This window comes from Leclercia sp. GHBNCSD (genome assembly GCF_055805075.1).
Genome location: NZ_JBQVYO010000001.1, coordinates 1 through 222,741, shown reverse-complemented (window position 1 = coordinate 222,741; position 222,741 = coordinate 1). Strand labels below are relative to the sequence as shown.

General features: G+C 55.1%; 242 protein-coding genes, 2 tRNA genes, 2 other RNA genes and 2 pseudogenes (1 of these 248 only partly in view). 152 read left to right on the top strand and 96 right to left on the bottom strand.

The window, feature by feature from the left end:
• The 3 genes from ACT3IC_RS01240 to ampC all read left to right on the top strand — a co-directional run.
• Positions 1-2,233, top strand: the 3' portion of a protein-coding gene (locus ACT3IC_RS01240; protein ID WP_473478855.1) for a fimbria/pilus outer membrane usher protein. 197 nt of this gene lie to the left of the window's left edge; only the last 2,233 of its 2,430 coding nucleotides appear in the window; its start codon lies beyond the left edge, outside the window; the stop codon is at positions 2,231-2,233.
• An 11-nt stretch (positions 2,234-2,244) separates the two neighbouring features.
• Entirely contained in the window at positions 2,245-3,309 is a 1,065-nt protein-coding gene (locus tag ACT3IC_RS01235) for a fimbrial protein (protein WP_473475875.1), read from the top strand.
• A gap of 97 nt (positions 3,310-3,406) precedes the next feature.
• The gene (gene ampC, locus ACT3IC_RS01230; protein ID WP_473475872.1) at positions 3,407-4,549 is read left to right on the top strand and encodes a CMY2/MIR/ACT/EC family class C beta-lactamase; all 1,143 of its coding nucleotides are present in this window, start codon (positions 3,407-3,409) and stop codon (positions 4,547-4,549) included.
• A gap of 66 nt (positions 4,550-4,615) precedes the next feature.
• Here ampC and ACT3IC_RS01225 read toward each other — a convergent pair whose 3' ends face one another.
• The 4 genes from ACT3IC_RS01225 to ACT3IC_RS01210 form a co-directional block, all read right to left on the bottom strand.
• The gene (locus ACT3IC_RS01225; RefSeq protein ID WP_473475869.1) at positions 4,616-5,986 is read right to left on the bottom strand and encodes a M24 family metallopeptidase; all 1,371 of its coding nucleotides are present in this window, start codon (positions 5,984-5,986) and stop codon (positions 4,616-4,618) included.
• 26 nt (positions 5,987-6,012) lie between these two features.
• Positions 6,013-6,249 (bottom strand): DUF1272 domain-containing protein, encoded by a 237-nt coding sequence (locus ACT3IC_RS01220; protein ID WP_103178985.1) that lies wholly within the window; start codon positions 6,247-6,249, stop codon positions 6,013-6,015.
• A 92-nt stretch (positions 6,250-6,341) separates the two neighbouring features.
• Positions 6,342-6,908 carry an NTP transferase domain-containing protein gene (locus ACT3IC_RS01215; RefSeq protein ID WP_325940197.1) on the bottom strand — a complete coding sequence of 189 codons (567 nt, stop codon included), beginning with the start codon at positions 6,906-6,908 and terminating at the stop codon, positions 6,342-6,344.
• Between the two features lie 126 nt (positions 6,909-7,034).
• Complete coding sequence (locus tag ACT3IC_RS01210; RefSeq protein WP_156654240.1) at positions 7,035-7,829, bottom strand: SDR family NAD(P)-dependent oxidoreductase; 795 nt, start codon at positions 7,827-7,829, stop codon at positions 7,035-7,037.
• Positions 7,830-8,043: 214 nt separating this feature from the next.
• Between ACT3IC_RS01210 and ACT3IC_RS01205 the strand changes: the two genes are divergently transcribed.
• From ACT3IC_RS01205 to ACT3IC_RS01195, 3 genes are all read left to right on the top strand, one after another.
• Positions 8,044-8,904: a DMT family transporter gene (locus ACT3IC_RS01205; RefSeq protein ID WP_473475864.1), complete on the top strand. Its 861-nt coding sequence runs from the start codon at positions 8,044-8,046 to the stop codon at positions 8,902-8,904.
• Positions 8,905-9,231: 327 nt separating this feature from the next.
• Positions 9,232-9,726: a putative pterin-binding protein gene (locus tag ACT3IC_RS01200; protein WP_103178989.1), complete on the top strand. Its 495-nt coding sequence runs from the start codon at positions 9,232-9,234 to the stop codon at positions 9,724-9,726.
• A 17-nt stretch (positions 9,727-9,743) separates the two neighbouring features.
• On the top strand, positions 9,744-11,675 hold the full coding sequence (locus ACT3IC_RS01195; protein WP_159339179.1) for a putative bifunctional diguanylate cyclase/phosphodiesterase: 1,932 nt from the start codon (positions 9,744-9,746) through the stop codon (positions 11,673-11,675).
• Positions 11,676-11,855: 180 nt separating this feature from the next.
• On the opposite strand, the gene ACT3IC_RS01190 is transcribed toward ACT3IC_RS01195, so the two are convergent.
• From ACT3IC_RS01190 to ACT3IC_RS01145, 10 genes are all read right to left on the bottom strand, one after another.
• Positions 11,856-12,845: a hypothetical protein gene (locus ACT3IC_RS01190; RefSeq protein WP_420193086.1), complete on the bottom strand. Its 990-nt coding sequence runs from the start codon at positions 12,843-12,845 to the stop codon at positions 11,856-11,858.
• Between the two features lie 288 nt (positions 12,846-13,133).
• Entirely contained in the window at positions 13,134-14,018 is an 885-nt protein-coding gene (locus tag ACT3IC_RS01185; protein ID WP_103178992.1) for an SDR family oxidoreductase, read from the bottom strand.
• Between the two features lie 175 nt (positions 14,019-14,193).
• Positions 14,194-14,418, bottom strand: coding sequence for a hypothetical protein (locus ACT3IC_RS01180; protein WP_159339177.1), 225 nt, complete (start codon positions 14,416-14,418; stop codon positions 14,194-14,196).
• A 75-nt stretch (positions 14,419-14,493) separates the two neighbouring features.
• Positions 14,494-14,712 (bottom strand): YgdI/YgdR family lipoprotein, encoded by a 219-nt coding sequence (locus ACT3IC_RS01175; protein WP_103178994.1) that lies wholly within the window; start codon positions 14,710-14,712, stop codon positions 14,494-14,496.
• 191 nt (positions 14,713-14,903) lie between these two features.
• Complete coding sequence (locus ACT3IC_RS01170) at positions 14,904-15,863, bottom strand: glycyl-radical enzyme activating protein (RefSeq protein ID WP_159339176.1); 960 nt, start codon at positions 15,861-15,863, stop codon at positions 14,904-14,906.
• On the bottom strand, positions 15,826-18,207 hold the full coding sequence (gene cutC, locus ACT3IC_RS01165; RefSeq protein WP_473475856.1) for a choline trimethylamine-lyase: 2,382 nt from the start codon (positions 18,205-18,207) through the stop codon (positions 15,826-15,828). The genes ACT3IC_RS01170 and cutC overlap by 38 nt, the downstream gene beginning before the upstream one ends.
• A 144-nt stretch (positions 18,208-18,351) precedes the next feature.
• Positions 18,352-18,543 carry an SMR family transporter gene (locus tag ACT3IC_RS01160; protein WP_103178997.1) on the bottom strand — a complete coding sequence of 64 codons (192 nt, stop codon included), beginning with the start codon at positions 18,541-18,543 and terminating at the stop codon, positions 18,352-18,354.
• Positions 18,544-18,557: 14 nt separating this feature from the next.
• Complete coding sequence (locus ACT3IC_RS01155; RefSeq protein WP_103178998.1) at positions 18,558-18,896, bottom strand: DMT family transporter; 339 nt, start codon at positions 18,894-18,896, stop codon at positions 18,558-18,560.
• A gap of 121 nt (positions 18,897-19,017) precedes the next feature.
• Positions 19,018-19,821 carry a PhzF family phenazine biosynthesis protein gene (locus ACT3IC_RS01150; RefSeq protein WP_103178999.1) on the bottom strand — a complete coding sequence of 268 codons (804 nt, stop codon included), beginning with the start codon at positions 19,819-19,821 and terminating at the stop codon, positions 19,018-19,020.
• Positions 19,811-20,482, bottom strand: a complete 672-nt coding sequence (locus ACT3IC_RS01145; RefSeq protein WP_473475854.1) for a helix-turn-helix transcriptional regulator — start codon at positions 20,480-20,482, stop codon at positions 19,811-19,813. The genes ACT3IC_RS01150 and ACT3IC_RS01145 overlap by 11 nt, the downstream gene beginning before the upstream one ends.
• A gap of 213 nt (positions 20,483-20,695) precedes the next feature.
• On the opposite strand from ACT3IC_RS01145, the gene ACT3IC_RS01140 reads away from it, so the two are divergent.
• From ACT3IC_RS01140 to ACT3IC_RS01130, 3 genes are all read left to right on the top strand, one after another.
• Entirely contained in the window at positions 20,696-21,052 is a 357-nt protein-coding gene (locus tag ACT3IC_RS01140; RefSeq protein ID WP_473475852.1) for a hypothetical protein, read from the top strand.
• A gap of 104 nt (positions 21,053-21,156) precedes the next feature.
• Entirely contained in the window at positions 21,157-21,720 is a 564-nt protein-coding gene (locus ACT3IC_RS01135) for a YcxB family protein (protein WP_231736603.1), read from the top strand.
• Positions 21,721-21,723: 3 nt separating this feature from the next.
• The gene (locus tag ACT3IC_RS01130; RefSeq protein WP_473475848.1) at positions 21,724-22,518 is read left to right on the top strand and encodes an AraC family transcriptional regulator; all 795 of its coding nucleotides are present in this window, start codon (positions 21,724-21,726) and stop codon (positions 22,516-22,518) included.
• On the opposite strand, the gene leuA is transcribed toward ACT3IC_RS01130, so the two are convergent.
• Positions 22,470-24,146 (bottom strand): 2-isopropylmalate synthase, encoded by a 1,677-nt coding sequence (gene leuA, locus ACT3IC_RS01125; RefSeq protein ID WP_473475845.1) that lies wholly within the window; start codon positions 24,144-24,146, stop codon positions 22,470-22,472. The two genes, ACT3IC_RS01130 and leuA, sit on opposite strands and share 49 nt — an antisense overlap.
• 94 nt (positions 24,147-24,240) lie before the next feature.
• Positions 24,241-25,122, bottom strand: coding sequence for a LysR substrate-binding domain-containing protein (locus tag ACT3IC_RS01120; protein WP_103179004.1), 882 nt, complete (start codon positions 25,120-25,122; stop codon positions 24,241-24,243).
• A 100-nt stretch (positions 25,123-25,222) separates the two neighbouring features.
• On the opposite strand from ACT3IC_RS01120, the gene ACT3IC_RS01115 reads away from it, so the two are divergent.
• The 7 genes from ACT3IC_RS01115 to ACT3IC_RS01085 all read left to right on the top strand — a co-directional run bounded on the left by ACT3IC_RS01115 (position 25,223) and on the right by ACT3IC_RS01085 (position 28,603).
• Positions 25,223-25,525 (top strand): carboxymuconolactone decarboxylase family protein, encoded by a 303-nt coding sequence (locus ACT3IC_RS01115; protein WP_103179005.1) that lies wholly within the window; start codon positions 25,223-25,225, stop codon positions 25,523-25,525.
• A gap of 4 nt (positions 25,526-25,529) precedes the next feature.
• Entirely contained in the window at positions 25,530-25,919 is a 390-nt protein-coding gene (locus ACT3IC_RS01110) for a tautomerase family protein (protein ID WP_156654250.1), read from the top strand.
• The gene (locus ACT3IC_RS01105) at positions 25,916-26,422 is read left to right on the top strand and encodes a DUF4865 family protein (RefSeq protein WP_473475840.1); all 507 of its coding nucleotides are present in this window, start codon (positions 25,916-25,918) and stop codon (positions 26,420-26,422) included. Before ACT3IC_RS01110 ends, ACT3IC_RS01105 begins: the two co-directional genes overlap by 4 nt.
• 226 nt (positions 26,423-26,648) lie before the next feature.
• Entirely contained in the window at positions 26,649-27,209 is a 561-nt protein-coding gene (locus ACT3IC_RS01100) for a type IV secretion protein Rhs (RefSeq protein ID WP_473475838.1), read from the top strand.
• Positions 27,206-27,592 (top strand): putative T6SS immunity periplasmic lipoprotein, encoded by a 387-nt coding sequence (locus ACT3IC_RS01095; protein WP_159339170.1) that lies wholly within the window; start codon positions 27,206-27,208, stop codon positions 27,590-27,592. The genes ACT3IC_RS01100 and ACT3IC_RS01095 overlap by 4 nt, the downstream gene beginning before the upstream one ends.
• A gap of 44 nt (positions 27,593-27,636) precedes the next feature.
• The gene (locus ACT3IC_RS01090) at positions 27,637-28,026 is read left to right on the top strand and encodes a hypothetical protein (protein WP_159339169.1); all 390 of its coding nucleotides are present in this window, start codon (positions 27,637-27,639) and stop codon (positions 28,024-28,026) included.
• 76 nt (positions 28,027-28,102) lie between these two features.
• Positions 28,103-28,603: an Hcp family type VI secretion system effector gene (locus ACT3IC_RS01085; RefSeq protein ID WP_159339168.1), complete on the top strand. Its 501-nt coding sequence runs from the start codon at positions 28,103-28,105 to the stop codon at positions 28,601-28,603.
• Between the two features lie 247 nt (positions 28,604-28,850).
• Here ACT3IC_RS01085 and ACT3IC_RS01080 read toward each other — a convergent pair whose 3' ends face one another.
• Complete coding sequence (locus tag ACT3IC_RS01080) at positions 28,851-29,783, bottom strand: alpha/beta fold hydrolase (protein WP_473475833.1); 933 nt, start codon at positions 29,781-29,783, stop codon at positions 28,851-28,853.
• Between the two features lie 92 nt (positions 29,784-29,875).
• Here ACT3IC_RS01080 and ACT3IC_RS01075 point away from each other — a divergent pair, with 92 nt between their 5' ends.
• The 3 genes from ACT3IC_RS01075 (at position 29,876) to ACT3IC_RS01065 (ending at position 32,081) form a co-directional block, all read left to right on the top strand.
• Positions 29,876-30,451 (top strand): CGNR zinc finger domain-containing protein, encoded by a 576-nt coding sequence (locus ACT3IC_RS01075; RefSeq protein WP_103179010.1) that lies wholly within the window; start codon positions 29,876-29,878, stop codon positions 30,449-30,451.
• A 56-nt stretch (positions 30,452-30,507) separates the two neighbouring features.
• Complete coding sequence (locus ACT3IC_RS01070) at positions 30,508-31,074, top strand: TetR/AcrR family transcriptional regulator (protein ID WP_103179011.1); 567 nt, start codon at positions 30,508-30,510, stop codon at positions 31,072-31,074.
• A gap of 530 nt (positions 31,075-31,604) precedes the next feature.
• Positions 31,605-32,081, top strand: a complete 477-nt coding sequence (locus tag ACT3IC_RS01065) for a nuclear transport factor 2 family protein (protein WP_103179012.1) — start codon at positions 31,605-31,607, stop codon at positions 32,079-32,081.
• Between the two features lie 65 nt (positions 32,082-32,146).
• Here ACT3IC_RS01065 and ACT3IC_RS01060 read toward each other — a convergent pair whose 3' ends face one another.
• The gene (locus ACT3IC_RS01060) at positions 32,147-32,596 is read right to left on the bottom strand and encodes a winged helix-turn-helix transcriptional regulator (protein ID WP_103179013.1); all 450 of its coding nucleotides are present in this window, start codon (positions 32,594-32,596) and stop codon (positions 32,147-32,149) included.
• A 145-nt stretch (positions 32,597-32,741) separates the two neighbouring features.
• Here ACT3IC_RS01060 and agp point away from each other — a divergent pair, with 145 nt between their 5' ends.
• Positions 32,742-33,983, top strand: coding sequence for a bifunctional glucose-1-phosphatase/inositol phosphatase (agp, locus tag ACT3IC_RS01055; RefSeq protein ID WP_473475828.1), 1,242 nt, complete (start codon positions 32,742-32,744; stop codon positions 33,981-33,983).
• A gap of 144 nt (positions 33,984-34,127) precedes the next feature.
• Here the strand turns inward: agp and ACT3IC_RS01050 are convergent, their stop codons facing one another.
• Both ACT3IC_RS01050 and wrbA read right to left on the bottom strand, forming a co-directional pair.
• Positions 34,128-34,355 (bottom strand): YccJ family protein, encoded by a 228-nt coding sequence (locus tag ACT3IC_RS01050; RefSeq protein ID WP_103179015.1) that lies wholly within the window; start codon positions 34,353-34,355, stop codon positions 34,128-34,130.
• Between the two features lie 20 nt (positions 34,356-34,375).
• Complete coding sequence (wrbA, locus tag ACT3IC_RS01045) at positions 34,376-34,972, bottom strand: NAD(P)H:quinone oxidoreductase (RefSeq protein ID WP_103179016.1); 597 nt, start codon at positions 34,970-34,972, stop codon at positions 34,376-34,378.
• A 394-nt stretch (positions 34,973-35,366) separates the two neighbouring features.
• Here wrbA and ACT3IC_RS01040 point away from each other — a divergent pair, with 394 nt between their 5' ends.
• On the top strand, positions 35,367-35,543 hold the full coding sequence (locus ACT3IC_RS01040) for a con-10 family general stress protein (protein WP_473475824.1): 177 nt from the start codon (positions 35,367-35,369) through the stop codon (positions 35,541-35,543).
• Between the two features lie 140 nt (positions 35,544-35,683).
• A complete protein-coding gene (locus ACT3IC_RS01035; protein ID WP_180210568.1) occupies positions 35,684-36,601 on the top strand; it encodes a DMT family transporter in 918 nt (305 codons plus the stop codon).
• Here ACT3IC_RS01035 and rutG read toward each other — a convergent pair.
• The 7 genes from rutG to rutA are packed head-to-tail and all read right to left on the bottom strand — an operon-like array spanning position 36,592 to position 42,027.
• Positions 36,592-37,917: a pyrimidine utilization transport protein G gene (gene rutG / locus ACT3IC_RS01030; RefSeq protein ID WP_473475822.1), complete on the bottom strand. Its 1,326-nt coding sequence runs from the start codon at positions 37,915-37,917 to the stop codon at positions 36,592-36,594. The genes ACT3IC_RS01035 and rutG overlap by 10 nt on opposite strands.
• A gap of 20 nt (positions 37,918-37,937) precedes the next feature.
• Positions 37,938-38,429 carry an NADH-dependent FMN reductase RutF gene (rutF, locus tag ACT3IC_RS01025; protein WP_103823656.1) on the bottom strand — a complete coding sequence of 164 codons (492 nt, stop codon included), beginning with the start codon at positions 38,427-38,429 and terminating at the stop codon, positions 37,938-37,940.
• A 9-nt stretch (positions 38,430-38,438) separates the two neighbouring features.
• Positions 38,439-39,029: a malonic semialdehyde reductase gene (locus ACT3IC_RS01020; RefSeq protein WP_214421819.1), complete on the bottom strand. Its 591-nt coding sequence runs from the start codon at positions 39,027-39,029 to the stop codon at positions 38,439-38,441.
• Complete coding sequence (gene rutD / locus ACT3IC_RS01015) at positions 39,026-39,838, bottom strand: pyrimidine utilization protein D (protein WP_103179021.1); 813 nt, start codon at positions 39,836-39,838, stop codon at positions 39,026-39,028. Before rutD ends, ACT3IC_RS01020 begins: the two co-directional genes overlap by 4 nt.
• 7 nt (positions 39,839-39,845) lie before the next feature.
• The gene (gene rutC, locus ACT3IC_RS01010; protein WP_103823659.1) at positions 39,846-40,232 is read right to left on the bottom strand and encodes a pyrimidine utilization protein C; all 387 of its coding nucleotides are present in this window, start codon (positions 40,230-40,232) and stop codon (positions 39,846-39,848) included.
• An 11-nt stretch (positions 40,233-40,243) separates the two neighbouring features.
• The gene (gene rutB, locus ACT3IC_RS01005; protein ID WP_156654258.1) at positions 40,244-40,936 is read right to left on the bottom strand and encodes a pyrimidine utilization protein B; all 693 of its coding nucleotides are present in this window, start codon (positions 40,934-40,936) and stop codon (positions 40,244-40,246) included.
• Positions 40,936-42,027, bottom strand: coding sequence for a pyrimidine utilization protein A (rutA, locus tag ACT3IC_RS01000; protein WP_473475816.1), 1,092 nt, complete (start codon positions 42,025-42,027; stop codon positions 40,936-40,938). The genes rutB and rutA overlap by 1 nt, the downstream gene beginning before the upstream one ends.
• Before the next feature lie 290 nt (positions 42,028-42,317).
• Here rutA and rutR point away from each other — a divergent pair, with 290 nt between their 5' ends.
• Complete coding sequence (gene rutR / locus ACT3IC_RS00995; protein WP_103179025.1) at positions 42,318-42,956, top strand: HTH-type transcriptional regulator RutR; 639 nt, start codon at positions 42,318-42,320, stop codon at positions 42,954-42,956.
• Here rutR and ACT3IC_RS00990 read toward each other — a convergent pair.
• A complete protein-coding gene (locus ACT3IC_RS00990; protein WP_103179026.1) occupies positions 42,953-43,348 on the bottom strand; it encodes a lysozyme inhibitor LprI family protein in 396 nt (131 codons plus the stop codon). The genes rutR and ACT3IC_RS00990 overlap by 4 nt on opposite strands.
• 112 nt (positions 43,349-43,460) lie before the next feature.
• Entirely contained in the window at positions 43,461-47,423 is a 3,963-nt protein-coding gene (gene putA / locus ACT3IC_RS00985) for a trifunctional transcriptional regulator/proline dehydrogenase/L-glutamate gamma-semialdehyde dehydrogenase (protein WP_473475812.1), read from the bottom strand.
• Positions 47,424-47,843: 420 nt separating this feature from the next.
• On the opposite strand from putA, the gene putP reads away from it, so the two are divergent.
• The gene (gene putP, locus ACT3IC_RS00980; RefSeq protein WP_263950992.1) at positions 47,844-49,352 is read left to right on the top strand and encodes a sodium/proline symporter PutP; all 1,509 of its coding nucleotides are present in this window, start codon (positions 47,844-47,846) and stop codon (positions 49,350-49,352) included.
• A gap of 103 nt (positions 49,353-49,455) precedes the next feature.
• A complete protein-coding gene (locus ACT3IC_RS00975) occupies positions 49,456-49,875 on the top strand; it encodes a DUF3574 domain-containing protein (RefSeq protein WP_263950991.1) in 420 nt (139 codons plus the stop codon).
• Positions 49,876-49,972: 97 nt separating this feature from the next.
• Here the strand turns inward: ACT3IC_RS00975 and ACT3IC_RS00970 are convergent, their stop codons facing one another.
• Positions 49,973-51,157 (bottom strand): NupC/NupG family nucleoside CNT transporter, encoded by a 1,185-nt coding sequence (locus tag ACT3IC_RS00970; RefSeq protein ID WP_159339160.1) that lies wholly within the window; start codon positions 51,155-51,157, stop codon positions 49,973-49,975.
• Between the two features lie 250 nt (positions 51,158-51,407).
• On the opposite strand from ACT3IC_RS00970, the gene efeU reads away from it, so the two are divergent.
• The 5 genes from efeU to ACT3IC_RS00945 all read left to right on the top strand — a co-directional run bounded on the left by efeU (position 51,408) and on the right by ACT3IC_RS00945 (position 57,938).
• Positions 51,408-52,241: an iron uptake transporter permease EfeU gene (gene efeU / locus ACT3IC_RS00965; protein WP_103179032.1), complete on the top strand. Its 834-nt coding sequence runs from the start codon at positions 51,408-51,410 to the stop codon at positions 52,239-52,241.
• Between the two features lie 43 nt (positions 52,242-52,284).
• Positions 52,285-53,412 carry an iron uptake system protein EfeO gene (efeO, locus tag ACT3IC_RS00960; protein WP_156654264.1) on the top strand — a complete coding sequence of 376 codons (1,128 nt, stop codon included), beginning with the start codon at positions 52,285-52,287 and terminating at the stop codon, positions 53,410-53,412.
• 4 nt (positions 53,413-53,416) lie between these two features.
• Positions 53,417-54,700 (top strand): iron uptake transporter deferrochelatase/peroxidase subunit, encoded by a 1,284-nt coding sequence (gene efeB / locus ACT3IC_RS00955; RefSeq protein ID WP_103823669.1) that lies wholly within the window; start codon positions 53,417-53,419, stop codon positions 54,698-54,700.
• A 501-nt stretch (positions 54,701-55,201) separates the two neighbouring features.
• Positions 55,202-55,993, top strand: a complete 792-nt coding sequence (gene phoH, locus ACT3IC_RS00950) for a phosphate starvation-inducible protein PhoH (RefSeq protein ID WP_168192048.1) — start codon at positions 55,202-55,204, stop codon at positions 55,991-55,993.
• A 451-nt stretch (positions 55,994-56,444) separates the two neighbouring features.
• Positions 56,445-57,938 (top strand): alanine/glycine:cation symporter family protein, encoded by a 1,494-nt coding sequence (locus ACT3IC_RS00945; protein WP_156654265.1) that lies wholly within the window; start codon positions 56,445-56,447, stop codon positions 57,936-57,938.
• Positions 57,939-58,112: 174 nt separating this feature from the next.
• Here ACT3IC_RS00945 and ACT3IC_RS00940 read toward each other — a convergent pair.
• From ACT3IC_RS00940 to ACT3IC_RS00920, 5 genes are all read right to left on the bottom strand, one after another.
• Positions 58,113-58,249, bottom strand: a non-coding RNA gene (locus ACT3IC_RS00940) — RtT sRNA.
• 46 nt (positions 58,250-58,295) lie between these two features.
• Positions 58,296-58,432, bottom strand: a non-coding RNA gene (locus ACT3IC_RS00935) — RtT sRNA.
• A 45-nt stretch (positions 58,433-58,477) separates the two neighbouring features.
• Positions 58,478-58,565: transfer RNA gene (locus ACT3IC_RS00930), tRNA-Ser, on the bottom strand.
• A gap of 146 nt (positions 58,566-58,711) precedes the next feature.
• Positions 58,712-59,389 carry an isochorismatase family protein gene (locus ACT3IC_RS00925; RefSeq protein WP_103179037.1) on the bottom strand — a complete coding sequence of 226 codons (678 nt, stop codon included), beginning with the start codon at positions 59,387-59,389 and terminating at the stop codon, positions 58,712-58,714.
• 20 nt (positions 59,390-59,409) lie between these two features.
• Positions 59,410-60,270 (bottom strand): pirin family protein, encoded by an 861-nt coding sequence (locus ACT3IC_RS00920; protein WP_103179038.1) that lies wholly within the window; start codon positions 60,268-60,270, stop codon positions 59,410-59,412.
• Positions 60,271-60,380: 110 nt separating this feature from the next.
• Between ACT3IC_RS00920 and ACT3IC_RS00915 the strand changes: the two genes are divergently transcribed.
• Positions 60,381-61,286, top strand: a complete 906-nt coding sequence (locus ACT3IC_RS00915) for a LysR family transcriptional regulator (RefSeq protein ID WP_103179039.1) — start codon at positions 60,381-60,383, stop codon at positions 61,284-61,286.
• A gap of 278 nt (positions 61,287-61,564) precedes the next feature.
• Here ACT3IC_RS00915 and ACT3IC_RS00910 read toward each other — a convergent pair.
• A tRNA-Ser gene (locus ACT3IC_RS00910) sits at positions 61,565-61,652 on the bottom strand.
• Between the two features lie 228 nt (positions 61,653-61,880).
• Here ACT3IC_RS00910 and ghrA point away from each other — a divergent pair.
• The 4 genes from ghrA to ACT3IC_RS00890 all read left to right on the top strand — a co-directional run bounded on the left by ghrA (position 61,881) and on the right by ACT3IC_RS00890 (position 64,794).
• A complete protein-coding gene (gene ghrA / locus ACT3IC_RS00905; protein WP_473475805.1) occupies positions 61,881-62,819 on the top strand; it encodes a glyoxylate/hydroxypyruvate reductase GhrA in 939 nt (312 codons plus the stop codon).
• An 83-nt stretch (positions 62,820-62,902) separates the two neighbouring features.
• On the top strand, positions 62,903-63,640 hold the full coding sequence (locus ACT3IC_RS00900; protein WP_159339156.1) for a phosphatase: 738 nt from the start codon (positions 62,903-62,905) through the stop codon (positions 63,638-63,640).
• A gap of 20 nt (positions 63,641-63,660) precedes the next feature.
• The gene (locus tag ACT3IC_RS00895; RefSeq protein WP_159339155.1) at positions 63,661-64,215 is read left to right on the top strand and encodes a TorD/DmsD family molecular chaperone; all 555 of its coding nucleotides are present in this window, start codon (positions 63,661-63,663) and stop codon (positions 64,213-64,215) included.
• 96 nt (positions 64,216-64,311) lie between these two features.
• Entirely contained in the window at positions 64,312-64,794 is a 483-nt protein-coding gene (locus ACT3IC_RS00890; RefSeq protein ID WP_201304715.1) for a DUF1097 domain-containing protein, read from the top strand.
• A gap of 42 nt (positions 64,795-64,836) precedes the next feature.
• Here ACT3IC_RS00890 and csgG read toward each other — a convergent pair whose 3' ends face one another.
• The 4 genes from csgG to csgD are packed head-to-tail and all read right to left on the bottom strand — an operon-like array spanning position 64,837 to position 67,168.
• Complete coding sequence (gene csgG, locus ACT3IC_RS00885) at positions 64,837-65,670, bottom strand: curli production assembly/transport protein CsgG (RefSeq protein WP_039032323.1); 834 nt, start codon at positions 65,668-65,670, stop codon at positions 64,837-64,839.
• A gap of 26 nt (positions 65,671-65,696) precedes the next feature.
• A complete protein-coding gene (gene csgF, locus ACT3IC_RS00880) occupies positions 65,697-66,110 on the bottom strand; it encodes a curli production assembly/transport protein CsgF (protein WP_103179044.1) in 414 nt (137 codons plus the stop codon).
• Between the two features lie 13 nt (positions 66,111-66,123).
• Positions 66,124-66,513, bottom strand: a complete 390-nt coding sequence (csgE, locus tag ACT3IC_RS00875; protein ID WP_103179045.1) for a curli production assembly/transport protein CsgE — start codon at positions 66,511-66,513, stop codon at positions 66,124-66,126.
• 4 nt (positions 66,514-66,517) lie between these two features.
• Positions 66,518-67,168 carry a biofilm master transcriptional regulator CsgD gene (gene csgD, locus ACT3IC_RS00870; protein ID WP_103179046.1) on the bottom strand — a complete coding sequence of 217 codons (651 nt, stop codon included), beginning with the start codon at positions 67,166-67,168 and terminating at the stop codon, positions 66,518-66,520.
• A 746-nt stretch (positions 67,169-67,914) separates the two neighbouring features.
• Between csgD and csgB the strand changes: the two genes are divergently transcribed.
• The 6 genes from csgB to ACT3IC_RS00840 all read left to right on the top strand — a co-directional run bounded on the left by csgB (position 67,915) and on the right by ACT3IC_RS00840 (position 71,746).
• Positions 67,915-68,364: a curli minor subunit CsgB gene (csgB, locus tag ACT3IC_RS00865; protein WP_103179047.1), complete on the top strand. Its 450-nt coding sequence runs from the start codon at positions 67,915-67,917 to the stop codon at positions 68,362-68,364.
• Positions 68,365-68,404: 40 nt separating this feature from the next.
• Complete coding sequence (gene csgA, locus ACT3IC_RS00860; RefSeq protein WP_473475798.1) at positions 68,405-68,854, top strand: curli major subunit CsgA; 450 nt, start codon at positions 68,405-68,407, stop codon at positions 68,852-68,854.
• Between the two features lie 61 nt (positions 68,855-68,915).
• Complete coding sequence (gene csgC, locus ACT3IC_RS00855) at positions 68,916-69,242, top strand: curli assembly chaperone CsgC (protein WP_103179049.1); 327 nt, start codon at positions 68,916-68,918, stop codon at positions 69,240-69,242.
• Positions 69,243-69,396: 154 nt separating this feature from the next.
• On the top strand, positions 69,397-69,699 hold the full coding sequence (locus ACT3IC_RS00850) for a type 1 fimbrial protein (protein ID WP_233210502.1): 303 nt from the start codon (positions 69,397-69,399) through the stop codon (positions 69,697-69,699).
• A gap of 84 nt (positions 69,700-69,783) precedes the next feature.
• The gene (gene ymdB, locus ACT3IC_RS00845) at positions 69,784-70,326 is read left to right on the top strand and encodes an O-acetyl-ADP-ribose deacetylase (RefSeq protein WP_103823683.1); all 543 of its coding nucleotides are present in this window, start codon (positions 69,784-69,786) and stop codon (positions 70,324-70,326) included.
• On the top strand, positions 70,262-71,746 hold the full coding sequence (locus tag ACT3IC_RS00840) for a phospholipase D family protein (RefSeq protein ID WP_201304722.1): 1,485 nt from the start codon (positions 70,262-70,264) through the stop codon (positions 71,744-71,746). Before ymdB ends, ACT3IC_RS00840 begins: the two co-directional genes overlap by 65 nt.
• 34 nt (positions 71,747-71,780) lie before the next feature.
• Here the strand turns inward: ACT3IC_RS00840 and mdoC are convergent, their stop codons facing one another.
• Positions 71,781-72,941 (bottom strand): glucans biosynthesis protein MdoC, encoded by a 1,161-nt coding sequence (gene mdoC, locus ACT3IC_RS00835; protein ID WP_156654268.1) that lies wholly within the window; start codon positions 72,939-72,941, stop codon positions 71,781-71,783.
• Positions 72,942-73,214: 273 nt separating this feature from the next.
• Here mdoC and mdoG point away from each other — a divergent pair, with 273 nt between their 5' ends.
• The 3 genes from mdoG (at position 73,215) to ACT3IC_RS00820 (ending at position 77,619) form a co-directional block, all read left to right on the top strand.
• Complete coding sequence (gene mdoG / locus ACT3IC_RS00830; RefSeq protein WP_473475793.1) at positions 73,215-74,750, top strand: glucans biosynthesis protein MdoG; 1,536 nt, start codon at positions 73,215-73,217, stop codon at positions 74,748-74,750.
• The gene (gene mdoH, locus ACT3IC_RS00825; protein WP_103179055.1) at positions 74,743-77,271 is read left to right on the top strand and encodes a glucans biosynthesis glucosyltransferase MdoH; all 2,529 of its coding nucleotides are present in this window, start codon (positions 74,743-74,745) and stop codon (positions 77,269-77,271) included. Before mdoG ends, mdoH begins: the two co-directional genes overlap by 8 nt.
• A 120-nt stretch (positions 77,272-77,391) precedes the next feature.
• On the top strand, positions 77,392-77,619 hold the full coding sequence (locus tag ACT3IC_RS00820; RefSeq protein WP_103179056.1) for a YceK/YidQ family lipoprotein: 228 nt from the start codon (positions 77,392-77,394) through the stop codon (positions 77,617-77,619).
• On the opposite strand, the gene ACT3IC_RS00815 is transcribed toward ACT3IC_RS00820, so the two are convergent.
• The 3 genes from ACT3IC_RS00815 to ACT3IC_RS00805 all read right to left on the bottom strand — a co-directional run bounded on the left by ACT3IC_RS00815 (position 77,620) and on the right by ACT3IC_RS00805 (position 80,416).
• Positions 77,620-77,994, bottom strand: a complete 375-nt coding sequence (locus tag ACT3IC_RS00815; protein ID WP_103179057.1) for a MysB family protein — start codon at positions 77,992-77,994, stop codon at positions 77,620-77,622. It abuts the gene before it with no gap.
• 98 nt (positions 77,995-78,092) lie between these two features.
• A complete protein-coding gene (gene mdtG, locus ACT3IC_RS00810) occupies positions 78,093-79,343 on the bottom strand; it encodes a multidrug efflux MFS transporter MdtG (RefSeq protein ID WP_103179058.1) in 1,251 nt (416 codons plus the stop codon).
• Positions 79,344-79,489: 146 nt separating this feature from the next.
• On the bottom strand, positions 79,490-80,416 hold the full coding sequence (locus ACT3IC_RS00805) for a Kdo(2)-lipid IV(A) acyltransferase (RefSeq protein WP_103179059.1): 927 nt from the start codon (positions 80,414-80,416) through the stop codon (positions 79,490-79,492).
• Positions 80,417-80,636: 220 nt separating this feature from the next.
• Between ACT3IC_RS00805 and trhO the strand changes: the two genes are divergently transcribed.
• Positions 80,637-81,686: an oxygen-dependent tRNA uridine(34) hydroxylase TrhO gene (trhO, locus tag ACT3IC_RS00800; protein WP_156654270.1), complete on the top strand. Its 1,050-nt coding sequence runs from the start codon at positions 80,637-80,639 to the stop codon at positions 81,684-81,686.
• Positions 81,687-81,725: 39 nt separating this feature from the next.
• Here trhO and ACT3IC_RS00795 read toward each other — a convergent pair whose 3' ends face one another.
• The 9 genes from ACT3IC_RS00795 to mdtH form a co-directional block, all read right to left on the bottom strand.
• Positions 81,726-82,301 (bottom strand): YceI family protein, encoded by a 576-nt coding sequence (locus tag ACT3IC_RS00795; RefSeq protein WP_103179061.1) that lies wholly within the window; start codon positions 82,299-82,301, stop codon positions 81,726-81,728.
• A 1-nt stretch (position 82,302) separates the two neighbouring features.
• Positions 82,303-82,869: a cytochrome b gene (locus ACT3IC_RS00790; protein WP_103179062.1), complete on the bottom strand. Its 567-nt coding sequence runs from the start codon at positions 82,867-82,869 to the stop codon at positions 82,303-82,305.
• Between the two features lie 261 nt (positions 82,870-83,130).
• Positions 83,131-83,244, bottom strand: a complete 114-nt coding sequence (locus ACT3IC_RS00785) for a YceO family protein (protein ID WP_103181065.1) — start codon at positions 83,242-83,244, stop codon at positions 83,131-83,133.
• Between the two features lie 56 nt (positions 83,245-83,300).
• Complete coding sequence (solA, locus tag ACT3IC_RS00780; RefSeq protein ID WP_103181066.1) at positions 83,301-84,419, bottom strand: N-methyl-L-tryptophan oxidase; 1,119 nt, start codon at positions 84,417-84,419, stop codon at positions 83,301-83,303.
• A 116-nt stretch (positions 84,420-84,535) separates the two neighbouring features.
• Complete coding sequence (gene bssS / locus ACT3IC_RS00775) at positions 84,536-84,790, bottom strand: biofilm formation regulator BssS (RefSeq protein WP_103179063.1); 255 nt, start codon at positions 84,788-84,790, stop codon at positions 84,536-84,538.
• A gap of 273 nt (positions 84,791-85,063) precedes the next feature.
• A complete protein-coding gene (dinI, locus tag ACT3IC_RS00770; protein WP_103823692.1) occupies positions 85,064-85,309 on the bottom strand; it encodes a DNA damage-inducible protein I in 246 nt (81 codons plus the stop codon).
• 74 nt (positions 85,310-85,383) lie between these two features.
• Positions 85,384-86,430 (bottom strand): dihydroorotase, encoded by a 1,047-nt coding sequence (gene pyrC, locus ACT3IC_RS00765; RefSeq protein WP_159339150.1) that lies wholly within the window; start codon positions 86,428-86,430, stop codon positions 85,384-85,386.
• Positions 86,431-86,539: 109 nt separating this feature from the next.
• Entirely contained in the window at positions 86,540-87,100 is a 561-nt protein-coding gene (locus tag ACT3IC_RS00760; RefSeq protein WP_103179066.1) for a lipoprotein, read from the bottom strand.
• Positions 87,101-87,219: 119 nt separating this feature from the next.
• A complete protein-coding gene (gene mdtH, locus ACT3IC_RS00755; RefSeq protein WP_103179067.1) occupies positions 87,220-88,428 on the bottom strand; it encodes a multidrug efflux MFS transporter MdtH in 1,209 nt (402 codons plus the stop codon).
• Positions 88,429-88,786: 358 nt separating this feature from the next.
• On the opposite strand from mdtH, the gene rimJ reads away from it, so the two are divergent.
• From rimJ to murJ, 4 genes are all read left to right on the top strand, one after another.
• Positions 88,787-89,371, top strand: coding sequence for a ribosomal protein S5-alanine N-acetyltransferase (gene rimJ, locus ACT3IC_RS00750; RefSeq protein WP_103179068.1), 585 nt, complete (start codon positions 88,787-88,789; stop codon positions 89,369-89,371).
• A 9-nt stretch (positions 89,372-89,380) separates the two neighbouring features.
• Positions 89,381-90,028, top strand: a complete 648-nt coding sequence (locus ACT3IC_RS00745) for a YceH family protein (protein WP_159339149.1) — start codon at positions 89,381-89,383, stop codon at positions 90,026-90,028.
• Between the two features lie 2 nt (positions 90,029-90,030).
• Complete coding sequence (locus ACT3IC_RS00740; RefSeq protein ID WP_159339148.1) at positions 90,031-90,954, top strand: Gfo/Idh/MocA family protein; 924 nt, start codon at positions 90,031-90,033, stop codon at positions 90,952-90,954.
• 150 nt (positions 90,955-91,104) lie between these two features.
• Positions 91,105-92,640: a murein biosynthesis integral membrane protein MurJ gene (gene murJ, locus ACT3IC_RS00735; RefSeq protein ID WP_103179071.1), complete on the top strand. Its 1,536-nt coding sequence runs from the start codon at positions 91,105-91,107 to the stop codon at positions 92,638-92,640.
• A gap of 55 nt (positions 92,641-92,695) precedes the next feature.
• Here murJ and flgN read toward each other — a convergent pair whose 3' ends face one another.
• The 3 genes from flgN to flgA all read right to left on the bottom strand — a co-directional run bounded on the left by flgN (position 92,696) and on the right by flgA (position 94,164).
• Positions 92,696-93,118, bottom strand: coding sequence for a flagella biosynthesis chaperone FlgN (gene flgN / locus ACT3IC_RS00730; protein WP_103179072.1), 423 nt, complete (start codon positions 93,116-93,118; stop codon positions 92,696-92,698).
• A gap of 7 nt (positions 93,119-93,125) precedes the next feature.
• Positions 93,126-93,413: a flagellar biosynthesis anti-sigma factor FlgM gene (gene flgM / locus ACT3IC_RS00725; protein ID WP_103179073.1), complete on the bottom strand. Its 288-nt coding sequence runs from the start codon at positions 93,411-93,413 to the stop codon at positions 93,126-93,128.
• Between the two features lie 94 nt (positions 93,414-93,507).
• Positions 93,508-94,164 (bottom strand): flagellar basal body P-ring formation chaperone FlgA, encoded by a 657-nt coding sequence (gene flgA / locus ACT3IC_RS00720; protein ID WP_214421832.1) that lies wholly within the window; start codon positions 94,162-94,164, stop codon positions 93,508-93,510.
• Positions 94,165-94,324: 160 nt separating this feature from the next.
• Between flgA and flgB the strand changes: the two genes are divergently transcribed.
• From flgB to flgL, 11 genes are all read left to right on the top strand, one after another.
• Positions 94,325-94,744 (top strand): flagellar basal body rod protein FlgB, encoded by a 420-nt coding sequence (gene flgB, locus ACT3IC_RS00715; protein WP_103179075.1) that lies wholly within the window; start codon positions 94,325-94,327, stop codon positions 94,742-94,744.
• Complete coding sequence (gene flgC / locus ACT3IC_RS00710) at positions 94,744-95,148, top strand: flagellar basal body rod protein FlgC (protein ID WP_103179076.1); 405 nt, start codon at positions 94,744-94,746, stop codon at positions 95,146-95,148. Before flgB ends, flgC begins: the two co-directional genes overlap by 1 nt.
• 11 nt (positions 95,149-95,159) lie before the next feature.
• Entirely contained in the window at positions 95,160-95,864 is a 705-nt protein-coding gene (gene flgD / locus ACT3IC_RS00705) for a flagellar hook assembly protein FlgD (RefSeq protein ID WP_103179077.1), read from the top strand.
• Between the two features lie 26 nt (positions 95,865-95,890).
• Positions 95,891-97,153, top strand: a complete 1,263-nt coding sequence (gene flgE / locus ACT3IC_RS00700; protein WP_156654275.1) for a flagellar hook protein FlgE — start codon at positions 95,891-95,893, stop codon at positions 97,151-97,153.
• Positions 97,154-97,173: 20 nt separating this feature from the next.
• Positions 97,174-97,929, top strand: coding sequence for a flagellar basal body rod protein FlgF (locus tag ACT3IC_RS00695; RefSeq protein WP_103179079.1), 756 nt, complete (start codon positions 97,174-97,176; stop codon positions 97,927-97,929).
• A gap of 11 nt (positions 97,930-97,940) precedes the next feature.
• Complete coding sequence (gene flgG / locus ACT3IC_RS00690) at positions 97,941-98,723, top strand: flagellar basal-body rod protein FlgG (RefSeq protein WP_032617536.1); 783 nt, start codon at positions 97,941-97,943, stop codon at positions 98,721-98,723.
• 57 nt (positions 98,724-98,780) lie between these two features.
• Positions 98,781-99,479, top strand: a complete 699-nt coding sequence (flgH, locus tag ACT3IC_RS00685; RefSeq protein WP_039028917.1) for a flagellar basal body L-ring protein FlgH — start codon at positions 98,781-98,783, stop codon at positions 99,477-99,479.
• Between the two features lie 12 nt (positions 99,480-99,491).
• Complete coding sequence (locus ACT3IC_RS00680) at positions 99,492-100,589, top strand: flagellar basal body P-ring protein FlgI (RefSeq protein WP_103179080.1); 1,098 nt, start codon at positions 99,492-99,494, stop codon at positions 100,587-100,589.
• Positions 100,589-101,542, top strand: coding sequence for a flagellar assembly peptidoglycan hydrolase FlgJ (gene flgJ, locus ACT3IC_RS00675; RefSeq protein WP_473475775.1), 954 nt, complete (start codon positions 100,589-100,591; stop codon positions 101,540-101,542). The genes ACT3IC_RS00680 and flgJ overlap by 1 nt, the downstream gene beginning before the upstream one ends.
• A gap of 75 nt (positions 101,543-101,617) precedes the next feature.
• Positions 101,618-103,264 (top strand): flagellar hook-associated protein FlgK, encoded by a 1,647-nt coding sequence (gene flgK, locus ACT3IC_RS00670; RefSeq protein WP_473475773.1) that lies wholly within the window; start codon positions 101,618-101,620, stop codon positions 103,262-103,264.
• A 14-nt stretch (positions 103,265-103,278) separates the two neighbouring features.
• Complete coding sequence (gene flgL, locus ACT3IC_RS00665; RefSeq protein WP_473475770.1) at positions 103,279-104,232, top strand: flagellar hook-associated protein FlgL; 954 nt, start codon at positions 103,279-103,281, stop codon at positions 104,230-104,232.
• A 79-nt stretch (positions 104,233-104,311) separates the two neighbouring features.
• On the opposite strand, the gene ACT3IC_RS00660 is transcribed toward flgL, so the two are convergent.
• Positions 104,312-105,526, bottom strand: coding sequence for an MFS transporter (locus ACT3IC_RS00660; RefSeq protein WP_473475768.1), 1,215 nt, complete (start codon positions 105,524-105,526; stop codon positions 104,312-104,314).
• Between the two features lie 109 nt (positions 105,527-105,635).
• On the opposite strand from ACT3IC_RS00660, the gene ACT3IC_RS00655 reads away from it, so the two are divergent.
• Positions 105,636-106,574, top strand: a complete 939-nt coding sequence (locus ACT3IC_RS00655; RefSeq protein ID WP_159339146.1) for a LysR family transcriptional regulator — start codon at positions 105,636-105,638, stop codon at positions 106,572-106,574.
• A gap of 40 nt (positions 106,575-106,614) precedes the next feature.
• On the opposite strand, the gene rne is transcribed toward ACT3IC_RS00655, so the two are convergent.
• The gene (gene rne, locus ACT3IC_RS00650; protein ID WP_473475765.1) at positions 106,615-109,830 is read right to left on the bottom strand and encodes a ribonuclease E; all 3,216 of its coding nucleotides are present in this window, start codon (positions 109,828-109,830) and stop codon (positions 106,615-106,617) included.
• Positions 109,831-110,401: 571 nt separating this feature from the next.
• On the opposite strand from rne, the gene rluC reads away from it, so the two are divergent.
• A complete protein-coding gene (rluC, locus tag ACT3IC_RS00645; RefSeq protein ID WP_336998584.1) occupies positions 110,402-111,349 on the top strand; it encodes a 23S rRNA pseudouridine(955/2504/2580) synthase RluC in 948 nt (315 codons plus the stop codon).
• Between the two features lie 80 nt (positions 111,350-111,429).
• On the opposite strand, the gene ACT3IC_RS00640 is transcribed toward rluC, so the two are convergent.
• Positions 111,430-112,014 (bottom strand): Maf family protein, encoded by a 585-nt coding sequence (locus ACT3IC_RS00640; protein ID WP_156654281.1) that lies wholly within the window; start codon positions 112,012-112,014, stop codon positions 111,430-111,432.
• A 141-nt stretch (positions 112,015-112,155) separates the two neighbouring features.
• On the opposite strand from ACT3IC_RS00640, the gene yceD reads away from it, so the two are divergent.
• The 14 genes from yceD (at position 112,156) to ptsG (ending at position 124,483) form a co-directional block, all read left to right on the top strand.
• Complete coding sequence (gene yceD, locus ACT3IC_RS00635; protein ID WP_103179089.1) at positions 112,156-112,677, top strand: 23S rRNA accumulation protein YceD; 522 nt, start codon at positions 112,156-112,158, stop codon at positions 112,675-112,677.
• A 16-nt stretch (positions 112,678-112,693) separates the two neighbouring features.
• Positions 112,694-112,867 (top strand): 50S ribosomal protein L32, encoded by a 174-nt coding sequence (gene rpmF / locus ACT3IC_RS00630; protein WP_003857964.1) that lies wholly within the window; start codon positions 112,694-112,696, stop codon positions 112,865-112,867.
• Between the two features lie 79 nt (positions 112,868-112,946).
• On the top strand, positions 112,947-113,981 hold the full coding sequence (gene plsX / locus ACT3IC_RS00625) for a phosphate acyltransferase PlsX (RefSeq protein WP_201304714.1): 1,035 nt from the start codon (positions 112,947-112,949) through the stop codon (positions 113,979-113,981).
• Between the two features lie 6 nt (positions 113,982-113,987).
• The gene (locus ACT3IC_RS00620; RefSeq protein ID WP_103179091.1) at positions 113,988-114,941 is read left to right on the top strand and encodes a beta-ketoacyl-ACP synthase III; all 954 of its coding nucleotides are present in this window, start codon (positions 113,988-113,990) and stop codon (positions 114,939-114,941) included.
• A gap of 14 nt (positions 114,942-114,955) precedes the next feature.
• Positions 114,956-115,885: an ACP S-malonyltransferase gene (gene fabD / locus ACT3IC_RS00615; RefSeq protein ID WP_103179092.1), complete on the top strand. Its 930-nt coding sequence runs from the start codon at positions 114,956-114,958 to the stop codon at positions 115,883-115,885.
• 13 nt (positions 115,886-115,898) lie between these two features.
• Positions 115,899-116,633: a 3-oxoacyl-ACP reductase FabG gene (gene fabG, locus ACT3IC_RS00610; protein WP_103179093.1), complete on the top strand. Its 735-nt coding sequence runs from the start codon at positions 115,899-115,901 to the stop codon at positions 116,631-116,633.
• A gap of 154 nt (positions 116,634-116,787) precedes the next feature.
• On the top strand, positions 116,788-117,024 hold the full coding sequence (acpP, locus tag ACT3IC_RS00605; protein WP_000103754.1) for an acyl carrier protein: 237 nt from the start codon (positions 116,788-116,790) through the stop codon (positions 117,022-117,024).
• Positions 117,025-117,115: 91 nt separating this feature from the next.
• A complete protein-coding gene (gene fabF / locus ACT3IC_RS00600) occupies positions 117,116-118,357 on the top strand; it encodes a beta-ketoacyl-ACP synthase II (protein ID WP_103179094.1) in 1,242 nt (413 codons plus the stop codon).
• Between the two features lie 123 nt (positions 118,358-118,480).
• Positions 118,481-119,290: an aminodeoxychorismate lyase gene (pabC, locus tag ACT3IC_RS00595; RefSeq protein WP_156654282.1), complete on the top strand. Its 810-nt coding sequence runs from the start codon at positions 118,481-118,483 to the stop codon at positions 119,288-119,290.
• 2 nt (positions 119,291-119,292) lie between these two features.
• Complete coding sequence (yceG, locus tag ACT3IC_RS00590) at positions 119,293-120,315, top strand: cell division protein YceG (protein ID WP_103179096.1); 1,023 nt, start codon at positions 119,293-119,295, stop codon at positions 120,313-120,315.
• On the top strand, positions 120,305-120,946 hold the full coding sequence (gene tmk, locus ACT3IC_RS00585) for a dTMP kinase (RefSeq protein ID WP_156654283.1): 642 nt from the start codon (positions 120,305-120,307) through the stop codon (positions 120,944-120,946). Before yceG ends, tmk begins: the two co-directional genes overlap by 11 nt.
• Entirely contained in the window at positions 120,943-121,947 is a 1,005-nt protein-coding gene (holB, locus tag ACT3IC_RS00580) for a DNA polymerase III subunit delta' (RefSeq protein WP_473475755.1), read from the top strand. Before tmk ends, holB begins: the two co-directional genes overlap by 4 nt.
• A 10-nt stretch (positions 121,948-121,957) precedes the next feature.
• A complete protein-coding gene (locus ACT3IC_RS00575) occupies positions 121,958-122,752 on the top strand; it encodes a metal-dependent hydrolase (RefSeq protein ID WP_103179099.1) in 795 nt (264 codons plus the stop codon).
• 297 nt (positions 122,753-123,049) lie between these two features.
• On the top strand, positions 123,050-124,483 hold the full coding sequence (gene ptsG / locus ACT3IC_RS00570; RefSeq protein ID WP_156654285.1) for a PTS glucose transporter subunit IIBC: 1,434 nt from the start codon (positions 123,050-123,052) through the stop codon (positions 124,481-124,483).
• 205 nt (positions 124,484-124,688) lie between these two features.
• On the opposite strand, the gene fhuE is transcribed toward ptsG, so the two are convergent.
• On the bottom strand, positions 124,689-126,878 hold the full coding sequence (gene fhuE / locus ACT3IC_RS00565; protein ID WP_156654286.1) for a ferric-rhodotorulic acid/ferric-coprogen receptor FhuE: 2,190 nt from the start codon (positions 126,876-126,878) through the stop codon (positions 124,689-124,691).
• A 351-nt stretch (positions 126,879-127,229) separates the two neighbouring features.
• Between fhuE and hinT the strand changes: the two genes are divergently transcribed.
• From hinT to ACT3IC_RS00525, 8 genes are all read left to right on the top strand, one after another.
• Positions 127,230-127,589, top strand: coding sequence for a purine nucleoside phosphoramidase (hinT, locus tag ACT3IC_RS00560; RefSeq protein WP_139156331.1), 360 nt, complete (start codon positions 127,230-127,232; stop codon positions 127,587-127,589).
• A gap of 1 nt (position 127,590) precedes the next feature.
• Positions 127,591-127,959, top strand: a complete 369-nt coding sequence (locus ACT3IC_RS00555; RefSeq protein ID WP_103179104.1) for a YcfL family putative periplasmic lipoprotein — start codon at positions 127,591-127,593, stop codon at positions 127,957-127,959.
• Between the two features lie 10 nt (positions 127,960-127,969).
• Complete coding sequence (gene lpoB, locus ACT3IC_RS00550; RefSeq protein ID WP_103179105.1) at positions 127,970-128,620, top strand: penicillin-binding protein activator LpoB; 651 nt, start codon at positions 127,970-127,972, stop codon at positions 128,618-128,620.
• Positions 128,601-129,425 (top strand): thiamine kinase, encoded by an 825-nt coding sequence (gene thiK / locus ACT3IC_RS00545; RefSeq protein WP_473478849.1) that lies wholly within the window; start codon positions 128,601-128,603, stop codon positions 129,423-129,425. Before lpoB ends, thiK begins: the two co-directional genes overlap by 20 nt.
• Positions 129,426-129,436: 11 nt before the next feature.
• Positions 129,437-130,462, top strand: a complete 1,026-nt coding sequence (gene nagZ, locus ACT3IC_RS00540; RefSeq protein WP_473475749.1) for a beta-N-acetylhexosaminidase — start codon at positions 129,437-129,439, stop codon at positions 130,460-130,462.
• 34 nt (positions 130,463-130,496) lie between these two features.
• Entirely contained in the window at positions 130,497-131,039 is a 543-nt protein-coding gene (gene ycfP / locus ACT3IC_RS00535) for an alpha/beta hydrolase YcfP (RefSeq protein ID WP_103179108.1), read from the top strand.
• Between the two features lie 233 nt (positions 131,040-131,272).
• Positions 131,273-132,577: an NAD(P)/FAD-dependent oxidoreductase gene (locus ACT3IC_RS00530; protein WP_103179109.1), complete on the top strand. Its 1,305-nt coding sequence runs from the start codon at positions 131,273-131,275 to the stop codon at positions 132,575-132,577.
• Positions 132,578-132,773: 196 nt separating this feature from the next.
• The gene (locus ACT3IC_RS00525) at positions 132,774-133,313 is read left to right on the top strand and encodes a glycine zipper 2TM domain-containing protein (protein ID WP_103179110.1); all 540 of its coding nucleotides are present in this window, start codon (positions 132,774-132,776) and stop codon (positions 133,311-133,313) included.
• A gap of 489 nt (positions 133,314-133,802) precedes the next feature.
• Here ACT3IC_RS00525 and ACT3IC_RS00520 read toward each other — a convergent pair whose 3' ends face one another.
• Entirely contained in the window at positions 133,803-134,438 is a 636-nt protein-coding gene (locus tag ACT3IC_RS00520; RefSeq protein WP_156654288.1) for a TetR/AcrR family transcriptional regulator, read from the bottom strand.
• Between the two features lie 242 nt (positions 134,439-134,680).
• On the opposite strand from ACT3IC_RS00520, the gene bhsA reads away from it, so the two are divergent.
• The gene (bhsA, locus tag ACT3IC_RS00515) at positions 134,681-134,938 is read left to right on the top strand and encodes a multiple stress resistance protein BhsA (protein ID WP_103179112.1); all 258 of its coding nucleotides are present in this window, start codon (positions 134,681-134,683) and stop codon (positions 134,936-134,938) included.
• Positions 134,939-135,015: 77 nt separating this feature from the next.
• Here bhsA and ldtC read toward each other — a convergent pair whose 3' ends face one another.
• The 3 genes from ldtC to ACT3IC_RS00500 form a co-directional block, all read right to left on the bottom strand.
• The gene (gene ldtC / locus ACT3IC_RS00510; protein ID WP_139156332.1) at positions 135,016-135,972 is read right to left on the bottom strand and encodes a L,D-transpeptidase LdtC; all 957 of its coding nucleotides are present in this window, start codon (positions 135,970-135,972) and stop codon (positions 135,016-135,018) included.
• Between the two features lie 152 nt (positions 135,973-136,124).
• A complete protein-coding gene (gene mfd, locus ACT3IC_RS00505; RefSeq protein WP_103179114.1) occupies positions 136,125-139,571 on the bottom strand; it encodes a transcription-repair coupling factor in 3,447 nt (1,148 codons plus the stop codon).
• Between the two features lie 120 nt (positions 139,572-139,691).
• Positions 139,692-140,765 (bottom strand): acyltransferase family protein, encoded by a 1,074-nt coding sequence (locus ACT3IC_RS00500; RefSeq protein WP_159339142.1) that lies wholly within the window; start codon positions 140,763-140,765, stop codon positions 139,692-139,694.
• 270 nt (positions 140,766-141,035) lie between these two features.
• Here ACT3IC_RS00500 and lolC point away from each other — a divergent pair, with 270 nt between their 5' ends.
• From lolC to ACT3IC_RS00470, 6 genes are all read left to right on the top strand, one after another.
• Positions 141,036-142,235, top strand: coding sequence for a lipoprotein-releasing ABC transporter permease subunit LolC (gene lolC / locus ACT3IC_RS00495; RefSeq protein ID WP_159339141.1), 1,200 nt, complete (start codon positions 141,036-141,038; stop codon positions 142,233-142,235).
• Entirely contained in the window at positions 142,228-142,929 is a 702-nt protein-coding gene (lolD, locus tag ACT3IC_RS00490) for a lipoprotein-releasing ABC transporter ATP-binding protein LolD (protein ID WP_103179117.1), read from the top strand. The genes lolC and lolD overlap by 8 nt, the downstream gene beginning before the upstream one ends.
• Positions 142,929-144,173: a lipoprotein-releasing ABC transporter permease subunit LolE gene (gene lolE / locus ACT3IC_RS00485; protein ID WP_156654291.1), complete on the top strand. Its 1,245-nt coding sequence runs from the start codon at positions 142,929-142,931 to the stop codon at positions 144,171-144,173. Before lolD ends, lolE begins: the two co-directional genes overlap by 1 nt.
• A gap of 51 nt (positions 144,174-144,224) precedes the next feature.
• On the top strand, positions 144,225-145,136 hold the full coding sequence (nagK, locus tag ACT3IC_RS00480) for an N-acetylglucosamine kinase (RefSeq protein ID WP_103179119.1): 912 nt from the start codon (positions 144,225-144,227) through the stop codon (positions 145,134-145,136).
• A 15-nt stretch (positions 145,137-145,151) separates the two neighbouring features.
• The gene (cobB, locus tag ACT3IC_RS00475) at positions 145,152-145,973 is read left to right on the top strand and encodes a Sir2 family NAD+-dependent deacetylase (RefSeq protein WP_114387410.1); all 822 of its coding nucleotides are present in this window, start codon (positions 145,152-145,154) and stop codon (positions 145,971-145,973) included.
• 65 nt (positions 145,974-146,038) lie between these two features.
• On the top strand, positions 146,039-146,344 hold the full coding sequence (locus ACT3IC_RS00470; RefSeq protein ID WP_159339139.1) for a hypothetical protein: 306 nt from the start codon (positions 146,039-146,041) through the stop codon (positions 146,342-146,344).
• Between the two features lie 88 nt (positions 146,345-146,432).
• Here ACT3IC_RS00470 and ACT3IC_RS00465 read toward each other — a convergent pair whose 3' ends face one another.
• The 5 genes from ACT3IC_RS00465 to potA form a co-directional block, all read right to left on the bottom strand.
• Positions 146,433-147,368 carry a DUF6708 domain-containing protein gene (locus ACT3IC_RS00465; protein WP_473475739.1) on the bottom strand — a complete coding sequence of 312 codons (936 nt, stop codon included), beginning with the start codon at positions 147,366-147,368 and terminating at the stop codon, positions 146,433-146,435.
• Positions 147,369-147,499: 131 nt separating this feature from the next.
• The gene (gene potD, locus ACT3IC_RS00460; protein ID WP_103179123.1) at positions 147,500-148,546 is read right to left on the bottom strand and encodes a spermidine/putrescine ABC transporter substrate-binding protein PotD; all 1,047 of its coding nucleotides are present in this window, start codon (positions 148,544-148,546) and stop codon (positions 147,500-147,502) included.
• The gene (potC, locus tag ACT3IC_RS00455; protein WP_103179124.1) at positions 148,546-149,334 is read right to left on the bottom strand and encodes a spermidine/putrescine ABC transporter permease PotC; all 789 of its coding nucleotides are present in this window, start codon (positions 149,332-149,334) and stop codon (positions 148,546-148,548) included. Before potC ends, potD begins: the two co-directional genes overlap by 1 nt.
• A complete protein-coding gene (potB, locus tag ACT3IC_RS00450; protein WP_103179125.1) occupies positions 149,331-150,188 on the bottom strand; it encodes a spermidine/putrescine ABC transporter permease PotB in 858 nt (285 codons plus the stop codon). The genes potC and potB overlap by 4 nt, the downstream gene beginning before the upstream one ends.
• A complete protein-coding gene (gene potA, locus ACT3IC_RS00445) occupies positions 150,172-151,308 on the bottom strand; it encodes a spermidine/putrescine ABC transporter ATP-binding protein PotA (protein ID WP_103179126.1) in 1,137 nt (378 codons plus the stop codon). The genes potB and potA overlap by 17 nt, the downstream gene beginning before the upstream one ends.
• A 248-nt stretch (positions 151,309-151,556) precedes the next feature.
• Between potA and pepT the strand changes: the two genes are divergently transcribed.
• Both pepT and ACT3IC_RS00435 read left to right on the top strand, forming a co-directional pair.
• Positions 151,557-152,780: a peptidase T gene (pepT, locus tag ACT3IC_RS00440; protein ID WP_103179128.1), complete on the top strand. Its 1,224-nt coding sequence runs from the start codon at positions 151,557-151,559 to the stop codon at positions 152,778-152,780.
• An 88-nt stretch (positions 152,781-152,868) separates the two neighbouring features.
• Entirely contained in the window at positions 152,869-153,360 is a 492-nt protein-coding gene (locus tag ACT3IC_RS00435) for an REP-associated tyrosine transposase (RefSeq protein ID WP_103179129.1), read from the top strand.
• A 139-nt stretch (positions 153,361-153,499) separates the two neighbouring features.
• Here ACT3IC_RS00435 and ACT3IC_RS00430 read toward each other — a convergent pair whose 3' ends face one another.
• The 8 genes from ACT3IC_RS00430 to rluE all read right to left on the bottom strand — a co-directional run bounded on the left by ACT3IC_RS00430 (position 153,500) and on the right by rluE (position 161,306).
• Positions 153,500-154,621, bottom strand: a complete 1,122-nt coding sequence (locus tag ACT3IC_RS00430) for a ribosomal protein uL16 3-hydroxylase (protein ID WP_103179130.1) — start codon at positions 154,619-154,621, stop codon at positions 153,500-153,502.
• Positions 154,622-154,710: 89 nt separating this feature from the next.
• Positions 154,711-156,174, bottom strand: a complete 1,464-nt coding sequence (gene phoQ, locus ACT3IC_RS00425; RefSeq protein WP_103179131.1) for a two-component system sensor histidine kinase PhoQ — start codon at positions 156,172-156,174, stop codon at positions 154,711-154,713.
• On the bottom strand, positions 156,175-156,846 hold the full coding sequence (gene phoP, locus ACT3IC_RS00420; protein WP_039028964.1) for a two-component system response regulator PhoP: 672 nt from the start codon (positions 156,844-156,846) through the stop codon (positions 156,175-156,177).
• Positions 156,847-156,970: 124 nt separating this feature from the next.
• Positions 156,971-158,341 carry an adenylosuccinate lyase gene (purB, locus tag ACT3IC_RS00415; protein ID WP_103179175.1) on the bottom strand — a complete coding sequence of 457 codons (1,371 nt, stop codon included), beginning with the start codon at positions 158,339-158,341 and terminating at the stop codon, positions 156,971-156,973.
• 19 nt (positions 158,342-158,360) lie between these two features.
• Positions 158,361-158,990: a high frequency lysogenization protein HflD gene (gene hflD / locus ACT3IC_RS00410; protein WP_263950977.1), complete on the bottom strand. Its 630-nt coding sequence runs from the start codon at positions 158,988-158,990 to the stop codon at positions 158,361-158,363.
• A 27-nt stretch (positions 158,991-159,017) separates the two neighbouring features.
• A complete protein-coding gene (mnmA, locus tag ACT3IC_RS00405; RefSeq protein WP_139156335.1) occupies positions 159,018-160,127 on the bottom strand; it encodes a tRNA 2-thiouridine(34) synthase MnmA in 1,110 nt (369 codons plus the stop codon).
• Between the two features lie 41 nt (positions 160,128-160,168).
• Complete coding sequence (locus ACT3IC_RS00400; RefSeq protein WP_103179178.1) at positions 160,169-160,642, bottom strand: NUDIX domain-containing protein; 474 nt, start codon at positions 160,640-160,642, stop codon at positions 160,169-160,171.
• Complete coding sequence (gene rluE / locus ACT3IC_RS00395; RefSeq protein ID WP_103179179.1) at positions 160,635-161,306, bottom strand: 23S rRNA pseudouridine(2457) synthase RluE; 672 nt, start codon at positions 161,304-161,306, stop codon at positions 160,635-160,637. Before rluE ends, ACT3IC_RS00400 begins: the two co-directional genes overlap by 8 nt.
• Positions 161,307-161,423: 117 nt before the next feature.
• On the opposite strand from rluE, the gene icd reads away from it, so the two are divergent.
• Positions 161,424-162,674, top strand: coding sequence for an NADP-dependent isocitrate dehydrogenase (gene icd / locus ACT3IC_RS00390; protein WP_114315319.1), 1,251 nt, complete (start codon positions 161,424-161,426; stop codon positions 162,672-162,674).
• 117 nt (positions 162,675-162,791) lie between these two features.
• On the opposite strand, the gene ACT3IC_RS00385 is transcribed toward icd, so the two are convergent.
• From ACT3IC_RS00385 to ACT3IC_RS00350, 8 genes are all read right to left on the bottom strand, one after another.
• Positions 162,792-163,919, bottom strand: coding sequence for a site-specific integrase (locus tag ACT3IC_RS00385; protein ID WP_149335803.1), 1,128 nt, complete (start codon positions 163,917-163,919; stop codon positions 162,792-162,794).
• Positions 163,900-164,145, bottom strand: coding sequence for an excisionase (locus ACT3IC_RS00380; protein ID WP_032617596.1), 246 nt, complete (start codon positions 164,143-164,145; stop codon positions 163,900-163,902). The genes ACT3IC_RS00385 and ACT3IC_RS00380 overlap by 20 nt, the downstream gene beginning before the upstream one ends.
• 52 nt (positions 164,146-164,197) lie before the next feature.
• Positions 164,198-166,852 carry a 3'-5' exonuclease gene (locus ACT3IC_RS00375; RefSeq protein WP_473475727.1) on the bottom strand — a complete coding sequence of 885 codons (2,655 nt, stop codon included), beginning with the start codon at positions 166,850-166,852 and terminating at the stop codon, positions 164,198-164,200.
• 137 nt (positions 166,853-166,989) lie between these two features.
• Positions 166,990-167,331, bottom strand: a complete 342-nt coding sequence (locus ACT3IC_RS00370; RefSeq protein ID WP_473475724.1) for an Rrf2 family transcriptional regulator — start codon at positions 167,329-167,331, stop codon at positions 166,990-166,992.
• 3 nt (positions 167,332-167,334) lie between these two features.
• Positions 167,335-167,670 carry a hypothetical protein gene (locus tag ACT3IC_RS00365; RefSeq protein ID WP_473475721.1) on the bottom strand — a complete coding sequence of 112 codons (336 nt, stop codon included), beginning with the start codon at positions 167,668-167,670 and terminating at the stop codon, positions 167,335-167,337.
• A gap of 165 nt (positions 167,671-167,835) precedes the next feature.
• Positions 167,836-168,018, bottom strand: a complete 183-nt coding sequence (locus ACT3IC_RS00360; RefSeq protein WP_156238415.1) for a DUF1482 family protein — start codon at positions 168,016-168,018, stop codon at positions 167,836-167,838.
• Positions 168,015-168,137 (bottom strand): hypothetical protein, encoded by a 123-nt coding sequence (locus tag ACT3IC_RS00355; protein WP_256369318.1) that lies wholly within the window; start codon positions 168,135-168,137, stop codon positions 168,015-168,017. The genes ACT3IC_RS00360 and ACT3IC_RS00355 overlap by 4 nt, the downstream gene beginning before the upstream one ends.
• A gap of 288 nt (positions 168,138-168,425) precedes the next feature.
• Entirely contained in the window at positions 168,426-168,806 is a 381-nt protein-coding gene (locus ACT3IC_RS00350; protein ID WP_473475716.1) for a helix-turn-helix domain-containing protein, read from the bottom strand.
• A 106-nt stretch (positions 168,807-168,912) separates the two neighbouring features.
• Here ACT3IC_RS00350 and ACT3IC_RS00345 point away from each other — a divergent pair, with 106 nt between their 5' ends.
• The 15 genes from ACT3IC_RS00345 to ACT3IC_RS00275 all read left to right on the top strand — a co-directional run bounded on the left by ACT3IC_RS00345 (position 168,913) and on the right by ACT3IC_RS00275 (position 177,298).
• The gene (locus ACT3IC_RS00345) at positions 168,913-169,155 is read left to right on the top strand and encodes a helix-turn-helix domain-containing protein (RefSeq protein WP_473475713.1); all 243 of its coding nucleotides are present in this window, start codon (positions 168,913-168,915) and stop codon (positions 169,153-169,155) included.
• Entirely contained in the window at positions 169,136-169,690 is a 555-nt protein-coding gene (locus ACT3IC_RS00340) for a toxin YdaT family protein (RefSeq protein WP_473475710.1), read from the top strand. Before ACT3IC_RS00345 ends, ACT3IC_RS00340 begins: the two co-directional genes overlap by 20 nt.
• 51 nt (positions 169,691-169,741) lie before the next feature.
• Positions 169,742-170,734: a DnaT-like ssDNA-binding domain-containing protein gene (locus tag ACT3IC_RS00335; protein WP_473475707.1), complete on the top strand. Its 993-nt coding sequence runs from the start codon at positions 169,742-169,744 to the stop codon at positions 170,732-170,734.
• Positions 170,646-171,191, top strand: a complete 546-nt coding sequence (locus ACT3IC_RS00330) for a replication protein P (RefSeq protein WP_473475704.1) — start codon at positions 170,646-170,648, stop codon at positions 171,189-171,191. Before ACT3IC_RS00335 ends, ACT3IC_RS00330 begins: the two co-directional genes overlap by 89 nt.
• 15 nt (positions 171,192-171,206) lie before the next feature.
• The gene (locus tag ACT3IC_RS00325) at positions 171,207-171,623 is read left to right on the top strand and encodes a PerC family transcriptional regulator (protein ID WP_473475702.1); all 417 of its coding nucleotides are present in this window, start codon (positions 171,207-171,209) and stop codon (positions 171,621-171,623) included.
• A 4-nt stretch (positions 171,624-171,627) separates the two neighbouring features.
• Positions 171,628-171,888, top strand: coding sequence for a DUF977 family protein (locus tag ACT3IC_RS00320; protein WP_473475699.1), 261 nt, complete (start codon positions 171,628-171,630; stop codon positions 171,886-171,888).
• Positions 171,885-172,229, top strand: coding sequence for a hypothetical protein (locus ACT3IC_RS00315; RefSeq protein ID WP_473475696.1), 345 nt, complete (start codon positions 171,885-171,887; stop codon positions 172,227-172,229). Before ACT3IC_RS00320 ends, ACT3IC_RS00315 begins: the two co-directional genes overlap by 4 nt.
• Positions 172,222-172,959, top strand: coding sequence for a DNA-methyltransferase (locus ACT3IC_RS00310; RefSeq protein ID WP_473475693.1), 738 nt, complete (start codon positions 172,222-172,224; stop codon positions 172,957-172,959). The genes ACT3IC_RS00315 and ACT3IC_RS00310 overlap by 8 nt, the downstream gene beginning before the upstream one ends.
• A complete protein-coding gene (locus tag ACT3IC_RS00305; RefSeq protein WP_473475690.1) occupies positions 172,956-173,171 on the top strand; it encodes a hypothetical protein in 216 nt (71 codons plus the stop codon). Before ACT3IC_RS00310 ends, ACT3IC_RS00305 begins: the two co-directional genes overlap by 4 nt.
• A 110-nt stretch (positions 173,172-173,281) precedes the next feature.
• Positions 173,282-174,061, top strand: coding sequence for a hypothetical protein (locus tag ACT3IC_RS00300; protein ID WP_473475687.1), 780 nt, complete (start codon positions 173,282-173,284; stop codon positions 174,059-174,061).
• 911 nt (positions 174,062-174,972) lie between these two features.
• Positions 174,973-175,221, top strand: coding sequence for a hypothetical protein (locus tag ACT3IC_RS00295; RefSeq protein WP_473475684.1), 249 nt, complete (start codon positions 174,973-174,975; stop codon positions 175,219-175,221).
• 125 nt (positions 175,222-175,346) lie between these two features.
• The gene (locus ACT3IC_RS00290) at positions 175,347-175,553 is read left to right on the top strand and encodes a hypothetical protein (protein ID WP_473475682.1); all 207 of its coding nucleotides are present in this window, start codon (positions 175,347-175,349) and stop codon (positions 175,551-175,553) included.
• Positions 175,550-175,906, top strand: a complete 357-nt coding sequence (locus tag ACT3IC_RS00285) for a RusA family crossover junction endodeoxyribonuclease (protein WP_473475679.1) — start codon at positions 175,550-175,552, stop codon at positions 175,904-175,906. Before ACT3IC_RS00290 ends, ACT3IC_RS00285 begins: the two co-directional genes overlap by 4 nt.
• On the top strand, positions 175,906-176,937 hold the full coding sequence (locus ACT3IC_RS00280; protein ID WP_473475675.1) for a DUF968 domain-containing protein: 1,032 nt from the start codon (positions 175,906-175,908) through the stop codon (positions 176,935-176,937). The genes ACT3IC_RS00285 and ACT3IC_RS00280 overlap by 1 nt, the downstream gene beginning before the upstream one ends.
• Before the next feature lie 10 nt (positions 176,938-176,947).
• On the top strand, positions 176,948-177,298 hold the full coding sequence (locus ACT3IC_RS00275; RefSeq protein WP_473475673.1) for an antiterminator Q family protein: 351 nt from the start codon (positions 176,948-176,950) through the stop codon (positions 177,296-177,298).
• A 215-nt stretch (positions 177,299-177,513) separates the two neighbouring features.
• Here ACT3IC_RS00275 and ACT3IC_RS00270 read toward each other — a convergent pair whose 3' ends face one another.
• Positions 177,514-178,506 carry an SDH family Clp fold serine proteinase gene (locus ACT3IC_RS00270; protein WP_473475670.1) on the bottom strand — a complete coding sequence of 331 codons (993 nt, stop codon included), beginning with the start codon at positions 178,504-178,506 and terminating at the stop codon, positions 177,514-177,516.
• Positions 178,507-178,697: 191 nt separating this feature from the next.
• Between ACT3IC_RS00270 and ACT3IC_RS00265 the strand changes: the two genes are divergently transcribed.
• The 35 genes and pseudogenes from ACT3IC_RS00265 to ACT3IC_RS00095 form a co-directional block, all read left to right on the top strand.
• On the top strand, positions 178,698-178,886 hold the full coding sequence (locus tag ACT3IC_RS00265) for a hypothetical protein (protein ID WP_473475668.1): 189 nt from the start codon (positions 178,698-178,700) through the stop codon (positions 178,884-178,886).
• Between the two features lie 226 nt (positions 178,887-179,112).
• Positions 179,113-179,490, top strand: a complete 378-nt coding sequence (locus ACT3IC_RS00260) for a putative holin (RefSeq protein ID WP_103179148.1) — start codon at positions 179,113-179,115, stop codon at positions 179,488-179,490.
• On the top strand, positions 179,487-179,759 hold the full coding sequence (locus ACT3IC_RS00255) for a phage holin family protein (RefSeq protein ID WP_473475665.1): 273 nt from the start codon (positions 179,487-179,489) through the stop codon (positions 179,757-179,759). The genes ACT3IC_RS00260 and ACT3IC_RS00255 overlap by 4 nt, the downstream gene beginning before the upstream one ends.
• A 2-nt stretch (positions 179,760-179,761) precedes the next feature.
• Positions 179,762-180,304, top strand: coding sequence for a glycoside hydrolase family 108 protein (locus ACT3IC_RS00250; protein WP_473475662.1), 543 nt, complete (start codon positions 179,762-179,764; stop codon positions 180,302-180,304).
• Positions 180,301-180,573, top strand: coding sequence for a hypothetical protein (locus ACT3IC_RS00245; protein WP_473475660.1), 273 nt, complete (start codon positions 180,301-180,303; stop codon positions 180,571-180,573). Before ACT3IC_RS00250 ends, ACT3IC_RS00245 begins: the two co-directional genes overlap by 4 nt.
• Positions 180,530-180,754: a hypothetical protein gene (locus tag ACT3IC_RS00240; RefSeq protein WP_473478845.1), complete on the top strand. Its 225-nt coding sequence runs from the start codon at positions 180,530-180,532 to the stop codon at positions 180,752-180,754. Before ACT3IC_RS00245 ends, ACT3IC_RS00240 begins: the two co-directional genes overlap by 44 nt.
• Before the next feature lie 105 nt (positions 180,755-180,859).
• Entirely contained in the window at positions 180,860-181,171 is a 312-nt protein-coding gene (locus ACT3IC_RS00235; RefSeq protein WP_473475657.1) for a hypothetical protein, read from the top strand.
• Complete coding sequence (locus tag ACT3IC_RS00230) at positions 181,164-181,538, top strand: hypothetical protein (protein ID WP_473475655.1); 375 nt, start codon at positions 181,164-181,166, stop codon at positions 181,536-181,538. The genes ACT3IC_RS00235 and ACT3IC_RS00230 overlap by 8 nt, the downstream gene beginning before the upstream one ends.
• Positions 181,539-181,683: 145 nt before the next feature.
• Complete coding sequence (locus ACT3IC_RS00225) at positions 181,684-182,025, top strand: DUF2190 family protein (RefSeq protein WP_473475652.1); 342 nt, start codon at positions 181,684-181,686, stop codon at positions 182,023-182,025.
• Positions 182,026-182,265: 240 nt separating this feature from the next.
• Positions 182,266-182,754: a DUF1441 family protein gene (locus ACT3IC_RS00220; protein WP_307763821.1), complete on the top strand. Its 489-nt coding sequence runs from the start codon at positions 182,266-182,268 to the stop codon at positions 182,752-182,754.
• On the top strand, positions 182,754-184,856 hold the full coding sequence (locus tag ACT3IC_RS00215) for a phage terminase large subunit family protein (protein ID WP_473475649.1): 2,103 nt from the start codon (positions 182,754-182,756) through the stop codon (positions 184,854-184,856). Before ACT3IC_RS00220 ends, ACT3IC_RS00215 begins: the two co-directional genes overlap by 1 nt.
• Positions 184,853-185,074, top strand: a complete 222-nt coding sequence (locus ACT3IC_RS00210; protein WP_139563107.1) for a hypothetical protein — start codon at positions 184,853-184,855, stop codon at positions 185,072-185,074. Before ACT3IC_RS00215 ends, ACT3IC_RS00210 begins: the two co-directional genes overlap by 4 nt.
• Positions 185,071-186,576 carry a phage portal protein gene (locus ACT3IC_RS00205; RefSeq protein ID WP_473475646.1) on the top strand — a complete coding sequence of 502 codons (1,506 nt, stop codon included), beginning with the start codon at positions 185,071-185,073 and terminating at the stop codon, positions 186,574-186,576. The genes ACT3IC_RS00210 and ACT3IC_RS00205 overlap by 4 nt, the downstream gene beginning before the upstream one ends.
• A gap of 10 nt (positions 186,577-186,586) precedes the next feature.
• Positions 186,587-188,518: a ClpP-like prohead protease/major capsid protein fusion protein gene (locus ACT3IC_RS00200; protein WP_473478843.1), complete on the top strand. Its 1,932-nt coding sequence runs from the start codon at positions 186,587-186,589 to the stop codon at positions 188,516-188,518.
• A gap of 80 nt (positions 188,519-188,598) precedes the next feature.
• Complete coding sequence (locus tag ACT3IC_RS00195; protein ID WP_473475644.1) at positions 188,599-188,922, top strand: DUF2190 family protein; 324 nt, start codon at positions 188,599-188,601, stop codon at positions 188,920-188,922.
• Complete coding sequence (locus ACT3IC_RS00190; protein WP_473475641.1) at positions 188,915-189,190, top strand: ATP-binding protein; 276 nt, start codon at positions 188,915-188,917, stop codon at positions 189,188-189,190. The genes ACT3IC_RS00195 and ACT3IC_RS00190 overlap by 8 nt, the downstream gene beginning before the upstream one ends.
• A gap of 10 nt (positions 189,191-189,200) precedes the next feature.
• Positions 189,201-189,755 carry a phage tail protein gene (locus ACT3IC_RS00185; RefSeq protein ID WP_097455164.1) on the top strand — a complete coding sequence of 185 codons (555 nt, stop codon included), beginning with the start codon at positions 189,201-189,203 and terminating at the stop codon, positions 189,753-189,755.
• Positions 189,752-190,150: a phage tail terminator protein gene (gpU, locus tag ACT3IC_RS00180; RefSeq protein WP_085451828.1), complete on the top strand. Its 399-nt coding sequence runs from the start codon at positions 189,752-189,754 to the stop codon at positions 190,148-190,150. Before ACT3IC_RS00185 ends, gpU begins: the two co-directional genes overlap by 4 nt.
• 7 nt (positions 190,151-190,157) lie before the next feature.
• Positions 190,158-190,895 carry a phage tail protein gene (locus ACT3IC_RS00175; RefSeq protein ID WP_473475638.1) on the top strand — a complete coding sequence of 246 codons (738 nt, stop codon included), beginning with the start codon at positions 190,158-190,160 and terminating at the stop codon, positions 190,893-190,895.
• 41 nt (positions 190,896-190,936) lie between these two features.
• On the top strand, positions 190,937-191,347 hold the full coding sequence (gpG, locus tag ACT3IC_RS00170) for a phage tail assembly chaperone G (protein WP_473475636.1): 411 nt from the start codon (positions 190,937-190,939) through the stop codon (positions 191,345-191,347).
• 20 nt (positions 191,348-191,367) lie between these two features.
• Positions 191,368-191,676 carry a phage tail assembly protein T gene (locus ACT3IC_RS00165; protein WP_473478840.1) on the top strand — a complete coding sequence of 103 codons (309 nt, stop codon included), beginning with the start codon at positions 191,368-191,370 and terminating at the stop codon, positions 191,674-191,676.
• Entirely contained in the window at positions 191,657-194,161 is a 2,505-nt protein-coding gene (locus ACT3IC_RS00160) for a phage tail tape measure protein (protein WP_473475634.1), read from the top strand. The genes ACT3IC_RS00165 and ACT3IC_RS00160 overlap by 20 nt, the downstream gene beginning before the upstream one ends.
• Positions 194,161-194,508: a phage tail protein gene (locus ACT3IC_RS00155; protein ID WP_473475631.1), complete on the top strand. Its 348-nt coding sequence runs from the start codon at positions 194,161-194,163 to the stop codon at positions 194,506-194,508. The genes ACT3IC_RS00160 and ACT3IC_RS00155 overlap by 1 nt, the downstream gene beginning before the upstream one ends.
• Positions 194,505-195,260 carry a phage minor tail protein L gene (locus tag ACT3IC_RS00150; RefSeq protein ID WP_473475629.1) on the top strand — a complete coding sequence of 252 codons (756 nt, stop codon included), beginning with the start codon at positions 194,505-194,507 and terminating at the stop codon, positions 195,258-195,260. Before ACT3IC_RS00155 ends, ACT3IC_RS00150 begins: the two co-directional genes overlap by 4 nt.
• Before the next feature lies 1 nt (position 195,261).
• Positions 195,262-195,972 carry a C40 family peptidase gene (locus ACT3IC_RS00145; protein ID WP_473475626.1) on the top strand — a complete coding sequence of 237 codons (711 nt, stop codon included), beginning with the start codon at positions 195,262-195,264 and terminating at the stop codon, positions 195,970-195,972.
• A gap of 28 nt (positions 195,973-196,000) precedes the next feature.
• Entirely contained in the window at positions 196,001-196,333 is a 333-nt protein-coding gene (locus tag ACT3IC_RS00140; RefSeq protein WP_473475623.1) for a hypothetical protein, read from the top strand.
• Between the two features lie 55 nt (positions 196,334-196,388).
• Complete coding sequence (locus ACT3IC_RS00135; RefSeq protein ID WP_473475621.1) at positions 196,389-196,988, top strand: tail assembly protein; 600 nt, start codon at positions 196,389-196,391, stop codon at positions 196,986-196,988.
• A gap of 51 nt (positions 196,989-197,039) precedes the next feature.
• Positions 197,040-201,488, top strand: a pseudogene (locus ACT3IC_RS00130) (TipJ family phage tail tip protein); the annotation flags it as partial.
• A 522-nt stretch (positions 201,489-202,010) separates the two neighbouring features.
• On the top strand, positions 202,011-203,690 hold the full coding sequence (locus ACT3IC_RS00125; protein ID WP_473475619.1) for a phage head spike fiber domain-containing protein: 1,680 nt from the start codon (positions 202,011-202,013) through the stop codon (positions 203,688-203,690).
• Positions 203,690-203,992 carry a hypothetical protein gene (locus ACT3IC_RS00120; RefSeq protein WP_473475617.1) on the top strand — a complete coding sequence of 101 codons (303 nt, stop codon included), beginning with the start codon at positions 203,690-203,692 and terminating at the stop codon, positions 203,990-203,992. The genes ACT3IC_RS00125 and ACT3IC_RS00120 overlap by 1 nt, the downstream gene beginning before the upstream one ends.
• 10 nt (positions 203,993-204,002) lie before the next feature.
• Positions 204,003-204,860 carry a phage tail fiber protein gene (locus tag ACT3IC_RS00115; protein WP_473475614.1) on the top strand — a complete coding sequence of 286 codons (858 nt, stop codon included), beginning with the start codon at positions 204,003-204,005 and terminating at the stop codon, positions 204,858-204,860.
• Positions 204,861-204,940: 80 nt separating this feature from the next.
• The gene (locus ACT3IC_RS00110) at positions 204,941-205,180 is read left to right on the top strand and encodes a DNA polymerase V (RefSeq protein WP_230431227.1); all 240 of its coding nucleotides are present in this window, start codon (positions 204,941-204,943) and stop codon (positions 205,178-205,180) included.
• Positions 205,180-205,497, top strand: a complete 318-nt coding sequence (locus ACT3IC_RS00105; protein WP_473475611.1) for a hypothetical protein — start codon at positions 205,180-205,182, stop codon at positions 205,495-205,497. The genes ACT3IC_RS00110 and ACT3IC_RS00105 overlap by 1 nt, the downstream gene beginning before the upstream one ends.
• 303 nt (positions 205,498-205,800) lie before the next feature.
• On the top strand, positions 205,801-206,532 hold the full coding sequence (locus ACT3IC_RS00100; RefSeq protein WP_473475608.1) for a hypothetical protein: 732 nt from the start codon (positions 205,801-205,803) through the stop codon (positions 206,530-206,532).
• A gap of 292 nt (positions 206,533-206,824) precedes the next feature.
• Positions 206,825-206,995, top strand: a pseudogene (locus ACT3IC_RS00095) (isocitrate/isopropylmalate family dehydrogenase); the annotation flags it as partial.
• A gap of 97 nt (positions 206,996-207,092) precedes the next feature.
• Here ACT3IC_RS00095 and ACT3IC_RS00090 read toward each other — a convergent pair.
• Positions 207,093-207,944 (bottom strand): nitroreductase family protein, encoded by an 852-nt coding sequence (locus ACT3IC_RS00090; RefSeq protein WP_103179239.1) that lies wholly within the window; start codon positions 207,942-207,944, stop codon positions 207,093-207,095.
• Positions 207,945-208,073: 129 nt separating this feature from the next.
• On the opposite strand from ACT3IC_RS00090, the gene ACT3IC_RS00085 reads away from it, so the two are divergent.
• Both ACT3IC_RS00085 and ACT3IC_RS00080 read left to right on the top strand, forming a co-directional pair.
• Positions 208,074-208,976: a LysR family transcriptional regulator gene (locus ACT3IC_RS00085; RefSeq protein ID WP_156654335.1), complete on the top strand. Its 903-nt coding sequence runs from the start codon at positions 208,074-208,076 to the stop codon at positions 208,974-208,976.
• A gap of 44 nt (positions 208,977-209,020) precedes the next feature.
• Positions 209,021-209,275, top strand: a complete 255-nt coding sequence (locus ACT3IC_RS00080) for a hypothetical protein (RefSeq protein WP_103179241.1) — start codon at positions 209,021-209,023, stop codon at positions 209,273-209,275.
• 35 nt (positions 209,276-209,310) lie between these two features.
• Here the strand turns inward: ACT3IC_RS00080 and yncL are convergent, their stop codons facing one another.
• Positions 209,311-209,403: a stress response membrane protein YncL gene (yncL, locus tag ACT3IC_RS00075; protein WP_071886459.1), complete on the bottom strand. Its 93-nt coding sequence runs from the start codon at positions 209,401-209,403 to the stop codon at positions 209,311-209,313.
• Between the two features lie 362 nt (positions 209,404-209,765).
• On the opposite strand from yncL, the gene ACT3IC_RS00070 reads away from it, so the two are divergent.
• Positions 209,766-210,014: a GlsB/YeaQ/YmgE family stress response membrane protein gene (locus ACT3IC_RS00070; RefSeq protein WP_032617669.1), complete on the top strand. Its 249-nt coding sequence runs from the start codon at positions 209,766-209,768 to the stop codon at positions 210,012-210,014.
• Between the two features lie 51 nt (positions 210,015-210,065).
• On the opposite strand, the gene yoaJ is transcribed toward ACT3IC_RS00070, so the two are convergent.
• Genes yoaJ through ACT3IC_RS00055 form a run of 3 tightly spaced genes read right to left on the bottom strand, consistent with a single transcriptional unit; the run spans position 210,066 to position 211,312 of the window.
• A complete protein-coding gene (gene yoaJ, locus ACT3IC_RS00065; protein ID WP_073885218.1) occupies positions 210,066-210,140 on the bottom strand; it encodes a protein YoaJ in 75 nt (24 codons plus the stop codon).
• The gene (locus ACT3IC_RS00060; protein ID WP_103179242.1) at positions 210,141-210,239 is read right to left on the bottom strand and encodes a YoaK family small membrane protein; all 99 of its coding nucleotides are present in this window, start codon (positions 210,237-210,239) and stop codon (positions 210,141-210,143) included.
• Positions 210,240-210,283: 44 nt separating this feature from the next.
• Positions 210,284-211,312 carry a sensor domain-containing diguanylate cyclase gene (locus tag ACT3IC_RS00055; protein ID WP_103179243.1) on the bottom strand — a complete coding sequence of 343 codons (1,029 nt, stop codon included), beginning with the start codon at positions 211,310-211,312 and terminating at the stop codon, positions 210,284-210,286.
• A gap of 349 nt (positions 211,313-211,661) precedes the next feature.
• Here ACT3IC_RS00055 and ACT3IC_RS00050 point away from each other — a divergent pair, with 349 nt between their 5' ends.
• A complete protein-coding gene (locus tag ACT3IC_RS00050; RefSeq protein WP_103179244.1) occupies positions 211,662-211,967 on the top strand; it encodes a hypothetical protein in 306 nt (101 codons plus the stop codon).
• A gap of 1 nt (position 211,968) precedes the next feature.
• Here the strand turns inward: ACT3IC_RS00050 and ACT3IC_RS00045 are convergent, their stop codons facing one another.
• A complete protein-coding gene (locus ACT3IC_RS00045) occupies positions 211,969-212,313 on the bottom strand; it encodes a DUF488 domain-containing protein (protein ID WP_263950940.1) in 345 nt (114 codons plus the stop codon).
• 173 nt (positions 212,314-212,486) lie between these two features.
• Here ACT3IC_RS00045 and ACT3IC_RS00040 point away from each other — a divergent pair, with 173 nt between their 5' ends.
• Positions 212,487-213,197, top strand: a complete 711-nt coding sequence (locus ACT3IC_RS00040; protein ID WP_103179246.1) for a CTP synthase C-terminal region-related (seleno)protein — start codon at positions 212,487-212,489, stop codon at positions 213,195-213,197.
• Positions 213,198-213,206: 9 nt separating this feature from the next.
• Here ACT3IC_RS00040 and ACT3IC_RS00035 read toward each other — a convergent pair whose 3' ends face one another.
• Positions 213,207-214,394: a CynX/NimT family MFS transporter gene (locus ACT3IC_RS00035; protein WP_473475600.1), complete on the bottom strand. Its 1,188-nt coding sequence runs from the start codon at positions 214,392-214,394 to the stop codon at positions 213,207-213,209.
• 96 nt (positions 214,395-214,490) lie between these two features.
• On the opposite strand from ACT3IC_RS00035, the gene ACT3IC_RS00030 reads away from it, so the two are divergent.
• Complete coding sequence (locus tag ACT3IC_RS00030) at positions 214,491-215,282, top strand: AraC family transcriptional regulator (protein WP_103179248.1); 792 nt, start codon at positions 214,491-214,493, stop codon at positions 215,280-215,282.
• On the opposite strand, the gene ACT3IC_RS00025 is transcribed toward ACT3IC_RS00030, so the two are convergent.
• Positions 215,266-215,712: a DUF441 domain-containing protein gene (locus tag ACT3IC_RS00025; protein ID WP_103179249.1), complete on the bottom strand. Its 447-nt coding sequence runs from the start codon at positions 215,710-215,712 to the stop codon at positions 215,266-215,268. The two genes, ACT3IC_RS00030 and ACT3IC_RS00025, sit on opposite strands and share 17 nt — an antisense overlap.
• 392 nt (positions 215,713-216,104) lie before the next feature.
• On the opposite strand from ACT3IC_RS00025, the gene ACT3IC_RS00020 reads away from it, so the two are divergent.
• Positions 216,105-218,144, top strand: a complete 2,040-nt coding sequence (locus ACT3IC_RS00020; RefSeq protein WP_263950938.1) for a TonB-dependent copper receptor — start codon at positions 216,105-216,107, stop codon at positions 218,142-218,144.
• Positions 218,145-218,188: 44 nt separating this feature from the next.
• On the opposite strand, the gene ACT3IC_RS00015 is transcribed toward ACT3IC_RS00020, so the two are convergent.
• Positions 218,189-219,472 (bottom strand): YeaH/YhbH family protein, encoded by a 1,284-nt coding sequence (locus tag ACT3IC_RS00015; protein WP_420193037.1) that lies wholly within the window; start codon positions 219,470-219,472, stop codon positions 218,189-218,191.
• Positions 219,473-219,598: 126 nt separating this feature from the next.
• A complete protein-coding gene (gene yeaG, locus ACT3IC_RS00010; RefSeq protein WP_103179251.1) occupies positions 219,599-221,533 on the bottom strand; it encodes a protein kinase YeaG in 1,935 nt (644 codons plus the stop codon).
• A gap of 434 nt (positions 221,534-221,967) precedes the next feature.
• Between yeaG and ACT3IC_RS00005 the strand changes: the two genes are divergently transcribed.
• Positions 221,968-222,714, top strand: a complete 747-nt coding sequence (locus tag ACT3IC_RS00005; protein WP_156654338.1) for a MipA/OmpV family protein — start codon at positions 221,968-221,970, stop codon at positions 222,712-222,714.
• Positions 222,715-222,741: the final 27 nt, after the last annotated feature.

Here is a 222,741-nt window from a genome sequence, read left to right as displayed (position 1 = left end):
GAATGGCACCCTTGTGCCAGTGCTGACGGCGGCCCAGCTGGCGGAATATGGCGTCAACGTTAGCGCGTTCTCCTCATTTGAACGCCTGCACGACGGGGAAACCTTCACCCGTATCGGCCAGTACATCCCGGATGCCAGCAGCCGGTTCGACTTCCCGACCCAGCGGCTGAACCTGAGTATTCCCCAGGCGGCAATGAACGTTCAGCGCGAGGGGTATATTGATCCCGCACGCTGGGATGAGGGGATACCGGCGGCCTTTGTCGACTACACGCTCTCCGGCGCGCAAACCGGGCAATCCACCCATAACGGGCGCTCCACCTTCCTCAACCTGCGCAGCGGGGTGAACCTCGGGCCGTGGCGGCTGCGCAACACCTCGTCCATGCAGTACGACTCCACCCGGCGCTTGCAGTCGCTCAGTACATACCTGCAACGGGACGTCGCCCCGCTGAAAAGCCAGCTGCGGATTGGGGATACCTACACCAGCGGGGAGGTGTTCGACAGCGTGCAGTTTCGCGGCGTCCAGCTGATGTCAAATGAAGAGATGCTCCCGGACAGCCTGCGCGGTTTTGCTCCGGTGATCCGCGGCGTCGCCCACAGTAACGCCAAAGTGACCATCTCCCAGCATGGCTATGTGATCTACGAAACCTACGTCTCCCCGGGGGCGTTTGCCATTAAGGATCTCTATCCGACCGCGCAGAGCGGCGACCTGGAGGTCAACGTGAAGGAGAGCGACGGTTCGGAGCGCACCTTTACCCAGCCGTTCTCGTCCGTGCCGTTTATGCTGCGGGAGGAGCGGGTAAAATACAGCCTCAGCGCCGGGCGCTTTCACCCAGGCCACGATGAGAGCCGCACCCCGGCGTTTATCCAGAGCACGCTGTTTTACGGTTTACCGGCAGCCTTTACCCTGTCTGGCGGCACGCAACTGGCCGATGATTATTACGCGCTGGCCCTCGGGGTGGGGCATAGCTTAGGGAAGCTGGGCTCGCTGGGTACCGACGTGACGCTGGCAGACACCACAACCCCCTCCGGCAAGCGCTACCGCGGCCACTCCCTGCGGGCGCAGTATCAGAAAAGTTTTGCCCGGGCGGGCACCTCGTTCAGCCTCGCCAGCTACCGCTACTCCTCCAGCGGGTTTTACGACTTCAGTGAGGCGATGAGGCTGGAGCAACGTTACGGGCTGGTGGATAACAAACGCACCCGGGAAGAGGTTGCCATCAGCCAGACCCTCGGCGAGGTGGGGAACCTGTCGTTGTCCGCTTACGTTCAGGACTACTGGCACAACCAGAGCAGCGACAAAACGCTCCATGCCGGCTTTTACAGCGCCTGGAAAGGGATCTCCTGGGGGCTGGGCTACTACTATACCCAGTCCAGCGGACACAATAATCCCGATCGCTCCTGGTCCTTCAATATCACCATTCCGCTGGGTGGTTCGCTTGCCAGCAGTTCAGTGAGCTACACCACCTCGTCGGATAATCGCGGCTATACCTCGCACCAGGTGTCGATGTATGGCTCGGTGCCGAAGAGCCCGAATCTTTACTACGCCGTGCAGCAGGGCTACGCCAGCCAGGGGCAGGGGAGTAACAGCGGCGCATCCCTCGACTACCACGGCAGCTATGGGCAGGCGCAGCTGGGTTACCGACACGATCGCGACAGCAGCCAGCTCACCTGGGGAGCGTCGGGCTCCATCGTTGCGCACCCGCATGGCATCACATTGGGGCAGAGTCTGGGGGACAGCTTTGCCATCGTGCGTGCGCCGGGGGCGGTCAACGTGGCTGTTGAGAACGGCAGCAACGTTCATACCGACTGGCGGGGCTACGCGGTGGTGCCTGCGCTGACGGCCTGGCACAAAAACGTCATTACCCTTGATACCGAATCGATGACCAGCGACACCGACGTCGAGCAGTTCGGCGCGACGGTGATCCCCGGCGGTGGGGCGGTGGTCGAGGCAAACTTCCGGACCCATATCGGCCATCGCGTGCTGTTTACCCTGCATGACCAGTCGGGGCCAGTGCCGTTTGGCGCCAGCGCCCAGCTGGTTGGCGATCGCAATGCCGCCACCGGCATGGTGGCCGACGGCGGAATGGTCTACCTGAGCGGTATTCCGGATACCGGCACCCTGGAGGTGAACTGGAATGACAAAGGGGAAGCCCACCGCTGCACGCTGCCTTTCCACATCGCCGCCGACCAGCCGGATGCGGTGAAGCGTATCGAGGCAGCCTGTTTATCACAATGAGGATATTAACCATGCGGTTAGTCTGTTTACTTTTGACGGTTGCCGGGCTGTTCAGCCCTGGCGTATGGGCGGCAGCCTGCAATGGCGATACCGGCCAGATGACCATCAACGTTCAGAACATCAAGTATCTCCCTTCGCTGCGTAACAACACCCAGATGACCAGCATCATGGCCGACAGCGGCAGCGGGTTTCGTTTTAGCTGCGATCAGGAGGCCCGGCAGGCCGGGGCGATAGCGGTGAAATATGAACAGGAGCGCACCGGGAATGAGACCTTTATCAATGGCCGAATGGTGTTTGAGTCGGCCATTCCGGGTATCGGCTATGCCCTGGGCTTCCAGTGTAGCGGCGGGCCGATCCACTACCTGGACGGCTCCGGTATGCATGAGACGCAGGTCTGTAACAGCAGCGAAAACCCCGCGCTGCTGCACCAGGAACATATCGTGGTGAAGGCGTTTATCACCTTCTTTAAAACCGGTGACGTCAGCCTCGTCAGCGGCAACCACACCAACGCTTCGCCGTTGGGGGCGGTCGGTAAACTCTATGTCGATATTCCCGGCTCAGGCACAACCGGCACGCCCATCAGCGCCGACCTGACGGCGATGAACGTGGATATCGGCGCGGTGGGCAGTTGTAATGTCACCACCCCGACCATTTTTGTCGATTTAGGCAAGGTTAACCGCGCCGATTTTAAAGGGGTGGGGCAGACGGCGGGGACGGCGAAGAGATTGACCATTCCGGTCTATTGTTCGCAGCCAGCGCAGATCAAAATTGGCTTTTTTGGCACGCCAGCCGCCACCAGCATCACCGATACGCTGGCCATTACCCCGTCGCCGTCGAGCGCCAGCGGCGTGGGGGTCAGGCTGAGCTACGGCAATAATGGCGCCAGTGCGCCGGTCGCGGGCACTGCCCTGCACATCAACGAGGCCGGAAACCTGCCGGGTCTGGGACAGGTGACCGCGACAAATGCCGCCAGCGCCCAGCCTTTCCACTTTGTTGCCCAGCTGGTACAGACTGACCCGACCGTGACGGCGGGGTGGGCAAACACCACTGCCACCTTTGCGCTGGAGTATAACTAGCCTTCTGCGAACGGGCGTCGGTTCATGCGTGCCCGTTTTACATCTTCCCGTCAGGCCTGCAAAATAGCGCTCTCACTTTTCGCTAAAGATCATAACGATGAAAAAATCCCTGCTCTGTATGCTCCTCGTTTGCCTGTCTGGTTCCGCTCTCGCCGCCACCCCGGAGGAGGCGCTGATCGCGGAGGCGGTGAACCCCACCATGACCGCGTTGATGCACGACCAGTCGATCCCAGGCATGGCCGTTGCGGTCATCTATAAGGGACAGACCTATTTCTTCACGCAAGGGCTGGCGGATGTCGCCGGGAAAAAGCCCGTCACCCGGCAAACCTTGTTTGAGCTGGGCTCGGTGAGCAAAACCTTTACCGGGGTGCTCGGCGGCGATGCGGTGGCGCGCGGGGAGATTGCCCTCAACGATCCGGCCAGCAACTACTGGCCCGCGCTGTCAGGCAAGCAGTGGCAGGGCATCAGCCTCCTCCATCTGGCGACCTACACCGCAGGGGGACTCCCGCTCCAGGTGCCGGAGAGCGTGACCGATGCCGCAGCGCTGCAAACGTACTATCAGACCTGGCAGCCAGCATGGACGCCGGGTACTAAACGCCTCTACGCCAATGCCAGCATCGGCCTGTTCGGCGCCCTGGCGGTCAAGCCCTCAAAGATGAGTTTCGAGCAGGCGCTCACCCGCCGGGTGCTGGAACCGCTGAAGCTGAGCCACACCTGGGTAACCGTACCGGCAAGCGAACAAGCGAACTATGCCTGGGGTTACCGGGACGGTAAGGCGGTGCACGTCTCGCCAGGGATGCTCGATGCCGAAGCCTACGGGGTAAAAACCTCCATCGTGGATATGGCAGGCTGGCTACAGGCCAACCTGCAACCGGACAGCATTAAAGACGCATCGCTGAAAAAAGGGGTGGAGATTGCCCAGTCACGCTACTGGCAGGTAGGCGAGATGTATCAGGGGCTGGGCTGGGAGATGCTCAACTGGCCGGTCTCCTCCCGGACGCTGGAGCAGGAGGCGGATAATAAATATGCCCTGGCTGCCCACGATACCACGGCTATCGCGCCTCCACAGCCGCCGGTGCAAGCCTCATGGGTACATAAAACCGGCTCGACCGGCGGATTTGGCAGCTACATCGCCTTTATCCCGGAGAAGAACCTCGGCATTGTGATGCTGGCGAATAAAAGTTACCCCAACAGCGAGCGGGTCAAGGCTGCGTACCGCATTCTTGCAGCATTGCAGTAAGGTTTATGCCCTGAAAGGCCCGGCAAGCGTAGCGCTGCCGGGCCTGTAAAGTGGCAGAAACAAACTTCAACAGGTAAACGCCATCTCCTTTGCCAGCAGGAACGGACGCAGATAACCCACGGTATTCGACAGCGGGATCACCTCATCCGCCAGATTAATGTTTAACACCTCGCGAATGTATGCCCGGCGGCTGGCAATCCGCGCCCACAGTTCCGGGTACGCCGCCTGAATTTTCTCCTGCAAGGCCTGGTCCACCAGAGCGACGCTCTCCTCAGCGCTCACGCCGGTATAGCCGGGAACAGAGGGGATGATATCGAGTTGCAGGATCATGCCGCTTTTTAGCGTCTCGGCAGAGCCCGGGTAGATGGGGGAGGACATCCACTCCTCGTCGGCGCTAAGGTGCCCGGGATTAAGATGCCAGCCATACTGCGCTTTATTAAGCACCTGTTCGATATGGGCATACAGCTCGCCGCCCGGCATGCCGATTTTAATCTGCTCAAGCCAGCTGGCGATGGCGGCAAAATAGGGTTTCGCCACCCGATCCAGATAATCTTTCTGGCCGTCCGGCAGCTCGCTCTCGTCAGCAATCACAAACCCGGTCCGGCTGGACAGCCCACCCTTAAACCCGGTGGTCAGCGACAGCGGCTGCCCGCGCACCAGCTTTTTATAGGTGGGGTAGAAGTTTGCCTTCTCAAAGCGCTGCCCGGCGGCGGCAATGGTCACCACCGTCTGATACTGCCCCTCTGCCGCCAGCCGCGCCCCCAGCTCGGTTTCGCGGATCCCCGGCTCCACTGCGTTCATGGCGTTCAGGATGCAGGTCGAGGCCAGGTTCGCGCCATATTCATAATGCGCGATTTCATTCTCGTTGTTGGTGATGCGGGCGCCGTTTTCGCCGCCGATAAACAGGTGTGTGGCGTTCTCAAGCGTCGCATCGGTGCTGTTTTTCAGCGCCTCGACGATAAAATAAGGGAGATCGAAAAGCTGCCTGTTATCCGCTCCGGCTGCGGTAAACATCTTCCAGCCCACCACCCCGATTCGGTCATATGCATGCAGACCCGCTTCGCGAAACAGCGACTCCAGCGAGGTTTCATTATCCATCGGCTGATTGGGCAGCGAGAAATACGGGCAGTGTTTGAGGGTAACCGGAATGCGGGAATGGCGGGCCATCTTGAGATTTTCATTGCCGAGGATCGCCGTCGCCGCGCCGCTCTTTTCCAGAATCAGCAGACCCTCCTCAAAGCGCGGCACAAACCCGGTCAGATACTCAAAGTTGCTGCCGTGTTCTTTGTCGGCATAGATCACCAGGGCATCATAGCCCGCCTCGTTGATGCGGGCCAGCACCCTGTTTTTGCGATCAAGCAGGGTGGCATCGGTAAGCAATACCGGAGCCACATCGGTGAAAGTACGCGGAGCAGGAATGGTCTGCAGCTGGATCATGATTTCTCTCTTCGTCAGAAGGCGGGTCAGGCGCTTTTTTGCGCATGAACCCGCACGGTGGAGGCAGGCGCATTCATCAGCTTATTTGCCGGACGCACCGGGCGACGCACCAGCTCCCCCTGGCAGTTAGGGCAGCGATGGTTAAGGTGGGTGTCGGCGCAGGTCGCGCAGAAGGTGCACTCAAAGGAGCAGATCCGCGCGTCCAGATCATCAGGAGGCAGGTCACGATCGCACCATTCGCAGTTCGGGCGGAGTTCAAGCATGGTTCTTATCCTGTTGGGTTAGTGGCCTTTTTTACTATGCCAGAGAGTAAAAAAAGCCGCGACAGCATAATAGTAACGTGACGCGGGAAGTGTTAACTCTCCTGTTGCACGCTTCTGAAATCGTCAGGAGTATCGATATCAACAATAATTTCCGGGCGATCGAGGGCCACGCACTGGTGTTTACCCTCCATCAGGGCCTGGCGCATGCTGCGGATAGCCGGACGGGAGATCGCCTGTTGCAGGCTGGCGCGATCAATCAAAACAGGGTGGCCGGGCGTACCGTGATAGTGCGGCAGGATCGCCCCCCCGGTGCGTAATGCCCAAAGTTGGCGGTAAATCTCCCCGTCCAGGCAGGGCAGATCGCCGGGGGTAATAAAACAGTAATCCGTGCTCACCGCCCGGGCACCGGTTATCACCGAACTGACCAGTCCGTTTTCATAATCGGGATTATGAACCAGGGTGACATTTTCCCGGTGCTGATATCGCGCCTGTAGCTCCTGGGCGCGAAAACCGGTGACGAGAATAATGCGCGAGCAAAACTGCAGGGCGTTGTTGATACTGGCATCCAGAAGGGTTCCCTCGCGCCAGGGTAACATCATTTTCCACGTCCCCATGCGGGAGGAGAGTCCTGCGGCAGTAATAATACAGTCGACCGGCATTGTCTTATCCCTTTATCAACATGAGAGAAGGTAAAGAGAAAATATACCGCAAATTTCGGGATTTAACGCGCTGACCGTCGCCTGCTAAAACGCCCCTCTGAGCCAGAGGGGCGATCCGCGCAATCCTCAGCGCGTCAGGTAGCGGGGGGCGGGTTCGCCGGTGCGGGCGCTGGCAAACAGCGCCAGGCGCGCCTCTTCGTAGCGCGTCCACAGGGCTTCATCGTGCATCGGCGGGATAGTGATCAGCTCACCCTGGTCGAGCCCCGCCAGCGCCGCATCCACCATATTGTCGGTGGTCATCACCGACCCGGCGGGCAGATCGTCGGCGCTGATGCCGGACAGCTCCCAAATCTCCGTGGCCGTGGCTGCGGGCAATACCGCCTGGATACGCACCTGGCTGTCGGCAAACTCCTCCTGTAATCCGCGCGTAAAATTCAGCACCCAGGCTTTGGTGGCGCTGTAGAGCGCGCTGCCCGCCCGGGCATGGATCGACAATACCGAGGCGATATTAATCAGGGTACCGCGGTCGTTTTGCGCCAGACGCGGCAGCAGGGCATAAGTGAGACGCATCAGCGCGGTGGTGTTGAGCATATTGATCGCCTGATGCTGCGCCACGTCTCCCGCGAGGAACGGCGCCATCTGCGCAGTACCGGCATTGTTGATCAGGGTGTCGATAGCGGCGTTGTTGCGCAACATCTCTTCCACGGCGCGGATCCCGCTTTCATCGGTAAGATCCGCCGTCAGGGGGGTGACCTTTACCCCATAGCGCTGCCTGAGCTGTTCCGCCAGCGCCAGCAGACGCGCCTCCCGACGGGCCACCAGCACCAGATCGTAACCGCGAGCGGCGAGACGGTCGGCGTAGACCGCGCCAATGCCGGAAGATGCACCTGTAATTAAAGCTGTTGAACGTTGCGTAGTCATTGTCGTACCTCATAATGGGAGATAGTGGTTTTAATATGAAACTAAATAAACTGTGCGCCATTTGGTTTTATTATGCAACCAAGTCAGCGAAATTTTTTGATCCCTGCGTTGGGCGGTGGAGATGCGCGTCCGCAAAAGTGCGGTTTTACAGTAAAGTAAATAGACAAACTCACGATCCCACCGTCGGTCCGGAACGGTCTCTCTCAGGAAGGGTATGAAAAAGCTGTTGCTGGTTCTCTTTGTCTTAACTGCATTTGCAGCGAACTCCATTCTTTGCCGCGTAGCCCTGAAGAACGGCCATGCCGATCCTGAAACCTTCAGCATGCTGAGATTACTGGGGGGAGCGGCAGTGCTGTTTGTCTGGCATCTGGCGCGGGGAAGGCTGCAAGAGATACGCTGGAAAATTATCGACGCCCTGCTGTTGTGCGCCTATGTCCTGTTTTTCTCGCTGGCGTATGTTCAGCTCAATACGGCGACAGGCGCATTGCTGCTGTTTGGCGCAGTCCAGGTCTGTATGATCGGCTGGAGCGTGGTAAAAGGCGAGAGACTGAGCGGCTATAAGGCCTGCGGGATACTCATTGCCGTAGGGGGCATTATTACATTACTGCTTCCTGGGGCGACCGCGCCTCCGCTTGCGGCGGCCATTACGATGGTAGCCTCTGGCTTCGCGTGGGGCGCCTATTCGCTGCGCGGCAAAAATATCCAGGCTGCGGCGGGAACAACGAGCGGTAATTTCATCCTCAGCCTGCCGGTTATTCTCCTCCTGAGCCTGGTACGACAGGTGCCAGTCCATATTGACACCAGCGGCATTATCCTGGCCCTGCTTTCTGGCGGGCTGGCATCTGGCGTTGCCTACGTGCTCTGGTATGCCCTGGTCACCACGCTCTCTTCAGCAACCGCCAGCACCCTGCAGCTGAGCGTTCCGTGTATCGCGGCGGCAGGCGGCGTGTTATTTCTTGGTGAGGTACCGGATCTGCGGATGTTGCTTTGCACGCTGGCGGTGCTGGCCGGAATAGCACTGGTTATCGCCGCTGATAACAAGAAGCGGCAGCAGCCGGAAAAAAACGGTTTCTGAACGGGAAGGAGGTCATCATTCTCCCGCTGTCATCTCGCTTCTACTGAGCAGGGATAAAAAATAAAACCTTTATATTCTTGTGTGTTTAATTGCATTATATAAGTGGGTAGATTATTTTTTGTACAGATTCAATAAAATTTGCTCTAAATGAAATAAATGTACAGACTTTAGTTAATCATTTTTATAAGAAGGAAAATTTAACTTATTGATTTTAATGATTTATTGTATAAACGGTTTTGTTGCTGCAATAATAGGCAAGGAGCATATATTAATAGCACGTTAACTAAATTATAATTCTTTCATATCCGGCAGATAGGTGAGGTTAGTATGCGGTTTATTGTCATGTTCTTAAGCGTTGTGGTTGCCACCCATGCCTGGGCAGGTGAACTGCCCAAACCCGCCGGTAAAGCCCTTTTAACCCTGTCCGGTAATATACAAAATACAAACGAAGACGGGAAAGCCGTTTTCGATGTCGCCAGCCTTGAGAAACTCGGGATGGTCAGTTTCCAGACTACTTCACCCTGGTATAATGGGCGCACAACCTTTACGGGCGTGCCGCTGCAAAAGCTTATGGATTACGTTGGGGCAAAAGGCACCGTTGCTAAGGTCATTGCGCTCAATGACTACACCACCGTTATCCCGCTCAGTGATTTTAAAAAATACAACGTTATCCTTGCCTTGAAAGTCAACGGTGAATACATGCGTATCCGTGACAAAGGCCCGTTATTCATTGTGTATCCCTATGACAGTCTGCACGAACTGAATAATCAAATTTATTATTCACGATCGGCATGGCAGGTCAGCAAAATGAATATTGAGTAGGAGTTCAGAAGCGCAACATGAACAGGATACTGGCGGGCATCATTTTTTTCCTTTTTATCTCTACGGGATATATCTCTTTCCTTGTGCACGAGAGGCAACAAGAGTTACAAAAACTGACGCACTATACGGACTCATGGTCCGCAGCTCAGCTGGTATCAGAATTTTATCGATTCGAATCAACGCTCGGTCTTTACGCCAACGGTATTGACGCTTTGACGATTGACGACGTGCGCCTGCGTCTTGACATTATGCTCAGCCAGAGCGGTTTAATGAAAGAGGGTGATTTGGGGCGCTATATTGCCAGCAATAAAGCGCACCATGAACTGGCGGTAAATATAGAAAATATTCTCAAAGATCTGGACGCTAACCTTGAGAAAATGGACCGTCCAGCGCTCCAGACCTACCTGATTAAAATGCACCTGCTTGATGCCCCCTTAAGCCGCCTGTCATCCAGTGCGTTAGACAATGATATTAACTCGATCAATAAAGCTAATCTCAAAATACAAACGTTATATTATATTTATTCAGCGGCTTCTCTACTGTTAATCATTTTGAGTGCCATTCTTGGCGTGCTGATATTCTTCCAGAACAGAAATATTCTGACGGCGCATCTTCAGGTCAAAAGCCTTGCTGAAGAGCTGCAAAAATCTAAGGAGAAACTGCAAATCCAGAATACACAGCTGGAATATGACGTTTACCATGACTCGTTGACAGGCATGAATAACCGCCAGTTTTTCTGGGAAAATATAAAGAAAATCATTCAGGTGGCGGAAAAAAATAATGAATCTGTGACCGTCATGCTGTTTGATCTGGACCGCTTCAAGGAGATCAATGATACCTACGGTCATGATGTTGGCGATATGCTGCTGCGCCAGATCTCCGAACGCCTGATTGCCATGAGCCTGACGACCGATACCCTTTATCGCTTAGGCGGGGATGAGTTTGCCTTTCTCTCGAGCGGTTTGACAGAGAGCAGCGCCGTTTCGCGCGCGCAAAAAATATGTGCTTCTATCAACCAGCCGTACACCATTTATAACACCATCATTAATATCGCCACCTGTGTCGGCATTGTTATCTCGGACACGGAGCGCCGCTCCGACTTTCTCTATAAATTTGCCGATCTGGCCCTGTATGAAGCCAAAAAAGAGGGCCCCGGACAGATAAAAGTCTTCCGGCCGATCATGTTACAAAAGCTGCAGGAGAGCAGAACCCTTGAGCACGATCTGGCGATGGCCTTAGCGAATAAAGAATTCGTGGTTTATTATCAGCCCATTGTCGATTCGTTCAGCCGGGAAATTTACAGCTATGAAGCCCTTGTTCGCTGGGTGCATCCATTAAAGGGGCTTCTGTCGCCGGACAGCTTTATTCCCGTTGCGGAAAAGACAGGCATGATTAATGAACTGGGAAGATCGGTGCTTGAACTCGCCTGCCGGGAAGCGGCGACCTGGGCGGTTCCGGCAAAAATCTCGGTGAATGTTTCGCCTATCCAGCTCAGCAGCAAAGCCTTTGCCGGCATCGTGCTCTCCATTCTCGAAGAGACAGGGCTTGCGGCCGATCGTCTGGAGCTGGAGGTGACGGAATCCTCTCTCTTTACCGATAACGATACTCCGCTCAATACCCTCAACACGCTCAGAGCCCGTGGCGTGCAAATCTCCATTGATGATTTTGGTACGGGGTATTCTTCCCTTTCGCGGCTGAGCAAGCTCGCCTTCGATAAAATTAAAATCGATAAATCCTTTGTCCATTCGATCTCTGACCAGGACGACGCCCTGACCATCATCAAACTGATTACCGGGATGGCGAAGTCCCTTAATATGAAGGCGGTTGCAGAAGGGGTCGAAACGCAGGAACAGCTGGAAAGTCTCCAGGCGCTGGGTTGCGATCTCGCCCAGGGTTATCTTTTTGGTAAACCGCAGCCGGGAATCGATGGCAGGATCCGCAACGGATAAATCGCGTGGCCGGATGAAGGCGTGGTGAAAAAAGAAAAAAACATAAATGCCCGTCAGGGCATTTATGTTTTAAAAAGCGATTAATGGAAGAACAGTGCAATCAGGATAATGATTGGAATAGGTACGCCTAAAAAGAAGAGTAATAGTGAGCGCATTTTAAACCTCCTGCTTAATTAAGAATTATAAATCACGTTGACGACCACCGAAGGTCGCACACAGGCTGGCAACGAAAGCACCGGCCAGCAGCGCAATAAATGTCCAGAGCATCAGATAGCTTGTGGTTTTACGTGCGGCATCAGCAGCTTGCTGCGCTTTCTCCTTCGTTTCTTTTAATTTAGCCTGGGCTTTGTCATAGGTGGTTTGTACACGCTGTTCAGCTTCTTGCTGACTGATACCGGTCTTTTGTGCAATCAGCTGGGCGACATACTGACGATCTTCCGGCGGTAAGGTACCGGTGGTAATGCTGTTGGCAAAAATACCGGTCACTTCACTTACCTGCGCAGGCGTTAATGGCTCAGCAGGTGCGGCTGGCGTGGCGGGAGCAGGTGCAGCGGTTGGATCAGCAGGATCGGTAGCACCGTTTGCCGGTGTGGCAGGGTTACTGGCCCTGAACATCGAATTCACAAAATAGTCCATGGATGAACCCGGCGCCTCAGACGAACTGTTCGCCATACCCGCCGCGCCAGCTGCTGTGGCCGTCGCAGCCCCGCCGGCAACGGTACCCACGACTTTAGCGCCGCCACCAATCAGGGCGCCCACGGTGCTTGTAAACAGCGCCGCAGAAACCAGTGCAGCGACAGCCCAGGTTAAAAACCCGTGGGCAGTATCGCGGAAGTAGACTTCATCGGTACGGGTATCGACCCATTTGGTACGCAGTCGCCCGGCTAAATAGCCGCCCATGCCAGACGCCACGATTTGCGTGAACGTCAGCCAGGCGATGGCAGCAATGCCCACCGTGCCGGCGTCAAGCCCGCGGTTTTCCCAGGGTGAAATCGTTGTCAGGCCCAGCCCGGTACCCAGCATTAGCAAAATTAGCGACAGGGATGCCGCTGCCGCTGCGCCGGCAAAGATGGCACCCCATGATACGGCACTGCTGTTCGTTGTGGGCAGGGGCAGCCGCGAATCGGGATAGGTTGTGTTAACCGTGGCGTGTTCATGAATGTGAGTCATAGCTGTTGTCCTTTAATTAATCTTTGCGTTCGGAACCAGGAACTGATTGAAAAACAGGAAACATTATCAACGTGAACGTTTAAGCCCTTCAGGGACCGGATGATGTCATTTATAACGAGGAAGGCTGTAAAACTGACCGAAATAAAAAACAAAAATCAACGATCTAAGAATAGTTGATAATTTTGCGCCGGACGGCTTTTCAGCTTTAAAAATCCGTTACCGCTTCGGATAACGGATTTTATAATAAGTCTTGTCGTCGTCAGGCGCGTCAAAATAAAGGCAACAGAATTAGGCTACGCCGGTACCGCCGTCAGAGCACCAGACCTGACCGGAAGCATAGGAACACTCTTCAGATGCCAGCAGAACATACAGCGGTGCAATCTCCACGGGCTGACCCGGTCTGCCCAGCGGCGTATCTGCCCCGAACTGCTGCACCTTCTCCTGCGGCTGACCACCGCTTGACTGCAACGGCGTCCAGTAAGGGCCCGGCGCCACGGCATTCACGCGGATCCCTTTCGGCCCAAGCTGTTTTGCCAGTGATTTGGTAAACGCCACGTTACAGGCTTTGGTCTGGGCGTAATCGAGCAGGATTTCGCTGGGCTTAAAGGCCTGAACCGAAGAGGTATTGATAATCACCGCGCCTTCCGTCAGGTGACGCAGGGCGGCGCGGGTGATCCAGAAGGGGGCATAAACGTTGGTTTTGAAGGTCGCGTCGAAAGCGGCGGTGGTCAGATCTTCAATGGATTCGCAGAACTGCTGTCTACCCGCATTGTTGACAAGAATATCGAGCCCGCCGAGCTCCGTCACGGCGCGCTCAACCAGTGTCTCACAGAACGACTCCACCCGAATATCACCCGGGATCGCGACAGCTTTGCGTCCTTCCGCCTGAATCAGGGCAATAACGGCTGCCGCATCGGACTCCTCTTCCGGCAGATAGCCTATGGCCACGTCTGCCCCTTCACGGGCGTAGGCAATCGCCACCGCGCGACCAATCCCGGAATCGCCGCCGGTAATCAGCGCTTTTTTACCAGAAAGTCTGCCCGAGCCGGTATAACTCGTCTCGCCATGATCGGGGATTGGCTTCATCTCTGACGCCAGTCCGGGCATTTGCTGCGGCTGTTCCACAAACGGGGGTTGTGGGTAGTTTTTTGAAGTGGTGTTTCCTGATGTCATCCCGACCTCCTTTATCAATGAATTTAAAGCGTAGCCACTGTGACGGAACGCACCTTTCTGGAAGGGATAATTCAGATTATTCTTCTTCTGGATATATTTTTGATTTTATCTTCACTTTGTAAGGCTATTAAACACGCGCCCCCTTTTTTGGCTGCAAGCATGAGGGCGGATGAGATTATTTCTGCTGTCGTTTACGGGTAATACCGGAAATGAAGCGTCTGAGATGTTTTTTAGGTGAGCGCCTGCGTGTGGCGTTGATTTTTGCCGGATCGACGACGACCTTATTCGCTTCCGGGAGGATCGGCTTTTGGCTGCCCGAGCGATATTGCCAGAGGGCGCCTGAATCGCCATGAATAAACAACGCGCCTGAAAGGAGGAGGGGAAATAAGATCTTCTTCATCCTCTTTAGCCTCTCTCCTGAACGAGCATGTAAGCAGGGCAGAGTTTCCGGCGATCCTCTGCCCGCTGTGCTACGTTATTTCTCTATCATCTGGATAATCTGATCCCGGTTGATCGCATGTTCATTTCCCGCGATATCTTCATAAGTAATGAGGCCATTATCATCATCAACTTCGGGTTTGCCGTGAGTAATAATCATCTCACCATTTTTCTTCTGTAAAACATAATCGCTTGAACATCCGGCGACGGTGAGGCTCAATAGCACCAGGCTAATGACAGCCACAACTTTCTTCATTACAACTCCTTATTTACTCAAGCCTGTCACAGGCACAATGATGCCGCACGCTAGTTAAATTGCGTCAGAAGCAGTGCAGCATAAATCACGAACATGAAAAAGAGCGTACCGATAACGACGCGGCGTTCGAGAACCAAACTATTTTTTTCAGAACTCTTCTCTGGTTTATTTAACATGATTACCTCTTTTCGTTAGCCCACCATTACCCCTGAAACCCTTACCGGTAGGTTATATTTGTGGGTATGTTGTAAGAAGTTTTCTACTTGTGCAGCAGAGTCGTTCCATTCGTAGGCCTTATTAAGTAAGGCATATCTCCCGGTGCCAAAACGATGGTAGGGAAGTAATTCGATAAATTTGAACGCAGGGCGGTGCCAGGTCAGGGAATGTATCAGCATGAACAATTTTTCAGCCTGTTCGGGGCTATCGTTAAAGTCTGGAATAACGGGGATACGGATAACGATCTGTCGATCTCCCTGCAATAATCTTTCAAGGTTACGCAGGATGATCGTATTACTCACCCCGGTATAGCGTTTATGCTGCTCGTCATCGGCGCTTTTCAGGTCAAATAGAATCAGATCGCAAACCGATGCGATCTGTTTAACGGCGCGCCACGGGGCGTATCCGGCGGTTTCAATTGCCGTGTGAATATCCTCTGCGCTAATTTTTTGCATGAGTTGTCTGGCAAACTCGGGCTGAGTGCACACTTCACCCCCGCTGAGGGTGATGCCGCCCCCGGATTGACGAAACCAGGTTTCATCCGCCATGACGCGGTTAAAAACGGCCTCTGAGGTCAGTTTTTCCCCTGTCACATTAAGTGCACCAGCCGGGCAGCACTCTTCGCATCGCCTGCAACCCTGACACTGACGCGAGCGATCAAGCGTGTGCACACCGTCCACCCAACGATGTACGCCGGCCGGGCAGTGCAGGGCACATTTTCCACAGTGAAGGCAGCGCTCAGCATGCCAGAAGATCTCGCAGCCAGGGTTGAGCCCTTCCGGGTTGGCGCACCAGCGGCAGCGCATCTGGCAGCCTTTCAGAAACACAACGCTGCGAATACCCGGTCCGTCATGCAGCGAAAACCGCTGAATATGTGTTATCCAGCCGGATGCCGGCTCAGAAGCGACGTTGAGTGGTTCGGCTGATGATCTCATCCTGCACCTCTTTACTTAATTCAACGAAAAAGGCGCTGTATCCTGCGACACGGATCATCAGGTTGCGGTACTCCGCCGGGTTTTGCTGCGCCTTCAGCAGCGTTTCATCATCCAGGTAGCTGAACTGCAACTGCGCGTTTCCCAGGATACTGGCTGTCCGCAGCAGATGGATAAGGCTGTTTTGCCCTTCCGGCGTTTCCAGCATGCCGTACATAAGCTTGATGTTATGGACCATGCCGATATCCATCTCTTCAACATTGATTCGGCTGACCGAGTTGATGATCGCGGTGGGGCCCAGATAATCCGTCTGCTGGGCAGGGCTTATTCCATCCGCCAGCGGCTTGCCCGCAAGGCGACCGGATGGAAGGGCGCCGGTTATTAGCCCGAACGGCGTATTGTTCGAGATGGAGAGCGTGCCGAATGCAAAAGGTGCATACAGCATCCGATACTGACGATGCTCCTTTTCCAGAAAGTGAACGCTTTCACGGGCCATCTCATCCACGTCGGCAATGTCGTTACCGTATTTCGGCACCCGCAGGCATGCAGTAAGGAGCGCCTCATAACCGACAAAATTATGGTCGAGCGCGTCAACAATCTGTTGCAGCGTGAAGCGGGAGGTTTCAAATACCAGCCTCCTGATGACCATCAGAGAGTTCACGAAGTCGGCAAGCCCCGTCCAGATAAGACCCGGCCCCGCATTCAGAAACGCGCCGCCCTGGGTGACATCCTTCGCGGTGGCCATACAACCCTCGATGAGGCTCGACATCAGCGGTTTTCTGGCATGATCCGCATGCAGTTTTTGTACGATGAGCGTGACCTGCGCGGCCTTTCTGACCATAGCGGATAACTGGGCCATAACCGCACGTTTGACATCTTCATAGCAGTGGAACTGCGACACCTCGCCGGTGCGGGGGCCTGTCTGCTTCCCGGCGCGCGAGCGGCCGTTATGCAGCGCCATCTCGATCGCTGCGGTGAAGGTGGTATAACCCACGGAGGTCCACTGGTACATTTTCCCCGCTTTCTGTGGCTCGACGCAGCCCATCAGACAGTAGTCCCGGCCATCTTCATAGCTGAACCCTTTATGCAGCATCATGCGAATATGCGCATCATCGAAATGGCACGCCGGAAACCCCATTCCGCCGCGCACCACATCCACCACCTTGCGCATAAAGGACTGCGGCGACTGATTGTGAATTCGCACGGCCAGGCCCGGTTGATAAATTTTTAATCGCGCGGAGCAGTCCATAATGAGCAGCGTGAGCGGATTGGTGGCATCGCCGCCTTCACGCTTCTGTCCGCCGACCACGAGGTTGATAAAGGGCTGATACCCGGCGAAGTACATTGCCGTCGATTCGCTGCAAATCCACAGGGTTTCCGCCATCTTAATCAGCCAGCAGCAAAGCAGCTCTTCAGCCTGGGCATGCGTTAAGGTCCCGTCCCTGAGATCGCGCTCCAGCAACGGCCAGAGATATTGATCGACGCGGCCAAGGGAGATACCGGTCTGATTCTCTTCCAGCATAAACAGCGAATGCACGAACCAGATAGCCTGCAGGGCATCGTAAAAATGTTGCGGAGGATGTTCAGGGACACGCTCGCAAATCGTGGCAATCTGCAGCAGTTCTTCCCGGCGAAGGGGGCGGGTCTCGGCCCCGGCCAGCTGGCGCAGATAACGCGCATAGCGCCGGGTGTAAGCCATCACGCCGTCACAGGCGTGCTGCACGGCGGTATAAAAATTAAACGCCTCGATGCCGTCGGAGGTGGCGGGATCGAGGGCGGCCAGGTGCGCGGCCGCCTCATCCCGTATTCCCTTTATCCCTTTGGTCAGCAGAATATTGTCGTAGCCCGGGCAAGCGTCACCGCCGCCGTTTTGGGTTTTAATCGTGACGTCGCATATCGCATCGTCATGACACCACTCCCACAGCCCGACGGTTTTTAGCTGCGTCTCCGCCATCTCATCCAGAGAGCGGCCTTGCCAGTAAGGAAATACCTCTTCCCGCAGGAGACGTTTCGTCTCGTCGTCAATCTGGTAAGTATCCTGGGCCCGGAAAGGGAGGTTATCCAGCTCGTCGGCCACCCAGCGCCAGTTTATTTCCGGCGAAACTTCACCCCCGCGCGCGCCGCCCGCAGGGTGGCTGACGATAAGCTCGTTTTCGGCGACATATAAAGGCGCGTTCTCGCAGGCATGACGAAACGCTAACGCCCTGAGCAGAATATTATCCATTCCCGGATTGGCCTGATAAACCCGGGTGACGCTGACAGCCCGATGGGCAGAAATAAAGGGCTTCGCCTGTAAAAAGGCGTCGCGCAGCCGTTCCACACGCGATGGAAGGGGTTTGCTATTCATACTGTCGATCCTTTAAAACGCAATCACGATGAGTCCGGCGACGATGCAGCCGATCCCCACCTTTTCCAGGGCGCTGCTGCGCAGTTGATAAAAGATGCTGCTCAGGAGTGAAATCATCACAATGCCGGTTCCTGACCAGGCCGCTTAGGCGACAACCGGTGAAATCCAGCCCATCAGCATCGACAGGGCAAAAAAGGCTGTCGCGTAACAGATCAGGCAGAGAACCGTTATCAGCGTATTTTTGAATGTATTGGTTTGCGGCAGCATTAAGGTGGCAATCACTTCCATTGAGACGGAAATAAAAAGCCAGAAAAAGCCAAATAAAATATTAACCATTTAAAACCACACTGTTATCTTTTTTGTTTGATAGCAAGGTTGAGAATTAATGTGCCAATAATAACCATGCACACACCTATCCACGAATCCTGTGTCAGGGTGAAATCAAAGTAACGGGTTTGTATAAAGGTAATACTAATGATCCCGACCGCAGACCAGATAGCATAGGCCACACCTATATGAATCCGCCTCAGGGCGAGAGATAAAAAATAGTAGCTAACGCCATAACAGATAATGGCCAGTACGCCAGCGGAGATAATTTTAAAACTGTCAGAAAGCGATAATAATGTTGTCGCGACGATTTCAATGGATACGGCAGCAATAAGCGCAGTAACGCACCTGGTTAAAGTCATTGGATTATCCTTGGTTATAAGTCACCAATAGTGTTTGGTTCAGGTAACAGGATGCCGGGCAGAATTTAATCCGCTTATTCTATTCTCGGTGAATTAAATGAATACTTTTAAATAGCTCTGTTTAAATAATAAATATCCCCTCAAGGACCAGACAGGCCTCGCCCGTCAGCGTCACGCGGCCCGTATCGTTAATATGGCAGATCAACTCTCCTTTACGGCTGCCGCCCTGTTGTGCATGGAGCGTTTTTTTCGCCAGCTTATCGCTCCACAGCGGGGCCAGAAAGGTATGCGCCGAGCCGGTAACGGGATCTTCATTGACGCCCACCTGGGGCCCAAACCAGCGGGAGCGAAAATCAAACTGACGAGAAGGCGCCGTCACGACCACGCCGCGGGTGTTGAATTTCGCCAGGGCGGTGAAATCTGGCGTTAAGCCGTCGAGTTGCGCTTCGTCATCCATGACCACGATCAGATCGGAGGCCTGCCAGATTTCAGTCGCCCCGGCAACGATGCCAAGTGCTGACAAAAGCCCGTCCGGGGCCGCAATCCTGCGGGGGGTGACGAGGGGAAAATCCATCGAGAATTTTCCATTATCCGAGGTAACGGTCAGCTCACCGCTGCGGGTGGAAAAACGAACCGTCTTGCCCGACTCTTCATGGCGCAGAAGCACACTGGCTGCGGCAAGCGTCGCATGACCGCAAAGGTCGACTTCAACGGCAGGGGTAAACCAGCGAAGGGCGTAATCGTGGCCCTGCTTAACAACAAACGCCGTTTCGGAGAGATTATTCTCGCTGGCTATACGCTGTAACAGCGCATCCTCCGGCCACGCTTCCAGCAGACAAACCGCTGCGGGATTACCCGTAAACGGCCCCTGAGAGAAAGCATCCACCTGGTAAAAAGGAATGCGTTGCGGATAACTATTTTTCATTCATCACCTCAAGATCGTTATAAACCGTATAACGTGTCACACCCAGCGCCTGGGCCGCATGTTGCACGCCCCCCCTCATTTTAAAAATGCCTTTATCGCGCATCTCCGCAACGATTTTAAGGCGTTGCGTTTTCTGAATTTTCTTTCCGGTAACGGTATGTTTTTCAATAATTTCCTGAATTGATTGCTCAACAAGGCCACCCAGGTTGAGATCGGCTGCATCCGTTTCGGCAGGCGCGGTGGCCATGATGATGTCGAGACTTTTGCGAATGTGTTCATACGGCGAGGTGTCGACATTAATGCAGAAAGCCATCAGCGGATGGCCGTCATCGCTGTAGTAGATGGTGGAGGCGCTGTTGAGGATCTTCTCCGAGGCGGTCACGGTTTTATAATCTTTAACCGTCAAGGAGTTACGTCCCTCGTTTTTACCGAGCAACAGGGCAAATCCCTTATCTTTCTCGGGGCCAGATAACAGGTGGTCGCCTTTACGTCTGCCGCTGACATGCCCGTTAATGATTTTGACAATCGAGCATTCGGGCGTGGTGAGATTGTGTAAAACGGCTTCCTGATTGGCGGAGAGCGTACCCGCCAGCGCCTCCATGGCGGCTTCCAGTGGCCCGGAAATTAGCTCAATCTGTTCTGCATATTCTGACTTCATCATTTTTCCTTCGTCTGGGTCATTGTCAGGGCCACGAGTTTACCATTTGCCACCCGAACCTTCGCCTCTGTAGGGGAGAATGGGCTGGCAGTCTTAAATTATAGTCATAATGTTTAATTATCAACAAAAAGTTGATTTATGGTTTTTGCAGGGGTAAATTCACCGCCACTGATGGCGGGCTTCCTTCCCGGGAGCCTCTGAAAAGTGGGAACTAGTATGAAAATCATTGGACTGATAGCGTTAGCGGGTATCCTGACGGCGTGCAGTGTTATCCATCCCTTTGGTGATGCGACGGTGTATCAGGTCTATTCGGTCTCTTCTCACCCGGGGCTGGTGGGGCGCTACCACTGTATGCGGGATGCCTTGTCGGCAGAGGGCTATGGCGTTGAGGTGATTTATCCTGAGGCGGATACCCCTAACTTTTTTGATATCAACAAAGCGCAGCAGCGGATCGCTCAGGTAGATATGTACCAAGTGCGCGGGTCAGAAGAGATCAGTATCACGCTCATAGCCGGGGCAAAAACAGATCTCCGTACCCTGGATGACATCATGCAACCCTGTGTAAGACGGTAATAAGCTGGGGGAAACGCTAATAATGATGGGGCAATATGTTAGGATAAATAATCAGGCGCGAATAAGAGAGAGGGAGAGGCATGATAAGAAAAAACAGGATCGTTGTGGAATATTCATTATCAGCACTGGAGCGTACTAAAGCGGGCAAGCTCATCAACGATCATAAAAAAGAACACCTCAAACCTTACGGTTCTCTTTTTCTCATTCATAAGGCTGCGGTCTCTGTTTTAGCGGTGGCGGCCTTATTTAATTTTATCACCCTGTTGCAGTTAAGCCTGCAAACTGCCCCCGACGGTGATTTTCTCGCCAGAGCAAAAATGTTCAGTATCGCGCTGCTCGTGCTGTTTGGCGTCGGGTTGGCGCTGTTCAAACTCTATGATGTGGTCATGAATAAGGTCATGCAAAAGCAGCAGCAGGCTGAGCAGGAAGACGAGGAGACTTTACAGAAAGTAAAGCTCAACCGCTTTTTTATTGAAAATATCACTAACACTGCCAGCGTTAAAATCTATTGGGAAAAAGTGAAGGAAAGCTACAGGAAAGGGGGTTTTATTTTTATCCATATGCGGAGTGATAATTGTGTGGTGATACCCGAGAGAGTATTTGCCTCAGCAAACGAAGCCGCGGATGTGTTTGACTTTATCAACGCGCAGATAGCGCAAAATAGATAATCGATGACAGCCCAACAGCAGTTCAGTTTTGCCACCCGCCCGCTGGTGCCTTTCGCCCATGATTACACCCATGGCGAAACGGAGCCCTGGCACAGCCATAGCTGCGCCCAGCTTCTGCATACCCTCAGCGGAGTGGTGCGGGTAGAGACCGGGCAGGGGGTATGGATTGTGCCGCCGGGACGGGGCGTCTGGCTGCCTGCCGGGACGCAACATCGGCTGCTGATCACCGGTGACGTGGCGGCCCGGACGCTCTTTATCGATCCCTTCGCCCGGGCGGATTTACCCTCAGTCTGCCAGGTTGTGCAAATCTCCACCCTGCTGCGCGAGCTGATCGTCGCCTCGCTGCAACTGCCGGAAAGCTACGCCGCGGGCAGCCGGGCGGAGCGCATTTACGAGCTGATCCTCGATGAAATCAGGGGGATCGCCGTGCTGCCGTTTAACCTGCCGGAGCCCCAGGCCCCCGCGCTGCTGGCCCTGTGCCGCCAGATCCAGGCCGAGCCGGGAACAAAATGGACGACGGCGCTGGCAGCACAAATGCTCAATATTAGTGAACGTACCCTGCTGCGGCACTTTCGCCAGCAGACCGGGCTGGCATTCAGCGAATGGTTGCGCCGGGCGCGGCTGATGGAGGCGCTGAACCGCCTCGCGCAGGGGCAATCGGTGCTGCGGGTGGCGCTGGACCTCGGTTATGAGAGTCACAGCGCCTTTAGCGCCATGTTCCGCCGCACGCTCGGCGTGGCACCGAGCGACTACTTCCCGCCCGAGGCGCTCTCCGGCAACGCATTCAGCAAAGCCTGAAGCGACGCCCGGGAAACATCGTTGTCGATGCCCGTTCCCCAGCGGCTGGCTCCCTGCTTAAAGCTGCAGCGGATATAGGCCGCCGAGCGGCTTTCGCTGCACCTGCCGAGGGTATGCTCGTGATAATCCTCAATGGCGAAGGCCAGATGAAAACTGGCTTTTATCGCGCTGGCGGCGGCAGAGAGCAGGCCGTTGCCGTTCCCCTCCAGGATCACAATCTCGTCGACGGTCTGGACGCGGGCCCACAGCAGCAGCCCGCCGTCGGCCTGGCTTTCGGTTCGGTAATCCAGCAGCTGCCGTGGGGCGTGCTGATGCGGCCCATACAGCTCGCGATAAAGCTGCCACAACGCACTTAGCGTCATCTCGGTACCTTCCCGATCGGTGTGCGCCTGAACGTGGCGGCTAAAGTCCTGTTGCAGGGCCCGGGGCAGCGCCAGGCCATGATTTTGCTCCAGCATCCACGCCGCACCGCTTTTGCCGGACTGGCTGTTAACGCGGATCACCGCCTCATAGCTACAGCCGATATCTTCCGGGTCCACCGGGAGATAGGGCATCTCCCAGCGCGGGGAGAGGGACTGTTCCCGGGCGTGAAACCCTTTTTTAATGGCATCCTGATGCGAGCCAGAGAAGGCGGTAAAGGCCAGCTTACCGGCGTAAGGATGGCGGGGATGCACCGGCAGCTGGTTGCACTGTTCCACAAGTTCCACCACCTGCTTCATATCGCTGAAATCGAGCTGCGGCGAAATCCCCTGGCTGTAGAGATTCATCGCCAGGGTCACCAGACAGACGTTCCCGGTGCGCTCCCCGTTACCGAACAGGCAACCTTCCACCCGGTCGGCACCCGCCAGCAGGGCGAGCTCGGCGCTGGCAACGCCGCTGCCGCGATCGTTATGGGGATGGACGCTGATGCAGACCTCGCTCCGACGGGAGAAGTGGCGACAGAAATACTCGATCTGATCGGCATAGACGTTGGGGGTGTTGACCTCCACCGTGGCAGGCAGGTTGACGATCATGGGCCGTTCGGCAGAGGGTTCCCAGACATCCGCCACCGCCTCGCAGATGTGCAGGGCAAACTCCGGTTCGGTAAAGCAGAAGGTTTCCGGCGAATACTCATAGGTCCAGCGCGTCTGCGGGTTGGTCTCGCACAGCGCACGTATCTGCCGCGTGGCGCTGACCGCCAGCTGAACAATCTCCTCCTGGCTCTGGCGAAAGACCAGCTGGCGGAACAGCGGCGCAGTGGCGTTATAGAGATGCACCGTGGCGCGTTTTGCCCCGTCGAGGGAAGCGAAGGTGCGCTCAATCAGATCGCTGCGGGCCTGGGTAAGCACCTGAATGGTGACATCATCCGGGATGCGCTGTTCCTCAATCAGCTGGCGGACAAACTGGAAGTCCGTTTCGGAGGCGGAGGGGAACGCCACCTCAATCTCCTTGAAGCCGCATTTGATCAACTGCTCCCAGAAGCGCAGCTTGCGGGGGATATCCATCGGTTCGGCCAGCGCCTGGTTGCCGTCGCGCAGGTCGGTTGAGAGCCAGCGCGGGGCGTGGGTCAGCCTCTTATCAGGCCACTGACGGTCGGGTAACGAAATGGGGGCATAGGCCACGTACTTTTGCGAAGGGTTGCGCAACATAGGGGTTCTCCAGGTGATGTTCTGTTTTTATCCTGGCGAAGAACGGAGCAGGGTACTGGCGCAAAACTGACAACCTGTGGCGAGGATCCGCCATTTATTTCACTCCGAGCAGAGCCTGCTCCATCAGTTGCGCCAGCAGGGCCTGCGCCCGTGGCTCTGCCTCGCTGCCGTGCTGTTCGAGGGTGATCCCCAGCCTGCCCGGCGTGGGCAGCACGCTTCCCGCCGCCCGCAGGCTGGCAGGCATCCCGATCCGGGTCCGCAGCGTCACGCCGAGCCCGGCCTGCACCGCCGCCCAGATCCCGCTCAGGCTGTGGCTGACAAAGACCACCCGCCAGGGGATGCCCGCCCGGTTCAGGCAGTCGATGGCGTGGGTGCGCATCAGGCAGGGGGTGTCGAACATCACCAGCGGCAGGGGCTCGCCCCGGGCAAGCAGGGAACGGATCTCCATCTCCGGAGGCTGGATCCACACCATCTGGCTCTGGCCGATCGACCGTCCCTTGCGTGGCTCGCTCTCGTTCTGCCACAGCAGCACCATATCCAGGGCGTGATCGTCAAAGGCGTTGAGCAGCGCCCGGTTGCGATCCACTCTGGCAACGATCCGCACTCCCGGATGGTGGCGTCTGAATTCGCCCAGAATGCCCGGCATCAGCGACTCACCAAAATCCTCCTGCATGCCGATGCGGATCTCCGCCTGCAGCAGCTCGCCTTTCAACGCGAACTGCACCTCGTCATTCAGCGCCAGCATGCGGCGGGCGTAGCTCATGACGATCTCTCCGTTGCGGGTCAGCGTCAGGCCACGGCCCTTTTTCATCACCAGCTCTGCACCGCACTGCTGTTCCAGCTTTTTGAGCTGGGCGCTCACCGCCGAGGTGGAGCGGCAGAGATGGGTGGCGGCCAGGGCAAAGCTGCCGCACTCAATGCCGGTGACAAAACTGCGCAGCGCATCGAGGTCGAGCGTCGGAGGGAGCTTGTTCATAAATGTCCTGAAATACGGGATGGTGGTGCAAATATAATTTGATTTTCAGGATGAAACTATGGGGCCAGAATCGCCTTACTGTCAATGCGGAGAGAACATCATGGCCACATCCCTTACTTCTGAAACCCTGAGCCGCGTCGCGCCGAAACTGGCCGAGCTGAGCAAGGAGGTGCTGTTCAATGACATCTGGAAACGCGACGCGCTCTCCCCGCGGGATCGCAGCCTCATCACCCTGGGCGCGCTGACGGCGCTGGGGCGGGTACAGCAACTGCCCTGGCATATCGACTTTGCCCAGCAAAACGGCCTGACCCGGGAGGAAATTACCGAAGTGTTCACCCACCTGGCGTTCTACGCCGGCTGGCCTGCGGCGGTCTCCGCCCTCGGCTGCCTGGAAGAGGAGTAACCCGATGCCCTTTACACGTGTCTCCCTGCGGCCGGGGTACAGCGACGCGCAGATAGCGCAGATCTCCGACCTCCTCCAGCAGAGCCTGGAGGCAGAATTCGCGGTTCCGCCGGGGGACCGCTTCCAGATTTTTGAGGAGATCCCGGCCACGCGGCACCTGTTCGATCGCCACTATAAAAGCGGCGGGCGCAGCGACAAATTTATTCAGTTTCATATTCTGGCGGGCAAGCCCCGCACCGCTGCGCAAAAGCAAAATCTCTGCCGCCGGCTCTGTGAAGAGCTGCACAGGACGCTGGCTATTCACCCGGATGACGTCATGGTGATGATCCAGTTCAATACCGCCGAAGAGTGGAGCTTCAGCCGGGGAAGGATGCTGTCTGAGGAGGGGTTATGATCGTTATGCAATATCGCTTCACGCTGCCAGCCGACTACGATATGACCATTATTGAACGGCGTATTGCGGAGCATGGCGCGAAGCTGAACGGCTTTCCCGGCCTGCTGTTTAAGGCATTCCTTGTTGCCAGACGCGATGCCGCTTTTAGCGTGGAAAACCGCTATGCGCCGCTCTACGTTTGGGAGAGTGCCGCCGGGATGACGCAGTTTTTACAGAGCCCCGGTTTTCGCAGGTTGACGGAGGATTTTGGCTGGCCGCAGATCGACACCTGGCTGGCGCTGCGCCTGCCGGCTGTGGCAGAGGTGAAAAGTGCCGCCTGGCTATCGATTGCCCGCGAGACGATCCCCGCGCACAGCGACCTGTCGGCACTGCAACTGCATGCCCCGCTTTGCGGGTGGGATGTCAGCCGCTGGCAACTGTTGCAGGTAAATTTTGGCGAGACGCCGCAGGAGGGGAAGGAGAATTATCGGGTTGCGTATGTGGCGAATAAAGTGATGCTTTGATGACTCGCGCATTCTGGTTCTTTAATTTATCTTATTACCTGCCCGGTTAACCGGGCACATCTTTATACATTGTAATAAGTCTTGAATATATAATAGCAGTGATGATTCATATTAAAAATATATTTATGAATATTTTCTGAGTTTGAAGGTAACGCCTGGGTTATCCCGAAATTAAAAGTCCACGTGATATACATTTTTGGCCTGGATATCATCTTTGGGGCATAAAATGTATTATCCGAATTCTGTCGACTGGCCAAAAACTGAAGAGGGCGGGCTAAGAAGGTTGAGACTGGGTGAGATCAATTTAGCCAGTACGCTTTACGGTTTCAGTATTCATTATCATAAAGTATGGATCCATCGTGAGAGTTACCTTCCGTTCAATCTGCAAAATCCCGGCCAGGCTATGGCTCCGAATGGGGAAATGTGGTTTCGTTCCGAAAAATATGAGGATGATTTTTCTATGCCAGTCAAGGAAGAAACGCCAGTCGCCCAACATCTTTTCCTGCACGAAATGATGCACGTCTGGCAGCATCAACGCGGTATGTGGGTACGGATGCGCGGCGCGTTTTCATGGATAGCGGATTATAGCTACAGTTTCGATAAGGCAAATCTGCTTGATTATGGGCTTGAACAGCAAGCTTCTATTGTCAGCGATTACTGGTTATTGAAGCACTATGGATTTCAGAACAACGAACGTTTGCATGACTACAAAGATTATGACCCCTCTGAACCCTTCCTGGCGTTGATGAGAAAATATGAAAAGGTGTTAGAGAGTTTCCCGGGATGAAAAATTTACTGTTGATTGCTTTGATTCTTATACTTACAGGTTGTCCCGGTAAAGGAAAAGAGGGCGCACAATATGGTGAAAGAAGAGCTATTCATATTGAGAGCAATCGCGTCTGCTTTACGCTGAATGAAAATGATGTGCTGGACAGTTATAGTTTGTCGCCCAACCACGATGCATTTAATAAGTTGCTTCGTAACTATTCCACACACTTGAAATACCCTGACACCTGCTTTAATGTGAATTTTGAAAAGGCTGTGGTATATGGGACACGCTATACGCTTAACCAAAAAATGTATTATTACACTTTCCTTATTGATAAGGATGGTCAGATCATAGATTTAGGCGACAGCGCTGTGTGTCCTTATCCGACTAATGCGTCTTAATTCTCATCCATGCGAGCAGAGAAGAATTGAAGGACTTATCAGGAATGACGAAAACCCTATTATTTATTCTGATTGTGTTTATGACCGGATGCGTCAGTAAAGATAACAAAGCCCCACGATATGGAAAAATGGGAAGTGTCTTTATCGATGGGGATCGTGTCTGCTTCACCATTAATAATAAGCAGGTGCTCAGTAACTATGAGTTTACAGCTGTAGGTAGAAAACTGAAAATATTACTAAGTGGTCGCTCAACGCATCTTTCCTATCCAGAAAGTTGTTTTATGGCCCCTTTGGAAAAGGGAGTGATCTACAGAGCAATTTATACGCTGGATAATGAAGACTATTATGATATCTTTATCAAAGATAATAACGGTCGCGTGATATATTTATGGACCTACACCGATTGCCCTTATATGAGTCTTGTTCCCTGGTAATGAACGATCCAGCCTATGTGGAATGCGGTGCCTACATCACCATCTTTATAACTTGATATATCAGGAGAGCGTAACCATGTCCTTACCCGCCTATCTGTTTCTTTATGATGAAAATGGAATGTTATTAAACGGCGGCAGTCTGGCGCTGGGTCGCGAAGGCGCGGTGGAGGTCATGAGCAGCAGCTATGGCGTCAGCCAGCCGGTCGATCCGCACACCGGAAGATTGGGCGGGACGCGGCAGCATGCCCCTTATGTTCTCCATAAGCAAGTCAACAAATTATCACCTTATCTCGCCAATTGTGTTTGTGAAGGTCGTCGGCTGCAAAAAGCCGAAATCAAATATTACGAAGTTAATGATGCTGGTTTCGAGCGGGAAATCTACCGGGTCACCATGGAAGGGGTGGTTATTATGTCGGTTAATGCTAACCATACCTATATTCCGGGGTCGAACAGTCATAATATGATTGAAACCCTCAGCTTACGTTATCAAAGTATCGAATGGTTTTACCTGGATGGCGTGATTAAATACACTGACGCCTGGTCTAAGCCCGTCACGCAGCAACAGGCCGGTTATTAAGCCTGGCTTTTTACTCTGTAATGAAGCATAAATATCGGCATGATTTCTACAAGAAGAAAGTATATAACTCAGGTTTTTGATATGCGTGGTAAGCCCATTATCATAAGCACGTCCGCTTTGGTTACAAGCGGACGTGGCGAAAGCAAGCCGGGGAATTTAACCAGAAAGGCGAATATCATTTCAATGATATATGCGCGACATAATAGCGTTAATGACACAAAATCGTGTTCTCTGGCAATAAAGTGTTTTACCTGACGTTTACATCGCCAATCGGTAAAGAGGTCTGGCGGATGTGGCGGTCAAGGAAGTCCCGAATATCAGACCCTATCTCTCTGGCGTGCGTTTCAAGGGCAAAGTGGCCCGTGTCGTAGAAGCGGATTTCCGCGTCTGGCAGATCGCGTTTCCAGGCTTCAGCGCCCGCCGCCATGAAAAAGGGATCGTGTTTACCCCACACGGCCAATAACGGGGGCTGATGCTGACGAAAATAGTGCTGAAACAGAGGATACATCTTCACGTTTGAGGCGTAATCCAGTAACAGGTCAAGCTGAATCTCGGCATTACCAGGCCGTAATACCTGCATTCCTTCAAGGGAATAACCATCGGGTGAAACCAGGCTTTGATCGGCAACACCTTCCAGATATTGCCATTTGATTGAAGCCGGGGTCGGAAACTCACGCAGCGCATGCCGGTTTTCAGGCGTGGGCTCGCGCCAGTATCTCTGAATGGGTTCCCAGGCCTCGCCCAGGCCCTCTTCGTAGGCATTGCCATTCTGGGAAATAAGCGCTGTCACACGCTCCGGATGGGCTAATGCCAGCCGCCATCCGACAGGGGCACCGTAGTCATGAACCATCAGCGCATAGCGGTTGAGATTAAGTGCTTCGGTAAACCGGTCAATGGTTTCCGCGAGCTGGTCAAAGGTATAAGCGTATTCACAGCGCGCTGGCGCCTCGGTAAAACCGAAGGCCGGCAAATCTGGCGCGATTAAGTGATAACGATCCGCCAGCTGGGCAAAAAGATCCCGAAACATAAATGATGAGCCTGCGAAGCCGTGAAGTAACAACAATACAGGCGATGCCGGATCGCCGGCCTCACGGTAGAAAACGTTAACATCACCTGCCTGTTTATAGCGGTAATGCACCGGCGTAGCGGGAGCAGATAAATCCGTAGTGGAAGAGATCATGATAAGCCTCATGTAACCTTTAAAGTGGTTATTTGAAGGTTACATGTAAATTTGGTAACCTGTCAAAATGATTTTATGAGTTACGGAGCGGTATGGAATTTAAACCACCTTCTTCTCAGCCCCTCTTCCTGGCTGACAACCTTGCGCTGGATTTTATTAACAGTGAATACGGGACAGGGGATGAACGGCACGACTGTTTTGAAGACGATACCCGCGTCATCGACTGGCTGGTGATAGCGGGGCTTGTGCCGAAAGGTACTAAGGCACCTGATGGGCTCGTGGCGGAAGCCCGGCAGCTGCGCGATGCCGCCAGGGCAGTCGTGCATGCCGCGATGAAGTCCGTTGCGGCTGACCTGACGGTGATTAACCACGTACTCCAGGCGGGGCGTCCTGAGACGACTCTGCAGTGGGACAAAGAGACGCAGCGATACCGGATTACTGTTCGGCCGGAGGTGCTCAGCCCCGCAGGCCTGCTCTGGCCTGTTGCGGATGCGTTGGTGAAACTCATCGCTGACGATAAGTTTGAATACGTGCGGCAATGTGAAGCGCATAACTGTATTTTGCTGTTTCATGATTTGAGTAAATCCCATCGCCGCCGCTGGTGCAGTATGGCGACGTGCGGCAATCGCATGAAGGTAGCGGCATTCCGGAACAGGAAAAATTCGTAGCGATTCTGGACGAAAAGAGAATTGACTGAGGAGAACGATCGTTCTACCATTACTCTATGAACAAAAATACGACTGACACACGAGAAAAAATCCTCGCGTCCGCTGAAGAACTCATTTACCAGAACGGCATCCATGCCACCGGTATGGACCTTCTGGTGAAGACCTCAGGTGTGGCCCGGAAAAGCATCTATCGCTATTTCGCGAACAAAGACGAAGTGGCGGCTGCCGCGCTGAACGCGCGGGATGTCCGCTGGATGGAGTGGTTCAGGAGCGAGTGCGACAAAGGGGACACGCCGCAGGAACGTATCCTGAATATGTTCACCGTGCTTAAAGGCTGGTTTGAGTCGGAAGGATACCGCGGGTGTGCATTCATCAATACCGCCGGGGAAGTGGGGGACAGTGCCGATCCCATCCGGCAGATTGCCAGGCTGCATAAACAGAAAATACTGGATTACGCTCTTGAGCTAACCGGGCAACTGAATATTGAGCACGCTTCAGCCCTGGCAAGGCAATTGCTGTTATTGATTGAAGGCGCTATAACCGTATCACGCGTCATGGGCGAATACAGCGCCGCCGATGATGCAAAAGATATTGCTCAGTTATTACTGAAACAGGTCTCGTAAAAGAGACCTGAACTCACAGGGAAACAGACACTGAAACAGAAATAATTCATCCTCATACCTTTCACACTTATATTCTGTTTTTATGAACAGGATGTAAAATTTCATAAAATATCTCCTCCCTTGTCGGATATTAATTCCCGACGCTATTCCCTGCCGCCTTTTTTCTATTCTGACCGGGTGCGATTTTCGTACCTCAAAGGCCATAAAATTAAGATGCTATAATCATATCCTATTGTATGTAAAAGTATTTTGTCGGCTTGCTTGTAAGGGGACGGTAAAATAATTATATCGATAATGACATTTTTTATTTTTTTTAATCATTTTACAGACTCGCGCTTGACGAGGTAGAACGATCGTTCTACCATGAATGCATGGACAACAAGAACCCTCTGGTAAATGGATATTGGCGCGACGGCATTTTGCAAAACTGCCATGAATGAAAAGGACGTTAAATAACAGGGGAATTAGTCTATATGTCTATATCGAAAAGGCGTTTTAACCCTCTCTGCCAATTTACAGGAGTCTTAACCATGTCTGATGCACAAATTCGCCCTCCACTGCCTCCGTTTACGCTTGAATCAGCCATTGAAAAAGTCAGGCTTGCTGAAGATGGCTGGAATAGCCGCGACGCTGAAAAAGTCGCGCTGGCCTATTCTCTGGATACCAAATGGCGTAATCGCGCAGAATTTGCGAATAATCGCGAAGAAGCCAAAGGCTTCCTTGAGCGCAAATGGAAAAAAGAACTTGAGTATCGCCTGATTAAAGAATTATGGGCATTTGGCGGCAACCGCATTGCCGTCCGTTACGCTTATGAATGGCGCGATGATTCCGGTAACTGGTTCCGCTCTTATGGAAATGAGAACTGGGAATTTGGCGAAGATGGCCTGATGCAGCGCCGTTTCGCCTGTATCAACGATATGCCTATCAAGGAAAGCGAACGTAAATTCCACTGGCCGCTGGGGCGTCGTCCTGACGATCATCCGGGGTTATCGGAACTGGGTCTTTAACGTCCCGATTGATTCCGCAATGCCCGGCGACTCTCCTGTCGGGCATTTGTGTTGTTTCTCTCACGTTATTTCGTCTGCGGATACTTCGCCACCACCTCACCTGGCTCCAGCTCCCGCCCATCGCTCGCCACCATCGTGAGCTTGCGTAGCGGCTGGCGATCCCGCGCGTCCACCAGCACCGTACCGGTATCCCCCTCGGCAAACAGGTGTTCATTTCCCCACTGGGAGAGCGCCAGCAGCACGGTTTGCAGCTCGCGGCCTTTTGCGGTCAGCACATACTCCTGCCAGGCGCTGCCGTCGGAGGCGGGTTGCAGCGTCAGTATGCCTTCGTCCACCAGTAGCTTTAGCCGGGTCGCCAGCATGTTTTTGGCGATGCCGAGGCTTTTCTGAAACTCACCAAAACGCGTTATGCCGCTCAGGGCATCACGCACAATCAGCAGGGACCACCAGTCGCCGATAATATCCAGCGAGCGGGCGACAGGGCAGGGGCTCTCTTCGAGGCGGGTACGTTTCACGGTCTCTCCTTATCAGCGGTAAGTTTAATTATAAAACCAATTACCCCGGCGCACAAAGCAAGCTGTCACTTTGCGGGCAGGCTCCAGGTAATTCGTCACAGATCTGTCACACTGTTAACGACAATAAACAGGTGAGGAATTAGGGATGAGAAAAGCACTAATCGCTGTCGCCGTGGCGGGCACCATCGGGCTCTCTGGCGGCGTTCAGGCGCAAACCGCGCCGGAAGGGTATCAGCTGGAACAGGTTCTGATCATGAGCCGTCATAACCTGCGTGCGCCGCTGGCCAATAACGGCAGCGTGCTGGAACAGTCGACCCCGGAAAAATGGCCAGAGTGGGATGTGCCCGGCGGGCAGCTCACCACCAAAGGTGGGGTGCTGGAAGTCTACATGGGGCACTACATGCGTGAATGGCTGGCAGAGCAGGGGCTGGTGACCGCCGGGGAGTGTCCGGCAGCGAACAGCGTCTATGCCTATGCCAACAGTCTGCAACGCACGGTGGCGACCGCGCAGTTCTTCATTACCGGCGCGTTCCCGGGGTGCGATGTGCCGGTGCACCATCAGGAAAAGATGGGCACCATGGACCCGACCTTTAATCCGGTGATCACCGACAACTCCCCGGAATTCCGCGAAAAAGCGCTACAGGCGATGAACAAAGAACGTCAGGGGATGCAGCTTGACGAGAGCTACAAACTGCTGGAGCAGATGACCGACTACAAACAGTCTCCGTCCTGCAAAGAGAAACAGGTCTGCTCCCTGACGGACGCGAAAGACACCTACAGCGCCGAGTACCAGAAAGAGCCTGGGGTATCCGGTCCGCTCAAGGTGGGTAACTCGCTGGTTGACGCCTTCACGTTGCAGTATTACGAAGGCTTCCCGCTGGATCAGGTGGCGTGGGGCGAGATCAAAACCGACCAGCAGTGGCGGGTGCTCTCTCAGCTAAAAAATGGCTATCAGGATTCGCTTTTTACCTCGGCAGAGGTGGCGCGTAACGTGGCGAAACCGCTGGTGAAATACATCGATAACGCGCTGGTCACCGACCGGACGAAAGCGCCGAAAATCACCGTGCTGGTGGGGCATGACTCTAACATTGCCTCCCTGCTGAAGGCGCTGGATTTTAAACCCTATCAGCTGCACGGCCAGTATGAGCGCACACCCATTGGCGGCAAGATCGTCTTCCAGCGCTGGCACGACAAAACCGGCAATCGCGATCTGATGAAAATTGAGTATGTCTATCAGAGTTCCGAGCAGCTGCGTAATGCCCAGGTGCTGACGTTAGAAGCCCCAGCCCAGCGCGTTACCCTGGAGCTGAATGGCTGTCCGGTGGATGCGAATGGATTCTGCCCGGTGGAGAGCTTTAATAAGGTATTGAATACCGCGGCGCAGTAAGTTCAGCCCCTCTCCCTGAAGGGGAGAGGGGCTGAAATGTCGGGTGGCGCTTCGCTTACCCGACCTACAAAATCCAACTCTGGTTCCGAATCCCGTAGGCCTGATAAGCGTAGCGCCATCAGGCGTTTTTTGTCCGCACGATTATCAGACGTTTTTACGCTCAATGGTCTGCTCGCCCCAGAACAGCGAGTCTTTGTCGGTTTTTTGGAAGGCTAACATCAGAACTTCATCATTACCTTCTTCCCAGATTTTCTCTGCCAGTTTTTCGTCATATTTTGCGACTTCAAAAATCGCCTCAGCGATCTCCGGTGACGTATTACGTAAACGCGCAAATTCCCCGACGCGATGTGCTTTAGCTTCTTGAGTTGGCATAGTAATCCTCCTGTTGAGAGTTAACCTTTCAGTTTAGCAGCCAGGCCGGCGACATATTCACCCTGATAGCGGGCAATGTTCAGTTCTGCTTCCGAAGGCTGACGTGAACCGTCGCCCCCGGCAATTGTTGTTGCGCCATATGGCGTACCGCCGCGGAGCTGGGAAAGATCAAACAGTTCCGGGGTGCCGTAGCCGATGGGCACAATCACCATCCCATGGTGCGCAAGGGTGGTCCAGGTTGAGGTGATGGTCTGCTCTTGTCCGCCACCGGTGCCGGTGGAGCTGAACACGCTGGCGACTTTGCCGAGTAACGCATTTTTGGCCCACAGTCCCCCGGTCTGGTCGAGGAAGGTACGCATCTGGCCAGCCATATTGCCGAAGCGCGTCGGGGTACCAAAGATGATTGCATCGTAATCGCCCAGCTCCTGCGGCGAAGCTACCGGCGCCTCCTGCGCTTTACCGCCCGCTTTGGCAAAAGCTTCTGCCTGCATGGTTTCCGGTACGCGTTTGATCACCACCTCAACCCCCTCGATTTTCCTGGCGCCTTCCGCAACTGCATGAGCCATGGTTTCGATGTGTCCGTACATGGAATAGTAGAGCACCAGAATTTTCGTCATTTCGCTTCACTCCTCGCATGATTTTTTCGGTCAGCGGCATGCTGCCGTTATTTAAAGATATGACGTGACAGCGAGACTGCAAATCTGGACACCATTTATTTGATTTTAAACAACAAAGGATGGCGGGCTTTCTTCGTAGCAAAATGAAACATTTTCAGCAGAGCAAATTTTCGGAATGATAAGAAAGGCTTATGGTTTCGTTTCGGCAGGCTTCATACAAAAGGCTGATATCGTATTGCAGGATATTACGATTCGCTGGCTGAATGTGCCTGCTCCACTAAGCTTAAGTTCACGCGGCGCAGTTAAAGACTCTTTTTTAGCGTCGTCAGGTGGAAGAATTCGCTTTCACTGAATGCAGAATTAAATCTTATGTTTTTAACTCTGGAGGTCCGACATGGCAAACCATCGTGGTGGGTCAGGTAATTTTGCAGAAGACCGTGAAAGAGCATCAGAAGCAGGACGTAAAGGTGGCCAGCAGAGCGGGGGTAATTTCAAAAATGATCCTCAGCGCGCATCCGAAGCTGGCAAAAAAGGGGGCAAAAATAGCCATGGCGGCAACAAGAGCAATTAAGTTGTAGCCGTCTGAAGTAGGGGTCTTTTGACCTCTGGCACCCCCGCCGCCGGGATCCCCGGCGGTTTTTTTATGCCTGTTATTGAAGTGTTATCAAATTCCTTTCACACTAGCGGATTCACTTTTTGTGCTGGTGCCCCATGTCTCTCTCCCGTTATGCCTTTTCGATCAAACCGCAGGAAGCGATCCTGATCCTTATCACCATGTTCTGGGGTGGGACCTTTCTTGCCGTACAGTACGCCGTCACGCAGAGCGGCCCTTTCTTCTTTGTCGGCCTGCGTTTTGCCACGGCTGCGTTGGCGGTGGCACTCATTTCGCTCAAAACCCTGCGCGGCCTGACCCTGACCGAACTCAAAGCGGGGCTGGCGATCGGGGTGGCGATCGCGATGGGCTACAGCCTGCAAACCTGGGGATTACAGACTATTCCCAGCAGTAAATCGGCGTTTATTACCGCCATGTATGTCCCGCTGGTGCCGCTGTTGCAGTGGCTCTGCCTGCGCCGCATGCCGGGAATGATGTCCTGCATCGGCATAGTGCTGGCTTTTATCGGGCTGATCCTGCTGGCAGGGCCGGAAGATAACCTGCTGGCGCTCGGGCCTGGAGAGATGATCACCCTGGTGGGCGCGGTGGCGATTGCCGCCGAGATCATCCTCATCAGCGCCTGGGCCGGAAAGGTGGACGTCAAGCGCGTCACCGTCGTGCAGCTGGCGACCGCCTCGCTGGTGGCGTTTCTGACCATGCTCCCGGCCGGGGAGTCGGTTCCGCCGATGTCGGCAGGGCTGTGGATGGTGGCCCTTGGGCTGGGGATTTTCAGCGCCATTATTCAGGTAACCATGAACTGGGCCCAGCGCAGCGTCTCGCCCACCCGGGCGACGGTAATATATACCGGGGAGCCGGTGTGGGCGGGGATCTTTGGCCGTCTGGCCGGGGAGCGCCTGCCGCTGCTCGCCCTGCTGGGGGGCGCCTTTATCATCGCGGGCGTGCTGGTGAGTGAGCTGAAGCTGAAAAGAAAAAAGAAGGCGCTGCCGGACGACAGCGCCACGCTGGATCAGTCCTGAGTCGCCACTGTGCCCTGCGTCACCCCCGCCATCCGGCGGCTGAGCAGGGCGTTAAGGGCAATCGCGCCAAAGGTGGCCGTGCCGATCCCGCCCAGGGTGAAGCCGCCGAGCGAAAGGGCAAAATCCCCCGCGCCCAGCACCAGCGTTACGGCGACCATAATCAGGTTGCCATTCTGGCTGAGATCAACATGGTTCTGCACCCAGATCCGCGCCCCGGCCACCGCAATCAGGCCAAACACCACAATCGACGCACCGCCAATCACCGGCCCCGGGATGGTGTGGATTAAGGCACCGAATTTAGGTGAAAAGCCGAGCAGCACGGCAATCACCGCTGCCGCCACGAACACCAGCGTTGAGTAGACCTTGGTGACCGCCATCACGCCGATGTTCTCGGCATAGGTGGTCACGCCGCTGCCGCCCACCGAACCTGACAGCATGGTCGCCAGCCCATCTCCCACAAATGCCCTCCCCATATAGGGGTCCATATTGCGTCCGGTCATGCCGGCCACCGCTTTCAAATGGCCGAGGTTTTCCGCCACCAGGATCACCGCCACCGGGGCAATCAGCATTATCGCCTGGCCGTTAAAGGTGGGCGAGGTGAGCTGCGGAAGACCAAACCACGCCGCCTGGGCGACCTGGGTAAAATCCACCGTCTTGCCAAGACCAAACACGCTGGTCAGCAGGGCGTAGAGCAGGCAGGCGAAGATCAGCCCCACCAGGATCAGCAGCCGCTGGATCATCCCCCGGGTAAATACCGCCACCAGGCCGATGCAGAGCACCGTCATTACCGCCATCCAGCTGTCAAAGGCGGAGCCGGAAACCCCTTTGACGGCGATGGGTGCCAGGTTGAGGCCAATCGCCATCACCACTGCTCCGGTGACCACCGGTGGCATCAGCCGTTCGATCCAGCGGGTGCCCAGCTTCATCACCACCAGACCCACCGCGGTGTAGAGTGCCCCGCAGGCGATGATCCCGCCCAGCGCCACGCTCAGTTGAGGGTTTACCCCCTGGCCGGAAAAGCCGGTGGCGGCAATCACCACCCCGACAAAGGCGGCGCTGGAGCCGAGATAGCTCGGCACCCGTCCGCCGGTGATGAAAAAGAAGAGCAGGGTGCCAATGCCCGACATCAGAATCGACAGGTTAGGATCCAGCCCCATCAGAATGGGCATCAGCACCGTGGCGCCAAACATCGCCACCGCATGCTGCACCCCCATCACCGCGGTTTGCGCCAGCGGGAGACGTTCATCCGGCGCGACCACGCCGCTATCAGAGGAGGTCGATTTCAACTGCCAGTGAGGAAAACCGAATAGTGCCATCAGCTGCTCCTTAAGGAGGATTAACAGGCGGGTCGCATCAGCGCGTGGTAGCCGCGGTCAAACCACACCAGGCCCTGGGGCACCGGGTGGCGGGTTATTGCAACGATCTCGCAAAACAGAATGTCGTGGGTGCCGACGCTCACCACCTGGCTAATGCGGCAGTCGAACGAGGCCAGCGCCTCGTCGAGACGTGGACAGCCGGTGGCACCCGTCTGCCAGCCTGCTGCGGCAAAGCGGTCGGCCATCGGGGTTTTGCCGCCAAACAGATTCGAGAGGGACTCCTGCCCGGCGCTCAGGGTGTTGACGCACAGGGTGCGGTTGTCGTTAAACACCGGCCACACCGAGGCGCTACGATTCAGGCACACAAGCAGCGTTGGCGGCGAGTCGGTCACGCTGCACACCGCGCTGGCGGTGAAGCCCGCCTGTCCGGCCGGGCCGTCGGTGGTGATGATATTGACCGCCGCGCCCAGACAGGCCATGGCATCACGAAACGTTTGTTTATCGATATTCATGGTGGCTCCTTATGCCAGCCCGCAGGCGTCTTCAAAACTCAGGCGGGGCAGTCGTCCGTAGAGTTTGCTGGTATCGCCGTAGCCGATGTTGATCAGCAGATTGCTTTTCAGATTGCTGCCGGTGAAGAAGGCCGCGTCCACCTTTTCGCGGTCAAAGCCGGACATCGGCCCGGTGTCCAGCCCCAGCGCACGACAGGCGACAATCAGATAGGCCGCCTGCATCGTGCTGTTGCGAAAGGCAGTCTCCTCGGCGAGCTGCGGGCTGGCGGTAAACCAGCTCCGGGCATCGCCGTGGGGGAACAGCTCCGGCAGTCGCTCGTAAAACTGGCTGTCCCAGGCAACGATAACCGTCACCGGGGCGGTGAGGGTCTTTTGCAGGTTGCCGCTGGAGAGGGCCGGGCGCAGCTTCTCTTTGCCTTCCGGGGTGCGGATAAAGACCATCCGCGCCGGAGAGCAGTTGGCGGAGGTGGGCCCCCATTTCATCAGGTCATAGATTTCGCGCAGCGTCTCGTCGCTGACCGGACGATCCAGCCAGCCGTTATGGGTCCGCGCCTCGGTAAACAGCGCATGCTGCGCCGTCGGGGTGATGGCTTCACTCATGGCAACTCCTTCAGTAAACGTTCGTGGCGGTGCAGCAGGCTGGCGAGCCCGTTTTGCAGCAGGGCGTTAAACGCCTCCGGCTCGGTCACGTTGCAGGCGTGCCCGCCCCGGGGCATCACGGTAAGCAGGCTGCCGGGCAGGGCGGCATGCAGCTCTGCCGAACAGACCGAGGGCACCAGCAGATCGTCGGCGGCGCAAAGTATCTGCACCGGGCAGTGAATGCGCGCCGTCTGGCGGCTGAAATCGGCCCGCTTCAGGGCATTGAGCCTGCGCAGCAGGGTGCTTTTGCCCTGGAAGTGGGCCAGGGCCAGCGCCTCTTCGGCCTCCATGCGCGGCTGGCGGGCCGCCATCCAGTCGGCGGGATAGAGAAAGAGCGGCTGGGCTTCCACCCACGCCTGCGCCCCTCCGGCATGCAGCAGCCGCTCGCGGATCTGGAAGCAGCGGCGGGTATGCGGATTCAGCGTCAGCCAGCCGTTAACGCATATCAGGGCACCGATCGCCTGCGGGTGATCCACTGCCAGCTGCAGGCCGATTAGCGCCCCCAGGGCATGGCCCACCACGCTGAACCGCGCGATCCCTGCGAGAGAGAGCGCCTGCCACAGCTCGTCGGCCATCGCTGCCAGGGTGTAATCTTCCGGCAACTCGCCGGGGTTATTGCCGGTGCCGCGCTGGTCGTAGCAGACCACCTGATACCCTTGCTCAAGGTCGGCGAGCTGGGGCAGCCAGTAGCTGCCGCTGCCCCCCAGTCCGGCGATCAGCACCACAACCGGCGCGTCCGCAAAGGGCGGCGGTGAAATGGAAAGATTCATGGCAACCTCACCGGCCAATGTGGGCGATAGTGGCGATCTCCACCAGCGCCTCGGGTTTCACCAGCCCGCACTGAATGCAGAAGCGCGCCGGTTTATCGCCGGGGAAAAATTCAGCGTAGATCTCGTTAATCGCGGCGTAGTTTTTCCAGTCGGTAATAAAGATGCTGTTGAAGGTCACATCCGCCATCGTCCCGCCTGCCGTTTCGATAACGCGCTGGATGGTCTGCAGCACGTGGCGGGTTTGCGCCTTTGGGTCATCGGGAAACACCACGTTGTTATCCGCGTCGAACGGCAGGGTGCCCGAGACGTAAACCACCCCGTCCGCCAGGGTGCCGGGGACGAAGGGGGCAATCGGCGTGCTGGTCCCCTGGGGGATAATCACAGATTTCGGCATAAGGTAGCTCCTCAGGCGATACGGGCATAAGCGGCAGGGGAAAGGGCGTCGCAGAAGGTGGCGACGTCAGTAACCCAGCCAAAAAAGGTTTCGATGTTGAACAGCGCAGCCTGCTGGGCAAATGCCGGCCCCGCCTGGTGGGTGGCGTCTTCCAGCACCACGCCAAAGTACTCCAGGAAGAAGCCGTCGCGCAGGGTGGACTCCACGCAGACGTTGGTGGCGATGCCGGTAAAGATCAGGTGGCGGATGCCGCGGCTGCGCAAAATGCTGTCCAGCGGGGTGTTGAAAAAGCCGCTGTAGCGCGGTTTCGGCAGCACGATGTCCCCCGGCTCCGGCACCAGGTCATTCACCAGCTGGTAATCCCAGCCGCCTTTCGCCAGCAGCTTGCCGTGCAGCTCCGGGCGCTGGCGCATGGTTTTCAGCGCATTCGATTTGTGGAAGTTGGGCGAGCCAGGGCCCCCCGCCTCCACATACTCTTCATCCCAGCCGTTCTGGAACCAGATAATCAGCATCCCGGCCTTGCGGGCGGCGGCCACCGCGGTGCGGATATTCTCGATCACCGGCCGGGTGGCGGAGACGTCAAACCCGGCGAGGTCGAGATAGCCGCCAGGGCTGGCGTAGGCGTTCTGCATATCCACCACGATCAGCGCGCTCTGCTGGGCGTCAAAGGTGATGGCTTCCGGGCGTGCGGGCAGAGTGGTCATCACGCGACCTCCTTTGTCATAACCGGAATATGGGCGCGGCACTGCATCAGCGGCTGGATGCGCTCGCCAAACGTTTCAATCCCGGCAATAAAGTCATCAAAGGTCAGCAGCACCCCTTCGGCACCCGGCACGCTGGCTACCTCATCAAGCATCCGCGCCACGCTGGCATAAGAGCCGACCAGGGTGCCCATGTTGATATTCACCGCCGAGGTCGGGTCGGCCATCTGCCGCACGTTGGTGTCGGCCCCGGAGCGGGTGTCCTTCTGGCTCTGCTCGCTGAGCCAGCTCAGGGCCTCGTCGTCGGCCCCGGCTTTGTAGTGCTCCCACTTCGCCCGCGCCGCCTCGTCGGTCTCGTCGGCAATGACCATAAACAGCACATAGGAGCCGACATCGCGCCCGGTTTTTTCAGCGGCCTGTTTCATGCGCGCAGCGGTAGGGGCAAAGGCCGTTGGGGTGTTAACCCCTTTGCCGAAGCAGAAGTTGAAGTCGGCATATTTCGCCGAGAAGTCCATCCCGGCATCGCTCTGCCCGGCGCAGATCACCTTCATCGGCACCGACGGCTGGGGGCTGACGCGGCAGTCGTTCATGGTGAAGAACTCACCTTTGAAGTCGCTCTTGCCGGTGCCCCACAGATCCCGCAGGACCTGCACATACTCGGTGAGGTAGTCATAGCGCTTCGAAAAATAGTTATCTCCCGGCCAGAGCCCCATCTGCTCATACTCCGGCTTCTGCCAGCCGGTGACGAGGTTAACGCCAAAGCGTCCGCCGGAGATGGTGTCGATGGTGGAGGCCATCCGCGCCACGATGGCCGGAGGCAGGGTCAGGGTGGCGGCGGTAGCGTAGATCTGGATGCGGGAGGTGACCGCCGCCAGCCCCGCCATCAGGGTGAAGGACTCCAGGTTGTGATCCCAGAATTCGGTTTTCCCGCCGAAGCCGCGCAGCTTAATCATCGACAGGGCAAAATCGAAGTGATAGTGCTCTGCCTTCTGCACGATGGCTTTGTTCAGCTCAAAAGTCGGCATGTACTGCGGCGCGTGGGTAGAGATCAACCAGCCGTTATTGCCAATGGGAACGAATACGCCAATTTTCATCACGAACCTCTCTTCATCTCAGCTTGGGGGTGAAAGTCAGACGTGGCGCTGCATCCTGCATCTCCTGTTCAGCCGCGTAGTCTCGGTTTTGCAAAGGGAGTGCCAGTTTTGAAATCTGTAATGTTATTAGTGTGTTAAGAAATGGTTGATGAATTGCTGGTTATAAAAGTGGACTGTCTGGTCAAAATAGTTGCACACAAAGCAGGCAGTCGTGCGCGGTGGCGGTGCAGATTGTCGTGGTAAAGCAGGGGTTTTGCTATGCTGGGGGCTGATCAACACGGAGTGAGCAAATGGCACAAGGCGCAGTGAAGACAGGCGGTAAACGTTCGCAGGCGGTGAGCGCGAAAAAACAGGCGATCCTTGCGGCGGCGCTGGAGACCTTCTCGCAGTTTGGCATCCACGGCACCCGGCTGGAGCAGGTGGCGGAGCTGGCGGGGGTGTCAAAAACCAATCTGCTCTACTACTTTCCCTCGAAAGAGGCGCTGTACGTCTCCGTTCTGCAACAGATCCTCGATATCTGGCTGGCCCCGCTGAAGGCGTTTCGTGAGGAGCTCACCCCGCTGGTGGCGATCCAGCAGTATATTCGCCTGAAGCTGGAGGTCTCCCGGGACTATCCCCAGGCGTCGCGACTGTTCTGTCTGGAGATGTTGCAGGGGGCACCGCTGCTGAAAACGGTGCTGAGCGGGGATATGAAATCGCTGGTGGATGAGAAGTCCGCGATCATTGCCGGGTGGGTCGCCACCGGCAGACTGGCCCCGGTCGATCCACACCATCTAATCTTTATGATCTGGGCCGCCACCCAGCACTACGCCGACTTTTCCGCCCAGGTGGAGGCGGTGACGGGCAAGACGCTCAAGGATGACGACTTTTTCCACAGCACGGTGGAGAACGTGGAGCGGATGATTATCGAAGGGATCCGGGTGCGTTAATTCCCCGGGGGCAGCGGGCAGCTTAAATCGCCCTCTTCACACTGCATCAGCGTGGCCAGATAGGCTTCCCGTTCGTTGGTTTTATCCGCCAGACACTGGTTCACAATCATTGGCTGAATAGAGCCGCCTTGAGTGCCGGAGCCGATAAAGGCGCAGTCAGCATCGCGCAGGGCGATCCACGCCTGTTGCGCCTTTTTCAGCAGCTCACGCTGGGGGGCGTCGGCGCGCTTGATGGCTGCCTGATACGTCTGGTTCAGGGTTTTATCCGCGGCCTGATACTGCTGCGCGGTGCAGCTGTTCATCTCCGCCTGGGTGCTGGCGTTGGCGCACTCATCCGCCAGCGCGCTGGTGCTCAGCAGTAACGCGGCACCGGCGATAAAAGCTCGTTTCATCTTTCCCTCCCTATAAAAAAGCCGGATGCGCTGTGCTTATCCGGCCTACAAAAACAGAATGTCACCTCTGTAGCCCCGGTAAGCGTAGCGCCACCGGGGAGAGATTGCACGCTTAACCGATGGTCATCAGGCTGGCGTTACCCCCTGCTGCGGCGGTGTTCACGCTGAGCGAACGCTCCACGTACAGACGCTCCAGCTGCAGGTTGGTTTCACCCCGGGCGAAGCCCTGCACGGAGACAATCGCCCCGCTGCGGGCCGCAACCTGCTCGCACAGCTCGCGCAGCTGGTCGGAATCACCGTGATAGATCACCGCGTCGAACGGCTGGCTGGTCAGCACATCAGCTTTGGCGAAACGAATCCGTTCCGTCACCGCCTTCGGCAGCTGCTTCGCCAGGTCACGGTGCAGGCTATCTTCCGGCCAGAGCACTTCACACCCGGTCGCCATCGCCGCCGCCAGCTGGATCAGCGCATCCTGCTCGTTATCCGCCACGCACAGCACACGCTCGCGCGGCATCAGCGTCCAGGTGTTGCGCTCGCCCGTTGGCCCTGGCAATACGCGCTGGGTACCGGCCTGAGCCAGCTCGCCATACTCCTGACACAGCTCGCGCAGTTCAGGACGTTTTTCCGCCCACGCTTTTAATGCTTCCAGCGGCTGGGTCAGCACCGTTTTCACCTGGGTGTCTACCGCGTACTGCGCATCCTGACGCGCCAGGGTGACGCCCAGCGCATTGGCCGGACGGTTAGCCAGCAGGCGATAGAGGTACATTGGACCACCGGCTTTCGGACCGGTGCCCGACAGCCCTTCGCCGCCGAACGGCTGCACGCCGACCACGGCGCCGACCATGTTGCGGTTCACGTAGAGGTTGCCGACGTTGGCGCTGCCGGTCACCTGGGCGATGGTTTCATCGATGCGGGTATGCACTCCCAGGGTCAGACCGTAGCCGGAGGCGTTGATCTGCGCGATCAGCTGGTCGAGGTTGTTACGGTTGTAACGCACCACGTGCAGCACCGGGCCAAACACCTCTTTCTTCAGTTCATCGAAGCTCGCCAGTTCAATCAGGGTTGGCGCCACAAAGGTGCCGCTGGTCCACTCGCGGGCATCTTCGCTGTTCTCACGCACCGCCTGGTAGACCGGACGGCCTTTCGCACGCATCGCCTGGATGTGGTTTTCGATGTTGGCTTTCGCTTCGGCGTCGATCACCGGGCCAATGTCGGTGGTCAGACGGCCCGGGTTGCCCATCCGGCACTCCGCCATCGCGCCACGCAGCATTTTCAGGGTGTGATCGGCCACTTCGTCCTGCACGCAGAGTACGCGCAGGGCAGAGCAGCGCTGTCCGGCACTGTCGAAGGCCGAAGCCACCACATCCACCACCACCTGCTCGGTGAGGGCGGAGGAGTCGACGATCATCGCGTTCATACCGCCAGTTTCCGCAATCAGCGGCGTTGGACGGCCCTGGGCATCCAGACGGGTGGCGATGTTGCGCTGCAACAGGGAGGCCACTTCGGTGGAGCCGGTGAACATTACGCCGCGCACGCGGTTGTCGGCGGTGAGTTTGGCACCCACGGTCTCGCCGCGGCCCGGCAGCAGCTGCACGACGCCCGCAGGGACACCCGCTTCCAGCAGGATATTGATCCCCTGAGCGGCAATCAGCGGGGTCTGTTCCGCCGGTTTGGCCAGCACGCTGTTACCCGCGGCAAGGGCGGCGGCAATCTGGCCGGTGAAGATCGCCAGCGGGAAGTTCCACGGGCTGATACAGACCACCGGCCCCAGTGGGCGATGGGTTTCGTTGTCGAAATCGTCACGCACCTGACCGGCATAGTAGTGCAGGAAGTCAACGGCCTCGCGCACTTCGGCGATGGCGTTGCTGAAGGTTTTACCCGCCTCACGCACCAGAATGCCAATCAGCTGCTGCATCTGATCTTCCATCAGCACCGCAGCGCGCTCCAGAATGGCTGCACGCTCCTGCGGCGGGGTGGCGAACCAGATCGGCGCATTGTTCACCGCGCTGTCGAGAGCCAGATCCACTTCCTCTTCGGTCGCTTCGCGGACAAAGCCGACAATGTCTTTCGGTTCGGCCGGGTTGATCACCGGCTGCATTTCGCCATTGCTGACCGGCTGCTCCAGGATCGGTTTCGCCTGCCATTTTTGCAGGGCGCTGTTGAGCAGCGACGAGGAGAGCGATGCCAGACGGTGTTCGTTCGCCAGATCGAGGCCCGCGGAGTTGATGCGGCCATTGCCGTACAGCTCACGCGGCAGGGCAATCTTCGGATGGGGCAGACCAACCTGACCCTCCTGGGCGGCCAGCTTTTCCACCGCCTGTACCGGGTCCGCCACCAGCTCATCCAGCGGCAGGGTGGCATCGGCGATGCGGTTAACGAAGGAGGTGTTGGCCCCGTTCTCCAGCAGACGACGCACCAGGTACGCCAGCAGCGTTTCGTGAGTACCGACCGGGGCGTAGATACGGCACGGACGATTCAGTTTACCCTCGGACACTTTACCGGTGACCTGCTCGTACAGCGGTTCACCCATGCCGTGCAGGCACTGGAACTCGTACTGGCCCGGATAGTAGTTCTGACCGGCCAGCTGGTAGATGGCCGCCAGGGTGTGGGCGTTGTGGGTGGCGAACTGCGGATAGATCAGGTTCGGCACGCCGAGCAGCTTTTTGGCGCAGGCGAGGTAGGAGACGTCGGTGTAGACCTTGCGGGTATAGACCGGATAACCCTCCAGACCTTCCATCTGCGCGCGTTTGATCTCGCTGTCCCAGTAGGCGCCCTTCACCAGACGGATCATCAGGCGGCGACGGCTGCGGGTGGCGAGATCAATCAGGTAATCAATGACGAACGGGCAGCGTTTCTGGTAGGCCTGAATGACAAAGCCAATCCCGTTCCAGCCCGCCAGCTCCGGCTCGAAGCAGAGTTTTTCCAGCAGATCGAGGGAGATCTCCAGACGGTCAGCCTCTTCGGCGTCGATGTTGATCCCGATGTCATACTGGCGCGCCAGCAGGGTCAAGGACTTCAGGCGCGGATAGAGCTCTTCCATCACCCGGTCGTACTGGGCGCGGCTGTAGCGCGGGTGCAGGGCGGAGAGCTTGATGGAGATCCCCGGGCCTTCATAAATGCCGCGACCGTTGGAGGCTTTACCGATAGCGTGGATCGCCTGCTGGTAAGAGACCAGATAGGCCTGCGCGTCGGCGGCGGTCAGCGCCGCTTCGCCCAGCATGTCATAGGAGTAGCGGAAGCCCTTATCTTCCAGCTTGCGGGCGTTAGCCAGCGCTTCGGCGATGGTTTCGCCGGTGACGAACTGCTCGCCCATCAGGCGCATCGCCATGTCCACGCCTTTACGGATCAGCGGTTCACCGCTCTTGCCGATAATGCGGTTCAGAGAGCGGGAGAGGCTCGCTTCGTTGTGGGTGGAGACCAGACGGCCAGTAAACAGCAGGCCCCAGGTGGCGGCGTTAACGAACAGCGACGGGCTGCGGCCAATGTGTGAATGCCAGTTGCCGTTGCTGATCTTGTCGCGGATCAGCGCGTCACGGGTCGCTTTGTCCGGGATACGCAGCAGCGCTTCCGCCAGGCACATTAACGCCACGCCCTCCTGGGAGGAGAGGGAGAACTCCTGCAGCAGGCTCTGCACCATGCCGGCGCGCCCGGAGGCCGTTTTCTGGTTACGCAGTTTTTCGGCAAGCTGATACGCCAGGCTGTGGGCCTGGGAGGCGACTGGCTCCGGCAGACGCGCCTGTTCCAGCAGCATCGGCACGGCGTCGGTCTCGGCGCGACGGTAAGCGGCGGTAATGGCCGCGCGGCTCACCGACTGGGGCAGGATCTGCTCGGCAAATTCAAGGAACGGCTGGTGGACCTCTTCGATCGCCTCGGCGCTATCGTCGCTCTCGTTGGCGGCACCGGCCAGCAGGGCAGGCAGCTCTGGCAGGGCTTCGTCGCTCTCCAGTTTTTCCAGATAGTTAAAGATCGCCTGCTTGATTAACCAGTGTGGCGTGCGGTCAATTCGGGTCGCAGCCGATTTAATCCGTTCGCGGGTCGCATCATCCAGCTTAACCCCCATGGTGGTCATGCCCATGCCAAAAACTCCTGTGATTCAGTAGCGCTAGTGTAGTTAACGTGAAATATCCACTATGTTGCAACTTTGTGCAACCACGTTAAATGTGACCCGGTTTGCAAGCTGGAAAATGAATAGAATGTTACGTGATAGTTAACCGCAAAAAAGTTGTGGATTTTAGCGATCAACCCTGGTTTCATGCGGCGCTTAACACTTTTTGCAGGTGCAACCTCAAAAAACGTGAGCGAGTGCAACCTCCAGGAATCTGGTGTGAAACCGGGGATGAAATTCATGTAAATGCAGTGTTAAATCATTTGTGTCATGGAGGCGCATACGGCAGGATACGCGCGGCCAACAGAAACACACATCATCACCCTCTCGTTCCGGGGGTGTAATAAAGACGGTCAAAAAGGCTGTCGAACATCTTTGCGGAGTATTTAAATGGCAATTAGCACACCGATGCTGGTGACATTTCTTATCTATATTTTTGGCATGATCCTGATAGGGTTCCTTGCGTGGCGTTCTACCAAGAACTTTGACGACTACATCCTCGGCGGGCGAAGCCTTGGGCCGTTCGTGACGGCGCTCTCTGCGGGCGCGTCGGATATGAGCGGCTGGCTGCTGATGGGGCTGCCGGGCGCCATCTTTATCTCCGGTATTTCAGAAAGCTGGATCGCCATCGGTCTGACGCTGGGGGCATGGATTAACTGGAAGCTGGTGGCCGGGCGTCTGCGCGTGCACACCGAAGCTAACAACAACGCCCTGACCCTGCCGGACTACTTCACCGGCCGTTTCGAAGATAACAGCCGCATCCTGCGTATTATCTCCGCGTTAGTTATTCTGCTGTTCTTCACCATCTACTGTGCCTCCGGCATCGTGGCAGGCGCGCGCCTGTTCGAAAGCACCTTCGGCATGAGCTATGAAACCGCACTGTGGGCGGGCGCGGCGGCGACCATCCTCTACACCTTCGTAGGCGGGTTCCTGGCCGTCAGCTGGACCGATACCGTGCAGGCCAGCCTGATGATTTTTGCCCTGATCCTGACCCCAGTGATTGTGATCCTGTCGGTAGGCGGCCTGGGTGACTCCCTGGCGGTGATTCAGCAGAAGAGCATCGAAAACGTCGATATGCTGAAAGGGCTGAACTTTGTTGCCATCGTGTCGCTGATGGGCTGGGGGCTGGGTTACTTCGGTCAGCCGCACATCCTGGCGCGCTTTATGGCGGCGGATTCGCACCACACCATCGTCCATGCCCGTCGTATCAGTATGGCGTGGATGATCCTCTGCCTGGGCGGCGCCTGTGCGGTGGGCTTCTTCGGTATCGCCTACTTCAACAACAACCCGTCGCTGGCAGGTGCAGTAAACCAGAACGCCGAGCGTGTGTTTATCGAGCTGGCGCAGGTGCTGTTTAACCCGTGGATCGCCGGTATTCTGCTCTCCGCTATTCTGGCGGCGGTGATGTCCACCCTGAGCTGCCAGCTGCTGGTCTGCTCCAGTGCCATCACGGAAGATCTCTACAAAGCCTTCCTGCGTAAGGGCGCCAGCCAGAAAGAGCTGGTGTGGGTCGGTCGCTCTATGGTGCTGGTGGTGGCGCTGGTCGCCATCGCGCTGGCGTCAAACCCGGAAAACCGCGTGCTGGGTCTGGTGAGCTACGCCTGGGCGGGCTTTGGTGCCGCCTTTGGTCCGGTGGTGCTGTTCTCCGTGATGTGGTCCCGCATGACTCGCAATGGCGCCCTGGCGGGGATGATCATCGGTGCGGTTACCGTTATCGTCTGGAAGCAGTTCGCCTGGCTGGGCCTGTATGAAATCATTCCGGGCTTTATCTTCGGCAGCATCGGGATCGTGGTCTTCAGCCTGATGGGTAAAGCGCCCTCTACCTCAATGCAGAAACGCTTTGCGGAAGCCGACGCCCAGTACCACACCACCGCGCCAACGAAGTTGCAGGCGCAGTAAGTGACAGACACGCTATAAGCCGGGCTTGCCCGGCTTTTTTTATTGCTAATTTCCGTGATTTACGCTGATATCGCAGGGCAAATTACAATGAGGATAGCGAAGAATGAGACTTAAAAACGGGCTTGTGGCAGGCGCGATTTTACTGCTGGCAGGCTGTAATGCCCCCTCACACAGCACCGCGGACAACACCTGCAAAGCCGATAACCAGCTGCAGCAAACCACCCTCTTTTTCGGCCTGAACCGTCCGGCAGGGGAGGCGATCACCGGCCAGGAGTGGCAGCAGTTTGTGGATCAGGACGTGACGCCGCGTTTTCGTGATGGCTTAACGGTATTTGATGCCCGCGGGCAGTGGCTGGGTAACGACGGAAAAGTGGCGCGTGAGTCGAGTAAGGCGCTGATGCTGATCCACGGTAAAGATGCGCAAAGTGAGAGCAATATCGAGGCGCTGCGCGGGATCTATAAAACGCGCTTCGCCCAGGAGTCGGTGATGCGCGTTGACCAGCCGGTGTGCGTGCAGTTCTGATAAGACCGGGTGCGGCCTGTTTGCCGGGTGGCGCTAGCGCTTACCCGGCCTACTTATCCTGTAAGCCCGCGCAAGCGCAGCGCCGCCGGGCAACAAACTACAACACTAACCCCGCAAAGCTCGCCGACAACAGACTCACCAGCGTCGCGCCATACACCAGACGCAGACCGAAGCGTGACACCACGTTGCCCTGCTTCTCATTTAGCCCTTTAATCGCCCCGGCGACAATGCCAATAGAGGCAAAGTTAGCGAAGGAGACAAGGAACACCGACAGAATGCCCAGCCCGCGCGGGGTCATCTCTGCGGCAATCTTTTGCAGCTCGATCATCGCCACGAACTCGTTCGCCACCAGTTTAGTCGCCATAATGCCGCCCGCGTGCAGGGCATCGCTCAGCGGAATACCCACCAGCCAGGCCAGGGGATAGAAGACATAGCCCAGAATCTGCTGGAAGCTCAAGCCAAACAGGCTGGAGAAGAGGGCGTTGACGGCGCTGATCAGGGCAATAAAGCCAATCAGCATCGCCAGAATTATCATCGCCACTTTGAAGCCAGCCAGAATATATTCCCCCAGCATCTCAAAGAAACTCTGGGACTCATGCATCTTCTCCAGCTTAATTTCCGGCTCCGCTTCCGGGCGGGTCGGGTTAATCACCGTGAGGATGATAAAGGTGCTGAACATATTCAGGATCAGCGCCGCGACCACATATTTTGCTTCCAGCATCGTCATATAGGCGCCGACGATGGAGAGCGACACGGTGGACATGGCGGTGGCCGCCATGGTGAACAGACGACGCGAGGAGAGATCGCCCAGCACCCCTTTGTAAGCAATAAAGTTTTCCGACTGGCCCAGCGTCAGGGAGCTGATGGCGTTAAACGACTCCAGCTTGCCCATGCCGTTCACTTTCGACAGCAGGGTGCCGACTATGCGAATTATCACCGGCAGAATACGCCAGTGTTGCAGAATGCCGATCAGTGCGGAAATAAAAATAATCGGACACAACACTCCAAGGAAAATAAATGCCAGCCCTTTTTCTCCCATCCCGCCAAAGACAAAGTTGGTCCCTTCGGCGGCATATTTCAGTAACGATTCAAAGAAGCCCGAGACATACTGAATAACAAACAGGCCGCTTTCGGCATGGAGGAAAAAGAACGCCAGCGCAATCTCAATGACAATGAGTTGAATGACGTAGCGAATACGGACGTTGCGGCGGTCGAAGCTCACCAGCCAGGCCAGCGCAAGGATAACCACCAGCGCCAGCAAGAAGTGCAGGAATTGATACATAGTTGATTTTCAGCAGATTAATGAGGCGCATATTTAGCCACAGCCTGCTGTGAGCGTAAATGGGCATTTACGTTATAACTTATTCACCTTTTAGTCACTTATGTGACTATTTTCCCGGTACGGGTTTACATCCTGTCATCAAAATGCAGCATATTTCGCTTGTATTTCTTATTGCCGTAATGATAATCACTATCACAAGAATTTACCTTTCTTTGCATCAGTTGACGGCGAAAAACATTTAAGGTGTCGCATGTTTGTTCCATTCCTCATTATGTTACGTGAAGGGCTCGAAGCAGCCTTAATTGTCAGTCTTATCGCCAGCTATCTGAAACGTACCCAGCGGGGCCGCTGGATCGGCGTGATGTGGATTGGCGTCTTCCTTGCTGCCGCCCTCTGCCTGGGCCTGGGCATTGCCATCAACGAAACCACCGGTGAATTCCCGCAAAAAGAGCAGGAGCTGTTTGAAGGGATCGTGGCCCTGATTGCGGTGGTGATCCTCACCTGGATGGTCTTCTGGATGCGTAAAGTGTCCCGTAACGTCAAAGTCCAGCTGGAGCAGGCGGTGGACAGCGCGCTGGCGAAGGGCAAGAGTCACGGCTGGGCGCTGATCATGATGGTCTTTTTCGCCGTGGCGCGTGAAGGGCTGGAGTCGGTCTTCTTCCTGCTGGCCGCCTTCCAGCAGGATGTCGGGATCTGGCCGCCACTGGGCGCGGTGCTGGGCCTGGCGACCGCGGTGGTGCTCGGTTTCCTGCTCTACTGGGGCGGCATTCGTCTCAATCTGGGCGCCTTCTTCAAATGGACCAGCCTGTTTATTCTGCTGGTGGCCGCCGGACTGGCCGCGGGAGCGATCCGCGCCTTCCATGAGGCGGGCCTGTGGAACCACTTCCAGGAGGTGGCGTTCGATCTCAGTAACGTCCTCTCTACCCATTCGCTGACCGGCACCCTGCTGGAGGGGATCTTTGGCTATCAGGAGACGCCGAGCGTCAGCGAAGTGGCGGTGTACTTTATCTATCTTATTCCGGCGCTGGCGCTGTTCTTTATGCCATCGCGCCCCAGCGCTCAGCCGTCGCGTACTGCGCCCTGAAGTGCTCATTGTAGTTACAACATACTTTTAAAAGGGAAAAGTCATGGCAATCCACTTTCGTCGCAGTGCATTACAGGCTAGCGTGGCAGCGCTGATCGTTTCTGCATTCGCCGCACAGGCCGCGGATGTTCCACAGGTAAAAGTTACCGTCAATGATAAACAGTGTGAGCCGATGACCATCACGGTCAATAGCGGTAAAACGCAGTTCATCATCCAGAACCACAGCCAGAAAGCGCTGGAGTGGGAGATCCTGAAAGGGGTGATGGTGGTGGAAGAGCGGGAAAACATCGCGCCGGGCTTTAGCCAGAAGATGACCGCCAACCTTGAGCCGGGCGAATACGACATGACCTGCGGCCTGCTGACCAACCCGAAAGGCAAGCTGATCGTGAAAGGTGCCGCCACCGCCGATGCCGCCAAAGGCGACGCGCTGTTGAGCCTCGGCGATGCCATTACCGCCTATAAAGCGTACGTCACTCAAGAGACCGCGGATCTGGTCGCGGGTACCAAAGCCTTTACCGACGCGGTGAAAGCGGGCGATATGGAAAAAGCGAAATCCCTCTATGCGCCGACCCGTCAGCACTACGAGCGTATCGAGCCGATTGCCGAGCTCTTCTCGGATCTCGATGGCAGCATCGACGCCCGTGAAGACGATTACGAGCAGAAAGCCGCCGATCCGAAATTCACCGGTTTCCACCGCCTGGAGAAAGCGCTGTTTGGCGACAACTCCACCAAAGGGATGGAGCAGTACGCGGAGCAGCTGAACAGCGACGTGCTGGAGCTGCAAAAACGCATCAGTGAGCTGGCCTTCCCGCCCTCAAAAGTGGTGGGTGGCGCGGCAGGGCTGATTGAAGAAGTGGCCGCCAGCAAGATCAGCGGGGAAGAAGATCGCTACAGCCATACCGACCTGTGGGACTTCCAGGCCAACGTCGAAGGCGCGCAGAAGATCGTTGACCTGCTGCGTCCTCAGCTGCAAAAAGATAACAGCGCCCTGCTGGAAAAAGTGGATGCCAACTTTAAGAAAGTGAATACCATTCTGGCGAAGTACCGCACCAAAGAGGGCTTTGAGACTTACGACAAGCTGACCGATGCCGACCGTAATGCCCTGAAAGGGCCGATTACCACCCTGGCGGAAGATCTGGCGCAGCTGCGTGGCGTACTGGGTCTGGACTAAGTTGATGAACAAGCATGACGAGTACGACGTGGCTGAACCTTCACGACGTCGGTTGTTAAAAGGGGTAGGGGCGCTTGGCGGCGCCCTTGCTCTGGCGGGTGGCTGTCCGGTGGCGCATGCGGCAAAACCGCAGAGTGCGCCGGGCACGCTCTCCCCGGATGCGCGAATGGAGACGCAGCCGTTTCACGGCCTGCATCAGGCCGGGATCTTAACCCCGCAGCAGGCTTCGATGATGCTGGTGGCTTTTGACGTGCTCGCCAGCGATAAAAGCGAGCTGGAGCGCCTGTTCCGTCTGCTGACCCAGCGCATTACTTTTCTGACCACCGGCGGCCCGGCGCCTGAGACGCCGAACCCGCGTCTGCCGCCGATGGATTCCGGTATTCTGGGGAGCTATATCGCCCCGGATAACCTCACCATGACGGTGTCGCTGGGGGCGTCGCTGTTTGATGACCGCTTTGGTCTGGCGGCGCAGAAACCGAAATCGTTGCAGAAGATGGTGCGCTTCCCGAATGACTCCCTGGATGCGGCGTTGTGCCATGGCGATCTGCTGATCCAGATCTGCGCCAATACCCAGGACACGGTGATCCACGCCCTGCGGGATCTCATCAAGCACACCCCGGATCTGTTAAGCGTACGCTGGAAGCGGGAAGGGTTTATCTCTGACCACGCCGCGCGCAGCAAAGGCAAAGAGACCCCGGTGAACCTGCTCGGCTTTAAGGATGGCACCGCCAACCCCAACAGCCAGGATGGGCCATTAATGGATCGGGTGGTGTGGGTGACCGCCGATCAGGGCGAACCGGCCTGGGCGGTGGGCGGCAGCTATCAGGCTGTACGCATTATTCAGTTCCGCGTGGAGTTCTGGGACCGGACGCCGCTGAAAGAACAGCAGACCATTTTTGGCCGCGACAAGCAGAGCGGTGCGCCGCTGGGCATGAAGAACGAGCACGACGTGCCGGATTACGCCAGCGACCCGGAGGGCAATGTTATCGCCCTCGACAGTCATATCCGCCTCGCCAACCCGCGCACTCAGGAGACCGAGCAAAACCTGATGATGCGCCGGGGCTACAGCTACTCGCTGGGGGTGACCAATTCCGGTCAGCTGGATATGGGGCTGCTGTTTGTCTGTTTCCAGCACGATCTGGAGAAGGGCTTTTTGACCGTGCAGAAACGCCTGAACGGCGAGGCGCTGGAAGAGTACGTCAAACCCATTGGCGGAGGCTACTTCTTTGCGCTGCCTGGCGTACAGGATAAAAACGGCTGGCTTGCTCAGGGGCTGCTTGAGGCCTGAATACCGTCCCGCTTACCCCTTAAGCGGGACAGTTTTTTTCTCGTCCCGCTATCTCTTTGTTATAATTCTGTAATATCCCCATAGCAGACTAAGTATCGCTGTCAGGCGAATCTTAAAAGTTGCATTCAGGTAAAAATAATGTTGCATTCATGCTAAATCCTGATGTACTTAAATTAAGAAAGCGGTAAACCTTACAGTGAACATGAATCACTCTGGAGATCGCGAATGGTTGGGTCCTCAACTGGACATGGTAAACGCAACAACCGCAGCACACGGCGCGGAGGCCCACACTCCGGCAGCGATCTCTTCACCGAAAAATTCTCCCCCTCCACAGCAAATCCTGATTTTTCCGACCTGACGAATGGTGAGCATAGCGATTCGGCCGGGTCATTTAACCAAGCAAGCTATGGCTTAGAAGGAAGCCAACCCTCAGATGTTTGTTCGCCTAATCGCACCGACTCTGGTGCGAGTGATGAATACCAACAACTCAAGGTGCTATCCATGGGAAGACAAAAAGCAGTGATCAAAGCTCGTCGTGAAGCAAAACGTGTGCTGAGACGGGATTCACGTAGCCATAAACAGCGTGAAGAAGAGTCGGTCACCTCGCTTGTGCAGATGAGTGGTGTTGAAGCAATTGGCATGGCGCGGGACTGCCGTGATACAACTCCAATTGCGGCACGCAACGACGCTCAGGCGCAGTACCTGAATGCTATTGAGAATAAGTCGCTTATTTTCGCCACCGGGGAAGCCGGGTGCGGGAAAACGTGGATAAGTGCAGCCAAAGCGGCGGAGGCGCTGATTCATAAGGACGTCGATAAAATCATTGTCACCCGTCCGGTACTGCAAGCTGATGAAGATCTCGGCTTCTTGCCAGGCGATATTTCGGAGAAATTTGCCCCTTACTTCCGGCCCGTTTATGACGTGCTGGTGAAGCGTCTGGGGGCCTCTTTTATGCAGTACTGCCTGCGTCCCGAAATCGGTAAGGTTGAAATTGCGCCGTTCGCCTATATGCGCGGACGTACATTTGAAAATGCAGTTGTGATTCTCGACGAGGCTCAGAACGTAACTGCTGCGCAAATGAAGATGTTCTTAACGCGCCTCGGGGAGAACGTGACGGTTATCGTCAATGGCGATATCACCCAGTGCGACCTGCCGGCGGGGGTTCCGTCCGGGCTGAGCGACGCGCTGGCACGTTTTGAGGAAGATGAGATGGTGGGCATTGTGCGTTTCAATAAAGACGACTGCGTGCGCTCGGCGCTGTGCCAGCGGACGCTGCAGGTCTATTCCCGGTAATGGTATAACCTTCTCGTTTTACTTTCTTCTGCAATCCCTTCCCGGCGCAATGCCGGGAAGCTGTGTCTGTCGAAACACTTCTGTTGGGTTGTCTATTTAAAGATCACATTATGATGATGTCATACTTATTTCGTATAGAAAATGCCGGGTATTACGCAACGTTTTGCTGTATCTATAAGTCTTAACGTTAATTCAAATGGGCTTTTTAATAAAAAATGCAGAAGTGTGATATTAAATCATAATATCCACAAAATATGTATGAAAATCATGAGCAGGCTAATTATAAATAATCAATTAAACGTGAATGTTGTCACAATTCATTACTGCCACGCGAATATTAAGTTGGTCTCTTTCGGGCTATTATCTATGTTTCGTAGTAATCCAAACACAATTCTATAAAGAAACTTCCAGGGAATCCGTTTTCTCTGGACCATCACGCTGAGGGCCATACATGAACGAACTGGTTGGTGCAATTAATGGTGTTATCTGGAGCCCGGCGTTAATATTTTTATGCCTGGGTGTCGGCCTCTATTTCTCACTGCGTAGTCGCTTTCTGCAATTACGCCATGTTAAACATATGGTCGCGCTGATGTTTCAGGGGCGCGCCACCGATGCAGGGGTGTCGTCGTTTCAGGCACTGACGATGACGCTGGCAGGACGTGTGGGGACCGGGAATATTGCCGGCGTAGCGACCGCCATTACCTTTGGTGGTCCTGGCGCGCTGTTCTGGATGTGGATGGTAGCCTTTTTGGGTGCCAGCTCTGCTTTTGTTGAATCCACGCTGGGTCAGGTTTATAAAGAGAAAATTAACGGTGAATATCGTGGCGGTCCTGCCTTTTATATTGAAAAAGGGCTGGGCGTAAAATGGTATGCATGGTTATTTGCTGTAGTGACTATTTTCTCCTGCGGCTTATTACTTCCAGGCGTACAGGCAAACTCTATTGGTGCCAGCCTGGATATTGCCTTCGGACTTAATCCGAATGTTACCGCCGCAATATTGGCCATACTGTTAAGCTTCATTATTTTCGGTGGTGTAAAAAGGATCGCCAGCTTTAGCAGCATGGTCGTTCCTTTTATGGCGCTCGGTTATATTATTGTGGCCTGCGTTATTATCGCCATTAATATTGAACAGCTTCCTTCCGTTATTCTGCTGATCTGGAAAAGTGCATTTGGCCTCGAAGCGGGCTTTGGCGCCGTTCTGGGGCAGGCGATCATGTGGGGCGTTAAGCGCGGGGTTTATTCCAACGAAGCGGCGCAGGGTACAGGGCCACATGCGTCATCAGCGGCCGAAGTCAGTCATCCGGCGAAACAGGGGCTGGTTCAGGCTTTCTCAGTCTATATCGACACGCTGTTCGTCTGCTCCGCTACCGGCTTTATGCTGTTGATCACCGGCTTGTATAATGTTCAGGGCGTTGATGGCGCGGCAATCTACACCGGCATCGCAGGTGTGGCAGCAGGCCCTGGCTATGTGCAGACCGCGATGGAAAGTATGATGCCTGGTTTTGGTAACTACTTTGTCGCCATTGCGCTGTTCTTCTTTGCCTTCACCACTATTATTGCCTACTACTATATTGCTGAAACAAATATTGCCTTTATCAACCGCAAAATTAACCGCCCATGGCTGACGTTCTTGCTGAAAATATTCCTGTTAACCTCCACGGTATATGGCACCGTGCGTACTGCGGAGCTGGCATGGGGTCTGGGCGATATTGGGGTCGGGTTGATGGCGTGGCTTAACATTATTGCAATTGTTCTTTTACATAAAAAAGCATTTGCCAGCCTTAAAGATTATGAAACGCAGAAAGCGCAAGGTATCGATCCGCAATTTGACCCGATCCGGCTTGGGATTAAAAATGCCGATCACTGGGTTAAGGAACGTAAAGATGAAAAAGGTGTGAACCCGGATCAGACATCTTCTCTGCCGGGAGGCCGTACAATAAGCTGATGGCGCGAAAAAAGCCCGTACGAAAGTACGGGCTTTTTTTTAATAGCGTAGGGAGGGGGGATTGACTCGCTGTCGCCAGTTGTCGAACCCCGGTCGGGGGTTCTCATCCCCCTACAGGCATGCAACATGCGAAAAAAAAAAGCCCGTATTTTCATGCGAGCTCTTCTTTAAATATGGCGGTGAGGGGGGGATTGACTCGCTGCGCTCGCCCTACGGGCAGCCCACTCACTGCGTTCGCGGTCTGTCCAACTGGCTGCGCCAGTTGTCGAACCCCGGTCGGGGATTCTCATCCCCCCCCACAGGCGAGCAACATGCGAAAAAAAAGCCCGCATTTGCATGCGAGCTCTTCTTTAAATATGGCGGTGAGGGGGGGATTGACTCGCTGCGCTCGCCCTACGGGCAGCCCACTCACTGCGTTCGCGGTCTGTCCAACTGGCTGCGCCAGTTGTCGAACCCCGGTCGGGGATTCTCATCCCCCCCACAGGCGAGCAACATGCGAAAAAAAAGCCCGCATTTGCATGCGAGCTCTTCTTTAAATATGGCGGTGAGGGGGGGATTCGAACCCCCGATACGTTGCCGTATACACACTTTCCAGGCGTGCTCCTTCAGCCACTCGGACACCTCACCATATTGTTTTGCTGCCTTTCCTCTCGGGGGCAACGGGGCGCTACTATAGGGAGTCAGGCTAAAACGGTCAAGCAGATTTTCTGCTTTACTGCGCGTTCGGTTAAGCAATAAGCAGCTCCACGGTTTTCAGGCCGTGGAGCGGGCGATTAGCGCTGTGAATCGAGTGCTTCCCCGTTCTTTACGACCTCTTGCGCTTTACCGTAGCTTTCAATCAGCAGCTGATAAGCCGGGAAGATATGGGTATAGACTTCTGCCCACTGCGATGCATCTTCACGATTCCAGGTGCGCTGGATCTCCGAGGCGACGGCGGCGGTATCCATCGGTACGACGCCAGCCTGGACGATACGCGCCAGGGTAATCTCCTGCGCCATTTTGCTGTAAGTGCCTGACGCATCGATCACCGCAAACACCTTATAGCCGTCGGCCACCGCGCTGATCGACGGGAAGGCCATGCAGACGCTGGTAATGGTACCGGCGATAATCAGCGTCTTGCGCCCGGTCGCCTTCACAGCAGCGACGAAGTCCGGATTATCCCAGGCGTTAATCTCACCCTTACGCGCCACGTACTGCGCATGGGGTGCATTGGCGTGGATCTCCGGGATCAGCGGCCCGTTTGGCCCTTGCGGTACGGAGGCAGTGGTGATCACCGGGATATTCGCAAGAGTAGCGATTTTTGCCAGCGCCGCGGCGCGGGCACGCAGTTCCGGCATCGGCATATCACCCACGGTCTGGAACAGGCCGCTCTGGTGATCGATAAGCAACATCACCGCATCATCGACATCAATGGCCGGACGGGCGCCGTTAAAGTTAGCAGGGGTAGACATGATTCTCTCCTTTATTACCTTCAGATCTGGCCGAAGCGGCCGGAATTGAAATCGCGAACGGCTTCGGCGATTTCGCTTTTACTGTTCATCACAAACGGGCCGTAGCCGACGATGGGTTCATTCAGCGGCTCCCCGGCCATCAGCAGCACTTTGGCATCGCTGCTGGCTTCCAGATGCAGCTTCTCCCCTTGCTGGCTCAGTACCACCAGCTGGGCTTCACCTGCCTGTGCGACGCCGTTCACCGTCACGCTGCCCTCCAGCACCACCAGCGCGGTGCTCCAGCCCTCAGGTTGGCTGAGCGTAAGATGGCTACCCTGATGCAGGGCGATGTCCCAGACGTTCAGCGGGGAGTAACTGTGCGCCGGACCGGTGGTCTCCTCGTAGCGTCCGGCGATCACCCGTAGCGATCCGCCGTCGTCAGGTAGCGTCACCACCGGGATCTGACGTTTTGTGATGCTCTGATAGCCCGGCGCCGTCATCTTGTCCTTCGCGGGCAGGTTGACCCACAGCTGCAACATTTTTAGTTCCCCTCCGTTTTGCGCAAAGGCCCTGGAGTGGAACTCCTCATGTAAAATGCCGGAGCCTGCGGTCATCCACTGCACGTCACCCGGGCCAATCACGCCGCCTTTACCGGTGGAATCGCGGTGTTCAACTTCGCCGGAATAGACGATGGTCACCGTTTCAAAGCCGCGGTGCGGGTGATGGCCCACGCCGCGTTTCGCGCCATCCGCCGGGAACGAGTAAGGCCCGGCGTAATCCAGCAGTAAAAATGGGCTCAGTGGCTCACCATGGGTCTGGTATGAAAACATCGAACGCACCGGAAAACCGTCGCCAACCCAGTGCGGCCGGGGTGCGGTATAAATGCCTGTTACGTTTTTCATCGGTTTCTCCTGATGTTCTGTTGATGTAATTAGCTTATATTCAGGGTTAATATTCCGGTAGATAGTGAAAATGACATGCACTGTTCCATTTATGGAACGATGAGGACGTTATGCAGGATCTCAATGATTTCGCGTGGTTTGTCAAAGTGGTCGAGTACGGCGGTTTCGCGGCAGCCGGGCGGGCGCTCGATCTGCCAAAATCCCGGCTCAGCCGACGGATTGCCCAACTGGAGGCACGGCTTGGGGTACGTCTGATCCAGCGGACAACGCGGCAGTTTACGGTTACTGAAGTGGGGCAGACCTTCTATCAACACTGCAAGGCGATGCTGATAGAAGCCGAGGCAGCGGAGGAGGCGGTCGCGGCCTTGCAGGCGGAACCGCGTGGCCTGGTGCGGATCACCTGTCCGGTCACGCTGCTGCACGTCCACGTCGGGCCGATGCTGGCTAAGTTTATGGCGCATTACCCCGGTATTAATCTGCAGCTTGAGGCGACCAACCGGCGGGTGGATCTGGTGGCGGAGGGTGTTGATATCGCCATCCGTGTGCGTCCTCGCCCATTTGATGACAGCGATCTGGTGTTGCGGGTGCTTGCCGACAGAGGGCACTGCCTGGTGGCGAGTCCGCAGTTGATCCAGCGTCTGGGTGTGCCGGCCACGCCATCGGAGCTCAGCGCCTGGCCGGGCCTGAGTCTGGGGGAGGGGAGACAGGTTCATAAGTGGGCGCTAAGCGGGCCGGAGGGGGCAAAAGCGGAGATCCATTTTCAGCCGCGCCTGATGACCACCGATATGCTGGCGCTGCGGGAGGCGGCGATAGCGGGCGTGGGGCTGGTGCAGTTACCCATTTTGATGGTCAAAGAGCAACTGGCGTCCGGGACATTAATAAAAGTGCTGGAAGAGTGGGAGCCACGCCGGGAAGTGATCCATGCGGTCTATCCCTCCCGGCGCGGGCTGTTGCCGTCAGTCAGGACGCTGGTGGATTTTTTGACCGGGGAGTATGCGCGGATGGTGGAGGAGTGAGGCCGGGTTTGGGTTTCGTAGGTCGGGTAAGCCTGGCGCCACCCGACGCTTCCAGAGCGCGCGGTATTGCATTAAGGCAAAATGCCTGATGGCGCTGCGCTTATCAGGCCTACGGAATCGAGGCTGGATTTGGGTTTCGTAGGTCGGGTAAGCGTAGCGCCACCCGACATGTACTGGCTGTCGCCAGTTGTCGAACCCCGGTCGAGGGTTCTCATCCCCCCAGCGGAGAATATAAAAGAAAAAAGCCCGTACTTTCGTACGAGCTCTTATCTCGAATATGGCGGTGAGGGGGGGATTCGAACCCCCGATACGTTGCCGTATACACACTTTCCAGGCGTGCTCCTTCAGCCACTCGGACACCTCACCATATTGTCATCCCGTTGTTGCTGGGACGGGCGCTAATGTAAGGAAAAGCCTGACTTACGTCAATCAACTTTTTCAGTAAATTAGCGCGTTCAGACAAACTTCAGCCAACATGATTTTTAATTGCGCTGAAAGTGCCTTTTTTATCAGCAACGACCGCACTCGCAAAATTTGTTATGCTGCAATCCAGTTGATAATGAACATAAAACAGCGCAACAGAAGGCAATCGCAATGGATATTATTTTTTATCACCCAACATTTGATAACGCTTACTGGATAAAAACACTTTCGGCGGCGCTGCCAGGCGCCCGGGTTCGGGAGTGGAAGCGCGGCGATAACGAACCCGCAGATTATGCGCTGGTGTGGCACCCACCGGTTGAGATGCTGCAGGGGCGAAACCTGAAAGCGGTGTTTGCCCTTGGGGCAGGGGTGGACTCTATCCTCAGCAAGCTCAAGGCGCACCCGGAAATGCTGGCGGAGTCGATCCCCCTGTTTCGCCTGGAAGATACCGGCATGGGCCAGCAGATGCAGGAGTATGCGGTCAGCCAGGTGCTGCACTGGTTCCGCCGCTTTGACGATTATCAGGCGCTGAAACAGCAGGCCCGCTGGGAGCCGCTGGCCGACTATCAGCGCGAAGATTTTACTATCGGGATCCTCGGGGCCGGGGTGTTGGGATCGAAAGTGGCCGAAGCGCTGGCACCGTGGGGCTTCCCGCTGCGCTGCTGGAGCCGCACCCGCAAGCACTACCCTGGCGTCACCAGCTTTGCCGGGAAGGAAGAGTTACCGCAGTTTTTAGACGGCACGCGGGTGCTGATTAACCTGCTGCCGAATACGGCTGAGACGGTTGGGATCATTAATAAGGCGCTCATCAACCAGCTGGCGGACAACAGCTACCTGATGAACCTGGCGCGTGGCGTACACGTGGTGGAAGCCGATCTGCTGGCGGTGCTGGAGAGCGGCAAGCTGAAAGGCGCGATGCTGGATGTCTACAGCAAAGAGCCGTTACCGGCGGACAATCCCCTGTGGGCGCACCCGCGCGTGGCCATGACGCCCCACATTGCGGCGGTGACGCGTCCGGCAGAAGCCATCGACTATATCGCCCGCACCATCTCGCAGCTGGAGAAGGGCGAACAGGTTACCGGGCAGGTCGACAGACAGCGCGGTTACTGAGTTATACCCGGCGATTGCCGGGTTTTTGCTGATAAACGCCCGTGATAACTGCTATCCTTTGGGAAACACGAGAGGAGAGAACGATGTACCCCGTTGACCTGCATATGCACACCGTCGCCAGTACCCACGCCTACAGCAACCTTCATGACTACATCGCCCAGGCAAAACAAAAAAACATTAAGCTCTTTGCGATCACCGATCATGGTCCGGATATGGCGGATGCGCCGCACTACTGGCACTTTGTGAACATGCGCATCTGGCCGCGGGTGGTGGATGGCGTCGGGATCCTGCGCGGCATAGAGGCCAACATCAAAAATACCCAGGGCGACATTGACTGTACCGGCCCGATGCTCACCTCTCTGGATCTGATCCTCGCTGGTTTCCATGAGCCGGTTTTCGCACCTCAGGATCAAGCCTCCCATACCGAGGCGATGATCGCCACTATCGCCAGCGGTAACGTACATATCATCAGCCATCCGGGGAACCCGAAATACCCGATTGATATCCAGGCGGTCGCGCAGGCGGCGGCGGAGCATCGCGTGGCGCTGGAGATCAACAACTCCTCCTTTATTCACTCCCGTAAAGGGAGCGAAGCAAACTGCCGGGCAGTGGCAGCTGCGGTGAAGGAGGCGGGTGGCTATGTGGCGCTGGGCTCCGATTCCCATACCGCCTTCACGCTGGGCGATTTTAGCGAATGCCGCAAAATCCTCGACGCGGTGGACTTCCCGGAAGATCGCATCCTGAACGTCTCCCCGCGCCGGCTACTCGATTTCCTGGCGTCGCGTGGCATGGCGCCAATCAATGAATTTGCTGATTTTTAACTGTGTAATGGACTAAATAAATGAATGAGTTTTCCATCCTCTGTCGCGTACTGGGTTCTCTCTATTATCGCCAGCCGCAGGATCCGCTGCTGGTGCCGCTGTTTACCTTGATCCGCGAAGGCAAGCTGGCCCAGAATTGGCCGCTTGAGCAGGATGAATTGTTGCTGCGTCTGCAAAACAGCTGCGACATGCAGCAGGTCGCCGCCGACTACAATGCGCTGTTTGTTGGCGAGGAGTGCCGCGTGCCGCCGTATCGCTCTGCCTGGGAAGAAGGCGCTACCGAAGCCGAAGTACGCGCATTTCTCTCTGAACGCGGGATGCCGTTGACCGATACCCCAGCCGACCATCTCGGCACGCTGCTGCTGGCGGCGTCGTGGATTGAAGATCATGCGGCGGAAGATGAAAACGAGGCGCTGGAAACCCTCTTCGGGGAGTATATCCTGCCCTGGTGCGGGACGTTCCTCGGGAAGGTTGAAGCGCACGCCACCTCGTCCTTCTGGCGTACCATGGCCCCACTGACTCGCGATGCCATTGCCGCGATGTGGGATGAGCTACAGGAAGAGAATGAAGAGTGATTTAGATCACTATCTGTATGTAACAGCAAATCTCAATCTGCATATTATGTGTTCCTGATCTCATTTCATGGCCGCGTATCTGTTAAGATGCGCGCCATGAACATTCTACTTTCTATCGCAATCACGACAGGCATCCTCTCCGGTTTATGGGGCTGGGTTGCCGTCTCTCTCGGACTCCTCAGTTGGGCGGGCTTCCTTGGCTGCACGGCCTATTTCGCCTGCCCGCAGGGGGGCGTGAAGGGGCTGTTTATCTCGGCCTGTACGCTGATGAGCGGCGTGGCGTGGGCGATGATTATCATCCACGGCAGCGCGCTGGCACCCCATCTGGAAATCGTTGGCTACGTTATGACCGGCGTGGTGGCGTTTTTGATGTGTATCCAGGCGAAACATCTGCTGCTCTCGTTTGTGCCCGGCACCTTTATGGGCGCCTGCGCCACTTTTGCAGGGCAGGGGGAGTGGCGGCTGGTGGTGCCTTCGCTGGCGCTGGGACTGGTGTTTGGCTACGCCATGAAAAACAGCGGCCTGTGGCTGGCGGCGCGCAGGGAGAAAACGCGAAACGTCACGGCGTTGAGCGAATAAAAAAGGCGAGACCAGGGTCTCGCCTTTTTAATGCGCTTTCTGTCAGGATTCTGGCGGCGTCGACATCTCGCGGTATTTCACCAGAATATCGTTTTTCACTTCATTTTTGTTTTGCAGGTCCCACAATCCGCGATCGATACCGTCGTTAATCAGGAAGATCACCCCGGTTTCGATAGCAGACATCAGGCAGAGCATGACCGGCTCGTTAGAGGTATAACCGATTTCGCCCTCCAGCAGACGCTGGTAGTCGATGAAACGGAACACCCCGGCCTGCACTTCATACGAGAGAATGGTTTTGCTGGTGGTCACGGACGACAAAATTTCGCCGGTACTGACGTTGACCACACGCAGGTTCACCGCAATCTGGTCAAGCTGGTACTGCGTATCGCCGCCAATACCGAAATACCGGGCCCCCACACCGCCCGATTTCACGTTACTTTCGTAGCCGATAATCGAACCTTCAACCATCACGTTCGCCGCCGTGAGCGAATGCAACGGAATACGGTTGTTCATTGCCACGGTACCGTTATCCTGCGCAGCACGAATGATCTTACGTTCGTTGAGCAGGTTTTGCAGCCCCTGACGTTCCAGAGGAATAAACCAGCGAGAATCTTTTAACGCAGTGACCAGCATGGCGGTGGCGCTTTGCGGTACAGCCGTTGAGAAGTTACTTGCCGGATACGGTTTAAACTGCCCGGTTTCATCCTGAATATTATAAACCGACACGTAGATCTTACCCGTTGGCAATGGCAATTTGGTTAAATCACGATAGCTCTGGGCGCGAGGCATTAATGTCGGTTTCGCTGCTTCTTTCGGAGGAGCAGTTAAACAGCCGCTCAATAAGCACACTGCAACAAGGAGGAGAAAGCGCTGCATGATTATTATCCTTATCTCGACATTATTTAAAAGTCGGTAGAACCGCTTTGCAAGCCAGCAACCTGAATGGTGGACGTTTTCCCCGTTTTGCGGTCTGTCACGTTCAGCTGCATTTGTCCGTCCGCATTAGCGATGTCGACTATAAAGTCGCTGGTCACCATACGGCCGGGTTTGCCGGTGTTAATATTGGTCAGCAGCCCGCCCAGAACCTGGGCCTGGATTGCCTGGGTAAAGTTATCCAGCGCGCTCGGGGTTTCAAACCCGAAGTCGTCAGAATTTGGATCCGTATAAGAGTTTTGTGCCTGGGCCGAGTTTAAAAGAAAAGAACCGTTATTAGGGTTTCCACCAAAGTTCGGGTTGCGGAACTGGAAGGTCATATTTCCGGCCCAACTCAGAGATGGAATAAGCATTAAAGCTACAACTGCATGGACAACACGCATGGATGCCTCCGAATTAAAATTCGTCTGGTGCTAAATCGCCCGTACCCAGCAGAGCTTTATCGATCTGCAGGCGATTTAATGCCTCTTCGGTTTGAGCCAGAGCAAAGACCACATTTTTATCCAGGTCAGTTTTCGTGGGGTATAAAAAGGTCTGGAAAATAACGTCCTGATTAACCGTTATGGTGATCCAGCTTCCCCAACGTGCGCTGGGCCGTTCACTGATAGTTAAGTTACCGGGATAATCACTTTCCCATTTGTCGCTGAAGCCGCGATAAAAAGCATGGCCGACTGCGGAGACGGTGTGGTCAGTTAACAATCCCGGGATCTCTACTTCAACCGCATGAAGATTCCCGGCAGCAAGCCATAAGCCTGCTGCGGCAATCCAACTCACTGTGCGTTTCATAGGGTTAACGCCTGAGGTTATCATTTGCCCATGAAACCGCCTGAGTCCGGTTTTTGACAGCTATCTTCTTGAAAAGATTGTAAAGATGAGTCTTAACCGTATTTTCGCTGATAAATAACGAACGGGCGATTTCATTATTTGAAGCACCGATACGTAATTTATTCAGAATCTCTTTTTCGCGGTGGGTCAGCAAAGCGGACTCTGAACTGTTATAGCGATAATTTCCGGAGTGCGTTATGAGGTAGCTGGCAAGTTTCTGTGAAAAGTAACATTCACCACGCAGAACCCCCTGCAAGCCTTCAACCACGCGGGTTTCATCCTCATTGACGTAAAAGACGCCATTGATATGTGGCCAACTTTCAATATCCCTGAAGGGGTATTCTTCGGGCGTATTTAACAACAACACACGGATATTGTTGTTTTTCCTGCTTAAAATATCTTGCCAGTATTGGATAAGTTTTTTATCCGCTTCCATCATATCGAAAAGAATAATGCTGCCAGGCGCAATGTCATCGAAAGAGCGTTGAATGCTATGCAATTTTCCGCTCAACGTTAAACTATGCTTTAAATGCTGTAGTAAAGCTGTCGCTTGTAAAGAAGGTTTGGTCACTAACAATAAACTCTGACCATGCAAGCTATGGACTTCATTAAACATGATGAAACCCCTTTTTATGAAACACCTGGCAGTTGCCCCCAATATATTATTGGGGGCACCAGAAGTACTGACAGATGTTGCACTGCTGTGTGTAGAAGAAAGACCATATCCCTTAGAGAGAAGGGAAAATTAATTCGCAATGCCGAACTTCTGTTTTCAATCTAGCTTTAACGTTTTTTAAAGCAAGTGTTAAACGTGTAACAGGATGTAAAAATCAATATTACTTTGTAAAAAATGAGTTCATGAATTGATTAGAAATCATCAAAAAGTTGTACATTAAGATATTGGTGCACACATTTTAAAAGTCATACAAATTGTATTAAGTTATTGATTTTTATAGGTCATATAAATTTTAGGCTATTAGCGATAAGGTATGAGCCAGGGCAAAACGCTAAGCCTATTTTTACAATGTGTAAACGCCTTAAGAAATCACGGACTTTGTCACGCAATCATGGATATATTCCGTTTTCTCTCTTCTGGACCAGCGAAACGGCAAATCCACGCATTTGCGGTTTTCCATTTCTGCAAAGTGAAAATGGTCCTTGCTGACCCTCTGTAAAATCGTTGTATCGCCACGGTATTTAATTTTAATTAATACTTTGGGGTGAACGAAAGAATAAAAATACAACTGGCGGGTGAGATATTAAAATTGTTTCGGCAGACATACTCTTCATCGTAACGCCGGGTTAACAAAATATTTGCTCTTGTTAACGCAGTTATTATACCACCAGGTCCAGGGTGATAACATGAAGAACAAGTTGTTATTGATGTTGACATTACTGGGTGCACCTGGATTTGTTTTCGCAGCGACTGATTTAGCTTCGGCAGAATACAATTTTGCGGTTAATGAGCTGAGTAAATCCTCATATAACCAGGCTGCAATCATTGGACAAGCTGGCGTAAATAATAACGCTAACGTTCAACAACACGGCCAGAAATTGTTGTCTGTCGTTTCTCAGGAGGGCGGAAATAATCGGGCGAACATTGATCAATCAGGGAGTTATAACCTTGCCTATATTGATCAAAAAGGGAACTCGAACAATGCGAGTATTAATCAAGGTGCATATGGTAATACCGCAGTGATTATTCAGAAAGGTTCTGGTAATAAAGCGAATATTACGCAGTACGGTACGCAAAAAACGGCAGTTGTAGTACAGAGACAGTCGCAAATGGCAATTCGCGTAATCCAACGCTAGCTATTGAGCGATAATTAATCAATCCGATGGGGGCTTTACAATGAAACTTTTAAAAGTGGTAGTAATTGCAGCAATCGTGGTTTCTGGCAGTGCTATGGCTGGTTCTGTTCCACAGTGGGGTAATAACCATGGTGGTAATGGAAATAACAACGTCAGCCCAGAATCGCTGACCGTTTATCAATATGGTGGCCGTAACAATGTGGACGCTTTGCAAAGCGATGCCCGTGGCTCTGAAATCACCGTTCGTCAGAATGGCTTCGGTAACGATGCCGATCTGTCTCAGGGTGCTGACAGCAGCGAAATCAGCCTGACCCAGCGTGGCCAGGGTAACGACGCAACCATCAGCCAGTGGAGTGGCCGTAACCTCTCTGCAACTGTAAGCCAGTCTGGTGGTCGTAACGAAGTCGATCTTCGTCAAACTATGAACGGCGCGTCTGCTAACATCACTCAGGTTGGCTTCGGCAACACCGTGACTGCTGGTCAGCACTAATACTGCCGCTGTACGTCGAAAAAACAGGGCTGAGGCCCTGTTTTTTTTTGGGGAGAAGATGATGAATACACTTTTATTACTTGCCGCGCTGACCAGTCAGATTACCTTTCAGACCACCACCGAAGGTGAGAACGTGACCATTATTCCTCAGGTGACCGTCACAGAACCGTGTTTATGCCAGGTGCAAATCCTCACCTCGCGCAGTGGCCCTGGCGGTCAGAGCACCTCGCGTCAACAAAACACCGTCTCATTACCGGCAAATAAAACGGTCAACCTTTCCCGTATGACCCTGAACTCCGGACCCAATGACAAGATAAACGTCATTGTGACGGTCTCGGATGGTAAGTCGTTGCATCTGTCGCAACAGTGGCCTCCGTCGAAAGCCTGATGTTCAAAATATTCATGAAATCAATATATTAATTAAAGTAGCGCGGATGTTATTCCATTGTTATTCTCATGTTGCTGGTGTCGCCGATGCCAGTCGACAGCCCTTCATGAGGGGCGTTGTTTAAGCGTCAGGGACGATATCAATGAGGATTACAATGATGGTTTCGTCCCATATCACCCTGGCCGCAGCCTTTGTTGCTGCGGTTACGCTTACGCCAGTCTGCACGGCCAATGTTATCCATTTTATCGGCCGGATTGTCGAAGAGCCTTGTAACATCACCCCTGATGCGCGCGCCTTAACCGTCTCCTGTCCGCAAAATAATAGAATGTCTGTTCAACAGGTCAGCTATAAAGAGGCGCTTGACGGCAGGGTGAATGCCGCAGATCTCGCCACTGTCAGCATGAAGTACATCAACCCGGAAAAATCGCTCGCCATCGTGCAGGTTGATTACCGCTGAGGCAGGGCCGTTTTCTGTCAACCGGACTTCCACAACCCAACCTCTGCGATACACTTAAGAAAAAACGGTATGCAGAGGTTGATTATGTACTCCCGAATTGAAGTCTTTCATGGTGATATCACCACGCTGCATGTGGATGTGGTCGTTAACGCAGCCAATCCTTCATTAATGGGCGGTGGTGGCGTGGACGGGGCTATTCATCGGGCGGCAGGACCCGCCCTGCTGGAGGCGTGTAAGCTGGTTCGCCAGCAGCAGGGCGAGTGCGCCCCGGGGCAGGCGGTGATTACGCTTGCCGGAAACCTGCCCGCCAAAGCGGTGATCCACACCGTTGGCCCCGTCTGGCATGGGGGCGAGCATCATGAAGCGCGGATCCTGGAAGAGGCCTACCGCAACAGCCTGAACCTGGCGGCGGCCAACGGTTATCAGACTCTCGCCTTCCCGGCAATCAGTACTGGCGTTTATGGCTATCCCCGCGCGGCGGCGGCTGAAATCGCCGTTAACACGGTTTCGGATTATCTCACCCTCAAGCCTCTGCCGGAGCGGGTATACTTTGTCTGCTATGATGAAGAAAATGCCCGACTATACAAGCGACTGCTTACCCAACGAGGACAGGAAACCGACGCATAACACGCGACTGGGACGCGCGATTGCACCGGTCAGCTCTTCACATCCTGGCCTTTGTGGGCTTCTCCCTCTTGATAACAGTCTTGACGCCTTCGCCTGCCGCTACCGGCTGGCGGAGATGGCGGAAAAGACGCTGGATGTGCAGTACTACATCTGGGAAGACGACATGTCTGGACGCCTGTTGTTTTCCGTCTTATTGTCCGCCGCCATGCGCGGCGTCCGCGTGCGCCTGTTGCTCGACGACAACAATACCCAGGGGCTGGACAGCATCCTGCGCCTGCTGGACGCGCATCCTAACTTTGATGTCCGGCTGTTCAATCCCTTTTCGTTCCGCTCCCTGCGCGCGCTGGGCTATCTCACCGATTTCGCCCGTCTCAATCGCCGGATGCACAACAAGAGTTTCACCGTGGACGGCGAGGTCACCATTATCGGTGGGCGAAACATCGGTGATGCCTATTTTGGCGCAGGTGAAGAGCCGCTCTTTTCCGATCTGGACGTGATGGCGACTGGCCCGGTGGTGCAGGATGTGGCCAACGATTTTGAGCGCTACTGGAACTGCGCCTCGGTCTCCACGCTCCAGCAGGTGCTGGAGCTTTCCGAGGCGGAAATTGAAGATAAAATTCATCCCCCCGAAGAGTGGTATCGCGACGACATCACCCGCCGATATCTGGATAAATTACAGTCCAGCGACTTTATTACCAATCTGGAAGCGGGCAATTTGCCGCTGATTTGGGCCAAAACCCGGCTACTCAGTGACGATCCGCGTAAAGGGCAGGGGCGGGCAAAACGGCACTCGCTGCTGCCGCAGCGCCTGATGGGGGTGATGGGCTCGCCAGTGCAGCAAATCGATATCATCTCCGCTTATTTTGTTCCGACCCGTGCAGGGGTGGCGCTGCTGCTACAGATGGTGCGCAAAGGGGTGAAAGTCGCCATCCTCACCAATTCGCTGGCAGCGAACGACGTCTCCGTTGTGCATGCCGGTTATGCCCGCTGGCGAAAAAAGCTGTTGCGCCACGGCATCGAGCTTTATGAACTAAAGCCCATTCAGGATGGCGTACCGCCGGCGCACGATCGCGGGATCACCGGGAACTCCGGCTCCAGCCTGCATGCCAAGACGTTCAGCGTCGACGGCGAGAAAGTGTTTATCGGTTCACTTAATTTTGATCCCCGTTCAACCATGCTCAATACCGAGATGGGCTTTGTCATTGAAAGCGAGAAGCTGGCAAGGATGATCCATACCCGGTTCGTGCGCAGCCAGCGCCATGAAGCCTGGCAACTCCGGCTGGATAAAATGGGCCGTCTGAACTGGATTGAGCGTAAGGACGGGAAGGAGATCGTGCATAAAAAGGAGCCCAAAACCCGCTTCTGGCAGCGGATGCTGGTGCGTCTGGCCTACTGGCTGCCGGTAGAGTGGTTGCTGTAATGACGCGCCGGTTCAGCGACCGGCGCGCAACGGCTTAGCTGGTGACCTGCGGTGATTTTTCCGCTTTGGCGGCCGGTTTGCCGGAAAAGAGAAAGCGCAGCAGCGGAATACGCAGATGAATTTCGTATAGCGCAATGGCAATGCCTACCACAAACACCAGCCCACAGATAAAGCCAAGCAGATTTGAGCTGATATGCGGCGTAATGTAGGCGCCAAAGAATAGCGTTAACGGATGGTGCACCAGATAAATGAACAGCGAGGCGTTGACGAAATAGGTGACGCGCGCCGATTTAAAGTTCAGCAGGCGGTGTCCCAGCGCAAAGACCACATTTACCATCCACAGCCCCAGCAGCATGGTGATCACGCTTTCGGTTTCATACATCCAGGCATCGCCGCTGCCATAACGCTGGTTGAGCAGATACGCGATAAATGCCAACAACGCCCCGAGGGCGCAGCCGCGTGACGGCGTGGTAAACAGCGCTTTCAGCTTCGGATGCACAAACGCCAGGGCGCCAATCAGGAAGAAGGGCAGGTAGAAGAGGGTCTGCATTACCACAAAATTAAACAGGCCGTCGCTGAGGATCGGTGACCAGACGAGTAAAAGCGTGCGGCGCAGCGCGGCATAGACGATACCCAGGATTAAAAACAGCACCGACAGCTTGCCCCAGGTGATATCGCCAAAAAAGGCGTCCGACCGGGCGCTGAGATGCTGGCGCATGCGGCTGAAGAGCCACAGGCTGACCGTGGTCATCACCACCAGCACCAGCAGGAACCACAGATGAGAGACCAGTTCCCAGGCGAGGGTGTTGTATTTATCGTACAGCGACAGGGTGTGCCAGCTATCCGCTTTGCCTTTGACATGTTGCAGCATGATGAATTGCGGCAGCGTCAGCAGGGGGATGGCGGTAAGCATCGGAATACCGACGCGCTCCACGCGCACTTTCCACCAGCGTTTAAGCGGGTAGCGCAAAAAAAGCATGTAAGAGAAGTAGCCCGAAATAACGAAAAAGACCTGCATCCGGAAGGAGTGGATAAAATCGTTAAACAGCGTCAGCCACCACGACGACTCCGCACTATTGACGTGCCAGACGTGGCTCGAATAAATCAAGGAAATGTGAAAAGGGATCCCCAGCAGCATGAGCCATGCCCGGATGGAATCAAGGAAATATTCGCGTTGTGCGGGTACGGTACTCATATAACGTTGCGCATTCTCAGACTTTTCGTCTTATCCCTAAGACCAATAGTGTTTACATTCGGTGCCAACCCTACACGAAGTCTGACACACTGTCTCCAGGATAAGCACGCAAAGTGAAAACGGGTTACTTTCACTTGCTTAAACCATGAGCCAGCACGCTGAACAAAGCGGTGATTATGTTGTCGGAATGCCTGATTTTCCATTAAAATGGATCGGATCGATATAAGCACACAAAGGGGGAAGTGCTTACTTATTATGAAACATAAACCACAAATGATGAAAATGCGTTGGTTAGGAGCAGCAGTCCTGTTGTCTCTGTATACCTCATCGGCCCTGGCCTTTACCATCGACGATGTCGCAAAACAGGCAAAATCGATGGCCAGTAAAGGGTACGAAGCGCCAAAAAGTAACTTACCCTCCGTTTTCCGCGACATGAAATATGCGGACTATCAGCAGATCCAGTTTAATCACGATAAAGCTTACTGGAATAAAATTAAAACCCTGTTCAAGCTCGAGTTTTATCATCAGGGGATGTACTTCGACACGCCTGTCACCATTAATGAAGTGACCGCTAACGCGGTACGCAAAATCAAGTACAGCCCGGACTACTTTAATTTCGGCAATGTGCAACACGATAAAGACACCGTGAAAGATTTAGGCTTCGCGGGCTTCAAAGTGCTTTATCCCATCAACAGTAAAGATAAAAACGACGAAATTGTCAGCATGTTGGGGGCAAGCTATTTCCGTGTGATTGGCGGCGGCCAGGTTTATGGCCTCTCTGCACGCGGTCTGGCGATTGATACCGCGCTGCCTTCCGGGGAAGAGTTCCCACGCTTTCGCGAGTTCTGGATCGAACGTCCAAAACCAACCGACAAACGCCTGACCATCTATGCGCTGCTGGATTCCCCGCGCGCAACGGGCGCCTATCGCTTTGTCATTATTCCTGGCCGCGATACGGTGGTCGACGTGCAGTCTAAAGTCTATCTGCGCGATAAAGTCGGCAAACTGGGCGTTGCTCCGCTGACCAGTATGTTCCTGTTCGGGCCAAACCAGCCTTCTCCTGCCACCAATTTCCGCCCGGAACTGCACGACTCTAACGGTCTGTCGATCCTTGCTGGCAACGGGGAGTGGATCTGGCGTCCGCTGAACAACCCGAAACACCTGGCGGTAAGCAGCTTCAGCATGGAGAACCCGCAGGGGTTTGGCTTGCTCCAGCGTGGCCGTCAGTTCTCCCGCTTTGAAGATCTGGACGATCGTTACGATCTGCGCCCAAGCGCCTGGATCACTCCGAAAGGCGAGTGGGGCAAAGGCAAAGTGGAGCTGGTAGAGATCCCAACCAACGACGAAACCAACGACAACATCGTCGCGTACTGGACGCCGGACCAGCTGCCGGAAGCCGGTAAAGAGATGAACTTCAACTACAGCATCACCATGAGCCGCGATGAAGACAAGCTGCATGCGCCGGACAACGCGTATGTTCTGCAAACCCGCCGCTCAACAGGGGATGTGAAACAGTCCAATCTGATTCGCCAGCCTGATGGCACCATCGCGTTTGTCGTTGATTTCACCGGCCAGGATATGAAGAGCCTGGCACCGGAAACCCCGGTCACCGCTCAGGCGAGCATTGGTGACAATGGTGAGATCGTTGAGAATAGCGTGCGGTATAACCCGGTCACCAAAGGCTGGCGTTTAACCCTGCGCATTAAAGTGAAAGACGCGAAACAGCCGACTGAGATGCGTGCCGCCCTGGTCAACGCCGATCAGCCGTTGAGTGAAACCTGGAGCTATCAGCTACCTGCCAATGAATAAGATAACTGAGTATATCGATGCCATGCCGCTGACCGATATCGAGAAGGCGGCACTGCCGAAGGGTGACATCAGCGCGGTTCACACCGCGCTGGATGCCGATCATCATCCGTTCACGCGTGAAGATGATACCCCGCTGGGCTCGGTTAAAAGCCGTCTCGAACAGGCCTGGCCCGATTCACTGGCTGAAGGCCAGCTGATCCGCGATGACGAAGGGCGCACCCAGCTTGAGGCGATGCCGAAAGCGACGCGCTCCTCCATGTTCCCGGATCCCTGGCGCACCAACCCGGTGGGCCGTTTCTGGGATCGCCTGCGCGGCCGCGACACCAATCCGCGCTATCTCTCTCGCCTCTCTAAAGAGCAGCAGGCCAGCGAGGAAAAATGGCGTACCGTTGGCAGTATTCGCCGCTACATCCTGCTGCTGTTGACCATCGCGCAGACCGTCGTCGCCACCTGGTACATGAAGACGATTCTTCCCTACCAGGGCTGGGCGCTGATCAATCCGGCCGATATGTTCGACCAGGATCTGCTGGTCTCGTTTATGCAACTGCTGCCTTATATTCTGCAAAGCGGCATCCTGCTGCTGTTCGCCATCCTCTTCTGCTGGGTATCGGCCGGTTTCTGGACCGCGCTGATGGGCTTCCTGCAGCTGCTGATAGGCCGGGATAAGTACAGTATTTCACACTCTACGGTGGGGGATGAACCCCTCAATCCTGAACACCGTACCGCGCTTATCATGCCTATCTGTAACGAAGATGTGGATCGCGTTTTTGCCGGCCTGCGCGCCACCTGGGAGTCGGTGAAAGCTACCGGTAACGCCGAACACTTCGACGTTTACATCCTGAGTGACAGCTACAACCCGGACATCTGCGTGGCAGAACAGAAAGCGTGGATGGAGCTTATTGCCGAAGTGCAGGGCGAAGGGCAGATCTTCTACCGCCGTCGTCGTCGTCGCGTGAAGCGTAAAAGCGGTAACATCGATGACTTCTGCCGTCGCTGGGGCAGTCAGTACAGCTATATGGTGGTGCTGGATGCCGACTCGGTGATGACCGGTGAGTGTCTGACGGGCCTTGTGCGCCTGATGGAAGCGAACCCGAATGCCGGGATCATTCAGTCTTCGCCGAAAGCGTCGGGCATGGATACGCTCTACGCGCGTTGCCAGCAGTTTGCGACCCGCGTCTACGGGCCGCTGTTTACTGCCGGTCTGCACTTCTGGCAGTTGGGTGAGTCGCACTACTGGGGGCATAACGCCATCATCCGCGTGAAGCCGTTCATTGAGCACTGTGCGCTGGCGCCGCTGCCGGGTGAAGGCTCGTTCGCGGGCTCGATCCTGTCCCATGACTTCGTGGAAGCTGCGCTGATGCGTCGTGCTGGTTGGGGGGTGTGGATCGCCTATGACCTGCCGGGCTCCTATGAAGAGCTGCCGCCAAACCTGCTGGATGAACTGAAGCGTGACCGCCGCTGGTGTCACGGGAACCTGATGAACTTCCGTCTGTTCCTCGTGAAAGGGATGCATCCGGTACACCGCGCCGTCTTCCTGACCGGCGTAATGTCCTACCTCTCCGCGCCGCTGTGGTTTATGTTCCTGGCCCTGTCGACTGCCCTGCAGGTGGTACACGCCCTGACCGAGCCGCAGTACTTCCTGCAGCCGCGCCAGCTGTTCCCGGTCTGGCCGCAGTGGCGCCCTGAGCTGGCGATAGCGCTCTTTGCCTCGACGATGGTGCTGCTCTTCCTGCCGAAGCTGCTGAGTATTGTGCTCATCTGGTGCAAGGGTTCGAAGGAGTACGGTGGTTTCTTCCGCGTGACGCTCTCCCTGCTGCTGGAGGTCTTATTCTCCGTGCTGCTGGCGCCGGTGCGTATGTTGTTCCACACCGTCTTCGTGGTCAGCGCCTTCCTCGGCTGGGAAGTGGTCTGGAACTCGCCGCAGCGTGACGATGACTCTACGCCGTGGAGCGAAGCGTTTATGCGTCACGGTTCGCAGATGCTGCTCGGTCTGGTCTGGGCGGTGGGCATGGCGTGGCTGGACTTGCGCTTCCTGTTCTGGCTGGCGCCGATTGTCTTCTCGCTGATCCTCTCCCCGTTTGTGTCGGTGATTTCAAGCCGTTCGACGGTGGGTCTGCGCACCAAACGCTGGAAGCTGTTCCTGATCCCGGAAGAGTATTCACCGCCGCAGGTGCTGGTTGATACAGACAAGTATCTGGAGCTCAACCGCAGTCGTTCGCTGGAAGATGGGTTTATGCATGCGGTGTTTAACCCGTCATTCAACGCCCTGGCCATCGCTATGGCGACTGCCCGTCACCGTGCCAGCCGTGTGCTGGAGATCGCCCGCGATCGTCACGTTGAGCAGGCGCTGAACGAGACGCCAGAGAAGCTGAACCGCGACCGTCGTCTGGTGCTGCTAAGCGATCCTGTCACCATGGCGCGGATGCATCATCGTGTCTGGGCCGCCCCGGAGAAATACTCTTCGTGGGTGAACTATTACCAGACGCTGAAGCTGAATCCGCAGGCATTGAAAGCGAAGTGATGTGTCGGAAGGCGCTACGCTTACCCGGCCTACAAAATCTGTAGGCCCGTGCAAGCGCAGCGCCGCCAGGCAAATAAATACCGGCCCTGGAGCCGGTATTTTTATCTTTTGAGGTACTGGATGAGATTTTTCATCGTCATCACAATGGCGCTATTACTGAGCGGCTGCGGCAGTATCATTAGCCGGACGATCCCAGGTCAAGGACACGGCAATCAATATTACCCGGGCGTGCAATGGGATGTCCGTGACTCCGCATGGCGCTACCTGACGATACTCGATCTGCCGTTCTCCCTGGTCTTCGATACGCTACTGCTGCCCATCGACGCTCAGCACGGGCCCTATGAATAATTAACGTTCGTCCCACTCATCCGCTGCGGTTTGTCCCTCTTCGGTATCCAGCGGCGGCTCAAGCTGGAATTCACCCTCATCCCATTCATGCAGGGTGTTCTCTTCCAGCCACTCCTGACGCAGCTCAATCTCGTCATAATCGCCATCAAACACCGCCTGAGCCGCTTCGCCGCTCAGTACGGGCAGGCACTCGCCGTCTTCGCCGTCATCGGCAAAAAATTCGGCCTGCCACATAATGTCCCCATCCTGCATGACATATTTCTGGATATTGAGTTGCTCAATATTCGCGTCTTCTTCCTCAATGCCGGGATTATCGGCGAGAAACTCTTCGCGCGCGGCATCAATCGCTTCCTCTAAAGTGGCAAACATAGTCATCGGCGTCTCCCTGTGAATTGACGTGGTGTTCAGGGAAAGAATAGCTGATTCTCCATAATTGCAAGTATGAAAGCGGCAAAAGCCTTCACGCAGCGGTCTTAATCGGCGGCAGAGACCTTATCTGATTCCGGGATAGCCCTGGGTCGGCGCACGGCACGGGACAGACTGAACCACGAATAGATCGCGTTGAATAGCACCACGCAGGCGGTGACGATAAATACCGCGCGAAAACCGTAGCTGGCGGCAATACCGGCCCCCAGAAGAGGGCCGGTGACGTTGCCGATATCGCGGAACGACTGGTTATAGCTGAAGATACGTCCGGCAATCTGATTGGTAGAGTTATAGACCAGCAGGGTCTGCACCGCAGGCAGCAGGGCACCATCGGCCGCCCCGAGTAAAAAGCGCAAAACGCCCAGCTGCCACGGGGATTGCACAAATGACATCGGGATGAGGAGCAGCACGGAGATCACCAGCGCGACGATCAGGATCCTTTCCGGACCAATCCGATCGCCCAGTTTCCCTAGTCGCGGGGCGCTGATCAGGGCGGCCACGCCGGGCACCGAGGCAATCATGCCGCTGATAAAGGCGATATTGCCCACATGCCCGGCCAGGTCGCGCACGTAGAGCGTCAGGATCGGCGCAATGGAGCCGGTAGCGACCTGAATAATCATGGTGGTGACAAACAGGCTGATGACCAGGCGAGGATTTTTAAGGGAGGCAAAGACCTCGCGGGCATGCAACATCTCTTTTTTCGGCACCGGGGTAAAATTTTCCCGGATGCAGAATAAGGTCACCAGGAAGCAGGCAAACAGTACCCCCGCGGTGATAAAAAATACTGGCCGCAAACCGTAGCTGTCCGCCATTAATCCCCCGGCCAGTGGGCCAAGCAGGGCGCCGCTTACCGCACCAGTAGAGAGTGTTCCCAGCGCCCAGCCGCTTTTATGGCGGGGGATCTGCGTGGCGATAAGCGCGTTGGCATTAGGCACAAAGCCGCCCAGCAGACCCAGTAGCGCGCGCAATACCAGAAACTGCCAGATGTTTTGCGCCAGCCCCATCAGCAGCATGATGATGGCCATTCCCAACGCCGAACGCAGCAGCATAATCTTGCGCCCTTTGCGGTCGGCCAGCCCGCCCCAGAAAGGGGAGGCGATAGCGGAGAAGAGAAACGTGATGCTGAATACTAGCCCGGACCACATATTGAGCGCGCTGTGGCCGCTGACGCCGAGTTGTTCTACGTAGAGCGGCAGAAAAGGCATCACCAGGCTAAAAGCGGCGCCCGTGAGAAAGCAGCCCAGCCAGGCAACCATAAGGTTCCGCTTCCAGTTTATTGGCGTTTCTGAGGGAGACATAGCTATCCGCGTTATGATGCGCGACGGCATCATTTATAAAAGAAGGTAATAAGCCTGCTAATTATGCGCCTGGGTGATGGTTGCTGCAATGACGGAGAGCATTATAAGCTTAAAGAGCAGTGCGGCCCGGAGGCCGCAGGGGAGGATTAATAGCGGGAAGGGACACCTTCCGGACGGGTTTTAAAGCGGCGATGTAGCCACATGTACTGTTCGGGCGCCAGCAGAATGCACTTTTCCACCACCTCATTCATCCACGCGGCAGTGGTTCTGGCATCATCCAACGGCGGGGAGCACTCCGGTTCCAGCATCATCAGCTCGTAGCCCTTGCCGTCAGGTTTGCGACGCGGCACAAAAGGAACAATCGCCGCGTTCGACAGACGGGCCAGCGTCCATGTGCCGGTGGTGGTAGCTGCCTCGTCGACCGCAAAGAAGGGCACAAAGACGCTGGCGGTTGGGCCGTAGTCATGATCTGGCGCGTACCAGATCACCTCCCCGGATTTCAGGGCGCGGATCATCCCCTTGAGATCTTTACGGTCGATCATGCTCTTGTTGGAGCGCATCCGCCCCCAGGTCTGCAGCCAGTCGATCACCGGGTTGTCGTTCGGGCGATAGACGCCAATACCGGGCGCCTGCATGCCAAACATCCGCGCGCCGATCTCCAGCGTCAGAAAATGGACGCCGATCAGCAGAACGCCAGTTTTATTGGCCTGCAGATTGTGCACCGGATCCATGCCGGTGCCGGTCACTTCCGTCCAGCGCGCCATACGCTTATTGGACCAGAACCAGGCCATTCCGGTCTCCATCAGCCCCATGCCAACGGATTCAAAATTTTTCACTACCATGGTGTCGCGCTCGTGCTCGCTCATCTCCGGGAAACAGAGTTCCAGATTACGGCGGGCAATGCGGGCGCGGCGGGACATAAAGCGCATCGCCAGTCGACCCAGACCGCAGCCAAGACGGTAGATCAGCGGGTAGGGCAGCTGCACCAGTAACCATAATAAACCGATGCCAGCCCAGGTCAGCCAGTAACGAGGATGTAGAAGCGCAATGGAAAATTTAGGGAGTTGAGTCATGTCGTTCCTGTTTGTGATACGTCCTGTTGGCGTAGTGTCGCATTTTTCCATTGATAACCAAAATGCATCGCTATGGAATGGTCATGAATAGAGCAAATGTTATACCCTCGGCATTTTAACGTGAGAAATGTAGCGCAAAATGAAGGGATGTAAATTCCCAATGTTTGCTATATGATGCCGACCGATTTTCATTCTCATACGATTGCAGGAACCGTACACCATGCCAGTGTTACACAACCTCATTTCGAACGAAGAGCTGAAAGCGCGCATGTTGGCTGAAACCGAGCCGCGCACGACGATCTCGTTCTATAAATATTTCACCATCGTTAACCCGCAGGCTACCCGCGACGCGCTGTACAAGGCGTTAACCGCGCTGAACGTCTTTGGCCGTATCTATCTGGCCCATGAGGGCATCAATGCTCAGATCAGCGTGCCTGAAAGCAGGCTCGATGAGCTGCGCAGCTTCCTCTATGGCTTCGATCCGGCTCTGGACGGCCTGCGCCTGAATATTGCGCTGGACGATGATGGTAAATCCTTCTGGGTGCTGCGCATGAAGGTGCGGGAGCGCATTGTGGCGGACGGCATTGATGACCCGACCTTTGATGCCAGCGACGTGGGCGATTACCTGAAAGCGTCAGAAGTGAACGCCATGCTGGACGATCCTGACGCCGTGTTTATCGATATGCGTAACCACTATGAATATGAAGTGGGCCATTTCGAAAACGCACTGGAAATCCCGGCAGATACTTTCCGTGAGCAGCTGCCAAAAGCCGTTGAGATGATGCAGGAGCATAAGGACAAAAAAATTGTCATGTACTGCACCGGCGGGATCCGCTGCGAAAAAGCCAGCGCCTGGATGAAGCACAACGGCTTTAACAAGGTGTGGCATATCGAAGGCGGGATCATCGAGTATGCCCGTCGCGCCCGCGAGCAGGGGCTACCAGTGCGCTTTATCGGCAAGAACTTCGTCTTTGACGAGCGCATGGGTGAGCGCATCTCTGATGATGTGATTGCCCACTGTCATCAGTGCGGCACCGCCTGCGACACCCATACCAACTGCAAAAATGACGGTTGTCATCTGCTGTTTATTCAGTGTCCGGCCTGCGCTGAGAAGTTTAACGGCTGCTGCAGCGAGCTGTGTAGCGAAGAGAGCATGTTGCCTGAAGAGGAGCAGCGCCGCCGCCGTGCCGGGCGCGAAAATGGCAATAAGATCTTTAATAAGTCGCGGGGGCGTCTGAATACCCGCCTGGGCATTCCTGACCCGGAGTGACCCTGAAACCTTGCCCGGTCGCGTGACCGGGCGAGGGTATTATTTCTGCTGAACCCCTTCTACCGAAATGATCAGCTCTACGTCCTGTGACGCCGGGCCCAGATCGGTAGTGATGTTGAAGTCTTTCAGGTGAATTTTACCTGATGCCTCAAACCCGGCGCGTTTCCCGCCCCACGGATCGTCACCCTGACCAATCAGTTTTGCATCCAGCTTAACCGGTTTCGTTACGCCGTTCAGCGTCAGGTTGCCGGTAATATCCAGCCCGTCACCATCCTTTTTCACCTCGGTCGAGGTAAAGGTCGCCTGCGGGTATTTCGCCACGTTGAGGAAGTCTGCGCTGCGCAGATGCTTGTCGCGCTCGGCGTGGTTAGTATCGAGGCTGTTGGTGTTCAGGGTGACATTGACTTTATCATTCGCCGGATTGCTCTCATCAAAGGTAAATGAGCCATCGAAATCCTTGAATGTGCCGTACAGCCAGCTGTACCCCAGATGCTGAATACGGAAGTTCACAAAGGCGTGCTGGCCTTGTTTATCAATTTTGTAGTCCGCTGCCACGGCGGCGCCGGTTGTGAACAGCAGAGACGCTAAGGTTAATCCCAGCAGGCTTTTCTTCATTTTATGCTCCAGAGTCAGGGGACGCTTTGCCCAACATACGTGTCAGGGTGGCGTCTTTGTCGATAAAGTGATGTTTCATGGCGGCAAGTCCATGTAATACGGAGAGAATAACTACGCCCCAGGCCAGCCATAAATGCACGGATCCAGCCAGATCGGCCTGGGGGCCGGCATCGGCCAGCAGGGCGGGGACGTCAAACAGGCCGAAGACACTGATAGGTTTTCCGTCAGCGGTGGAGATCAAATAGCCGCTGATCAGGATGGCGAAAAGCAAGGCGTACAGGGCGATATGGGCGGCGGCAGCGCTAATACGTGTAAAGCGAGTCTGGCTTTTCAGCGCCGGCGGAACAGGGGAGATATGGCGCCACAGCAGCCGCACCACCAGCGCCAGCATCAGCATAAAGCCGATGCTTTTGTGCAGCTCCGGTGCCTGGTGATACCAGCCATCGTAATAGCTCAGGGTCACCATCCAGAGGCCAAGACCAAACATGCCGTAAACCGCAATCGCCATCAGCCAGTGCAGACTCATGGAAATAACGCCATAGCGTGTGGGGGAATTTCGCACCTGCATTTTGAGCACCATTATTAATTCGCAAGCGCTAAAAATGGCGTGAGCAAAACATTAATGCAAATGATATTTACACATATTCAATATTAATTTTATTTGTTCGATTATTTTGAATGAATATTAGAAATGATAGTCAATGGCGCTGTTAATGATTTGCCGGAGCGGCTGATTTTTGGCGGGTTGTGACATTTTTATGATGTTCAAATAATTTATGGGGAAATTATAGTTATTTTAAGAAATGTCAGTTTTTGTCAATGAATCTCATCAGAAAAATACAATGTAAAGAATATCGAGGACTGCTAACAGCGACCACAGCAAAATATAGAGCATCAGGTGCTCGCGAATATTATTGACCAGATAGTTAACGATACGACGCATGAGAAAACCGGTAAAAAGATGCATGAAAGGCTTCGGAAACCCGAAGCCTGACACCATTATCGGCTAAAGCGAGACAGGGAGAAAGGCGTGAGATCAAACGGCGGCGCGATATTCTGAGAGAATTGCGCGGCAATTTCACCCAGCACGCTGGCAAACTTGAACCCGTGCCCGCTCAGGCCGGTGATCAGCAGCGTATTATCATGACCCGGCAGGGTATCGATGATGAAATCTTCGTCCGGCGTGTTGTCATAGGTACAGGCTGCACCGTGTAACAGGCCGCCGATACCCGGCAGTACATTGCGCAGGAATTTGAATGCTTCAGAGCCATCTCCAGGATACGCGCCAAACGGCTTACGCTCTTCCGGCGAGTTAATCACCTGCCCGCCGTTATGTTTGCCGATCTTCAGGGCATCTTTTTCGGACGGGAAGCCGTAAAACTGGTCGCCGTCAGGCAGTTCGCCGGTAAAGGCAGGGAAGTGATTCTGATGGCTGTAGCGCCCGTCAGCCTGGAACCAGGAGAAAACTTTGCGTACCGGCTGCACCGGCAGGCCGGGAACCAGACGTGAAACCCAGGTGCCGGCGCTTACCAGCAGGCGGCTTGCGCTGTAGGGGCCTTCCGGGGTATCAACGGTGACGCCGTCCTCATGATGGGTAATGGCGCTCACCGGGCAGTTAAACAATTGGGCGCAACCGGCCTCTTTGGCCAGCGCAATCCAGGTTTTAATCGCCAGTTCGCTGCGCAGTACGCCCGACCCGGATTCATACAGGCCGATATAGTCCGCCGGGACGTTGATCTCAGGCCAGCGCTTCATGATCGCTGCCGCGTCCAGTCGTTCAAGATTGAGGCTGAACTGGCGGGCGCTCTGTTCAACGGTCGCCAGAAATGGCGAGTCGGAGGGCCCAAGATTGACTACCCCCGTGCGTTCAAAGACCGGCTCACCGCTGATTTGCACCAGTTCATCCCACAGCGCCTGCGCCCGTAACACCAGCGGCACATAGCGTTCACCTTCGCCGTAAGCGTGGCGCATCAGACGGGTATCACCGTGGTGGCTCCCTTCGGTGTGGGGTGGCATATGGGCATCGATCATCAGTACGTTCTGACCGGCTCGCGTTGCGTAATAGCCTGCCGCCGCACCGACAGATCCGCTGCCAATAATAATAAGATCGTATTTCATGAGGCTCTCTTTACGCGTTTCGTTGGTTAGCAGGGTAATTAAGAAGGCAGGGTTATACAAGGGAGAAATAAACGAGGCACCGTGAGGTGCCTGTTGGGTGAAAAAGTGTCGTGACGCTAGTGTCGCCGGTACTCATTTTCCTGGTAGTCACTGGATTCTATTTTTGCAATACCGGCTTCTAAAATAGAAATAAACTGGCGTGCGACATCTGTGGTTAACCACAACGTCTGCCCAACTTCCGCTTCTTCAGTGTCAGGATGATTTGGAGTCTGGTAGTGCAAACGCAGCATCAGTGCGTCGTAGCTATCTACAGTGCTGATATCCCAGCCTACAAGCGGATGGGTCTGGATGACTTCATTATTCTTTTCCATCATAACCCCCTGAATACGTGTTAAAAAGACAACGACTGTGAGGTTCAATGCGTGTTTTTCTGAAGCAATTTCAGTATATCAATAAATAAGGCTTCTGAAGGGAAAAAGAAACAGGCAGTCCCAAATATTTATGCGTTTTAGGATTGTTTGAACATTAAAACGTCATCTTGCTGATGATTTTTGACGAAGTCAGTCAGATTATTCGTGCTTTCACATAAAAAGAGGAAAAAAAGCCGGGGCGACCCGGCAAAAAAACACAATGAAGGAGAAAATTTAATCGGTAATAAACCAGTCGTCAGCGCTCTCCCAGGTTTCCTGTAAAATTTCGCTGATACGCTCTTTATCATCTTTTGCGCCACCGATGACCGAGAGATTGTTTGACCCCGCATAACGCACGGTGACGGCACCTTCGCGTTCGGGAAAGGAGTTGTTTATACGGCGGGATAATTCACCCGCCAGTGCGTCCAGCGCACCAGCAGGCAAAGGCGTTGTTCTGGCAATGGTCACTTCAATACGCATAATTGCCCCCTGTGTTATATACTGTGTATTTATACAGTCATATTGTTGAATTTACAACAGGGGGCAAACAATTTTTAACGCTTCACTGTCCACTGAACGGTTTCACCCGCGAGGAAGGGGATCAGGGTGTCGTCAGTCAGGGGGATGGATTCCACGACGCTGCTCTCTTCGCGCACCAGCTCAACAACGCCCTCATTCACCGGCAGACCGTAGAAACGCGGCCCGTTCAGGGAGCAGAACGCCTCGAAATGTTGCAGGGCATTCATCTCGTCAAAAACCTGCGCGTAGCTGGCAAGGGCGGTCGGGGCATTAAAGCAGCCTGCACAGCCACAGCTGGCCTCTTTACGATGACGGGCATGGGGCGCGGAGTCGGTGCCGAGGAAGACGCGCGCAAAGCCGCTGGCAACCAGCTCGCGCAGCGCTTGCTGGTGGACATTGCGTTTGAGGATCGGCAGGCAGTAGAGGTGCGGACGCACGCCACCTACCAGCATATGGTTGCGGTTGAACATCAGGTGCTGCGGGGTGATGGTGGCCGCCAGGAGCTCGTTGCCATCGCGCACGTACTCCGCGGCATCTTTGGTGGTGATGTGTTCAAACACCACTTTCAGACCCGGCAGGCGCTGGCGCAGCGGCTCCATCACGGTTTCGATGAAACGCGCTTCACGGTCGAAAATGTCGATGTCGGCATGAGTCACTTCGCCGTGGACCAGCAGGGGCATCCCCAGTTTTTCCATGCGCTCGAGCACCGGCATAATCGCGTCAATGCTGGTGACACCGTGGCTGGAGTTGGTGGTGGCGTTGGCCGGATAGAGTTTGGCGGCGGTAAAGACCCCTTCGCTAAAGCCGCGCTCAATCTCATTCGCATCGAGCGTGTCGGTCAGATAACAGGTCATCAGCGGGGTAAAATCGTGACCGGCAGGCACGGCATCAAGAATGCGCTGGCGATAGGCGATCGCCGCATCGACCGTGGTGACCGGCGGCACCAGGTTTGGCATGACAATCGCGCGGCCATAAATTTCACTGGTATACGGCACGACGGTTTTCAGCATATCGCCATCGCGAAGATGGATATGCCAGTCGTCTGGGCGGCGGATTTTCAAAACCTGGGATTGTGCAGTCATGGATAGGCTCCGGCTGAGTGAGATGATTTTTGCCGGACACAAAGAATAGGGGGAAACGTTTTCGTTTGCACTCTTTTCTGTAAAAAAAGGCGCCGAAGCGCCTCACGGGTTAATCGACGAAGGGGATGACAATCTCACCCGGCTTCACTTCGATACCTTTTGCATATTTTTTCGCCAGCGCTTCGCCCTTGCTGTTGTCTTCGCTCAGGATATAAGCCGGCTGGTGATTAAAGTAGTTTTGCAGGGACTGATTCAGGTATGGCATCAGCGTCTGCAGAACCGGTTTCATCTTCTCCGGCGAGACCACGGCGTCGGTGATCTCCATCTGTTGCAGGTAGATGGCGCCCTGATCCTTATTGAAGACCGGCAACGCTTTTAACTTCAGCTTAATATTGGCTTTCTGGCTGCCGAACAGCGAATTCATGTCCAGACTGGCGTCGCCGGAGAGCATCACTTTGTTCGGCTCTTCGCGGCCAATCTGGCTGGCAAGATTGCTCAGGACGATATGCGCATCGGCGACGCCGGGCACACCGATATCTTTCGCAAAGTTATTGCGCTTCTGCAGGGCCTGGTTAATCTCCTGTTCACTGACCGTGTACTGGGTGAGCTGATTACAACCAACCAGCAGACCGCTGATGATCAACGCAGTGGCAATAACAATCTTTTTCATGGTTTTCCTCGACATACTGGCGCTTCAATCCTGACGCGCCAGTATGTCAGGGGAGTGTCCCTCAGACCAGCAGAATAAACTGATAACGGCGAAGAACAGGAATAGTGCCTGAGTCCCGGTCAGGCTCCGGGCTCCAGCACGCCGGGTGCAGCGCGCTTGTGGCTGAACTGCCAGCCCAGCGCGAAGAAAGTAGTTACCCCAATCAAAGTCAGCATCACCCACGGCAGTTCAGGCTGGTTAAAGGCTTTCCCGGCATCGAACAGCCAGCCGCCCCCGGCATAGCCCAGCGCGCCACCAATCGCCAGACCGAGACGGCTGAAGCCCATATAGCTGCCCCGCGCGCGCGGATCGGCCAGCTCGGCGCTCAGCGTTTCACGGGCGGGTTCGGCGATGATGGAGCCGATATAGAAGGTACAAATCAGCATAAACAGCTGTTGCAGGGAGCTCACCATCCCAATGGGCAGCATACTCAGGGACATCAGCAGCAGGCCCGCCATCAAGCGATGCTCGAGGCGGAAGCGTTTTTCGCTCCAGCGAGCAATAGGGTAGAGGAGGGTGAGGGAGAGGCAGGCCTCAATGGCGTACATCCACTTCACCGCCGCCGGCGATCCGGCGATATCGTTAACCATGATCGGCAGCATCAGCATCACCTGTACGCCCAACATGTAATAGCCCGCCAGCGTCAGCACGTAGGTAATGAAACGTTTATCGCGCCAGACGCGGTCGAGTCCCTCCCGTACCGGCGCTTTGACGGTGGAGAGCTTCCAGGCGGGCAGCAGCCAGGCGTTAAAGGCCGCACACAGAATAAACAGCACCGCCCCAGTGGCGCAGACCAGCCGAAAATCGTACTGCAACAGCCAGCTTCCCAGCAGCGCACCCACCACCGCGCCCGCGCTGTCCTGCATCATCAGCAGCGAGAAAAAACGCCCGCGATGCCGGGGACGGATCAGCTTCACGACGAGCGCCGTGCGCGGCGGATCGAACAGCGTGCCGCCAAGCCCGGAAACAATACAGGAGACCCATAGCAGCCAGGGTTCATGGGCAATCGCCATCGTGGCAAAACCCGCCGCCCGCAGCAGCATGCCGGTGACAATCATCGGTTTCGCGCCAAAGCGGTCGGCAATCGCGCCGCCAAACACCCCCAGCCCCTGCTGGACAAACTGGCGCAGCCCCAGCGCAATGCCGACCATCAACGCTGCCCAGCCCATCTGATCGACAAAGCGAATAGAGATGAGGGGGAAAACGACAAAAAAGCCGAGTACAACCAGCATGTTATCAACAAGCAGGAAATATTTACCCAGGCTCCGGGCCTGTGAGATATGGGACATTTCCCCTCCAGGGAAATATACCCGTCATACTTCAGGTTGCCGGTGCGTTGGCCTCCTCGCTCACCCCTGTCACTTACCGGAGTAAGCTCCAGGGGATTCGCTGCGTCGCCGCCTTCCTGCAACTCGAATTATTTAGGGTATCAAGATAATGAGCGCGCTAATATTCTGCGGTGTCGGCAGGTTTTTTCCCACTACGCAGGCGACAATATTTTTTTATCAAAAAGGGGTTTTGATTGAGGGTTTTAATCGAAAAATGTGAAAAGTCTTCAAAATGGTATGTCACTGTTTTCCCAGAAGGCAGCGGCGCAGGTATAGTAAAGCTAACGGGTCAAAGTTGTAACATGAAGGAGTAGTATCCATGTTTGGCTATCGCAGTAATGTGCCGAAAGTACGCCTGACGACCGACCGGCTGGTGGTTCGCCTCGTGCATGAGCGTGATGCCTGGCGTCTGGCGGACTACTACGCTGAGAATCGTCAGTTTTTAAAACCCTGGGAACCCGTGCGGGATGAGAGCCACTGCTATCCTTCCGGCTGGCAGGCCCGGCTGAGCATGATCGCCGAGTTTCACAAGCAGGGCTCAGCGTTCTACTTTGCCCTGCTGGACCCCGATGAAAAAGAGATCATTGGCATCGCCAACTTCTCTAACGTGGTGCGGGGCTCGTTTCATGCCTGCTATCTGGGGTACTCCATCGGGCAAAAATGGCAGGGGCAGGGGCTGATGTTTGAAGCGCTGACCTCGGCAATCCGCTATATGCAACGTACCCAGCACATGCACCGCATTATGGCCAACTATATGCCGCACAATCAGCGCAGCGGCGGTCTGCTGGCGCGCCTCGGATTTGAAAAGGAGGGCTACGCCAAAGATTACCTGCTGATTGACGGCGAATGGCGCGATCATGTCCTGACGGCGCTGACAACCAAAGAGTGGAGCGCGGGGCGCTAAGGAACAGAGATGAAATATCAGTTAAGCGCCACTGAAGCGCGCGTCATTGGCTGCCTGCTGGAGAAGCAGGTCACGACGCCGGAGCAGTATCCGCTCTCGGTAAATGCGGTCACCCTGGCCTGCAACCAAAAAACCAACCGTGAACCGGTGATGAACCTTGCCGAACATGAGGTACAGGATCTGCTGGATGCGCTGGTGAAACGCCACTACCTGCGCACCGTCAGCGGCTTTGGCAATCGCGTCACCAAATATGAGCAGCGTTTTTGCAACTCCGAGTTTGGCGCCCTGAAGCTAAACTCCGCCGAAGTGGCGCTGATCGCCACCCTGCTGCTGCGCGGGGCACAGACCCCGGGCGAGCTGCGCACCCGGGCGGCGCGCATGCATGAATTCGCCGATATGCAGGAGGTGGAACAGACCCTCGAAGGCCTGGCGGCAAGAGAGGATGGCCCGTTTGTCCTGCGCCTGGCGCGGGAGCCGGGCAAGCGTGAAAGCCGCTATATGCATCTCTTCAGCGGAGAGGTTGAAACTACCGCCGCCGCTGAGACAGTGGCTCCCGCCACGGAAGAAACCTTACTGGCCCGCGTTGAAGCGTTGGAAAACGAAGTCGAAGAACTGAAGCAGCGCCTCGATTCGCTGCTGGCACATCTGGGAGATTAACGGTGACAAAATTACGAGTGGGCGTGGTAGGGCTGGGGGGGATCGCCCAGAAAGCCTGGCTGCCGGTGCTGAGCGCCGCGTCAGACTGGACATTGCAGGGGGCCTGGTCACCCTCTCGGGATAAGGCGATCAGGATCTGTGAATCGCTGCGTATGCCTTACTATGAGTCGTTGCAGGAGCTGGCCCGCGCCTGTGATGCAGTCTTTGTCCATACTTCCACCGCCACCCATTACCAGGTGGTTAGCGAGCTACTGCATGCCGGGGTGCATGTCTGTGTTGATAAACCACTGGCGGACAATCTGGCCGACGCCGAGCGCCTGATTGAGCTCGCTGCACAGAAAAAACGCACCCTGATGGTCGGTTTCAACCGTCGCTTTGCGCCGCTCTATCAGCAGCTGAAAAATGGGCTTCAGGAGGCGGCATCCCTGCGGATGGATAAGCATCGCGCCGACAGCGTCGGCCCCAACGATCTGCGTTTTACCCTGCTGGATGATTATCTGCACGTGGTGGACACCGCGCTGTGGCTGGCGGGAGATAATGCGCGTCTCACCGGCGGCACGCTGCAAACCAACGAGCAGGGGGCGATGATCTATGCTGAGCACCATTTCAGCACGGGCAATATGCAGATCACCACCTCCATGCACCGCCGGGCAGGCAGCCAGCGGGAGTGGGTCCAGGCGGTGACGGACGGCGCGCTGCTGGACGTGACCGATATGCGCGAGTGGCGCGAAGAGCGGGGCGCTGGAGTGGTTACGCCGGCTATTCCTGGCTGGCAGAGCACCCTGGAGCAGCGTGGTTTTGTGGGCTGCGCGCGCCACTTTATTGAATGCGTGCAAAATCAGACGGTTCCTGAAACCTCGGGTGAACAGGCGATCCGTGCCCAGCGCATCGTGGAGAAGCTCTGGCGCGATGCCATGAGCGAATAACCCTCTGTAACATCTGCCCATAGCAATTCCTGTTTTTACGAGTAGACTAGGCGCGTTTTGCGTTTTCCAGGCCGGGTAAGCATAGCGATACCCGGCGAAATGACGCCTGCTTTGCAGGCGTTTTGTTTCAGGTAGTGGAAGCTCACGTTAATGAACCTATTAAAATCGCTGGCCGCCGTCAGCTCGATGACCATGTTTTCGCGCGTGCTGGGTTTTGCGCGCGACGCCATTGTGGCGCGGGTCTTTGGCGCAGGGATGGCCACTGACGCCTTTTTTGTCGCGTTCAAACTGCCCAACCTGCTGCGTCGAATTTTTGCCGAAGGCGCCTTTTCCCAGGCGTTCGTGCCTATCCTCGCGGAATATAAAAGTAAGGAGGGTGAAGACGCCACCAGGGTCTTTGTCGCGTATGTGTCGGGGCTGTTGACCCTCGCGCTGGCCATCGTCACCGTGATTGGGATGCTGGCGGCGCCCTGGGTGATCATGGTGACCGCCCCCGGCTTTGCCGATACCGCCGACAAGTTTGCCCTGACTACGCAGTTGCTGCGCATCACCTTTCCTTATATACTGCTGATCTCCCTGGCGTCGCTGGTCGGAGCCATCCTCAACACCTGGAACCGCTTCTCGGTACCGGCCTTTGCGCCCACCTTCCTTAACGTCAGCATGATCGGCTTTGCGCTGTTTGCCGCGCCGCATTTCCATCCGCCAGTACTGGCGCTGGCCTGGGCTGTGACGGTAGGGGGGGTACTCCAGCTGGCGTATCAGCTGCCGCACCTAAAGAAAATCGGCATGCTGGTCCTGCCGCGCATTAACCTGCGCGATGCCGGCGCGATGCGCGTGGTGAAGCAGATGGGGCCGGCGATCCTTGGCGTGTCGGTGAGCCAGATTTCACTCATCATCAACACCATCTTCGCCTCCTTCCTCGTCTCCGGGTCGGTTTCCTGGATGTACTACGCCGATCGCCTGATGGAGTTTCCCTCCGGGGTGCTGGGGGTGGCGCTGGGCACCATTTTACTGCCTTCACTCTCCCGCAGTTTCGCCAGTGGCAACCATGACGAATATTGCCGCCTGATGGACTGGGGGTTACGCCTCTGCTTCCTGCTGGCGCTGCCAAGCGCTGTAGCGCTGGGGATCCTGGCGAAACCGCTCACCGTCTCCCTGTTCCAGTACGGTAAATTTACCGCCTTTGATGCTGCCATGACCCAGCGGGCGCTGATCGCCTATTCCGTGGGACTGATGGGCCTTATCGTGGTGAAAGTGCTGGCCCCGGGCTTCTATTCGCGCCAGGACATCAAAACCCCGGTGAAGATCGCCATTGTGACGCTGATTATGACCCAGGTGATGAACCTCGCATTTATCGGTCCGCTGAAGCATGCCGGTCTGTCGTTATCCATCGGTCTGGCGGCCTGTCTCAACGCCGGGCTGCTCTACTGGCAGCTGCGTAAGCAGCAGATCTTTACCCCGCAGCCGGGCTGGTCGCGCTTCCTGCTGCGTCTGGTGATTGCGGTGCTGGTAATGGCGGCCGCGCTGGTGGGGATGCTCTACGTAATGCCGGACTGGTCGCTGGGCACCATGCCATATCGTCTGCTGCGCCTGATGGCGGTCGTGCTGGTGGGGGTAGTGGCCTACTTTGCCACCCTCGCGGTGCTGGGCTTTAAGGTGAAAGAGTTTGCCCGCCGCACGGCGTAATGCAAAAAAAGGGGAGCGCCTGTCGGTGCTCCCCATTCCTGTGGCTATCGCCTGATTAAATCGAAATTTTCTTTCCGCCGCTGCGTGAGCTGGCTGTCTGGCCATCGGCGCCATACAGTCCTGTCTCCTGATGCGGCTTAAGCACGGCAAGCGCCTGCTGGTTACGGAGGATCTGCCCTTCCAGTAACCACCCGTTGTGCTGATTCAGATCGCGCAGATGCTGCGTTTTTTCAGTAATAGTTTGCCAGCGTTCGACGACATCATCATTTGCACTATGGCGCGCGGATTGCTCGCTGCGTCGCTGCTGTTCAAGGTAGTCCAGCGTGGCCAGCAGTGAGCTTTTATCTTCTGTAATGCGCTGCAGCGCGCTGCCATGAACATTTCCGGCAGAGAGCTGCTGCTGTTCGGCGTCCATGACCGTTTTCAGGTCGTTCAACACGACCGTCATTTGATCCATTATTTCCGTCAGACGACTCATACAGTGGTTACTCTAAGAAACTTTGCGCATCCTGGATCAGCGCATCAGCGATTTTACTGGTATCCATTTTCAGCTCGCCATTGCGGATGGCGGTTTTCAGCGCTTCAACACGCTCCATGTTGATATCGTTGCTACCAGGCTGCATCAGTTTCGCCTGGGCATCGCTCAGCGTGACGCTGGTGCTGTTGGCGGTCGCCGATTTTTGCGGGCGAGTCTTTGCAGTGGCAGTGTCATTCATTTCGCGCGGTTGAACTGGGCTAACCGGCTTCAGGGGCGATGTACGATCAATGCTCATTATATTGTCCTCATCGAGGGTTCGCGGCGTTGGCGCCTGACATCATCATTAAGTTACTTCTATATCGGCAGCCGCCGCATAATCTTTAAAAAGATTATAGGTTAATCAGAATATTCCCATCAGAATCCACCGTTCCACTCACCACCTGGCCCGAAGACATTCTCACCCGGGCGTTTTGCGCAACCGCCGCATTGTTTAGCGCCTGACCTTCACCGTTAACGCTAAAGCCGTCGCCGCTGGCGATAACCATCACCCGCTGCCCCGCTTTGATCCGCCAGGACTGACGCAGCATCGATAGCTGTAAAGGCTGCCCTGGCACCAGATCGCGCAGGCTGACGGCATTCTGCACCTGGTTAATGTCCAGGATGGCCCGGGGCGGAAGCTGATCCAGCCTGCCGCGCTTCAGCGTAACGCTGTCCGGCTGCAGGGCGGCACCCCGGGGGATACTCCGGGACGCGACAACATAATCGCCCGTGGCCTGAACTGCAACCTGTATAAATCGTTTTTCATTGCCACATCGGGCGGTAACGCTGACGTTGCCCCACAGCTTCGTATTGCCGAGAACGCTGAATGCAGGCGTCTCGCACGAAGGACGCATGCTGGCTGGCGTGCGAACCTGCACCGAAACCTCATCGCTGAACCCCGCCAGCCGCTGGGCAAAAAATGTTGTCAGCTGGGCATCAAGATCCTGCGCCTGCGTGAGGGCGCTCCAGAGGAGCAGGGTTGCGGTGAAACCACGTTTGAGTGCCATATCGCCCGTTACCGTCGGTTTAATGATGAGCAGAATTCTACCTGTAGGGGTTTGCCATCAACGCAATAAATAGCGACGCATTTTGTGCTTATTCCGTCGATGAAGTAGACGGGGTGAGATTTAAGCTATCCACTGAAATTTTGCCATCAGCGGAGGAGACATGCTCGATAAACTCGACGCCGCGCTACGTTTTCAGCAGGAAGCGCTCAACTTACGCGCCCAGCGTCAGGAGATTCTGGCCGCCAATATCGCTAACGCCGACACCCCCGGGTTTCAGGCGCGCGATATCGATTTTTCCAGTGAATTAAAGAAAGTGATGGAGCGCGGTCGGGCCGAAAATAGCGGTGTCGCCCTTGCGCTGACGTCTGCACGCCACATTCCCGCACAGACCGTGACCACCCCGAGTATCGATTTACTTTATCGCATTCCCGATCAGCCATCCCTGGACGGTAACACCGTCGATATGGACCGGGAGCGTACGCAGTTCGCCGATAACAGCCTGCAGTACCAGATGGGGCTGACCGTTCTCGGCGGGCAGATTAAAGGCATGATGAATGTTCTGCAGGGAGGCAATGGTTAATGGCCTTACTCAATATCTTTGATATCGCGGGTTCAGCCCTGACCGCGCAATCGCAACGACTGAACGTCGCCGCCAGTAACCTGGCGAACGCCGACAGCGTGGCGGGTCCGGACGGGCAACCTTATCGCGCCAAACAGGTGGTGTTCCAGGTCGATGCGGCACCGGGCGCCGCAACCGGCGGGGTAAAAGTCGCCAGCGTAATTGAGAGCCAGGCACCGGACAAACTGGTCTACGAGCCGGGCAACCCGCTGGCCGACGCCAACGGCTACGTCAAAATGCCGAACGTGGATGTAGTGGGCGAGATGGTGAACACCATGTCAGCGTCCCGCAGCTACCAGGCCAACGTTGAAGTACTGAACACCGTGAAGAGCATGATGCTTAAAACGCTCACTCTGGGCCAGTAAAGGAGAGATCAATGTCCATTGCAGTCAATGTCAATGACAGGTCGAGTGCCACAGGCGTCAGCGGCACCACCGGCAACAGTTCGCTTACCGGCAGCAACGCGTCCGATCTGCAAAGCAGCTTCCTGACGCTGCTGGTCGCACAGCTGAAAAACCAGGATCCAACCAACCCGATGCAGAACAACGAACTGACCACGCAGCTTGCGCAGATCAGTACGGTGAGCGGCATCGAGAAACTGAACACCACGTTGGGTTCAATTTCCGGGCAGCTCGACAGCAGCCAGTCGATGCAGGCCAGCACGCTGATTGGGCATGGCGTGATGATCCCGGGCTCCACCATTCTGGCAGGCAGTAGCAGCACCGACGGCACCAGCACCACCTCCACCACGCCGTTTGGTGTTGAGCTGCAGCAGAGCGCCGATAAAGTGACCGCCACCATCACCGACAGGAACGGTGCGGTGGTTCGTACCATTGATATCGGCGAACTGAAAGCGGGAGTACACACCTTTACCTGGGACGGCACGATGACCGACGGCAGCAGTGCGCCAAATGGTTCCTATAACGTTGCCATCTCCGCCAGCAGCGGCAGTACGCAGCTGGTGGCCCAGCCACTGCAGTTCGCGATGGTGCAGGGTGTGATCCGCAGCAGCAACGGTAACACGCTGGATCTGGGGACTTACGGTACAACTACGCTCGACGAAGTTCGGCAGATTATATAAGCCTTAACCTTTATCAGGAGTAACAAATGGCCTTTTCACAAGCGGTCAGCGGCCTGAATGCTGCAGCCACTAACCTCGACGTCATTGGTAACAACATTGCCAACTCCGCGACCTATGGCTTTAAGTCTGGTAGCGCGTCGTTCGCAGATATGTTCGCCGGTTCCAAAGTCGGTCTGGGCGTAAAAGTCGCCGGGATCACTCAGGACTTCAGCGACGGTACCACCACTAATACCGGTCGTGGTCTGGACGTGGCGATCAGCCAGAACGGTTTCTTCCGTATGCTCGACAGCAACGGTTCCGTCTATTACAGCCGTAACGGCCAGTTCAGCCTGGACGAAAACCGCAACCTGGTAAACATGCAGGGTCTGCAGGTGACCGGCTATCCGGCAGCGGGTAGCCCGCCAACGGTACAGACCGGCGCGAACCCGCAGCCGATCACCATTCCTAACAATCTGATGGCCGCTAAAGCGACCAGCACCGCAGCCCAGCAGATCAACCTGAACTCCACGGACAGCGTGCCTAACATCCCGTTTGACGTGACCAGTGCCAACCCGGATTCAGACAGCTTCAACAAGAAAGGCACCATCACCGTCTATGACAACCAGGGTAACGCCCACAACATGTATGTCTACTACGTGAAAACGGCGGACAACAAGTGGGATCTCTACACCCAGGACGGTAGCGCCGCGAACGGCCAGATCACCAAATCTGCCCAGATGAGCTTCGACCCCAACGGCAACCTGGAAGGGATCTATAACTACAGCCCAGCCGGTGTTTTGAGTGCGACGCCAAACGCCAATCCGGCCATTAACGTGACCACCGATCCGCTGAGCGGCGCGCTGCCGGTGACCTTCTCCCTGAGCTTCCTGAACTCCATGCAGCAGAACACCGGGGCGAACAACATCGTGGCGACCAACCAGAACGGCTACAAGCCGGGCGACCTGGTGAGCTATCAGATCAACGACGACGGTACCGTGGTAGGTAACTACTCCAACGAACAGAACCAGGTGCTGGGTCAGATCGTACTGGCAAACTTCGCCAACAACGAAGGTCTGCAGTCTGAGGGGAACAACGTCTGGTCTGCCACGCAGTCTTCAGGCGTGGCGCTGCTGGGCACCGCCGGTTCCGGTAACTTCGGTACCCTGACCAACGGCGCGCTGGAAGCCTCCAACGTCGACCTGAGTAAAGAGCTGGTCAATATGATCGTCGCGCAGCGTAACTATCAGTCGAACGCGCAGACCATCAAAACCCAGGATCAGATCCTCAACACGCTGGTTAACCTCCGCTAAGTGGCTGACGGGATAGCTTAATGGATCACGCAATATATACCGCGATGGGCGCCGCCAGTCAGACGCTCAATCAGCAGGCCGTCACCGCCAGCAACCTGGCGAACGCTTCGACGCCGGGCTTTCGCGCGCAGCTCAATGCGATGCGCGCCGTCCCGGTGGAAGGGCTCTCCCTGCCGACGCGTACGCTGGTGACCGCCTCCACCCCGGGAGCCGATATGACGCCCGGGCAGATGGATTACACCTCGCGCCCGCTTGATGTGGCGCTGCAGCAGGACGGCTGGCTGGCGGTTCAGACCGCAGACGGCGGCGAAGGCTACACCCGTAACGGGAACATCCAGGTGGACGCGGTCGGGCAACTGACCATCCAGGGACGTCCGGTTATTGGTGAAGGTGGCCCGATCACCGTGCCGGAAGGCTCGGAGATCACCATCGCGGCCGACGGCACCATCTCCGCCCTGAACCCGGGCGATCCGCCAAACACCGTCGCGCCGGTTGGCCGCCTGAAGCTGGTAAAAGCCGAAGGTTTTGAAGTGCAGCGTGGCGACGACGGCATGTTCCGTCTGACCCAGGCGGCGCAGGCTACCCGTGGCGCAACGTTACAGGCTGACCCGACCATTCGCGTCATGTCTGGCGTGCTGGAAGGCAGTAACGTTAAGCCAGTAACCGCGATGACCGACATGATCGCCAGCGCCCGCCGTTTTGAAATGCAGATGAAGGTGATTTCCAGCGTTGATGAAAACGCCAGTCGCGCCAACCAACTGCTGTCAATGAGTTAACAGGACTACTTATGATCAGTTCTTTATGGATCGCGAAAACCGGCCTCGACGCGCAGCAAACCAATATGGATGTCATCGCCAACAACCTGGCGAACGTCAGCACCAATGGGTTTAAGCGTCAGCGTGCGGTTTTCGAAGATTTGCTTTATCAAACCATTCGCCAGCCAGGGGCACAGTCGTCTGAACAGACTACGCTGCCTTCCGGTCTGCAGATTGGTACCGGTGTTCGCCCGGTAGCGACTGAACGTCTGCACAGCCAGGGCAACCTCTCCCAGACCAACAACAGCAAAGACGTGGCGATCAAGGGCCAGGGCTTCTTCCAGGTTCAGCTCCCGGACGGGACCTCTGCCTATACCCGTGACGGTTCGTTCCAGGTGGATCAGAACGGCCAGCTGGTGACCGCGGGCGGTTTCCAGGTGCAGCCGGCGATCACCATTCCGGCGAACGCCCTGAGCATTACCATCGGGCGTGACGGGATCGTGAGCGTGACCCAGCAGGGCCAGGCTGCGCCGGTGCAGGTTGGCCAGCTTAACCTGACCACCTTTATGAACGACACCGGTCTGGAAAGTATCGGTGAAAACCTGTACATCGAAACCCAGTCCTCCGGCGCACCGAACGAGAGCACGCCGGGTCTGAACGGTTCAGGTCTGCTGTATCAGGGGTATGTGGAAACCTCAAACGTCAACGTCGCGGAAGAGCTGGTGAATATGATCCAGGTTCAACGCGCGTACGAAATTAACAGTAAAGCAGTGTCGACGACCGACCAGATGCTGCAGAAACTGACGCAACTCTAAGGTGTAGCCCGGTGCGGTTCACGCCGCACCGGCTCCCTGTTTTCGAAGATGAAGGCAATGCAAAAACACGCGGCGATTCGTTATCCCATAGTGACTCTCCTGGCCGTTACCCTCAGCGGTTGCGCCTGGGTTCCGTCTCAACCTTTGGTGCAGGGTGCGACTTCCGCCCAACCCATTCCTGGCCCGACGCCGGTAGTGAATGGCTCAATTTTCCAGACCGCGCAGCCGATTAACTACGGTTATCAGCCGCTGTTTGAAGACCGTCGCCCACGTAATATCGGCGATACGCTGACCATCCAGCTACAGGAAAACGTCAGCGCCAGTAAGAGCTCGTCGGCGAATGCCAGCCGCGACGGGAAAACCAATTTTGGCTTCGACACTGTGCCACGCTATCTCGAAGGACTCTTCGGTAACGCGCGCGCCGATGCCGAGGCGTCTGGCGGCAACTCCTTTAACGGTAAAGGCGGCGCCAATGCCAGCAACACCTTTAGCGGCACGTTGACGGTAACCGTCGACCAGGTGCTGGCGAACGGCAATTTACATGTAGTGGGTGAAAAACAGATCGCCATCAACCAGGGCACGGAATTCATTCGCTTCTCCGGTGTGGTTAACCCTCGCACCATCAGTGGCTCCAACACCGTACCGTCCACTCAGGTGGCCGATGCGCGCATTGAGTATGTCGGCAACGGCTACATCAATGAGGCGCAGAATATGGGCTGGTTGCAGCGTTTCTTCCTTAACTTATCACCGATGTAATCGAGGTGACCTATGTTTAAATCCCTCTTCGGGTTCCTGCTGGTGCTGGTGGCAACATGTGCCCAGGCCGACCGTATTCGCGATCTCACAAGCGTACAGGGTGTGCGGGAAAACTCACTGATCGGTTACGGTCTGGTTGTGGGGCTTGACGGGACGGGTGACCAGACCACCCAGACGCCGTTCACGACCCAGAGTCTGAATAATATGCTCTCCCAGCTCGGCATCACGGTGCCCGCCGGGACCAACATGCAGCTGAAAAACGTGGCGGCGGTAATGGTCACCGCCTCTTTCCCGGCCTTTGCGCGCCAGGGGCAAACCATCGACGTGGTGGTCTCCTCCATGGGGAATGCGAAAAGCCTGCGCGGCGGGACTCTGCTGATGACCCCCCTGAAAGGGGTAGATAGCCAGGTGTATGCCCTGGCGCAGGGTAACATCCTTGTCGGCGGGGCGGGTGCCTCCGCAGGCGGCAGCAGCGTGCAGGTCAACCAGCTTAACGGCGGCCGTATTACCAACGGGGCGGTTATTGAGCGTGAACTGCCGACCCAGTTCGGCAGCGGCAACACCATTAACCTGCAGCTGAATAATGACGACTTCACTATGGCGCAGCAGATTGCGGACACCATCAACCGCAACCGCGGCTACGGCAGCGCTACCGCGCTGGATGCCCGCACCGTGCAGATCCGCGTCTCCAGCGGCGGCAGTAACCAGGTGCGTCTGCTGGCGGATATCCAGAATATGGAAGTGAACGTCACGCCGCAGGATGCCAAAGTGATCATCAACTCCCGCACCGGCTCGGTGGTGATGAACCGTGAGGTGACGCTGGATAGCTGCGCCGTGGCGCAGGGCAACCTGTCGGTGACCGTCAACCGCTCGGCTAACGTCAGCCAGCCAGATACGCCGTTTGGCGGCGGTGAAACGGTGGTGACGCCGCAGACCCAAATCGATTTGCGTCAGAGCGGCGGCTCGCTGCAGAGCGTGCGCTCCAGCGCCAACCTGAACAACGTGGTACGTGCCCTGAACGCGCTGGGCGCCACCCCGATGGATCTGATGTCGATTCTGCAATCCATGCAGAGCGCGGGCTGCCTGCGCGCCAAACTGGAAATTATCTGATGCTGACCGATAGCAAACTGCTGAGCAGCGCGGCCTGGGATACCCAGTCGCTCAACGAACTGAAGTCTAAAGCGGGTAAAGATCCGGCGGGCAATATCCGCCCGGTTGCCCGCCAGGTGGAGGGGATGTTTGTCCAGATGATGCTGAAAAGCATGCGTGAAGCCCTGCCAAAAGATGGCATCTTCAGCAGCGATTCCACGCGTCTGTACACCAGCATGTATGACCAGCAGATTTCGCAGCAGATGACTGCCGGTAAAGGGTTAGGACTTGCCGATGTGATCGTTAAGCAGATGGCGGCCGCGCAGGGCGTGCCGCCAGAAGAGGCACCGCAGCAGGTGCCGATGAAGTTCGATCTGGAAAGGGTCACCAGCTATCAAAACCAGGCTCTGACGCAGATGGTGCGTAAAGCGGTGCCGAAGGTGCCTGAGAGCAATGATGAACCCCTTACCGGCGACAGCAAAGACTTCCTGGCGCAGCTCTCCCTGCCGGCGCGTCTCGCCAGCCAGCAGAGCGGGGTGCCGCATCACCTGATCCTCGCCCAGGCGGCGCTGGAGTCGGGCTGGGGACAACGGCAGATCCGCCGTGAGAACGGTGAGCCGAGCTTTAACATCTTTGGGGTGAAGGCCTCGGGGAGCTGGAAAGGGCCGACTACCGAGATCACCACCACCGAGTATGAAAACGGCGAAGCGAAGAAGATCAAAGCCAAATTCCGCGTCTACGGCTCCTATCTCGAGGCACTTTCAGACTATGTCGGCCTGTTGAGTCGTAACCCGCGCTATGCGGCCGTGACCCAGGCTGCGACGGCAGAGCAGGGTGCGCAGGCGTTGCAGAACGCGGGCTACGCCACCGATCCACAGTATGCCCGCAAGCTGACCAGCATGATTCAGCAGCTGAAAGCGATGGGTGAGAAGGTCAGCAAAGCCTACAGCAACGATATCGAAAATCTGTTCTGAAAGTTCTCAAGTCCGGCTGGGGCCTGCCGATAATCTCCAGCAGGACTCATGTCTGAAAGTATAAAAGGAACCCCCATGTCCAGTTTGATCAACAGCGCCATGAGTGGCCTCAGTGCAGCCCAGGCTGCACTGAATACCGCCAGTAATAACATTTCAAGTTACAACGTGACGGGCTACACCCGTCAGACAACGGTGCTGAGCGCCTCAAACAGCACCCTGACAGGCGGCGGTTGGGTTGGCAACGGCGTGTATGTCTCCGGGGTACAGCGCGAATATGATGCATTCATTACCAACCAGCTGCGCACCGCGCAGAACCAGAGCAGTGCCCTGACGACCCGCTACCAGCAGATGTCCAAAATTGACGACATTCTCTCTGGCAGCACCAACAGCCTGGCGACCACCCTGCAGGGTTTCTTTACCAGTCTGCAGACTCTGGTGAGCAACGCCGAAGATCCGGCGGCGCGCCAGACGGTACTGGGCAAGGCTGATGGTCTGGTGAACCAGTTCAAGGTGAACGATCAGTATCTGCGGGATCAGGATAAGCAGATCAACACCGCCATCGGTACCAGCGTTGATCAGATCAACAACTACGCTAAACAGATTGCCAACCTGAACGATCAGATTTCCCGCCTGACCGGCGTGGGCGCGGGCGCATCCCCGAACAATCTGCTCGACCAGCGTGACCAGCTGGTGAGCGAGCTGAACCAGATCGCGGGGGTTGAAGTCTCCGTTCAGGATAGCGGCACCTATAACGTCTCCTTTGGCAATGGCTACAACCTGGTTCAGGGCAGCACCGCTAATCAGCTGGCGGCTGTGAAGTCCAGCGCCGATCCATCCCGCACTACGGTGGCGTTTGTTGACGGCACCTCGGGCCCCGTAGAGATCCCGGAAAAACTGCTGACCAGCGGCTCTCTGGGCGGCATGTTGACTTTCCGTACCCAAGAGCTCGACGCGGCACGTAACACTCTTAACCAGCTGGCGCTCTCTTTCGCTAACGAGATGAACAGCCAACACGCAAAGGGCTTTGATCCAGAAGGTAACGCTGGCGGTGAGTTATTTAAAATTGGTGCTCCCGCGGTACTGGGAAACACCAAAAATACCGGCTCGGCCTCCGTCACTGCCGCCATTAACGTGGCAGACAGCGCTAAAGTACAGGCTACCGACTACAAGATGGAGTTTGACGGCGGCAGCTGGAAGATCACCCGCCTCTCGGATAAAACCACGGTTAAGCCAGTTGATGACGGCAAAGGTAACTTGTCCTTTGATGGCCTGACGGTGAACGTATCGGGCACGGCGAATAACAAAGACAGCTTTATCGTTAAGCCTGTCGTCAATGCCATCGTCAATATGGATGTGGCGATTAGCGATGAGTCTAAACTGGCGCTGGCGTCTGACGCCACCGGCGGTGAAAGCGATAACCGCAACGGCCAGGCGCTGCTGGATCTGCAAAGTAGCAAAGTGGTCGGCGGCAATAAAACCTTTAATGATGCCTACGCCTCGCTGGTCAGTACCGGCGGCAGCAAAACCGCGACGCTGAAAACCAGCAGCACCACCCAGGCAAACGTGACGACGCAGCTGAGCAACCAGCAGCAGTCGATCTCCGGGGTTAACCTCGATGAAGAGTATGGCAACCTCCAGCGCTACCAGCAGTACTACCTGGCCAATGCCCAGGTGCTGCAAACTGCCAGCACGCTCTTTGACGCGTTAATCAATATTCGCTAAGGCTGAGGTGAACGATGCGTATTAGCACCCAGATGATGTATGAGCAGAACATGCGAGGGGTCACCGAATCCCAGAGTAAGTGGCTCGGTTACGGTGAACAAATGTCCACCGGCAAACGTGTTAATCGTCCTTCGGACGATCCAATTGCTGCCTCGCAGGCGGTTGTTATTTCTCAGTCACAGGCACAAAACAGCCAGTATACACTCGCCCGTTCTTTTGCCACGCAGAAGGTATCGCTGGAAGAGAACGTGCTGGGCCAGGTGACCACGGCGCTGCAATCGGCACAGGAAAAGATTGTCTATGCAGGCAACGGTACTCTGAGTGATAACGACCGCAACTCTCTCGCCACCGATTTGCAGGGTATTCGCGATCAGCTGTTGAACCTGGCGAACAGCACCGATGGCAACGGTCGCTATATTTTTGCTGGCTATAAAACCGATGCTCCGGCATTTGATCAAGCTACTGGCGAGTATGCTGGCGGCGATACGCCAATCAGTCAGCAGGTCGATTCTGCACGTACCATGCAGATTAGCCATATTGGTAGCGACGTGTTTGAATCCTTTACCAGTAATGCCGCACCAGAGCCGGGTGACGCTACGCCAGAAAAAAATATGTTTAAAATTCTGGATAACGTGATCGCTGCGCTGAAAAACCCGGTTGAAGGCGATCAGGATAAAGCCGATCAGATGACGTTGGATATTGATAAGGCAAACCGCGGATTGCGTAATTCACTGGACAATGTGCTGACTGTGCGCGCCGATCTCGGAACTAAACTGACCGAGCTGAGTTCGCTCGATTCCCTGGGCAGCGACCGGGCGTTAGGACTAACCCAGCAAATGAGCGACCTGGTGGACGTTGACTGGAACTCAGCTATCTCATCTTATGTGATGCAGCAGGCGGCGCTTCAGGCATCTTATAAAGCATTCAGCGATATGCAGGGTATGTCTCTGTTCCAGTTGAATAAATAACTGACTTGACCTTTAGAACATGGCTTGAAACTGGTTATGTTCTGTATGCCCAATCCGTTTTGCGGATTGGGCTTTTTTTTCAGGAATTTTGCAGGGCCGATGAGCGGGTGCGGACGTTTTCAGTCATACGGATAATCAGCGCCACGCCTGCTGTAAGGGTCGCCAGCGCAATGACGCCCGGCCAACCGGCCATAGTATAGAGCTGACTGCCGAGCGCGGAACCTAACGCCATCCCGATAAACACACCGGTAAAGAGCAGAGCGTTCAGACGGCCACGGGCCTGGGGCTCAAGGCTATAAACCAGGTTCTGGTGAGCCACCAGGCTCGACTGCAGACCGAGATCAAAACCTACCGCGGCAACGGCAATCAGGATCAGCTGACCCTGTGCACCTAATGCCGGCATGAAAAACATCAGGGCGAAGGAGACGGTTACCAGCGCGGCACCCAGCTGAGTGACTTTACCAGCGCCCAGTTTATCCGCCAGACCGCCAGCGAGTGGCGCGGCCAGAGCGCCTGCGGCACCGGCAATGCCATAGCCACCGGCAACGGCGCTGCCAAGCCCGTAGTGTTCCATCAGCATCACCGCGAGGGTAGACCAGAAGGCGCTAAAGGCGATGGAGAGAAAACCCTGTGCCAGTGCGGCGCGGCGCAGAGCGGGGTAGCGACGCCACAGGTGTGCCATGGAGCGCATCAGCTGCGGATAACGCAGGTTCGATGTAACCGCGAAGCGGGGCAGAATAAACCACATTACGGCGGCGAGGATCGCAATACTGCCTGCCGCCAGCTGGTACATCACGCGCCAGCCAAAAGCTTCACCTACCACGCCGCTCACCGTACGGGAAAGCAGGATCCCCAGTAACAGGCCGGTCATCACCGTACCGACGGTTTTCCCCTGTTTACCCTCCGGGGCGAGGATCGCCGCAGCCGGAACGATATCCTGCGCCATGGTGGCGGTCATCCCAATCAGCAGGCTGACCAGCAGCAGGGAATGCATCTGAGCCGTCAGGCTACAGGCCAAAAGTAGCAATGCCAGCGCGATGCTTTTCACCACAATCAGGGTGCGGCGGTCATAGCGATCGCCAAGCGGCAGCAGGAAGAGGATCCCCAGCGCATAGCCTGCCTGCGTCAGGGTGGGCACCATCCCCATCCCTTCAATACTGAGATGCAAATCTGCGCCCATCAGCGGCAGTAGCGGCTGAGCATAATAGATGGCGGCGACGCTAAAGCCCGCGCCGATGGCAAGGATGACAATTACCCAACGGCTGACGGCTGGGCTCAGGGTACTGGAGTTCATATGCAGTTCCTCATTTCGGGTGTGTCGCTATTCTTTATCACCACGCCTTGCAGTGGTAGCGGGCCCGGTGTTAAAACACTTATACGTGTAACGTATAACCGGATTAAAAATGAAACGTTCGGAACGTATAGACCGGGTAGAGCTGATGCGTACTTTTGTGCGCATCGTGGAGACGGGCTCTCTTTCTGCCGCAGCGGTGCAGATGGCGACCAGCCAGGCCACCGTCAGCCGTCGTCTGCAATCACTGGAGACGCTGCTGGGCGTGCGCCTGATCCTGCGAACGACACACGCCATGAAGCTGACGGATGACGGCGAACGCTGCTATCAACATGCCCGGCGGGTCATTGACAGCTGGTACGCGCTGGAGGATGAAGTCGGGCAAACAGAAGATGAGCCGGTCGGGGTGCTTCGCGTGCGTGCGCCGCATGCCTTTGGACAGGAGCAGTTGCTGGAGCCATTAACGGCGTTCCTGCTGCGCTATCCACGACTCAATGTGGAGTGGATGCTCAACGACCGCTCGGCTGATTTTTTAAGTGACAATATCGACTGCGCTATCCGGGTAGGGGCGGAGATCGACCCGGCTACGGTGTCGGTATTGCTGGCCGAGGTGCCGCGCAGCATTGTGGCGTCACCCGAGCTGCTGGCACGGTTTGCGCCAGTAGAAAAACCGGAAGATCTCTCCGCACTGCCCTGGGTGGCGCTCAATACTTTTTATCGTCAGCATGTTGAACTGTTCAGTGCGGAAGCCGCACAACCGCTGCGGGTGGCTATCTCCCCGCGCTTGAGTACCGACAGCCTCTACGTAGCGCGTAAAAGCGCGCTCACCGGGCTGGGTGTTGCCGTGGTCTCAAGCTGGACTGTCGAAGCGGATATCCGTGAGGGCAGGCTGATTCATCTGGTGCCTGACTGGCAGCCCGCCGCGTTGCCGGTACATCTTGTCTATCCGTGGTCTCGCTACTATCCGGCGCGACTGCGTCGTTTTCTGGAGATGATGAGAGAGGTGATGCCTGAAATCGCAGGGATGCGCAGGCCAGAACAGAGGCAATAAAAAAGCCGACCCGAAGGTCGGCTTTTGCGCTTAAGCAGGCTTATTCAGCCGGCTGTGGGCGCGTGGCTGGCGCAGTGGCGTGATGGGTGGCGCTGTGCCCCCCCGCAGAGCCTTTACCGTCAAATTCAAATGCCGGACGTACCCAGTCACTCTGGCGCGGCGCTTCCGGAACATATTCCGGTGCCGGCGCACGGGTCATCGGAGCCGTCGCGTGATGGGCTTCAGCGTGAACCTGAGCGGCTGGCGCTGGCTTCACTGCAGGAACCGGCTTCACTTCTGGCTCGTCGACGTGAGCGACGTCAGTGACTTCAGGTTCCACTTCAGCGGCCTCAACCGGTTCAACATCGATTTCAATCTCAGGTTGAACTTCCGTTTCTACTTCAACTTCCACGACCGGCTGCGGCTCGACGGCTGCTTCGGTGGTTTCAGTCGTTTCAACGGCAGCGGCTTCTTCGACAGCAGGTTCAGCTACGGCAGCGTCCTCTGCAATCTGCTTCGCGACGACCGCATCGTCAGGAGTGACGATCTGCGGCTGTTCTGTCACTGGCGCAGCAATCACTTCCGGATGTGAAGTTTCAACTTCAGCCACCTGCGGCTCTGGGATCACAACGGCAGCAGCGTCAGCGATCGCTTCAACTTCGACTGGCGCAACAGGGAGCGCAGTTTCCTGAGCGACGGTCTGCTCTTCAAACTGTGGCTCCTGAGGGCGAGCTACCGGATAACGGATCCAGGCTTTACCTGATGCCATTTCTGGGGAGGCACAGGCAATAGCCAGCGGCATTGGCGACTGCAGCGGATAACGCTCGTCACGATAACGACGGCGACGCTGACCACTCACGCGCAGGTGACGCGGAGAGCGGCGTGAACGGCGCGGCATGCCGGCGTTTTCACGGCCTTCAGCATTTTCTTCCTGCTCAGGTGCGTTTTCAATCACCGCAGGCAGATCAACTTTAGCCAGCTCGGTACGCTGTGCAGGCTCGGCCTGTGGTGCGATCGCTTCAACCGCAGCTTCTTCAGCCTGAGACTGGAAACGCACTTTCTGGTTCATCTGACGCTGCTTACGGCGCGGCATCACCTGAACGCGTTCTTCCTGTTCAGTATCCTGAGCGGTCTCTTCGTCGCGATTCAGCGCTTTAACTTCCTGCTGGGCCTGACGTTTGTCATCGTTACGACGACGGTTACGTTCGCGGCGCGGCTGCTGCTCATCACGTTGTCTGCCTTTATCAGACTCTTCGCTGACCGGCTGGCGAATTTCACGCTCTTCCGCGTTCTGCTGCGGCTTCTCGCGGCGGTTGCGACGGTTTTCGTCACGTCCTTCACGGCGCTCGCGACCTTCGCGGTTATCACGATTGTCACGGCTTTCGCTGCCTTCACGGCCTTCGTTGCTCTCTGAACGGTTATCGCGGCGCTCATTGCGGTCACGACGGTTGTTCTGACGCTTACGACGATCCGGGGAACGCTCCTGTTTCTCTTCTTTCTTCTCAACCGGTGCCGGGGCAGGCTGCGGCTCTTCACCCGCGAACATCTTCTTCAGCGCACTGAGGAAGCGGCTCAGCAGACCTGGCTGTTCAGCCGGTTGGCTCACTTCTGCCGCCGGTTTGGTTGCAGGTTTAGCCGCCACGGTCTCCTGCGCTGGCGCAGGCGGTGCTTCTGGCATCACAAACGCTGCCAGTGCAGGCTGTTCAGGCAGTTTACGCTCTGAGTACTCTTCCTCGGACGGCAGCGCCATCGCCTCTTCATGCAGCTTAGGCAGCATGTAGCTCAGGGTGGAGGTCTCTTCGCCTTTGCGCACGCGCAGCACGGAGTAGTGCGGGGTCTGCATCTGATCGTTAGGCACGATCACGCAGCGTACACCGCCCAGACGGGCTTCGATCGCACTTACCGCGGCACGTTTTTCGTTCAGCAGGTAGGAGGCAATCGGCACAGGCACAATGGCGTGAACTTCTTTGGTGTTCTCTTTCAGCGCCTCTTCTTCGATAAGACGCAGGATAGAGAGGGACAGCGATTCGTTGTCACGCACGGTGCCGGTACCGCTACAGCGTGGGCAGACGTGGTGGCTGGATTCACCCAGTGACGGGCTCAGACGCTGGCGGGACATCTCCAGCAGGCCAAAACGGGAAATATGGCTGATCTGGATACGTGCACGATCCTGACGCACCGCTTCACGCAGGCGGTTTTCCACCGCGCGCTGGTGACGTACCGGCGTCATGTCGATGAAGTCGATAACGATCAGGCCGCCCAGGTCACGCAGACGCAGCTGGCGGGCAATCTCATCGGCCGCTTCCAGGTTGGTGTTGAAGGCCGTCTCTTCGATATCGCCACCGCGGGTTGCACGGGCGGAGTTGATGTCGATGGCGGTCAGCGCTTCGGTGCTGTCGATAACGATAGAACCACCGGATGGCAGACGGACTTCACGCTGGAAGGCGGATTCAATCTGCGATTCAATCTGGTAGTGGCTGAACAGCGGGATCTCACCGGTGTACAGCTTGATTTTGCTGGTGAAATCAGGACGACCCAGCGCAGCAATATGCTGGCGGGCCAGCTCAAGCACTTTCGGGTTATCAATCAGAATTTCGCCAATGTCCTGACGCAGATAGTCGCGGAAGGCACGCACGATAACGTTGCTTTCCTGGTGGATCAGGAACGGAGCAGGGCGGCTTTCAGCGGCTTTCTGAATCGCTTCCCAGTGCTTCAGACGGAAGCCCAGGTCCCACTGCAGCGCTTCGGCAGATTTGCCCACGCCTGCGGTACGGACAATCAGACCCATGCCGTCTGGCAGCTCCAGGCTTGCCAGCGCCTCTTTCAGTTCGGTACGGTCGTCCCCTTCGATACGGCGAGAGATACCTCCCGCACGCGGGTTGTTTGGCATCAGCACGAGGTAGCTGCCTGCCAGGCTGATAAAGGTAGTCAGTGCAGCGCCTTTGTTGCCGCGCTCTTCTTTATCAATCTGGACAATAACTTCCTGACCTTCGCGCAGAACATCTTTGATGTTAGGACGGCCATGGGCATTATAGTTGGAAGGGAAGTACTCGCGAGCGATCTCTTTCAGCGGGAGGAAACCATGACGCTCAGCACCGTAATCGACAAATGCGGCTTCAAGGCTGGGTTCAATGCGGGTGATTTTGCCTTTGTAAATGTTCGCTTTTTTCTGTTCGTGTCCAGGACTTTCGATATCCAGATCGTACAGACGCTGCCCATCCACAAGGGCGACACGCAACTCTTCTTGCTGAGTTGCGTTGATTAACATTCTTTTCATCGTAACTTACTCATTATTCTTACATTGACGACTAAGCTGCGGGCAAGGTGACGCTTTCCGGGGTATGAACCGATGGCCTCGTGTCTATTCACGTCGCCAACCTCACGGTTGTCGCTCGCTTAAGAGGCGCAAAGTGTCGGTTGCCTGTATTTCATACGGAAATACAGCGCGATTATCAGGGGAATAGCCTGGGTAAAACTCTCCAGAGAAGATTCCATTTACCGGTAAGTACTGCAACCCGCAGCCCGCTAACTGTCTGAAAGATCAATACGTCTTACGCCATTGCTGCGTGGATGATCGGTCAGACAAAATTGGTCATTCCGTCGAGATCCTTACAAAACCCGGATTTAACGCGGAAAACAGCAGCATTATTCCATTGCTAACCGGGTTATAGCAAGATGACTTTTGCCAATTATCACCCGGTTACTCACAGTTTTTTCACTTCTCTCATACGATTGGTTTAATAACCATCAAATCGATTGCGTGAATGAAACAGTAACCGGGTAAAACTAAATATAAGCATAGAAAAATGAGTGGCGCTAATGGCTGCCGATAATTAGAATCGCCCCCCATGAAAACAGAGACTCCAGCCGTAAAAATGGTTGCCATTACCGATGATGAAGCGGGGCAACGTATCGACAACTTTTTGCGCACCCAACTGAAGGGTGTGCCAAAGAGTATGATTTATCGCATCTTGCGTAAGGGTGAGGTGCGTGTGAATAAGAAGCGCATCAAACCCGAGTACAAACTGGAAGCGGGTGATGAAGTGCGCATCCCGCCCGTGCGCGTAGCTGAGCGGGAAGAGGAGGCGGTGTCGCCGCATCTGAATAAAGTCGCCGCGCTGACGGAGGTGATCTTATATGAAGACGATCATATCCTGGTGCTCAACAAACCCTCCGGCACAGCCGTTCACGGCGGCAGCGGATTGAGCTTCGGCGTGATCGAAGGCCTACGCGCGCTGCGTCCCGAAGCCCGCTTCCTTGAACTCGTTCATCGCCTTGACCGCGACACCTCCGGCGTACTGCTGGTGGCGAAAAAGCGTTCGGCGCTGCGTTCGCTGCATGAACAGCTGCGTGAGAAGGGAATGCAGAAGGATTACCTCGCGCTGGTGCGCGGCCAGTGGCAGTCCCATGTCAAAGTGGTCCAGGCGCCGCTACTGAAAAACATTCTGCAAAGCGGTGAGCGTATCGTTCGCGTGAGTCAGGAAGGCAAACCGTCTGAAACCCGCTTCAAAGTCGAAGAGCGTTATGAATTCGCTACCCTGGTGCGCTGCAGTCCTGTGACCGGTCGTACTCATCAGATCCGTGTTCACACCCTGCATGCAGGTCACCCCATCGCCTTCGACGATCGCTATGGCGACCGTGAGTTTGATAAGCAGCTGGCGGGTACGGGCTTGTCTCGTCTGTTTCTGCATGCCGCCGCGCTGAAGTTTACCCATCCGGGTACCGGCGAGGTGATGCGTATCGAAGCGCCTATGGATGAGCAGCTGAAGCGCTGCCTTAAAGTTCTGCGCGGTTAATTGCCGGGTGGCGCTGCGCTTACCCGGCCTGGGAAAACGTAGGCCCGTGCAAGCGTAGCGCCGCCGGGCGAAGCAGTAGGCTAGGCCATTAACGGGTTGTAATGCTCCCGGCGCAGCATCTGGCACAGCGCAATCAGCGGTAATCCCACCAGCGTGTTCGGGTCGCGCCCGTCCAGCCTCTCAAACAATGCAATCCCCAGCCCTTCGCTCTTAAAGCTGCCCGCGCAGTTTAACGGACGCTCTTTACGGACGTAGTCATCAATCTCTTGTTCGCTGAGATGGCGGAAGTGCACGTCGAAGGGCTCACATTCCGTCTGCAAATGGCCTGTTGAGCTGTTATAGAGAGCAAGGCCGGTATAGAACGTGACGATATTGCCGCGGGCTTTCAACAGCTGCTGACGCGCCTTCTCTTCGGTATGCGGTTTACCCGTGATAGCGCCATCCAGGACGCAAACCTGATCGGAACCTATAATAAGATGGTCAGGAAATTGCGCTGCCAGGCTTTTTGCTTTTTCCTGCGCCAGACGTACCACCAGATGCCGTGGCGATTCACCGGGTTGTGGGCTTTCATCCACGTTCGGCGCGGCGCATTCAAAGGGTACGCCAAGCTTTTCCAGCAACACGCGGCGGTAGGGTGAAGTCGAGGCGAGAATAAGATTTGGCATATTTTTTTCACCAGATATAGCGTATCGATGCCAGCCATTTTAAACTACAGGCCGCAATGTGTGCGAATAATTGGCAAAAGGCAGCCTGAGGTTGCCTTTTTCTTTGACTCTATGACGTTACAAAGTTAATATGCGCGCCCTATGCAAAAGGTAAAATTACCCCTGACTCTTGATCCGGTTCGTACGGCTCAAAAACGCCTCGATTACGAAGGTATTTATACCCGTGACCAGGCTGAACGTATTGCCGAATCCGTAGTCAGTGTGGACAGTGATGTGGAATGCTCCATGTCGTTCGCTATCGATAACCAGCGCCTCGCCGTATTAACCGGTGATGCAAAGGTTTCGGTTACGCTCGAGTGTCAGCGTTGCGGGAAACCGTTCCCACTTCATGTTCACACAACATATTGTTTCAGTCCGGTTCGTTCAGACGAACAGGCTGAAGCACTCCCGGAAGCGTATGAGCCGATTGAGGTTAACGAATTCGGTGAAATCGATCTGCTGGCGTTAGTTGAAGATGAAATCATCCTCGCTCTGCCAGTGGTTCCGGTGCATGATTCTGAACACTGTGAAGTGTCCGAGGCGGACATGGTCTTTGGGGAACTGCCTGATGAAGCGCAAAAACCAAACCCATTTGCCGTATTAGCCAGCTTAAAGCGTAAGTAATTAAGGAGTAAGGTCCATGGCCGTACAACAGAATAAACCAACCCGTTCCAAACGTGGCATGCGTCGTTCCCATGACGCGCTGACCGCAGTTACCAGCCTGTCTGTAGACAAGACTTCTGGTGAAAAACACCTGCGTCACCACATCACTGCTGACGGTTTCTACCGCGGCCGCAAGGTTATCACTAAGTAATCACGCGTTTGCGTGATTAGGCTTAGTGAGGGTTTCCCCGTGCAAACGGGGATATACCGAACCAGGCTGCGACGATACCTTGACACGTCTAACCCTGGCGTTAGATGTCATGGGGGGCGATTTTGGCCCTTCCGTGACAGTGCCTGCAGCATTGCAGGCACTGAACTCTAATTCGCAACTCGCTCTCCTTTTAGTCGGTAATCCCGACGCTATCACGCCATTACTCGCAAAAGCTGACTTCGAACAACGTTCACGTCTGCAGATTATTCCTGCCCAGTCAGTTATTGCCAGTGATGTCCGGGCCTCACAGGCGATCCGCAGCAGCCGCGGAAGTTCAATGCGCATCGCGCTTGAACTGGTTAAAGAGGGCCGCGCACAAGCCTGCGTCAGCGCCGGCAATACCGGCGCGTTGATGGGGTTAGCAAAATTACTGCTCAAACCGATTGAAGGTATTGAGCGTCCCGCGCTGGTGACGGTACTGCCGCATCAGCAGAAGGGCAAAACGGTAGTGCTGGATTTAGGCGCGAACGTCGATTGCGACAGCGTTATGCTGGCGCAGTTTGCCGTCATGGGCTCGGTGCTGGCAGAGGAAGTGGTGGGGATTTCTCATCCCCGCGTTGCCTTATTAAATATTGGCGAAGAAGAGACCAAGGGTCTCGACAGCATCCGTGATGCAGCGGAGTGGCTAAAAAAAGAGCACTCCATCAACTATATTGGATATCTCGAAGCCAACGAATTATTGACCGGGAAGACGGATGTACTGGTGTGTGACGGCTTTACAGGAAACGTTACATTAAAAACCATGGAAGGGGTGGTGAGGATGTTTCTTTCTCTGCTTAAATCGCAGGGAGAGGGTAAAAAAAGGTCATGGTGGCTGATTTTATTAAAGCGTTGGTTACAAAAGAGCCTGGCGCGGCGATTCAGTCACCTCAACCCCGACCAGTATAATGGCGCCTGTCTGTTAGGATTGCGCGGCATTGTGATTAAGAGTCACGGTGCGGCCAATCAGCGAGCGTTTACCGTCGCCATTGAACAGGCAGTGCAGGCGGTGCAGCGACAAGTCCCACAGCGGATTGCCGCTCGCCTGGGATCTGTATTAGCAAAAAGTGACTGAGCGTACATGTATACGAAGATTTTAGGTACCGGCAGCTATCTGCCAAAGCAAGTGCGAACCAACGCCGATCTGGAAAAAATGGTAGATACGTCTGACGAGTGGATCGTCACACGTACAGGTATCCGCGAACGTCGTATTGCCGCGCCAGATGAAACAGTTTCCACCATGGGCTATGAAGCCGCCCAGCGCGCGCTGGAAATGGCGGGTGTCGATAAAGACGACATCGGTCTGATTATCGTTGCGACCACTTCCGCCACGCATGCCTTCCCAAGCGCTGCGTGCCAGGTGCAAAACATGCTGGGCATTAAAGGCTGCCCGGCGTTTGACGTTGCCGCTGCCTGCGCAGGCTTTACCTATGCGCTGAGCATTGCCGATCAATATGTAAAATCTGGCGCAGTGAAATATGCGCTGGTCATCGGCGCGGATGTTCTGGCTCGCACCTGCGATCCAAACGATCGCGGGACGATCATTATTTTTGGTGATGGTGCGGGGGCTGTCCTGTTAGGACAATCTGAAGAGCCGGGCATCATCTCAACGCATCTGCATGCTGACGGTCGCTACGGCGAACTGTTAACGCTGCCAAATGCGGATCGTGTCAACCCGGACAGCGCCATCTACCTGACTATGGCAGGTAACGAAGTCTTCAAAGTGGCAGTGACCGAACTGGCACACATCGTTGACGAGACGCTGGAAGCCAATAATCTGGAGCGTTCCGCTCTTGACTGGCTGGTGCCGCATCAGGCTAACCTGCGCATTATCAGCGCCACAGCCAAGAAACTCGGCATGTCGATGGATAACGTTGTGGTGACGCTGGATCGTCATGGCAATACGTCTGCAGCATCAGTACCGTGCGCGTTTGACGAAGCGGTGCGCGATGGACGAATTCAACGGGGCCAACTGGTCTTGCTCGAGGCCTTCGGTGGCGGTTTCACCTGGGGTTCTGCGCTGGTTCGTTTCTAGAAAGGATAAAAAAAATGACGCAATTTGCTTTTGTATTCCCCGGCCAGGGTTCTCAGGCCGTGGGAATGTTATCTGGATTGGCGGAGCAGTTTCCGGTAATCGAAGAGACTTTTCGTGAAGCTTCTGATGCGCTGGGCTACGACCTTTGGGCGCTGACCCAGCAAGGGCCAGCCGAAGAGCTGAATAAAACCTGGCAGACGCAGCCTGCGTTGCTGACCGCATCGGTCGCACTGTGGCGCGTATGGCAGCAGCAGGGTGGCAAAACGCCAGCGCTGTTGGCCGGTCACAGCCTGGGTGAGTATTCTGCGCTGGTTTGTGCGGGTGTGATTGCGTTTGCGGATGCTGTGCGTCTGGTTGAGATGCGCGGCAAATTCATGCAGGAAGCGGTGCCGGAAGGCACGGGCGGCATGTCAGCCATTATTGGTCTGGATGATGCTTCTATCGCAAAAGCGTGTGAAGAATCCGCAGAAGGCCAGGTCGTTTCACCGGTGAACTTCAACTCCCCGGGCCAGGTGGTTATCGCCGGCCATAAAGAGGCGGTTGAGCGTGCAGGCGCAGCCTGTAAAGCCGCGGGCGCCAAACGTGCGCTGCCGCTGCCGGTGAGCGTACCGTCCCACTGCGCGCTGATGAAGCCTGCTGCAGACAAGCTGGCCGTTGAGCTGGAAAAAATCACCTTCAGCGCACCGACCATTTCAGTGGTCAATAACGTTGATGTGCAATGTGAAACCGCGCCTGAGGCCATCCGCCACGCGCTGGTTCGCCAGCTCTACAGCCCGGTTCAGTGGACGAAAACCGTTGAATTTATGGCAGCGCAGGGCGTAGAGCATCTGTATGAAGTGGGCCCGGGTAAGGTCCTCACCGGTCTGACTAAACGTATTGTTGATACCCTGACTGCATCGGCGATTAACGAGCCTGAAGCACTGTCAGCGGCACTTGCGCAGTAAGAAGAGGAATACCATGAGTTTTGAAGGAAAAATCGCACTGGTCACCGGCGCAAGCCGTGGTATTGGTCGTGCTATCGCTGAAACCCTCGTCGCGCGTGGCGCGACAGTGATCGGCACCGCTACCAGCGAAAATGGCGCGCAGGCTATTAGTGACTATCTGGGAGCGAACGGTAAAGGTCTGATGTTGAATGTGACCGATCCGGCATCTATCGAATCTGTTCTGGGAAATATTCGCGCAGAATTTGGCGAAGTGGATATTCTGGTCAATAATGCCGGAATCACTCGTGACAACTTACTGATGCGAATGAAAGATGATGAGTGGAACGATATTATCGAAACCAACCTGTCATCTGTGTTCCGTCTGTCAAAAGCGGTAATGCGAGCTATGATGAAGAAGCGTCATGGGCGTATTATCACTGTCGGTTCTGTGGTTGGTACCATGGGAAATGCTGGTCAGGCAAACTACGCTGCGGCGAAAGCAGGCCTGATCGGTTTCAGTAAGTCGCTGGCGCGCGAAGTTGCGTCCCGCGGAATTACTGTAAACGTTGTTGCTCCGGGCTTTATTGAAACGGACATGACGCGTGCGCTGACCGATGAGCAGCGTGCGGGTACGCTGGCGGCAGTTCCAGCGGGTCGTTTAGGCGACCCTAAAGAAATCGCCAGCGCGGTTGCATTTTTAGCCTCTGACGAAGCGAGTTACATCACTGGTGAGACTCTCCACGTCAACGGCGGAATGTACATGGTTTAATCACGATCGAAAATATTTGCGTTATTGGGGGCATTGGCCTCAAAATAACGTAAAATCGTGGTAAGACCTGCCGGGATTTAGTTGCAAATTTTTCAACATTTTATACACTACGAAAACCATCGCGAAAGCGAGTTTTGATAGGAAATTTAAGAGTATGAGCACTATCGAAGAACGCGTTAAGAAAATTATCGGCGAACAGCTGGGCGTTAAGCAGGAAGAAGTGACCAACAATGCTTCTTTCGTTGAAGACCTGGGCGCAGATTCTCTTGACACCGTTGAGCTGGTAATGGCTCTGGAAGAAGAGTTTGATACTGAGATTCCGGACGAAGAAGCTGAGAAAATCACCACCGTTCAGGCTGCCATTGATTACATCAACGGTCACCAGGCGTAAGTGAACATCTCCAGGCGGTCATTCGACCGCCTGAGTTTTTTCTTTTGTAGTCCCTCGTTTTTCTTTTTTTATCCCTCCCTGGAGGACAAGCGTGTCTAAGCGTCGTGTAGTTGTGACCGGACTTGGCATGTTATCTCCTGTCGGCAATACCGTAGAGTCCACCTGGAAAGCTCTCCTTGCCGGTCAGAGTGGCATTAGCCTAATCGACCATTTCGATACTAGCGCCTATGCAACGAAATTTGCTGGCTTAGTAAAGGATTTTAACTGTGAAGAGATCATCTCGCGCAAAGAACAGCGCAAGATGGATGCCTTCATTCAATATGGAATTGTCGCTGGCGTTCAGGCCATGCAGGATTCTGGCCTTGAAATTACGGAAGAGAACGCAACCCGTATTGGCGCCGCTATTGGCTCCGGGATTGGCGGCCTTGGCTTAATTGAGGAAAACCATAGCTCTTTAGTCAATGGTGGCCCACGTAAGATTAGCCCGTTCTTCGTTCCGTCAACGATTGTTAACATGGTGGCAGGTCACCTGACCATCATGTATGGCCTGCGCGGTCCAAGCATTTCGATTGCAACTGCCTGTACGTCTGGTGTGCACAACATCGGCCAGGCGGCGCGTATGATTGCCTATGGCGATGCTGACGCGATGGTTGCTGGTGGGGCAGAAAAAGCCAGCACCCCATTGGGTGTGGGCGGTTTCGGTGCAGCGCGTGCGCTGTCTACCCGCAACGATAATCCTCAGGCGGCTAGCCGTCCGTGGGATAAAGACCGTGATGGTTTTGTGCTGGGTGACGGTGCCGGTATGGTCGTACTTGAAGAGTACGAGCATGCGAAGAAACGCGGCGCGAAAATTTATGCAGAAGTCGTTGGCTTCGGCATGAGCAGCGATGCCTATCACATGACCTCTCCGCCGGAGAATGGCGCAGGTGCTGCGCTGGCCATGGTTAACGCTATCCGTGATGCGGGTATCGAGCCGGGTCAGATTGGCTATGTGAACGCGCACGGTACCTCAACGCCTGCGGGCGATATCGCTGAAGCGCAGGCCGTTAAGTCTGTGTTTGGCGATGCAGCCCGCCGCGTCATGGTCAGCTCAACCAAATCCATGACCGGTCACCTGCTGGGTGCGGCGGGTGCAGTAGAGTCTATCTACTCCATCCTTGCGCTGCGCGACCAGGCTGTTCCGCCAACCATCAACCTGGATAATCCGGATGAAGGTTGCGATCTGGACTTCGTTCCGCACGAAGCGCGTCAGGTCAGCGGTATGGAGTACACCCTGTGTAACTCCTTCGGCTTTGGCGGCACCAACGGCTCTCTGATCTTTAAAAAGGTCTGACGCTAACCAGTCGTTAGTGCAGTAAAAAAAGGTCCGCTTGTCGGGCCTTTTTTATTCGGTTTTCTTCCCTTGTCCAGAGCCATCCTTCCTGCCAGACTATTCGACCATCTTAAAGGAGCCACCATGTTCTTGATAAATGGTATAAAGCAGGCACAGCTTCCGGCGAGTGACCGGGCGATTCAGTTTGGTGACGGCTGCTTCACAACGGCCCGCATTGTCGAAGGCAGGGTCTGTTTGCTTGAGGCACATCTGCAACGATTGCGGACGGCCTGTGAAAAACTGTTCATTCCCTTTGTCCAGTGGGCAGCGTTAGAAAATGAAATGACAGGCCAGGCGCAGGGCGTCGATCGGGGCGTATTAAAAGTCATTATTACCCGGGGAAGCGGCGGAAGAGGATACAGCGCGTCTGGCTGCCTGGATCCGGCTCGCATTCTGTCGGTATCAGCCTGGCCTGCCCATTACGATCGCTGGCGCAAGGAAGGCATTACCCTGGCATTAAGCCCGGTGAGGCTGGGACGTAATCCGCAGCTTGCGGGGATAAAACACCTCAACCGGCTTGAGCAAGTGCTGATTCGCTCCCATCTTGAACAGACCGACGCCGATGAAGCGCTGGTTCTTGACAGCGAAGGGTTCATTACGGAATGCTGTGCGGCGAATTTATTCTGGCGGCAGGGTAAGGATGTGTTTACCCCCTGTCTGGATCAGGCTGGCGTTAACGGCCTGATGCGGCAGTTTTGTCTGCGGCAACTGGCGCACTCCGGATTTCGCGTGGTCGAAGTGCAGGCGCGCGAGGCTGCGCTGACCGATGCTGACGAGATCGTCGTATGCAATGCGCTGATGCCTGTTGTGCCGGTGCGCCAGTATGGTTCTCACCATTTTACATCGCGTGAGTTGTACTCGTTTTTAGCCCCTCTGTGTGAGCAAACCAGATAGTCATGAAGAAAATGTTGCGCTTTATTCTCCTCGTCGTTGTCGTGCTGGGCATTGCCGCTGGCGTGGGGATGTGGAAAGTTCGCCAGCTGGCGGAGAGCAAAATCCTGATCGCCGACGAGACGGTATTTACCCTGAAACCCGGTACCGGACGGCTGGCGCTGGGTGAGCAGCTGTACGGCGACAAGATCATTAACCGCCCGCGGGTATTCCAGTGGTTATTACGCGTGCAGCCGGAGCTGTCGCATTTTAAAGCCGGTACGTACCGCTTTACGCCAGGAATGACTGTGAAGGAGATGCTGGAGCTGCTTGAAAGCGGTAAAGAGGCGCAGTTCCCGCTGCGTTTTGTCGAAGGGATGCGTCTTAGCGACTACCTGAAGCAGCTGCGCGATGCGCCCTACATCAAGCATACGTTGCCGGACGACAGCTATGCCGCCGTCGCCGAGGCCCTGAAATTTGAGCATCCTGACAGGATAGAGGGTTGGTTCTGGCCCGATACCTGGATGTACACCGCGGGCACCACCGATGTAGCACTCTTGCAGCGTGCGCATAAAAAGATGGTTGCAGCCGTGGATAAAGCCTGGGAAGGGCGGATGGAAAACCTGCCGTATAAAGATCAGAACCAGTTCGTGACCATGGCCTCTATCGTCGAGAAAGAGACGGCGGTCGCCAGCGAACGCGATCAGGTGGCCTCTGTGTTTATCAATCGTCTGCGTATCGGTATGCGGCTGCAGACTGACCCTACGGTGATTTACGGGATGGGTGAGAACTACAAGGGCAACATTTCGCGTAAAGATCTCGAAACCCCAACGGATTATAATACCTATGTCATTAGCGGATTACCCCCGGGGCCGATCGCCACGCCGGGTCAGGCATCGCTGAATGCCGCCGCGCATCCGGCCAAAACGCCGTATCTCTATTTCGTCGCTGACGGAAAGGGTGGACATACTTTTAACACCAATCTTGCCGGTCATAATCGTTCGGTCCAGGACTATCTGAAGGCACTTAAGGAAAAAAATGCGCAGTAACTACATCGTCATTGAGGGGCTGGAAGGCGCCGGGAAAACCACCGCACGCGATACGGTCGTCGAGACGCTAAAACAGTGCGGCATCGAAGAGATGATCTTCACCCGCGAACCGGGCGGCACACAGCTGGCGGAAAAACTGCGTAGTCTGGTGCTGGACATTAAATCGGTCGGCGATGAAGTCATTACGGATAAAGCCGAAGTCATGATGTTCTACGCCGCGCGTGTCCAGCTGGTCGAAACCGTCATCAAACCTGCGCTGGCACGTGGGTGCTGGGTCATCGGCGACCGCCACGATCTCTCCACCCAGGCTTACCAGGGCGGTGGCCGCGGCATTGACCAGACGATGCTCGCCACGCTGCGCGATGCGGTGCTGGGGGATTTCCGCCCGAACCTGACGCTCTATCTCGACGTGACGCCAGAAGTGGGCCTGAAGCGCGCCCGCGCCCGTGGCGAACTGGATCGTATTGAGCAGGAGTCGCTGGACTTCTTCAACCGTACCCGCGCCCGCTATCTTGAGCTGGCCGCGCAGGACAGCACCATCCGCACCATCGACGCCACCCAGCCACTGGAAGCGGTGATGGACGCCATTCGTAAAACGGTCACCGACTGGCTGAAGGAACAACAGGCATGAAATGGTATCCATGGTTGCGCCCGCACTTAGAACAGCTGGTGAACAGCTATCAGTCCGGTCGGGGGCATCATGCGTTACTGATCCAGTCGCTGCCGGGAATGGGCGATGATGCGCTGATCTACGCTATCAGCCGTTTTCTGATGTGCCAGCAACCCCAGGGGCATAAAAGCTGTGGCCAGTGCCGCGGCTGTCAGTTGATGCAGGCGCAGACGCACCCGGATTATTACGCGCTTGAGCCAGAGAAGGGCAAAACGACGCTGGGTATTGATGCGGTTCGCGCGGTCAGCGAGAAGCTCTACGAGCGCGCGCGGCTTGGCGGGGCGAAAGTGGTCTGGGTCAAGGATGCCGCCCAGCTGACCGAAGCTGCGGCCAACGCGCTGTTAAAAACCCTGGAAGAGCCGCCGGAAAATACCTGGTTCCTGATGGCCTGCCGTGAGCCCGGACGGTTGCTGGCGACTCTCCGAAGCCGCTGTCGCTTGCATCATCTCAACGTGCCGCAGGAGGCGTGGGCTATCAGCTGGCTTGCGCGAGAAGTGACAACGTCACAAGAAGCGGCGCTCAGCGCGCTGCGTTTGTGCGGCGGCGCGCCTGCAGCCGCGCTGGCGCTGTTGCAGCCCAACGTCTGGGGACAACGCGAACATCTTTGCCAGGCGCTTGGGGCTGTACCTGACAGTGGTGACTGGATGAGTCTGCTGCCGGTGCTCAATCATGAACAGGCGCCCGATCGTCTGCACTGGCTGGCGGCATTGTTGCTGGATGCCCTTAAAATTCAGCAGGGGGCGACCTTGATCAGCAATGCCGATGCCTGGCAGCTGGTAAACAGCCTCGCCCGGCGCCTGCCAGGAGTGGCATTACGGGCTATCCTTCATGACGTATGCCAGTGTCGCGAACAATTACTCAGCGTAACGGGGCTGAATCGGGAGCTTGTGCTGACCGACCTGTTACTCACTATCGAGCATTACCTGCAACCGGGCACAACGCTGCCTGTATCCCATCTCTGAGAGAGACATTATGTTTTTAGTCGACTCACACTGCCATCTTGATGGCCTGGATTATCAATCCCTGCATAAAAACGTCGATGACGTGCTGGAAAAAGCCGCAGCCCGCGATGTGAAATTTTGTCTGGCGGTCGCCACGACGTTACCGGGCTACCGCACCATGCGTGAGCTGGTGGGCGTGCGCGACAATGTCGTTTTCTCCTGCGGCGTGCATCCGCTGAACCAGGATGAGGCCTATGATGTCGAGGATTTACGCCGTCTGGCGGCGGAAGAGGGCGTCGTCGCGATGGGTGAAACCGGGCTGGACTATTTTTACACTCCGGAAACGAAAGCCCGTCAGCAGGAATCATTCCGCGATCATATCCGTATTGGCCGGGAGCTGAACAAGCCAGTGATTGTCCACACCCGCGATGCCCGTGCCGATACGCTGGCGATCCTGTCAGAAGAAAAGGTGACGGATTGTGGTGGCGTACTACACTGTTTCACTGAAGACAGAGAAACAGCGGGCAAACTGCTGGATTTGGGTTTTTATATCTCGTTTTCCGGGATCGTGACGTTCCGTAACGCAGAGCAGCTTCGCGACGCTGCGCGATACGTCCCGCTCGATCGCCTGCTGGTGGAGACAGATTCCCCTTATCTGGCACCGGTACCGCACCGCGGTAAAGAGAACCAACCCGCGATGGTACGGGATGTGGCCGAGTATATGGCCGTTTTGAAAGGCGTCGATGTTGAAGAACTGGCACGCATTACCACTCATAACTTCGCCAGTCTGTTTCACATTGACCCCTCCCGCCTGCAATCAGTATGATTCGTCAGTTTTTTTTGGGCTCGTAATTAATAGCTAAAGCGAGTAAAGTTCACCGCCCAAACAGGGGCGGTGAATGCGTTTCTGGTAACATTTAGACATCTATTTTGTAAAAATCTGAAAGTTTTTCAGGTAACGAACGCTGAAACGTGATAGCCGTCAAACAAAGATCCGCAGATTTATTTTACTCTGCGTAATAAATAAAGGGCGCTTAGATGTCCTGTCCACGGCACGGTTCTCCCCCCGGGCCAATGCGTGAAAACGTAAAAAAAGCACAAATACTCAGGAGCACTCTCAATTATGTTTAAGAATGCATTTGCTAACCTGCAGAAGGTCGGTAAATCGCTGATGCTGCCGGTATCCGTACTGCCTATCGCAGGTATTCTGCTGGGCGTCGGTTCTGCAAACTTCAGCTGGCTGCCAGCCGTAGTTTCTCATGTGATGGCGGAAGCAGGCGGTTCTGTTTTTGCTAATATGCCACTGATCTTCGCCATCGGCGTTGCGCTTGGCTTCACCAATAACGACGGCGTATCTGCGCTGGCCTCTGTCGTTGCCTACGGCATCATGGTTAAAACCATGGCTGTGGTTGCACCTCTGGTGCTGCACTTACCACCGGAAGAGATCGCTGCTAAACACCTGGCTGACACCGGGGTTCTGGGCGGTATCATCTCGGGTGCTATTGCGGCGTATATGTTTAACCGCTTCTATCGCATCAAGCTCCCTGAGTATCTGGGCTTCTTTGCCGGTAAGCGTTTTGTTCCAATCATCTCTGGCCTGGCGGCGATCTTCACGGGTGTGATCCTCTCCTTCATCTGGCCACCGATTGGTTCCGCTATCCAGACCTTCTCTCAGTGGGCGGCTTACCAGAACCCGGTTGTGGCGTTTGGTATCTACGGCTTCATCGAGCGTTGCCTGGTGCCGTTTGGTCTGCACCACATCTGGAACGTTCCTTTCCAGATGCAGATCGGCGAATTCACCAACGCTGCGGGTCAGGTCTTCCACGGCGATATCCCACGCTACATGGCAGGCGACCCAACCGCAGGCAAACTGTCTGGCGGCTTCCTGTTCAAAATGTACGGCCTGCCGGCTGCTGCGATTGCAATCTGGCACTCTGCTAAACCAGAGAACCGTGCAAAAGTGGGCGGTATCATGATCTCCGCAGCGCTGACCTCGTTCCTGACCGGTATCACCGAGCCGATCGAGTTCTCCTTCATGTTCGTTGCGCCGATCCTGTACATTATCCACGCGATTCTGGCTGGCCTGGCGTTCCCAATCTGTATCCTGCTGGGTATGCGTGACGGTACTTCCTTCTCGCACGGTCTGATCGACTTTATCGTCCTGTCCGGTAACAGCAGCAAACTGTGGCTGTTCCCAATCGTTGGTGCGGGCTACGCGGTGCTGTACTACACCATCTTCCGTGTGCTGATCAAAGCGCTGGACCTGAAAACACCAGGTCGTGAAGATGCAACAGAAGACAGCAAAGCGGGTGCGACCAGCGAAATGGCTCCGGCACTGGTTGCAGCCTTCGGCGGTAAAGAGAACATCACTAACCTGGACGCATGTATCACTCGTCTGCGTGTTAGCGTTGCCGATGTTGCGAAAGTTGACCAGCCGGGTCTGAAAAAACTGGGCGCAGCTGGCGTAGTTGTTGCAGGTTCCGGTGTACAGGCTATCTTCGGTACTAAATCCGATAACCTGAAAACCGAAATGGATGAGTACATCCGCAGCAACTAAGTTGTGACCTGGGGAGACTAAGGCAGCCGAATGGCTGCCTTTTTTATATCTGTAGTTTGTGGCATGCCGGGTGGCGCTACACTTACCCGGCCTACAAAGGCAACAACCGCACGAACCGTAGGCCGGGTAAGGCGCAGCCGCCACCCGGCGAACAGCGCGCACAAAAAAGGGAGCCATTTGGCTCCCTTAGACGCTGCATGCTTTATCAGAACTGATAGCTTGCGGTCAGGCTCACGTTACGCGGTTCGCCATAGACAATTTCGCCCTCAATGTTAGTGTCGTATGTCTTATCAAAGAGGTTATTCACATTACCCTGCAGGGAGAAGTTCTTTGTGACCTGATAACGGGTAAAGAGATCCACCAGCGCATAGCTGCCCTGCGATGCACGCCAGGTGCCATAAGGGGTGTCCTGATAGGTGTAGACGCTGTTTTGCCAGTTAACGCCGCCGCCAACGGTCAGCTCAGGCATCGCCGGCAGGCGGTAGCTGGTGAAGAGTTTCACCGTGGTCCGCGGCAGTTGCGGGTTTACCGCCTTGCCATCGTTATCTTCCGCCACGTAACGCGTTGCGCCAAAGGTCATCTGCCAGTTATCGGTCAGCGCGCCGTTGATTTCAAACTCCACGCCTTTACTCACGGTACCGTCTACGCTCTCGTAAGCTGTATCCGTTGATCCCTGAATCGTCCGGCCGGTGCTTTGGCCCAGATTATCCTGCTCAATGCGGAAGACAGAGAGCGTGGTGGTCAGACGGCTGTTCATCCAGTCAGATTTCAGGCCCGCTTCGTAGTTATTCCCGGTGATCGGATCAAGATACTTGCCCGAGCTGTCGCGGTAGTTCTGCGGCTGGAAGATAGAGGTATAGCTGGCGTAGGCTGACCAGTTGTCATTGATGTCGTAGACCAGACCGGCATAAGGGGTGGTATGGTTCTTCTCCATGCCGTAGGTCAGGGTTTCAATGCTCCAGTTGGTATAACGGGCGCCAAGAATTAAATGCAGAGGATCGGCCAGGGAAATGCGCGTCGCGGCGTACAGCGATTTCATATTCGTGGTGTCATCCTGGGCCAGCGACTGCGATCCCCAGTTGGTTTCCGGGAAGTAACCGTTGTAGTCGTAGAAACTGCCGAACTCCTCCGGGTAGACGTTGGCCCACGAGTTAGTGTAGCGGTTCGTCTGACGGCTGAAGCTGCCGCCGATCATCATGGTGTGCTGGCGACCCAATAGCTCGTAGCCGCCGTCAGCGAAGAGATCCACTGCGTCTACTTTACGCTTGCCGCTGTTCCAGCCGGTGCCGCCAATGTAGCCGTAGTCCGGACCGTAGTTCACGTAAGGGCCTTCCAGCATACCGGTGCTTTTATTGACGTAAGCATCGAGATACATCGCTTTACTGTCGAATTTCGCCTCGGTATGGGTCGCATTCAACGTGGCCTGCCAGTTGTCGGCAAAGCGCTGCTTCAGCGTGAAGAAGACCTTGTTGAACTCTTTGTCGTTGTAAGCCCAGTCAGGTGAGGTGCTGTGCGCGCGATCGTAATGTCTGACGCTGCCATCGGTGTTCCAGCGCGGCAAACCACCCCACGTCTGGTTATTGATGTCGATACGCTGGTATTCGTAGCCTGCCGACAGTGAAGTGCTGGTGGCCAGGTCCGCGTCCAGGATCCCGGAGAAGAAGGTGCGCTTCTGATTGTAGTTGTCGAGCCAGGAGTCGCTGTCCTGATAACCCGCCACAATACGCGCCCGTAGGTTGCCATCTTCCGTCAGTGGACTTTGCATGTCCATCACGTAACGTTGCTTGTTCCAGCTGCCGTACTCTGCAGACAGGTTGCCTTTAAATTCACGGCTGGTGGCATGCTTGCGCACCATATTGATGGCCGCCGACGGGTTACCCGTCCCGGTCATCAGCCCGGTGGCGCCGCGCACGACTTCGACGCGTTCAAACAGCGCCATATCAGACTGGGAATCACCCAGATTCCAGCGCGACTCAAAATAGGTTGGGATGCCATCGACCATGTAGTTGTCGATTTCGAAACCACGGGAGTAATAGTTGCTGCGATCGGAGTCAGTCGTGCTTTTGCTGATCCCCATCGTGCTGTCCATCACTTCGCCCAGGGTCTGAAGCTGCTGGTCTTCCATACGTTGTTCGCTGACGATGGTGACCGACTGCGGGATGTCACGTTGGATCATCTGCATTTTGGTGCCCACGGACGTGGCTTTTACGCTGTAGTCCTGGCTGTCATCAGCGGAGGCGTCCGACTGAGAAGAACCATCAACAATGACGGTATCTTCGGTGGAGGCGGCGAAAGCGGTGGTTGGCATCAATGCCATAGCAATGCAGGCTGCCAGCAACGAAGGTGTTGCGACAGACCGGGATTGCCCTTCCCTGGATTGAATGGTGAAAGACATCATTAAACCCTTATGAACGGTGAATGGTGTGCATCAGTCCCGTATCGACGGACTGAAATCATTTTTCTAGGTATAAATTGCGCATGAAAATGCAAATGCGAAATATACGCATTCGATTTATCACTGTAAACAGATGTTGCGGCGGTAAGTGAAATAATGTTTCAGAGCGGGTGGAGGGGAGGTGGTTACTCCGCGAGCAGATCGGGCCGCACACGCAAAGAATTCATGGGATAAGGTTGAAAGGACAGGAGAAAGTCGCTCATACTCTTTAGTCTTGCCACAAAATATTGCGCCTGCACCGGGCGGGTTGTTTCCGGGCTCGTCGCCAGACTAATGAATAAGGAAAACCTCATGGCTGAAGAAACCATTTTCAGTAAAATTGTCCGCCGCGAGATCCCGGCAGATATCATCTATCAGGATGAACTGGTTACCGCTTTTCGCGACATCTCCCCCCAGGCGCCTACGCACATCCTCATTATTCCTAATATTCTGATTCCGACGGTTAATGACGTGAAAACTGAGCATGAACTGGCATTAGGCCGTATGCTGACAGTAGCAGCGAAAATTGCTGAGCAGGAAGGCATTGCCGAGGACGGTTACCGTTTGATCATGAACTGCAACCGCCACGGTGGTCAGGAAGTTTATCACATTCATATGCATCTGCTGGGCGGTCGTCCGCTGGGCCCGATGCTGGCGCATAAAGGTCTTTAAGATGCAAAGAGGATGGATGGCGGCGCTGGTGATAGCGTTGGCGGGATGCAGTTCGCAACCGTCGATTCCCGTTAATGACGATCAAACGCTGGTTATGGAGTCATCGGTGCTGGCGGCAGGGATTACCGCCGATCAGCCTTCGCTGTCGGTCAGCGAAATTCAACCGTCCGCCTCCTCTGTGCTGTTCAATGAAAGAGATGCGCCAGTTACCGTACACTACCGTTTTTTCTGGTATGACGCCCGCGGCCTGGAAATGCATCCACTTGAGGCGCCGCGCAGCGTAACCATTCCGGCAAAATCGTCGGTTAAGCTATATGGCAGCGCAAATTATCTGGGTGCGCATAAGGTCAGACTTTATTTATATCTCTGAGGGGTGAATTTTGATTAAACAGATCGGTCGTTACGCGCTTGTCACGGCTTTTGCACTGTTCCTGTCGGGCTGTATTAGCCGCACTGAGCAACCACCAGCACCGGTGGAAGAGGTCAAACCGGGCGTCGAGCAGCCGGTTCAGCCAACCCAGCCGGTTCCTGTTGTTCCTACCGTGCCGAGCGTTCCCGCGCAGCCTGGTCCGATAGAGCATCAGGAAGAGCCCGCCCAGCCTGCACCGCGTGAACGTCACTACGACTGGAACGGCGCAATGCAGCCTATGGTCGGTAAGATGCTCCAGGCGCAGGGCGTTAACGCAGGCAGCGTGCTGCTGGTGGACAGCGTCAACAACCGCACTAACGGCAGCCTGAATGCTGGTGAGGCGACCGAAACGCTGCGTAATGCGCTGGCCAATAACGGCAAATTTACGCTGGTGTCTGCGCAGCAGCTTGCTGTCGCCAAGCAGCAGTTGGGCCTTTCCCCGCAGGACAGCCTGGGCTCACGCAGTAAAGCCATCGGCATTGCCCGTAACGTGGGCGCGCAGTATGTGCTTTACTCCAGCGCAACCGGCAACGTCAATTCCCCGGCGCTGCAAATGCAGCTGATGCTGGTTCAGACAGGTGAGATTATCTGGTCGGGTAAAGGTGCAGTTCAGCAACAGTAACCTGACGCGCGACACGCTGCTGTCGCGCTATTTTCCGCAGTTTCGCATCGTCGCGCCGCCGTCCCATACCGGGTTGAGCGGCGCGAGCTGCATTATTGAGCATGCTGCGCGTCGTCTGGTGCTACGCCAGCGTCATGATGCCCTGGCAACGCCTGCTCATTTTCGCCGTCAGTACCATGCCCTGCGCCATCTTCCCGCCGACATTGTTCCTCAGCCGCACTTTTACAGTCCGGGCTGGATAGCGGTGGACTATCTGGCGGGGGAGGTCAAAACCAGGTTGCCCGCTGCACCCGCACTGGCCGGGATGCTGTATCATCTCCATCAACAGCCCGTGTTTGGCTGGCGTATCACCCTGATGCCGCTACTGGAGCAGTACTGGCTCCAGGCCTCGCCCACCCGGCGCACGCCGCTATGGCTGCGATGGCACAAACGTCTGCAAAAACGGGGGGAGCCGCGCCCACTGCGGCTGGCGCCGCTGCACATGGACGTTCATGCCGGTAATATCGTGCATACGGATGCCGGTATCCGGCTGCTGGACTGGGAGTACGCGGGTGACGGAGATGTGGCGCTGGAGCTGGCAAGCGTCTGGACGGACAGTGACGCAGAGCGTCAGCAGCTGCTCGCCGCTTACGCCCATGCTGCTCAGCTTGACCTGACGCCGCTGCAACGCCAGGTGAAGCGCTGGCGTCCCTGGGTACTGATGCTGATGGCAGGCTGGTTTGAGCTACGCTGGCAGCAATCACAAGATAAACAATTTATGACGCTGGCCGATGAGATCTGGCGCCAGTTAGAAACAACAGAATAAGGGAGGTTCGTGTGGGTCCGGTCATGTTGGATGTGGAAGGTTATGAGCTGGATGCGGAGGAGCGCGAAATTCTGGCGCACCCGCTGGTAGGCGGCTTGATCCTGTTTACGCGTAATTATCACGATCCGGCGCAGCTGCGCGAGCTGGTTCGCCAGATCCGGGAGGCCTCCCGTCACCGGCTGGTGGTGGCGGTGGATCAGGAGGGAGGCCGCGTGCAGCGATTCCGCGACGGCTTTACCCGTCTGCCCGCTGCCCAGTCGTTTGCCGCGCTGCTTGGGCTGGAAGAGGGGGGCAAGCTGGCGCAGGAGGCGGGCTGGCTGATGGCAAGCGAGATGATTGCCATGGATATTGATATCAGCTTTGCCCCGGTGCTGGACGTCGGCCATATCAGCGCCGCCATCGGTGAGCGTGCATACCATGACGAACCGCAGAAGGCGCTGCAAATGGCGACCCGCTTTATCGACGGCATGCACGAAGCCGGGATGAAAACCACGGGGAAACACTTTCCGGGTCATGGCGCCGTTACGGCAGATTCCCACAAAGAAACCCCGCGTGACCCACGGCCACAGGCGGAGATCCGCGCCAGGGATATGTCGATTTTTAAATCGCTTATCAGCGACAATAAGCTTGATGCCATCATGCCCGCGCACGTGATCTATGCCGACGTCGATCCGCGTCCGGCCAGCGGCTCGCCGCACTGGCTAAAAACCGTCCTGCGCCAGGAACTCGGTTTTAATGGCGTGATTTTTTCCGACGATCTGTCGATGGAAGGGGCGGCGATCATGGGGAGCTACGCTGAACGCGGTCAGGCATCGCTGGATGCAGGTTGCGATATGATCCTGGTCTGCAATAATCGTAAAGGCGCAGTAAGCGTGTTAGATAACCTGTCGCCGATCAAGGCTGAACGTGTTACACAATTGTATCATAAAGGTTCTTTTAGCCGTCAGGAACTGCGGGATTCAGCACGCTGGAAAGCCGTCAATGCTCAACTTGAAGCGCTTCATGAGCGCTGGGAAGCGCATAAAACGGGGCAATGATCCCTCCTGACAAGCGTAGTGTGACGAGGATACGATGATCATCTATTTGCACGGTTTTGATTCGAACAGTCCCGGGAATCACGAGAAGGTCCTGCAACTGCAGTTTATCGATCCGGATGTGCGGCTGATTAGCTACAGTACGCGCCATCCGAAACATGATATGCAGCATCTGCTGAAAGAAGTGGACAAGATGCTGCAGCTGAACGTTGACGAGCGCCCGTTGATCTGTGGTGTCGGTCTGGGAGGCTACTGGGCGGAGCGCATAGGGTTCTTGTGTGATATCCGCCAGGTGGTGTTCAACCCTAACCTGTTCCCGAACGAGAACATGGAAGGCAAGATCGACCGGCCGGAAGAGTACGTTGATATCGCCACCAAGTGCGTGAGCAACTTTCGCGAGAAGAACCGCGATCGCTGTCTGGTGATCCTCTCCCGCAACGATGAGGCGCTGAACAGCCCGCGAGCCGCGGAGCTGCTGCACCACTACTACGAAATTGTCTGGGATGAAGAGCAGACCCACAAGTTCAAAAATATCGCCCCTCATCTGCAGCGGATCAAAGCGTTCAAGACTTTAGGATAAGGCTCATTTTTTCAACTAAGCCCGGCCACGCAGGTGAGCCGGGCTTTCTTTTTGCTAAGCTTGGGTGAATTTTAAGCGGCAAAACTTGATGCATATCAATTTTGGTATGACCAATGCACCGAACATGTTATTCTCATGTCCATTGAACGGTTTCAGCGATGTAACCTGTTGTTAATTAAAGGTTATTTTCATAACTTTTAGTTAACAATTGGTTAATAATTTAGGGGGTCACGTTGACTACGCCATTGAAAAAGATAGTGATTGTGGGTGGTGGTGCTGGCGGTCTGGAACTGGCTACGCAGCTGGGTAAGAAGCTCGGACGCGGTAAAAAAGCCAAAGTTACGCTTGTCGATCGCAACCACAGCCACCTGTGGAAACCGCTGCTGCATGAAGTGGCGACCGGTTCTCTGGATGAGGGCGTTGACGCCCTGAGCTATCTGGCGCATGCACGCAACCACGGTTTCCAGTTCCAGCTGGGCTCGGTGATGGATATCAACCGTGAAAGCAAAACCATTACCCTGGCAGAGCTGCGCGATGAGAAGGGCGAGCTGCTGGTGCCGGAGCGCAAGCTGGCGTATGACACGCTGGTGATGGCGCTGGGCAGTACCTCCAACGACTTTAACACGCCGGGCGTGAAAGAGAACTGCATCTTCCTCGACAACCCGCACCAGGCGCGTCGTTTCCATCAGGAGATGCTGAACCTGTTCCTGAAATATTCCAATAACCTCGGCGCAAGCGGCAAGGTGAATATCGCTATCGTCGGCGGTGGCGCGACGGGCGTTGAGCTCTCTGCGGAGCTGCACAACGCGGTGAAACAGCTGCACAGCTATGGCTACAAAGGCTTAACCAACGACGCGCTGAACGTGACGCTGGTGGAAGCGGGCGAACGTATTCTGCCTGCGCTGCCGCCGCGTATCTCCGGCGCGGCGCACAACGAGCTGACCAAACTGGGCGTGCGTGTTCTGACTCAGACGATGGTCACCAGTGCCGATGAACAGGGTCTGAACACCAAAGATGGCGAACATATCAAAGCCGATCTGATGGTCTGGGCGGCAGGCATTAAAGCCCCTGATTTCATGAAAGAGATCGGCGGACTGGAGACCAACCGCATTAACCAGCTGGTGGTGGAGCCGACGCTGCAAACCACCCGCGACCCGGATATCTTTGCCATTGGCGACTGCGCCTCCTGTGCCCGTCCGGAAGGTGGGTTCGTGCCACCGCGCGCCCAGGCCGCACACCAGATGGCCAGCCTGGCGCTGCACAATATTCTGGCGCAGGCGAAGGGCAAGCCTCTGAAGAACTATGTCTATAAAGATCATGGTTCACTGGTGTCGCTCTCGAACTTCTCCACCGTCGGTAGCCTGATGGGTAACCTGATGCGCGGTTCGATGATGGTAGAAGGACGTATTGCCCGCTTCGTCTACATTTCGCTGTACCGTATGCACCAGATTGCGCTGCACGGCTATTTCAAAACCGGGCTGATGATGCTGGTAGGTAGCATCAACCGCGTCATCCGACCGCGACTTAAGCTGCACTAACGGCTTTGCCCCTTCGCTCTCGCGAAGGGGCTTTTTCAGCATATCGTTCTGTAAATCGCCCTCACAGGGTCTAAGAGTCCTCCTAAACCGGCTCATTTTGCGCTTGTTCCCACATTTTTAATCCTTTCTCTGATTTGCCTGCACACACCTTTAGTCGCAGAATTGTTACCAATAGCAATACAAAGGAGAACGTCACATGAATAAATCCATGGTGGCAGGTATAGGGATTGGCGTGGTCGCCGCATTAGGTGTGGCGGCAGTTGCCAGTCTTAATGTTTTTGATCGTGGCCCACAATATGCGCAGGTGGTTTCGGCTACGCCTATTAAAGAGACGGTGAAAACACCGCGTCAGGAGTGCCGCAATGTGACCGTAACGCATCGCCGTCCTGTACAGGATGAAAACCGCATTGCCGGTTCTGTACTGGGTGCGGTGGCCGGTGGGGTGATTGGTCATCAGTTTGGCGGCGGACGGGGTAAAGATGTCGCGACGGTCGTGGGCGCACTGGGTGGCGGTTACGCGGGGAACCAGGCGCAGGGTGCCCTGCAGGAGCGTGATACCTACACCACCACCGAGCAGCGCTGTAAGACGGTCTATGACAAGTCAGAAAAAATGCTCGGCTACGATGTAACCTACAAAATTGGCGATCAGCAGGGCAAGATCCGTATGGATAAAGATCCCGGCACGCAGATCCCCCTTAATGGCGACGGCCAGCTGGTACTGAATAACAAAGCATAAAAAAATCTGTTCTCTGCATTTAGCTCCCCATTCGCTCAGGCTGGGGAGCTTTTTTTGCGCATAAAAAAGACCTTAACAGCGGGGCGACTTGCGCCAGAAGTAAGGTCTTTCCTGGAGATGCTGCTGGGTGACGGGGTCAAAGGTCGAATTCATTATACTGGCGCAGTAACATAAATCCCGTTATCAGGACGGAAAGAAAAGCAAATAAAACTGACCCACCACATAAAACCCAGAGACCGAATAACAATGTAATGCCTATTAACACCTTAAAAAAAGGTAACAGCAAAACCATTATATTCTCCTTCTGAATGTGAATAGCCAGAACGCCTTCACCATAACTAATGCAACTAATCATTAGTACATCAATAATCACTGGTTAAGCATAGCAAGCGGTGAAGCCGTGGTGATAGTTTTTAACTATCTTTCTACGAAGTATAGCGGAAGCTGCGGCGAGAAAAGGGGGAGCAGGGCGGCAGGCCGCCCTGAAAATCAGACTTTCAGCAGTTCAGGCCATAACCGCAGGGTTATCTGGGTGACAGTCAGCAGTTTTTCCAGGCTGGCCCCTTCGCGGGCACTGATGGACATACCCTGCAAAATGCAGCTCAGATATTGGGCAAGTTTCTTCGGATCGCACTGCGCCGGGATCTCACCGCGCTGCTGACGCTGCTGTAAAAACTGGCACAGCGTCTCTTCCTGCATGGCATGGCGAGATTTAACCGTATGGGCAATCTCTTCAGAAGAGGCTGCAAGCGTGGCCGACGTGTTAATCATAAAACATCCCGCAGGGGTCTCTTTGCTGGTAAAGCAGGTCGCCACCGCGGTGAAATAGTCTTCCAGCGCCCGTTCAACGGGCTTCTCCTCGCAAAACAGCTGCGCTTCATGGCGGGCGGCAAAACGGCTGATATAGCGATCCAGCACCGCCCGGAACAGCCCCTCTTTATTGGTAAATTCTGCATACAGCGTAGGCGCTTTCGCCCCCGTCGCGGCAACCAGGTCAGCCAGTGATGTGGCTTCATACCCATGCTGCCAGAACAGCGTCATGGCCTTGTCCAGCGCCGCTTCCCTGTCGAACACTTTTGGTCGGCCACGGCTTTTCTTTTCGCAACGCGTGTCATCGGTTGTCATGAGCCGTTGTACCTCTGTTGGATTGTTGAACGACCATTATAAAAATAATCCCTTTCCGCAGCCAGCGCCGCATGAATAAAAATTTATTCATCATATCAATATGAATTTAAACGCTTTTAAAATTATTTTAATGATCGTTATAAAAATAAATTGACGTGTGATGTAGATCACATCTATCATTTTGTTATCGATCGTTAAGTTAATGCTTACGACATCCCGTTCACTTGCAAAAGGTCCTTATCATGAAAAACGTAAAAACAATCATCGCCGCTGCAGTACTCAGCTCACTCTCATTTGCCAGCTTCGCTGCGGTTGAAGTTCAGTCTACCCCTGCCGATCAACAAAAGGTGGGCACCATCTCTGCGAACGCCGGGACTAACCTGAGCTCTCTTGAAAGCCAGTTAGCGCAAAAAGCGGATGAAATGGGGGCGAAATCTTTCCGTATTACTTCTGTAACCGGCCCGAACACCCTGCACGGTACTGCAGTGATCTACAAATAAGCATGGCTTAACCCTCATTAATGCCACTGCGAAAAAAAACGCTCTGCCTGTGCAGAGCGTTTTTTTATCTGTTAAGGCTACAGCGCCTGGGTAGCGGGGTGAGGCGTCACATCTACCGGCATACCCGAACGCGCTTCCATGGCGCGCTCCATAACGACCTCGTCAGCGCTGGCTTTAAAGCCCTGCTGCGCAGCATTCAGGACAATCGGTAGGGTCTGGGGATCGTCATTCAGCGCTTTCGACAGCGGCTGATGTACCTCCACCAGGCGCACGCCGCCAGGCTCTTCTGACACCTTAATCGGCGTGTTCATGATATTCACTTTGGTACCGGGCTGGACCACACGGAACAACGTCTCGATGTCATTGTCCCGCAGGCGAATACAGCCGGAGCTGACGCGCATGCCGATGCCAAAATCGGCGTTAGTGCCGTGCAGCAGATAGACCCCACCGTAGGCAGCCAGGCGAATGGCGTGATGACCCATCGGGTTATCCGGTCCGGCGGGGACCACCGCTGGCAGATCGATACCCTGGGCTTTATAGCGGGCGCGGATGTTGGCGGTTGGGGTCCAGGTCGGATTGGCGCGTTTGTCCGACACCGTGGTGACCATAGTTGGCGTCAGGGTATCGCCCCCCAGCTGGCCAATACCGATGGGGTAAACCGTGACCTCGTTTTTACCCGGCGGATAATAGTAGAGCCGCAGTTCAGCCAGGTTGATCACAATCCCTTCCCGCGGGGCATCGGGGAGGAGGGTCTGAAGCGGGATGGTCAGAACACTGCCTGCACGGGGGACGTAGGGATCGACGCCAGGGTTAGCCTGCAGCAGCGCCAGGAAACCGACGTTATATTTTTTGGCAATCGCCTCCAGCGAACCACCATCGTTTTCCACCACATGAAAACGATTTTCGCCCACCAGCCGACTACCCGCCGGGGGCAGGGGCCAGGTATTCGCCTGGGCGGGCAGGGCAAGCGCTACGGTCGCGAGGAGCGCAACCACCGATATCCAACGGGTAAAACGCGACGTTTTTATCATCACCAGAATCCATAGCAATAAAGATTATTATTATCTGAACGTTAATTGATAATTATGGCGAATGAGTGTGTCGGGAAGTCCAGGGGGATTGCAAAGAGTTGTAAATTGCGCAGGGAAAATCATGCCGGGCGACCCGATGGTAGCCCGGCACAGGGTCAGGCTACGGCATTCTCTTCAAGCTGACGCATAAAGTTACGTACCCAGTCCATGCGGGTTTTGCGCTCCGCCAGATCCTGGGTGAATTTCAGGCGCGTCGGTCCATCGAGCCGGAAGTGCTGGGGCTGTTTTTGCAGCAGGCCGATCAGCCACATCGGATCGACATGGTTCTTCTCGGCAAACTCAATCATGCCGCCTTTATCATTCCCCTCCAGCTTGCGGATCCCGAGCTTCTGCGCCTGCTGGCGTAAACGGGCGATATCCAGCAGGTTACGCGCTGCATCCGGCAGCAGGCCAAAGCGGTCGATCAGCTCCACTTTTATCTCTTCCAGACTGGCTTCGTCTTTGGCGCTGGCGATGCGTTTGTAGAACGACAGGCGGGTGTTAACGTCCGGGATAAAATCATCCGGCAGCAGGGACGGCATCCGCAGTTCCACTTCCGTTTGCTGGCTGGTGAGATCTTCCAGCGACGGCTCGCGCCCCGCCTTCAGGGCATCGACGGCGTTTTCCAGCAGCTCCATGTAGAGCGAGAAACCGATGGTTTCCATCGAGCCGCTCTGATCTTCCCCAAGCAGTTCGCCCGCGCCGCGGATCTCCAGGTCGTGAGTGGCCAGCGCAAAACCGGCGCCCAGATCTTCCAGCGAGGCGATGGCTTCGAGACGCTTCTGCGCATCGGGGGTCATCGCTTTCGGGTGTGGGGTCATCAGCCAGGCATAGGCCTGATGGTGCGAACGTCCGACACGGCCACGCAGTTGGTGGAGCTGGGCCAGGCCGAAGTGATCCGCTCGCTCAATAATGATGGTATTGGCGGTAGGAATATCGATACCGGTTTCGATGATGGTGGTGCAGACCAGCACGTTAAAGCGCTGGTGATGGAAATCGTTCATCACCCGTTCCAGCTCGCGCTCGCGCATCTGCCCGTGGCCGATGGCAATACGCGCTTCCGGCACCAGCTCCGCCAGACGGTCCGCCGCTTTCTGGATATTCTCGACATCGTTGTAGAGATAATAAACCTGGCCGCCGCGCAGCACTTCACGCAGGATCGCCTCGCGCACCACCAGGTTATCGTACTCACGGACAAAGGTTTTCACCGCCAGACGGCGGGCAGGCGGCGTGGCGATAATCGACAGATCGCGCATACCGCTCATCGCCATATTTAACGTGCGCGGGATCGGCGTGGCGGTGAGGGTCAGGATATCGACATCGGCGCGCATCGCTTTGATGCGCTCCTTGTGGCGCACGCCGAAGCGGTGCTCTTCGTCGACAATCAAGAGCCCCAGATCTTTCCACTTCACGTCGCTCTGCAGCAGTTTATGGGTACCGATCAGAATGTCGATCTTGCCCTCGCTTGCCTGCTCCAGGATCTGCGCCTGCTCTTTGGCGCTGCGAAAACGCGACATCATCTCGATGCGCACCGGCCAGTTGGCAAAGCGGTCGCGGAAGTTGTCGTAGTGCTGCTGTGCCAGCAGGGTGGTGGGCACCAGCACCGCCACCTGCTTGTTATTCTCCACCGCCAGGAAGGTGGCGCGCATCGCCACTTCGGTTTTCCCGAAGCCCACATCGCCGCAGACCAGACGATCCATCGCCAGCGGCTGACACATGTCGCTCAGCACGGCGTTAATCGCCTGGGCCTGATCCGGGGTGGTTTCAAACGGGAAGCTGTCGCAGAAGAGCTGATACTGCTCTTTATCATGCTTGAAGGCATAGCCCGCCTTCGCCGCGCGCTGGGCATAGATATCCAGCAGCTCCGCGGCTACGTCGCGCACTTTCTCCGCCGCTTTTTGCCGCGCCCGCGCCCACGCATCGCCGCCGAGCTTGTGCAGCGGGGCATTCTCTTCCGCACCGCCCGCGTAGCGACTGATCAGGTGCAGGGACGACACCGGCACATAGAGTTTGGCGTCGTTGGCGTACAGCAGCATCAGGTATTCACCCTTGATGCCGCCCGCTTCCAGGGTGGTCATCCCGGCGTAACGGCCTACGCCATGCTCCAGATGGACAATCGGCTGGCCGGGATGCAGCTCCGCCAGGTTGCGGATCAGCGTGTCCGGGTTGATGGTGCGGCGGCTGTCCTGACGGCGGCGCGCCACGCGCTCACCCAGCAGATCGCTTTCGCAGATCAGCGCCAGATTATTGAGCGTATCAATAAATCCATGTTCGGCGGCGCCGATCATCAGGTAGCGTCCGTTGCCGCTGGCGTCGTCCAGGCGCAGGATCCGCTTCGGTGCGACCTTAATGCGGCCAAGCAGCTCGCCCAGCGCCTCACGGCGCCCTTCGCTTTCCACAGAGAAGATCACCGGGCCGGTAAAGGATTCGAGGAACTTACGCAGGTTATCCAGCGGCGATTTGTTCTGCGCCTGCACCGCGAGGTCCGGCAGCGGCTGGTAGGCCAGGTTGGTATTGGCAGCTTTCTCCGGCAGGCTGTCGGTTTTGAGCTGCATGCGCGGCCAGCGTTTCAGCTCGCTGAACAGCTCATCGGTGCGCAGCCACAGCAGCTCGGGCTCCAGCAGCGGGCGCATCGGATCAACCCCCCGGTTTTCAAAGCGGGCGCGGGTTTCACTCTCGAAACGGCTGGCGCTGGTCTCCAGATCGCCGGTGTTGAGCACCAGCGTGTTGGCCGGGAAATAGCTGAACAGGGCTGGCAGCGGCTCGCTGAAGAACAGCGGCTGCCAGTATTCGATCCCTGACGGCAGGGTGCCTTTGCTCACCTGCTGGTAGATATGTTCGGCGTCGCGCTTGACGTCAAACTTATCGCGCCACTGGCTGCGGAAGAGCTCAATAGCGGTTTTGTCGGTCGGGAATTCGTGGGCCGGCAGCAGGTTGATGGCCTCCACTTCCTCCAGCGTGCGCTGGGTATCGGCATCAAACAGGCGCAGGCTGTCGATTTCGTCGTCGAAAAAGTCCAGACGATAAGGTTGTTCACTGCCCATAGGGTAGAGGTCGAGCAGCGCGCCGCGGGTGGCGTACTCCCCGTGCTCCATGACCTGATCGACATGGCGATAGCCCGCGCTGTCGAGCTGCACGCGCAGGCCGTCCCTCGAGAGGCGCTGGCCTTTTTTCATCACCAGCGCGTGGCCGTGCAGATAGCTGTGCGGGCAGACGCGCTGCATCAGGGTATTGACCGGCACAATCAGCACGCCGCGCTGCATGGAGGGCAGCTGATACAGCGTGGAGAGGCGCGAGGAGATGATCTCCTGGTGCGGCGAGAAGCTGTCGTAAGGCAGCGTCTCCCAGTCGGCAAGGCTGGTGACCAGCTGATCGGTGAACTGGCGGATCTCATCATGCAGACGCAGGGCGTTTTGCATGTCCGGCGCGACCAGTACCACCGGGCCCTGATGACGCTCTGCAATTTCCGCCACCAGCGTGGCGCAGGCTGCCCCGGTCAGTTCACCTAACTGGCGTTGGTCGCCCGCTTTGACGGGCAGGGAAAAACGATTTTGTTCAGGCATGGCTTTGTCAGGATCTCGTATGGGCATATCACTGATACACAATGTCTTTATTATCCTTGATCGTTTTACATTAGCAAACCGTAACCGCACGCAGCGCAAAGCCCCCCTCTCACAGGCGCGCTAGCGTGTCGCCTGAACCAGCGTCAGCCGGGCGGGTGGGGTAAAGAAAATATCACCGGCCAGCGCGCGGGAGAGGTTACGCGCCCCCAGCCCCACCAGGGTGCAGATCAGCAGGCTGGCAAACGGGTAGAAGAGCACCAGCGTCAGCTCTGCCCACACCGGCCAGGTACCGCCATTCAACTGGTGGATCATTAACAGGCTGACCCCTTCGATCAGAATGCGGTGGGTGGTGTAAATCGCAATGGTATTGGAGCCAACCACGTTCAGCACATTGTCAGGGCCCACGGCGAAGCGCTGCTCCAGGCGGTAGAACAGGGCCATAATCAGCAGGATCGACAGCAGCGACAGCGGCAGGGGAACCCCGACGAACCACAGCACGACGGAGACCGCCCCGAACGCCGCTACCGCCAGCGCGTCACGGCGCCACACCCGGCTCTGCATCCAAGCCATCAGCTGCACGCCGTACCAGGCCCCGAGGCTGTAATAGATCATATTACGCACCACGCTGTTCATCCCCCACCACGGCAGCGGCATAAAGTTGATGGCGATGCTGGCGAGCGCCAGCAGCACGACCAGCGGCGTCCGCCAGCGGCTCAGCAGCTTGCAGAGCGTAAAATAGACCACCAGAGCGTAGAGATACCACAGGCTGGTGCTGGCAGTGAGCATGCCGGTGATAAAGCCGCTTAACGAGTCGGCATAGGCGGCGTTCGACGCGGTATTGAGATCCCGCTCCGGCGCCAGCCACGCATTGAGATGGGTCAGCGCCTGCCACTGTAATACTCCCCACAGCGCCAGCACCCAGATAATGCTCCAGAGCCGTTTGTCCAGGCAGGTTTTCCAGTCGACCTCGTCAATGTAGCGCCGGACCAGATACCCCGAAATAAAGAAGAACACCGGCATGCGGAACGGGGCGAGATAGAGATTGAACGTTACCCAACATTTGGCGAGCAGCACCGAAAGGGGAGCATGCAGCGCCTCGAGATGGGGATAAAAGGTGATCACCGAGTGGTAAATCACCACCAGGCAGATGCAGAGTCCTTTTATCTGGTTAATCCATAGTGCTTTTTGTTTCATCGCGTTCCGGGGCCTGTTATTACCTTAATCGAGCGGGTAAGTGTGTTGCGCGGCGGGCGGGATGTAATGGGTAAGAGTCTGTATCCGGATGTTTTTCAGAAAAGCTGCAAACACCTGCGCGGGGCAGGTCGTCTTACGAAAGGGGGTATTACGCTGATTTACCGCGCTTTTTCAGACAAATGATAAGCAAAGCTTACGGTTTCAGTCATTTACCCTTAGCGGATTCGCTTATATACTCGTGGGTCTGCTATCAGCAAACAGACGGATTTCATGTACCAACCTGTCGCACTATTCATAGGCTTACGTTATATGCGTGGGCGCGCCGCGGACCGCTTCGGTCGCTTCGTCTCCTGGCTTTCAACCATTGGCATTACGCTTGGCGTGATGGCGCTGGTGACGGTTCTCTCCGTCATGAACGGCTTTGAGCGCGAGCTGCAAAATAACATTCTGGGGCTGATGCCGCAGGCGATCCTCTCATCCAGCAGCGGGTCGGTGAATCCGCAGCAGCTGCCACAAAGCGCCGTCAAGCTCCAGGGCGTAAGCCGCGTGGCGCCGATCACCTCCGGTGACGTGGTGCTACAGAGCGCCCGCAGCGTGGCGGTCGGGGTGATGCTCGGCATCGACCCGGCGCAAAAGGATCCCCTGACGCCGTATCTGGTCAACGTCAAACAGGGCGATCTGGCTCCCGGCCAGTACAACGTCATTCTCGGCGAACAGCTTGCCGGCCAGCTCGGCGTCAATCGCGGCGATCAGCTACGGGTGATGGTGCCGTCTGCCAGCCAGTTTACCCCGATGGGGCGGCTCCCGAGCCAGCGCCTGTTTAATGTGATCGGCACCTTCGCCGCCAACAGCGAAGTGGACGGCTATCAGATGCTGGTCAATATCCAGGACGCGTCGCGCCTGATGCGTTACCCGCTCGGCAATATCACCGGCTGGCGTCTGTGGCTCAACGAGCCGCTGAAGGTCGATGTGTTAAGCCAGCAAACCCTGCCGGAAGGCACCCAATGGCAGGACTGGCGCGAACGTAAGGGCGAGCTGTTTCAGGCCGTGCGGATGGAAAAAAACATGATGGGCCTGCTCCTGAGCCTGATTGTGGCGGTTGCCGCCTTTAACATCATTACCTCGCTGGGCCTGATGGTGATGGAGAAGCAGGGCGAAGTGGCGATCCTCCAAACCCAGGGGCTGACGCCGCGGCAGATCATGGCGGTCTTTATGGTGCAGGGCGCCAGCGCCGGGATTGTCGGCGCGCTGCTCGGCGCGCTGCTCGGTACGCTGCTTGCCAGCCAGCTTAATAATTTAATGCCGATTATCGGCGCGCTGCTCGACGGCGCGGCACTGCCGGTGGCCATTGAGCCGCTGCAGGTAGTGGGCATTGCGCTGGCTGCGATGGCCGTTGCCTTACTCTCTACGCTTTATCCTTCATGGCGCGCTGCCGCCACCCAACCCGCTGAGGCTTTACGTTATGAATAAGATCCTGTTGCAATGCGACAACCTGTGCAAACGCTATCAGGAAGGCACGGTGCAGACGGATGTCCTGCACAATGTCAGCTTCAGCGTCGGGGAAGGGGAGATGATGGCGATCGTCGGCACCTCCGGCTCCGGGAAAAGTACCCTGCTGCACCTGCTTGGCGGGCTGGATACGCCGACCTCCGGCGATGTGGTCTTCTCCGGCACGCCGCTGAGTTCGATGTCATCGAGCGCGAAGGCCGATCTGCGTAACCGCGAGCTGGGCTTTATCTATCAGTTCCACCACCTGCTGCCGGACTTTACGGCGCTGGAAAACGTGGCGATGCCGCTGCTGATCGGCAAAAAGAAACCGGCTGAAATCAACGCCCGCGCCAGCGATATGCTGAAAGCGGTCGGGCTGGGCCACCGCGGTAATCATCGGCCTTCCGAGCTCTCCGGCGGCGAGCGCCAGCGTGTGGCGATTGCCCGGGCGCTGGTGAATAATCCGCGCCTGGTGCTGGCGGATGAACCGACCGGTAACCTGGATGCCCGCAACGCCGACAGCATCTTCCAGCTTCTCGGCGAACTGAATGCCTCCCAGGGCACCGCCTTCCTGGTGGTGACGCACGATCTGCAGCTGGCAAAACGCATGTCCCGCCAGCTGGAGATGCGTGACGGTCGCCTGAATACCGAACTGACCCTGATGGGGGCAGATTGATGGCTTCACCGTTATCGTTACTCATCGGCCTGCGTTTTAGCCGGGGTCGCCGCCGCAGTGGCATGGTGTCGCTCATATCGGTCATCTCCACCGTCGGTATCGCGCTGGGCGTGGCGGTACTGATTGTTGGCCTCAGCGCCATGAACGGCTTCGAGCGTGAGCTGAACAACCGCATTCTGGCAGTCGTGCCGCACGGCGAAATTGAGCCGGTTAACCAGCCGTGGAATAACTGGAACGACGCCCTGAATAAAGTGGAAAAGGTGCCGGGCATTGCCGCGGCTGCGCCCTATATCAATTTCACCGGGCTGGTGGAGAGCGGCGCAAACCTGCGCGCTATCCAGGTGAAAGGGGTGAACCCGCGCCAGGAAGAGAAGCTCAGCGCGCTGCCACAGTTTATCCAGAAAGAGGCCTGGGCCAATTTTAAAGCTGGCGATCAGCAGATTATCCTCGGTAAGGGGGTGGCCGACGCGCTGAAAGTGAAGCAGGGCGACTGGGTGTCGATCATGATCCCGAACGCCAGCGCCGATCATAAGCTGCAGCAGCCGAAGCGCGTGCGTCTGCACGTGACCGGTATTTTGCAGCTAAGCGGTCAGCTCGATCACAGCTTTGCCATGGTGCCGCTGGAAGATGCGCGCCAGTATCTCGATATGGGCAGCAGCGTCACCGGGATCGCCATCAAGGTTAACGACGTCTTCAACGCCAACAAACTGGTGCGCGACGCCGGGGAAGTGACCGACAGCTATGTCTACATCAAGAGCTGGATCGGCACTTACGGGTATATGTATCGTGATATCCAGATGATCCGCGCCATTATGTACCTGGCGATGGTGCTGGTGATCGGCGTGGCCTGCTTTAACATCGTCTCCACGCTGGTGATGGCGGTGAAAGACAAGAGCGGCGACATCGCGGTGCTGCGCACCCTCGGCGCAAAAGATGGTCTTATTCGTGCCATCTTCGTCTGGTATGGTCTGCTGGCGGGGCTGCTGGGCAGCCTGTGCGGTGTGGTTATCGGCGTGGTGGTTTCATTGCAGCTGACGCCGATTATCAACGGTCTTGAGGCCCTGATCGGGCATCAGTTCCTGTCGGGCGATATCTATTTTATTGACTTCCTGCCGTCTGAATTGCACTGGCTGGATGTTTTTTATGTGCTGGTTACAGCACTTTTACTGAGTCTGCTGGCAAGCTGGTATCCGGCGCGTCGCGCAAGCCGAATTGATCCGGCGAGGGTATTAAGTGGCCAGTAATTACGTCATGATCCGGTGAGCGTTGCCGCCGGGTCAAAAGAGGAATGCACTATGTATTACGGATTTGATATTGGCGGCACCAAAATTGCCCTTGGCGTATTTGATACCAACCTGAAATTGCAGTGGGAAACCCGGGTTCCCACTCCTCACGAAAGCTACGATGAATTTTTAACCGCCATTGCCGCGCTGGTGGCCCAGGCCGATGAACGCTTCGGCGTGAAGGGCACGGTGGGCATAGGCATTCCGGGGATGCCGGAAACCGACGACGGTACGCTGTACGCCGCCAACGTCCCGGCGGCAAGCGGTAGGCCGCTGCGCGCCGACCTGACCCGCCTCCTTGAGCGCGACGTGCGCCTCGACAACGACGCTAACTGTTTTGCCCTCTCCGAAGCCTGGGACGATGAGTTCCAGCAATACCCCCTGGTGATGGGGCTGATCCTCGGCACCGGTGTCGGCGGCGGGATTGTGGTGAATGGCAAACCGGTGACCGGACGCAGCTATATCACTGGCGAGTTTGGTCATATTCGCTTGCCGGTGGATGCGCTTGAGGTGGTAGGGCGTGATTTCCCGCTCCTCCGTTGCGGTTGCGGCCAGCACGGCTGCATTGAGAACTACCTCTCCGGCCGTGGATTTGCATGGCTTTATGAACACTTCTATCATCAAAAACGTCAGGCTCCGGAAATCATTGCCCTGTGGGAGCAGGGGGATGAACAGGCTGTAGAGCACGTTGAGCGCTATCTCGATCTGCTGGCGGTCTGTCTGGGGAATATCCTGACCATTGTCGATCCTGACCTGCTGGTGATCGGCGGAGGATTATCGAACTTTACGGCCATCGCCGAACGGTTGTCCGGTCGGTTGCCGCGTCATTTGTTGCCGGTTGCCCGTGTCCCGCGCATTGAGCGCGCGCGACATGGCGATGCCGGAGGAATGCGCGGCGCCGCATTCCTCCATCTCACCCGTTAGCCATACGAGGTTTTTATGCTGTCGCGACGGTCACTTCGACTCAGCCGTTTTCGCAAAAACAAACGCCGCTTGCGTGAGCGCTTACGCCAGCGAATTTTCTTCCAGGATGTGGCAATGCCGGAATTGATGGAAAAACCAAGAGTACTGGTCCTGACCGGGGCGGGGATCTCCGCCGAGTCGGGCATTCGAACGTTTCGCGCGACCGACGGGTTGTGGGAAGAGCATCGGGTTGAAGATGTGGCGACGCCGGAAGGTTTTGCCCGTAACCCGCAGCTGGTGCAGGAATTCTACAACGCCCGCCGCCGTCAGTTGCAGTCGCCGGAGATCGCCCCTAATGCGGCGCATCTGGCGCTGGCTAAACTCGAAGAGGCGCTGGGGGATCGCTTCCTGCTGGTAACGCAGAATATTGATAACCTGCATGAGCGCGCGGGCAACCGCAACGTGCTTCATATGCACGGTGAATTGCTGAAGGTGCGTTGCTCCAGCAGCGGCCAGGTCTTTAGCTGGACCGGCGATGTCACCTCCGATGACAAATGCCACTGCTGTCAGTTCCCGTCGCCGCTGCGCCCGCACGTGGTGTGGTTCGGCGAAATGCCGCTGGGAATGGATGAGATCTACAGCGCCCTGGCGATGGCGGATCTGTTTATCGCCATTGGCACCTCCGGGCATGTCTATCCGGCAGCGGGATTTGTCCACGAAGCGAAGCTGCACGGGGCGCATACGGTGGAGCTGAACCTTGAGCCGAGCCAGGTGGGCAGCGAGTTTGAAGAGAAAACCTACGGACTGGCGAGCGAAGTGGTGCCGCAGTTTGTGGATAAGCTTCTTAAGGGATTGTAAGTGGTTCACTGCGCGAAGAGCAGACGCTTTTCGCGCAAATTTCAAGGGAACGACAGGAACAGGTTATGGATAACCCGCTAATTGTATCGGCCATTATTTTTATTGTGGCGGTAGGGATAGGGCTGTGGAGCCAGTGTTGCCTGCCTCGCCTTTCTGACAGCAGAAATATCCTGTTCATTCTCTTTTTATACCTCGGCATTGTCTCCGCTGGCTCGTGTATATTTAACCTGGTATACCTGCTGTTTACCGGACAACTTGCGCATGGCGATGTGCAGCAGTTCGGCACGATTGTTACGCTGGTCGTGCTGTGGAAACCGCTGATGTATGTGATTGGCAAAATTGATGACGCGTTGCAAAAAATATCGGAGTAAATAGTTGAGCGGGGCGAATTAACGCCAGATTACCCGCAAAGCCCTGACGACAACGCAGGACCTTACGCAGTTAAAATAAATAATTAATCTATTGTTTATCTGTTGTTGATTCGCTCTGCGCCTCATCAGACCACGGCGTCTCCGGCAGCCTGCGCATAATTTGCCTCATTGCCAGAGCGTCCAGTAAAATGGTTGGCACCATAATAAAAGAAATGAGCCAGAAAAAAGGATTCCTGACGGGGAAAATGGTTGTCCATTTATCCTGTTCATTGACTCGCGACAACATCCGGCTGCTCAATCTCGTCACGCAATATTTAAAGGAGTAGTTATTTTCTATCGATATTAAATGAACGGGTGTCATCAGGCCATTCATATAGTTTCTGCACCACGCCCAGGATTCCGCATAACTCAAAAGAGTATCTGCGATATCGGTAGAGAAGCGAGAGACTTGATAAAATAAAGGCGCGTTATCATCGCTGATGATTATCCAGTTTTTTTTCCCGTCAGTCGAGGGTGCTTGCCACTTATACCATGTCCGGGAACCCGCGGTTCCGGAACCGTTACTAAAATGGGCTTCAATGTCCTTCCAGTCATAAATCAGCGTTTCGACAGGCCATTTCGCAAAGATATTACGCGTGGGACGATACGTTTGAACATACACCCGTTGGCGCTTGCGATTCAGCCTGACGATTAACGTTTTGGGGTGGGTAATGACGACACGCAGTGCGTGGATGCTGCTATAGAACATCAGGATGAGTATAATCTCAACCATAATAAATACGGGAGAATACCCAATAATTGGGCCAATAAATAAAATAGATAACAGAAATGGGAATATGGTCAGAAGCGGCATCGTTACGCCAAGCCATTCGCTTCTGGGGACGTTTTTTATGATATCGCAATAAATATCATTGACGGCGACTACACCGAATAGCGGCGGCGCTTTTCTCTGCGTTTTTTTGACATAATGCGTCCTTTTATGATGTTGCCTGTAATCCTTTAAATCAGGAAACTCAATGCCCATGTCTTGTTAACGGTAGTAAAAATAATGTCGATGCAGAAAAAAGAGAATAAAGAAGATTACTGTTCAGCTTCATATGTACTTATCCTTGTACCATTGAGTTATGCCGGGTCGAAACCCGGCATAGTATTGCATTAACGACCTGCCTTCAACTTCTGGTAATACTCTTCATACAGGCGGCTGGCGTCGCCCACATCGTTCTGCCACTCGCCTTTACTGATGGTCTGCGCATCCGGGTAGAGCGACTTGTCATTTGCAACGGTCGGGCTCAGCAGCTTGCGGGCGGCGAGGTTTGGCGTCGGGTAGCCGATGGTCTCTGCCACCTGTTTTGCCACATCCGGGCGCAGCAGGAAGTTAATCAGCTTCAGGGCACCGTCCACGTTTTTAGCATTGGCCGGAATAGCCAGGCTGTCCATCCAGAAGATCCCGCCCTCTGCTGGCCACACCACTTCCAGCGGCGTACCGGCCTGACGCGCGACGTATGCCGACCCGTTCCACACCATCCCCACGTTGACTTCCCCTTCCATATACGGGTTCGCCGGATTATCGGAGTTGAAGGCGGCCACGTTAGGCATCAGTTTTTGTAGCTCATGGTAAGCCGCTTCAATCTCTTTCGGATCGGTGGTGTTGCCAGAGTAGCCCAGCTTACGCAGCGCAATCTGGAACACTTCGCGGGCGTCGTCGGTCAGCAGCAATTCACCTTTATAGTCTGGTTTCCACAGGTCAGCCCAGCTCGTCACCGATTTAGGATCCATCGCTTCGCTGTTGATCCCGATCGCCGTTGCGCCCCAGATGTACGGAATAGAGTAATCGTTATTTGGGTCAAACGGCTTGTTGAGCATCTCCGGATCGAGGTTTGAAAAATTGGTTAGCTTCGATTTGTCGATCTTCTGGATCATGCCCTCTTTGCGCATCTTGTCGACGAAATAGGTCGACGGGACCACCAGGTCGTAGGCGCCATCTTTATAGGTTTTGAGCTTGGCATACATGGTTTCATTCGACTCGTAGGTCGAGTAGATAACCTTGATGCCGGTCTCTTTAGTAAACTGCTCCAGCAGGCCTGGCGGCACATACTCGGTCCAGTTATAGAAGTAGAGCGTTTTACTGTCGTCCGCGTGCGCAGCGCTAATACCCATTGCGAGAGCGCCTGCCGCGAGCAGGTGGCGTGACCATTTTTTCATTAATACGTCCCCTGAGATTTTGTTTTATCACGAGCAATAAGCTGACTGGCGATCACCAGGACCAGCGATAACATCAACAGTATGGTCGCCAGCGCGTTCACCTCCGGTGAGACGCCAACTTTCACCATCGAATAGATCTTCAACGGCAGAATTTCATAGCTCGGCCCGGTGACGAATGACGAAACCACTACGTCATCCATCGACAGGGTAAAGCTGAGCAGCCATCCCGCGGCCACGGCGGGCATCGCCAGCGGCAGGATAATTTTGCGCAGGATGGTCATCTCGCTGGCACCCAGATCTTTTGCCGCCTCCAGCATCCGCACGTCAAAGCCTTTCAGACGGGAGTAGACCGTCACCACCACAAACGGCAGGCAGAAGGTGATGTGTGAGAAGAGCAGGGACCAGAAGCCCAGCTGTACCCCCAGCAGCATAAAGAGCACCAGCAGCGAGATAGCCATTACGATGTCCGGAGACATCATCACCACAAACAGCATGCCGCTGACGAAGGGTTTACCGCGAAAACGGTAGCGATAGAGCGCCACCGCCGTCAGGGAGCCAATCAGGGTGGCGAGGGTGGCCGAGAAGATCGCCATCGTCAGGGAGTGCTGCGCCGCCTGCAGCAGGCTGTCATTATTCACCAGCAGGCTATACCACTGGGTGGTAAAACCCTGCCAGTTAATGCCAAAGCGCGAGCTGTTAAAGGAGTTCACGATCAGGATAATGATCGGAATGTAGAGGTACGCATAAATCGCGGTCATAAAACCGCCGCGGAGCAGTCGACCGATCATTCAAGTTCCCCTTTACTGTTAAGCAGCCGCGACGCGCGCCAGTAGACCAGCAGCATCAGGCCCATCACCAGGGTCAGGGTGATACTGGTGGCCGAACCGAACGGCCAGTCGCGAATATTGAGGAACTGGCTCTTGATGACGTTACCGATCAGCAGGTTTTTAGCCCCGCCCATCAGGTCGGAGACGTAAAACAGCCCCATCGCCGGCAGCATCACCAGCAGGCAGCCGGCAATGATCCCCGGCATGGTCAGGGGGATGATAATGCGGATAAAGGTCTGGAGTTTGCTGGCGCCAAGATCCCTTGCCGCCTCCAGCAGGGGTTTATCCAGCTTCTCAATGCTGGAGTAGAGCGGCATTACCATAAACGGCAGCAGGATGTAGACCAGCCCCACAATCACCGCGCCGGGAGTGAACATGATGCGGATCGGGGTGTCAATGACGCCCAGCCACAGCAGAAACTCGTTCAGGTAGCCTTTGGTGCTGAGAAAGATCTTCAGGCCGTAGATGCGAATCAGCGAGTTGGTCCAGAAGGGCACAATCAGCAGGAACAGCAGCAGCGGTCGCACTTTCGTCGGCAGCTTCGCCAGGAACCAGGCAAAGGGATACCCCAGCACCAGGCAGGCGACGGTGGCTATCAGCGCCATATTGAGCGAATGGAGCAGGACCTGGAAATAGAGCGGGTCCAGCAGGCGCGCGTAATTTTCCAGCGTAAAGACCAGCGAGACAAAATGGGCGTCGTCACGGGTCAGGAAGCTGGTCGCGATGATCATCAGGTTGGGTAAAAAGACAAATAACACAAGCCAACCGACGATAGTGGCGATCACCACATTCTGGAATTTACTTGTGTTCTTCATCAGCCAGCACAACCTCCCAGCTTTCAACCCAGTTAATGACCATTTTTTGATTGAGCGAGTGATCGAAATCGGGATCGTCTTCGTTAAAGAATTCGCTGACCATCACCATCTTGCCGTTTTCCAGCTCAACGACCGACTCAAGCGTCATGCCTTTGTAGTTGCGCTCGCGGATATAGCCGATTAGCCCTTCGACTTCGGTTTCGTCGTGAATCTCTTCAACGCGCAGATCTTCCGGACGCAGCAGGACGTTCAGCTGCTGTCCCGGCTCAACGGCAAAATTGACGAAGATGTTGCAGGCGCGGCCCTCGACGTTAGCCAGCACCCGCTGGTCGTCAAGTCGTTCAATAACGGTAGCATTGAAGATGTTGATTTCCCCAATAAAGCTGGCGACAAACAGGTTTTTCGGCTCTTCGTAGATCTCGCGCGGCGTACCGTCCTGCTCGATTTTGCCCTCGCGCATCACCACGATGCGATCGGACATGGTCAATGCCTCTTCCTGGTCGTGGGTGACAAAAACAAAGGTGATCCCGAGCTTACGCTGCAGCGCCTTTAATTCGTTCTGCATCTGCTTGCGCAGCTTGTAGTCGAGTGCGGAAAGAGACTCATCCAGCAGCAGCAGGCGCGGTTTATTAACCACGGCACGGGCGATGGCGACACGCTGTTGCTGTCCACCCGAAAGCTGGTGCGGTTTACGCTGGGCGAACGCTTCAAGCTGAACCATGCGCAGGGCCTCGGTGACGCGTGGCGTGATTTCGCTGGCGGGCGTTTTTTGCATCCGCAGGCCAAAGGCGACGTTTTCGAAAACCGTCATGTGCGGGAAAAGTGCGTAACTTTGAAAGACGGTATTGACGTGGCGCTGTTCAGCAGGAACCAGGGTAATGTCCTGATTGTCCAGATGGATGTGACCGCGATCGACGTTATCCAGCCCGGCGATAAGGCGAAGCACTGTCGTTTTACCACAGCCTGAAGGGCCAAGTAGTGTAAGAAATTCGCCGTTGTTGATCGTTAAATCCAGGTCGGAAATGACGGTTTTTCCGTCAAAGCTTTTACGAATTCCGGCCAGTTGCACCAACGGTGACAGTGAAGCTGGTTGTGTATTCAATTTTTGATTCAGTCCCATATCGACGCTGCAAATGCTTATCGCAGCGGGGTTTGTGGTTAACCACCTTGGTGAAACGTAATGAGGGCGGACATTCTACGGGAAAGCGCTGCAATCGCCAATCCTTGTTACCCATTGATAAGCTACATTTATTAGCAAACGATGAGAGAACCGGAAATATTCTCGTTTACGGGATAAAAGTGACCTGACGCAATATTTGGGTTTTGCTGCTTACTGATAATGTTGTCACGAAAAGTGAGGGTGACTGCATGGATAAATTACTTGAGCGTTTTTTACAGTACGTATCGCTGGATACCCAATCTAAGCCGGGTGTCCGCCAGGTGCCAAGCACCGAAGGGCAGTGGAAGCTGTTGCAGCTGTTAAAAAGCCAACTGGAGGAGTTGGGGCTCGTTAACGTGACCTTAAGTGAAAAAGGGACGGTGATGGGCACGCTACCTGCGAATGTGAGCGGTGATATTCCTGCCATTGGTTTTATTTCCCATGTCGATACCTCACCGGATTTTAGCGGCAAAAACGTCAATCCGCAGATTGTTGAGAATTATCGGGGCGGTGATATCGCCCTTGGCGTCGGTGACGAAGTGCTGTCGCCGGTGATGTTCCCGGTATTACACCAGCTGCTCGGCCAGACCCTGATCACCACCGACGGCAAAACGCTGCTGGGGGCTGATGACAAAGCGGGTGTTGCCGAGATCATGACCGCGCTGGCGGTGCTGAAGAACAAAAACGTGCCGCACGGCGATATCCGCGTGGCCTTTACCCCCGATGAAGAGGTGGGCAAAGGGGCGAAGCATTTTGATGTTGAGGCGTTCGATGCCCGCTGGGCCTACACCGTCGATGGCGGCGGCGTGGGGGAGCTGGAGTTCGAGAACTTCAATGCGGCGTCGGTGAATATCCGCATCGTTGGCAACAATGTCCACCCAGGCACCGCGAAAGGGGTGATGGTGAACGCGCTGTCGCTGGCGGCCCGCATTCATGCTGAAGTTCCGGCGGATGAAAGCCCGGAAAAAACCGAAGGCTATGAGGGCTTCTACCATCTGACCAGCATCAAAGGGACGGTGGACCGCGCGGATATGCACTACATCATCCGTGATTTCAACCGCGAAGGGTTTGAAGCGCGCAAACGCAAGATGATGGATATCGCAAAGAAGGTGGGCAAAGGACTTCACCCGGACTGCTACATTGAGCTGGTCATCGAAGACAGCTATTACAATATGCATGAAAAGGTGATCGAGCATCCCTACATCCTTGAGGTGGCACAGCAGGCGATGCGCGACTGCGACGTCGAGCCGCAGCTCAAGCCGATCCGCGGCGGCACCGATGGCGCGCAGCTCTCCTTTATGGGGCTGCCGTGCCCGAATCTGTTCACCGGGGGATATAACTACCACGGCAAGCATGAGTTCGTGACCCTGGAAGGAATGGAAAAAGCGGTGCAGGTGATTGTGCGGATTGCGGAGCTCACCGCAAAACAATAGTCGCCGTTTGACGCCTTACCCGGTCTACGCGTAGGCCGGGCAAACAACGTGCCGCCCGGCATTTCCACACATGAGGAGGGAACCTCATATGTCAAACTACCGTCGACATTATGTGCCAGGCGGAACCTGGTTTTTCACCGTTAACCTGCAAAACCGGCGCAGCGATCTGCTGACGCGACATATCGATACGCTTCGTGCGGCAACGCAAGGTGTTAAACGCCGCAAACCCTTTCTGATTAATGCCTGGGTGATCCTGCCGGAACATATGCACTGTATCTGGACGTTACCCGAAAATGACGCGGACTACTCCGGCCGCTGGCGAGACATCAAAAAGACCTTCACCCGCGTGCTGGGGATGCCAGGCATCTGGCAGCCACGCTTCTGGGAACATACCATCCGGGATGACAACGACCTGCGGCGACATACGGATTACATCCATATCAACCCGCTGAAACATGGCTATGTGACGCGCGTGAAAGCGTGGCCCTATTCCACCTTTCATCGTGATGTACGGGAAGGGATATACCCGGAAGATTGGGCTGGGGAGATAGAGGATTTTGACACCGGAGAGCGGCGATAAAAAGCCGGGTGGCGGCTACGCCTTACCCGGCCTACGGTTGCGATTTTGTAGACCCGGTAAGCGAAGCGCCACCGGGCATTGTCACAGACAACGTTGTTGGCCGGGCAAACGCAGTGCCGCCCGGCAACCCACTAACGTCTCAGTCCTCGAAGAACCAGTACCCGCTGTTCACCAGGGCGGCCATCATCGCGAGGAACGACGGATCGTCCAGCGCATCGCCGAAATGATCGGCAGTCAGCACCATATGGCTGGCAAGGGCCTCCAGCGCCGGACGGTGCGGGGAATCCAGCTGCTCGCCATTGACATACACCGCTTCGCCAATACGTAACACCCGCAATCCACCCAGACGCGCCAGCTTGTCGCCCTGCTGAAGGGCATCGTAGATTTCATCCGGCTGATACGGCGGCTCCGGCAAGGAGACGTCCAGCTCGTGTCGGGACTGGCTGATAAACTCCCCGAACCACTGGTTGAAATGTTCCGGCTGGTTGATCATCTCCAGCATCATTCCGCGCAGCTGATCCAGCTCCTGCGGCAGAATATCGGCCGGATGCTCGCGGGAAGGGACCGCCGGATCGCTGAAACGGTGGCTGCCCAGTTCGCGCTGCAGAACGTAATCGGCAAACCCGCTGATCATCTCGCGACCGCTTGGGGCGCGGAAACCAACCGAATAGTTCATTGAGTTCTCAAGGGAGTAACCCTCATGCGGGAAACCCGGTGGAATATAGAGAATATCGCCCGGCTCCAGCTCTTCGTCGATGATGCCGACAAACGGATCGACCTGCAGCAGGTCGGGGTGCGGACAGTGCTGTTTCATCGGCACCTTTTCACCCACGCGCCAGCGGCGGCGGCCGGTACCCTGGATAATAAACACATCGTACTGATCCAGATGCGGGCCAACGCCGCCCCCGGGCACGGAGAAGGAGATCATCAGATCGTCCATCCGCCAGTCGGGCAGGGCGCGGAATGGCAGCATCAAAGCTGCGGCGGGCTGGTGCCAGTGGTTAACCGCCTGCACCAGTAACGACCAGTTGCTCTCACCCAGGTGGTCGTAGCTTTCAAACGGGCCGTGGCTCACCTGCCATTTACCGTCCTGATGGCTGACGAGACGACTGTCGACTTCGCTCTCCATGGCCAGGCCAGCCAGCTCATCGGGAGAGATCGGATCGACGAAATTGGTGATGCCGCGTTTCAGGACAACCGGACGTTTTTGCCAGTAACGTTCGATAAAGTCGGGCCAGTTAAGGGCTAATTGATAATCCATATTTATATTCCGCAGGCTTTTAATGACTCGGATTATAACGGAAGCTCGGCAGCCTGCGTGTGAGAATCACGCTTTTTTCACCCTGGCGTTTAACTATCGTCGCTTGTCAGATGCTGGCGACCAAAAATTACCTCCATTCGGGCACCGCCCAGCAGGCTGTCGCTGGTTTCGATTCTGCCGCCATACTGCTCCACAATGTCCCGGGCGACCGAAAGACCGACCCCCTGGCCCGGGCGCAATGTGTCGGCGCGCTGGCCGCGATCGAAGACCTGGTCACGTTTGCCCTGAGGGATCCCGGGGCCATCATCCTCAACGATAATATGCAGCTGGTCCTCTCCCTGACGGGCAGAGACTTCAACGAACTCCAGGCAATATTTACAGGCGTTATCCAGCAAGTTGCCCATCACTTCCATAAAGTCATTTTTTTCGCCGACGAAACTGATTTCCGGGGAGATATCGAGAGTAATGTTCACCCCCTTGCGCTGGTAAACTTTGTTCAGCGCCGAGGTCAGACTGTCGAGCAGCGGGGCGACGGGGTGCAATTCCCTGCTCAGCAGGGTGCTGCCGGTGCGCATGCTGGCACGGTGCAGGTAGTAACCAATCTGCTGCGAGATACGGCTGATCTGCTCCAGCATCACGGGTTCTGCCTCCTCGGCGCTCAGCTTCGCGCTGCGCAGGGATCGCATCGTGCTCTGCATGACTGCCAGCGGGGTTTTCAGGCTGTGGGTCAGATCGGTGAGGGTGGTGCGGTACTTATCGTAACGTTCGCGCTCGCTTTTCAGCAGACGGTTAAGATTGCGCACCAGACTGGTGAGTTCCCGGGTGGTGTTCGGGTCGAGTTTTTCACGGTGATGTTCTTCCAGCTCGCGCACCTCTTTCGCCAGCGACTCGATAGGGCGCAGGCTCCACCAGGCGGCCAGCCAGAGCAGGGGGATCACCAGCAGCAGGTTGGCAGCGAGCACGTAGACGAACCAGTTCCACACCATATAGGAGCGTTTAAGCTCAACCGGAATGGTGTCGATGACCACAATGGTCAACTGGGGCATCTGGAGTGTCGCGGGGTAGATATTTACCGCCACCGAGTGGGTCAGCTCGCTGTCGTCGTCATCCTCGCGGATCTCGGCCAGCTCCCGCTGCATGTTCCGATCGTTACCGACCAGCACGCTGGTGGCATCAACATTGGCTTCCAGCTCATGAAAGCCGTTGGCTCTTAACCACTCCGGGCGGATGCTTTTAATCAGCCACGGCACGTCGCGCTGGGCCCACAGCAGCTTGCCTTTTTCATCATAAATCAGCGACATGGTTGGGCTCTGGCGATCCAGATGCTCCGGCATATCGATGCTGATTTTATTGTCTTCCCATCTGGCGAGGGTATAGAAGAGATTGCTTTCGCCGCGCAGCAGGCGGAAGGTGGTTTTGTCGAAACTGACGCTGTAGCCCACCAGCGCGACCATGCCGTAGGCCAGGGAGAGCACCAGCACCACTACTGCTGTCGCCAGCAGGAATCGAAACCGCAGCGACAGCGGCAGAAAGTGACGAAACAGTTTTTTCATTTAACGTAATTCGAAAAGATAGCCCTGCCCGCGCACGGTGGTGATGACATCCTCCGGGTACTGCGCCTGAATTTTTTTACGCAGACGGCCCATCAGAACATCGATGGTATGGCTTTCGCGCAGCTCCGCATCAGGGTAGAGCTGGAGCATCAGGGAATCTTTGCTCACCACCTTGCCGCTGTTACGGATCAGCGTCTCCATAATGGTGTACTCAAAGGCCGTCAGCTTAATCACCTCGTCATTTATCGCCAGTTCGCGACGGGAGAGATCGACCTGGAACGGCGGAATGGAGATCACCTGCGAGGCCAGACCGCTGTTGCGGCGCATCAACGCCTGCATGCGGGCGGCAACCTCTTCAATATGGAAGGGTTTGGTGACGTAGTCATCGGCACCGGCGCTGAGCACTTCAACCTTATCCTGCCAGCCTTCGCGGGCGGTTAACACCAGCACCGGCAAAGAGACATCGTGGCTGCGCCAGCGGCGGATCAGCGACAGACCATCTTCATCAGGCAGACCCAGGTCAACGATGGCGATATCGGGCAGATGTTCATTGAGATAGTAATCGGCTTCTTTGGCATCTTCAGCATCATCCACCTGATGCCCCATTTCCTGAAGCTGAACTTTCAGGTGATGACGTAGCAACGCATTATCCTCAACAACCAGTACGCGCATCATCGCTTCTCCCTAATATGAATGGTCAGAGTAGTTTAACGCTGATTATGTTGCGGAGGGGATAAACATTTCGTAAACCGGGGGAAAGGAACCCTCTTTCCGGGCGGAAAGAGGGTAAAAAGCGTTATTTCAGCTCATCAACCATCGCGATAGCGCGACCGATGTAGTTTGCCGGGGTCATCGCTTTCAGACGGGTTTTCTCCTCTTCTGGCAGGGCCAGACCGTCGATAAACTGCTTCATGCCTTCGGCATCGACGCGCTTGCCGCGGGTCAGCTCTTTCAGTTTTTCGTACGGCTTCTCGATACCATAGCGACGCATTACGGTCTGGATTGGCTCCGCCAGTACTTCCCAGTTGTGATCCAGTTCGTCGAGCAGACGCTCGCGGTTCACTTCCAGCTTGCTCACGCCCTTCAGGGTGGACTGATACGCAATCAGCGCGTAGCCGATGCCCACGCCCAGGTTACGCAGCACGGTGGAGTCGGTCAGGTCGCGCTGCCAGCGGGAAACCGGCAGTTTGCTGGCCATGTGCTGCAGCAGCGCGTTTGCCAGACCCAGGTTGCCTTCGGAGTTTTCGAAGTCGATTGGGTTGACCTTGTGCGGCATGGTGGATGAACCGATTTCGCCGGCGATGGTCTTCTGCTTGAAGTGGTTCAGGGCGATGTAACCCCAGATGTCGCGGTCGAAGTCGATCAGAATGGTGTTGAAGCGCGCGATGCAGTCAAACAGCTCGGCAATGTAGTCGTGCGGCTCAATCTGGGTGGTGTACGGGTTCCACTGGATCCCCAGAGAGGTGACAAACTCTTCGCTAAACTGGTGCCAGTCCACTTCCGGGTAGGCGGCGATGTGGGCGTTATAGTTACCCACGGCGCCGTTGATTTTACCGAGGATCTCCACCTGCTCAAGCTGGCGGTACTGACGTTCCATACGGTAAGCGACGTTCGCCATCTCTTTGCCGATGGTGGACGGAGTTGCAGGCTGGCCGTGGGTACGGGAGAGCAGCGGGATATCGCGATACTCCACCGCCAGGGCTTTCACCGCGTCGATGATTTTGCGCCAGTAAGGAAGTACGACTTCTTCACGCGCGGTAGAGAGCATCAGCGCGTGGGAGAGGTTATTGATATCTTCTGAGGTGCAGGCGAAGTGAATAAATTCTGACACCGCGTGCAGGGCCGGAACGCTTGCCACTTTCTCTTTCAGGAAATACTCAACCGCTTTCACGTCGTGGTTGGTGGTGCGCTCAATGGTCTTAATGCGTGCGGCATCTTCTTCATTGAACTCTGCGACGATTTTATCGAGGTAATCGTTTGCCTGGCTGTCAAAAGCAGGAACTTCCTTGATTGCTGCCTGCGCGGCCAGCTTTTGCAGCCAGCGTACTTCAACCTGTACACGGAATTTCAGCAGACCATATTCGCTGAAGATCCCGCGCAGCGCGCTGACTTTATCGCCGTAGCGTCCATCGACAGGGGAAACGGCGGTCAGTGAGGATAATTCCATAGTTCGCAACTCCGGGAGGTTAACAATGAGCAAGAATTTGTTTTGCCTGAGTGGTCAGGCGATTACGAGAAAACATGAGCTGCAGGCGGCCACCGCCGACCTGTTGCCACAGTACCGCGGCACGAATACCGGCGAGCAGGGAGGCGCGTACTTTGGCCTGCACCTGCGGGCTTTGCAATACGGCAGGGGAGCCGGTCACCTGGATACGCGGCCCCAGTGGGCTGATGACATCCACATAGATGCCCGCCATGGCGCCGAGTAAGGTATCGGACTGCAACTCGAAATGGTCCAGCTGGCGCTGCAGGCCGGTAATGCGCTCGCCGAGGGTATCCATCGCCCCTTTGGCGGCATTCAGCTTGCGCTCCAGCACCATCATGCTGAGGGTATAACGCGTCAGTTCGGCGTTAAGCCCCTGACGGTTGCTGGCATTTAACACGCCGAGCAAGGTTTCCAGACCAAGACGAAGATTCGCTTCGCTACCACCAAACACGCCGAGGGTGGAGCTGGGGTTCAGATCCACGACGCTGTTGAGCGAAACGTGCAGCGCGTCAGCATCGCAGTGACCCTGATGCGCCAGCTGTTGCACCAGACGGGCAGACTGGCAAATTCCTGCCAGCGCCAGGGTGATGTCATAATAGTTCTTCGCCACACTTGCTCCTTTCTGTGTGTTATCGCATTAAACCGCGGTCAGCGGCAGGCGTTGTTCGATGATACCGCCGCCAAGGCAGATTTCACCGCTGTAGAAGACAGCAGACTGACCCGGGGTCACGGCGGCGACCGGCTCGTCGAAACGCACCTCAATGCGTTCATCATCAAGCGCAGTCACGGTGCAGGGGATATCGGTCTGACGATAGCGGGTTTTCACCGTGCAGCGCAGCGTGCCTTTCAGCGGCTCGCGGTCGACCCAGTGCAGCTGTTGGGCAATCAGCCCGACGGACATCAGACGCGGATGGTCATGACCCTGGGCCACAATCAGAATATTGTTTTCAACATCTTTATCGACGACGTACCACGGATCTTCGCTACCCTCTTTGATACCGCCGATACCGAGGCCCTTACGCTGGCCCAGGGTGTGATACATCAGACCCTGGTGCTCGCCGATGGTATCGCCATCCACGGTCACGATCTTACCCGGCTGGGCAGGGAGATAGCGGCCCAGGAACTCACGGAATTTGCGCTCACCAATAAAGCAGATCCCGGTTGAGTCTTTTTTCTTCGCAGTAATCAGATCCAGCTCTTCGGCGATTTTACGCACTTCTGGTTTTTCCAGCTCGCCCACCGGGAACAGGCTTTGGGCAATCTGTTCGTGGCCGAGGGTATAGAGGAAGTAGCTCTGATCTTTGTTACCGTCGAGCCCGCGCAGCAGCTGGCTTTTGCCGTCGACATCCGCGCGGCGCACGTAGTGGCCGGTGGCGATGTAGTCAGCACCCAGATCTTCAGCGGCGAACTCGAGGAAGGCTTTAAATTTGATCTCTTTGTTGCACAGAATATCCGGGTTTGGCGTGCGGCCGGCTTTGTATTCAGCCAGGAAATGCTCGAACACGTTATCCCAGTATTCTGCGGCAAAATTGACGGTGTGCAGTTCAATGCCGAGCTTGTCGCATACCGCCTGGGCATCAGCCAGATCCGCGGCGGCGGTGCAGTATTCCTCGCCATCGTCCTCTTCCCAGTTCTTCATGAACAGGCCTTCAACCTTATAGCCCTGTTGCAGCAACAGCCAGGCAGAGACGGAAGAATCGACGCCGCCGGACATGCCGACGATCACTTTTTTTTGGCTTTCAGACATTGGAATACTCACGACATTGAACTTCAAGGCGGCGTATTCTATCACGCGCCCCCGGCATTGACACCCTCTGTAAACGGCCAGTTAAATTCGCCGATGGTCTCCAGCGGCAGACGCTGGCCGGTCAGGTAGCTGCGAATGCTCTCCGCAACCAGCGGGGAGCGCAGATGTGTTGCGTTAAGGATGGTGTCGGCATCCACCCACAGGCAACGATCGATATCGCTGTCGTGCGGCTCAGTGGCGCACGTTTCGTTAAGCTCAATGGCGAACAAAAAACGGATAAACGGCGTTTTGTCCGGCGCGATCCATTGATGGAGGCGGATGAAATGCTGCGGCCTGGCATGAATGCCGGTCTCTTCCCACAGCTCACGCTGCGCCGCCTGGACCAGCGTCTCGTCGGCTTCCAGGTGGCCCGCAGGCTGGTTCCAGAGCGCTTTGCCGTTGATGGTCTCTTCCACCACCAAAAATTTGCCCTGGGCGTGGACAATTGTGGCCACTGTGACATGCGGTTTAAACATGAGGCTCTCCTTGTTCGGTAACGTCCCGCCACTCACCGTTGGCGAGGTTATCCAGCGTGTAACTGCCCATGGCGTAGCGGATCAGGCGCAGCGTCGGATGGCCGACATGCGCCGTCATGCGCCGTACCTGGCGGTTACGGCCTTCATAAAGGGTGACTTTGATCCACGAAACGGGAATCGATTTGCGCTCGCGGATCGGCGGATTGCGCGGCCAGAGCCACTCTGGCTCATTCACCAGCTCAATGCCTGCGGGCAGGGTAGGGCCGTCGTTCAGCGTAACGCCGTTACGCAACGCCGTTAACGCCGCGTCGTCCGGGACGCCTTCAACCTGCACATAGTAGATTTTGCCGGTGCGTTTGCCGGGCTGGGTGAGCCTGGCCTGGAGCTCGCCGTCGTTGGTGAGCACCATCAGCCCTTCGCTGTCGCGATCGAGTCGGCCTGCGGCATAGACCCCCTGAACGGGGATGTAATCCTTCAACGTGCTGCGTCCGGCTTCGTCGGTAAACTGCGGCAGGACATCGTAAGGTTTATTGAACAAAACGACGCGTGTTGGCGCGCGTTGCTTGCGCGGTCTGGACGCTTGTCGGGTGCTGAATCGTTCAACCCGGTGATTTCTAAAAGAAGTTTTCTGCATGGTATTTTCAGACGTTATCAATTGCCGCATTATAGCCTAATAACGAATGCCTTTCATGGCGCCAGACATTCAGGTACTATCGGTGGGCTCATTACAAATTATTAACATAAGATCAGTAACAACCAGAAGCGCTCGAAGGAGAGGTTAATGGAAAGCAAAGTAGTTGTTCCGGCGGAAGGTAAAAAGATCACCCTGCAAGACGGTAAGCTGAACGTTCCAAACAATCCGATTATCCCGTTCATCGAAGGTGACGGTATCGGTGTTGATGTAACCCCAGCGATGCTGAAAGTGGTGGATGCCGCTGTTGAGAAAGCCTATAAAGGCGAGCGTAAAATTTCCTGGATGGAAATTTACACCGGTGAAAAATCTACCCATGTTTACGGCCAGGACGTCTGGCTGCCAGCTGAAACGCTGGACCTGATTCGTGACTACCGCGTTGCCATCAAAGGCCCGCTGACTACCCCAGTTGGTGGCGGTATTCGCTCCCTGAACGTTGCTCTGCGTCAGGAACTCGACCTGTACGTCTGCCTGCGCCCGGTACGTTACTACCAGGGTACCCCAAGCCCGGTTAAACACCCAGAACTGACCGACATGGTTATCTTCCGTGAGAACTCCGAAGATATCTATGCGGGCATCGAGTGGAAAGCGGACTCCGCAGAAGCCGAAAAAGTAATCAAGTTCCTGCGCGAAGAGATGGGCGTGAAGAAAATTCGCTTCCCTGAACATTGCGGTATCGGCATCAAGCCGTGTTCCGAAGAAGGCACCAAGCGCCTGGTTCGTGCAGCGATTGAGTATGCAATCACCAACGACCGTGACTCTGTGACCATCGTTCACAAAGGCAACATCATGAAGTTCACAGAAGGTTCGTTCAAAGACTGGGGTTACCAGCTGGCGGCGGAAGAGTTCGGTGGCGAGCTGATCGACGGCGGCCCATGGCAGAAGATCAAGAACCCGAACACCGGCAAAGAGATCATCATTAAAGATGTCATCGCCGATGCGTTCCTGCAGCAGATCCTGCTGCGTCCGGCTGAATATGACGTTATCGCCTGTATGAACCTGAACGGTGACTACATCTCCGACGCCCTGGCGGCGCAGGTTGGCGGTATCGGTATCGCACCAGGCGCGAACATCGGTGACGAGTGCGCCCTGTTCGAAGCGACCCACGGTACCGCACCGAAGTATGCTGGCCAGGATAAAGTGAACCCAGGTTCTATCATCCTCTCCGCAGAAATGATGCTCCGTCACATGGAGTGGTTCGAAGCCGCAGACCTGATCGTTAAAGGTATGGAAGGCGCGATCAACAACAAGACCGTGACCTATGACTTCGAACGTCTGATGGAAGGCGCTAAGCTGCTGAAATGTTCAGAGTTTGGTGACGCGATCATCGAAAACATGTAATCCGGTTTCCGGGTTGTATGCAAACGGGAGCCTGTTGGTTCCCGTTTTTTATTATTAGCTTTCGAACGGTTATCAAAATTTTATCAAAACAAGTTATCAAAACCCCATCCCAAAATCCTATATCGCGATTGTCGTCCAGTCCTTCCCGCGGTCGTCGTTGTAGCGATCGGTCTGCTGCTGTGACTTGTGGCCGAGCAACTTTTTAGTGTCAATTCCCTGTTCTTTATAAAGACGTTCCGATAGCGATCGCTGCTCATGGAATGTCGCCGGCGTTCCTTCCCTCCAGTCGATTCCTGCCTTATCCCGGGCCTTACTAAAATTCATTGTGAGCGTGTTCGCTTTAACCTGGGCACCACGCTCTGCTTGCGACGTGGCCCTGAAAAAATGGACGAGGTAAGGGCTAACCGCGTAATCCCGACAGCGCGATATAACATCCCGCAAACTCCAGTTGATGGCGTTCAGGCGGAGCGATAACGGGATCGCGATTTTGCTTCCTGTTTTCTCCTGAATAATGTGCAGCTGATCATCCCAGACATCGCTAAATTTCATCCTCGAAATATCACCCAGGCGTTGGCCGGTTACTAAAGCCAGCAGCATAGCGTTACCCATATATTGGTGGTTGGCGTCTGCAATCTCGAATATCCGCTGCCATTCCTCAAGGCTAAGTCGCTGCCGGGTGATTCTACGTCTGGGCTTTTTAGTGGCTGACGCGGGATCGTAACCCGGGGGAACTTCACCTGCGTGTTGCGCCTCTTTAAATATATCGACCAAAACGGTTCGAATAACCTGAGCCATTCTCGCCTGACCCGCCGCAATATATTCATCAAGAATTTGGGCGATATCGCGTACATCAACGGATGGCAACAGTTTCATTCCAACACGTTCACGCAGTAGAGCCGCTGGCTTATTTTTTTGTTTGAAGGTGTTTAATTTAATGTCACCTGAAGCCAGGCGCTCTTCCTGAATTTTCCAGTATCGGTCGAGCCATGTTGAAACCGTGATCGCTTTGCCTTTGCTTGTGGCGATCCTGTCACTGATCGCCAAAATCTGCCGGGTTCTCTGTTCTGCCAAACGCGCATTTGCCTCAGTAGCAATCGCAATGGCCTCCACTTCGTCAGTGCCCAGCGCATGGAACTTGCCGGTGATTGGATGCTTATAGCGCCAGTAAACCTTGTTCACCTTTCTGCTGTAGAGAGGGTAAAGGTTCGGTACAGAGACATTGTTTTTACGTGGTCTGGCAGCCATCGTTCAAAATCCTTTGCAGCAATATGGAGTCGTTCTTCTTAACTACCGGCGCGGCCAGTTCCCCTACCAACTCAGCATCTTCACGAACGCGCCATAAACGGCCCTGCTTCATTGCTGGTGGAGAAAACTGGTTCTGTTTCGCATAACGTCGAAGTGTCGACACGCTTGGAGGGTTGCTTCTGTATTTTTCAGCGGCCCACTCTTCGAGAGTTAACATCTGGATCATATGCTTTACCTCATAATGGCCCAGTAACGGGCCATTGGCTGAAATATTCTAATCAGATTGCTGTCAGGCGCTGCCAGATAGCCGAAACGTATTTGACCTGGTGACGGGCGTCCGCCAGAGCGTTGTGCTGATCACCCTCAAAAGGGATTTCATAGCGAGAGTTCAGCCCAACAGCTTTGCCCAGTTCGACGACGGTACGCACGTCCCGGTAGTTCCAGTGCGGGATCGGGAATGGCGTGTCGGCCAACTCGAATGCTGCCTCCAGAAGAGAACAATCAAACGAACTACCATTCCCCCAGAGCTGAACACTCTTCGACCCGTTAGCCGCGTTTTCAGCAATGAAATCGAGGAACTGCTCAAGCGCTTCCACCAGACCGACCGTATCATCCACCACGATTGCAGATCGTGCTTCCGGCGATTGCTTCAGCCACCAGAGGATGGTGCTGGCATCTGGCCTGGCCCCGAAGGACATCGACGACTCGAGGTTAATCACCTGGTAAAACTCTGCCCCAGCCTTACCGGTTGCCGGGTCGAAGAATACGGCACCAATTGAAACGATCGGTGCGCCTGGCTTTTTACCCATGGTTTCGAGATCCACCATCAGGTGCGTGAACATGGATTCCGGATTTGAGGTGTCAGCCCCCAGCGTCTCCAGTTCCTCTTTCAGATCCCCTTCCATCGCCGCATAGGTTGCATTGCCAACCGCGACGCCACAGTCAGGGCAACCGCCACAGCCGGTGCAAACAGTCTCAGCTACGGCATCTGTTTGCGGATCAGTTGCATCAACGCTTTCGCCTGGCGGAACCGCGTCATCAGTTTCTCCTTCCGTCGGGTCAGTCTCTTCCATCTGCACATCGCTGGTGGTCTCCTCTGTAACCGGTGAACGGTCATCTGTTTGTGGTTGTTTTTCGTTCATCAGGCCTTCGATGGAGAACATGCCGTCACCGAGGTTTGCGACCTGTGGCTGGCTGGTAGCGGCGTTCGCCCACTTCGGCAGGGTCTGCGTTTCAGCTTCACTCTCATCAGGAAATTTCTGCTCACCCGCCTCTGCCCATTTCGGTAGTGGATGTTCTTCAGCAGTTTGGGTTTCCTCAGGTTGTGCGGCCGGGAGAGGCAGCAGCTCAGTTGCAGCGTTGAATTCAGCTGTCATTGTCCGGTTCACGAACTCCAGATGCGCAGCAGGCGTCAGGTGGATATTCTCCGGCGCAATGCGCACCAGGTTGAAGATGGCCGCGCGATTCACTGCCAGAATGCCGGGCTGATTACGCAGGATCTTGCTCCATGACTTCCAGTCTTCCTCCTTACTCGACACTATCTCTTTCGCGCGACGGAGAATGCCGCCCGGGATCTCCTGATGGTTGAAGTCCATCGGAAGCAGGGCGCAGGCGATCTCCAGATCGAGGGTATCCAGGGTATGGTGCGCGTCAGAGCTGCGGTCAGTTACATACCCGCCGTCGGCATTGGTCCCGGCGTCAGTACGCTGCACGAGGTTTATGCGATTGCCGGCGACCCATTCACGCGTCAGGATCCCGCGGTCGATATATGGGGTGGCTACCCATGCCTTTGTGAACTGCAAAAGCAGGCCCAACTCATGGCGCTTTTCCATGCTGAACACTTTGCGGATGGCGTTCGTGTAGCGCCAAAGATCTTTGGTGTCGAAAGCCTTAACTTCTGCAAAATTTTCAGCAGCGAGCAGCAGGTCCTGGACATAACCATTGTCGGTATCCATTTCCAGTGCGTGCAGCTCTGCATTCTCGCTGCGCGTGATATGGTGGCGCAGTTCGTCCACCGTCAGCTGGGCAAGCAGCTGTTTGCGGAAAGGCATTTTGCAGACGGGGTAGTGGGCACCACCATCATCATGCTCGCTGATCTTCAGGCCATGCTCATACAGAGATTTTGGGGCTTCATCCTTGGCTGGAAGCTGGCCGATCTTCCAGTCCTCAACCAGCTGGTTACGATCCTCGGCGTTGATCCAGCCCGACATGAAGGCGGCCAGAAGCCCGGATTCGTGTTCTTTGTCCTGCGGGAAAACGTCTTTGACGGCCTGCACCAGTTTCCACTCGGCATGCAGGCTGAGATCGCTAATATCAGCTACGTCATTTTTGGCCTGCAGCAGATTCTGGAAGTAAGTATTTTCCTCATCGGTCGCCAGTTCGTTTGCGACGATCTGCTGTTCCTGGCTGATCTCCGAAACGTATTTGTCACCCAACAGATGGACGGCGAAGCGGACAGCCGGGGTGCGGTTTTCAAGCATGGAAGTGCTGCCAGCATTTGCAGTATCAGCGGAGAATACCGGCGCGGCAGGGATATCAGCATCGCTGTGGACTGCTGGCAGAGTGTGGCGCGGGGTCACAAATTTGGCTCGTAACTGGTCTAAGGCATCAGCCCCATGCTCTTCTTCGGCAGCCGCTGTATCAGAGGTTTTGCTATCAGGGATCACGTTCCATGTACGCTGGTCGTCGGCCAGGGCGTAGTGCTTACAGAACTCAAAGCAGACGGAGCCTTCTTCTGGCAGATCATTAATAACCGGCATGTCGGTGCGGACAGGCTTGGCATAGTCCTTACCGCGGCCAGTTTCGATGCCAGCATCTTCCAGTGCAACATCGAGCGTCAGGGCCGCGCGCGCTTCGCTTTTCGCAGTGAACCAAATCACTGCATCTTGCTTACCTGATTTCTGGGTTGCCTTAATCTGATAAAAAAATTCCATGGTGGAGCCTCTTTTGGGTGTAAGATACCCAACAGCTAATGAGCGCTGCTTAGGTAGTGGTCATTGGTCAAAACTCGATTCCGGAAAGCTTTGGTCGGCTGACCGGGTACTTAACCCGCCTTGCGCGGGTTTTGTGCTTATTGGGCGCCGGGCTTGTTCGCCAGCTGAGAGATAAGCACCCCATCAAGTGCATCAAGCACCGGGTCGAACGTGGTATTCGACGGGATCTTGCTGACTGCGCGGATGACTGCTGAAACTGAGATATCACCGTCACGAAGGCTATATCCGCCGCCTGGGCCTCTGTGCGAGGTGACCAGCTTGCCGCTGCGCAGCCGCTTAAAAATTTGCTCCAGGTATGAAACCGAGAGCTTCGATTCTTTACTCAGTGTGGCGAGGGATACTGGCTTGCCGCAGTAGATTCGTTCCAGAACCGCAACAGCCTGGACGGACGCCATCACTCGTTTCATTCCAAATTCCATGGCCTATCCCTTCACCGGATCCCGGCCGTAGCCAGGGTTATCTTCAATGGCATCCTGCAGCACCTGGATTGCTTCGCCGTATGGAAGGGTCAGCGCCAGCTTTATCGCCGTTCCGAAGGACTCTGCAGCCAGTTCAAACTTCTGCGCCAGACGGTTTGCCTCGTCGGTCTGCTCTTGAACAGCCTCGATTTCAAACTGATGCTCCTGCCAAACATCGTCCAACACTTCTTCTTCGACTTCTTCGCGCAACGCCTCTTTAACTTCAAGCACAGGCAGGATGCCGATTAGCTCTTCAGCTGGCGCGCTGCTGTATCGCAATGCCAGTTCGTTTGCTGACATAAATCCTCCGGAAAAAAGGCCCGCCACGGGTGACGGGCAAAGACAACTTTTCCAATTTAACCAGAACAGGTCATCGACTCCTGTTAGGTTGCGATGGTGGGATTTCCATCACGATGCCATGTGCACCTGGCATCAGGCTGGTAACAGCCATTGGTCGAAACTCGATTAAAAATGTAACGCTGGCTGTTGGTCGTCAGCCGATTTGTACGGGTAACACTGTCCTTTCACATGCTGCTCTGCGGCAGCTGCTTCACAAACCGCCTCGGTGTTATAAACGCCGAGCATGATGTCTGAGCATTCCCCGGTGAGGGCGCAGACGGTAACGATTAAGGCGAAGAGCGAGGTCATGCGTTGAGCTCTGGATTACCTTTCTGCGCCATGAAGTAGCAGAACTTGCGGATTAAAACTTCAACGATGTTTAGGCGAATAGCCTGCTGTCTAACGGGGTTACGTGCGTAGTCGATCATGGTCATCTCCTTATTGCCATTTACGTCTGGCCGACGGAACGATAAAGCCTGCTGCGCGTTAGTTTTTGTCATCTCATCCGGTGTTTCATATGCCGCCGGCAGCTACTACGTGGGCGTCCTGCCTGGATGACTTACTTGCTGCTTGGTGTGGGTATAGTAAAACCCATATTGTGTTTATATGTCAACACGTGATGTGTTAGTTTGGGCGGTATTATGCAACTTAGAGGTGATGGGAAATAAAAAAACCAGCGCTAAGGCTGGCTTGTGAGAGGCGGGAGGGGTGAAAAATTAATTGTCTGTCGTCTTAAAGCGTCCACGTAGATATTTCTCGACGTAGTCATCGAGCTCTTTAAGCCGAACCTCGAATAGGTCAATCATCCGGTCCTGCTCAGTTTCAGGAAGTTGATCAAACAGAGCCAACAAATGGCGATGACGTGGAGTAATCCAACTTTCAGTAGAATCAGCGCCAAAAATTAGCTCTGCCGGTGCGATCTTGAGGGCGCCAGCCAGTGTAATTGCATCGTCGACTCCAATTGTCCTGCTGCCTGACTCGTAATTACCAACACGTGACTGGGCCCACCCGCATAACTCTGCCAGCGCCTTTTGTGAAATTCCTTTTTGCTCTCTCGCCCGTTTGAGGCGGGCAGCAATCTGATCATTCGTATTCATAAAGACGTTTTACCACGTTGCGTGTTATCACTCAAAAAACAAGCCGTGTTGACTTTCAAACACGGAGCGTGTTTAATCTCTTCAACGCATTTATCACGAGGTGGCAATGAACAACATCGCGAAGGAGAGACAATCTCTCGGACTTACCCAAGACCAACTGGCTTCCATGTTTGGTTGGCGGCAGTCGCGTATTTCGAATTATGAAAATGGAACGAGAAAACCAACTCTCGACGATTGCAGGCTCATCGTTGAGAAATTCAATCAACTCGGCGCCGAATGCACATTGGATAGTGTTTTCCCGCCAAAAAGTGATGAACAAGGTGATGACCATGCAAACAGTAACGTTTGAACATCTTAACCGGCAGACATCCGCTTCGCTGAAAACGGAAAATCATTATGAACCGCGTCGCAGAGACAATTTGCGGCGCCAGGCAATCCTGACCGCAGTACGTGAATGGGAGCTTACTCTTCCCGGTCAGGCTCAGGATGTTGTTACCCAGCTGGTGGCCGAACAGTGGGCTAAAGAGGGCGGGCGAGGTATCACTGTGAATAAACAGAACCTTTATCGTTACCTGAAAAACGAAACTAACTCTACTAAGTACACGGGTTACGTCATGAAGCTCGCTAACGCAATCAGCATCGCCATGCCGATTGAGATCGCCAGAAAGCATGGCCTTCGCCAGGGTAAAACCGAAGCCGAATTAGAGGCAAGCGCAATGAAAGAATGCAGCGAGGCCCTACAGGCGAAGCTACTTGGGGCTCCTTTGCAGAAACTGGAAAAGGAGATCCGTGAAGCAGCAATAGCTTTGTTCAGCCTTTTGCCATCCGATACGGCGGGACCACTACTGGCAAGTATTAGTGCCGTAGCGCCACAGTTCTTGTAATCGAGTTTTGACCAATGACTACCAGCTTTGCTGGTTAATACGAGGATATAGATGGCCCGTATCAGAACAGTGAAACCTGAATTCTGGACAGATGAGAAGGTGGTGGAGTGTTCAATTCCAGCCCGCTTGCTGTTTATCGGGTTGTTTAATTTCGCTAATGACCTGGGCTGCCTGGAACGATCACCGAAGCGCATCAAGATGCAGATATTCCCGGCAGACAGTATCGATTGCGAGCCGCTCATCTGCGAGCTGATTACTCATGGATTACTCATTGAGTATTCAGTGAATGGTAGTGCTTACCTGTGCATCAAGGGCTTTTCCAAGCATCAGAAAATCAATCGCCCCTCAGCCACAAAAATACCGTCCCCGCTTGCACTCACTGAGCCCGAAGTAAAAAACGAAGGTGGAATCAGTGAGGACTCAGTGAGCCCTCATGGAGTTATCAATGAGTCCTCACTGACGGATACGGATACGGATACGGAAGGGAAAGTAATAACCCCCTCTCTTAGCGAGCGCGAAGAGAAAAGCCTGGTTCAGCCTCATCAGGACGAACCTCAAAAGCCGAGATATCTCGAAGGGCTGGATGAGCCGATCGGTAAATTCACCATGACCAGCGCGTGGCTGCCGTCCAGAGATTTTCGCCAGCGCGCGGCGACGTGGGGAGTTGCTTTGCCCGACCCTGATTACCTTGTCACAGAGCTCGCTGAGTTCGCTTCGTACTGGGAGTCAGAGGGCAAGGTGTTTACTCAGGTTCAGTGGGAACAGAAATTTGCACGGCACATCGTGTTGGTGAGATCGAAAAAACAACCGGAAACCGGAGGTAAAGACAATGCAGGAGTTCGGGGAGAGCCTACAGCATCCAGGGCTGTTCAGCAGATTCAGTCAGCCCACGCAGAGTGGCGCCGCCGTCATGGACTTGATGGCAACGGAAACGGCATGGCGCCTGTGGCAGGTCATGGGGGAAATATTCTCGAACCGGTGGACGCAGAAGAATGGGGCGGAGCCTTCGGCGCTCTGGATAGCCCAAATCGGTTCGATGAATGAACAGCAAATCAAGCTGGTCTGCCAGCAGTGCATGGAGCGGTGCGCGGTTGGAAACACATGGCCGCCGGATCTTGCTGAGTTTGTATCGCTCGTTTCAGAGAGCGGCGCTAACCACTTCGGCCTGACGTCCGAATGTGTCATGTCGGAGTACCGTCGCTGGCGCAACGAGTCATATCGATACTCAGGCAGCGATAAATATCCGTGGTCGCAACCAGTGCTGTACCACATTTGCATTGAGATGCGCAGAACGGGCGTGGAACGCCAGATGACAGAGGGGGAACTCAAAAAACTGGCAGAGAAGCTATTAACAAAATGGAGCAAGCACGTCAGTAACGGCCTTTCGGTACCACCGATACGCCGCCAGCTTGCAGCACCGCAGCACCCGGCAGGGCCAACTCCGGCGCAGCTGCTGATGGAAGAGTACAAACGCCGCAAAGCGGCAGGGTTAACCAACTAAATCGAGTGATGACCAATGACCAAACCATTAACGATGAAAGACCAGGTGGCGATCTTTGTTCGCTACCAGCCGAACTGCGACATCAAGGACGTTGCAGAAGCCCTGGACATGGCAAGCACCACCGCAGGAAAGCACCTGCGTGCGCTGACGGATGAGGGCGTGCTTATCCGCAACCACAACGGATCCCAATACAGCTACACCGTGGCGCCAGGCGCAGACATTCCTGACGAGGTGCTGCCGTGCATGGAGCAGAAGAGCGATCCGGTAAAAATTCTCGCTGCCGAAACGAAGGCCAAAGAACTGGAGAGCAAAGGGCTCTGGCGCCGGGCCGCAACGGTCTACGCCGACATGATGGCGATCGCCTGCAGTTCGCTCGAGGTGGCCCGCTTCGCGCAGTGCCGGGAAAAGTGTCTGCGTCAGGCCCGGAGATAGCGCCATGCCAAGACCAAAAACGCACAGAGAACGTTCTTTGTTCATCGCCTGGATTATCGAGTTGGTGAAAACGCATGGCCGCGCAACGACCAACGAAGTTGCCGCCATGTTCGGCCTGCATCGCACCACCGCCGAGAAATACATTCGGGCTGCTGTAGAGCAGGGCCAACTTATCCGCCACGGGCGCAGTGGCGTCTTCCGCGACCAGCGAGCAGTTATCGAATTTGACATGGAGCGTTATACGCACCGAGGAGCAACCAAATGAGCAAATCACTAAACGCGCGCTGTATCCGCCGCTGGGAAGTTGAGTTCAAGGGCCTTTGCGATTCGAAAGTAAGCCCATGGTGGCGTAAACGTCACCTTCGCGGTTGTATTCGTGAATGCGCCCTGACCACGGCTCACTGCATGGTCGAACGTATGGCAGAAGGTAACGCCCGAGTGGATTTTAAAGGGGAAGAGCCAGGTTGGACGCCAGAGTTTTCAGCTTGGTATGTAACACGCCGGAACCAGTACCGGAAAGAAGCGCTGAGCTACCTCAATGAAGAGGCCACCAACGACGAAATCGACGAAGAGATTCTGAATGAGCTGGAGGCCTGGAATGACTGAGTCGATCATTCTGCACAATGCTGATTGTTTCGATATTTTCGCGACGATTGCTGACGGTTCTGTGGATCTGGTTTGTGCTGACATTCCCTATGGCACTACGCAGTGCCGCTGGGATTCGGTTCTCGACTTGCCGCTGATGTGGAAGCAGCTCTATCGCATCGCCAAGCCGACTGCGGCAATTGTCCTGTTTTCAGCCCAGCCGTTTACCAGCATGCTGGTTGCCAGCAACTTCCGGCACTGGCGCTCTGAATGGATATGGGAGAAAGGTAACGCTACAGGCTTCCTGAACGCTAAAAAGCAGCCTCTGCGCGCGCATGAAAATATCGAGGTGTTTTACCGCCGCCAGCCGACGTATAACCCGCAGATGACTGAGGGCCATATCCGTAAGACCAGTAAGCGGAAGACCGTTAATTCGGAATGCTATGGGAAGGCTCTGACGCTGACTGAATACGATTCGACAAAGCGGTACCCGCGCGATGTTCAGTTCTTCTCGAGCGATAAGCAGACCGGGAATTTCCACCCGACGCAGAAGCCACTGGCGCTGGTGAAATACATCATCGAAACCTACAGCAACCCCGGCGACGTGGTGCTCGATTTTACTATGGGAAGCGGTACCAGCGGCGTTGCCTGTCAGGAACTCGGGCGCCCGTTCATCGGGATCGAGAAGGAGTCAGATATTTTTCAGACTGCGTGCCAGCGCATGGGTGTTAAACAGGAGTGTGCAGCATGACCAAATTCACCAAAGACCCATCCACTCACCCGGCCAACGGTCCGCTCACGGAAGAGCGTTTGATCCGCGTTCGTGACGAACTGGTAGCAGCGGCAAAGCGTTCTGACGGTGGTAACCTTGGCTACATGATGGCTGACGCAGCGAAGGCTATCGACGAGTTGCTGGAGCGGAGGATGATTGTACCGTTAACTTCGAAATCACAGTTAACTTAGTTTGCTCTCGATAAATCGTAGCCCATCTTTAGGATGGGCTTTTGTTCAACCATCCCAGTACAATAAAACTAAGGATAGATTAGGCTCGCAATTGTAAAGGGCGCACCAATATGGCGGATGAAAAGAATAAACATGGTCTTTCTCGATATATCCCTGAGTCTGTGAGACGAGAAATTAGGCAAAGGTGCGGATTCGGTTGTGTGATATGCGGGCTTGGTTTTTATGATTACGAACATTTCGATCCAGACTTTGTTGAGGCCACTGAGCATAATCCAAATGGGATGACTCTGCTTTGTTCACAATGCAACCAGAAGAGGGCGCGAGGAAGACTTTCAGCGCAAACCGTAGCGTTAGCTAATGCCGATCCACAATGCCGTAAACAAGGTTTCGCAAGTGAAATGTTTGATTTCCACAGCGAGCCTATAAAGGTGTTTTTTGCCGGTGTGTCCTTTTACGACTGCCAGCATTTGATCGTAGTCAATGACCGCCCAATCCTAACAGTTCAACCACCATCAGTTCCTGGCTCACCTGTGAGGTTGTCAGGAGTATTTTGTGATGCGATTGGACGAGAATCACTCAAAATAAAAGAAAATAGATGGTTTGTTGATTCAGATTACTGGGATGTGGAATGCATTGGATCGAGGATTATCATTCGTAGTGCCCTTGGCGAAATAGTTTTGATTTTAAGGATGAATGCTCCTAACGGATTGATTGTTGAAAGAATTAACATGCTTTTTGAGGGCGTAAGATTTAGAGGTAATGAGCATGCTTTGCAATTTTGCCTGGATGGTAAAAATTGGAGGGAGTGGGTTGGGTGTAGTATGTCGCACTGCTTTGTAGGGGTTGCAATAGAAACCCAGGCTAAAGCAGCTAATGATTCATTCTACTAGGAAACAATTCTCTTAAGTGCTGGTGCGGGCAAACCTGCCGGAATTCTGTTCAACACATGTGACTGCTTGATATAATGCCTGTCCAATCAAGGGGGTAAAGCATGCAAGACTACATGATTTTTCTCGCGGGTTATTACGATGGAGAACCAATAAAATATAATCCGAACCTAGACACAGTGAGCGTCAAAATTGGGGATAGCCCGAGGATTTGGAAATCACTGAAGGTTTATAGGGTTACAGTGGCTGGACAAGAATTTAATACCGCAGGGGAATTTGAGCCTCCATACGCTGACGTTGAAAGGGCCTTGGCAACACACCCTGTCGAGCCAGTAGGGAAAAGTTAGCGTTACAAACCACAGGCCTCTCCGGAGGCCTTTTTCTCGCCCGTCGTTATACAGGGGAGCAGCCTCCGACATACCTGATCGATATAACCGATCGATATCAGAATATTGATCTATGAAATCGATCAGTTAATAACCGGCGACCGGCAACAAATTATCAACCTGACAAAAAGTGTCACCCCAGTAATATACCCATAAAAGCAGCTTTACCCTTCTCCCATAAGGGGTGAGGGTTTTCTAATCAGGTATTTACCCCAGCACTACCTTAACCGTGAAAGTGTTAAAAAATAAGGTCGGTTTTTACACGGAAGTAGCGGAAAAATTTATTTAAATCAATCAGATGAATGGGATTGCGCAGGCATGCTTTTCATGTGCATACTTAAGCGAAACGAATAAATACTGTTTATACATACAGTGTTTTGTTGTATGGTTAAAGTGCTAAAGAGAAAAATGAATTTTTCTTCCGGCGAACCTATTAGGAAATTTGCGCCATTTTTTATTTTGGCTCTGTGGAATGGACATCTCCCCGCCGGGAGACAGTATTTGTGGATAGCAAAGTGAGGGGGTTTTGTGAGTGATAGTGAGGCACAGCAAAAGGGTTGGTACGATTTGGTGCGTCGTGACGATGGACTGGTTATGGCGTCATATCAATTTGGTCCTGAGGACCGCGTACTGTTTTACCGATACGGCGATAAATTTAGTTGCAGGCCGATGGCTCCTGATGAGCTGATCGGCGATTTATCGATGTTCACCCAGATGCTCGTCAAGGCGGGTTACCGCCCCTCATCCCTTTCTGATATAGTCACCTCGTCAGCCTGAACAACTGACAACCTGCTGCGCCACTGGAGAGATACCATGGCGCAAAAACCTTCCAAACAAGCACTTAAACTGGTTCCTTCCGGAATCAGCGATTTCTTTTTGCCCGCGCTCGAACAGGTGATGGCATGAAGAAAACCAGCTTCATTCATACCCAGCTCACCGAGAAAGAAGTGGACGAGCTCGAGGCCCGCTATCGCGCCAATGATGTGCGAACTGTGCGAAGCCTCGATTTCGATCTCATCCACTGGACGCTCACCGCCTATCTGCCTGAGGCAAACAGAGCCCCACGGCAGGATAAAACCTTCCAGCAAAAGCTCTGGAGGGAATCGTGAAGACCTACAACATCACCCCGATGGGCAAACCCAGGATGACACGCGCTGATAAGTGGAAAAAGCGGCCGGAGGTTCTCCGGTACCGCGCGTTCTGCGATCACGTCCGGCTGCTGGACGTCGAGCTACCAGAATCCGGTGCACATATTACGTTCATCCTCCCGATGCCACTGAGCTGGAGCAAGAAGAAGCGGCAGGAAATGGCGGGGAAGCCCCACAAGCAGAAACCCGACAAAGACAACCTGGAAAAAGCCCTGATGGATGCCATCTATGCGGATGACGCCCATATCTGGGATTCTCGCGTGACGAAGCGCTGGGGTGAAGTAGGGCAAATCATCATCGGGGAGATCGCCTGATGCGTGCCTTACTGAAACCAGTTATCGCCAGGGAGCTGGGCGTTGTGCTGCTGAAGCCCGGCAGCGAGCTGATGTCCATGTTCATTTCAGGGCGCGTGCTGGTTGAGAGCCAGCCCGCCAGCATGACCAGCTTTGAGACAGGGCGGGTGCCTGATTTACGTCAGCCGCTGGCGGTTGACCCGGCGCTGCGCCCGTTCTTCCTCCACGAAAAGGTGATCAAAGCCGCTGGTGGGCTGGCTGGCCTTGAATACTGGCTCCTGCACCATGGGGGCGGGGCTTGCCAGTACCAGCTCAGCGATTACCACTATCACGAACTGACCACCATGCGGCACGAGCCCGGCGCGATCCTTCTTTGTGGCCACTGCGACAACCGGCTGCGCGAGCAGTACACCGAACGGCTGGCGGAGCTGGCGCGTCAGAACGTCATCGACTGGGTGCTGGACATTGCCCGGGTGGCGCTGGCGCTCGACAAAACCCGTGAACTATCTCTGGCTGAATTGTGCTGGTGGGCTGTACGTGTCGGCATTACTGATGCATTGCCAGAATCGGTTGCCCGCGAAGCGTTATGCCTGCCAGTAGCGAAAGAGACCTACCGCGAGAGCGAGATAGTGCCGTCGGTACCGGCCACCAGCATCATCGCCGACAAGGCACGCGCGCTTCCATCAGGACCTGCAGCCACACCACCAGCCATTAAGCCAATCGTGGGCGTGCTGGTGGATCCCGAATCCCCACAGACCTTCATGAAGCGGCCAAAGCGGACCCGCTGGGAGAACGCAAGGTATCTGGCTTGGGTCAAAACGCAGCCGTGCGAGTGCTGCGGCAAGCGGTCAGATGATCCACATCACCTCATTGGCTGGGGCCAGGGAGGGATGGCAACAAAGGCACATGACATATTCGCGATCCCCCTGTGCCGCCAGCACCACACCGAACTACATAATGACCCGGTGAAATTCGAGCGTAAGCACGGAAGTCAGCCGGCAATGATAATCAGAGTGCTGGACCGGGCCTACGCGCTCGGCGTTCTGGCTTAAGGAAAAGAATATGAGAGATATGTATGAAGTAATGGAACGCTGGGGAGCATGGGCAGCTGCTGATAGCAGTGGCGTCGACTGGCAACCAATTGCTGCTGGTTTTAAAGGGTTGATTCCTTACGGTAAGAAATCTCGCCTTCAATGCGATGATGATGAGGGTATTATGATTGACGGTTGCGTGGCACGCTTAAGAAAATATAAGCCTGATGAGTATGAACTGGTTGTTGCTCATTTTGTGATCGGGATATCTCTTCGGGCTATAGCGAAGAAACGAAAGTGCTCGGACGGAACTATTCGAAAGAATTTGCAGACAGCGTTGGGGTTTGTTGAAGGATGCATTTTTATGTTATGTGCAAACTGATTTGCCGAGCGTACTGGGAGCTTGCCCAGTACGCTCATCTTCGTTACCGACGTTTTGTCATGTTTGAAGCGTTGGAACTTTGACTACCTGTATTTTGACTAACGCCAACAACCGTATAGTAAATGCCAGGCTGATTCGCGGAACTGGAGCTCACTGAACCTGGCGCGGAACTATTGGTTGTATAGTTTTTGTAAACAACTCCCTTCGTTAGTGTGTTAATCATCATATCTACCCCACCCTTCGCTCATTAGATTGTTCTGGATAACAGGTTGCTGGTTGTTATCAATAGTTAGTCTCACCAATCCGTTTGTACGGAATTGGTAAGAACAGGAATCTTTTGCCTCGACTAAGACTCGAGGCAAGTTGTAATTTCCAGGAGCGCCATTGGCTATGTATGTTGCCGGGATAAACGGCTCCCCTAACTTCATATCATCTTTAATGTCGTCATAGATGCTTTTGATCAATGTGTAGAGAGCTTCGTCTGGTTTTTCAATGTTAAGGCCCAGTTCATTTTCTGCTTCCCTTCGACTAATAGTGTAGTCATGGCTCCCTGAATCACTACATAGGAAGTTAACAATTTTGCTGATTTTCTCACTATCATTGATTTGATATGACAAAAGCTTAGTTGCAAGCATCTGAATCTGTGCTTTTGAGCGGTAAACCTTGCCTAAGACAAGCGGATGGACTTTTTCGCTTAAGGACAGCAAGACTTGAGAAAGCGAGTTTGCATCAGCAATCTTAAGTTCGTCCGTAGCAAGTGCCAAATATCCTTTGATATCTTCAACAGATACGGGGAGGTTGATGTCTTGCCCATTAGCCTGAATAGAGGGATTTAACGCTGTGGTTATGCTAGGGTCAATAGGTCCCAAGGTGGCTTGCTTCGTCATGATAATCGAATTAGCACCCAGAGACATGATCGTACCCGCACTATGACATTTTGAAGGGATAATCACTTCAAGTTCGTCGCAGAATTGGCGAATAAGATTGATCAAACTCCAAGCGGTTAGCGTATCTCCGCCTCTCGTATAGATGAATAAACTAATTTTTGGCACAACGCCGATTATGTCTAAGTGGTTGACAAAATAATCGAAAACTTCGCTATGAATCTGTGTTTCCATGCCAGGCTTGTCGCCGGTAACGAAGCAAATGACTTTCGATTGACGCATGTCCTCTAAGCGAGAGTAAAGTTCCTTGCGCTGTGCGTACATTTTTATTCTTCTTAATATCAGAAAAAAGCTGTGGTTAATAGTCGGTGAATATTAGAGCTTCAAAAATTGCAAGACAAGCAAAATGATGCTAATGCGTACGCAAAAAGTGTTGTAGTGTGATAAGGATTGTCTTACAGATTGGTTCTTATCGGCATGTAATGAGACAACTGATGATTCTTTAGGTGGTGCATATGCAAGAAGGTTACTACTGGATACAGCACAACGGCAGGGTTCAGGTCGCCTGCTACACAAACGGCGAAACTGAAGACCTTGAAACGGGGCAAACCATCACAGGCATCTGGCATCTGACGCAGGGCGATGACATTTGCGACAATGGTGAAGCAGAAGTAATCAGTGGGCCATTACCACCCCCCTTGTGAGCACTGATAGCTAATTAGCGGTTGACTGTTATCTATAACATCCCGCGCCACTGGCCTCGTCGCCAATGGACGGCGGTAAGTTGGAATTATCCGCGAGGTCAGTCCAACTATCATAAGCCTCGGCATTCAGCCGGGGCTTTTCTATTTCAAGCTCCCGGAACCCCCATCACTCGTCTTGTCGTTAATTCATCCGGAGAGCCTGATCTCCCTCTGATATGGAAACCATATGTCCGAACCACTATCCGGCAGCGCCACGGCGCATGCTGCGGTTACGACTGTCACCTTTGCCGGATTCTGGGCAAACACTGAGGCTGGCGTAATCCTTGGGGCGCTGGCCGGGGCGCTTATCTACGTTCTCACGTCCCACAATCTCAGCATTCTTGAACGTTGCCTGTACGGCGTTGCTGCATTCATCTCTGGCATCCTCGGGGCGGCCACCGCCACGCGGGTAATCAATAAGGTCATTGGCAACTTTGTGCCAGGCATCGACGGTGCGGGAATTCCTGAATCTCTCGGCGCCATGGTTTCGGCGGCATCGGCGATCACCATCGTTCTTGCCCTCAAGAAGCGCGCTGAGAAGAAGGCGGCTGAGGAGGGGAAATGATTCTGACTCCATTCGTACTGCTTCAACTTCATGCGGTGGTCGCATTAATGACGGGCCTGCTAATTGCTGGCTTCAACCGTGGTGATCGCAAGCATAAAAGGCATTTGTCGGCGTTGGCATATTTGCTGGCGCTGGCGTTCTTCTCTATCCCCATCCGTATCTGGGTGGGTGATTACCTGTACATCGACCGCTCAGAGCTGGTGGTCAATATCGGGTTTCTGATTGTGATGATCCTCTCCCGGGGGAATATCACAGGCAAAAGGAGTTAGGCGTGACCAAAGACGACATTTTCAGCTCCATCCTCGGCAAAGAGGGCGGCTACGTGAATCACCCGAATGACAAAGGCGGACCGACGAATTGGGGCATTACCCAGGCGACAGCTCGCGCTCATGGCTATTCCGGTGATATGCACAACCTGACCCGCGAGCAGGCTCTGGAAATCCTCGAGGCTGATTACTGGTATGGCCCACGCTTCGATCAGGTTGCAGCTGTCTCCCCGGTAATCGCCGCCGAGCTCTGCGACACCGGCGTGAACATGGGGCCATCAATACAGGTGAAATGGTTCCAGCGCTGGTTGAACGTATTCAACAACCAGCAGCAGTTCTATCCCGACCTGATCGCCGACGGCCAGATTGGGCCGCGCAGCATCAGCTCGCTGAAATCCTTCCTGGCGAAACGCGGCAGTGAAGGGGAAATCGTATTGCTCCGCGCCATCAACTGCAGCCAGGGTCAGCGATATCTCGAGCTGGCAGAGCAGCGCGCGTCTAATGAGTCATTCGTCTATGGCTGGGTGCGGGAACGGGTGAGTCTATGACCAAACTGAAAGCAATCCTGGCGTTTATCGTCACCGTTGTGCTGGTGGTGCTGGGCGCTTTTGGCCTGGGCAGCATGGGCGGCCGGGAGAAGGCGGAAGCCAAAGCGGATAAGCAGCGAACCGACGAGAACGCCGCAGCCACCAAAGCAGCTGCAGAACGTCGCGTTGAAGTAACCAAGGAGGCCAGCAATGTTCAGCAGACGGTTAGCCATATGCCTGATGATGATGTCGATTGTGAGCTGCGCGCAAACTGGACCCGCAAAGGTTGAGCTCATCGACACCGGCTGCGACTGGGTCAATGTCATTCGGCTTACAGAGCACGACATCGAAGTGATGGATCGACAGACGAAAAAAGACGTTCTGGCGCATAACAAATCGGTGCAGGCGAACTGTACACCAAACGGGCTCACCTTCTCTCATATAGAGAAAAGGCTTGCAAGCAAGCGATAGTAAACAATGCTGTTTAAGACGGTTTGCTAATACTCAAATGATGAATCAGTAGGATTCCTTTCGTTGCATATGTAGAATGTATATCTGTGAGTGAGAGGAGTTCACATGACCAACATACAGAAAATTGCAAAAGTTTTAAAACTACTCAATCAGCATAATGCGAAGACTTCGGAATTCGTTGATGCTAGCTTGGGTTTTTTTGAAAAAATAATTGACGCAGCAGAAGAGGTTAGTAATAAAGATGCTGCTGTGCGAACAAATGAAGAAAATGCTGTTTATACATTTGTATGGACCCTTGTTCCTGAGATGAAAAAATGTTTAGCTTTGCATAATGAATATAATGAATCATTCAGGGAACACTATATTGATGCAATAAAATTACTTTCAAGCATCTCAGAGGTAGATAAAAATGCCTAATGATTTAGATAGTGTTCTTAATGATATCAAGCGCTTGAGAAAAGAAAAGAATAAAAATGAATCATCTTTAGATCAAGTTGAGATAGATGCTCAACAGCAACTTTTGAAAGATGGGAAAACGAGAAATACCTTAACTCTATCTTTTTTGCTTGGCTTTTTTGGTATGTTGATATTCTCTTGTTTATTTGTTTGGCTTTACAATTGGTCTGCAATAAATTGGGGTATCAAACTTAAGTTGGCGGGAATTACCACCGGAGCAAGTGAAATACACTTGTTAGAGCTTGAGAAGATATTATCTATAATGATTGGGGCGCTCGGCACTTCGCTAGGTTTTATTATAGGTTATTATTTCAAGGATAAAAAATAAACAGCTTGCCTTTCACTCAGCCGCCTCCATGAAGTAAACCCATCTTAATGGCTTTAGCGGATATTCTTTAAATAACCTCTAAAGAGGATAAAAACAAGCCTCGCCGTGTCGGGGCTTTTTTATGCACTCTTACAGGTAAATCAAAATGGCAAAGAATTACTACCAGGACGGCAATACGATGGACTGGCACAACGGGACAGCAAAGGCCGTGTTGTCGGGCCAGCCGGTCATTGTCGGTGCGATTATCGGCATAGCCCAGCATGATGTTGCGGTGGACTCTGACGGTGAGTTGATGATGACCGGTGTGTTTGTATTGCCGAAGGTTGCAAGTGAGACGTGGCAGCGTGGCGCTCGCTTATGGCTTACGAAGGATGGCAAGCTGACCAGCAGCCAGAAGGACGGGACGGATGATAACGCCCTGGCTGGTACTGCGTGGATCACCACTAACCCCAACGATGCCGAAGGCCGAGTCAGGCTTGGATTCTGAAAGGGTCAGGCAGACGGCCGCCCGGCCCCGACTGGTCAGCCCACCTCTTCATTAATGCAACTGATATTCATTCTCATTTTGACGGGTCCTCCCGGAGGGCGGCCTGCCACGAGGCGGCGGGCACGCGGAAAACGGCTAGTTTTCGTGATCTAGGGTCATCATCATCATGTGCATAACTGTATGATTTTTATCAGTGCCGTTTTGCAATGATGTCGAATTGTTCAAAAAGTGTTCACCATCATGGACCAGGAGCTCTCCACCCTGAAGCTGAACATCAATCAGCTGGCAGGAATCACCGGCGTTCATCGCCAGACCGTTGCCGCCAGGCTTAAGCAAGTCGAGCCTGCACTGGGCAGCAACAACAAACTCAAACTTTATCTCATCACCGATGTGCTGACCGAGTTGATGGCACCCGTCGTCGCGTCCAGCGCCGAAGATATGACGCCTTCGGACAGGCTCGCCCACTGGAAAGCGGAAAACGAGAGGCTCAAATTCGAGCAGGATACCGGCCAGTTAATCCCGGCTGATGAGGTGGCCCGTGAATTTTCAGTCATGGCAAAAGCTGTGGTGCAGGTGCTGGAAACGTTGCCGGACATTCTGGAGCGTGACTGCGCCATGAGCCCCGCAGCTATCAGTCGCGTGCAGAGTGTTATTGATGACCTTCGCGACCAGATTGCGCAGCGCGTTCTGGACGCAGAACCGGAGGAGGACGAGCCAGAGGAGGACTGATGGCGAAGCGGGCATCTGCCCGGGGGATCCGAAAGGATATCCCTGGAATACTTCGTGCCCCACGCCGCATGCTGGTGGCCGATGCAGTCAGTAAATTTATGCGTGTGCCAATGGGCGCCGGTAACTCCGTACCCTGGGATCCGAACCTGGCTCCGTATGTACTCGAGCCAATGAACTGCCTGGCGTCGCGCGAGTATGACGCAGTGGTGTTTGTCGGCCCGGCGCGAACGGGGAAGACGATTGGCCTTATTGACGGGTGGGTAGTTTATAACGTGGTCTGCGACCCGTCTGACATGCTGATCATTCAGATGACAGAGGAAAAGGCCCGCGAGCACTCGAAGAAACGACTGGATCGCACGTTCCGTTGTAGTCCTGAAGTGGCAACCCGCCTCAGCCCCCGCAGGAACGATAACAACGTTTACGACAGGACTTTCAGGGCCGGTAACTATCTCAAAATAGGCTGGCCGTCGGTCAATATCATGTCCTCGTCGGATTACAAGTGCGTCGCCCTGACAGATTACGACCGCTTTCCGGAGGATATCGACGGGGAAGGTGATGCATTCTCTCTGGCCTCCAAGCGTACCACCACGTTTATGTCGTCCGGCATGACGCTGGTGGAGAGTTCACCAGGCCGGGACATCCGCGATACAAAGTGGCGCCGGAGTTCAGCGCATGAAGCCCCGCCGACAACCGGTATTCTTTCTCTGTACAACCGCGGCGACCGACGCCGCTGGTACTGGCCTTGTCCGCATTGCGGTGAGTATTTCCAGCCTGAGATGACGGCGATGACTGGTTACCGGGAAATCAGCGATCCGGTAAAAGCCAGCGAAGCGGCCTGTATTCATTGCCCTTCCTGCTCCGCAGTGATCACCGCGGGTCAGAAACGCGCCCTGAATATGAAAGGTGTCTGGCTGCGTGAAGATCAGCAGATCGACAGCAGCGGAACAATAACGGGATCCGGGCGGCGGTCGCGTATCGCGTCGTTCTGGATGGAAGGCCCGGCAGCTGCATATCAGACATGGGCCCAACTGGTTTACAAACTGCTGACCGCTGAACAGGAATACGAGGCGACCGGCAGCGAAGAAACGCTGAAGACGGTTATCAACACCGACTGGGGGCTGCCGTATCTCCCGCGCTCCAGCATTGAGCAACGCAAAGGTGACGAACTGCTGCAGCGCGCAGAACCGGTTGAACGGCGGCGCGTGCCTGCTGGCGTCAACTTCCTGGTGGCGACCGTCGATGTTCAGGGTGGTAAAAACCGGCGATTCGTGGTGCAGGTCATTGGCTATGGCGCCCACGGCGAGCGGTGGGTGGTTGATCGGTACAACATCATGCAGTCGATGCGCACCACGCCTGACGGCGAAAGCTACCACATCGATCCTGCCAGCTATCCGGAAGACTGGGATCTTCTGCGTACCGATGTACTGGAGAAAACCTGGGCGCTTGATGGCGAGCCGGGCAAGCGAATGGGTCTGCTGGCCATGGCCGTCGACTCCGGTGGTGAAGATGGCGTTACCGACAATGCCTATGAGTTCTGGCGGCGCTGTCGCCGTGACGGTCTGCAGCGCAAAGTCTGGCTGTTCAAGGGTGACAGCCAGACCCGGGCGAAGCTGATTACCAAAACCTACCCGGATAATACCGGGCGTTCTACCCGGCGCGCGAAGGCCGCCGGTGATGTCCCTCTCTACCTTCTCCAGACCAACGCACTGAAAGACCGGATCAACAACGCGCTGTGGCGCGATGTGCCGGGGCCGAACTACGTGCATTTCCCTGACTGGCTGGGAGGGTGGTTTTACGACGAACTGACCTATGAGGAGCGATCAGCTGATGGGAAATGGACGAAGCCTGGTAAGGGGGCTAACGAAGCGTTTGACCTTATGGTTTACGCACATGCCCTGGTCATTCTTCATGGTTACGAAAAGATTAAGTGGCCTGATGCCCCTGAGTGGGCGCGCCGGGAGAGTTATCTGGTGGCTGAGCCATCGCCAGACGCGCCTGCAGTGGCACCGGTGCCGGTTGCAAAACCGTCAGTATCAGAACCTAAGGCTACGAAACCAGCCCGTGAATCGGCATGGTCATCATCATCAGGAGGCTGGGTGTGAATCTCAATGATATTCAGGACATGGTTCGCCGCTATACCGAAGCGGAAATGGCGATCCTGCAGGGTAAGTCCATTACGTTTAACGGTCAGCAGATGACCATGGAGAACCTGAGCGAGATACGAAAAGGCCGTCAGGAATGGGAAAGAAAAGAGGCTGCTGCCGTGGCTGCCGCAACCGGCAGGGGTGGCTCCTTTAAACTGGCGAGGTTCCCGCGATGAGCGCCCTGGATAATCTGATTGGCGTCTTTTCTCCGGGCTGGAAAGCAGAGCGCCTTAAGTCTCGCCTGATGATCCAGGCATACGAGGCTGTTATTCCTACCCGGACGCACCGGGCAAAACGTGAGAACCGCTCAGCGAATCAGCTGACGCAATTTGGCGGGCGCTCACTGCGCGAGCAGGCCCGGTGGCTCGACTGTAACCACGATCTGGTGATCGGCATCCTTGATAAACTCGAAGAGCGCATCGTGGGGGCGAAAGGCATCATCGTTGAACCACAACCCCTGATGAAAAATGGCGAGATTGCCGCAGACGTTGCCAAGCAGATCCGTACCAAATGGGCGGAATGGTCCGTTTCTCCGGATGTTACCGGCCAGTTTACCCGGCCAGTACTTGAGCGTCTGATGTGCCGGACCTGGTTACGTGACGGAGAGGTGTTCGCGCAGCTGGTCAGCGGCACAGGTAATGGCCTGGCGCCTGTGGCGGAAATTCCGTTCTGGATTGAGGCACTGGAACCCGACTTTGTGCCGATGGAGCGGACAGAGACGGGGCAGAAGTTATGCCAGGGAATTTACCTCAACGACTGGGGCCGTCCGACCAGATACATGGTCTACAAAAACCTGCCGGCAGAAGGTATGCGCCAGGGTGACACAAAAGATATTCAGGCGGAGAACATGCTTCACCTGAAATTCATGCGGCGCCTGCATCAAATCAGAGGTAATTCGCTGCTTGCCGGAGTGCTGATGCGACTTTCGGCGCTGAAAGAATACGAGGACGCCGAACTGACCGCTGCCCGCATTGCTGCGGCGTTGGGCATGTTCATCAAGAAAGGTGATGGTCAGTCGTATCCGGAAGACAGCGCGCAGGGCTCCCGGGAACTGAACATTGAACCCGGCATGCTGTTTGACGATCTCCGTCCCGGTGAAGACATCGGGATGATCAAATCAGACCGACCAAACCCCAACCTTGAAACTTTCCGCAACGGACAACTCCGCGCTGTGGCTGCCGGTTCGCGCGGCAGCTTCTCCAGTATTGCCCGCAACTATGACGGGACATACAGCGCGCAGCGCCAGGAGCTGGTGGAGTCAACCGAAGGCTATTTCATCCTGCAGGACGCATTCATCGCGGCGATCACCCGGCCGATGTACCGGGCCTGGCTCAAGATGGCGATCGCTTCTGGCGAGATCACGGTCCCGCCAAATGTAGATAAAGCCACGCTTTACAGTGCTGTGTTCTCCGGCCCCATTATGCCATGGATTGACCCAGTCAAAGAGGCGAATGCATGGAAAATTCTGCTCCGTGGTGGTGCGGCAACCGAAAGTGAATGGGTGCGCGCCCGAGGTGCAAATCCGGATGATGTGAAACGCCGCCGTAAGGCGGAAATTGATGAAAACCGTAAACAGGGGCTGGTGTTCGATACAGACCCGGCAAACGACAAAGGAGACACCAGTGTCGAGGAAACAAAACCGGGTAAAGAATCGCCCAAAGGCCCAGGCAAAAAATAGCTGGTTCCGTATGCAGGCCAGTTCGGAAAACGAAGCTGAGATCTATATCTACGACGAGATCGGCTACTGGGGGGTAACGGCGAAGCAGTTCGTCGCAAACCTTAAGGCGCTGGGCGACGTCACCCACATCAAACTGCATATCAACTCCCCTGGTGGCGATGTCTTTGACGGTATCGCCATTTTTAATGCCCTGAAATTCCACGGCGCGGCGATCACCGTTTATATCGACGGTCTGGCTGCCTCAATGGCATCAGTAATCGCCATGGTAGGAGATCCGGTCATCATGCCGGAAAACACCATGATGATGATCCACAAGCCCTGGGGTTTTGCTGGTGGTGACGCTGATGACATGCGCGACTATGCCGACCTGCTCGACAAAGTGGAGTCGGTGCTGATCCCGGCCTACGCGCAAAAGACGGGCAAAAGCCCCGAAGAAATTGCGGCAATGCTGGAGGATGAAACCTGGATGAACGGCAACGAGTGTGTCGAGCTGGGTTTTGCTGACCAGGTGACACCTTCACTGCAGGCAATGGCCTGCATCCATTCGAAACGTATTGAGGAATTTGAAAAGATGCCAAACAGCATTCGTAACATGATCACCCCGCCGCGCAACTCCACCCAGCGCGAACCAGTGAACCAACAGCCGCCAGCTGCTCCTGCAATTAATGAGAGCGAAATTCGCGCTCAGGTTCTGGCAGAGCAAAAAGCCCGTGTGAATGGCATCGGTGATCTCTTTGCCATGTTCGGCAACAAGCACATGGAACTGCAAAACAAGTGCGTTGCTGATCCGGATTGCTCGGTAGCACAGGCAAAAGACCTGCTGCTGGCTGAGCTGGGTAAAGCCGCTACGCCTTCCAACAAAACCACCCAGCCACATGTTCACGCGGGGAACGGTAACTTTGTCGGCGACGGGATCCGCCAGGCGCTGATGGCGCGTGCCGGCTATGAAAATGTTGAGCGTGACAACGTCTATAACGGTATGACGCTCCGCGAATACGCCCGAATGTCCCTGACTGAACGCGGCATTGGGGTGTCCAGTTACAACCCGATGCAGATGGTCGGTTTTGCGCTGACGCACAGCACCTCTGATTTCGGCAATATCCTGCTCGATGTTGCCAACAAGGCACTGTTGCAGGGCTGGGAAGAAGCGGCAGAGACCTTTGAGCTCTGGACTAAAAAAGGCCAGCTGTCCGACTTTAAAACGGCGCATCGCGTCGGCATGGGCGGCTTCCCGTCCCTGCGTCAGGTGCGAGAGGGCGCGGAGTATAAGTACATCACCACGCAGGATAAGGGTGAAACCATCGCGCTTGCCACTTACGGCGAGATCTTCTCCATCACCCGTCAGGCCATCATCAATGATGATCTGAACCAGCTGACAGACGTTCCGATGAAGATGGGGCGCGCTGCAAAAGCGACAATCGGTGACCTGGTCTATGCCGTGCTGACTGGTAACGGAAAACTGTCAGATGGTAAGGCGCTCTTCCATGCTGACCATGCCAACCTGTCATCTGGCGCCATCAGCGTAGACAGCCTTGATAAAGCCCGCCAGAACATGCGCAAGCAGAAAGAAGGTGAGCGTTCCCTGAATATTCGCCCGGCCTACATGCTGGTGCCGGTGGGTCTGGAAACATTAGCCAGCCAGACCATTAAGTCAGCAAGCGTGAAAGGGGCTGATATCAATGCCGGCGTTGTGAACCCGCTGCAGAACTTTGCTGAAGTGATCGCAGAAGCGCGTCTGGATGACGCCGACCCGGCGGCCTGGTATCTGGCGGCCGCACAGGGCACCGATACCATCGAAGTGGCGTATCTCAATGGCATTGATGCCCCGTACATCGACCAGCAGGAAGGTTTCACCACCGACGGTGTTGCGACGAAAGTCCGCATCGATGCTGGTGTGGCGCCGCTGGATTATCGCGGTCTGGCGAAATCATCCGGAAAGTAATCCCCCCGACATTGAACCGGCCCGTAAGGGCTTTTTTTATATCTGCAACATGGCCCCGGCAGGGGCCATACGGAGAGCTCATGAAGAATTACGTACAGGATGGTCACACTATCGATTTGACCAACTCGGGTTCGGCGGTGATCACCAGTGGCACGCCAGTTGCCGTGGGTGATGTACTGGCGATCGCTATCGCTGATATTGCAGTCGGCGGAACTGGTACAGGAATCACCAGTGGTGTAGTGGTACTGCCGAAGCTAGCCACTGACAACATTCCTCAGGGTAAATCTCTGAACTTTAAAGATGGCAAAGTTCAGATAGACGCAACAGGTGCTACCCCTGCAGGTAAGGCATGGGAGGCTGCTGCGGCAAATAGCACTATGGTCGCGGTTCGTCTTAATGGCTAACCCCTTCGACGCGATGGTGGCCCGTATGGACGCGGCCACCGTCAATCTGATGGCAGATAAGGTCACGATCAACGGCGTCAGTTTTGATGCTGTAGAAAGCCAGTTTGTCGCAGAAATGGGGCCGCTGGTAGGGGATGGTCTATCACTGGTGGTGTTCTCCCTGGCAGTGTCGCCGCGCAAAGGTGATGCCATTCACTGGAAGGGCCAGGACTACATCGTTACCCGCAAACAGGTGTTCAACGGTAAGCCACAGATCTGGATTGAGTAATGGAGGTTCTATGTCCATTAAAGGGCTCGAACAGGCGATCGCTAACCTGGAAAGCATCAGCAAAACCGCCGTGCCGCGGGCATCCTCTCAGGCGGTGAACCGTGTGGCCACCCGGGCGATCTCCCGCAGCACCCGCCAGGTTGCGAAGGATACCCGGGTGCAGCGGAAACTCGTCAATCAACGTGCGCGCCTGAAGAAAGCCACGGTACGCAAACCGCAGGCCACCATTCGCGTTAACCGGGGCAATCTCCCGGCGATCAAATTGGGCGTGGCCAGCGTGCGCCTTTCCCGGCGAAAACGTGACAAGGCCGGTGTCCGAAGCGTTCTGGTCATCGGGCGGTTTCGCTTCCCGGGCGGATTCATCCAACAACTCAAAAACGGGCGCTGGCATGTCCTGCGACGAACGACGAAAAGCCGCTACCCGCTCGAGGTGGTGAGCATTCCTCTGGCGGTACCGCTGACGGAGGCATTTAAGCAAGAAAGTACCCGCCTGACGGCAACGGATCTTCCGAAAGAGCTCTCAGCGGCCTTACGCAATCAACTGAGGATAATTCTGACCAAATGAAACATCCCCTGATCCGCCTGGCGGTTCTGGATGCGTTGAAAGCTGGCATTACTGACCCTGTAACGTGGTCTGATGGCCGTCCCGCTGTACTTGAGTCCGAAGATCTCCCGGCTGTCGCCGTCTATATCACTGACGCCCAGTCCACGGAGGAATCCATCGACGAAGATATCTGGCGCGCCACGCTTCATATCGAGGTGTTCCTGAAAGCGAGCGAAACGGATACCGCGCTCGATACCTGGATGGAAAGCAAAATTTATCCCCAGCTTAACGCACTTCCCGGCCTTTTTCCCTTAATTGAAACCATGTCTGCTCAGGGCTATGACTATCAGCGAGATGACGAAATGGCTACGTGGGGATCGGCTGATCTCAAATACTCAATTTCATACGTAATGTGAGGTAATCATGCCAACACCAAGCCCGCTTGAACCCGTAAAAGGGGCAGGCACAACGTTCTGGCTCTACACAGGTACAGGCGATCCCTATGCCAACCCGGCCAGCGATACTGACTGGACCCGCACGGCCAAAATCAAAGACCTGACACCAGGTGAACTGACCGCAGAGTCCTATGACGACACCTACCTTGACGATCCGAACGCAGACTGGGCCAACACAGCGCAGGGCGAGAAGTCAGCCGGTGAGGCCAGTTTCACTCTGGCGTGGAAACCTGGTGAATCCGGGCAGCAATCGCTGGTGCACTGGTTCTACAGCGGCGATGTGCGCGCCTACAAAATTAAATACCCGAACGGGACGATCGACGTCTTTAAGGGCTGGGTCAGCAGCCTCGGTAAAACCATCCCGGCGAAGGAGGTCATTACCCGCAGCGTGAAGATCAGTAACAACGGCAAGCCATCGCTGGCAGAAGAAAGCCGTACCCCGGCCGTGGCCGTCACGGGTGTAACGCTCGACAAGTCTACCCTTGCGGTTGCTGTCGGCGCCAAAAACACAATCAATGTTACGGTCACGCCTTCCGGTGCTACTGATAAAACCTTCCGTGTAGCCTCCTCTGATCCGGCTAAAGCGACTGTAACCGCCAGCGGTAACGTACTGACCGTGACGGGGGCTGCTGCAGGCACTGCTGAAATTATCGTGATGATGAACGATGGTCTGAAAGTCGCGATCTGCACTGTTACCGTTTCCTGACCGGCGGGGCGCTTGCCCCGTCATTTTTAATGGAGCACCCCATGAGTTTTCTGAAATCAGAGCCATTTATCTTTAACGGCAACACCATTGAGTTGTTTGAGCTTTCCGCGCTGCAACGTATCGAACATTTGCAATACCTGGCGCTGGATGAGAAATCGCTGCCAAAAGACGAAGGGGAAGAGGGTTATCTTCCGTTACGGGTAGCCAGCAATATCCGGCGTGGTGCCCGACTGATCGCGATGTCACTGTGGCAGGGAGACACCTCAAAGAATGTTGATTCTCTGCACCATGAAGTTCTGTCCGGATGGTCGCCAGCAATGATTGGTGCCGGAGAACACTTCGTTAAAAAACTCTCTGACATGCTGCCTGTACAGGAGCCAGAGCTGACCAGCGGTGAGGAAAACGCAGACCACGCAGCTGTGGATGAGGACTTGAGCGCGGAAAAGCGTTAGCCGGTGAGCTGAGTTTTGTGATGAAACTGGCGCGGGAGTTCCGGCGCCCGGACTGGCGCGCAATGCTTGCCGGCATGTCTTCGACTGAGCTGGCTGAGTGGGGGCGTTATTATCAGAAGCAGTATTTTGAAAACGATTTGCTGGATGCGCATTTCTCCCGGCTCAGTCACCTGGTTGTGTCTGTTGTATGCCCGGGAACTGAACAAACCCCGCTTAATTTCAGCCTTCTGAACCCGCCTGAGCCGGAAACCTTACCGATGGATGATGATGTGATGATGTCTGTGGCGGAAAGCCTGGGAGGAGTGCGCTATGGCACAGTCAGTGGGTGATCTGGTCGTTAACCTTGATGTTAATTCGGCCAAATTCACTGAGCAGGTGAATTATGTAAATAAGCAACTCAAAGGCACCGGCCAGGCTGCAAACGACGCTGCTCTTCAGGTGCAGAAATCTTTTACCCGCCAGGAATTAGCGGCAAAAAAAGCGGGATTATCTGTCGGGCAATACAGCAATGCCATGCGCATGCTCCCTGCGCAGTTTACGGATGTCGCCACGCAGTTAGCCGGAGGGCAGAACCCCTGGCTGATCCTGCTTCAGCAGGGCGGGCAGGTGAAAGATATGTTTGGTGGGATTCGACCCATGCTGGTTGGCCTTGCCAGCTCAATCTCACCTGTCATGCTGGGTGTCGGCGCGTTAACGGCTGGCACCGCGGCGCTACTCTATTCCTATTATCAGGGTTCAAGCACGCTCTCTGAATTTAATAAAACGCTGACATTGACCGGCAATACTGCTGGCCTCACAGCTGTTCGCATGCAGACCATTGCAGCTGCTGGAGAGAAAGCGGGCCTTACCTTCAACCAGACCAGCCAGGCACTGACTGCGCTTGTTAATGCCGGCGTTCGCGCGGGTGCTAACTTCGAAGAGCTTGCGATCTCGGTCGCGAAATTTACTGATGCATCCGGTCTGCCGGTCGATAAGGTGGCTGAAGCATTTGGACGCATGGTCAACGACCCGGCGTCAGGGCTGCTGGCGATGGCGCAGCAGTTTCACAATGTCACGGCTGAGCAGGTTGAATATGTTGCCGCTCTGCAGCGCTCAGGAAATGAAGCAGGGGCACTGCAGGCGGCAAACGAGGCAGCAACCGCCGGGTTCAACAAGCAGACTGCCAGCATCCGCGACAACATGGGGACAATTGAGTCGGCCGCAGACTCCCTTAAAAATGCGTTCAAATCCATGTGGGATGCGGCACTGGATATTGGCAGGCCGGACACATCTCAGGAAATGCTGAGCAAGGCAGAAGCAGCCTTCAAGCGGGCAGATGAAATCTGGAATTTGAGAAAGGGCGATCGTTATGTCAACGATGAAGCGCGCGCCCGCTTCTGGAACGACCGTGAGACAGCCCGCCAGGCGCTGGATATGGCTCAGCAACAGGCCCGAAATTCTCAACTCGCCCAGGAAAACGCCAGTCGTGAGGCAGGACTGGAAGCCGATCGCCTCAAGTACGCACAACAGGCCCAGGCGAATTACAGCAAATCGCAGACGGCTCTGGAGAAGTACACCGATCGCCAGAACGAACTGAACAAAGCGTTAAAAGAGGGGCGGATCCTCCAGGCCGATTACAACATCAATCTGGCCGCGGCGAAAAAAGAATATGAGGACTCGCTTAAGAAGCCAACGAAAACCAGGACGCCGGGCGGGACGAAACTTACCGACAATACCAGCGCTCAGACCCTCGAGTTGCAAACCCAGCTGGAGGTATTACGCCAGCACTCTGTAATCAATGACAAAATCAGCCAGCAGCGCCAGCAACTATGGAAAGAGCAGGCCAGATTTACGGTTCTTGAGCAGGCCGCCAAAACCCGCAACTTAACAGATGATGAAAAATCCCTTCTCGCCAGCAAGGACAAGGTGCTCGCCCAGGCGGAAATCAATGCAAGTCTTGGGGATCAGATTGTTACCCAGGAGCGCCTCAATCGACTGCAGGATACCTCGCAGAAGTACGTAACTCAGATGAGCGAGAAAACACGGGCGCTGGCAGAAAGTGCGGGTATGAGCAGCCGCCAGACCCAGCGTCGCCTTGAGGAAGCGCAGCTGCTGCAGGGCTGGAAAAATGCCGGGGGTAATGAAGGGGATCAGCAGTACCAGAACGAACTGAACGCGCTCAGGAATTACTATGGTGAACAGGACGCCCTCCGCCAGAACTGGCAGGCTGGCGCCAAAACGGCCTGGGCTGACTATGTTGATTCTGCTGATGATGCCTACGGGCAGGTAAAATCGCTGGCCGCCGCCACGTTTGACGGGATCGGACAGAGCATGGCCGACATGCTTACGACCGGTAAAGGCAAATGGTCAGATTTCACAAAATCCATTCTGTCGATGATGGCGCAGATCCTCGTGAAGCAGGCGATGGTTGGTGTGGTTGACTCTGCCTCTACAGCTCTTGGTTTTGCTGCTGGCGGATTTACGGGTTATGGCGGCAAAAATGACCCGGCGGGTGTTGTCCACCGGGGGGAATTTGTCTTCACCAAAGAGGCTACCAGCCGGATCGGCGTAGGAAACCTGTATAGCCTGATGCGGGGATATGCCAGCGGTGGCCTTGTGGGAGGTGGTAAGGGCATCGCCACGCCCCTGGGGGTGAGTGTTTATGCTCCCGTTACGGTTACCCCTTCTCAACAGAGTTCGTCATCAAGTCAGGCGAGTAGTGATGCAGCCGGAAGGGCCTACCAGCAGGTGGTTGACCGATACATCCGGGAGGGGATCGCCCGGGAAAGCGAACCTGGCGGAATCATCTGGAATCTGAACAACGTGAGGCGCTAATGGCTATCGAGACATTCCCCTGGCCCATTCAGTCGGCCAGTCAGCCAACCACGAAAAGCAAAGACACCATCCGGAAAGCCCAGTTTGGTGACGGGTACACGCAGGTCAGTGGATCGGGAATCAATGACGAGACGTTAACCTATGAATATTCCTTTACCGGCAGACCGGAGAAAGGGCTGCAGATTTACGCTTTTCTCAGGCGGCACAAGACGAAGTCATTCTCTTTTCAGCCTCCGTTCGGAGAGCTGGCACTGTGGCGTGTTGAAGCTGACAGCCTGCAGAAAGTGGTGAAGGGAAAAACCGTAATGTACATTTCAGCCACATTTGAACAGGCCTTTGCTCCATGAGTCTTAACCGTGATTATCAGAAACTGGAGCCGGGTAGTGAGGTCCGTCTCTTTGAAGTTGACGGTACCGGGTTTGGCGTATCAGACGTTATGCGTTTCCACTCCCATAATATTGCCCATACGCCAGCGGAAATTGAGGCAGCGGGCGGGGATGAGGCCAGGCTACCCGCCAAATCCATCTGGTGGCAGGGTCAGGAATATAAAGCCTGGCCCTGCCAGATTTCCGGAATAGAAGCGTCCACCAGTAGTGGCAACGCCAAGCCTAAGCTGTCGGTCGCTAACCTGGACAGTTCTATTACAGCTCTGTGCCTGGCTTACGACGATATGCTGCAGGCGAAAGTGACGATTCATGACACGCTGGCGCATTACCTGGATGCCAGAAACTATTCAGAAGGCAACCCAACAGCCGATCCGACCCAGGAAAAGCTGAAGATATTTTATATCGATGCGAAGAGCAGCGAGACCAACGAAGTGGTTGAGTTCGTTCTGACAAGTCCAATGGACCTGCAGGGGCTGATGATCCCGACCCGGCAGCTTCATTCTCTTTGTTCATGGTGCATCCGTAATAAATATCGTTCAGGGGATGGGTGTGATTATGCCGGTACCCTGTACTTCGATAAAAATAACAACCCGGTAAGCGATCCTTCACGCGACGAATGCAATGGGACGCTGACCGCCTGCCAGTTACGGCATGGTGCTGATAACGAACTGCCATTTGGCGGTTTCCCGGGAACCTCTCTTATCAGGAGCTGACATGCGACAAAAGACGCTTGATGCCATCCTGGCTCATGCGGCTGCGGAGTATCCTCGCGAATGTTGCGGGGTGATCGCCCAGAAAAGCCGGGTGGAGCGCTATTATGCCTGCCGTAATCTGGCCGTAAATCCTGAGGAGCATTTTCACCTGTCACCTGAGGACTACGCAGCCGCCGAAGACTGGGGAACTGTAATAGCGGTTGTACACAGCCATCCTGACGCCACCACCCAGCCAAGCGAACTGGACAGTGCCCAGTGCGATGCAACCCTCATACCCTGGCATATTGTGAGCTGGCCGGAAGGAGACCTTCGTACCATCCAGCCCCGTGGTGAACTGCCCCTGCTGGGGCGGCCTTTCGTGCTGGGGCATTTCGATTGCTGGGGGCTGGTAATGAGCTATTTCCGGCAAACCCACGGAATTGAACTGATGGATTATCGGGTGGACTACCCGTGGTGGGAGGATCGGTACCCTGAAAATTTTTACCAGGATTGCTGGTATGAATGCGGCTTTCGGGAGTTCAGCGGTGCTCCGCGCGCGGGAGACATGGTGATCATGCAGGTGCAGGCGAATAAGTGGAACCATGCGGGGATTTTGCTCGAAGGAAACATTCTACTCCATCACCTGTACGGTCATCTTAGTCAGCGTGTTCCTTATGGCGGTTACTGGCAGGAGAGAACGATGAAGGTACTACGCTATAAATCTCTGTGCTAACCTTTGCGAACTTAAAAGGAGCATGTATATGAAAAAAATATTATGGGCGCTTATATTCGGTTTGGCTGGATGTTCTGTGAATTCTCTAGAATCGCAAACACCAATCTTCTTTGAGCATTCAAATAAAAGCACAGACGAGGTTAATAGATGCCTTGCTCCGAAATGGTTGGAGCTTCGCTCATCTAGTTCCAGCATCCCAACAGAATCGGGTTATAAAATAACAGCTTCTGATGATATCTTCGGCGCTCTCTCTGTCGTCACTATTGATAAATCAGAAAGTGGGGGTAGTGACGTTAAAGTCTACGCCGTAGCTAAGGGTTGGAATGACCACTGGGCTAAGGCCGCAAGATCCTGCATTTAAATTTCTATAAATAGTCTTAAGCCACCGAATAGGTGGCTTTTTTATGGTGATAATCATGTCAGAAATGATGGTAAGGATAGAGCTTGGCGGGATTCTGGGTAAAACCTACGGAAAAGTTCATTATCGTTTAATTAGAACGACAGCAGAAGCAATCAACGCACTTTCAAAAACTATCGATGGGTTCGAGCAATTTTTAATTTCCAGTAAAGCGAGAGGTCTTACATTCGCTTTATTTAAAGATAAAAAAAATATAGGCAAGGATGATTTAGAATTCCCAGTATCTGGCGAAATTATTCGTATTGTTCCTGTTCTAATCGGTAGCAAAAAAGCCGGCGTGCTCCAGACTATTCTTGGTGCAGCCCTTGTCGCCGTTGGCGTGGTAGTTGGATATTTTTCTGCGGGAACTCTTTCCGCTGTTGGATATGGCGCAGCAAAATTTGGTGCGGCCATGATGCTTGGTGGGGTAGTGCAAATGCTTTCGCCGCAGCCTGCTGGTTTAGCCAGTGAACAAAGTGCAGATAACCGCGCATCGTATGCTTTTGGCGGCGTAACAAATACTGCCGCTCAGGGGTATCCGGTTCCCTTACTTTATGGCCGCCGGCGCATTGGCGGAGCCATTATTTCCGCTGGGATCTACGTAGAAGACCAGCAATAAAAATAATCCTTCTTTCAGGCCACCGTCGGGTGGTTTTTTTATGGGCGCAATATGGCTACAGCAAACGCGATTAAAGGCCGCAAGGGCGGCAGCTCCAGCTCAAGAACACCGACCGAACAGCCTGATGATCTGCAGTCCGTAGCGAAGGCAAAGATCCTTGTTGCGCTGGGAGAGGGGGAGTTTGCAGGGCAGCTCACCGGAAAGAATATTTATCTGGACGGTACACCGCTGGAAAATGCGGACGGCTCTCAGAATTTCGGTGGCGTTACATGGGAGTTCCGCTCTGGAACGCAGGCGCAGAAATACATTCAGGGTATTCCCGGTACCGAAAACGAAATCAGTGTGGGCACCGAAGTTTCAAGCGCCAGTGCCTGGACGCGCACCTTTACCAACGGCAAGCTGTCGGCCATTCGTCTGCGTTTGAAATGGCCCTCTCTCTTCAAACAGGAGAAGGACGGCGATCTGGTTGGTAACTCAGTAAATTATGCCGTCGATCTGCAGACCAATGGCGGTACATGGCAGACGGTAATCAATACGAGCGTGACCGGTAAAACCACCTCAGGGTATGAGCGCAGCCATCGCATTGACCTGCCGCAGACGGGCAACACCTGGACAATACGAATTCGAAAGTTAACCGCCGATGCGAACAGCGCGAAGAGCGGCGACACCATGGTGCTGCAGAGTTTTACTGAGGTGATCGACGCCAAGCTGCGATATCCGAACACAGCTCTGCTGTACATCGAATTCGACTCGAGCCAGTTCAACGGATCGATCCCACAGATATCATGTGAACCGCGCGGGCGTGTGATTCGCGTTCCTGATACTTACGACCCTGAAAACCGGACGTATACCGGGACATGGACCGGGGCGTTTAAGTGGGCCTGGACCGATAACCCCGCATGGGTTTTTTACGATCTGGTAATCACTGAACGTTTCGGACTGGGGAACAGACTGACGGCGGCCAATATCGACAAATGGACGCTGTATCAGGTGGCCCAGTATTGCGATCAGATGGTACCAGATGGAAAAGGGGGAACCGGAACCGAGCCACGCTATACCTGCAATGTCTATGTTCAGGACAGGAATGAAGCCTATACCGTGTTACGTGACTTCGCGGCCATCTTCCGCGGCATGACGTACTGGGGCGGAGATCAGATTGTGGCGCTGGCGGATATGCCCCGGGATGTGGATTACAGCTATACCCGCGCTAACGTGATTGATGGGCGTTTTACCTACGCCAGCAGTACATCCAAAACGCGTTATACCAATGCCCTTGTCTCATGGTCCGATCCGGACAATGCCTACGCTGATGCGATGGAGCCTGTTTTTGAGCAGGCGCTGGTGGCGCGGTATGGGTTTAATCAGCTCGAAATGACAGCCATTGGATGCACCCGGCAGTCCGAGGCGAACCGGAAAGGGCGCTGGGGTATTCTGACCAACAATAAGGATCGCGTCGTTTCCTTTGATGTCGGGCTGGACGGCAATATTCCTCAGCCCGGGTACATCATTGCTGTGGCCGATGAATTGCTATCCGGCAAGGTGACTGGAGGTCGAGTCAGCGCAGTAAATGGCAGGGTCATAAAGCTTGATCGCGCCCCTGGCGCAGTTGCTGGCGACCGACTAATCCTGAACCTGCCTTCCGGTGCATCCCAGGCACGCACCATCCAGTCTATTAACGCTCAGCAGGTGACGGTCACGACTGCTTACAGCGAAACGCCAGAACCTGAGGCCGTCTGGATTGTTGAGTCGGATACGCTTTACGCTCAGCAGTACCGTGTGGTCAGTGTTGCTGATAACAATGATGGAACATTCACCATCAGCGCGGCCGCGCATGATCCGGATAAATATGCGCGTATCGATACCGGAGCTATCATCGATGAACGTCCGATCAGTGTGATACCGCCGGGCAACCAGGCGGCACCCACAAACATTACCATCGACAGCTATTCAGTGGTTCAGCAGGGGATCAGCGTTGAAACCATGCGCGCCAGCTGGACGGCTGTGCCAAACGCCATTGCTTATGAAGCGCAATGGCGCCGCAATGACGGGAACTGGGTAAACGTACCGCGCAGCTCTACCACCTCGTTTGAAGTTCCGGCGATTTATGCCGGGCGATATCTGGTGCGCGTCCGCGCCATTAATGCCGCTGAAATTTCTTCGAAGTGGGCCACCTCCCTTGAAGTAACGTTAAAAGGGAAGGTCGGCGCGCCGCCGGTACCCATCAACTTTCGGACGACGCCATTATTATGGGGCGTGCAGCTGGACTGGGATTTTCCTGCAGATACAGCGGATACATTGCAGACCGAGATCCAGTATTCCACGGATGCCGCCGGAACGAATGCAATGTTGCTTACGGATGTGCCTTATCCGCAGCACATGTATCAGCAGCTGGGCCTGAAAGCCGGGGTAGGGTTCTGGTACCGGGCGCGGCTGGTCGATCGCACCGGCAACAAGTCTGCCTGGACTGACTTCATTCAGGGCAGCAGCAGCTCGGTTGCCGCTGATTACCTGGTGGATATCGATAACCAGATCAAACAGACCGACGCCTATAAGAACCTTGTTTCGGACATCACGGATCTGGGTGATGATCTAAAGTCTGCGCATGACGACATCAAGACGGTTACGACGGAATCGGCGACGACGAAAGCAGGTCTGGCGCAGGAAGTCACGGACCGAAAGAAAGCCATCACCGACGAGGCCGCCGCGCGCGGGCAGGCGCTGCTGACCGAGAAGAACGAGCGTCTGGCGGATATCAGCAACGTCAACCAGACGATTCAGACCAGCACCGAATCGCTGGCGCAGCAGATCGCCCAGGTATCAGCTGGCACCGGCTCGCAGTTCGATCCGGCCAAAATCTGGTATTTCGATACATCAGTCGAGGGCTGGTCCGGGAACGGGACACCGACCATTGTCGATGGCTGGCTTCGTCCTGCTAACCATGCATCTGATCCTTGGGTGTCATCACCGGGCTCGCTGGGCATAACAGCTGCTGCTTATCGCTTTCTGAAGCTGCGCATCAAGAAAGTGGGTACTCCCGCCTGGGTGGGGGAAATTCGCTGGCGCAACACGGCTGGTTTCAACGACACTAACCGGTTCACCGTGGCGGAGCCCGCTTATAACTCTGACGGCGTCGCCACACTTGAGTGTGACGATATCCCCTGGCTGGCCGACACGACGATCAACCAGATTCGACTGGACCTGTCCACGAAACAGGACGCGACGAACTACTTTCTGATTGACTGGGTGGCAGTCGGGCGGCCAACGCCGGGAGCCGGGATGGCGGCGCTGCAGCAGGAAACGGCGGCGCGCGTATCAGGTGACCAGGCGGAAGCCACGGCGCGCGAGACACTGGCGACGCAGATCCGGGGCGGCTATACCGGTGACGACCCGTCAAAACTGGCATCGGGGCTGCTGTATACCGAACGCCAGGCGCGCATCACCGCGCAGGAAGCAGAGGTGACAGAGCGGAAGAAGCTGGAGTCGACCGTCAACGCTAACCAAGCTTCCGTTACACAGGAGCTGGCGACGCTGACAACTGAGCAGGATGCTCAGGCCACTACGCTTTCGGGACTGCAGGTTACCGTCGGCAAAAACACCGCTGATATCACTACGGTCACCAAAGCCGTTGCTGATAACAATAAGGCGCAGACCACCGCGCTGGCTGCGGTTAAGGCCACGACTGACCAGAATAAGACGGATATCAGCACGGAAACCACGGCCCGCACGGATAGTGACAGCGCGCTGGGCCGCCGTATTGACAGTCTGAAAGTTGATGTGGACGGCAACACGGCCAGCCGGGACGCCGGGATTATCGGCAACGTCACCAATGCGCTCGCCAACTTCACAGCGTTCTCGGATCAGCGCGTCACGTTCGCTGTTGGCGAAACGAAAACGATGGCCGAGATCACCGACGTCAGGAAGACCTCTGCAGACGCCACAAGCGCCGTTGCGGAGCAGGTCACCTCGCTTAAGGCCACGGTTGAGCAGAACGGCCAGACCAACGCTGCCGCCATTACGCGCATTGATAAAGCCGTTACGGATCTGGAGAGCGCCACGGCGACCAGCATTCAGCAGGTCACGGCATCGATTGGGCAAACCAACGCCAACGTCCAGACGACAAGTCAGGCTGTTGCTGATATCAACGGTAAGCTGAGTGCTCAGTGGGGCGTAAAAGTCCAGGTCGAAGCGAACGGCATCAAACGTATCGCGGGTATCCAGTTGGGCATTGATGCCTCGGGCTCTTCTAACTTCCTCGTCAGCGCCGACACGTTCGCGGTGTATAACCCGACGACTACCGGACAGGAACTGGTGTTTGCGGCGACCGGCGGGCAGATGTTTTTGCGATCGGTGTTCATCCAGGATGGTTCTATGGATAACGCCAAGATCGGCAATTACATCCAGTCCAGTAACTGGGACGGGACCGGCAACGTTGGCTGGCATATCAATAAATCCGGGTATGCCACGTTCAACGGCGTGACCGTTCGCGGGACGATCTATGCCACTGACGGGAGTTTTAAAGGCAGAGTTGAGGCGACCAGCGGGAGCTTCAGGGGCACGGTTGAAGCGACATCTTTCATTGGAGATGTAGCCAACACTGGGGTATTCCCCGACGCCACCGGCAGATCAAACGGCATCGCAACTGCGACCGTGAACATGTATTACACCGATTCCAGCAATAACGGACTCGGCAAAAACGCCGTTGTGGAGGCGATGATCTACGTGCGGGGGATTACAGGTGCGGTCACGGCCACCGTGCAGATGGTCATTGCAGGCAACATCCGCACGATTAACTACGATGTCCCCATTGGTGGGGTATGGCTCACCGCCCGACATGCGGCGTCCGGCATGGGCGGCCAGCGTATCGACGCCAGCATCACCGTTACTTCCAGTAATGCGTCGGTCGGTGTTACTGCCCCGACAATGACGGTAACGCGCGGCACCGGCTCTTTCTCCTCCTGATCCTCATAACTTCACCTCAATAACCCGGCTCCGGCTGGGTTTTTCATTTTAAGGACATCACGAATGGCAACGATTGATGACGATTTAGCGAAATCCGTCACGGAAGGATTTCGCCAGGCGCAAATTGATATCGTCAACCAGGACCTGATTTTATCGGGTACCGGTGACGTCACAGTAACGCTGGCTGACGGTTCGAAAAAGACCGGCCCGAGCTGGTCCAAGCTTATCACCGCAGCTAACGCGGCAGGAACCAGCGCCGCTGCAGCCAAAACCAGTGAAACGAATGCTCTGGCGTCAAAAAATGCAGCAGCACAAAGCGCCACGAACGCGGCAACGTCTGAGGGTAACGCACTCGCTTCGAAGAATGCCGCCAAGACCTCAGAAACCAACGCCAAAACGTCTGAGACGAACGCGAAGACTTCAGAAAATAACGCCAAAACCAGCGAAACTAACGCCGCAACATCACTGGCCGCTGCGCAGTTGCTGACCTCTGTACCTTACGAAGAGGCTCCTTTTCCTGACGTCTGGTTGCCGCTCAATGATGACATGCGCCTGTTGGCGGGGTACGCGCCTTATGACCGGCTGACGATTTCCGGGCAGATTCTGGATCTGGCATCAAAGTCAGCGACCTTCACTCGGTTAACCACCGGAACGTATATCGACAAATGCGGTGTAATGCAGACCGCCGCTATTAACGAGCCACGATTTGAGCGAGAAGGTTTGTTAATGGAAGGGGTTGGCACTAACTTATATACCTACTCCGAACAGTGGGGGACGGGTTCCCGAGTCACCACGACAAATAACAGCGGTGATTCTCCTCGCGGCGACAAGACGATGGCGCTATTGGTTGAGGATACGGCTAGTGCGGAACATTATGCGCAAGACCGTAATATCGTCTTAACGTCCGGGACGATATATTGTTATTCTGTATTTGTTAAAGCTCATACAAATTCTCGTCTTTTATACCTACGGGTTGCAACTGGAACCACTGCTGGAGTTTTCTTTGATCCCGTTGCAGGAGCATTCGTTGGCGGTGCTGTCGGTGCCCATTACCTGGACCGTGGATTTGATGATCTTGGGAATGGCCTTTATCGTGTCTGGATGTCGCTCACCGCTGGAGCGACTCAGAGTAGCGTTTTCCGTCTGCAATTAGCAAAAGATGGAGTAACGGCAAGTTATGCCGGTGATGGCGTATCCGGTTTATATATTTGGGGAGCGCAATTAGAAGCTGGACCTGTCCCTACCTCGTATATTCCAACTGAGGGATCCACAGTCACCAGAGGGGCAGATTACTGGAATCTGCTACCTGAGAATGTGGGATATAAAACGTTAGCAACTAAATTTAAACGTACTGTAGCTTTTGAAGTTGTAGTAAAAGGTTTTGGGCCTTCTGCAAGTAACTACGTTGATATAGTTCGTGTGGCTGGTAGCAACAATGACATTATTTGCCGACTCAGCTCGGCAAATAGACTTACGTCATATAGGGATGGAGGGGGGACATTTGTATCTTACATCGCTAATACCCCAGGCGTTCTCGTACATAAAATAGATGGGGACGAATATTCCTTGTTCTTTAATGGGAGTACTGCTACTAGAACGCAAGTCCCGGTTAGCAACACAACATCGGCATCGGCTATTTCAAACACAACAGGCCCGTCAGGCACTACTTTTGTTTATCACATTCGCAACTTCCGTATTTGGCACCGACTATTAACCCTTAATCAAATTAAAGGACTCCGCTAATGAGAGACTTATTTCTGCGCTTTACTGACGCTAACGAAATGCGAACGCAATTAAGCGCGGCGGGGGTTATGGATGATGAGGAGCAGTGTGGTTTACATCACCCGAATATCAGTCTGGATATGGTTGGAGTTATTACCGTGCCCGGAGAAATTCTAAATCCAGGACAAGAAAACGAAGTTATCAAATACGTCAGCCTGCCCGGATTTCACGCCAATTTGCGCGTGACAGACGATTCGCTGGAACTGGCATCGTTAGATGCCTTTGGGGTCTTCCCTGACAGCCCGTACCGGGTATGGGCATAAGGAGCACAACATGGCAAACAGAAAAGATACTATTAGCCTGGCCGCTGCGGACATCTCTGGGCTGAAGTCAGCTGCACAGCGGGATGTCGGAACGTCCTCAGGAAACGTGATGGAGGTCGGCGCTTTTGGACTGGGCAGCAGTAATTTGGCGAGCATCAGCCAGGGTGATCGCAAAGGGTTTGGGGCTTATAACGCCAAGATGCTGCTGGGCGGCATCGACAACAATACTGCAGTGCTGGGCATGCCCTTTGATGCCTCAACCGCATTTCAGTTTTGCTTCCCGGCACGCCTTGATGTGCCGCCTGAGTTATACCTGCGGCTGCTCAGTTCATCTCCAACGTATGACGGGAAAATCTGTAAGGTATATACCGATTCCAATACCACCAAAGCAGCCGATGGCACGTTAAAGTCAGCATCCCCAATCGTCAAAGTTTATGCCGATGGCTCTTCGGAAACGAACTATGAATCTGAAGGCGTGACCGTAACGCGCCAGGGGGAAGGCGTTTATCTCATCACGGGTTGTCTCGGGCTTAATGCGGATGCGGCGTGGGGCGGTATTGACGGTGGGTTCGATATACCGAAGGACCGCAATCGCCAGCCGCTGATCTGGCTGGATTACAAAGTGAACCCGGACGGTTCAGTGCTGGTGAAAACGTATCATCGGACTCACCCGGGTGCGCCGGAGTTCGCCCGTAACGAACGGGAAGGTTTTAACGAAGGTGACCCAATCGACATCCCAGCGGATCAGTATGTCTCCATCCGTGTGGAGATGCCGGTGGACAGCATCTGGAATGAGCGCCAGCTGGAGGCCGCGGCTGCAATGGCTGAAGCAGCTCAGGACGAACAACCGGACATTCAGCAGCAATGATCAATAGGTACAGCCGCCTTGCCCTGACCTCTCCTGAAAACTACTGTATATAAACACAGTAAAAATAATAAGGAGGGGTTATGCCACGCAGAATCGATATTGAAGGGGCTTTTCGCGAAGCCATCAAACGGGAACCAAACGGCCGCCAGACGGTTTCGACGCAGGACTTTGTTGCGCAGCTGGTGGCGGTTAACTGGGAGTGGACGCTTAAAGAGGCGAACGACTGGATCGAGAGCCACGTTTCTACCTTTAAAGATATCTCAACCAGCGAGGGTCAGGCGCGCACCTTTATGCTCTATAACCCGAACGGAGGTCTGTAATGGGCTTTCCATCTCCAGCGGCTGATTACACCTCCCAGCGGATGACACCGGAGCTCATCTGCGGCGTCGGTATCGATACACGCATACTTGAGACGTCATCAGGTTTCGCATTAATCGAGCCAGTCACCCGGTTAGTTCAGGGGCAGACTCTGCTGATCCTGTCGGGTGGCCGAACGCAGTTTGCCAAGTTCAGGGGAAGGGCATTAATCACGGATGATGGCGAAGCGATTGAGGGTGAGGCTACGGAGGAAGTTGAGGTCATAGGCAGGGTGACGTTCTTCATCAACAGCACTGATGCTGATGACATTCCGGTGTAAGAAGCGGTGCGCGGTTACACGTAAAAGGAGGAAGGCCTGTGGTCTTCCCTTTACAAGTTTTATGTTCGCTTTGAGCGAGAAGCGGACCATGTATATTGTGACAGGTGTTATAGATTGGAATCTAACGATCAGCCTAGTGAAACCGGAGGTAAAGAATCATTGCGGCTGCTACGACTTCTTAAAAAAATTGATGGACAAAATCAGGAAATGCAGAGATTCTCTTATACGTAATCATCAGCTCATAGTGAAAAGCAGTTACCCGAAATAATTTTCGTAAGGGTTAAATTCTTTAGAGATAAAATTATGGATTGGAATCGCGTTAACGTTTGGACTCGTACCCTGTATACATTAGTGCATTCGTTGCATATGGCAAAAGAAATTAATTTTGGTGACAAGTCGACACTTAATGAACGTTTCAGAGATGCGAATAGTTGGATTTCACCAATTTGTTCATATTCAACAACTCTTTTGCCGACTCATACAAATAACAAGAGTCTTGAGTTTCGACGAGACCCCAATTTACATTTTGACGAGATCTCTGGTCAGATAATTAAGATGCTTATTCAAGATTTGACAGTGATCTTCGATGAGATGATGGCAGATGCTATGGTTAAGTTAAAATTCAATCCCGATGTATTCCCTCAATCAAAAGTTGAAAAACTTTCAACGCTACTTAATGATGACTATGAGTGGTCAAAAAAAGGTTGTCTAGAACTAATTGCCGTTAGAAATTCATTATGCCATGCCAACGGGCGATGGAATACTAAGTCTCTTAATTTAATATCAGGATTTATTGATCCAATGCCTGTGGCTGGTGATAAAATCACTGTAGGTTTTGAAATGCTGTTTAATTACAGAAAAGCAATCCGTACATTTTTAAATGAAACTTGCCCTCCAGATGTAATACCTAAATCCCAAAAAAAGAAAAAGAGATCTTCGCCATCTAAAAAATATTTAAAAAGGCTTGTTAAGCAGGAGAGAAAAGAACGCGGTAGACAAGCAATGAAAGACTTGTTAAAAGAAACCAAAAGTTGATTATCATGGAATTCGATATATATTTCAGTAGCTGAAAATGATAATAGCAAACCACGTATTAACTATGCGTCCTCATCTTGTACAAATCTGCAAATCTGTTACTGGCAGCTATTGGCACTTAACAGACCAATAGATTTGAGTGGGTTAAGCACTCCTATTGGTGAAAAGTGGTTATCAAAACTTTCTGCCACTATCGCAAAAACAAGGGGTTAGGAAGCAGTTAAAATTAGCCCTCAAAACTGATTTTGCGTTATCATCCTATTATAAAGTAATGGCTTACCATGATTGCGTTGAACTACTGCTGCGTCATATGGAATGGTTCGAAGCCGCAGACCTGATCGTTAAAGGTATGGAAGGCGCGATCAACAACAAGACCGTGACCTATGACTTCGAACGTCTGATGGAAGGCGCTAAACTGCTGAAATGCTCAGAGTTTGGTGACGCGATCATCGAAAACATGTAATCCGGATTTCGGTTGTATGCGAACGGGAGCCTGATGGCTCCCGTTTTTTATGGGCGTTTGATGAGCGGATCTGAAGAGACCCCGGGCTAAATCCCGGTTATTTTAATTTGAAACCGCGCTGCATGACCGTTTCGCGTAAATTGATTCGCCCGCCGAGATAATCCATGCTGGTCGCGGAATCAACGACGGAGCCGGTCCAGGTTTTGTCGCGCATATTCTGGCGACGACGAAATGCCTGATATGCATTTTCATAGCCTTCAAGATAGGTGCGATAGCGATCCTGTTGGTAGCGATTGTAATGGAGCACCATTGGCTGAGCCGGTCGCGGGCGAATGCTGCTGGTTCTGGCTCTGTCGGGCCACCCGGTTGCCATGCCAAACGTGACAAAGCTGTACTCAGGCAGGTTGATGATTTCCGCCACCTCTTTGGCAATATTACGCATCACCCCGAGATAGACTATTCCTAAGCCTATGGATTCCGCTGCAACGGCAGCGTTCTGGGCGGCAAGGGCGGCATCAATCGATGCCATCAGGAAAGAGTCGAGGTAGTCGAGCACAACAGGCTCTTTACCGGCATCTTTTGTTATTCCTGCCCCTCGCGACAGATCTGCCACCCAGAGGAGCAGGGCGGGTGCTTCCTCAATCCACGGGATACGATCCACGGGCACTGAACGTGCTACGGTATCTGAAATACGCTGTTTAAGCGCCGGGTCCGTAACGGCTACCAGGCTCCACTGATTCAGGGCAGAGGAGTTTGAGGCTGATTGCGCTGCAGCGACCATGGTCTCTATTGCCCCATCCGGGAGAGGTTCAGGCAAAAATGTCCTGACAGATTTATGGCCCAGCAGGGCTTCGACCTGCGGCGTCCAGATAATGTTGTCTGGTTTGGGTTGCTCAACACCGTATCGGGCTTCCAGCAACGCCTGTTGTTTTGCAGTAACGTCAGTCATGGTTTTACTCTCCTTCGGCAAATTTCATGACCGCAGGATAGCGGGAGTTGCCACACGGATAAGCCCCCCATTTACGACTTCAGTTTCCATATGTGTGCACAATCAGATGGCATACTTTAAAATAGAGTCATGGATCATCTGTTAGCTATACGTATATTCCAGCGCATCGTAGAGACGCGCTCTTTCACAAAGGCCGCAGCACACCTGGATTTGCCGCGCTCCACTGTCAGTAAGAATCTCAAATTATTAGAGGAACATATAGGCACAAAGCTGATACAGCGCACGACACGTACTGTCACCTTAACGACCGAGGGGGCCGAGTATTACAGAAGGATCAGTAAGCTCGTCACTAAACTCGATGAAACCGAAGGCGCCATTCGGGATATGGGCGCCGCCGCGAAAGGAAGGCTGCGCATCGATCTTCACTCCTCGCTGGCGAATTTTGTCCTGATGCCGGTACTCGAAGAGTTTCGTGAACGCTATCCCCATATACAGCTGGCGCTTGGGGTGGGCGATCGCCCGGTTAATCTTATAGAGGAAGGTGTAGACTGCGTCATTCGCGCAGGTGAGCTGACGGATTCTTCTCTGATTGCGCGAACGCTGTATAAAGATCGCTTAATTACCTGTGCAAGCCCCGGCTACCTGAAACAGTATGGCGTGCCCAAAAAACTGACTGACCTTGAAAATGGACATAAAATCGTCGGCTATTTCAGTGCTGCAACCGGTGAGGCCTGGCCTCTGCGTTTCATGAGCAGGGGAGGCGAAAAACAGTTGGCAGCATTTGATATCGCCGCGAATGATAGTGCCGCGCTGATAAGTATGCTTGTCCACGGCATGGGCATAGGGCAAACACATGCTTCCGTAAGCCGTCGCTTTATAGCATCGGGTGAACTTGTTCCTGTTCTTGAAGAGGTTACGCACAGACAATTTCCTGTCTCTATTATTTTCCCGCCAACAAAGCCGTTAAATGGCCGATTGAGAATATTCATCGACTGGATGATTGAGAGATTTTCTGGAAATAGTACCTGGTAGGAAGCCGATGGGTGCCCGTTTTTTATGGTTACGCAGGAGGAATAATGCTTGATGAGACAGCGCTTCGCCGCATTGCCGCAGGTGAACTCTTGGCGGCAACACCAGCAGAGCTTGCCGCCGAACTTCTGACTATCCGTCAGGAGAACGCCCGCCTGAAGCAGCTTCTCGCAACCGAAGTGAAGCTCCCTTATGTCAGCGCCAGCCCGGTGTGTGATATCGAGGCCGGATACGCGGCAGGCGTCACCGACTGTAAAGAGGCGATACGTCGGGCAGGATTTTTAATCGAAGGGGATGATTAAAAGATGAAACCCGACGGATGCCGGGCCTGCTCACGTTAAAACCAGTTAAATTTGTCCGAGAGTATAAGCAACAAGGAACTGGCACAAACAAGGTTAATACAAATCACGAATCTGCTGGAAACATTCATGTTATCAATACCATTATGGCTGTACTGGGATTGTGCTAATAAGCGTAATCGCAAATCCCAGAACGTCAAATCGCAGGATAACAGGCAAAAAAAAGCCCACGAAACGTGGGCAAGTAATACTGGAAGCAATGTGAGCAATGTCGTACTGAATACCTGAGTGATTTGCTCAACTATTCAGTATTGAGAAAGATAATGTTTCTCATTAACGATTGCAACCCCATCTTTTGTGTGGGACGCCGTTTGTGGACTTAATCTTAAAATCTTCACGTGATGGCTATCACAAACTTGCATTTCTGAATCCTGTGCTAAGCTTTCTGTGTACTTGATTTGACGACAAAAACCATACAGAGAGGAAAGCAGTTATGGGAATCATATCCTGGATTATCTTTGGGCTTATTGCAGGTATTCTGGCGAAGTGGATCATGCCGGGCAAAGATGGCGGTGGGTTCATCGTTACGGTCATTCTGGGCATCATCGGTGCCGTAGTGGGTGGCTGGATCAGTACCCTGTTCGGATTCGGCAGAGTCGATGGCTTTAACTTCGGCAGCTTTATGGTTGCAGTAATTGGTGCGCTGGTGGTGCTGTTTATTTACCGTAAGGTAAGAAGCTAACCCGACACACTTCAGAAAAAAGACCGCCAATAGGCGGTCTTTTTCCGCGATTCACCACCAGCCTAACTGGCTTCCGGCCACGGCCACAATGGCGACAATCAGCATAATAATCGTCGTTTTTCTCATTTATCCCCCAGGCGCAGCGTAGCCGCCGATAAAAAACCACGTTAAAAACACCACCGCCGTGATAAAAATCACGATCGGGAACAGAATACCAAGCCGCATGCTATCACCTGTCCTGAAATACAAAACCCGTCGAGTGTACGGGGTTAATCGATATTGAGAAAGGGCGTTTTCCGTTTCCCTTTTTTATCGCTGTACATGGCGGCGTCGGCTACCCGCAGTGCGCTATCTGCATCCAGTCTGGCAGGATCCACCTCAATCACCCCCAGGCTGGCGCCCGGGTAGACCAGATGCACATCCCCCAGCCAGTACTCCCCGGCGATCTGTGCGCTCAGCTGTCTCTTCAGCACCGTCAGCGACGTCTGCTCGCCGCTTTCGCTATCATGACTCAGGCAGGCCACCAGGAACTCGTCGCCACCCAGCCTGCCGACGATATCATCCTCGTCGCGTCCTTCATTCAACCGTTTACCCACTTCCACCAGGAACCGATCGCCAGCCTCATGGCCAAAGCGATCGTTAATAAGTTTGAAATTATCCAGATCGATATAGGCGATAATGGCGTTGCGGTTTAGATGACGCGCCAGCGAGAAGAGGGTGGTGAGATTTTCAAAAATCGCGCGACGGTTAGGCAGCCCGGTCAGGGCATCGGTATAGGACCAGGTAATCAGGGCGGCGTTAGCTTCACGCAACTGCCGGACAAGCGACTCTTTCTCAATGTACTGGGCGATGAGCCCGGCGAAGAGCTTTAAGACCTGCTCGCCGCGTTCGCTCAACGGTTGTTTATGGGTGCTGGTGGCGCAGAGGGTGCCATAGAGCGAACCATCCGTCAGATGAACCGGTATGCTCACGTAGGTAGTGATACCCAGCGCTTTTGCCGCGTCGCAGTCTGCAAAGCGTTCGGGGACGTTATCGCTATAGAAGCAGTCGGAATCGATCGCCCGTTTGCACAGCGTGTCGCCCCAGGGAACGCTGAGCCCTTCCGGGATTTGCATCTGTTTGCTGTTTCTGGCGTAGAGAATATGCTGCAGACGGGCGTTGATATCAATTTTGGTAAGGTAGGTGGACTCCATGTCCGTCACTATCTCAAGCATTTCGAGCAGCTGACGCACCAGGCCCTCAAGTGATTGCTCAGTGCTGAGCGTTTCTGAAACACGGGCAAGAATAATATCCGACATGACGCTGCTCAACTCCCCTTACAGATGATCTCTGTACCTGTCTGATTTGCTCAAAGATTGACGGCGGATAGTAAAACATGAATTAACAACATTTCATATATTCAGGCGAGGAAGGGCACATTCTGGCAGGAAAAAGCCCCGGCGCAGGGCCGGGGAAAATAACAGCTTGATTACGGAATGATGTTCTCTGGTCTTTGCGAGAACGATGGCACTATAGCGAGGAAAGATGTTGGCAGAATGAAGAAATCATGGAGAAAGATTAACCGCCTCCCCTGGTGACAGGGCAGACCGGCTGGGATAAACTTTGCTAAGATAATTCTTAAACTCTCAGTATCCAGCACGAGGAAGTATGTTCCAGTTAAATCCGGGCAGCCTGGCGATGGTTATCGGCGCCCGCACGCCAGCAGGTCGTCGCAATATTGGTAAATCTGTGGAGCTGTTTAGCCTCTGTCAGCCGGGGCAGCGTTTTTTAAACCCGGTCAACGGCGTGGTGACCGAGCTGCCGCGAGGGGCAGAACGTCCCCTGTGGCTGGTGACCGGTGATGTCTGGTCGGTGGATAACCAGCACGGTTTTGCCTTTGTTCGCCCGGAACACCTGATGCCGCTCACTCCTGAAGAGGCGCCTGAAACTCTCGACGCGCTGATGCTGGACTGAATTACAGCTTACGCAGCCAGTCGGCTAACACCAGCGCGTGATTGTGCTCCCGGTCTTTCGCGCCATAGAGCAGCGTCACGGGCTGGTTGTCGGCCAGACGGGCAATGCGCCGCCCCTCATCTTCCTGCAAGGCCAGCTCCTGACGATAATGTTTGCTGAAGCTGGCGAAATCGATGGTCTCACTGTGAAAGTCCTTGCGCAGTGCATTGGAAGGCGCCAGCGTTTTACACCACTCATCGCACGCTAACGCCTCCTTTTTCATGCCCCGCGGCCAGAGTCTATCCACCAGGATACGGTAGCCATCGTCCTGGCTTGCCTCGTCATACAGTCGTTTGCACTGAATCATTCTCTTGCTCCTTAATCCGGGTGACGCGGTGCTGGCGGTCACGATCGTAACGGTATCACAGGTTGGCTTTCCGCTTTTGCCCACTTATTTTAAGGTGTTGTGATATCAACGAAAGATCGGTAGTCTGACGCGCCTTATGTTATCTGATATTTATCTGGCATAAGGATCACTGTATGGAACTCTCTGCCCTAAAAGATACCCTCCGAATTGCGCTGGTCGGCGACTACAATCATGACGTGCCGGCTCACCAGGCGATTCCTCTCGCCATTGATGATGCCGCCGCGGTGCTGGACATTACCGCCGACTACGACTGGCTGGCCACCACCGAATTAACCAGCCCGGAGGACCTGGTCGGCTACGACGCGATCTGGCTGGTTCCTGCAAGTCCCTATAAAAATGCTGACGCTGCGTTCATTGCGGCGCGGTATGCCCGGGAGAACAGCGTGCCGTTTCTGGGCACCTGCGGCGGATTCCAGCATGCGCTCATTGAATATGCGCGTAACGTTCTTGGCTGGCAGGATGCCGCCCACGCAGAAACCGATACCGCAGGGCGAATGGTCATTGCCCCCCTGACCTGCTCGCTGGTGGAGGTCGCCGATACCATTGAACTACGCGCTAACACCCTGATCGCTAAAGCCTATGGTCAGGAGGAGATCGAGGAAGAATATCGCTGCAATTATGGCGTTTCGCCTGAATTTGCGCAGGAGCTGGAGAAGGGCGATATGCGCGTCACCGGCTGGGACGCGCAGGGGGAGATCCGTGCCGTAGAGTTGGTCACCCATCCATTCTTTGTGGCGACGCTGTTCCAGCACGAGCGCGCTGCCCTTGCAGGGCGTCCTGCGCCGCTGGTGCAGGCGCTGCTTCGCGCGGCACAGAGTTACTGAATAAAGGGCTTAGCCGGGTGTGATCTCCCGGTCACGCCCGGCAAGGATCCCGCACACGGCCATGATGACTGACACCAGCGCACAGGCCAGCAGCGGGATCCGCCAGTCGCCGTTGGTATCATGGATTTTACCCATCAGCGGCGGGCCACAGGCGGCAAGCAGATAGCCGACCGATTGCGCCATCCCGGAAAGGGCTGCCGCCTGATGGGCCGAACTGGCGCGCAGGCCAATAAACGTCAGGCCGAGGATCATCGTCGCACCGGAGCCAAAGCCAAAAATCAGCGTCCACATCACCGCCATCGCCGGCATAAACCACAGCCCGGCAGCACTTACCGCACACATCATCGCCGCCAGTCCGGCGATACCGCGCTGATCTTTCAGGCGAAGCAGGATCAGCGGCACGACAATTCCCGGTGCCGCGGTCGCCAGCTGTAACAGCCCGTGCAGGGAACCCGCCTCGGTTTCGCTGTATCCGTGACTCTGCAGGATCGCCGGAAGCCAGCCAATAATCACATAGTAAATCAGCGAGTTAATCCCCAGAAACAGCGTCACCTGCCAGGCCAGTGCGGAACGCCAGATGCCCCGGCTGTGCAGGGCGCGGGCGCCGCTCAGGGTGCCGGCAGGGCGCTGACGCCATTGCGGCAGCCACAGCAGCAGGGCCAGCAGAGGAAATACCATCAGCATTAACAGTGCGCCGTGCCAGCCCGCGCCGCTCAGGGCAACCGGCACCACCAGCGCCGAGCCCAGCGCGGCGGCAGCTCCCATGGTCAGGGAGTACGCCCCGGTAAGTTTCGCCACCTGGCCGGGGAAATCGCGTTTGATCAGCCCCGGCAGCAGGACGTTGCCCAGCGCAATACCGCAGCCAATGATGGCGGTGCCGCCAAACAGCAATGCCGAAGAGGGAAGCGAACGCAGGGCAATCCCGGCGATGATCAGCAGCAGGGCGATAAAGAGGCTGCGCTCCATCCCGATGCGCCGGGCGAGGCCGGCCGCCAGCGGCGAAATCAGCGCAAAGGCCAGCAGGGGAAGGGTGGTAAGCAGTCCGGTCTGGGCGGTGGTCAGGGCATAATCTGTACGAATAGCATCCAGCAGCGGCGCTGCACCGGTAAAGGTCACCCGCAGTGAGGTGGCAATCATCAGGATCCCGGCAATCAACAGCGCTCGCTGTTTGCCGGTAGCAGAAAGGGCAAGGGTCATGGGAATCTCTTACGTCGAAATGAGGCTACAGGATACGCATTTTCACCGTGGTTGAAATCAAGCTAAAATGACAGATTATCGCTAATATCGGACAAAATGATGCCTGGACTCGGCCTTGCGGGATACGATCCCGACAGCCAGCACGATCCTGCGGTGGCGTTTCATGTACGCGTGGTGGAAGACGAGCAGCGCATTCCGTTCCACCAGCACCGCAAAGGCCAGCTGATTCTCGCCCTGCACGGAGCCATTACCTGCGAGGTGGAAAATGCCATGTGGATGGTGCCCCCGCAGTTCGCCGTCTGGATCCCCGGCCTGCTGCCGCACAGCAATAAGGCCACGCCCAGCGCCCGCCTCTGCTTTTTGTTTATTGAACCCGGCGCGGTATCGATGCCGGACCGCTGCTGCACCCTGAAAATCTCACCTCTGGTGCGGGAGTTGATCCTGACCCTGGCGGAGCGCAGCCCCGCTGAGCAGGAGCCTGCCACCCGGCGGCTGGTGCAGGTGCTGTTTGATGAGCTGCCCCGACAGCCACAGGAGCAGTTGCAGCTTCCGGTATCCACGCATCCCAAAATCCGCCTGATGAGTGACACCATGGCCGAATCGCCTGCCGCCTGGCAGACGCTGCACCAGTGGGCGCGCCATTTTGCGATGAGTGAGCGCAATCTCGCCCGGCTGGTGGTCAGCGAAACCGGGCTCAGCTTTCGCCGCTGGCGGCATCAGCTCCAGCTGATTGTCGCCCTGCAGGGGCTCATTAGCGGGCAGTCGGTGCAGCAGGTGGCGCAAAACCTGGGTTATGACTCCACCACGGCGTTTATCACGATGTTCAAAAAGGGGCTGGGCCAGACCCCGGCCCGGTATGTCGCCAGCCTCGCTACGACTTCCCGATAAACAACGACACCAGCCCGGCGGCGATCAGCGGGCCGACCGGGACGCCGCGGAAGAGCGCCACGCCCAGCACCGTACCCACCAGCAGACCCGCGACCAGCGTGGGCTGGGAGCTCATCAGCGTAACGCCGCGACCGCCAAGCCAGGAGACAAATACCCCCACGGCAATGGCGATCAACGATTTCCAGTTCATAAAGGCATGGATAAGCGTGGAAGCCGGTAATGTGCCGCTGGCGATGGGGGCCATCACCCCGATGGTCAGGATGATGATCCCCACGGTCAGCCCCTGTTTTTCAATCCACGGGAAAAAACCGCTAAGCGGCGTCACGCGAACGATGATCAGAACCAGAATTGATATTGCGACCGTGGTGTTATGGCTGATAAAGCCCAGCGCGGCCAGGCCCAGAAGAATGAGCAGGGTAGGGTCAAACATAGGGTATTCCTTGCCAAAATAGAAAAGTAAGCCTGCTTACTTTACGTGCTCGCGTGCCGGTAAAAAGGGTTTTGTGCAAAAAAGAGTGTGATTTGGGCGATTGCCTGAAGCGGAGAGACGGTGCGGGTTAACGCCACGGACAGGCGGTTCAGCCGGGAAAAAATGGCGTTATTTTGAATATTCGCTGCTGGCGTTGAGTATCAGCAAAACCAACAACATGACAATTTACAACTTTTTTCTACCGCTCTTATTCTCCTCACGCAACGTTGTTCCGGTTTACCCCCTTCGGCAAACTTTACGTAGTTTATGTGCCTGCTCGTTAAGCGCTTTCGTTATCGAAAGGATTCGGTTTCGCAGCGGTACACCACGCCACTCTTCAATCAGGCACAGCAATGAAAAAATTTACGTTTCCCCCCCATCCTCTGGCTCTGGCGCTGCTCACCGCCTTTTCCGGCGCAGCGCTTGCCGCGGGGACTATCAGCACAGCACCGGTGAACGATCAGGATGTGATCACCGTGACGGCACCGGTTCTTTCTCCACTTGAAGTGGTCACGTCGCCCAAAACCCCGCGCCAGCCGGTGCCGGCCAGCGACGGCTCGGATTACCTTAAAACCATCCCCGGCTTTAGCCAGATCCGTAATGGCGGCAGTAATGGCGATCCGGTATTTCGCGGCATGTTTGGTTCGCGTCTGCGCCTGCTAACCAACGACAGTGAAATGCTCGGCGCCTGTCCGTCGCGAATGGATGCGCCAAGCTCATACATCTCGCCGGAAAGCTACGATCTGCTGACGGTCACCAAAGGGCCGGAAACCGTGCTCTGGGGGCCGGGAAACTCCGCCGGAACGGTGCGCTTCGAACGTGAACCGCCCCGTTTTGACAGCGCCGGCATCAAGGGCGACGCCAGCTTTCTCGCCGCTTCGAATGACCGCTTCGATGAAAATGCCAATGTCAGCTTCGGTAACGACACGGGCTATGTACGCCTCAACGGCAATAAATCGAAAGCGGGCGACTACAAAGACGGTAACGGCGACCGGGTGGCCTCGAAATGGGACAAGTGGAACACCGATCTGGCCATCGGCTGGACACCGGATGCGGATACGTTACTGGAACTCACCGCCGGTCAGGGGGATGGCGACGCAAGCTATGCCGGGCGCGGCATGGACGGATCCCAGTTCAAGCGCGAAAGCCTGGGCCTGCGCTTTAAGAAAGAGAATATCGGCGACATTTTCGATTCCCTGGAGATGAGCGCCTATTACAACTACGCCAACCACATCATGGACAACTACTCCATGCGCTCCTCCGGCACCCCGGATTCCGGCTCCATGAACGGCATGCCGATGGGATCGATGGATATGTCGATGCCGATGGAAAAACAGGTCGATCGTCGCACCGTCGGCGGCAGGATGGTGGGGACCTGGCTATGGTCAGATTTCCAGCTGCAAAGCGGGCTGGATATGCAGACCAACACCCATCGCAGCAATGAAGATGATGAGGACAAAGGCTGGCAGGAGGATGCACGTTTTCACGATTACGGCGCGTTCGGCGAGCTGACGTGGAATGCGACCGATCTGAGTAAAGTGATTGGCGGCGCGCGTCTGGATAAGGTCGAAGTGGATAACTATACCAGCATCGGCAGCGACAGCCGCGAGGATACCCTTCCGGCGGGCTTCCTGCGCGTGGAGCATAATCTGGGCACGGCACCGGCGATGGTCTACGCCGGGCTCGGTTATACCGAACGATTCCCCGATTACTGGGAGCTGTTTTCGCCCACCTATGGCCCGGACGGCACCTCGGATGTCTTTGATAATCTCAAACCAGAGCAAACCACCCAGCTTGACGTCGGCGCCCAGTATAAAGGCGAGCGTACCACCGGGTGGATCTCCGCCTATGTCGGGCGCATCAACGACTTTATTCTGTTTAGCTACGATCCTGACGATTCCCACGTCAGCCAGGCCGACAACGTGGATGCCACCATTATGGGTGGGGAGATGGGCGCCTCCTGGCAGCTGAGCGATCAGTGGAAAACCGACGCTACCCTTAACTACTCCTGGGGGGAGAACACGGACGACCACCAGCCGCTGCCGCAAATGCCGCCGCTGGAGGCGCGTCTTGGCCTCACGTGGGAGCAGGGCGACTGGAGTTCAACCGGCCTGCTGCGCATGGTGAGCCCGCAGCATCGGGTGGCGATGAATGAAGGTAACGTGGTCGGGAAAGATTTCGATCAGAGCGCTGGCTTTGCCATTCTCTCCGCCAACGCGGCATGGAAGGTGAATAACTACCTGAAGCTGAGCAGTGGGGTCGATAACCTGCTGGACAAAAACTACAGCGAGCATCTTAACCTGGCGGGGAACAGCAGCTTTGGCTACTCCTCCGACACGCCGGTCAATGAACCGGGTCGGACCGTGTGGGCAAAAATGAACGTTACGTTCTGACAGAAAGCTAACGTAAAACCGCCGGTCAATGACCGGCGGTGGCGTTAACTGTTGCTGGTGGCAGATTGCTTATGGAAAAGCTCTCTGAATACCGGATAGATATCGTCCTGGTCGCGAATGTGCTGCATCGCGAAGTTATCAAACGTGCTTTGCAGATGTTCATACTCACGCCACAGCGTCTGGTGAGCGCGGCGGGTGATCTCGATATAGCTGTAGTAACGCACAACCGGCAGCAGTTTTTTCGCCAGAATTTCATGGCACAGCGGCGAATCGTCTGCCCAGTTATCACCGTCCGACGCCTGAGCAGCATAGATGTTCCACTGCGCCGGGTCGTAACGCTCCTTCACCACCTCATCCATCAGCTTCAGGGCACTGGAAACGATAGTCCCCCCCGTCTCCTGTGAGTAGAAGAACTCATGCTCATCCACCTCCTTGGCCTGGGTGTGATGGCGAATATAGACCACTTCCACGTTCTTATAGGTTCGGCTCAGGAAGAGATAGAGCAGAATATAAAAGCGCTTGGCCATATCTTTGGTAGCCTGATCCATCGAGCCGGAAACGTCCATCAGGCAGAACATCACCGCCTGGCTTGAAGGCTCAGGACGCTTTTCATAGTTCTTGTAACGCAGGTCAAAGGTGTCGATAAACGGCACGCGCTCGATTTTGGCGCGCAGTTCGGCGATCTCTTTGCGTAAACGCTCCTCTTCCAGCAGCTGCGCTGGCTCGCTTTTCGCCACACTATCCAGGCTTGCTTCCAGCTCGCGCAGTTCACGCCGTTTGCCCGCGGTCATGGCGGTACGGCGCGCCAGTGAGTTCTGCAGCGAACGCACCACGCTGATATTTGCCGGCACGCCGTTGGCGGTAAAACCGGCCCGGTGGGTTTTGTATTCGTTCAACTGACGATGCTGGTTCTTCTTCAGATTCGGCAGGGCCAAATCCTCAAACAGCAGATCCAGGTACTCATCCTTGGAGATCTGAAACACAAATTCGTCCTGACCTTCACCGTCCTGGCTGGCCTGGCCCTGACCACTGCCGCCGCCACCGCCGCCCCCCTGTGGACGTTCAATACGGTCATTCTGGACAAAATGGTCATTACCGGGATGAACGCGATGGCGCAAACCACCGCGTCCCTGATGGAACATCGGTTCGCTAATATCATCCGTCGGGATAGAGACGGACTCCCCGCTGTCTACGTCGGTCACCGAACGCTTGTTAATGGCCTCGGAGATCGACTGTTTGATTTGCGCTTTATAACGACGCAAGAAGCGCTGGCGATTCACCGTGCTCTTGTTTTTGCCGTTAAGACGCCGGTCAATAAACCAGGTCATATGCCCCCCGTACTGCATTTGCCAACTTTCAGTGCCCGTAAGTGCCGGACAGCGCTGACGCTTATCCGGCCTACGGAACATTGTTGTAGGCCCGGCAAGCCACACGCCGCCGGGCTTTTTGGGCTGTTAAGACGACTTACGCACGCGCAGGTACCATTCGCAGAGCAGGCGAACCTGTTTGCGGGTGTAACCTTTCTCCATCATGCGGTCGACAAAATCGTCGTGCTTTTTCTGCTCGTCGGTTGAGGTTTTGGCATTGAACGAAATGACCGGCAACAGCTCCTCGGTATTGGAGAACATTTTCTTCTCAATCACGGTGCGCAGTTTTTCGTAGCTGGTCCAGTTTGGATTCCGTCCGCTGAAGTTCGCTCTGGCGCGCAGCACGAAGTTGACGATCTCGTTACGGAAGTCTTTCGGGTTACTGATCCCGGCAGGCTTCTCGATTTTTTCCAGTTCCGCATTCAGTGACTCGCGGTCAAACAGCTGGCCGGTATCCGGGTCGCGGTACTCCTGATCCTGGATCCAGAAATCGGCATAGGTGACGTAGCGGTCAAAAATGTTCTGTCCATACTCGGAGTAAGATTCCAGATAGGCGGTCTGGATCTCTTTGCCAATAAACTCGGCGTATTTCGGGATCAGATAGCCTTTCAGGAACTCCAGGTAACGTTCAGCCTGTTCCTGCGGGAACTGTTCACGTTCAATCTGCTGCTCCAGCACGTAGAAGAGGTGTACCGGGTTAGCGGCCACTTCGGTGTGGTCAAAGTTGAACACACGGGAGAGGATTTTGAACGCGAAACGCGTGGAGAGACCGTTCATCCCTTCATCGACACCGGCGTAGTCACGATACTCCTGATAGGATTTCGCTTTCGGGTCGGTATCTTTCAGGCTTTCACCGTCGTAAACACGCATTTTCGAGTAAATGCTGGAGTTTTCTGGCTCTTTCAGGCGCGACAGGATTGAGAAGCGCGACAGCGTCTCCAGGGTTCCCGGGGCGCAAGGGGCATGAACCAGCTCACTGTGGTTAAGCAGTTTTTCGTAAATCTTGATCTCTTCGGAGATCCGCAGGCAGTAAGGCACTTTGACAATGTAAACACGGTCAAGGAACGCCTCGTTGTTTTTATTGTTTCTGAACTGAACCCATTCAGATTCGTTGGAGTGCGCCAGGATAATGCCGTTAAACGGCAGGGCGGAAATACCTTCCGTCCCGTTGTAGTTACCTTCCTGGGTTGCCGTCAACAGTGGATGCAGCACCTTAATCGGCGCTTTAAACATCTCGACGAATTCCATAATCCCCTGGTTGGCGCGGCACAGCGCACCGGAATAGCCGTATGCGTCAGGATCGTTTTGCGCGTGGTTTTCCAGTTTACGGATATCCACTTTACCGACCAGAGCAGAGATATCCTGGTTGTTCTCATCACCCGGTTCAGTTTTGGCAATCGCAATCTGCTCCAGAATGGATGGCCATACTTTCACCACGCGGAATTTGGTGATATCACCGCCAAATTCGTGCAGGCGCTTCGCTGCCCACGGCGACATGATCGTCCCGAGATAGCGGCGAGGGATGCCGTACTCTTTATCCAGTATCTGCGCATCTTCCTGCGGGTTAAACAGGCACAGCGGATGGTCGTTCACCGGGCTACGTTCACCGTTGGCGCTCAGGACGTAGATAGGTACGCGCTGCATCAACGATTTCAGCCGCTCGGCCAGCGAGGATTTACCGCCGCCAACGGGACCCAACAGATACAAAATCTGTTTCTTCTCTTCCAGACCCTGAGCAGCATGTTTCAGATAAGAGACAATCTGCTCGATGGCATCTTCCATGCCGTAAAATTCTTCAAACGCAGGATATCGGGCGACGACCCGATTCGAAAACAGACGGGAAAGCCGTGGCTCCTGGGCGGTATCAACCATATTTGGCTCACCGATAGCCATCAATAGTCGTTCCGCCGCATTGGCATAAGCACTGCGATCTTGCCGGCAGATGGTAAGAAACTCCTGCAGTGTGAACTCTTCGTCCTTGGCAGCTTCATAACGCTGGCGATAGTGATCGAATATATTCATGGCATGCCGTCCTTTCGTTTTTTAGCACAGGAAAAGAGCCGTTCATATGAATAGTAGAGGCTCCCGGAAGCGGGATCCGTTGCACCTCACTGCCAGAGCAGCAACCCGTGTGCCAGGTCGGGCGGCTGAAACTGCGGGGTGATCAGGTATTCAGCTTCTTAAAATTAAGCGTAGATGGCATTTGCAAAACTTGCATGTATGCCAAAACTAATTTCAATGACATATCAATAACTCATCCAAAAAAATAGCCAAATCTTAAACGTCAAACACACTTATTTCACTGAACGGTAATGCGCGTGACAGCGTTTCGTCATCTGCCGCAAACAAAATATTCTGTTAATCAAATTGATTAGCAGACAAAAAATTTTGAGCAATGGGGGAGATGACGGTTACACTTCACTCGCTGATTATTTGACTACAGGAAAGAATGGATTGTGACCAAACTCAAACTTCTGGCACTGGGGATTATCGTTGCCACCTCAGTAAGTACAGCATACGCGGAGAATCAGTGGTCAATTGGTGCTGGTGTCGGCGTAATCAATAGCCCTTATAAACAGTACGATCGTGATTTCTACCCGGTTCCGGTTATCACCTATGAAGGCGATAACTTCTGGTTCCGTGGGCTGGGCGGTGGCTACTATCTGTGGAACGACCAGACCGACAAACTCTCCATCATGGCTTATTACGACCCGACGCACTTCAAGCCTGGCGACAGTGACAACCGTCAGCTGCGCCAGCTGGACAAGCGTAAAAGCACCATGATGGCGGGGATTTCATGGGTACATAACACGCAGTACGGTTTCCTGCGCACCGCCCTGGCTGGCGACACGCTCGACAACAGTAACGGTTATATCTGGGATCTGGCGTGGTTGTACCGTTACACCAACGGCGGGCTGACGCTCACCCCGGGCATCGGTCTGGAATACAACAGCGACAACTACAACGACTACTATTATGGCGTTTCCCGTAACGAAGCACGACGCAGCGGCCTGCGCAGCTACGATGCAGACGACAGCTGGCAACCGTACCTGGAGCTGACGGCCAGCTATAAATTCGCCACGGACTGGAACGTCTACGGTACCGGCCGCTATACCCGTCTCAGCGATGAGGTGAAAGACAGCCCGATGGTTGATAAATCGTGGACCGGTCTGATGTCGGTGGGTGTGACCTACAGTTTCTGATTGTGCATTTGTACTGCGCAATTTGTG

Excerpts from the sequence above, each read along its gene's own strand:
- ACT3IC_RS01140 (WP_473475852.1), top strand. The coding sequence starts at position 20,696 with ATGAAAATCATTGGACTGATAGCGTTAGCGGGTATCCTGACGGCGTGC.
- flgD (WP_103179077.1), top strand. The coding sequence starts at position 95,160 with ATGTCCATTGCAGTCAATGTCAATGACAGGTCGAGTGCCACAGGCGTC.
- ACT3IC_RS01235 (WP_473475875.1), top strand. The coding sequence starts at position 2,245 with ATGCGGTTAGTCTGTTTACTTTTGACGGTTGCCGGGCTGTTCAGCCCT.
- phoP (WP_039028964.1), bottom strand. The coding sequence starts at position 156,846 with ATGCGCGTACTGGTTGTTGAGGATAATGCGTTGCTACGTCATCACCTG.
- ACT3IC_RS00145 (WP_473475626.1), top strand. The coding sequence starts at position 195,262 with ATGCGACAAAAGACGCTTGATGCCATCCTGGCTCATGCGGCTGCGGAG.
- ACT3IC_RS00125 (WP_473475619.1), top strand. The coding sequence starts at position 202,011 with ATGGCAACGATTGATGACGATTTAGCGAAATCCGTCACGGAAGGATTT.
- ACT3IC_RS01160 (WP_103178997.1), bottom strand. The coding sequence starts at position 18,543 with ATGGTTAATATTTTATTTGGCTTTTTCTGGCTTTTTATTTCCGTCTCA.
- ACT3IC_RS00320 (WP_473475699.1), top strand. The coding sequence starts at position 171,628 with ATGCCAAGACCAAAAACGCACAGAGAACGTTCTTTGTTCATCGCCTGG.
- potA (WP_103179126.1), bottom strand. The coding sequence starts at position 151,308 with ATGGGACTGAATCAAAAATTGAATACACAACCAGCTTCACTGTCACCG.
- flgB (WP_103179075.1), top strand. The coding sequence starts at position 94,325 with ATGCTCGATAAACTCGACGCCGCGCTACGTTTTCAGCAGGAAGCGCTC.
- ACT3IC_RS00080 (WP_103179241.1), top strand. The coding sequence starts at position 209,021 with ATGCTTGATGAGACAGCGCTTCGCCGCATTGCCGCAGGTGAACTCTTG.
- agp (WP_473475828.1), top strand. The coding sequence starts at position 32,742 with ATGAGAAAAGCACTAATCGCTGTCGCCGTGGCGGGCACCATCGGGCTC.
- ACT3IC_RS00255 (WP_473475665.1), top strand. The coding sequence starts at position 179,487 with ATGATTCTGACTCCATTCGTACTGCTTCAACTTCATGCGGTGGTCGCA.
- hinT (WP_139156331.1), top strand. The coding sequence starts at position 127,230 with ATGGCTGAAGAAACCATTTTCAGTAAAATTGTCCGCCGCGAGATCCCG.
- lolC (WP_159339141.1), top strand. The coding sequence starts at position 141,036 with ATGTACCAACCTGTCGCACTATTCATAGGCTTACGTTATATGCGTGGG.
- ACT3IC_RS00340 (WP_473475710.1), top strand. The coding sequence starts at position 169,136 with ATGCAAACAGTAACGTTTGAACATCTTAACCGGCAGACATCCGCTTCG.
- ACT3IC_RS00045 (WP_263950940.1), bottom strand. The coding sequence starts at position 212,313 with ATGATTCAGTGCAAACGACTGTATGACGAGGCAAGCCAGGACGATGGC.
- ACT3IC_RS00400 (WP_103179178.1), bottom strand. The coding sequence starts at position 160,642 with ATGTTTAAACCGCATGTCACAGTGGCCACAATTGTCCACGCCCAGGGC.
- ACT3IC_RS00200 (WP_473478843.1), top strand. The coding sequence starts at position 186,587 with ATGCAGGCCAGTTCGGAAAACGAAGCTGAGATCTATATCTACGACGAG.
- ACT3IC_RS00840 (WP_201304722.1), top strand. The coding sequence starts at position 70,262 with ATGAAGAAAATGCCCGACTATACAAGCGACTGCTTACCCAACGAGGAC.
- holB (WP_473475755.1), top strand. The coding sequence starts at position 120,943 with ATGAAATGGTATCCATGGTTGCGCCCGCACTTAGAACAGCTGGTGAAC.
- putA (WP_473475812.1), bottom strand. The coding sequence starts at position 47,423 with ATGGGCATGACCACCATGGGGGTTAAGCTGGATGATGCGACCCGCGAA.
- ACT3IC_RS00280 (WP_473475675.1), top strand. The coding sequence starts at position 175,906 with ATGCGTGCCTTACTGAAACCAGTTATCGCCAGGGAGCTGGGCGTTGTG.
- ACT3IC_RS01155 (WP_103178998.1), bottom strand. The coding sequence starts at position 18,896 with ATGACTTTAACCAGGTGCGTTACTGCGCTTATTGCTGCCGTATCCATT.
- ACT3IC_RS00345 (WP_473475713.1), top strand. The coding sequence starts at position 168,913 with ATGAACAACATCGCGAAGGAGAGACAATCTCTCGGACTTACCCAAGAC.
- ACT3IC_RS00745 (WP_159339149.1), top strand. The coding sequence starts at position 89,381 with ATGAAATATCAGTTAAGCGCCACTGAAGCGCGCGTCATTGGCTGCCTG.
- ACT3IC_RS01225 (WP_473475869.1), bottom strand. The coding sequence starts at position 5,986 with ATGATCCAGCTGCAGACCATTCCTGCTCCGCGTACTTTCACCGATGTG.
- rutR (WP_103179025.1), top strand. The coding sequence starts at position 42,318 with ATGGCACAAGGCGCAGTGAAGACAGGCGGTAAACGTTCGCAGGCGGTG.
- flgJ (WP_473475775.1), top strand. The coding sequence starts at position 100,589 with ATGCTGACCGATAGCAAACTGCTGAGCAGCGCGGCCTGGGATACCCAG.
- phoH (WP_168192048.1), top strand. The coding sequence starts at position 55,202 with ATGGGAAGACAAAAAGCAGTGATCAAAGCTCGTCGTGAAGCAAAACGT.
- ACT3IC_RS00555 (WP_103179104.1), top strand. The coding sequence starts at position 127,591 with ATGCAAAGAGGATGGATGGCGGCGCTGGTGATAGCGTTGGCGGGATGC.
- ACT3IC_RS00915 (WP_103179039.1), top strand. The coding sequence starts at position 60,381 with ATGCAGGATCTCAATGATTTCGCGTGGTTTGTCAAAGTGGTCGAGTAC.
- ACT3IC_RS00275 (WP_473475673.1), top strand. The coding sequence starts at position 176,948 with ATGAGAGATATGTATGAAGTAATGGAACGCTGGGGAGCATGGGCAGCT.
- yceD (WP_103179089.1), top strand. The coding sequence starts at position 112,156 with ATGCAAAAGGTAAAATTACCCCTGACTCTTGATCCGGTTCGTACGGCT.
- ACT3IC_RS00640 (WP_156654281.1), bottom strand. The coding sequence starts at position 112,014 with ATGCCAAATCTTATTCTCGCCTCGACTTCACCCTACCGCCGCGTGTTG.
- ACT3IC_RS01065 (WP_103179012.1), top strand. The coding sequence starts at position 31,605 with ATGTCTGATGCACAAATTCGCCCTCCACTGCCTCCGTTTACGCTTGAA.
- fhuE (WP_156654286.1), bottom strand. The coding sequence starts at position 126,878 with ATGTCTTTCACCATTCAATCCAGGGAAGGGCAATCCCGGTCTGTCGCA.
- rutA (WP_473475816.1), bottom strand. The coding sequence starts at position 42,027 with ATGAAAATTGGCGTATTCGTTCCCATTGGCAATAACGGCTGGTTGATC.
- ACT3IC_RS00160 (WP_473475634.1), top strand. The coding sequence starts at position 191,657 with ATGGCACAGTCAGTGGGTGATCTGGTCGTTAACCTTGATGTTAATTCG.
- yeaG (WP_103179251.1), bottom strand. The coding sequence starts at position 221,533 with ATGAATATATTCGATCACTATCGCCAGCGTTATGAAGCTGCCAAGGAC.
- flgG (WP_032617536.1), top strand. The coding sequence starts at position 97,941 with ATGATCAGTTCTTTATGGATCGCGAAAACCGGCCTCGACGCGCAGCAA.
- ACT3IC_RS00790 (WP_103179062.1), bottom strand. The coding sequence starts at position 82,869 with ATGCAGGTGCGAAATTCCCCCACACGCTATGGCGTTATTTCCATGAGT.
- tmk (WP_156654283.1), top strand. The coding sequence starts at position 120,305 with ATGCGCAGTAACTACATCGTCATTGAGGGGCTGGAAGGCGCCGGGAAA.
- ACT3IC_RS00225 (WP_473475652.1), top strand. The coding sequence starts at position 181,684 with ATGGCAAAGAATTACTACCAGGACGGCAATACGATGGACTGGCACAAC.
- ACT3IC_RS01190 (WP_420193086.1), bottom strand. The coding sequence starts at position 12,845 with ATGACTCACATTCATGAACACGCCACGGTTAACACAACCTATCCCGAT.
- ACT3IC_RS00060 (WP_103179242.1), bottom strand. The coding sequence starts at position 210,239 with ATGCGGCTTGGTATTCTGTTCCCGATCGTGATTTTTATCACGGCGGTG.
- ACT3IC_RS00100 (WP_473475608.1), top strand. The coding sequence starts at position 205,801 with ATGGATTGGAATCGCGTTAACGTTTGGACTCGTACCCTGTATACATTA.
- ACT3IC_RS00430 (WP_103179130.1), bottom strand. The coding sequence starts at position 154,621 with ATGGATTATCAATTAGCCCTTAACTGGCCCGACTTTATCGAACGTTAC.
- ACT3IC_RS00435 (WP_103179129.1), top strand. The coding sequence starts at position 152,869 with ATGTCAAACTACCGTCGACATTATGTGCCAGGCGGAACCTGGTTTTTC.
- ACT3IC_RS01050 (WP_103179015.1), bottom strand. The coding sequence starts at position 34,355 with ATGCCAACTCAAGAAGCTAAAGCACATCGCGTCGGGGAATTTGCGCGT.
- cutC (WP_473475856.1), bottom strand. The coding sequence starts at position 18,207 with ATGAATAGCAAACCCCTTCCATCGCGTGTGGAACGGCTGCGCGACGCC.
- ACT3IC_RS01175 (WP_103178994.1), bottom strand. The coding sequence starts at position 14,712 with ATGAAGAAAGTTGTGGCTGTCATTAGCCTGGTGCTATTGAGCCTCACC.
- ACT3IC_RS00470 (WP_159339139.1), top strand. The coding sequence starts at position 146,039 with ATGGATAACCCGCTAATTGTATCGGCCATTATTTTTATTGTGGCGGTA.
- ACT3IC_RS00500 (WP_159339142.1), bottom strand. The coding sequence starts at position 140,765 with ATGAAACAAAAAGCACTATGGATTAACCAGATAAAAGGACTCTGCATC.
- ACT3IC_RS00040 (WP_103179246.1), top strand. The coding sequence starts at position 212,487 with ATGGAACTCTCTGCCCTAAAAGATACCCTCCGAATTGCGCTGGTCGGC.
- ACT3IC_RS00195 (WP_473475644.1), top strand. The coding sequence starts at position 188,599 with ATGAAGAATTACGTACAGGATGGTCACACTATCGATTTGACCAACTCG.
- potD (WP_103179123.1), bottom strand. The coding sequence starts at position 148,546 with ATGAAAAAATGGTCACGCCACCTGCTCGCGGCAGGCGCTCTCGCAATG.
- ACT3IC_RS01115 (WP_103179005.1), top strand. The coding sequence starts at position 25,223 with ATGGCCACATCCCTTACTTCTGAAACCCTGAGCCGCGTCGCGCCGAAA.
- csgF (WP_103179044.1), bottom strand. The coding sequence starts at position 66,110 with ATGCGTGTTGTCCATGCAGTTGTAGCTTTAATGCTTATTCCATCTCTG.
- gpU (WP_085451828.1), top strand. The coding sequence starts at position 189,752 with ATGAAACATCCCCTGATCCGCCTGGCGGTTCTGGATGCGTTGAAAGCT.
- ACT3IC_RS00945 (WP_156654265.1), top strand. The coding sequence starts at position 56,445 with ATGAACGAACTGGTTGGTGCAATTAATGGTGTTATCTGGAGCCCGGCG.
- ACT3IC_RS00245 (WP_473475660.1), top strand. The coding sequence starts at position 180,301 with ATGACCAAACTGAAAGCAATCCTGGCGTTTATCGTCACCGTTGTGCTG.
- ACT3IC_RS00235 (WP_473475657.1), top strand. The coding sequence starts at position 180,860 with ATGACCAACATACAGAAAATTGCAAAAGTTTTAAAACTACTCAATCAG.
- csgG (WP_039032323.1), bottom strand. The coding sequence starts at position 65,670 with ATGCAGCGCTTTCTCCTCCTTGTTGCAGTGTGCTTATTGAGCGGCTGT.
- ACT3IC_RS00055 (WP_103179243.1), bottom strand. The coding sequence starts at position 211,312 with ATGTCGGATATTATTCTTGCCCGTGTTTCAGAAACGCTCAGCACTGAG.
- ACT3IC_RS00325 (WP_473475702.1), top strand. The coding sequence starts at position 171,207 with ATGACCAAACCATTAACGATGAAAGACCAGGTGGCGATCTTTGTTCGC.
- fabG (WP_103179093.1), top strand. The coding sequence starts at position 115,899 with ATGAGTTTTGAAGGAAAAATCGCACTGGTCACCGGCGCAAGCCGTGGT.
- ACT3IC_RS00805 (WP_103179059.1), bottom strand. The coding sequence starts at position 80,416 with ATGACTCAACTCCCTAAATTTTCCATTGCGCTTCTACATCCTCGTTAC.
- ACT3IC_RS00025 (WP_103179249.1), bottom strand. The coding sequence starts at position 215,712 with ATGTTTGACCCTACCCTGCTCATTCTTCTGGGCCTGGCCGCGCTGGGC.
- ACT3IC_RS01090 (WP_159339169.1), top strand. The coding sequence starts at position 27,637 with ATGACGAAAACCCTATTATTTATTCTGATTGTGTTTATGACCGGATGC.
- ACT3IC_RS00350 (WP_473475716.1), bottom strand. The coding sequence starts at position 168,806 with ATGAATACGAATGATCAGATTGCTGCCCGCCTCAAACGGGCGAGAGAG.
- ACT3IC_RS00190 (WP_473475641.1), top strand. The coding sequence starts at position 188,915 with ATGGCTAACCCCTTCGACGCGATGGTGGCCCGTATGGACGCGGCCACC.
- pepT (WP_103179128.1), top strand. The coding sequence starts at position 151,557 with ATGGATAAATTACTTGAGCGTTTTTTACAGTACGTATCGCTGGATACC.
- ACT3IC_RS00260 (WP_103179148.1), top strand. The coding sequence starts at position 179,113 with ATGTCCGAACCACTATCCGGCAGCGCCACGGCGCATGCTGCGGTTACG.
- ACT3IC_RS00975 (WP_263950991.1), top strand. The coding sequence starts at position 49,456 with ATGAGACTTAAAAACGGGCTTGTGGCAGGCGCGATTTTACTGCTGGCA.
- fabD (WP_103179092.1), top strand. The coding sequence starts at position 114,956 with ATGACGCAATTTGCTTTTGTATTCCCCGGCCAGGGTTCTCAGGCCGTG.
- ACT3IC_RS00815 (WP_103179057.1), bottom strand. The coding sequence starts at position 77,994 with ATGACTATGTTTGCCACTTTAGAGGAAGCGATTGATGCCGCGCGCGAA.
- ACT3IC_RS00155 (WP_473475631.1), top strand. The coding sequence starts at position 194,161 with ATGGCTATCGAGACATTCCCCTGGCCCATTCAGTCGGCCAGTCAGCCA.
- ACT3IC_RS01075 (WP_103179010.1), top strand. The coding sequence starts at position 29,876 with ATGGAATTTAAACCACCTTCTTCTCAGCCCCTCTTCCTGGCTGACAAC.
- ACT3IC_RS00380 (WP_032617596.1), bottom strand. The coding sequence starts at position 164,145 with ATGATCCAGATGTTAACTCTCGAAGAGTGGGCCGCTGAAAAATACAGA.
- ACT3IC_RS00315 (WP_473475696.1), top strand. The coding sequence starts at position 171,885 with ATGAGCAAATCACTAAACGCGCGCTGTATCCGCCGCTGGGAAGTTGAG.
- ACT3IC_RS00900 (WP_159339156.1), top strand. The coding sequence starts at position 62,903 with ATGTACCCCGTTGACCTGCATATGCACACCGTCGCCAGTACCCACGCC.
- wrbA (WP_103179016.1), bottom strand. The coding sequence starts at position 34,972 with ATGACGAAAATTCTGGTGCTCTACTATTCCATGTACGGACACATCGAA.
- mdoH (WP_103179055.1), top strand. The coding sequence starts at position 74,743 with ATGAATAAGATAACTGAGTATATCGATGCCATGCCGCTGACCGATATC.
- ACT3IC_RS00890 (WP_201304715.1), top strand. The coding sequence starts at position 64,312 with ATGAACATTCTACTTTCTATCGCAATCACGACAGGCATCCTCTCCGGT.
- ghrA (WP_473475805.1), top strand. The coding sequence starts at position 61,881 with ATGGATATTATTTTTTATCACCCAACATTTGATAACGCTTACTGGATA.
- ACT3IC_RS00465 (WP_473475739.1), bottom strand. The coding sequence starts at position 147,368 with ATGGGCATTGAGTTTCCTGATTTAAAGGATTACAGGCAACATCATAAA.
- csgD (WP_103179046.1), bottom strand. The coding sequence starts at position 67,168 with ATGTTTAATGAAGTCCATAGCTTGCATGGTCAGAGTTTATTGTTAGTG.
- purB (WP_103179175.1), bottom strand. The coding sequence starts at position 158,341 with ATGGAATTATCCTCACTGACCGCCGTTTCCCCTGTCGATGGACGCTAC.
- ACT3IC_RS00120 (WP_473475617.1), top strand. The coding sequence starts at position 203,690 with ATGAGAGACTTATTTCTGCGCTTTACTGACGCTAACGAAATGCGAACG.
- ACT3IC_RS00105 (WP_473475611.1), top strand. The coding sequence starts at position 205,180 with ATGGGCTTTCCATCTCCAGCGGCTGATTACACCTCCCAGCGGATGACA.
- pyrC (WP_159339150.1), bottom strand. The coding sequence starts at position 86,430 with ATGACTGCACAATCCCAGGTTTTGAAAATCCGCCGCCCAGACGACTGG.
- flgA (WP_214421832.1), bottom strand. The coding sequence starts at position 94,164 with ATGGCACTCAAACGTGGTTTCACCGCAACCCTGCTCCTCTGGAGCGCC.
- ACT3IC_RS01220 (WP_103178985.1), bottom strand. The coding sequence starts at position 6,249 with ATGCTTGAACTCCGCCCGAACTGCGAATGGTGCGATCGTGACCTGCCT.
- rluC (WP_336998584.1), top strand. The coding sequence starts at position 110,402 with ATGAAAACAGAGACTCCAGCCGTAAAAATGGTTGCCATTACCGATGAT.
- ACT3IC_RS01150 (WP_103178999.1), bottom strand. The coding sequence starts at position 19,821 with ATGAAAAATAGTTATCCGCAACGCATTCCTTTTTACCAGGTGGATGCT.
- ACT3IC_RS01080 (WP_473475833.1), bottom strand. The coding sequence starts at position 29,783 with ATGATCTCTTCCACTACGGATTTATCTGCTCCCGCTACGCCGGTGCAT.
- flgC (WP_103179076.1), top strand. The coding sequence starts at position 94,744 with ATGGCCTTACTCAATATCTTTGATATCGCGGGTTCAGCCCTGACCGCG.
- csgE (WP_103179045.1), bottom strand. The coding sequence starts at position 66,513 with ATGAAACGCACAGTGAGTTGGATTGCCGCAGCAGGCTTATGGCTTGCT.
- ACT3IC_RS00990 (WP_103179026.1), bottom strand. The coding sequence starts at position 43,348 with ATGAAACGAGCTTTTATCGCCGGTGCCGCGTTACTGCTGAGCACCAGC.
- ACT3IC_RS01185 (WP_103178992.1), bottom strand. The coding sequence starts at position 14,018 with ATGACATCAGGAAACACCACTTCAAAAAACTACCCACAACCCCCGTTT.
- csgA (WP_473475798.1), top strand. The coding sequence starts at position 68,405 with ATGAAACTTTTAAAAGTGGTAGTAATTGCAGCAATCGTGGTTTCTGGC.
- ACT3IC_RS01035 (WP_180210568.1), top strand. The coding sequence starts at position 35,684 with ATGTCTCTCTCCCGTTATGCCTTTTCGATCAAACCGCAGGAAGCGATC.
- lolD (WP_103179117.1), top strand. The coding sequence starts at position 142,228 with ATGAATAAGATCCTGTTGCAATGCGACAACCTGTGCAAACGCTATCAG.
- ACT3IC_RS00920 (WP_103179038.1), bottom strand. The coding sequence starts at position 60,270 with ATGAAAAACGTAACAGGCATTTATACCGCACCCCGGCCGCACTGGGTT.
- ACT3IC_RS00330 (WP_473475704.1), top strand. The coding sequence starts at position 170,646 with ATGGGGGAAATATTCTCGAACCGGTGGACGCAGAAGAATGGGGCGGAG.
- ACT3IC_RS00300 (WP_473475687.1), top strand. The coding sequence starts at position 173,282 with ATGGCGGATGAAAAGAATAAACATGGTCTTTCTCGATATATCCCTGAG.
- ACT3IC_RS00820 (WP_103179056.1), top strand. The coding sequence starts at position 77,392 with ATGAGATTTTTCATCGTCATCACAATGGCGCTATTACTGAGCGGCTGC.
- ACT3IC_RS01105 (WP_473475840.1), top strand. The coding sequence starts at position 25,916 with ATGATCGTTATGCAATATCGCTTCACGCTGCCAGCCGACTACGATATG.
- ACT3IC_RS00030 (WP_103179248.1), top strand. The coding sequence starts at position 214,491 with ATGATGCCTGGACTCGGCCTTGCGGGATACGATCCCGACAGCCAGCAC.
- ACT3IC_RS00760 (WP_103179066.1), bottom strand. The coding sequence starts at position 87,100 with ATGAAAAAGATTGTTATTGCCACTGCGTTGATCATCAGCGGTCTGCTG.
- ACT3IC_RS00015 (WP_420193037.1), bottom strand. The coding sequence starts at position 219,472 with ATGACCTGGTTTATTGACCGGCGTCTTAACGGCAAAAACAAGAGCACG.
- pabC (WP_156654282.1), top strand. The coding sequence starts at position 118,481 with ATGTTCTTGATAAATGGTATAAAGCAGGCACAGCTTCCGGCGAGTGAC.
- flgE (WP_156654275.1), top strand. The coding sequence starts at position 95,891 with ATGGCCTTTTCACAAGCGGTCAGCGGCCTGAATGCTGCAGCCACTAAC.
- ACT3IC_RS00270 (WP_473475670.1), bottom strand. The coding sequence starts at position 178,506 with ATGTACGCACAGCGCAAGGAACTTTACTCTCGCTTAGAGGACATGCGT.
- ACT3IC_RS00655 (WP_159339146.1), top strand. The coding sequence starts at position 105,636 with ATGAAACGTTCGGAACGTATAGACCGGGTAGAGCTGATGCGTACTTTT.
- ACT3IC_RS01110 (WP_156654250.1), top strand. The coding sequence starts at position 25,530 with ATGCCCTTTACACGTGTCTCCCTGCGGCCGGGGTACAGCGACGCGCAG.
- yceG (WP_103179096.1), top strand. The coding sequence starts at position 119,293 with ATGAAGAAAATGTTGCGCTTTATTCTCCTCGTCGTTGTCGTGCTGGGC.
- murJ (WP_103179071.1), top strand. The coding sequence starts at position 91,105 with ATGAACCTATTAAAATCGCTGGCCGCCGTCAGCTCGATGACCATGTTT.
- ampC (WP_473475872.1), top strand. The coding sequence starts at position 3,407 with ATGAAAAAATCCCTGCTCTGTATGCTCCTCGTTTGCCTGTCTGGTTCC.
- ACT3IC_RS00695 (WP_103179079.1), top strand. The coding sequence starts at position 97,174 with ATGGATCACGCAATATATACCGCGATGGGCGCCGCCAGTCAGACGCTC.
- efeO (WP_156654264.1), top strand. The coding sequence starts at position 52,285 with ATGGCAATCCACTTTCGTCGCAGTGCATTACAGGCTAGCGTGGCAGCG.
- ACT3IC_RS01180 (WP_159339177.1), bottom strand. The coding sequence starts at position 14,418 with ATGAAGAAGATCTTATTTCCCCTCCTCCTTTCAGGCGCGTTGTTTATT.
- ACT3IC_RS01170 (WP_159339176.1), bottom strand. The coding sequence starts at position 15,863 with ATGAGATCATCAGCCGAACCACTCAACGTCGCTTCTGAGCCGGCATCC.
- flgL (WP_473475770.1), top strand. The coding sequence starts at position 103,279 with ATGCGTATTAGCACCCAGATGATGTATGAGCAGAACATGCGAGGGGTC.
- ACT3IC_RS01095 (WP_159339170.1), top strand. The coding sequence starts at position 27,206 with ATGAAAAATTTACTGTTGATTGCTTTGATTCTTATACTTACAGGTTGT.
- ACT3IC_RS00925 (WP_103179037.1), bottom strand. The coding sequence starts at position 59,389 with ATGTCTACCCCTGCTAACTTTAACGGCGCCCGTCCGGCCATTGATGTC.
- efeB (WP_103823669.1), top strand. The coding sequence starts at position 53,417 with ATGAACAAGCATGACGAGTACGACGTGGCTGAACCTTCACGACGTCGG.
- rutD (WP_103179021.1), bottom strand. The coding sequence starts at position 39,838 with ATGAATCTTTCCATTTCACCGCCGCCCTTTGCGGACGCGCCGGTTGTG.
- ymdB (WP_103823683.1), top strand. The coding sequence starts at position 69,784 with ATGTACTCCCGAATTGAAGTCTTTCATGGTGATATCACCACGCTGCAT.
- ACT3IC_RS00680 (WP_103179080.1), top strand. The coding sequence starts at position 99,492 with ATGTTTAAATCCCTCTTCGGGTTCCTGCTGGTGCTGGTGGCAACATGT.
- ACT3IC_RS00140 (WP_473475623.1), top strand. The coding sequence starts at position 196,001 with ATGAAAAAAATATTATGGGCGCTTATATTCGGTTTGGCTGGATGTTCT.
- ACT3IC_RS00310 (WP_473475693.1), top strand. The coding sequence starts at position 172,222 with ATGACTGAGTCGATCATTCTGCACAATGCTGATTGTTTCGATATTTTC.
- ACT3IC_RS00090 (WP_103179239.1), bottom strand. The coding sequence starts at position 207,944 with ATGACTGACGTTACTGCAAAACAACAGGCGTTGCTGGAAGCCCGATAC.
- ACT3IC_RS01130 (WP_473475848.1), top strand. The coding sequence starts at position 21,724 with ATGACAGCCCAACAGCAGTTCAGTTTTGCCACCCGCCCGCTGGTGCCT.
- ACT3IC_RS00115 (WP_473475614.1), top strand. The coding sequence starts at position 204,003 with ATGGCAAACAGAAAAGATACTATTAGCCTGGCCGCTGCGGACATCTCT.
- gpG (WP_473475636.1), top strand. The coding sequence starts at position 190,937 with ATGAGTTTTCTGAAATCAGAGCCATTTATCTTTAACGGCAACACCATT.
- rutC (WP_103823659.1), bottom strand. The coding sequence starts at position 40,232 with ATGCCGAAATCTGTGATTATCCCCCAGGGGACCAGCACGCCGATTGCC.
- lolE (WP_156654291.1), top strand. The coding sequence starts at position 142,929 with ATGGCTTCACCGTTATCGTTACTCATCGGCCTGCGTTTTAGCCGGGGT.
- ACT3IC_RS00265 (WP_473475668.1), top strand. The coding sequence starts at position 178,698 with ATGCAAGAAGGTTACTACTGGATACAGCACAACGGCAGGGTTCAGGTC.
- ACT3IC_RS01120 (WP_103179004.1), bottom strand. The coding sequence starts at position 25,122 with ATGAACAAGCTCCCTCCGACGCTCGACCTCGATGCGCTGCGCAGTTTT.
- nagK (WP_103179119.1), top strand. The coding sequence starts at position 144,225 with ATGTATTACGGATTTGATATTGGCGGCACCAAAATTGCCCTTGGCGTA.
- ACT3IC_RS01215 (WP_325940197.1), bottom strand. The coding sequence starts at position 6,908 with ATGCCGGTCGACTGTATTATTACTGCCGCAGGACTCTCCTCCCGCATG.
- ACT3IC_RS00575 (WP_103179099.1), top strand. The coding sequence starts at position 121,958 with ATGTTTTTAGTCGACTCACACTGCCATCTTGATGGCCTGGATTATCAA.
- ACT3IC_RS00375 (WP_473475727.1), bottom strand. The coding sequence starts at position 166,852 with ATGGAATTTTTTTATCAGATTAAGGCAACCCAGAAATCAGGTAAGCAA.
- ACT3IC_RS00335 (WP_473475707.1), top strand. The coding sequence starts at position 169,742 with ATGGCCCGTATCAGAACAGTGAAACCTGAATTCTGGACAGATGAGAAG.
- ACT3IC_RS01085 (WP_159339168.1), top strand. The coding sequence starts at position 28,103 with ATGTCCTTACCCGCCTATCTGTTTCTTTATGATGAAAATGGAATGTTA.
- ACT3IC_RS00020 (WP_263950938.1), top strand. The coding sequence starts at position 216,105 with ATGAAAAAATTTACGTTTCCCCCCCATCCTCTGGCTCTGGCGCTGCTC.
- ACT3IC_RS00220 (WP_307763821.1), top strand. The coding sequence starts at position 182,266 with ATGGACCAGGAGCTCTCCACCCTGAAGCTGAACATCAATCAGCTGGCA.
- potC (WP_103179124.1), bottom strand. The coding sequence starts at position 149,334 with ATGATCGGTCGACTGCTCCGCGGCGGTTTTATGACCGCGATTTATGCG.
- mdtG (WP_103179058.1), bottom strand. The coding sequence starts at position 79,343 with ATGTCTCCCTCAGAAACGCCAATAAACTGGAAGCGGAACCTTATGGTT.
- ACT3IC_RS01100 (WP_473475838.1), top strand. The coding sequence starts at position 26,649 with ATGTATTATCCGAATTCTGTCGACTGGCCAAAAACTGAAGAGGGCGGG.
- csgB (WP_103179047.1), top strand. The coding sequence starts at position 67,915 with ATGAAGAACAAGTTGTTATTGATGTTGACATTACTGGGTGCACCTGGA.
- ACT3IC_RS00290 (WP_473475682.1), top strand. The coding sequence starts at position 175,347 with ATGAAGAAAACCAGCTTCATTCATACCCAGCTCACCGAGAAAGAAGTG.
- icd (WP_114315319.1), top strand. The coding sequence starts at position 161,424 with ATGGAAAGCAAAGTAGTTGTTCCGGCGGAAGGTAAAAAGATCACCCTG.
- rutB (WP_156654258.1), bottom strand. The coding sequence starts at position 40,936 with ATGACCACTCTGCCCGCACGCCCGGAAGCCATCACCTTTGACGCCCAG.
- ACT3IC_RS00240 (WP_473478845.1), top strand. The coding sequence starts at position 180,530 with ATGTCGATTGTGAGCTGCGCGCAAACTGGACCCGCAAAGGTTGAGCTC.
- csgC (WP_103179049.1), top strand. The coding sequence starts at position 68,916 with ATGAATACACTTTTATTACTTGCCGCGCTGACCAGTCAGATTACCTTT.
- ACT3IC_RS01210 (WP_156654240.1), bottom strand. The coding sequence starts at position 7,829 with ATGACTACGCAACGTTCAACAGCTTTAATTACAGGTGCATCTTCCGGC.
- ACT3IC_RS00355 (WP_256369318.1), bottom strand. The coding sequence starts at position 168,137 with ATGATCGACTACGCACGTAACCCCGTTAGACAGCAGGCTATTCGCCTA.
- ptsG (WP_156654285.1), top strand. The coding sequence starts at position 123,050 with ATGTTTAAGAATGCATTTGCTAACCTGCAGAAGGTCGGTAAATCGCTG.
- ACT3IC_RS00520 (WP_156654288.1), bottom strand. The coding sequence starts at position 134,438 with ATGACAACCGATGACACGCGTTGCGAAAAGAAAAGCCGTGGCCGACCA.
- ACT3IC_RS01205 (WP_473475864.1), top strand. The coding sequence starts at position 8,044 with ATGAAAAAGCTGTTGCTGGTTCTCTTTGTCTTAACTGCATTTGCAGCG.
- ACT3IC_RS01040 (WP_473475824.1), top strand. The coding sequence starts at position 35,367 with ATGGCAAACCATCGTGGTGGGTCAGGTAATTTTGCAGAAGACCGTGAA.
- ACT3IC_RS00110 (WP_230431227.1), top strand. The coding sequence starts at position 204,941 with ATGCCACGCAGAATCGATATTGAAGGGGCTTTTCGCGAAGCCATCAAA.
- ACT3IC_RS00850 (WP_233210502.1), top strand. The coding sequence starts at position 69,397 with ATGATGGTTTCGTCCCATATCACCCTGGCCGCAGCCTTTGTTGCTGCG.
- mdoG (WP_473475793.1), top strand. The coding sequence starts at position 73,215 with ATGATGAAAATGCGTTGGTTAGGAGCAGCAGTCCTGTTGTCTCTGTAT.
- mfd (WP_103179114.1), bottom strand. The coding sequence starts at position 139,571 with ATGCCTGAACAAAATCGTTTTTCCCTGCCCGTCAAAGCGGGCGACCAA.
- ACT3IC_RS00175 (WP_473475638.1), top strand. The coding sequence starts at position 190,158 with ATGCCAACACCAAGCCCGCTTGAACCCGTAAAAGGGGCAGGCACAACG.
- ACT3IC_RS00525 (WP_103179110.1), top strand. The coding sequence starts at position 132,774 with ATGAATAAATCCATGGTGGCAGGTATAGGGATTGGCGTGGTCGCCGCA.
- efeU (WP_103179032.1), top strand. The coding sequence starts at position 51,408 with ATGTTTGTTCCATTCCTCATTATGTTACGTGAAGGGCTCGAAGCAGCC.
- yncL (WP_071886459.1), bottom strand. The coding sequence starts at position 209,403 with ATGAATGTTTCCAGCAGATTCGTGATTTGTATTAACCTTGTTTGTGCC.
- ACT3IC_RS00795 (WP_103179061.1), bottom strand. The coding sequence starts at position 82,301 with ATGAAGAAAAGCCTGCTGGGATTAACCTTAGCGTCTCTGCTGTTCACA.
- ACT3IC_RS00370 (WP_473475724.1), bottom strand. The coding sequence starts at position 167,331 with ATGGAATTTGGAATGAAACGAGTGATGGCGTCCGTCCAGGCTGTTGCG.
- dinI (WP_103823692.1), bottom strand. The coding sequence starts at position 85,309 with ATGCGTATTGAAGTGACCATTGCCAGAACAACGCCTTTGCCTGCTGGT.
- ACT3IC_RS00620 (WP_103179091.1), top strand. The coding sequence starts at position 113,988 with ATGTATACGAAGATTTTAGGTACCGGCAGCTATCTGCCAAAGCAAGTG.
- ACT3IC_RS00035 (WP_473475600.1), bottom strand. The coding sequence starts at position 214,394 with ATGACCCTTGCCCTTTCTGCTACCGGCAAACAGCGAGCGCTGTTGATT.
- trhO (WP_156654270.1), top strand. The coding sequence starts at position 80,637 with ATGCCAGTGTTACACAACCTCATTTCGAACGAAGAGCTGAAAGCGCGC.
- flgK (WP_473475773.1), top strand. The coding sequence starts at position 101,618 with ATGTCCAGTTTGATCAACAGCGCCATGAGTGGCCTCAGTGCAGCCCAG.
- ACT3IC_RS00070 (WP_032617669.1), top strand. The coding sequence starts at position 209,766 with ATGGGAATCATATCCTGGATTATCTTTGGGCTTATTGCAGGTATTCTG.
- ACT3IC_RS00785 (WP_103181065.1), bottom strand. The coding sequence starts at position 83,244 with ATGCGTCGTATCGTTAACTATCTGGTCAATAATATTCGCGAGCACCTG.
- rimJ (WP_103179068.1), top strand. The coding sequence starts at position 88,787 with ATGTTTGGCTATCGCAGTAATGTGCCGAAAGTACGCCTGACGACCGAC.
- ACT3IC_RS01020 (WP_214421819.1), bottom strand. The coding sequence starts at position 39,029 with ATGAGTGAAGCCATCACCCCGACGGCGCAGCATGCGCTGTTTACCGAG.
- flgH (WP_039028917.1), top strand. The coding sequence starts at position 98,781 with ATGCAAAAACACGCGGCGATTCGTTATCCCATAGTGACTCTCCTGGCC.
- ACT3IC_RS01195 (WP_159339179.1), top strand. The coding sequence starts at position 9,744 with ATGAACAGGATACTGGCGGGCATCATTTTTTTCCTTTTTATCTCTACG.
- leuA (WP_473475845.1), bottom strand. The coding sequence starts at position 24,146 with ATGTTGCGCAACCCTTCGCAAAAGTACGTGGCCTATGCCCCCATTTCG.
- bssS (WP_103179063.1), bottom strand. The coding sequence starts at position 84,790 with ATGGAAAAGAATAATGAAGTCATCCAGACCCATCCGCTTGTAGGCTGG.
- flgM (WP_103179073.1), bottom strand. The coding sequence starts at position 93,413 with ATGAGCATTGATCGTACATCGCCCCTGAAGCCGGTTAGCCCAGTTCAA.
- ACT3IC_RS00185 (WP_097455164.1), top strand. The coding sequence starts at position 189,201 with ATGTCCATTAAAGGGCTCGAACAGGCGATCGCTAACCTGGAAAGCATC.
- ACT3IC_RS01200 (WP_103178989.1), top strand. The coding sequence starts at position 9,232 with ATGCGGTTTATTGTCATGTTCTTAAGCGTTGTGGTTGCCACCCATGCC.
- flgN (WP_103179072.1), bottom strand. The coding sequence starts at position 93,118 with ATGAGTCGTCTGACGGAAATAATGGATCAAATGACGGTCGTGTTGAAC.
- rluE (WP_103179179.1), bottom strand. The coding sequence starts at position 161,306 with ATGCGGCAATTGATAACGTCTGAAAATACCATGCAGAAAACTTCTTTT.
- solA (WP_103181066.1), bottom strand. The coding sequence starts at position 84,419 with ATGAAATACGATCTTATTATTATTGGCAGCGGATCTGTCGGTGCGGCG.
- ACT3IC_RS00135 (WP_473475621.1), top strand. The coding sequence starts at position 196,389 with ATGTCAGAAATGATGGTAAGGATAGAGCTTGGCGGGATTCTGGGTAAA.
- acpP (WP_000103754.1), top strand. The coding sequence starts at position 116,788 with ATGAGCACTATCGAAGAACGCGTTAAGAAAATTATCGGCGAACAGCTG.
- ycfP (WP_103179108.1), top strand. The coding sequence starts at position 130,497 with ATGATCATCTATTTGCACGGTTTTGATTCGAACAGTCCCGGGAATCAC.
- ACT3IC_RS01070 (WP_103179011.1), top strand. The coding sequence starts at position 30,508 with ATGAACAAAAATACGACTGACACACGAGAAAAAATCCTCGCGTCCGCT.
- rne (WP_473475765.1), bottom strand. The coding sequence starts at position 109,830 with ATGAAAAGAATGTTAATCAACGCAACTCAGCAAGAAGAGTTGCGTGTC.
- ACT3IC_RS00215 (WP_473475649.1), top strand. The coding sequence starts at position 182,754 with ATGGCGAAGCGGGCATCTGCCCGGGGGATCCGAAAGGATATCCCTGGA.
- ACT3IC_RS00230 (WP_473475655.1), top strand. The coding sequence starts at position 181,164 with ATGCCTAATGATTTAGATAGTGTTCTTAATGATATCAAGCGCTTGAGA.
- rutG (WP_473475822.1), bottom strand. The coding sequence starts at position 37,917 with ATGGCACTATTCGGTTTTCCTCACTGGCAGTTGAAATCGACCTCCTCT.
- bhsA (WP_103179112.1), top strand. The coding sequence starts at position 134,681 with ATGAAAAACGTAAAAACAATCATCGCCGCTGCAGTACTCAGCTCACTC.
- cobB (WP_114387410.1), top strand. The coding sequence starts at position 145,152 with ATGCTGTCGCGACGGTCACTTCGACTCAGCCGTTTTCGCAAAAACAAA.
- ACT3IC_RS00050 (WP_103179244.1), top strand. The coding sequence starts at position 211,662 with ATGTTCCAGTTAAATCCGGGCAGCCTGGCGATGGTTATCGGCGCCCGC.
- mdoC (WP_156654268.1), bottom strand. The coding sequence starts at position 72,941 with ATGAGTACCGTACCCGCACAACGCGAATATTTCCTTGATTCCATCCGG.
- phoQ (WP_103179131.1), bottom strand. The coding sequence starts at position 156,174 with ATGAAAAAACTGTTTCGTCACTTTCTGCCGCTGTCGCTGCGGTTTCGA.
- ACT3IC_RS00165 (WP_473478840.1), top strand. The coding sequence starts at position 191,368 with ATGAAACTGGCGCGGGAGTTCCGGCGCCCGGACTGGCGCGCAATGCTT.
- rpmF (WP_003857964.1), top strand. The coding sequence starts at position 112,694 with ATGGCCGTACAACAGAATAAACCAACCCGTTCCAAACGTGGCATGCGT.
- ACT3IC_RS00305 (WP_473475690.1), top strand. The coding sequence starts at position 172,956 with ATGACCAAATTCACCAAAGACCCATCCACTCACCCGGCCAACGGTCCG.
- ACT3IC_RS00360 (WP_156238415.1), bottom strand. The coding sequence starts at position 168,018 with ATGACCTCGCTCTTCGCCTTAATCGTTACCGTCTGCGCCCTCACCGGG.
- ACT3IC_RS00085 (WP_156654335.1), top strand. The coding sequence starts at position 208,074 with ATGGATCATCTGTTAGCTATACGTATATTCCAGCGCATCGTAGAGACG.
- ACT3IC_RS00150 (WP_473475629.1), top strand. The coding sequence starts at position 194,505 with ATGAGTCTTAACCGTGATTATCAGAAACTGGAGCCGGGTAGTGAGGTC.
- putP (WP_263950992.1), top strand. The coding sequence starts at position 47,844 with ATGGCAATTAGCACACCGATGCTGGTGACATTTCTTATCTATATTTTT.
- ACT3IC_RS00660 (WP_473475768.1), bottom strand. The coding sequence starts at position 105,526 with ATGAACTCCAGTACCCTGAGCCCAGCCGTCAGCCGTTGGGTAATTGTC.
- ACT3IC_RS00385 (WP_149335803.1), bottom strand. The coding sequence starts at position 163,919 with ATGGCTGCCAGACCACGTAAAAACAATGTCTCTGTACCGAACCTTTAC.
- mnmA (WP_139156335.1), bottom strand. The coding sequence starts at position 160,127 with ATGTCTGAAAGCCAAAAAAAAGTGATCGTCGGCATGTCCGGCGGCGTC.
- ACT3IC_RS00970 (WP_159339160.1), bottom strand. The coding sequence starts at position 51,157 with ATGTATCAATTCCTGCACTTCTTGCTGGCGCTGGTGGTTATCCTTGCG.
- ACT3IC_RS01145 (WP_473475854.1), bottom strand. The coding sequence starts at position 20,482 with ATGATGAAGTCAGAATATGCAGAACAGATTGAGCTAATTTCCGGGCCA.
- ACT3IC_RS00205 (WP_473475646.1), top strand. The coding sequence starts at position 185,071 with ATGAGCGCCCTGGATAATCTGATTGGCGTCTTTTCTCCGGGCTGGAAA.
- ACT3IC_RS00895 (WP_159339155.1), top strand. The coding sequence starts at position 63,661 with ATGAATGAGTTTTCCATCCTCTGTCGCGTACTGGGTTCTCTCTATTAT.
- ACT3IC_RS00365 (WP_473475721.1), bottom strand. The coding sequence starts at position 167,670 with ATGTCAGCAAACGAACTGGCATTGCGATACAGCAGCGCGCCAGCTGAA.
- rutF (WP_103823656.1), bottom strand. The coding sequence starts at position 38,429 with ATGAATATCGATAAACAAACGTTTCGTGATGCCATGGCCTGTCTGGGC.
- potB (WP_103179125.1), bottom strand. The coding sequence starts at position 150,188 with ATGAAGAACACAAGTAAATTCCAGAATGTGGTGATCGCCACTATCGTC.
- mdtH (WP_103179067.1), bottom strand. The coding sequence starts at position 88,428 with ATGTCCCATATCTCACAGGCCCGGAGCCTGGGTAAATATTTCCTGCTT.